Source organism: Mariniradius sediminis, assembly GCF_021491425.1.
GTDB lineage: Bacteria > Bacteroidota > Bacteroidia > Cytophagales > Cyclobacteriaceae > Mariniradius > Mariniradius saccharolyticus.
The window spans coordinates 1-230,686 of the sequence record NZ_JAKEVZ010000007.1; the positions used below are offsets into that span (position 1 = coordinate 1).

At 46.9% G+C, this 230,686-nt stretch carries 194 protein-coding genes, 1 pseudogene and 2 riboswitches (1 of these 197 cut by a window edge); of the genes and pseudogenes, 91 read left to right on the plus strand and 104 right to left on the minus strand.

The window, feature by feature from the left end; translation table 11 throughout:
• Window positions 1-184: 184 nt before the first annotated feature.
• Window positions 185-838 carry a metallophosphoesterase gene (locus L0U89_RS10045; RefSeq protein ID WP_234861399.1) on the minus strand — a complete coding sequence of 218 codons (654 nt, stop codon included), beginning with the start codon at window positions 836-838 and terminating at the stop codon, window positions 185-187.
• A 227-nt stretch (window positions 839-1,065) separates the two neighbouring features.
• Between L0U89_RS10045 and L0U89_RS10050 the strand changes: the two genes are divergently transcribed.
• A complete protein-coding gene (locus tag L0U89_RS10050) occupies window positions 1,066-1,644 on the plus strand; it encodes a DUF4136 domain-containing protein (protein ID WP_234861400.1) in 579 nt (192 codons plus the stop codon).
• A 56-nt stretch (window positions 1,645-1,700) separates the two neighbouring features.
• On the opposite strand, the gene L0U89_RS10055 is transcribed toward L0U89_RS10050, so the two are convergent.
• From L0U89_RS10055 to L0U89_RS10065, 3 genes are all read right to left on the minus strand, one after another.
• Window positions 1,701-3,260, minus strand: a complete 1,560-nt coding sequence (locus tag L0U89_RS10055) for a glycoside hydrolase family 3 protein (protein ID WP_234861401.1) — start codon at window positions 3,258-3,260, stop codon at window positions 1,701-1,703.
• Window positions 3,261-3,334: 74 nt separating this feature from the next.
• Entirely contained in the window at window positions 3,335-4,597 is a 1,263-nt protein-coding gene (locus L0U89_RS10060) for a DUF819 family protein (protein ID WP_234861402.1), read from the minus strand.
• Between the two features lie 21 nt (window positions 4,598-4,618).
• Window positions 4,619-5,137 carry a YdeI/OmpD-associated family protein gene (locus tag L0U89_RS10065; protein WP_234861404.1) on the minus strand — a complete coding sequence of 173 codons (519 nt, stop codon included), beginning with the start codon at window positions 5,135-5,137 and terminating at the stop codon, window positions 4,619-4,621.
• 60 nt (window positions 5,138-5,197) lie between these two features.
• Between L0U89_RS10065 and L0U89_RS10070 the strand changes: the two genes are divergently transcribed.
• The gene (locus L0U89_RS10070; RefSeq protein ID WP_234861405.1) at window positions 5,198-6,133 is read left to right on the plus strand and encodes a phytanoyl-CoA dioxygenase family protein; all 936 of its coding nucleotides are present in this window, start codon (window positions 5,198-5,200) and stop codon (window positions 6,131-6,133) included.
• Between the two features lie 87 nt (window positions 6,134-6,220).
• On the opposite strand, the gene L0U89_RS10075 is transcribed toward L0U89_RS10070, so the two are convergent.
• The 6 genes from L0U89_RS10075 to L0U89_RS10100 form a co-directional block, all read right to left on the minus strand.
• Complete coding sequence (locus L0U89_RS10075) at window positions 6,221-6,688, minus strand: thermonuclease family protein (RefSeq protein ID WP_234861406.1); 468 nt, start codon at window positions 6,686-6,688, stop codon at window positions 6,221-6,223.
• 125 nt (window positions 6,689-6,813) lie between these two features.
• Window positions 6,814-8,865 (minus strand): M48 family metallopeptidase, encoded by a 2,052-nt coding sequence (locus tag L0U89_RS10080; RefSeq protein WP_234861407.1) that lies wholly within the window; start codon window positions 8,863-8,865, stop codon window positions 6,814-6,816.
• 98 nt (window positions 8,866-8,963) lie between these two features.
• The gene (locus L0U89_RS10085; protein WP_234861408.1) at window positions 8,964-9,581 is read right to left on the minus strand and encodes a L,D-transpeptidase family protein; all 618 of its coding nucleotides are present in this window, start codon (window positions 9,579-9,581) and stop codon (window positions 8,964-8,966) included.
• Between the two features lie 250 nt (window positions 9,582-9,831).
• Entirely contained in the window at window positions 9,832-11,043 is a 1,212-nt protein-coding gene (locus L0U89_RS10090) for a dioxygenase family protein (RefSeq protein ID WP_234861409.1), read from the minus strand.
• Window positions 11,044-11,108: 65 nt separating this feature from the next.
• Entirely contained in the window at window positions 11,109-11,720 is a 612-nt protein-coding gene (locus L0U89_RS10095; RefSeq protein WP_234861410.1) for a LytR/AlgR family response regulator transcription factor, read from the minus strand.
• A 216-nt stretch (window positions 11,721-11,936) separates the two neighbouring features.
• Entirely contained in the window at window positions 11,937-12,869 is a 933-nt protein-coding gene (locus tag L0U89_RS10100) for a cation diffusion facilitator family transporter (RefSeq protein ID WP_234861411.1), read from the minus strand.
• 189 nt (window positions 12,870-13,058) lie between these two features.
• Between L0U89_RS10100 and L0U89_RS10105 the strand changes: the two genes are divergently transcribed.
• From L0U89_RS10105 to L0U89_RS10120, 4 genes are all read left to right on the plus strand, one after another.
• Window positions 13,059-15,347, plus strand: coding sequence for a patatin-like phospholipase family protein (locus L0U89_RS10105; RefSeq protein WP_234861412.1), 2,289 nt, complete (start codon window positions 13,059-13,061; stop codon window positions 15,345-15,347).
• Between the two features lie 165 nt (window positions 15,348-15,512).
• A complete protein-coding gene (locus L0U89_RS10110; RefSeq protein ID WP_234861413.1) occupies window positions 15,513-16,904 on the plus strand; it encodes an MATE family efflux transporter in 1,392 nt (463 codons plus the stop codon).
• Between the two features lie 111 nt (window positions 16,905-17,015).
• Entirely contained in the window at window positions 17,016-17,522 is a 507-nt protein-coding gene (locus L0U89_RS10115) for a tellurite resistance TerB family protein (RefSeq protein ID WP_234861414.1), read from the plus strand.
• Between the two features lie 200 nt (window positions 17,523-17,722).
• Window positions 17,723-20,572: a PD-(D/E)XK nuclease family protein gene (locus tag L0U89_RS10120; RefSeq protein ID WP_234861415.1), complete on the plus strand. Its 2,850-nt coding sequence runs from the start codon at window positions 17,723-17,725 to the stop codon at window positions 20,570-20,572.
• A gap of 32 nt (window positions 20,573-20,604) precedes the next feature.
• Here the strand turns inward: L0U89_RS10120 and L0U89_RS10125 are convergent, their stop codons facing one another.
• The 6 genes from L0U89_RS10125 to L0U89_RS10150 form a co-directional block, all read right to left on the minus strand.
• The gene (locus tag L0U89_RS10125) at window positions 20,605-22,119 is read right to left on the minus strand and encodes a glycoside hydrolase family 32 protein (RefSeq protein WP_234861416.1); all 1,515 of its coding nucleotides are present in this window, start codon (window positions 22,117-22,119) and stop codon (window positions 20,605-20,607) included.
• A 187-nt stretch (window positions 22,120-22,306) separates the two neighbouring features.
• A complete protein-coding gene (locus L0U89_RS10130) occupies window positions 22,307-24,445 on the minus strand; it encodes a glycoside hydrolase family 97 protein (RefSeq protein WP_234861417.1) in 2,139 nt (712 codons plus the stop codon).
• A 32-nt stretch (window positions 24,446-24,477) separates the two neighbouring features.
• Window positions 24,478-27,225 carry a cation-translocating P-type ATPase gene (locus L0U89_RS10135; RefSeq protein WP_234861418.1) on the minus strand — a complete coding sequence of 916 codons (2,748 nt, stop codon included), beginning with the start codon at window positions 27,223-27,225 and terminating at the stop codon, window positions 24,478-24,480.
• An 86-nt stretch (window positions 27,226-27,311) separates the two neighbouring features.
• Window positions 27,312-28,613 (minus strand): acetyl-CoA hydrolase/transferase family protein, encoded by a 1,302-nt coding sequence (locus tag L0U89_RS10140; RefSeq protein WP_234861419.1) that lies wholly within the window; start codon window positions 28,611-28,613, stop codon window positions 27,312-27,314.
• Window positions 28,588-31,257: a cation-translocating P-type ATPase gene (locus tag L0U89_RS10145; protein WP_234861420.1), complete on the minus strand. Its 2,670-nt coding sequence runs from the start codon at window positions 31,255-31,257 to the stop codon at window positions 28,588-28,590. Before L0U89_RS10145 ends, L0U89_RS10140 begins: the two co-directional genes overlap by 26 nt.
• Window positions 31,254-32,336, minus strand: coding sequence for a site-2 protease family protein (locus L0U89_RS10150; protein WP_234861421.1), 1,083 nt, complete (start codon window positions 32,334-32,336; stop codon window positions 31,254-31,256). Before L0U89_RS10150 ends, L0U89_RS10145 begins: the two co-directional genes overlap by 4 nt.
• A 408-nt stretch (window positions 32,337-32,744) precedes the next feature.
• On the opposite strand from L0U89_RS10150, the gene L0U89_RS10155 reads away from it, so the two are divergent.
• The 5 genes from L0U89_RS10155 to L0U89_RS10175 all read left to right on the plus strand — a co-directional run bounded on the left by L0U89_RS10155 (window position 32,745) and on the right by L0U89_RS10175 (window position 40,937).
• On the plus strand, window positions 32,745-36,122 hold the full coding sequence (locus tag L0U89_RS10155) for a methylmalonyl-CoA mutase family protein (RefSeq protein ID WP_234861422.1): 3,378 nt from the start codon (window positions 32,745-32,747) through the stop codon (window positions 36,120-36,122).
• Between the two features lie 235 nt (window positions 36,123-36,357).
• The gene (locus L0U89_RS10160; RefSeq protein WP_234861423.1) at window positions 36,358-36,774 is read left to right on the plus strand and encodes an OsmC family protein; all 417 of its coding nucleotides are present in this window, start codon (window positions 36,358-36,360) and stop codon (window positions 36,772-36,774) included.
• A complete protein-coding gene (locus L0U89_RS10165) occupies window positions 36,771-37,010 on the plus strand; it encodes a hypothetical protein (RefSeq protein WP_234861424.1) in 240 nt (79 codons plus the stop codon). The genes L0U89_RS10160 and L0U89_RS10165 overlap by 4 nt, the downstream gene beginning before the upstream one ends.
• 9 nt (window positions 37,011-37,019) lie before the next feature.
• Entirely contained in the window at window positions 37,020-38,036 is a 1,017-nt protein-coding gene (locus tag L0U89_RS10170) for a PDC sensor domain-containing protein (protein ID WP_234861425.1), read from the plus strand.
• Window positions 38,037-40,937, plus strand: a complete 2,901-nt coding sequence (locus tag L0U89_RS10175; RefSeq protein WP_234861426.1) for an ATP-binding protein — start codon at window positions 38,037-38,039, stop codon at window positions 40,935-40,937. It abuts the gene before it with no gap.
• 11 nt (window positions 40,938-40,948) lie between these two features.
• On the opposite strand, the gene L0U89_RS10180 is transcribed toward L0U89_RS10175, so the two are convergent.
• The 5 genes from L0U89_RS10180 to fmt form a co-directional block, all read right to left on the minus strand.
• Window positions 40,949-42,253: a dihydrolipoamide acetyltransferase family protein gene (locus L0U89_RS10180; protein ID WP_234861427.1), complete on the minus strand. Its 1,305-nt coding sequence runs from the start codon at window positions 42,251-42,253 to the stop codon at window positions 40,949-40,951.
• A gap of 82 nt (window positions 42,254-42,335) precedes the next feature.
• Window positions 42,336-43,601: a competence/damage-inducible protein A gene (locus tag L0U89_RS10185; protein ID WP_234861428.1), complete on the minus strand. Its 1,266-nt coding sequence runs from the start codon at window positions 43,599-43,601 to the stop codon at window positions 42,336-42,338.
• Window positions 43,598-44,098: a dihydrofolate reductase gene (locus L0U89_RS10190; protein WP_234861429.1), complete on the minus strand. Its 501-nt coding sequence runs from the start codon at window positions 44,096-44,098 to the stop codon at window positions 43,598-43,600. Before L0U89_RS10190 ends, L0U89_RS10185 begins: the two co-directional genes overlap by 4 nt.
• Window positions 44,099-44,215: 117 nt before the next feature.
• A complete protein-coding gene (locus L0U89_RS10195) occupies window positions 44,216-45,154 on the minus strand; it encodes a DUF4412 domain-containing protein (RefSeq protein ID WP_234861430.1) in 939 nt (312 codons plus the stop codon).
• 142 nt (window positions 45,155-45,296) lie between these two features.
• Window positions 45,297-46,223, minus strand: coding sequence for a methionyl-tRNA formyltransferase (gene fmt / locus L0U89_RS10200; protein ID WP_234861431.1), 927 nt, complete (start codon window positions 46,221-46,223; stop codon window positions 45,297-45,299).
• Window positions 46,224-46,481: 258 nt separating this feature from the next.
• Between fmt and L0U89_RS10205 the strand changes: the two genes are divergently transcribed.
• The 5 genes from L0U89_RS10205 (at window position 46,482) to L0U89_RS10225 (ending at window position 53,130) form a co-directional block, all read left to right on the plus strand.
• Window positions 46,482-46,847 (plus strand): hypothetical protein, encoded by a 366-nt coding sequence (locus L0U89_RS10205; RefSeq protein ID WP_234861432.1) that lies wholly within the window; start codon window positions 46,482-46,484, stop codon window positions 46,845-46,847.
• Window positions 46,848-46,951: 104 nt separating this feature from the next.
• Window positions 46,952-48,136: an efflux RND transporter periplasmic adaptor subunit gene (locus tag L0U89_RS10210; RefSeq protein WP_369413246.1), complete on the plus strand. Its 1,185-nt coding sequence runs from the start codon at window positions 46,952-46,954 to the stop codon at window positions 48,134-48,136.
• Between the two features lie 30 nt (window positions 48,137-48,166).
• Complete coding sequence (locus L0U89_RS10215; protein ID WP_234861433.1) at window positions 48,167-51,340, plus strand: efflux RND transporter permease subunit; 3,174 nt, start codon at window positions 48,167-48,169, stop codon at window positions 51,338-51,340.
• Complete coding sequence (locus L0U89_RS10220) at window positions 51,337-52,797, plus strand: TolC family protein (RefSeq protein ID WP_234861434.1); 1,461 nt, start codon at window positions 51,337-51,339, stop codon at window positions 52,795-52,797. Before L0U89_RS10215 ends, L0U89_RS10220 begins: the two co-directional genes overlap by 4 nt.
• Before the next feature lie 93 nt (window positions 52,798-52,890).
• Window positions 52,891-53,130: a hypothetical protein gene (locus L0U89_RS10225; RefSeq protein ID WP_211208853.1), complete on the plus strand. Its 240-nt coding sequence runs from the start codon at window positions 52,891-52,893 to the stop codon at window positions 53,128-53,130.
• A 333-nt stretch (window positions 53,131-53,463) separates the two neighbouring features.
• Here the strand turns inward: L0U89_RS10225 and L0U89_RS10230 are convergent, their stop codons facing one another.
• Complete coding sequence (locus L0U89_RS10230) at window positions 53,464-56,403, minus strand: S9 family peptidase (protein WP_234861435.1); 2,940 nt, start codon at window positions 56,401-56,403, stop codon at window positions 53,464-53,466.
• Between the two features lie 117 nt (window positions 56,404-56,520).
• Between L0U89_RS10230 and L0U89_RS10235 the strand changes: the two genes are divergently transcribed.
• Both L0U89_RS10235 and L0U89_RS10240 read left to right on the plus strand, forming a co-directional pair.
• Window positions 56,521-60,849: a PAS domain S-box protein gene (locus L0U89_RS10235; protein ID WP_234861436.1), complete on the plus strand. Its 4,329-nt coding sequence runs from the start codon at window positions 56,521-56,523 to the stop codon at window positions 60,847-60,849.
• A 61-nt stretch (window positions 60,850-60,910) separates the two neighbouring features.
• Complete coding sequence (locus tag L0U89_RS10240) at window positions 60,911-62,215, plus strand: hypothetical protein (RefSeq protein ID WP_234861437.1); 1,305 nt, start codon at window positions 60,911-60,913, stop codon at window positions 62,213-62,215.
• On the opposite strand, the gene L0U89_RS10245 is transcribed toward L0U89_RS10240, so the two are convergent.
• Entirely contained in the window at window positions 62,212-62,775 is a 564-nt protein-coding gene (locus L0U89_RS10245; protein WP_234861438.1) for a RidA family protein, read from the minus strand. The genes L0U89_RS10240 and L0U89_RS10245 overlap by 4 nt on opposite strands.
• A gap of 192 nt (window positions 62,776-62,967) precedes the next feature.
• Window positions 62,968-63,067: riboswitch (SAM riboswitch) on the plus strand.
• A gap of 56 nt (window positions 63,068-63,123) precedes the next feature.
• On the opposite strand from L0U89_RS10245, the gene L0U89_RS10250 reads away from it, so the two are divergent.
• From L0U89_RS10250 to L0U89_RS10270, 5 genes are all read left to right on the plus strand, one after another.
• Window positions 63,124-64,167, plus strand: a complete 1,044-nt coding sequence (locus L0U89_RS10250) for a homocysteine S-methyltransferase family protein (RefSeq protein ID WP_234861439.1) — start codon at window positions 63,124-63,126, stop codon at window positions 64,165-64,167.
• The gene (gene metH / locus L0U89_RS10255) at window positions 64,160-66,865 is read left to right on the plus strand and encodes a methionine synthase (RefSeq protein WP_234861440.1); all 2,706 of its coding nucleotides are present in this window, start codon (window positions 64,160-64,162) and stop codon (window positions 66,863-66,865) included. Before L0U89_RS10250 ends, metH begins: the two co-directional genes overlap by 8 nt.
• A gap of 3 nt (window positions 66,866-66,868) precedes the next feature.
• Entirely contained in the window at window positions 66,869-67,822 is a 954-nt protein-coding gene (metF, locus tag L0U89_RS10260; protein WP_234861441.1) for a methylenetetrahydrofolate reductase [NAD(P)H], read from the plus strand.
• A gap of 415 nt (window positions 67,823-68,237) precedes the next feature.
• Window positions 68,238-68,525: a Rossmann-fold NAD(P)-binding domain-containing protein gene (locus L0U89_RS10265; protein WP_234861442.1), complete on the plus strand. Its 288-nt coding sequence runs from the start codon at window positions 68,238-68,240 to the stop codon at window positions 68,523-68,525.
• Between the two features lie 68 nt (window positions 68,526-68,593).
• Window positions 68,594-69,442, plus strand: coding sequence for a hydroxymethylglutaryl-CoA lyase (locus L0U89_RS10270; protein ID WP_234861443.1), 849 nt, complete (start codon window positions 68,594-68,596; stop codon window positions 69,440-69,442).
• 214 nt (window positions 69,443-69,656) lie between these two features.
• Here the strand turns inward: L0U89_RS10270 and L0U89_RS10275 are convergent, their stop codons facing one another.
• Together L0U89_RS10275 and L0U89_RS10280 are read right to left on the minus strand one after the other, a co-directional pair.
• Entirely contained in the window at window positions 69,657-70,496 is an 840-nt protein-coding gene (locus tag L0U89_RS10275; protein WP_234861444.1) for a DUF4249 family protein, read from the minus strand.
• Window positions 70,496-72,886, minus strand: a complete 2,391-nt coding sequence (locus L0U89_RS10280; protein ID WP_234861445.1) for a TonB-dependent receptor — start codon at window positions 72,884-72,886, stop codon at window positions 70,496-70,498. The genes L0U89_RS10275 and L0U89_RS10280 overlap by 1 nt, the downstream gene beginning before the upstream one ends.
• Before the next feature lie 111 nt (window positions 72,887-72,997).
• Here L0U89_RS10280 and L0U89_RS10285 point away from each other — a divergent pair, with 111 nt between their 5' ends.
• The 3 genes from L0U89_RS10285 (at window position 72,998) to L0U89_RS10295 (ending at window position 76,138) form a co-directional block, all read left to right on the plus strand.
• Entirely contained in the window at window positions 72,998-73,963 is a 966-nt protein-coding gene (locus L0U89_RS10285; protein WP_234861446.1) for a vWA domain-containing protein, read from the plus strand.
• 16 nt (window positions 73,964-73,979) lie between these two features.
• Complete coding sequence (locus L0U89_RS10290; protein ID WP_234861447.1) at window positions 73,980-74,828, plus strand: hypothetical protein; 849 nt, start codon at window positions 73,980-73,982, stop codon at window positions 74,826-74,828.
• Window positions 74,829-74,959: 131 nt separating this feature from the next.
• Window positions 74,960-76,138 carry an acetyl-CoA C-acyltransferase gene (locus L0U89_RS10295; RefSeq protein WP_234861448.1) on the plus strand — a complete coding sequence of 393 codons (1,179 nt, stop codon included), beginning with the start codon at window positions 74,960-74,962 and terminating at the stop codon, window positions 76,136-76,138.
• Window positions 76,139-76,265: 127 nt separating this feature from the next.
• On the opposite strand, the gene L0U89_RS10300 is transcribed toward L0U89_RS10295, so the two are convergent.
• Window positions 76,266-77,030 carry a creatininase family protein gene (locus L0U89_RS10300; protein WP_008623622.1) on the minus strand — a complete coding sequence of 255 codons (765 nt, stop codon included), beginning with the start codon at window positions 77,028-77,030 and terminating at the stop codon, window positions 76,266-76,268.
• Between the two features lie 225 nt (window positions 77,031-77,255).
• On the opposite strand from L0U89_RS10300, the gene L0U89_RS10305 reads away from it, so the two are divergent.
• The 6 genes from L0U89_RS10305 to L0U89_RS10330 all read left to right on the plus strand — a co-directional run bounded on the left by L0U89_RS10305 (window position 77,256) and on the right by L0U89_RS10330 (window position 82,674).
• On the plus strand, window positions 77,256-78,260 hold the full coding sequence (locus L0U89_RS10305) for an isoaspartyl peptidase/L-asparaginase family protein (protein ID WP_234861449.1): 1,005 nt from the start codon (window positions 77,256-77,258) through the stop codon (window positions 78,258-78,260).
• The gene (locus tag L0U89_RS10310) at window positions 78,253-78,993 is read left to right on the plus strand and encodes a copper homeostasis protein CutC (RefSeq protein ID WP_234861450.1); all 741 of its coding nucleotides are present in this window, start codon (window positions 78,253-78,255) and stop codon (window positions 78,991-78,993) included. The genes L0U89_RS10305 and L0U89_RS10310 overlap by 8 nt, the downstream gene beginning before the upstream one ends.
• A complete protein-coding gene (locus L0U89_RS10315) occupies window positions 78,990-79,568 on the plus strand; it encodes a sugar O-acetyltransferase (RefSeq protein ID WP_234861451.1) in 579 nt (192 codons plus the stop codon). Before L0U89_RS10310 ends, L0U89_RS10315 begins: the two co-directional genes overlap by 4 nt.
• Before the next feature lie 188 nt (window positions 79,569-79,756).
• A complete protein-coding gene (locus L0U89_RS10320) occupies window positions 79,757-81,190 on the plus strand; it encodes an FG-GAP repeat domain-containing protein (RefSeq protein ID WP_234861452.1) in 1,434 nt (477 codons plus the stop codon).
• A gap of 149 nt (window positions 81,191-81,339) precedes the next feature.
• The gene (locus L0U89_RS10325; RefSeq protein WP_234861453.1) at window positions 81,340-81,798 is read left to right on the plus strand and encodes a CBS domain-containing protein; all 459 of its coding nucleotides are present in this window, start codon (window positions 81,340-81,342) and stop codon (window positions 81,796-81,798) included.
• A 78-nt stretch (window positions 81,799-81,876) separates the two neighbouring features.
• The gene (locus L0U89_RS10330) at window positions 81,877-82,674 is read left to right on the plus strand and encodes an endonuclease/exonuclease/phosphatase family protein (RefSeq protein WP_234861454.1); all 798 of its coding nucleotides are present in this window, start codon (window positions 81,877-81,879) and stop codon (window positions 82,672-82,674) included.
• Between the two features lie 10 nt (window positions 82,675-82,684).
• Here the strand turns inward: L0U89_RS10330 and L0U89_RS10335 are convergent, their stop codons facing one another.
• Window positions 82,685-83,185 carry a DUF6265 family protein gene (locus L0U89_RS10335; RefSeq protein ID WP_234861455.1) on the minus strand — a complete coding sequence of 167 codons (501 nt, stop codon included), beginning with the start codon at window positions 83,183-83,185 and terminating at the stop codon, window positions 82,685-82,687.
• Between the two features lie 69 nt (window positions 83,186-83,254).
• Between L0U89_RS10335 and L0U89_RS10340 the strand changes: the two genes are divergently transcribed.
• Window positions 83,255-84,127 carry a 3-keto-disaccharide hydrolase gene (locus L0U89_RS10340; RefSeq protein ID WP_234861456.1) on the plus strand — a complete coding sequence of 291 codons (873 nt, stop codon included), beginning with the start codon at window positions 83,255-83,257 and terminating at the stop codon, window positions 84,125-84,127.
• A gap of 62 nt (window positions 84,128-84,189) precedes the next feature.
• On the opposite strand, the gene L0U89_RS10345 is transcribed toward L0U89_RS10340, so the two are convergent.
• From L0U89_RS10345 to L0U89_RS10370, 6 genes are all read right to left on the minus strand, one after another.
• The gene (locus tag L0U89_RS10345; RefSeq protein WP_234861457.1) at window positions 84,190-85,077 is read right to left on the minus strand and encodes a dienelactone hydrolase family protein; all 888 of its coding nucleotides are present in this window, start codon (window positions 85,075-85,077) and stop codon (window positions 84,190-84,192) included.
• 229 nt (window positions 85,078-85,306) lie between these two features.
• A complete protein-coding gene (locus L0U89_RS10350; RefSeq protein ID WP_008623637.1) occupies window positions 85,307-86,245 on the minus strand; it encodes a DUF4097 family beta strand repeat-containing protein in 939 nt (312 codons plus the stop codon).
• 13 nt (window positions 86,246-86,258) lie between these two features.
• Window positions 86,259-87,059 carry a hypothetical protein gene (locus L0U89_RS10355; RefSeq protein WP_234861458.1) on the minus strand — a complete coding sequence of 267 codons (801 nt, stop codon included), beginning with the start codon at window positions 87,057-87,059 and terminating at the stop codon, window positions 86,259-86,261.
• A 20-nt stretch (window positions 87,060-87,079) separates the two neighbouring features.
• Window positions 87,080-88,105, minus strand: coding sequence for an outer membrane beta-barrel protein (locus tag L0U89_RS10360; protein ID WP_234861459.1), 1,026 nt, complete (start codon window positions 88,103-88,105; stop codon window positions 87,080-87,082).
• A 15-nt stretch (window positions 88,106-88,120) separates the two neighbouring features.
• Window positions 88,121-88,837 (minus strand): hypothetical protein, encoded by a 717-nt coding sequence (locus L0U89_RS10365; protein WP_234861460.1) that lies wholly within the window; start codon window positions 88,835-88,837, stop codon window positions 88,121-88,123.
• 13 nt (window positions 88,838-88,850) lie between these two features.
• Window positions 88,851-89,420, minus strand: coding sequence for an RNA polymerase sigma factor (locus L0U89_RS10370; RefSeq protein ID WP_234861461.1), 570 nt, complete (start codon window positions 89,418-89,420; stop codon window positions 88,851-88,853).
• Between the two features lie 331 nt (window positions 89,421-89,751).
• On the opposite strand from L0U89_RS10370, the gene L0U89_RS10375 reads away from it, so the two are divergent.
• The 6 genes from L0U89_RS10375 (at window position 89,752) to L0U89_RS10400 (ending at window position 96,141) form a co-directional block, all read left to right on the plus strand.
• Window positions 89,752-90,423 carry a DUF2490 domain-containing protein gene (locus L0U89_RS10375; protein ID WP_234861462.1) on the plus strand — a complete coding sequence of 224 codons (672 nt, stop codon included), beginning with the start codon at window positions 89,752-89,754 and terminating at the stop codon, window positions 90,421-90,423.
• A gap of 176 nt (window positions 90,424-90,599) precedes the next feature.
• Window positions 90,600-92,285, plus strand: a complete 1,686-nt coding sequence (locus L0U89_RS10380; protein WP_234861463.1) for a mechanosensitive ion channel family protein — start codon at window positions 90,600-90,602, stop codon at window positions 92,283-92,285.
• A gap of 238 nt (window positions 92,286-92,523) precedes the next feature.
• Complete coding sequence (locus L0U89_RS10385; RefSeq protein WP_234861464.1) at window positions 92,524-93,648, plus strand: fatty acid desaturase family protein; 1,125 nt, start codon at window positions 92,524-92,526, stop codon at window positions 93,646-93,648.
• A 205-nt stretch (window positions 93,649-93,853) separates the two neighbouring features.
• Window positions 93,854-95,023, plus strand: a complete 1,170-nt coding sequence (locus tag L0U89_RS10390; protein ID WP_234861465.1) for a YgeY family selenium metabolism-linked hydrolase — start codon at window positions 93,854-93,856, stop codon at window positions 95,021-95,023.
• A gap of 10 nt (window positions 95,024-95,033) precedes the next feature.
• Complete coding sequence (locus L0U89_RS10395; RefSeq protein WP_234861466.1) at window positions 95,034-95,486, plus strand: GNAT family N-acetyltransferase; 453 nt, start codon at window positions 95,034-95,036, stop codon at window positions 95,484-95,486.
• 109 nt (window positions 95,487-95,595) lie between these two features.
• Window positions 95,596-96,141: an outer membrane beta-barrel protein gene (locus tag L0U89_RS10400; protein WP_234861467.1), complete on the plus strand. Its 546-nt coding sequence runs from the start codon at window positions 95,596-95,598 to the stop codon at window positions 96,139-96,141.
• A gap of 9 nt (window positions 96,142-96,150) precedes the next feature.
• Here the strand turns inward: L0U89_RS10400 and L0U89_RS10405 are convergent, their stop codons facing one another.
• The 3 genes from L0U89_RS10405 to L0U89_RS10415 all read right to left on the minus strand — a co-directional run bounded on the left by L0U89_RS10405 (window position 96,151) and on the right by L0U89_RS10415 (window position 100,008).
• Complete coding sequence (locus L0U89_RS10405) at window positions 96,151-97,554, minus strand: MBL fold metallo-hydrolase RNA specificity domain-containing protein (protein ID WP_234861468.1); 1,404 nt, start codon at window positions 97,552-97,554, stop codon at window positions 96,151-96,153.
• 207 nt (window positions 97,555-97,761) lie between these two features.
• Window positions 97,762-99,675, minus strand: a complete 1,914-nt coding sequence (locus L0U89_RS10410; RefSeq protein ID WP_234861469.1) for a PspC domain-containing protein — start codon at window positions 99,673-99,675, stop codon at window positions 97,762-97,764.
• A gap of 3 nt (window positions 99,676-99,678) precedes the next feature.
• Complete coding sequence (locus tag L0U89_RS10415; protein ID WP_040478640.1) at window positions 99,679-100,008, minus strand: PadR family transcriptional regulator; 330 nt, start codon at window positions 100,006-100,008, stop codon at window positions 99,679-99,681.
• 407 nt (window positions 100,009-100,415) lie between these two features.
• On the opposite strand from L0U89_RS10415, the gene L0U89_RS10420 reads away from it, so the two are divergent.
• Both L0U89_RS10420 and porU2 read left to right on the plus strand, forming a co-directional pair.
• Window positions 100,416-101,513 (plus strand): putative type IX sorting system protein PorV2, encoded by a 1,098-nt coding sequence (locus L0U89_RS10420; protein ID WP_234861470.1) that lies wholly within the window; start codon window positions 100,416-100,418, stop codon window positions 101,511-101,513.
• Window positions 101,501-106,543, plus strand: a complete 5,043-nt coding sequence (gene porU2 / locus L0U89_RS10425; protein ID WP_234861471.1) for a putative type IX secretion system sortase PorU2 — start codon at window positions 101,501-101,503, stop codon at window positions 106,541-106,543. The genes L0U89_RS10420 and porU2 overlap by 13 nt, the downstream gene beginning before the upstream one ends.
• 43 nt (window positions 106,544-106,586) lie before the next feature.
• Here porU2 and L0U89_RS10430 read toward each other — a convergent pair whose 3' ends face one another.
• From L0U89_RS10430 to pdeM, 8 genes are all read right to left on the minus strand, one after another.
• Entirely contained in the window at window positions 106,587-107,243 is a 657-nt protein-coding gene (locus tag L0U89_RS10430; protein WP_234861472.1) for a CoA transferase subunit B, read from the minus strand.
• Window positions 107,244-107,305: 62 nt separating this feature from the next.
• A complete protein-coding gene (locus L0U89_RS10435; RefSeq protein ID WP_234861473.1) occupies window positions 107,306-108,004 on the minus strand; it encodes a CoA transferase subunit A in 699 nt (232 codons plus the stop codon).
• 17 nt (window positions 108,005-108,021) lie between these two features.
• Window positions 108,022-108,951 (minus strand): bifunctional riboflavin kinase/FAD synthetase, encoded by a 930-nt coding sequence (locus tag L0U89_RS10440; RefSeq protein WP_234861474.1) that lies wholly within the window; start codon window positions 108,949-108,951, stop codon window positions 108,022-108,024.
• Window positions 108,938-109,621, minus strand: a complete 684-nt coding sequence (gene truB, locus L0U89_RS10445) for a tRNA pseudouridine(55) synthase TruB (RefSeq protein WP_234861475.1) — start codon at window positions 109,619-109,621, stop codon at window positions 108,938-108,940. The genes L0U89_RS10440 and truB overlap by 14 nt, the downstream gene beginning before the upstream one ends.
• Window position 109,622: 1 nt before the next feature.
• Window positions 109,623-110,417, minus strand: coding sequence for an undecaprenyl-diphosphate phosphatase (locus L0U89_RS10450; protein ID WP_234861476.1), 795 nt, complete (start codon window positions 110,415-110,417; stop codon window positions 109,623-109,625).
• Between the two features lie 6 nt (window positions 110,418-110,423).
• Entirely contained in the window at window positions 110,424-110,630 is a 207-nt protein-coding gene (locus L0U89_RS10455) for a DUF3098 domain-containing protein (protein ID WP_234861477.1), read from the minus strand.
• Window position 110,631: 1 nt separating this feature from the next.
• Entirely contained in the window at window positions 110,632-111,522 is an 891-nt protein-coding gene (locus tag L0U89_RS10460; protein WP_234861478.1) for a cell division protein FtsX, read from the minus strand.
• 52 nt (window positions 111,523-111,574) lie between these two features.
• Window positions 111,575-112,285: a ligase-associated DNA damage response endonuclease PdeM gene (gene pdeM / locus L0U89_RS10465; protein ID WP_234861479.1), complete on the minus strand. Its 711-nt coding sequence runs from the start codon at window positions 112,283-112,285 to the stop codon at window positions 111,575-111,577.
• Between the two features lie 65 nt (window positions 112,286-112,350).
• Between pdeM and L0U89_RS10470 the strand changes: the two genes are divergently transcribed.
• Window positions 112,351-112,794, plus strand: a complete 444-nt coding sequence (locus L0U89_RS10470) for a DUF2147 domain-containing protein (RefSeq protein WP_040478656.1) — start codon at window positions 112,351-112,353, stop codon at window positions 112,792-112,794.
• Window positions 112,795-113,081: 287 nt separating this feature from the next.
• Here the strand turns inward: L0U89_RS10470 and L0U89_RS10475 are convergent.
• The 3 genes and pseudogenes from L0U89_RS10475 to L0U89_RS10485 form a co-directional block, all read right to left on the minus strand.
• A pseudogene (locus L0U89_RS10475) lies at window positions 113,082-113,469 on the minus strand (VOC family protein).
• Between the two features lie 50 nt (window positions 113,470-113,519).
• Window positions 113,520-114,578: a homoserine O-acetyltransferase family protein gene (locus L0U89_RS10480; RefSeq protein ID WP_234861480.1), complete on the minus strand. Its 1,059-nt coding sequence runs from the start codon at window positions 114,576-114,578 to the stop codon at window positions 113,520-113,522.
• 51 nt (window positions 114,579-114,629) lie between these two features.
• Window positions 114,630-115,934 carry an O-acetylhomoserine aminocarboxypropyltransferase/cysteine synthase family protein gene (locus L0U89_RS10485; RefSeq protein ID WP_234861481.1) on the minus strand — a complete coding sequence of 435 codons (1,305 nt, stop codon included), beginning with the start codon at window positions 115,932-115,934 and terminating at the stop codon, window positions 114,630-114,632.
• Window positions 115,935-116,107: 173 nt separating this feature from the next.
• Window positions 116,108-116,207: riboswitch (SAM riboswitch) on the minus strand.
• Between the two features lie 417 nt (window positions 116,208-116,624).
• On the opposite strand from L0U89_RS10485, the gene L0U89_RS10490 reads away from it, so the two are divergent.
• Window positions 116,625-117,578: a DUF4097 family beta strand repeat-containing protein gene (locus L0U89_RS10490; RefSeq protein ID WP_234861482.1), complete on the plus strand. Its 954-nt coding sequence runs from the start codon at window positions 116,625-116,627 to the stop codon at window positions 117,576-117,578.
• Here the strand turns inward: L0U89_RS10490 and L0U89_RS10495 are convergent.
• The 4 genes from L0U89_RS10495 to L0U89_RS10510 form a co-directional block, all read right to left on the minus strand.
• Window positions 117,575-117,898 carry a YbjQ family protein gene (locus L0U89_RS10495; RefSeq protein WP_008623678.1) on the minus strand — a complete coding sequence of 108 codons (324 nt, stop codon included), beginning with the start codon at window positions 117,896-117,898 and terminating at the stop codon, window positions 117,575-117,577. The two genes, L0U89_RS10490 and L0U89_RS10495, sit on opposite strands and share 4 nt — an antisense overlap.
• 122 nt (window positions 117,899-118,020) lie before the next feature.
• Complete coding sequence (locus L0U89_RS10500) at window positions 118,021-119,322, minus strand: amidohydrolase family protein (RefSeq protein WP_234861483.1); 1,302 nt, start codon at window positions 119,320-119,322, stop codon at window positions 118,021-118,023.
• Window positions 119,323-119,352: 30 nt separating this feature from the next.
• Window positions 119,353-120,729 carry an amidohydrolase family protein gene (locus L0U89_RS10505; protein WP_234861484.1) on the minus strand — a complete coding sequence of 459 codons (1,377 nt, stop codon included), beginning with the start codon at window positions 120,727-120,729 and terminating at the stop codon, window positions 119,353-119,355.
• 12 nt (window positions 120,730-120,741) lie between these two features.
• On the minus strand, window positions 120,742-122,457 hold the full coding sequence (locus tag L0U89_RS10510; RefSeq protein ID WP_234861485.1) for an amidohydrolase family protein: 1,716 nt from the start codon (window positions 122,455-122,457) through the stop codon (window positions 120,742-120,744).
• A 246-nt stretch (window positions 122,458-122,703) separates the two neighbouring features.
• On the opposite strand from L0U89_RS10510, the gene L0U89_RS10515 reads away from it, so the two are divergent.
• From L0U89_RS10515 to L0U89_RS10535, 5 genes are read left to right on the plus strand one after another with little or no spacing between them, the layout of a single operon-like run.
• Window positions 122,704-123,066: a response regulator transcription factor gene (locus tag L0U89_RS10515; RefSeq protein WP_008623682.1), complete on the plus strand. Its 363-nt coding sequence runs from the start codon at window positions 122,704-122,706 to the stop codon at window positions 123,064-123,066.
• A gap of 3 nt (window positions 123,067-123,069) precedes the next feature.
• The gene (locus L0U89_RS10520; RefSeq protein WP_234861486.1) at window positions 123,070-124,665 is read left to right on the plus strand and encodes a hypothetical protein; all 1,596 of its coding nucleotides are present in this window, start codon (window positions 123,070-123,072) and stop codon (window positions 124,663-124,665) included.
• Window positions 124,628-126,109: a glycosyltransferase family 2 protein gene (locus L0U89_RS10525; protein WP_234861487.1), complete on the plus strand. Its 1,482-nt coding sequence runs from the start codon at window positions 124,628-124,630 to the stop codon at window positions 126,107-126,109. Before L0U89_RS10520 ends, L0U89_RS10525 begins: the two co-directional genes overlap by 38 nt.
• Complete coding sequence (locus L0U89_RS10530) at window positions 126,102-127,367, plus strand: YaiO family outer membrane beta-barrel protein (protein ID WP_234861488.1); 1,266 nt, start codon at window positions 126,102-126,104, stop codon at window positions 127,365-127,367. The genes L0U89_RS10525 and L0U89_RS10530 overlap by 8 nt, the downstream gene beginning before the upstream one ends.
• Complete coding sequence (locus L0U89_RS10535; protein ID WP_234861489.1) at window positions 127,367-128,563, plus strand: hypothetical protein; 1,197 nt, start codon at window positions 127,367-127,369, stop codon at window positions 128,561-128,563. The genes L0U89_RS10530 and L0U89_RS10535 overlap by 1 nt, the downstream gene beginning before the upstream one ends.
• A 141-nt stretch (window positions 128,564-128,704) precedes the next feature.
• Here the strand turns inward: L0U89_RS10535 and L0U89_RS10540 are convergent, their stop codons facing one another.
• Complete coding sequence (locus L0U89_RS10540; protein WP_234861490.1) at window positions 128,705-130,732, minus strand: LTA synthase family protein; 2,028 nt, start codon at window positions 130,730-130,732, stop codon at window positions 128,705-128,707.
• Between the two features lie 90 nt (window positions 130,733-130,822).
• Here L0U89_RS10540 and L0U89_RS10545 point away from each other — a divergent pair, with 90 nt between their 5' ends.
• The 6 genes from L0U89_RS10545 to L0U89_RS10570 all read left to right on the plus strand — a co-directional run bounded on the left by L0U89_RS10545 (window position 130,823) and on the right by L0U89_RS10570 (window position 133,716).
• On the plus strand, window positions 130,823-131,368 hold the full coding sequence (locus L0U89_RS10545; protein ID WP_234861491.1) for a class I SAM-dependent methyltransferase: 546 nt from the start codon (window positions 130,823-130,825) through the stop codon (window positions 131,366-131,368).
• A 162-nt stretch (window positions 131,369-131,530) separates the two neighbouring features.
• The gene (locus tag L0U89_RS10550; protein ID WP_234861492.1) at window positions 131,531-131,782 is read left to right on the plus strand and encodes a DUF3253 domain-containing protein; all 252 of its coding nucleotides are present in this window, start codon (window positions 131,531-131,533) and stop codon (window positions 131,780-131,782) included.
• A 39-nt stretch (window positions 131,783-131,821) separates the two neighbouring features.
• Complete coding sequence (msrA, locus tag L0U89_RS10555) at window positions 131,822-132,469, plus strand: peptide-methionine (S)-S-oxide reductase MsrA (RefSeq protein ID WP_234861493.1); 648 nt, start codon at window positions 131,822-131,824, stop codon at window positions 132,467-132,469.
• Window positions 132,470-132,517: 48 nt separating this feature from the next.
• Entirely contained in the window at window positions 132,518-133,027 is a 510-nt protein-coding gene (locus L0U89_RS10560; RefSeq protein WP_234861494.1) for a DUF4920 domain-containing protein, read from the plus strand.
• A 133-nt stretch (window positions 133,028-133,160) separates the two neighbouring features.
• Entirely contained in the window at window positions 133,161-133,505 is a 345-nt protein-coding gene (locus L0U89_RS10565) for a hypothetical protein (protein ID WP_234861495.1), read from the plus strand.
• A 1-nt stretch (window position 133,506) separates the two neighbouring features.
• Window positions 133,507-133,716 carry a hypothetical protein gene (locus L0U89_RS10570; protein ID WP_008623698.1) on the plus strand — a complete coding sequence of 70 codons (210 nt, stop codon included), beginning with the start codon at window positions 133,507-133,509 and terminating at the stop codon, window positions 133,714-133,716.
• 82 nt (window positions 133,717-133,798) lie between these two features.
• Here L0U89_RS10570 and L0U89_RS10575 read toward each other — a convergent pair whose 3' ends face one another.
• Together L0U89_RS10575 and L0U89_RS10580 are read right to left on the minus strand one after the other, a co-directional pair.
• Window positions 133,799-134,701, minus strand: coding sequence for an HAEPLYID family protein (locus tag L0U89_RS10575; protein ID WP_234861496.1), 903 nt, complete (start codon window positions 134,699-134,701; stop codon window positions 133,799-133,801).
• Between the two features lie 69 nt (window positions 134,702-134,770).
• A complete protein-coding gene (locus L0U89_RS10580) occupies window positions 134,771-135,157 on the minus strand; it encodes a hypothetical protein (RefSeq protein WP_234861497.1) in 387 nt (128 codons plus the stop codon).
• Between the two features lie 130 nt (window positions 135,158-135,287).
• Here L0U89_RS10580 and L0U89_RS10585 point away from each other — a divergent pair, with 130 nt between their 5' ends.
• Window positions 135,288-135,677: a DUF983 domain-containing protein gene (locus L0U89_RS10585; RefSeq protein ID WP_234861498.1), complete on the plus strand. Its 390-nt coding sequence runs from the start codon at window positions 135,288-135,290 to the stop codon at window positions 135,675-135,677.
• Between the two features lie 33 nt (window positions 135,678-135,710).
• On the opposite strand, the gene L0U89_RS10590 is transcribed toward L0U89_RS10585, so the two are convergent.
• Complete coding sequence (locus tag L0U89_RS10590) at window positions 135,711-137,117, minus strand: alkaline phosphatase (RefSeq protein WP_234861499.1); 1,407 nt, start codon at window positions 137,115-137,117, stop codon at window positions 135,711-135,713.
• A gap of 133 nt (window positions 137,118-137,250) precedes the next feature.
• Here L0U89_RS10590 and L0U89_RS10595 point away from each other — a divergent pair, with 133 nt between their 5' ends.
• Complete coding sequence (locus L0U89_RS10595; protein WP_234861500.1) at window positions 137,251-137,619, plus strand: DoxX family protein; 369 nt, start codon at window positions 137,251-137,253, stop codon at window positions 137,617-137,619.
• A 6-nt stretch (window positions 137,620-137,625) separates the two neighbouring features.
• Window positions 137,626-138,012 carry a DUF2237 family protein gene (locus tag L0U89_RS10600; protein WP_234861501.1) on the plus strand — a complete coding sequence of 129 codons (387 nt, stop codon included), beginning with the start codon at window positions 137,626-137,628 and terminating at the stop codon, window positions 138,010-138,012.
• Here L0U89_RS10600 and L0U89_RS10605 read toward each other — a convergent pair.
• From L0U89_RS10605 to L0U89_RS10640, 8 genes are all read right to left on the minus strand, one after another.
• Entirely contained in the window at window positions 138,005-138,577 is a 573-nt protein-coding gene (locus tag L0U89_RS10605; protein ID WP_234861502.1) for a hypothetical protein, read from the minus strand. The two genes, L0U89_RS10600 and L0U89_RS10605, sit on opposite strands and share 8 nt — an antisense overlap.
• Before the next feature lie 104 nt (window positions 138,578-138,681).
• Complete coding sequence (locus L0U89_RS10610; protein WP_234861503.1) at window positions 138,682-139,923, minus strand: glutamate-5-semialdehyde dehydrogenase; 1,242 nt, start codon at window positions 139,921-139,923, stop codon at window positions 138,682-138,684.
• A complete protein-coding gene (gene proB, locus L0U89_RS10615) occupies window positions 139,916-141,001 on the minus strand; it encodes a glutamate 5-kinase (protein ID WP_234861504.1) in 1,086 nt (361 codons plus the stop codon). Before proB ends, L0U89_RS10610 begins: the two co-directional genes overlap by 8 nt.
• Window positions 141,002-141,155: 154 nt before the next feature.
• Complete coding sequence (locus L0U89_RS10620) at window positions 141,156-144,779, minus strand: T9SS type A sorting domain-containing protein (protein ID WP_234861505.1); 3,624 nt, start codon at window positions 144,777-144,779, stop codon at window positions 141,156-141,158.
• 288 nt (window positions 144,780-145,067) lie between these two features.
• Window positions 145,068-146,072: a magnesium/cobalt transporter CorA gene (corA, locus tag L0U89_RS10625; protein WP_234861506.1), complete on the minus strand. Its 1,005-nt coding sequence runs from the start codon at window positions 146,070-146,072 to the stop codon at window positions 145,068-145,070.
• Window positions 146,069-146,446, minus strand: a complete 378-nt coding sequence (locus tag L0U89_RS10630; protein WP_234861507.1) for a response regulator — start codon at window positions 146,444-146,446, stop codon at window positions 146,069-146,071. Before L0U89_RS10630 ends, corA begins: the two co-directional genes overlap by 4 nt.
• A 156-nt stretch (window positions 146,447-146,602) precedes the next feature.
• Window positions 146,603-148,231, minus strand: a complete 1,629-nt coding sequence (groL, locus tag L0U89_RS10635) for a chaperonin GroEL (protein WP_008623711.1) — start codon at window positions 148,229-148,231, stop codon at window positions 146,603-146,605.
• A gap of 43 nt (window positions 148,232-148,274) precedes the next feature.
• On the minus strand, window positions 148,275-148,553 hold the full coding sequence (locus tag L0U89_RS10640; RefSeq protein WP_008623712.1) for a co-chaperone GroES: 279 nt from the start codon (window positions 148,551-148,553) through the stop codon (window positions 148,275-148,277).
• A gap of 220 nt (window positions 148,554-148,773) precedes the next feature.
• On the opposite strand from L0U89_RS10640, the gene L0U89_RS10645 reads away from it, so the two are divergent.
• Window positions 148,774-149,481: a hypothetical protein gene (locus L0U89_RS10645; protein ID WP_234861508.1), complete on the plus strand. Its 708-nt coding sequence runs from the start codon at window positions 148,774-148,776 to the stop codon at window positions 149,479-149,481.
• A 58-nt stretch (window positions 149,482-149,539) separates the two neighbouring features.
• Here L0U89_RS10645 and secG read toward each other — a convergent pair whose 3' ends face one another.
• From secG to fsa, 9 genes are all read right to left on the minus strand, one after another.
• Window positions 149,540-149,908 (minus strand): preprotein translocase subunit SecG, encoded by a 369-nt coding sequence (secG, locus tag L0U89_RS10650; protein ID WP_234861509.1) that lies wholly within the window; start codon window positions 149,906-149,908, stop codon window positions 149,540-149,542.
• Window positions 149,909-149,917: 9 nt separating this feature from the next.
• Window positions 149,918-150,742 carry a DUF8458 domain-containing protein gene (locus L0U89_RS10655; RefSeq protein ID WP_234861510.1) on the minus strand — a complete coding sequence of 275 codons (825 nt, stop codon included), beginning with the start codon at window positions 150,740-150,742 and terminating at the stop codon, window positions 149,918-149,920.
• Window positions 150,743-150,778: 36 nt separating this feature from the next.
• Window positions 150,779-151,270, minus strand: a complete 492-nt coding sequence (gene lptE / locus L0U89_RS10660; protein WP_439651561.1) for an LPS assembly lipoprotein LptE — start codon at window positions 151,268-151,270, stop codon at window positions 150,779-150,781.
• A 40-nt stretch (window positions 151,271-151,310) separates the two neighbouring features.
• Entirely contained in the window at window positions 151,311-152,594 is a 1,284-nt protein-coding gene (locus tag L0U89_RS10665) for a sigma-54 interaction domain-containing protein (RefSeq protein WP_234861512.1), read from the minus strand.
• 18 nt (window positions 152,595-152,612) lie between these two features.
• A complete protein-coding gene (gene miaB, locus L0U89_RS10670; RefSeq protein WP_234861513.1) occupies window positions 152,613-154,073 on the minus strand; it encodes a tRNA (N6-isopentenyl adenosine(37)-C2)-methylthiotransferase MiaB in 1,461 nt (486 codons plus the stop codon).
• Window positions 154,074-154,280: 207 nt separating this feature from the next.
• Window positions 154,281-155,687 (minus strand): S41 family peptidase, encoded by a 1,407-nt coding sequence (locus L0U89_RS10675; RefSeq protein WP_234861514.1) that lies wholly within the window; start codon window positions 155,685-155,687, stop codon window positions 154,281-154,283.
• A gap of 102 nt (window positions 155,688-155,789) precedes the next feature.
• A complete protein-coding gene (locus L0U89_RS10680) occupies window positions 155,790-156,500 on the minus strand; it encodes a cell division ATP-binding protein FtsE (RefSeq protein WP_008623726.1) in 711 nt (236 codons plus the stop codon).
• Entirely contained in the window at window positions 156,500-156,703 is a 204-nt protein-coding gene (locus tag L0U89_RS10685; RefSeq protein ID WP_008623727.1) for a hypothetical protein, read from the minus strand. The genes L0U89_RS10680 and L0U89_RS10685 overlap by 1 nt, the downstream gene beginning before the upstream one ends.
• 108 nt (window positions 156,704-156,811) lie before the next feature.
• Entirely contained in the window at window positions 156,812-157,471 is a 660-nt protein-coding gene (gene fsa / locus L0U89_RS10690; RefSeq protein ID WP_234861515.1) for a fructose-6-phosphate aldolase, read from the minus strand.
• A gap of 428 nt (window positions 157,472-157,899) precedes the next feature.
• Here fsa and L0U89_RS20470 point away from each other — a divergent pair, with 428 nt between their 5' ends.
• The 3 genes from L0U89_RS20470 (at window position 157,900) to L0U89_RS10700 (ending at window position 159,480) form a co-directional block, all read left to right on the plus strand.
• A complete protein-coding gene (locus L0U89_RS20470; RefSeq protein WP_255777875.1) occupies window positions 157,900-158,034 on the plus strand; it encodes a hypothetical protein in 135 nt (44 codons plus the stop codon).
• Between the two features lie 243 nt (window positions 158,035-158,277).
• Window positions 158,278-158,871 carry a hypothetical protein gene (locus L0U89_RS10695; RefSeq protein ID WP_234861516.1) on the plus strand — a complete coding sequence of 198 codons (594 nt, stop codon included), beginning with the start codon at window positions 158,278-158,280 and terminating at the stop codon, window positions 158,869-158,871.
• The gene (locus L0U89_RS10700) at window positions 158,872-159,480 is read left to right on the plus strand and encodes a hypothetical protein (protein WP_234861517.1); all 609 of its coding nucleotides are present in this window, start codon (window positions 158,872-158,874) and stop codon (window positions 159,478-159,480) included.
• 398 nt (window positions 159,481-159,878) lie between these two features.
• Here L0U89_RS10700 and L0U89_RS10705 read toward each other — a convergent pair whose 3' ends face one another.
• From L0U89_RS10705 to L0U89_RS10715, 3 genes are all read right to left on the minus strand, one after another.
• Window positions 159,879-161,228: a Gfo/Idh/MocA family protein gene (locus tag L0U89_RS10705; protein ID WP_234861518.1), complete on the minus strand. Its 1,350-nt coding sequence runs from the start codon at window positions 161,226-161,228 to the stop codon at window positions 159,879-159,881.
• A 4-nt stretch (window positions 161,229-161,232) separates the two neighbouring features.
• Window positions 161,233-161,904, minus strand: coding sequence for a 3-keto-disaccharide hydrolase (locus L0U89_RS10710; protein WP_234861519.1), 672 nt, complete (start codon window positions 161,902-161,904; stop codon window positions 161,233-161,235).
• 392 nt (window positions 161,905-162,296) lie between these two features.
• Window positions 162,297-163,100 carry a universal stress protein gene (locus L0U89_RS10715; RefSeq protein WP_234861520.1) on the minus strand — a complete coding sequence of 268 codons (804 nt, stop codon included), beginning with the start codon at window positions 163,098-163,100 and terminating at the stop codon, window positions 162,297-162,299.
• 496 nt (window positions 163,101-163,596) lie between these two features.
• On the opposite strand from L0U89_RS10715, the gene L0U89_RS10720 reads away from it, so the two are divergent.
• From L0U89_RS10720 to L0U89_RS10730, 3 genes are all read left to right on the plus strand, one after another.
• Window positions 163,597-164,490 (plus strand): sterol desaturase family protein, encoded by an 894-nt coding sequence (locus L0U89_RS10720; protein WP_234861606.1) that lies wholly within the window; start codon window positions 163,597-163,599, stop codon window positions 164,488-164,490.
• A 36-nt stretch (window positions 164,491-164,526) separates the two neighbouring features.
• Window positions 164,527-164,778 (plus strand): hypothetical protein, encoded by a 252-nt coding sequence (locus tag L0U89_RS10725; RefSeq protein ID WP_234861521.1) that lies wholly within the window; start codon window positions 164,527-164,529, stop codon window positions 164,776-164,778.
• 141 nt (window positions 164,779-164,919) lie between these two features.
• Window positions 164,920-165,255, plus strand: a complete 336-nt coding sequence (locus tag L0U89_RS10730; RefSeq protein WP_008623736.1) for a rhodanese-like domain-containing protein — start codon at window positions 164,920-164,922, stop codon at window positions 165,253-165,255.
• A gap of 110 nt (window positions 165,256-165,365) precedes the next feature.
• On the opposite strand, the gene L0U89_RS10735 is transcribed toward L0U89_RS10730, so the two are convergent.
• Window positions 165,366-167,798: a penicillin acylase family protein gene (locus tag L0U89_RS10735; protein ID WP_234861522.1), complete on the minus strand. Its 2,433-nt coding sequence runs from the start codon at window positions 167,796-167,798 to the stop codon at window positions 165,366-165,368.
• Window positions 167,799-167,930: 132 nt separating this feature from the next.
• Between L0U89_RS10735 and L0U89_RS10740 the strand changes: the two genes are divergently transcribed.
• A complete protein-coding gene (locus L0U89_RS10740; RefSeq protein WP_234861523.1) occupies window positions 167,931-168,344 on the plus strand; it encodes a Dabb family protein in 414 nt (137 codons plus the stop codon).
• A 10-nt stretch (window positions 168,345-168,354) separates the two neighbouring features.
• Here L0U89_RS10740 and L0U89_RS10745 read toward each other — a convergent pair whose 3' ends face one another.
• On the minus strand, window positions 168,355-168,765 hold the full coding sequence (locus L0U89_RS10745) for a hypothetical protein (protein ID WP_234861524.1): 411 nt from the start codon (window positions 168,763-168,765) through the stop codon (window positions 168,355-168,357).
• A gap of 251 nt (window positions 168,766-169,016) precedes the next feature.
• A complete protein-coding gene (gene msrB / locus L0U89_RS10750; RefSeq protein WP_234861525.1) occupies window positions 169,017-170,117 on the minus strand; it encodes a peptide-methionine (R)-S-oxide reductase MsrB in 1,101 nt (366 codons plus the stop codon).
• A gap of 225 nt (window positions 170,118-170,342) precedes the next feature.
• Between msrB and L0U89_RS10755 the strand changes: the two genes are divergently transcribed.
• Together L0U89_RS10755 and L0U89_RS10760 are read left to right on the plus strand one after the other, a co-directional pair.
• The gene (locus L0U89_RS10755) at window positions 170,343-170,924 is read left to right on the plus strand and encodes an outer membrane beta-barrel protein (protein WP_234861526.1); all 582 of its coding nucleotides are present in this window, start codon (window positions 170,343-170,345) and stop codon (window positions 170,922-170,924) included.
• Window positions 170,925-171,057: 133 nt separating this feature from the next.
• Window positions 171,058-173,766, plus strand: coding sequence for a PQQ-dependent sugar dehydrogenase (locus L0U89_RS10760; protein WP_234861527.1), 2,709 nt, complete (start codon window positions 171,058-171,060; stop codon window positions 173,764-173,766).
• A 95-nt stretch (window positions 173,767-173,861) separates the two neighbouring features.
• Here L0U89_RS10760 and cas6 read toward each other — a convergent pair whose 3' ends face one another.
• From cas6 to L0U89_RS10785, 5 genes are all read right to left on the minus strand, one after another.
• Window positions 173,862-174,731 (minus strand): CRISPR-associated endoribonuclease Cas6, encoded by an 870-nt coding sequence (cas6, locus tag L0U89_RS10765; RefSeq protein WP_040478683.1) that lies wholly within the window; start codon window positions 174,729-174,731, stop codon window positions 173,862-173,864.
• Between the two features lie 104 nt (window positions 174,732-174,835).
• Window positions 174,836-175,933: a redox-regulated ATPase YchF gene (ychF, locus tag L0U89_RS10770; protein WP_234861528.1), complete on the minus strand. Its 1,098-nt coding sequence runs from the start codon at window positions 175,931-175,933 to the stop codon at window positions 174,836-174,838.
• A gap of 10 nt (window positions 175,934-175,943) precedes the next feature.
• Entirely contained in the window at window positions 175,944-177,026 is a 1,083-nt protein-coding gene (locus L0U89_RS10775) for an AI-2E family transporter (RefSeq protein WP_234861529.1), read from the minus strand.
• A gap of 102 nt (window positions 177,027-177,128) precedes the next feature.
• Window positions 177,129-177,458 (minus strand): DUF3276 family protein, encoded by a 330-nt coding sequence (locus tag L0U89_RS10780; protein WP_040478753.1) that lies wholly within the window; start codon window positions 177,456-177,458, stop codon window positions 177,129-177,131.
• A 171-nt stretch (window positions 177,459-177,629) separates the two neighbouring features.
• Window positions 177,630-177,977: a 4Fe-4S binding protein gene (locus L0U89_RS10785; RefSeq protein ID WP_008623749.1), complete on the minus strand. Its 348-nt coding sequence runs from the start codon at window positions 177,975-177,977 to the stop codon at window positions 177,630-177,632.
• Window positions 177,978-178,115: 138 nt separating this feature from the next.
• Here L0U89_RS10785 and L0U89_RS10790 point away from each other — a divergent pair, with 138 nt between their 5' ends.
• Window positions 178,116-179,126, plus strand: a complete 1,011-nt coding sequence (locus tag L0U89_RS10790) for an aldehyde dehydrogenase family protein (protein ID WP_234861530.1) — start codon at window positions 178,116-178,118, stop codon at window positions 179,124-179,126.
• Here the strand turns inward: L0U89_RS10790 and L0U89_RS10795 are convergent.
• Window positions 179,123-180,868 carry a sensor histidine kinase gene (locus tag L0U89_RS10795; protein ID WP_234861531.1) on the minus strand — a complete coding sequence of 582 codons (1,746 nt, stop codon included), beginning with the start codon at window positions 180,866-180,868 and terminating at the stop codon, window positions 179,123-179,125. The two genes, L0U89_RS10790 and L0U89_RS10795, sit on opposite strands and share 4 nt — an antisense overlap.
• Window positions 180,869-180,975: 107 nt before the next feature.
• Here L0U89_RS10795 and L0U89_RS10800 point away from each other — a divergent pair, with 107 nt between their 5' ends.
• From L0U89_RS10800 to L0U89_RS10815, 4 genes are all read left to right on the plus strand, one after another.
• On the plus strand, window positions 180,976-182,292 hold the full coding sequence (locus L0U89_RS10800; RefSeq protein WP_234861532.1) for a TIGR00366 family protein: 1,317 nt from the start codon (window positions 180,976-180,978) through the stop codon (window positions 182,290-182,292).
• Window positions 182,293-182,417: 125 nt separating this feature from the next.
• The gene (locus L0U89_RS10805; protein WP_234861533.1) at window positions 182,418-184,679 is read left to right on the plus strand and encodes an aconitate hydratase; all 2,262 of its coding nucleotides are present in this window, start codon (window positions 182,418-182,420) and stop codon (window positions 184,677-184,679) included.
• Between the two features lie 321 nt (window positions 184,680-185,000).
• Window positions 185,001-186,215, plus strand: a complete 1,215-nt coding sequence (locus tag L0U89_RS10810; RefSeq protein ID WP_234861534.1) for a porin — start codon at window positions 185,001-185,003, stop codon at window positions 186,213-186,215.
• A 196-nt stretch (window positions 186,216-186,411) separates the two neighbouring features.
• The gene (locus L0U89_RS10815; RefSeq protein ID WP_234861535.1) at window positions 186,412-189,300 is read left to right on the plus strand and encodes an ATP-binding protein; all 2,889 of its coding nucleotides are present in this window, start codon (window positions 186,412-186,414) and stop codon (window positions 189,298-189,300) included.
• Here L0U89_RS10815 and L0U89_RS10820 read toward each other — a convergent pair.
• Together L0U89_RS10820 and L0U89_RS10825 are read right to left on the minus strand one after the other, a co-directional pair.
• Entirely contained in the window at window positions 189,297-190,235 is a 939-nt protein-coding gene (locus L0U89_RS10820) for a tetratricopeptide repeat protein (RefSeq protein ID WP_234861536.1), read from the minus strand. The genes L0U89_RS10815 and L0U89_RS10820 overlap by 4 nt on opposite strands.
• Window positions 190,219-191,307, minus strand: coding sequence for an AI-2E family transporter (locus L0U89_RS10825; RefSeq protein WP_234861537.1), 1,089 nt, complete (start codon window positions 191,305-191,307; stop codon window positions 190,219-190,221). Before L0U89_RS10825 ends, L0U89_RS10820 begins: the two co-directional genes overlap by 17 nt.
• 118 nt (window positions 191,308-191,425) lie before the next feature.
• On the opposite strand from L0U89_RS10825, the gene L0U89_RS10830 reads away from it, so the two are divergent.
• Complete coding sequence (locus L0U89_RS10830) at window positions 191,426-192,418, plus strand: cation diffusion facilitator family transporter (RefSeq protein ID WP_234861538.1); 993 nt, start codon at window positions 191,426-191,428, stop codon at window positions 192,416-192,418.
• Window positions 192,419-192,769: 351 nt separating this feature from the next.
• Window positions 192,770-194,218 (plus strand): amidohydrolase, encoded by a 1,449-nt coding sequence (locus tag L0U89_RS10835; protein ID WP_234861539.1) that lies wholly within the window; start codon window positions 192,770-192,772, stop codon window positions 194,216-194,218.
• Between the two features lie 24 nt (window positions 194,219-194,242).
• Here L0U89_RS10835 and L0U89_RS10840 read toward each other — a convergent pair whose 3' ends face one another.
• Window positions 194,243-196,270, minus strand: a complete 2,028-nt coding sequence (locus tag L0U89_RS10840) for a M3 family metallopeptidase (RefSeq protein WP_234861540.1) — start codon at window positions 196,268-196,270, stop codon at window positions 194,243-194,245.
• 53 nt (window positions 196,271-196,323) lie between these two features.
• Window positions 196,324-196,968, minus strand: a complete 645-nt coding sequence (locus tag L0U89_RS10845) for a sulfate ABC transporter permease (protein ID WP_234861541.1) — start codon at window positions 196,966-196,968, stop codon at window positions 196,324-196,326.
• Window positions 196,969-197,044: 76 nt separating this feature from the next.
• Here L0U89_RS10845 and L0U89_RS10850 point away from each other — a divergent pair, with 76 nt between their 5' ends.
• The 5 genes from L0U89_RS10850 to L0U89_RS10870 all read left to right on the plus strand — a co-directional run bounded on the left by L0U89_RS10850 (window position 197,045) and on the right by L0U89_RS10870 (window position 202,335).
• The gene (locus L0U89_RS10850; RefSeq protein WP_234861542.1) at window positions 197,045-198,238 is read left to right on the plus strand and encodes a tetratricopeptide repeat protein; all 1,194 of its coding nucleotides are present in this window, start codon (window positions 197,045-197,047) and stop codon (window positions 198,236-198,238) included.
• A 210-nt stretch (window positions 198,239-198,448) separates the two neighbouring features.
• Window positions 198,449-198,931 carry an Lrp/AsnC family transcriptional regulator gene (locus L0U89_RS10855; RefSeq protein WP_008623765.1) on the plus strand — a complete coding sequence of 161 codons (483 nt, stop codon included), beginning with the start codon at window positions 198,449-198,451 and terminating at the stop codon, window positions 198,929-198,931.
• A gap of 64 nt (window positions 198,932-198,995) precedes the next feature.
• Entirely contained in the window at window positions 198,996-199,535 is a 540-nt protein-coding gene (locus tag L0U89_RS10860; RefSeq protein WP_234861543.1) for an NUDIX domain-containing protein, read from the plus strand.
• 13 nt (window positions 199,536-199,548) lie between these two features.
• Window positions 199,549-200,919, plus strand: a complete 1,371-nt coding sequence (locus tag L0U89_RS10865; protein WP_234861544.1) for an MATE family efflux transporter — start codon at window positions 199,549-199,551, stop codon at window positions 200,917-200,919.
• Between the two features lie 57 nt (window positions 200,920-200,976).
• On the plus strand, window positions 200,977-202,335 hold the full coding sequence (locus L0U89_RS10870) for a M24 family metallopeptidase (protein WP_234861545.1): 1,359 nt from the start codon (window positions 200,977-200,979) through the stop codon (window positions 202,333-202,335).
• A 25-nt stretch (window positions 202,336-202,360) separates the two neighbouring features.
• On the opposite strand, the gene L0U89_RS10875 is transcribed toward L0U89_RS10870, so the two are convergent.
• The 15 genes from L0U89_RS10875 to L0U89_RS10945 form a co-directional block, all read right to left on the minus strand.
• Window positions 202,361-203,104: a lysoplasmalogenase family protein gene (locus L0U89_RS10875; RefSeq protein WP_369413247.1), complete on the minus strand. Its 744-nt coding sequence runs from the start codon at window positions 203,102-203,104 to the stop codon at window positions 202,361-202,363.
• Window positions 203,105-203,262: 158 nt separating this feature from the next.
• Entirely contained in the window at window positions 203,263-204,444 is a 1,182-nt protein-coding gene (locus L0U89_RS10880; RefSeq protein ID WP_234861546.1) for an MFS transporter, read from the minus strand.
• 37 nt (window positions 204,445-204,481) lie between these two features.
• A protein-coding gene (gene prfB, locus L0U89_RS10885) for a peptide chain release factor 2 (protein WP_157198396.1) occupies window positions 204,482-205,583 on the minus strand; the annotation gives its coding sequence in 2 pieces (ribosomal slippage) (window positions 204,482-205,522 and window positions 205,524-205,583; 1,101 coding nt in all).
• A gap of 62 nt (window positions 205,584-205,645) precedes the next feature.
• The gene (locus L0U89_RS10890; protein WP_234861547.1) at window positions 205,646-206,173 is read right to left on the minus strand and encodes a hypothetical protein; all 528 of its coding nucleotides are present in this window, start codon (window positions 206,171-206,173) and stop codon (window positions 205,646-205,648) included.
• Window positions 206,174-206,253: 80 nt separating this feature from the next.
• A complete protein-coding gene (locus tag L0U89_RS10895) occupies window positions 206,254-207,321 on the minus strand; it encodes a branched-chain amino acid aminotransferase (RefSeq protein ID WP_234861548.1) in 1,068 nt (355 codons plus the stop codon).
• A gap of 4 nt (window positions 207,322-207,325) precedes the next feature.
• Window positions 207,326-207,874, minus strand: a complete 549-nt coding sequence (locus tag L0U89_RS10900; RefSeq protein ID WP_234861549.1) for a cob(I)yrinic acid a,c-diamide adenosyltransferase — start codon at window positions 207,872-207,874, stop codon at window positions 207,326-207,328.
• 76 nt (window positions 207,875-207,950) lie between these two features.
• Window positions 207,951-208,673, minus strand: a complete 723-nt coding sequence (locus tag L0U89_RS10905; protein WP_255777880.1) for an ABC transporter ATP-binding protein — start codon at window positions 208,671-208,673, stop codon at window positions 207,951-207,953.
• A gap of 66 nt (window positions 208,674-208,739) precedes the next feature.
• Window positions 208,740-211,550, minus strand: a complete 2,811-nt coding sequence (locus tag L0U89_RS10910) for a hypothetical protein (RefSeq protein ID WP_234861550.1) — start codon at window positions 211,548-211,550, stop codon at window positions 208,740-208,742.
• A complete protein-coding gene (gatC, locus tag L0U89_RS10915) occupies window positions 211,550-211,837 on the minus strand; it encodes an Asp-tRNA(Asn)/Glu-tRNA(Gln) amidotransferase subunit GatC (RefSeq protein WP_234861551.1) in 288 nt (95 codons plus the stop codon). Before gatC ends, L0U89_RS10910 begins: the two co-directional genes overlap by 1 nt.
• Entirely contained in the window at window positions 211,827-212,597 is a 771-nt protein-coding gene (locus L0U89_RS10920) for a lysophospholipid acyltransferase family protein (RefSeq protein WP_234861552.1), read from the minus strand. Before L0U89_RS10920 ends, gatC begins: the two co-directional genes overlap by 11 nt.
• 4 nt (window positions 212,598-212,601) lie before the next feature.
• Entirely contained in the window at window positions 212,602-212,967 is a 366-nt protein-coding gene (locus tag L0U89_RS10925) for a globin domain-containing protein (protein ID WP_234861553.1), read from the minus strand.
• Window positions 212,968-213,416: 449 nt separating this feature from the next.
• Window positions 213,417-213,863: an IS200/IS605 family transposase gene (tnpA, locus tag L0U89_RS10930; RefSeq protein WP_234861554.1), complete on the minus strand. Its 447-nt coding sequence runs from the start codon at window positions 213,861-213,863 to the stop codon at window positions 213,417-213,419.
• Between the two features lie 345 nt (window positions 213,864-214,208).
• Complete coding sequence (locus L0U89_RS10935) at window positions 214,209-214,805, minus strand: porin family protein (protein ID WP_234861555.1); 597 nt, start codon at window positions 214,803-214,805, stop codon at window positions 214,209-214,211.
• 544 nt (window positions 214,806-215,349) lie between these two features.
• The gene (locus tag L0U89_RS10940) at window positions 215,350-216,510 is read right to left on the minus strand and encodes a methionine adenosyltransferase (RefSeq protein WP_234861556.1); all 1,161 of its coding nucleotides are present in this window, start codon (window positions 216,508-216,510) and stop codon (window positions 215,350-215,352) included.
• A gap of 215 nt (window positions 216,511-216,725) precedes the next feature.
• Window positions 216,726-217,472 carry a hypothetical protein gene (locus L0U89_RS10945; RefSeq protein WP_234861557.1) on the minus strand — a complete coding sequence of 249 codons (747 nt, stop codon included), beginning with the start codon at window positions 217,470-217,472 and terminating at the stop codon, window positions 216,726-216,728.
• A gap of 56 nt (window positions 217,473-217,528) precedes the next feature.
• On the opposite strand from L0U89_RS10945, the gene L0U89_RS10950 reads away from it, so the two are divergent.
• The 4 genes from L0U89_RS10950 (at window position 217,529) to L0U89_RS10965 (ending at window position 220,166) form a co-directional block, all read left to right on the plus strand.
• Window positions 217,529-218,110: a Crp/Fnr family transcriptional regulator gene (locus tag L0U89_RS10950; RefSeq protein WP_234861558.1), complete on the plus strand. Its 582-nt coding sequence runs from the start codon at window positions 217,529-217,531 to the stop codon at window positions 218,108-218,110.
• Window positions 218,111-218,191: 81 nt separating this feature from the next.
• Window positions 218,192-218,713 carry a DinB family protein gene (locus L0U89_RS10955; RefSeq protein ID WP_234861559.1) on the plus strand — a complete coding sequence of 174 codons (522 nt, stop codon included), beginning with the start codon at window positions 218,192-218,194 and terminating at the stop codon, window positions 218,711-218,713.
• A gap of 19 nt (window positions 218,714-218,732) precedes the next feature.
• Window positions 218,733-219,473, plus strand: coding sequence for a 3-keto-alpha-glucoside-1,2-lyase-like domain-containing protein (locus L0U89_RS10960; protein ID WP_234861560.1), 741 nt, complete (start codon window positions 218,733-218,735; stop codon window positions 219,471-219,473).
• Window positions 219,474-219,491: 18 nt separating this feature from the next.
• Window positions 219,492-220,166 carry a hypothetical protein gene (locus tag L0U89_RS10965; protein ID WP_234861561.1) on the plus strand — a complete coding sequence of 225 codons (675 nt, stop codon included), beginning with the start codon at window positions 219,492-219,494 and terminating at the stop codon, window positions 220,164-220,166.
• Between the two features lie 96 nt (window positions 220,167-220,262).
• Here the strand turns inward: L0U89_RS10965 and L0U89_RS10970 are convergent, their stop codons facing one another.
• On the minus strand, window positions 220,263-221,162 hold the full coding sequence (locus tag L0U89_RS10970; RefSeq protein WP_234861562.1) for a helix-turn-helix domain-containing protein: 900 nt from the start codon (window positions 221,160-221,162) through the stop codon (window positions 220,263-220,265).
• Window positions 221,163-221,310: 148 nt separating this feature from the next.
• Between L0U89_RS10970 and L0U89_RS10975 the strand changes: the two genes are divergently transcribed.
• The 8 genes from L0U89_RS10975 to L0U89_RS11010 all read left to right on the plus strand — a co-directional run.
• Window positions 221,311-221,760, plus strand: a complete 450-nt coding sequence (locus L0U89_RS10975; RefSeq protein ID WP_234861563.1) for a nuclear transport factor 2 family protein — start codon at window positions 221,311-221,313, stop codon at window positions 221,758-221,760.
• Window positions 221,761-221,780: 20 nt separating this feature from the next.
• The gene (locus L0U89_RS10980) at window positions 221,781-223,388 is read left to right on the plus strand and encodes a carboxylesterase/lipase family protein (RefSeq protein ID WP_234861564.1); all 1,608 of its coding nucleotides are present in this window, start codon (window positions 221,781-221,783) and stop codon (window positions 223,386-223,388) included.
• A 28-nt stretch (window positions 223,389-223,416) separates the two neighbouring features.
• Window positions 223,417-223,869 carry a cupin domain-containing protein gene (locus tag L0U89_RS10985; RefSeq protein WP_234861565.1) on the plus strand — a complete coding sequence of 151 codons (453 nt, stop codon included), beginning with the start codon at window positions 223,417-223,419 and terminating at the stop codon, window positions 223,867-223,869.
• Between the two features lie 40 nt (window positions 223,870-223,909).
• The gene (locus L0U89_RS10990; protein ID WP_234861566.1) at window positions 223,910-225,817 is read left to right on the plus strand and encodes a PQQ-dependent sugar dehydrogenase; all 1,908 of its coding nucleotides are present in this window, start codon (window positions 223,910-223,912) and stop codon (window positions 225,815-225,817) included.
• Between the two features lie 117 nt (window positions 225,818-225,934).
• A complete protein-coding gene (locus L0U89_RS10995; protein WP_234861567.1) occupies window positions 225,935-227,062 on the plus strand; it encodes an aldo/keto reductase in 1,128 nt (375 codons plus the stop codon).
• Between the two features lie 69 nt (window positions 227,063-227,131).
• Window positions 227,132-229,375 carry a xanthine dehydrogenase family protein molybdopterin-binding subunit gene (locus tag L0U89_RS11000; protein ID WP_234861568.1) on the plus strand — a complete coding sequence of 748 codons (2,244 nt, stop codon included), beginning with the start codon at window positions 227,132-227,134 and terminating at the stop codon, window positions 229,373-229,375.
• Between the two features lie 106 nt (window positions 229,376-229,481).
• The gene (locus L0U89_RS11005; protein WP_255777881.1) at window positions 229,482-229,937 is read left to right on the plus strand and encodes a (2Fe-2S)-binding protein; all 456 of its coding nucleotides are present in this window, start codon (window positions 229,482-229,484) and stop codon (window positions 229,935-229,937) included.
• Between the two features lie 25 nt (window positions 229,938-229,962).
• Window positions 229,963-230,686 carry the start of a molybdopterin cofactor-binding domain-containing protein gene (locus L0U89_RS11010; protein ID WP_234861569.1) on the plus strand. Its footprint extends 1,538 nt past the window's final position, so 724 of the gene's 2,262 nt are visible here — the first part of the coding sequence; the start codon lies at window positions 229,963-229,965; the stop codon falls past the right edge of the window.

The following is a 230,686-nucleotide window of genomic DNA, read 5'->3' on the forward strand; positions in this document are numbered from 1 at the left end:
CGTTATCACCGATACCTTGAAACCCTCCCGAAACAGACGACCCGTCTTGTACTTTTTTAATTCCTCTTTTTTTGATTCTTCTTCCATAGTTGACATGTTTTGTGTCAACTTATTTCAGGATTTGACCGTCGAACCCAAAAGTTATGGAATGCATGAAATCTCTAATTCCCTTCCCCCCATCCTCTCACCCCACATCCCGTTCATCCGTCGGCACGGAGATGATTTCCTTGAATTGCCCGGTTATGGATAGGCGGAGGGCGCTGAGGCAGATGCCGCCATAAGCACAAGTGTCGATGTTCCAAGCTTTGGATTCGGGGAAAAACTGTGGCTCTCCGTTCCAGCGGGGCGTATGGCCGATGACCTGCAGCTTGCCGACATCGCGGAGCGGTTTGCGGTTCCAAAGCAGTCCATCTGGATGTCGTGGGTTATCGAGTGGGGCAAAACCCGATACGCCCGCATGGGAAATGAAGACGTACTCGGTTTCCCAATAGAGCGGTAGGTTGAGAATCCAACTGGAATAATGGTCCGGGTCCACCCCCGCTTGGTCAAATTGAAAAAGTGTCTGACTGCCGCCATTGTTCAGCCAGTTTTTTCCGGCAACAGGGTCGGAGAGATACTCCTGCATCATGAGTTCGTGGTTGCCCTTGAGAAATACCGTTTCAGCCCGAAAGTTTTGCTCGAGTTCAAACGCAAGGCGCAGCACAGCAGGAGAATGGTTGCCCCTGTCCACGAGGTCACCCAACTGGATTAAAATCTCCTCTCGGGGATTCCATTTTTCCAGAAGTTTGATAAATGTGTTCAGGCAACCATGCACGTCGCCGACGATAAATAGGTCCATTTTTGGTTTTGATTTTTTCCCGGATCGGGGGCTCATTAATTCTCACAAACGAATCCTTCAAATTGCTTGACCCGAGTCGATAAATTGACTATAATAGTCTGATGTTCAAATTTCTACACCTGAAAAACATTTTTGGTCAACGATAGGTTTTCCTGAAGTCTTGGGATTCCAAAATTGTTTTTCCCCAATTACTGAAACGTGCCAAACAGTCTCTAAAGTTGTTGAATATGAAAAATCGAATCTTTTCCTTTGCCCTGCTTGTGGCCCTGTCCATGGCCTGCATGAGCCAAAAAGACTATGTTGCCGAATTTGACTTTAATTATTCCGGTAATTTCAAACGGTACAAAACTTTCGGTTTTGTCAACAACCCTTTCCCCGAGTCAAGTGCCTATTATCAGACCATCGAAAAGACGATTACCAATCGACTAGGTTCCCAAGGTTTCCGGGAAAACAGTGAAAAACCCGACTTGTTGATCAATTACAAGATCTTTACCGACACGGTTAAATACAGGGGGTATGATCAGCCAAATTTTGATTACTGGCTGCAAAGAAGGAGCGAGTACGTCGAACTTACTGAAGAGGAGGAGCGCGAACAGCGTGAGAAAGACGAGAACTATAACCGCGTGAAGTTCACGGACAATAGCGGCATGCTGGTGATTTACGTGATTGACAACAAGCGTGGCAACACGATTTGGCAGGGATATACTGCAGCGAGCTTTGATTTTATGTCGCCCGAGGTGAATACCGAAATCACCAAGGCTACCTATCGCGTGATGGACCAATTCAAGGTGTTGACAAGGAATTAGCAGGATTGAGTTTGCAACGTATGTTGGGATGGTAGCAAAGCCATCCCCTTTTTTTTTCAATCCTTCTTTTGTTTCCAAGAACCTTGTGCTTGGATTTGACCAAGAAAATGCTGTGCGGCGGCGTTTTGGCATGCGGGGAACTGTTGGAAGGCGCAGACGATCTTGTGGAAATCGGAATGGTTTGGGATTTTCGGAAGGGAAAGTGGATTGCCAAAAAGGTAGAGCACGCATGGTTTCTTCAAAGCGATTGTTGAAAGTCTTTCCAACAGATGAAGATCCAGCCCAAAGTTGTTGACAGGTTTGGCGGAGGGCACAAACAGGCTGACGAGCACCCAATCATAATTGTCCAATTCCTCTGAGATATCCATTTCGCTATCGTCCAAGATGAATGTTGGACAGGGGGAATGTGCGTCGATGGTATTGAAAAACAGGTTTTGCTCGGGTTCTTGTATTGAAAGTTTGGCCATTTTACCGCTCAATGGAAGGCCCTTGTCCACGACTACGCTCAGGAATTGCGGAGCTAATCGTTCCAAAAATGCCCGGTAATCTTCCCATTCAAAGTCAATGCTTGTGATTGGTTTTTCGTCAAAAAGGCCCAATTTCTTTTTTAGGGTCATGATCTTTTCGAAGCTTGCCTCGATTTCTGCGGGATGCGCGTGTTGGGCGATCCAGTCAATGCCTTCCCGTACATTTTCCGAAAAGCAAAGCAGGTCGTTTCCGGCTTCGAAAGCCTTCCATTCCAGTTCACCCGGTCTCGGAAATAGGTTGCTGATCGCCCTCATATTCAGCGCATCGGAGACCACGATGCCATTGAATCCCAATTCGGTTTTCAGAAAATCTGTAATGATTTCACGGCTGATGGACGCGGGAATATTTTTTCCTTGGGTCAATGCCGGCGCAGCCAAGTGCCCGACCATGACCATCCCGACACCTGCCTTGATTCCTTGCAAAAAGGGGAATATCTCTTCCTGCATCAACTGTTCTCTCGACTTTTGGATGACGGGCATGCCAAGGTGTGAGTCTACATCTGTGTCACCATGGCCTGGAAAATGCTTGAAACTGCCCTCGATCCCCGCTTTTCTCAATCCCCTGTAATAGGCCAGGGCAAATCGGCTGACTTTTTCGCGGTCCGTGCCAAAAGAGCGGTAACCGATGACGGGATTTTTGGGGTTGGTATTGATGTCCGCGACCGGGGCGAAATTGACATGGATGCCGCATTGGCGCAGGTCTTTCCCAATCCGATAACCCACTTCCTCGACCAAGTCATCCGATTCTATCGGCATGGCCCCCAAGCTGATAGCGTAGGGGTATTGCGGGGTCTTTTCGACACGCATCGCCAGCCCAAACTCCGCGTCGATGCTGATCAGTAACGGGATTTCTGCCGCTTTTTGGTAGCGTGTAATCAGCGTCTGCAGTTTTTCCAGGGTGTTTTTGTAGGAAAGCGTTTCTTGGCGTTTTTCAAAGTTGGCGGCGGCGCTGTGGCGGCTATGGAAAAAGGTGATGCCTCCGATTTTTTGCTCTCTTACCAAAGCCTCCATGGCTTGGATATTCTCCTCCGTGTCGTGGATAAAGGCGGCAGGGGAAAAGAGTTGGGCGATTTTGTGCTTTTGATCCATGGGAATATTTCAGAGTTCGAATCAAGGGAATGTTTTTGTGATCGACAATCTATTTGGAAAACAAAAAAAGAAAATCAAAACTGCTGCAACACATTCGCCAGCAAGAATCCCAGGTAATTGCCGACCGCATAGCCAATGATGCCAATACTGATGCCGGAAATGAGGATTTGCCTGTTTTTCATGGAAGCGGCTGCAAGCGGGACAAAGGGTGGCGAGCAGACCATGGCCACTGAGGTTATCAAAGCGGTGTCGGCGTCGATTTTGAATAATTTGGAGAGCAAGAGGTGAAGAAATAAAGATCCAAAAACAGCCAGGGCGATATAGCCCAATAGGGCGGGTGAAATGCTTGTCAAATTTCTGATATCAGCCATGGAGGCCACCACCATGCTGAAAATCAGGATCAGGTACATGCCTGTTTCGAAGGTGTTTTCGATCTTGTTGATCGACCGGATAAAGGATGTCAAAATACCCAAACTCGTGATTCCGAGTACGATGGCCGCCATTTGGATGTTTTTGGGGACCAATTCCCCGAGACCCACGCCGAGCGCAACAATCAAGACGGATATTCCGACGGCTTTCAGGAGCGGAAGCAGGGAATTTTTCTCCAAGACAGAAAAGAAAGATGTCGTCTTTTCGGTCGGCGTTATGGACACCGGAATCAGTTTTGTTGGGAACGGCGGAAGAATTCTTCTGAACCAACGCGGACCCACCGAAAGCACAAAAGAAAGGTAGGCGACCCCCACTATCAAATCGTAGGTATGTACCAAGATATAGGTATCCGAGTCAACGTCGAGTACAAGTTTCAGCGCCGCGAGGTTAGGCGTGCCACCTGTGTATACGCCGACCAGCAAGCCGGATATTTTCCACAGCTCATGCAGGCCCGAGCCCCTAAACAAAAAGTAACCGGCCGTGACCACAGCGATGATGGAAAAGAGTCCCAAAAACAGAGAGGTCACCGTTTTTCCCGCCATCTCCTTCCACTGGCGAACGTTCGTTGAAAACAGCATCAAAGGAATCGCCAGTAATATGCTGATGCTAATGAGGATGTCCTTTAACTTGTAAATCCTAAATGCTAGTACTTCCGAATCCGTGACCGTACCCGTTTCCAACATTTCCTTTACTTCGGGAAGGCCAAGATCGGGTCTATTGACCATTTGCTCGTGGAGATAATTGCCCATACTGGGCAGAATGCCTGCGTTTCCCAAAATAATACCGATGATGTAGGCGATGATGACCGGCCCGAGTTTGTCAAGAAATGACCAGCGGCGGCAAGCATACAATATCCCCATTGGCATGAGGACATAGAAAAGAAGCAGGGTAATCAGCAGGATGCCCATAGGGGTGTCGGTATGGAGGGATTAGCCAAAGTTAAGGTTGTTGTAATATTTGATCTTGTCGTTTAGCTTCCGGAAGTCAATTTTACCGTTTACTTCCTTGAGGTGCTCGATGATGGCCAAGGACTTGTTGAGGCGGGAATTGCTGTTCTTGACCTTTCCAACAAGATAAATCAACGCACGCTGTTTTCCTTTTGTCAAGGCAAAAAAGTGATCGCTGCCCTTTTCATCCTGGTCCAGAAGTACCTGGAGTTCCTCAGGCATTTCGTGTCCGTATTCAGAATGGTCTTTTTCCAATGCAACCTCGACTTTCTGTCCTTCTTCGATTCCGGCCTTTTCACGGTTGCCCTTATTGACGAGGACAAACCAGTATTCTTTGGTCTTCATCAACGCGGCAGGGAATTTTACCTTTTGGGCGAGGTGGCAAATCACCCGCTTATTGTCTCCTTCTATCAAGCCTTCTGCAATTTCATCGGGTATGGGTACATGGTATTGCCAGAGTTTTGTGTTGAAATTTTCCAGAGTCGATTGAAATTGCTGCATGGTTTGGAGGGAAATGCTGGAATTTCGCTTATTTTCAGGAATATAAAAAACCCAAAACCCATGAACCCAAATAGCCCCGACTCCAATTATTCGATTTCAAAAAGTAGCAATTCCGGTTTTTTGGATAGAAGCCAAGCCGGTTTTTTGCGTTTGCTGCAAAAGGAGGATTGGGATTTTTGGAAGGAAAATGGGTATGTGGTCATCCCCGGCGTAATTCCGAAAAAACAGGCCGCTCGAACGGCGGATTTTTTGTGGGATTATGAAGGCAAGGATCCGAAAAACCCCGATACCTGGTATAGAAAGACTGTCCCGGACATGGAAATGTCGGAATTGGTCAATACGGGAATGGTGGAGGTATACCACCACCAATACCTTTGGGACAACCGGCAAAATCCGAAGGTCCATGCGGCCTTCGCGGACGTTTGGGGGACGGAGAAGCTTTGGGTTACCATCGACCGCGCCAATTTGAATTTTCCGATTCGCAAGGATTACCAATACAAGGGCTTTATCCATTGGGACTATGACCCCGAGACCAAGCCGCAAAATGTACAGGGAGTCTTGGCGCTCAATGACCAACTCGATGAAAACATGGGAGGCTTCCAGTGCATCCCGGAGATCTACCGGGATTTTGAGGCTTGGCGCGAAACGCAGCCTGCGGATTGGAAATATTTCCAACCAGATGTGAGCGGACAAAGGTTGACAAAAGTGCCGCTGCAAGCCGGAGACTTATTGATTTTTCACTCCCAACTACCCCATGGCATACGCGAAAACAGGAGCCCAGACAAGGTGCGGATTGCCCAATACATCTCCATGATGCCCGCCGAACCCGAGAATCAAGCGCTTCGGGATTGGCGCATCCAAAGCTGGCAAAACCGGGAAGCGCTGAAAGGATATGCCTTCCCCGGCGATCCCATGCAGCGGGAAAAGCGTTTTCCCGTGGCGGAATTGAGTGATCTGGGGAAGAAGTTGTTGGGTTTGGAGGACTGGGAGCCTTAAGTACGAATTACGAAGTTTGAAGTACGAGATAGGTGGTGTTTGCAAAGCCTCGTCTTGGGGATAAACCTGTCAATAACTGCCCGTCAGTTATTTCCCCCACAGTCCTTTCTTTTTTTGACGCGCTTCGGCTTGGAGCTTGGCAAAGCGCTCGGCGTATTTCACGTTGGGCGGGACGGTGAGTGTCATCGCATAGCCTTCCCGGATGAGGTGTTCGTTGAGGAACGTGCCGTTTTGCAGGTAGGCGTAGGCCAGAGTTCGTTTGTACCGATCGGTCCTGCTGACGTCATATTCGAGGCGGACGGATTTGCCGAGGAGGAGCTTTTCGAGATAGGCTTTGGCTTCTTTGCCGTAGTAGCCGACATCTTTGTTGCCCGTTTTCCGGGATTCAGGTGCATCGACACCGATCAGGCGGATTTTTTCCTCTTTTCCATTGGACCTTTTGACCCAAAACGTATCCCCGTCGACAACTTTGGTGACCGGGAGGAATTGGGCAACTGAATTCTGAAACGAAAAAAGCAGGAAGCAAGTAAGGAGTATCCCGATTTTCTGTCTCACAAATACATAATTGCCGAAATCCCGCATTTTCTCCTTCGATTGTGGTTTGTTAAGACACGAAAGTACGTTTTCTGAATTCTTGAAAAAAATCAAGATAAAGCCTAGCGGTTTGAATTGCAGAAGGTTCAAAAACCAAGCGATTCCATTTTCATCAACAGCTTCTTTTTCAAGAGAAAATGTCCCCTGTACAGATAGTGGGCATAAAGGTTCATGGATTCGAAAAGCAGATTCAACTGGGATTCTTGGTAGGCACTGCCCGTGAAATAGGTCCATTTCCCCGTCGCAAACCGGTTGAGCGATTCCCTGTGTTCCGGGTTGATCTCTTTTACCATGATTTCCAAGTCCAATAACCAGTTAATCTCCTTTTTCAGGGATTCTTCCAGCGGCATCATGCTTCTGAAGTTGGACTGAATCTGTTCAAATGGTGTCGTGACATTGACAAATTGTACCGCATTGCTTACTTGGGCAAAAACGTCAAACTTCTCGGCGTAGCCTCTTTCATAATCTGTGTATTCCCTATAGTAGGTCGCAAACTTCGGTTCTTCACCTGTACCAAGCTCTTTTGCCAAACAATGGGCGTAGATTTTTTTGTCGTTTTCTTCGAGTTTCAAAGTCGCTTCATCTATCCTCCTCCTCAACTCATCGATCAGTGCGTCTGCATCCTTTTTCTGATATTTTCTGCCATCATAGTCAAAGGTTTTAAGCTCGATGTTACCATCCTTGATGTGGCCAAGCGTTACGAGGTCATTTTCCATCGCTGACTTCTCTTTGGCTATTTCCAAAATTTCTTGCCCAAAAAGCGACTCAAAATCCTGTTTACCTTCTTTGTGCGGCAATGAATCCGGATCGATCACCGTCGGATTGTGGTGGTCATAATAGCCAAGAAATAGCTCTGGGTAGGAATTTTGGGAGTAATCCTCTTGATACGACATCCAAAAATCCTCCGCCGAAAGGAATACCTGTTTATTGTTATCCACAAACCCTTCAAATACTTTTTGTGTGAGTTGCTGCTGAAGCTGCTGGACATTCCTGAATAGGCCATTGGCAGGCTGGTGGTCCACTTGCCCTGGTTTGGCATTTGTCTTTTCGATTTCTTCCACACGGTCCTCGGTACTCGGGTGCGACGCCCATTGGTCCTTGATGACCAACTTGGATCGATTCAGGCGGTTCCATTCTTCGAGTGCCACCTGTGGAAATCCCGCCTTGATGGGGACTTGGTTTTTTTCGGCCAGAAAATTCATCACCCTTGTTTGCTCCGGGAATACGTTTTTGCTTACGATATGATCGTTTTTCTTCAGGTCGTAGAGGGAGAAAACAGCCCCTAGCGAACTGTCCGCCAATGAAATCCGCATGAGCGCACTGGCCATTGGTTGCGAACCGGCAACAAGCGCTGCGATTTGGTCGGCATGGAATTCCATTTCCCGGGAGAGTCCCATGTAGGTCTTGTTGACCAAACCGTAGAGTTTTCCCAGAATCCACTGGATGCCTTTGACAATCTTCACTGCCAGGAAGTTGAAGATGCTGAAGTATCCGCTGATGTTACCCCATCTTTCTATCATTTTCTCATAGCCGTCATTTTCAAAAAGCAGGTTGAAAATTACTTGGTTGACATGGTAAACATAGCTGCCCACTTTCATGGATTTTTGGGAAAAGTGTCCAAACTCGTGTGCCAAGACGGCCTTCAGTTCAGACTTGGTCAGTGAATTGACCAAACCCAAACCGATTTGGAGATTTTTTTGGATTGGGAGAAACATACTCCAGAAGTTGGAATCGTAGAATACACTCGCATTTACATCCGAAGAGAGGTAGACCTTCTTCGGGAAATTGGTACCTACTTTTTGGACGATTTCATCGATCATTCCAAAGAGTTCCGGATGATCAGCACGTTGGATTTCCACTAAATGGGAGCGGTCAAATTTTTTACTGCTGAAGAGGAACTTCATCAGGAATATCAGCACAAAAACTCCCAAACTGCCCAGTCCCAGTCCCAAGACGATTGTGAGAAAGCTTGGATGGGACACGATGATTGCGAGTCCGGCGTACACACAAATGCCGGCCAGACCAATGGCGAAAAGGAAAAGGATCGTGTAAGAAACCAGAAAAACCACAATTGCTAGAACGGCCTTGGTGGTCTGTGCCTTGAAGGCTGCCGAAACCGGGATGTCGATGGAATGCATGGTGCTTGGAATGGGTAGAATTAGTTTTCCAAAATAAGAGGCGAATTTGACTATTCCTAAAAAATGAGTTTCTAAATTTTAGATTTTGGTAAAAAGATTCAATGGGGGTCCAGCACCTGGAATTGCTGAAGTTTATCGGCGATTTCGGGATAGAGCTGTGTTGTCCATCCTAACTCCTCGATCTCAGGAAAATCCTCGCCTTTCCGGAAATCCCTAGGGGCGATGATCACTTCGATTTTCCCTTTGCGTGCATTTGCGGCCATAAGAAACACTTCCTCGATCGCCGCGTCACCGATAGGGATGCAGCCGATGGTGACGGATTTGCCATGGATGAATATATCGCCGCCCAGATTGCTGCGTCCATCGGACTCCGCCCTGCGCAGGTCAAATGCGTTGGGGTAGTTGACTTTCAGGGAAAGGTGGTAAGTGCTGTTGGGGTTGAGGTATTCGATTTCATATATGCCTTCCGGAATCTGCCGGTCGCCCTCACGCAGTTTTGGACCCAATTTTCCGCTGAAGGCCGTAAAAGGATAAGTTTTGATCTGGATCCATTTTCCCGCTTTTTCAGTCCAGACCTCGAGTATCCGCTCCTCTTTCAGGCCGATCAAGACCAACTTTTCCGGCCAATCGTTGATGGCGATTTGGGAGAGCGAAGGCTCAAGGCGTTGCCATACTTCGGTTTCATACCGCGTTTTGATGGATTCTATGGTTTCCATTTTTGAATATTTTTTGAGAAACGGATGCCAGAACCCCCGCCCGTAATGCCAAAAGGCCCCTGCTGCGAGCAAAACAATCCCTGTCGAAAAAGCATACCGTTTCATGGAATGGGTGATTAGTAAATGGGATACTTTCAAATTTAAAATCCTCGTCCTTTGCCCACAATCTTTTCCGACTAAAAATCAATCCCTTAATCGGTCCGTGCCGGCGCTCTCGACGGCTGTTGCTTGATAAAATGGATTTAATCCATCAATGAATTCCCTCCAGTCTGAAAAAGGCGCCCCTGGTCTTGTCCAGCACGGCTGAAAGCAGTTGGAAGTTTTCTGGTGTGGGGGAGAGATCGATGAACTTGTCAACGATGCTGCGGTTTTTGTAAACCACAAAGGTGTTGGAAACGGCTGGATTGATTTGGTTCAAATGGGCTTCGGTAGCCGCATCAGAGAATGAGGGTACAAATGTCAGGGCTGTTTTTTGGATCCCGAGTTCCTTGCCGAGGTTTTCAAGCTCGGTTTGTCTCGCTTTTTTGTCGAATGACTGAGGGTTTCCATAGACAAAGTAGGCTTTGAGATATTGTTGCCGGCGGATGCTTTCCATTTCGAGGAATCGCAGCCATTTTTTGATATCCTCCCAATTTGGGTTTTCCCCCACAAAATAGAGGATACCATGATACCGCCCATATTTGCAGACGGGGCATGCTTGGCTGCCTTTGTCCGGTCCATACGCATGGAAAGGAATGAAGGACGGTTGGTCCTCGCCTATATTGAGACCCGATTGTATTTCAATGGCTGGCTTTTTGGGATAGTTCGGAATGTTGAGGCCCAAGACTAGGTCATGTTCCGCAACCTGCAAATCTCTGTCTATCAAGACTCGGACGATTCCGCTTCCGCATCGATTTTCCGGGGGATTCTTTTTCAAAGCAGGCAGCAGCAAGGCATCGTCATCAAAGACGATGTCGTCAGGATAATACGCGTTGGCCACATCCGGTTCCCGGATCGACAGATGGATATGCTCCGGCAGGTTTTCGTTGGGATAGGGGGCTGGACGCAGGGTGTAGATCGCGTAGTGCCCATTTGCATCGGTCTTGACCCAGCCCCGAATATGGCCGTGCTCTTTGGCTTTTGGATGCATCCCTTTACCGGGGGAATAATACCCATCCTTGTCCGTATGCCAATAGTAGAGGATAATGTTTGCCGCGGGCGTTTTTCCGTCAATCTGGAAAACCGTGCCCGTCACAAGCAACTTTTGGCCTTTTTCGTACCATCCTGCGCTGGTATCGACGGCGTTGATGTTTTCTGGCATGCCGATGTACATCAGTTCGCAGCCATCGCAGCCGCCACCGACAATGTCGATTGGATTTTCAGATTGCGTGGATGAAGTTTGATGCTGGTTTTGTTGGGCTTGGCAGCCGATGATTATGAATGGCAGAAATAGGTTTGCCAAGAAGGCTATGCACTTTCTCATTTTGTTTTTTTCTCGAAAAAGCGCCCATTCGCAGTAAAAAACAAAAGAAATACGGCAACACGATGCTAGGATGCGGTATCCTGTGGGGTGGTTTCCAGCGTACTTTTAAATCCCCTTACATAGTTGCGACTGAGGCGGAGCATTGTGCCATCCTTGAGTGAGACGTCATAGTCACCATTTTGCCTTGATTGATGGGACTTTACAAAGGCCAGGTTGACGATCGTCGACTTATGGATGCGTACAAAAAAATTGGGATCCAACTTGCTGGATAGGGATTTCAAAGTCTCGGACAAGAGGTATTTCTTTTCGCCCACATGGATATTGGTGTAAGGGGGATTGGCAGTGAGGTACGCGATTTGTCTGGTGTCAATATGCACATAGCGTTCACCTTCCTTTACGACCAAGGAAGCGGGATATGCGACCAACGGCGAATCGATTTTGAGCTGTTTTCTTTTTTGCCAGAAAAGAAAAAAGCCGATTGGTAACGAGTAGAGCGCCAAAAGCGCAAAATAATATTCCAGAACACCGTATTGGAATGATTGCCAGTACGAAAAAGCTTGTGGAAAGAAAACGGCCGAAATCAACCAAACCAAAGCGGGGTAGGCAAACGCATGTCCCAAAATTGGGCCGAGTATCCAAAGCAGGACGTTTTCATTTTTTGCGAAGCGAAACTGCAAAATCCAAAACGGAATAAAGAGCCACCAAAAACTACTGAACAGGAATGACTCAGAAAAATAGTAGGAGTGTCGCTGAAATCTCGACTCCCAATAGTCGAAGGAGAGGGTGAGGAGGATGCATATGAAAATTGGGACCGCAAAAGCTAAAGTCTTTTTTGATTTCGATATGCTGCGGTAAATGCTCAATGTAGATTTACATTCAATCGGTTCCAAACACTACACCGCCCACTTCCGATCTCCGGTAAAAGCCACATTGAGCCACTTTTTGAGGCTGATGGGCTTCATTTGGGACAGGATTTCCTCCCTAATTTGATCTTGTTCTGCCAGTGTCGGTTGCCAGCCATCCGGAGACACAACAAAGTCGATCTCGATAAACAGCTTTGGGCCCGACTTGGAAACACGGAGAAAGGATTCCTGAAACTTGTATTTCTTTTCCACGCCCTCGACTATCTCGTCGCAAAGGTCATAGTATTTGTCATCGGCAGCCATGTCGACAAGCTCCCGTATCTGCCTTCCCATGTTTAGGATCGGGACTTTGAGGAAATAGGCCGAGACAAGCATGACCATGATGGGGTCCATGTACGGCTGATATCCTACAAATGGTGTAAACTCAAGGCCGAAAGACAACATAAATCCAGCGAACACTGCCAAGCTTAGGAAAGTATCCATCAGCCATTGCTGTGATTCGGCTTCCACAAGACCGGAGGCGGAGGAGTTGCTTTTTTTCTTGAGAAAAAGGTACACCACGTAGCACCCGACGGTTGCAATAAAGGCATAAACCACGCCCGAACCAGCGTTGACTTCTTGCCCTCCGGAAATAAAAGTCGAAAAGCCGGAGAAGAACGAGAAGAGACAAAGGATCGTGATGACAAGGAACTTTCCCAAAATGATAATGGGCTCGATCATTTCCTTTCCGTAGGGAAAGCGCTCAAAGTCCTGCTTTTGCATGTAGCTTGCTGTAATCAGTGAGATAGAGGATAGCCCCACGCTTATCAGGGAGTAAATACCATCGAACAGGATAATCTTGGAGTTGACGACCACACCCCAGATGACCGCCAACACAGCAAAAAAGAGTGCACCAAAGACCGATATGCGGAGTAGGCTGTTTTCTTTACTGTGGTTTGTGGTGGACACGTTGTTGTTGGACATATATAGAGCGAAATGAATGTTGATTTTAGAAAAAATTCCGCAGATTGGCTACTTGGCATGCCGATTCCTTTTGGATAATTCTGTTTTTTCAGTGAATTTTCAAATTGAACTATCCCTGGCGTCCTTTTTATGATTTACTCCAATATAAAGTTTGTTTTTCAGCTTGTTTCCTTATTGATTTTATTCAGCATGTCCAATGTCTTGGCCCAGGGGACAAAAGGGAAGGAGCCAAAAATAGGTTTGGTTCTCAGCGGCGGTGGTGCAAAGGGTATGGCACACGTGGGCGTATTGCGCTATATGGAAAAAGCGGGGATCCGCCCCGACTATATCGTAGGGACGAGTATGGGTTCGGTCATCGGTGGCATGTATGCACTTGGCTACAGCGCCGACGAATTGGAGGCCATCATCCGGAGCTCCGATTGGGAGCTGATCGTGTCCAATCGGGTCGGGTTCAATGATATTTCGTTTGAGGAAAAGGAATACTACAACCGCTACATCGTGGAGTTGCCGGTGGTAGGAACCAAGGTGGGATTTCCCTCTGGATTGATAGAGGGGCAAAAGCTTGCCGAGACGCTGCATTATTACACTTGGCCGGCCAACGAAATAAAGAACTTTGACAGCCTTCCGATCCCCTTCCGTTGCGTCGCGACGGACGTCAGAAACGGCGAAGGTATTGTCATCAAAAGCGGTTCTCTGCAGGATGCATTGAGGGCAAGTTTGGCGATTCCGACATTTTTCACGCCCTTTGATATGGACAGTACGCTAGCTGTTGATGGTGGAGTCGTCAATAATTTTCCAGTCGATGTGGTCAGGGAAATGGGTGCGGATATCGTCATCGGCGTGAATGTCAGTGACGAGGATTTTATTGACCCAAAGGAATTGGGGTCATTCGCGGCGATTTTGATGCAGATTGCCATGTCCAAGTCCTATAGCAAGTTGATAGATAACATCAAGAATACGGACATCTACATCAAACCGGATTTGAAGAATAATTCCACAGGGAGTTTTGGAAAATATGATGAAATACTGCGCCTTGGGGATGCGGCGGGTCAGCAGTACTACGAAAGATTCAAAGCCCTGGCCGATAGCTTGGGTATCAATCGACCTACACTTGGAATTGGCTTGGAGGTCGAACCTATACATGTTTCAAAAATCGAAGTAAGTGGGAACAAGCTTTTTTCTGATCTCCTGATCACCTCGAAGCTTGGCATTGAAGAGGGAGACATCGTTACTAGAAACCAAGTGCGGGATGGCATATCCCGTGTTTTTGGTATCAATGGATTTTACAAAGTCGATTACAGCCTGATAAAACAGGAGGACGATTCGCATATCCTGCAAATCAGGACACGCGAAAAACCCAAGAATCTCCTTTTTGCCTCTTTCCACTACGACAATGAGTTTTCTGTGGGCTTGGTGCTCAATCTGACCATGCGCGATCTTATCGGAAAATCGTCCCGAACCGTAGTCGTCGGGGATATCTCCGAAAATCCGAAACTGAGACTCGATTACTACAAGTACTTTGGGATGAAAAAGAAGTATGCGCTCTTTCTTCGCTATGAATACCTCAACCAGGAAATCCCGGTATTTGAAAATGGACGTAGTGTGGACCAGAATATCAACCGCGAACGCAGGATTCTTGCAAATATCATGTCCACCCAATCTTTGAAAGAGACTTTTGTGATTGGTTTGATGAACGAAAATGAGAAGTCCAGCTCTAGGTTCAATGTCCGCACGCCCGAAGATGTGAAAAATGCGGCTCGGAACTTTTGGGGTGTTCGCTTCATGTATTACCGCAACTCCCTCAACGACCGAAATTACGCGACAAGGGGCGCTGAGTCTATTGTGGAACCCATGTTTCAATTTGGGAACAAATTTAGCCTCAACTTGAACGAGGGAGTAGACACGCTGTTCCTCGACACCGAAATAGGCACTTTGCCTATTCCCGCTGAATTGATCCCGACCTTGGTCAACTCAATTACCCCCGGCCCGTACATGACGTTCTATTTCAAATATATCAAGTATTTCCCCCTGAGCCGGAAATTTCAGGTGGTCCCGACTCTGGCCACGGGTCTGACCGTGTCAGGTGAAAGCGAAAACAAGATATTCAGCAATTTCTCCGCGGGTGGACATCAGCGGATTCGATTCAATGATACCAGAGTATGGGGTTTGAATTATCGGGAATTCAATGCTGCGAATATTGGCAAAATCGGCGCTGAGCTGCAATATGTGGCTTTACCCACGGTTTACTTCCGAACGGGGTTCAATCTTGCCAGCTTCAGCGACCACGTCCCGTTGGAGCAATGGGGGACCGCATTTTTCGACCAATTGGGTGACAACGCCCTGTTTGGGTATGGGGCTGATATCACGCTCAAAACCTTGCTAGGCCCAATTACGGGTGGAATCAGTACCAATACTGTGGACAAGAATGTGCGCTTTTATCTTTCGGTCGGCTATTCCTTCAATTTTGCGGATCGCTGATCCGATTGAAAATCAGCCATTTTTGTATTGCATATTTTGACAATTTCCCAGACTTTTGTGGGGTTATGAAGGTCTTCGATTTTACCTCGCTCATTTAAGTTCCGAATTATCCATTCGCGGACCATTGTTTCACTTGCCTTTTTTTGAGGCTATACCTTCATTTCCATGACAATCAAATCATTCATAAAGCATTTCAAATTGGCCGTTAGCGGCTTTGAGGAGGATTTTACCCAAATCAGTATCAAAAAAGCGATTTTTTATCTTTCCATCCCCATGATCTTGGAGATGGCGATGGAGTCGCTTTTTGCAGTGGTGGATATTTTCTTTGTAGGAAAGCTGGGGGTAAACGCAGTTGCCACTGTCGGCTTGACTGAGTCTGTATTGACGATTATTTATTCCATTGCGATGGGGCTGAGTATGGCGGCAACAGCGATTGTGGCGCGACGAATTGGTGAGAAAAAGCCAAAGGAAGCATCAACTTCCGCATTTCAGGCCATTTTGGTTTGTTCGATTTTCGCGATTGCGATTGCGGTTTTGGGCGTCTGGCATGCCAAGACTTTGCTGAGTCTGATGGGAGGAGAGCCCGAGGTGATCCAATCTGGTTACCGGTATACCCAAATCGTTTTTGGCGGCAACGTCTTCGTGATGTTGCTGTTTTTGATCAATGGTATCTTTAGAGGCGCAGGTAATGCGGCCGTCGCCATGAAGGCGCTTTGGATCGCCAATGGCGTAAATATGGTCCTTGACCCTATTTTGATTTTCGGGCTTGGTCCGATCCCAGCAATGGGATTGGAGGGTGCTGCATGGGCGACCACAACCGGTAGGGGAGTTGGGGTAGTATTTCAATTCTTTGTCTTGTTCAATGGTGGCTCGGTCATCAAGTTCTATTGGGAATCGCTCAAGTTGGAACTAGCGACGGTTTGGTCAATCCTGAAAATTGCTTCAGGTGGAATGGGGCAATTCCTTATCGAGTCGGCGTCTTGGATCTTCCTGATGCGGATTATTTCTGATTCAGGTTCGGTTGCCTTGGCGGGATATACGATCGCTGTCCGTATCATTATCTTTGCATTGCTTCCTGCTTGGGGACTTTCCAATGCCGCTGCGACCTTGGTAGGGCAAAATCTCGGTGCTTTGCAACCCGGAAAAGCAGAACGTTCTGCTTGGTTTTCTGCCAAGTTGGCTGCGGGATTTCTGGGGCTTTGCTCCGTGGTATTTATTGGGGGTGCAGGATTCTTCATTTCCATTTTTAACCAACAAGCTGACGTCATCGACGTCGGTAGGATGGGCTTGACGATCATTTGCTTGGGCTATGTGTTTTTTGGATTTGGGATGGTCATGAGTCAATCGCTCAATGGTGCTGGCGATACCAAAACCCCCACGATCATCAATTTGGCGGTGCTTTGGGGATTTCAGATTCCCTTTGCGTATGTGTTGGCAAAGACGCTTGGACTGGGGGCAAATGGCGTCTTTACCGCGATAGCAGTCAGCCACTCGCTCCATGCGGTAGTCAGTACTGTTGTATTCAGAAAAGGCAATTGGAAGTTGGTCAATGTTTAGGCGGTCGATTGGTTTGGTAAACAGTGCCGAAATCCACTGACGGGAAAAACATGTTTTTTGAATTTGAAGCATTTATTCCTAGTTTTAAATAGATCAATTTTTCTCAAAAAGATGGCAGATAAAACCGCATACAACAATCTCAAAGGCCTGCTCGAAGGCATCGCGGCCGACGGAAGAATCAGTTCCAATGAATTCCAAGCGCTGAAATCTTGGTGCCAAACACATCAGCAGCTTGCTGAGGAAAAGAAAGTTTTTGGTCTTTTTCATAAGAAGATCCTGAAAATCGTCTCCGATGGAAAAGTGACGTCTGAAGAAATCGGCGAAATGAAGCAAATCCTGAATAAGTATGAGTATTACTTCAACTTGTCAGTGGACTTGAAGGCCGATCTTCATTTCTTACAAGGGATTTGCTATGGAATCATGGCCGACGGGGATATCAACAAGTACGAGCTACACATGCTGAAGCAATGGCTTGCGGACAATGCGCCAATCAGGACTACCAAGCCTTTTGACGAAATATACGGCATCATCGAATCTGTATTGGAAGATGGCATGATCGATGATGAAGAATACAAAAAACTCCAAACCTACTTCAAGGAATTTATCAAACTGGAATAAATACAGAAAGCCCCTCTGATCCGAACCGAGGGGCTTTTTTCATTTATTGAGAAAGTCTGCGCCTCGGGTTTCTTCAGATTTTTTGGTTTTGGTCCAAACTTGCTTTCCTTGTCAACCATTTTTTCCACGACATCTTTTGTCATTGATTTTTATGATCGGGAGAAATTCCTTTGATTTAAATTCTAACAGCATCGACACTCATGGAAAGTTTTTTGAAGGAAACCGCTTCCGTCATTTTAAGGGATTACAAGGACCTGCACAACTTGGTACTCGTCCTGCCCAATAGACGCGCGGGGTTGTTTTTCACACAGCATTTGGGCCAGTTAATCGATAAGCCCACTTGGATGCCACAGGTGAAAACGATCGAGGACTTATTTTTCCAATTGGCGGGACAGCGACCGGCGGATGACTTGACATTGATTTTTGAGCTTTACCGGGTTTACCAACAGATTCATCCGCAGCCCGAGGCATTTGACAGGTTTTATTTTTGGGGAGAAATGATCCTGAAGGATTTCAACGACTTGGACCAATTTATGGTCGATGCGGGAAAATTGTACCATCAGCTTTCCGAACTCAAAGAGCTGGAATCTGATCTGGGGTACCTGACGCCGGCCCAAATTGAGTTGATTAGGCAGTTTTGGCGTTCATTCGAACGACAGGACCGCAAGCATCAGGAGAAATTCCTCAAATTTTGGCAGTTGCTCGGGCCGCTTTACCAGTCTTTTCAAAGTGCCTTGGAACTGTCGGGTTTGACCTATTCGGGACGGATTTATCGGCAGGTGGCAGAAGGCTTGGAAAAGCTGGAGCGACCTGATAAGCATTTTGTCTTTATAGGTTTCAATGCTTTTACCCGAACTGAGGAAAAATTGGTGAAGCATTTCGTGTCCAGTTTTGGGGCCAGGATTTTTTGGGATGTGGACCAATATTATGTGGAGGATGAAAGGCAAGAAGCAGGCTTGTTTTTTAGGGATTATCGCAATGACAGGATTTTGGGACCGACCTTTCCCAAAGAACTGCCAAAATTTATCGGTGGGAGGAAGCATATGGTCAAAGTGTACGCGACACCCCTGAAAACCAGCCAGGCAAATGTCGTAGGAGCCATTTTGGAACAACTCGGACCTGAAGAAAATTGGGAGCAGACGGTTGTCATATTGCCGGATGAGGGTTTGCTTTTTCCCTTGCTTCATGCCTTGCCGCCGCAGGTTCAAAAGGTGAACGTGACGATGGGCTATCCGGTCAAAAACTCGCCGGTATATGCGTTTTTGGAGTCTGTATTGGAATTGCAGCGGTATATCAGGCTTGTTGAGGGCGAGGTGTTTTTCTATCATAATCCGTTAAGGAATCTCCTCGCAGCACCCTATCTGAAGGAACAAAACCAAGTGTTTGTCGAGGATCTTTTCCAACAGATGGTCGAGCAAAACCTCATTTATATCCCGCAGCGCGTCTTACACGAGGGAGGTTCATTTTTTAGGCTATTGTTCCAACAAGTCGCTTCAAAGGATTTGTTTTCCTACCTCTCGCAAGTCATTCAATCGCTCGCAGAAGGAATGAAAGGCGATTCCCTACAGAGATCCTATTTGTACCAAAGCTACCGGCAACTCAATAGACTGAAGGAGATTTTTGAAGGGCAAGGTGCCTTGGATTTGGACAGGGAATTGTTTATCCGGCTTTTTCGACAGGTTTTTCAAGAGGTCAAGTTGCCGTTTGAAGGGGAACCATTGGAAGGCTTGCAAGTCATGGGCGTGCTCGAGTCACGAAATTTGGACTTCAAGCGCTTGATCATCTGCAATATGAACGAGGGGAGTTTCCCCCCATCAGGCGGCATCAATTCCATGATCCCATTTAATCTGCGTAGAGCGTTTGGCTTGCCCGTGCAGGAGCAAAATGACGCCATCTATGCCTATACCATTTATCGGCTTCTCCACCGCGCAGAGGAGGTCCATATGCTATACTGCACCAATGCTGAACAGGGAAAAGCTGGCGAAAAGAGTCGCTATATCCTCCAAATGGAAACGGAAATGCAGGCTGATATCCAGGAGCAGACCGTTTTTATTCCGGTTGGGGTAAAGAAAGCTGATGCCATTTTGATCGATAAATCGCCAGGCATCATGACTAGTTTAGAGGAGTTTCTGGTGGGGTCAGACTTTAAATCGATGCGGGCGTTTTCGCCTTCTGTCTTGAATGCTTACTTGGATTGCAGGCTGAAATTTTACTTTCAGGAAATCGCGAAAATCCAGGAAAAGGAGGAAATCAGCGAGGAAGTGGATGCTTCCGTGTTTGGAAACATAGCCCATTACAGTATGGAGTTTTTGTATGGGGGATTCATCGAGCGGAAGAAAAGGGATACCTTGGAGCCCGGTGATTTTGAAGACTTGAAGAAATACTGGGTCTTCCCGGCGGTTGAAAAGGGCATTCGGAAGTTCTACCGATTGGACGAGCATGCTGACACCAAACTAAGTGGACAACTCGCTATCGTCAGGGATGTAATGCAGAAGTACCTTGAGCGTATATTGGATTTGGACGAGGTAGATGCGCCATTTACTTTGTTGACGATGGAGAAAAAATACCAAGCTTCGGTGGCCTTGGAGGATGGGAGGCATATTGCTCTCAAAGGCTTTATTGACCGGGTGGACAGGAAAGGGGAGGTAATTCGCCTGATTGATTACAAATCCGGAAGGGATGAGAAATCCTTTTCGGGTATCGAGAGTCTTTTTGACCGGGGGGAGGAAAAGCGCAACAAAGCGGCATTCCAAACGCTGTTTTATGGGCTCCTGTACCAAACCACCCATCCGGAAAACACCTTTCCACTCAAACCCGCGCTCTTCAATTTTCGGCAGATTTTTGAGGAGAACTTCAATCCGTACCTGCAGCTAAAGATTGGTCGCGCTCAATATGAGGAGGTACAAGATTACAGCGGTTTTTCGCAAGCATATGAGATAGGGCTAAGGGAAACACTCGAGGAATTGTTTGATCCGTCCGTTCCATTTTCCCAAACCGAAATCGTCAAAAAGTGTGAATACTGTCCTTATAAGGTGATTTGTGGGAGATAGGTATGAATCCTTTGATTGAGCTGGTTTTTGGTTCACTTCCAAATTCGACTCAAGTAATGAATTTCCTGATCCGCTTTGAATCCCTCAAGCGCCAGTTGGGTGTAGGGTTCCTTGGGAAATACCAATTCCGTCATCACCCGCTCTCCTCCATTGATAAACACTTCGATCGAAGATTGATCGATAAAGACTCGCAAGGATTGGATTTGGATTCCTTCCAGTGGCAAATGATGCACCTTGCCAAATTCGGCATGGAAATCCGTCTTTCCAGAAGCTGAGCGGTCGAAGAAGAAGTTGTCGCCACTTTTCCCCAATTTGACCGATTCCCCGGCTTGGTTGCTGAAGGTAACTGTGAAATCGCCCGCTTCGGGAATAAGTTCAAGTTCGACCAAGGGCTCCTCAAATGTTATTTGTGACCCGGAAATTTTTGTCGTTTTGGTTCTCAGTGATTCCAATTCTTGGGCAGGCTGGGAGTGTAGTTGGAAGTTTCCCTCTTTCTCAGCCAAAACCAAGCTTCTTGGCAGCGTCATCGCCGATCGCCAAGGATGTGTCGGGACGATTTGGGCGTATTGCCAATTGCTCATCCAGCCGATAAACAGCCGTCGTCCATCGGATTCGGGGATATTGGACCAAGTGACGCCGGCGTAATTGTCTGCGCCGTGGTCAATCCAAAGCGTTTTGTCCGTGTTCGGATTGAAATTTTTCCCATCAAAATCCCCCACAAAATACTGTGTTGCGGACCCACCTTGCGGCCCGCCGGGATTGATCGAAACCAACAAAACCCATTTGTCTTTTCCAGCATCACTGCGGATTGGGAAAAGGTCAGGGCATTCCCAAACGCCGCCGTAGGCTGCCCAAGGGGGATTGAATTCACTTTCGAGCGACCAATCCAGCAGGTTTGGCGAGGAATAGAATTGGATACGGTCCTGTGCAGCCAAAGCCATGATCCATTTCCCAGGACCACTGCCGGGCTGGTACCAAGTGACTTTTGGATCGCGGAAATCCCTGATGCCGGGGTTTTTCAAGACGGGATTGCCTGCATACTTCGTCCATGTCCTTCCCCGGTCGAGGCTGTAAGCAAGGCCTTGGGTCTGGAAGTCGATAGTACCGTTTTTCTCCCCAATCGGATCGTGGTAGGTGTACAAGGCAATCATCGCCGGATTCTCCTTGCTGCCGAGCCCGCTCGTATTTTCCAAATCCATCACAGCCGAACCCGAGAAGATATATCCTAGGGAATCCGGCGCCAAGGCCACCGGCAAGTTTTCCCAATGGACCATGTCCTTGGAAACAGCGTGTCCCCAATGCATCGGTCCCCAAACAGTGCTGTCGGGGTAGTACTGGTAGAAGAGATGGTACTCTCCCTCCCAATACACCATGCCATTGGGGTCATTCATCCAATTGGCAGGTGGCGAGAAATGGAACTGTGGGCGAAATTGCTCGGAGTAAGCCGCTGACTTATTTGTTTGCTCGGTTGGCTTTTCGGAACATGAAAAAGAAAAAAGCGTGGCAATGCCCACCAACAGCCTACCCATAAAGTTACAACGTGCCATTTGAAATGATTTGAGTGTTATTCAGTTTGATTCCATTTTTTTTTCAACCACAAAAGAGGCAAAAGAAAACAAATGAATTTCGGCAACTGAGTTCTTTTGTTTCCTCTGGTTCATTTTTTTGGTTCTATTATTGTCTTTGATTTCAATCCTCTAAGCAGAAAATCTACGTCTTTTTCCTCCAACTGAATCACAACTTCTTCAGCCCCTTGGTCTCTTCCTTGCTGGCTTCGCGGATGCTGATGGCGTAGCCACCGCCCGGTGCGGAAGCCTGGGAAAGTTTGGATTTGGAAGTTACTACAACTTTGCGGATGGTATAGGCTTGGGGATTGTTGCGGAAATGTGCGTCTGCAGCATCCGCATAAATGGTCGCGACATAAGTCTTTCCAGCTTCCAAAAAGTCGAAACCTATAGTAGAAGTCCGCTTTTCATAGCCGTTGACATTGCCGACAAACCATTCCCCGGTTCCCTTGGCTTTCCGGGCAATGGTCAAATAATAGCCCGGTTCGGCTTCGAGGTATTTGCTGATTTCCCAATCGATGGCAACGTCCTTGATAAATTGGAAGGCATCGGGGAATCGCTCATAATGTTCGGGTAAATCGGCAGCCATTTGCAAGGGACTGTACATCGTCACATAAAGTGCTAGCTGATTGGCGATCGTGGAATTGACCCAAGAATTATTGTTTGGATTGATCTTGCTGATATCCATTTCAAAGATACCGGGTGTATAGTCCATCGGCCCACCGATTTGACGGGTAAAGGGAAGCACCGTCACGTGGTTTGCCTTGCTGCCACCAAAAGCCTGGTACTCGGTTCCACGAGCGGATTCGTTGGCGATGAGGTTTGGCCAGGTTCTCGCAATGCCGGTAGGTCTGACGGCTTCATGGGCGTTGACCATGATCTTGTACTCAGCGGCTTTTTCGATCGCATATTGATAGTGGTTGACAATCCACTGGCTGTAGTGGTTGTCGCCACGGGGCAAGATCGAACCCACATAGCCACTCTTCACCGCCGGATAGCCGTGCTCATTCATAAATTGATAAGCCCGATCCATGTGTCTTTCATAATTGCGAACGGAGGACGAGGTTTCGTGGTGCATGATCATTTGCACGCCTTTGCTTTTGGCGTAGTCGCGGATTCCCTCAAGGTCAAAGTCGGGATAGGGTGTGAGGAAGTCGAAGACAAAATCCTTGGAATTGCCAAACCAGTCTTCCCAGCCCACATTCCAGCCTTCTACCAAAACGCCGTCAAAACCATGCTTGGCGGCGAAATCAATATGTCGCTTTACGTTGGCGGTATTGGCGCCATGCCTGCCGTTGGGTTTGGCTTTGGAGAAGTCGGTCACGCCGATTTCCACCGCCGGAAATTCATCTGTGTATGCCCAAGAACTTTTTCCCGTGATCATTTCCCACCAAACGCCAACGTACTTCATCGGCTTTATCCAAGAGGTGTCTTCTATTTTGCTCGGATCGTTGAGGTTGTAAGTCATGCGGGAAGCAAGGATATCACGAGCGTCATCACTGACGATGATGGTGCGCCAAGGGGTTTTGGCGGGCGTTTGGAGATAGACTTTTTCACCGTTGGCGCCCGGTGTCAACCAGGATTGGAAGATGAAATTCTTGTCATCGAGATTAAGGTGCATTGTCGAATAGTTGATCAATGCGGCCTCGTGGAGATTGATATACAGTCCCTCATCGGTTTTCATTTGGAGGGAAGTTTGTACCCCGGTGTTGGAAAAAGGAAGCTGCGCCAGGTTCGCGGTGACCGCTTTTTCCATCAATCCGCGGATTTCCGAAAGCCGTGATTCCGTATAGTCGTATTCCTGCGTATCATAATCCCCCGCGATCCAAAAAGCCTTGTGGTCGCCTGTCATGGCAAATTGGGTCAGCTCTTCGCTAATGACGAAATGCGCCAATTTGGCCTGTGAGGGAAACTCATACCTGAATCCCAAGCCTTCGTCAAAAAGTCTGAACCTGAGCAAAAGTATGCGTCCTGTGGAGGCTTGGGTAAGCGTCACGGCCATTTCGTTGTAATGGTTGCGGATGGTTTTTTCTTCGCCCCAAACTGGTTCCCAAGTTTCGTCAAAAGTCGATTGTTCTGTTTTCGTGACCGAAAATCCATTGGAAAGGCTTGGCTGGTTTTTGATTTCAAAGCCCAAAAGACTGGGTTTGATAACGGTTTTTCCTTTGAAGGTCAGTTGGTAAGTGGGATGGCCTTCCTTCAGTTCGAAGCTTAGAATTAGGTTGCCATCAGGTGATTGTAGGTTTTGTGCCCAAATTGATATTGGGAAGAGAAAGAAAATGAAATGGAGTATTATGTACTTTTTCATGAAGCTTATTTGATTTTGTAGATATAAATGCTTTAAGCAAGAATTGAATGCTTCTTACGGGAAAGTTCGTCATTATCTTTTGCTAGCCGGTTGTAAATGAATTTGAATACTTCCATTACAATGACAACCGGAATGGCTAAAATAAGTACAGTAACCCAATCATTTAACGATATCGGAAAAATTCGCAACATATCCTGCATCGGGGGGATATACATACTGCTTATATGGAGGGCCTGAACTGCGATAATAAAAATTATTAGCCAATAGTTTTTGATTATCGAAATTTTAAAGGTCGATTTTCTTTCGGACCTACAATTAAAGACATGTACATTCTGGACCAAAACCATAAATAGTAAGACCAGATTTCTTGCATGTTCTTCCTCCATATTGAGCTGTTCGATCAGATAGTACCAATATCCGAACGCGATAATGCCAATCACAAAGCCTGAAAGTAGAATTTGTATGGTCATGATTTTATTAAAAATCCCCTCACTTGGTTTCCTGGGTTTTCTTTCCATGGTTTCAGGTTCACCTGCTTCAAATGCCAAAGCCTTATCCTGTATACCGTTTGTCACCAAGTTTAACCAAAGTAGCTGTACTGCCAATAATGGCAACGGGAGTCCTGAAATAATTGCGAGGAGAACCATGAACACTTCAGAAGCCCCTGTTGACACCAATAAATAAATTACCTTTCTCACATTATCGTAAGCAAACCGTCCTTCCTCAACACCCGCAACGATGGAGCTGAAGTTATCGTCCACGACGATCATTGCTCCAACATCTTTTGCAACATCAGTACCTGAACCCATCGCAACGCCTATGTTTGCCCGCTTCAGTGCCGGAGCATCATTGACTCCATCACCAGTCACTGCGACAAATTCCCCGCTTTTTATCAAAACATCGACAATTTCAAGCTTCTGCTGTGGGGATACTCTTCCAAAAACTGAAGTAGATAATACCAATTCTTTAAATTTTTCCTCATCAGGATTGCCTGCTTGGAGAAGCATTTTCCCGGTGATTACAGGCTTATCATCGTTTTGGATTCCAAGTTCTCTGGAAATGTTTGCAGCCGTTGCGGGATGGTCTCCGGTAATCATGATGACTTTAATTCCTGCTTTTTTACATTTTTCTACCGATGATTTGGCTTCGGGCCTTAATGGGTCAATGAAGCAAATCAAACCTACAAATTTAAGGGTCGGTATATCTTCCTCTCGGGCATGGGCTTTTTGTTGGAATGAATCAGCTTTGTTTTCCGCAAAGGCAAGTACTCTGTATCCGTTCGTTGAAAGTTCTTCCGCCTGTTTTAGGATGCTTTCTTTAGAAAATCCCCTTTCTTCCGGATCGATACAAAATTCCAACACTGTTTCTGCAGCCCCTTTCATCCCACAAAAAATACCTGACCCTCTTTGATAAAAAGCTGCTGCATATTTTTTCTCGGACTCATAGGGTATTTTCCCTAATAGGGGAAAGGTTTTCTTGATTTCAGTGGGGACCAATCCGGCTTTATAACCCAGCCCAAGAAGGGCAACGTCCATGGCATCTCCGTGATAGTTCCATTTGTCATTTTGGTTTTCCAGTCCTCCCTCATTTGCCAAAATGGAAATTTCTATGATTTGTCTTAATTCTGGTACTATGGCTAAATTCAGTACTTTTTCCCCATACCCGGCAGGGTAAATGTCTCCTTCTCCATTATATCCTTCCCCCGACACCTCAAATGATTTACCATTTGGAAGAAAGATTTTTTTCACAGTCTGCTGGTTGACGGTAAGTGTCCCGGTTTTATCGCTTGCTATCACGGTACAGCTTCCCAAGCTTTCCACAGAAGTAAGCTTTCTGACAATGACATTTCTATGGGCCATTCTTTTGCTAGCTACTGCAAGGGCCACAGTTAGGGAAACAGGTAAACCTTCCGGAATGGCAGAAACAGACAAGGCCACCACGAAAAAAAATATTGCTGACAAGTCCATGCCCTGAATGCGCAGCAAAACGGCAAGTATTACGGATAAGGCAACAATGATGTAGGCAATATTTTTGGTAAATTTTTCCATTCGGAGAATCAAGGGAGGTTTTGCTGATTCTCCGTGAGAGACATTCAGTGCAATTTTCCCCACCTCTGTATCGAGTCCCGTTCCAATGACAATTCCAACACCTCTTCCCGACATGACTGTGGCGCCCGCAAATGCCATGTTTTTCTTATCTGCCACCACAAGTTCTTTTTTCATTGAAGAGGTGATTTTGAAGACAGCTTGGGATTCCCCGGTCAGGAAACTCTCATCGATTTCAAGGTTATTGACATCTGTCAACCTTAAGTCCGCGGGAACTTTGCTTCCAGATTCAAGTAAAACCATATCGCCTGGCACTAATTCTTCGGAATCAACCCTTTGTAAAGATCCATCCCGAATAATTCTTGAATTTATCCTCAGAAGCTTTTGTAAGCTGGCTGCACTTTTTTCGGCATTGAATTCCTGATGCGCACCGATCGCGGTGTTTATTAAAATGACCAACAAAATAAAAATGGCATCTTTTGGTTCCCCGATTAAGATCGATGCAATCGCGGCAGCGATCAGGATAAAGATCAATGGATTGGCCAATTGCCCCAAAATTATCTTCCTCAAGTTGATATGGACTTTCTCAGGCAATTTATTTGGCCCAAATATGTCCAGCCTTTTCCGGGCCTCTGAGTGACTCAGTCCTTCTTTTGATGTCTGAAGTGTGACCAACACTTCATGGGATTCCAAAGTGTGCCACCTTTTTTCCCTAAGAGCTGCTTTGTCAATCATTTTATAACTGTTAATTAGAAATCCTTTTTACGTGGTTGACCCATATGCCTCATTTGCCATTTTCAACTCCTCCGTCTAATCCATAATCAAAACTCCTTTAAGGCAAATATCTTATTTCCAAATCTTTCAAAAATGGCCTTGTCCAGCATTTCGCGATGGTTTGGATGGGCTATTGCCGTCAATGATTCGGCCCTTTGCCTTAAGTTCTTCCCATACAAATAAGCGACTCCAAATTCGGTTACCACATAGTGAACATGTGCTCTTGTGGTCACTACCCCGGCCCCTTCTTTTAAGAAAGGCACTATCTTGCTGTCGCCCTCTTTGGTAATTGAGCGAAGTGCCAAAATTGGCTTCCCACCTTCAGACAGCGAAGCTCCGCGCATGAAATCCATTTGGCCGCCTACGCCGGAATATTGAAAACTACCCAAGGAATCAGCACAAACCTGACCTGTAAGGTCGATTTCAAGACAACTATTGATGGAGATCATTTTGGGATTTTTGCGGATAATGGCGGAGTCATTTACATATTCCGCCTCCTGAAACGTAAACAAGGGGTTGTCATGGATGATGTCGTACAGTTTTTTGGTGCCTGCAGCAAAAGAGGTTAAAATTTTCCCTTTATGCTTCTTTTTAAAAGTGTTTGTAATTGCGCCTGATTCCAAGAGTTCAATAATTCCATCGGAAAACATTTCTGTATGTACGCCCAGGTCTTTATGGTTTTTCAATTCAGCCAAGACAGCATCTGGAATGGCACCCACGCCGAGTTGCAAGGTGGACCTGTCTTCGATTATTTCAGAAACAAAACGGCCGATCCGTCTATCGCTGTCAGTTACTTTCTTAGCGTAATTGATTTCATGTAGAGGTTGGTCCACCTCAACAGCCGCATGGAATTTACTAAAATGGATGTGGCCGTCTCCATGGGTTCTGGGCATTCTAGGGTTTACCTGCGCAATGACGACTTTTGCGGACTCCACAGCTGCTTTGGCAATGTCCACCGAAACACCCAGGGAGCAAAATCCGTGTGCATCCGGTTCGGATACATGTACTATTGCCACGTCCAGAGGCATGATTTTTTTTCTAAAAAGCTGTCCTATTTCACTTAGGAATAGAGGGATATAATCCCCTCTTTCTGAATTGATAGTATTTCTGATATTGCTTGAAACAAAAAAAGTATTGAAGAAAAAACTTTCCCTGTACACTTCCTCCGCCAATGGCATGGGGCCAAATGTGGAAATACTGACAAGTTCGATATTCCTGAGCTCTTCTTTCCTTTTCGCCAATTCATGGATGAGGAAAGTAGGGGTTGCTGCACTTCCGTGTATGAAAACCCTTTGGTTACTTTTGACCAATTGAACCGCGCTTTTAGAATTGCTGAACTTGTATTCCATTTTTTCTTTCGAATTTAAAATATTTGAAAACTTCAGTGATCCAAAATACCAGGGAAGTAAGGCCCACCCAAAAGATAAATTCCCAGAATGTGATCGGAATGAATTTAAATAAAGTAGCCAAAGAGGGTATCTCAATAATAATGATCTGAAGCAGGATAGAAATCAAGAGTGTATAATTCACCCATTTATTGCTGAAAAGGCCAATTTTGAAAGTCGATCCCTCCAGACTCCTCATATTGAATACATTGAATAGCTGGCTAAATGCCATAGTTATAAATACAATGGTCCTTGCTTTCTCAAGGCTTTCAGGAAGATAATAAAGGTATGCTGTCAGAGAAATCCCTGTCATGAGGATGGTATTGATGATCAAAAAAGGGTAGATTGATTTATTCAGGATATTCTCCTTAGGATCAATAGGAGGAGACAACAGTTCATTTCCTTTTCCCTGTTCGGTAGCCAAAGCTTTGTCGCAAAAGCCGTCGGTCACCAGATTGATCCAAAGAATCTGACTAGCAGTCAGGGGCATGGGCAGTCCAAATGAAACCACCAATATCAAGATCAATATTTCGGCAAAATTGGTAGAAATCAAAAAGAATGATGTCCTTCTCGCATTGTTGAAGACAATTCTGCCTTGCTCGATAGCCTTGACGATGGTAGCAAAATTATCGTCAGCCAAGACCATCATTGAGGCATCTTTGGCCACATCAGTACCCAAAATCCCCATCGAAATTCCGATGTTGGCCTGCTTTAAGGCGGGCGCGTCATTTACACCGTCTCCCGTCATGGCAATCAGTTCACCCTGGTTTTGAAGGGATTTAGCGATCTTGAGTTTCATCACAGGGGAAAGCCTGCAGAATACATCGGATTCCTGCACTGCAAGGTCAAATTCCTGCTTTGACATTTTTGAAAGTTCGGAGTCGGTGTAGACCTTTTGTCGTCCTTCTTTTACAATACCAACAGATTTGCCAATCGCCAAAGCCGTGTCAGCATGGTCTCCTGTGGCCATGATCACCCTGATACCCGCCAAATGGCAGGATTTTACAGCTTCATATACACCCGGGCGTGGAGGGTCCATCATCCCTGCCAAGCCTATGAATTCCAGGTTTTGGTCTGACTGCGGACCGCTGTGTTCTTCCTTTATGGCAAGTGCCAACACCCTCAAGCTTTCCTTGGACCAAGAAGATATTTTTTCATTTATGGTGGCTAATTCATCGTCATCAAGTGCTTTGGTACTTCCGTCGCTACGCTTGACTGAGTCGCAGATTTCCAAGATGGATTCAGGTGCTCCGATATAAAACCGAATTTTTTTTTCTCCTTTTTCCACCAAAGTTGAGCGGTATCTGATATCGGAGTTAAAGGCCACATCCTCAAGGATTGTGTGGTCTTTGGATTTACCTGCTTTGTTTCCCAATACCAAAAATGCCGCCTCTGTCGGGTCACCTGTCACAACCAACATGCCTTTTTCATCTTCCCGAATTGCCGAATTGTGACAATGGGAGGCTATCTCAAGTAATAGATCGATGGCTTCTATGTCCTCTTTTGTCCCTGATAATTCTCCTTCACTTTCCCATCCCTCACCAAGTACTTCCACTTCCTCGGCATTGGGGACCCATACTTTTTTGATCGTCATGGTGTTTTGGGTAAGTGTTCCTGTCTTGTCTGTGATGATCGTGCTTACAGATCCGAGGCTTTCTGTTGCAGTGATTTCCCGGATGATCGCATTGTTTTTTGACATCCGGTATGACCCTACTGCCATGACGATAGAAAGGACCGCAGGTAGTCCTTCGGGAATGGCAGACACTAGTGCCGCTATGGAAATCAACAGAATCTCGTTGATCTCAAAATCATTAAAAAAGTAGGCGACCACAAACAGCACAACCGCACTTGCTATGGCAATGAGGGCCATCTGACGGGCGAGCTTATCAGTTTTGATTTGAAAATTGGTCTTTTTGGGGTTGATCTGCTGGAGGCTGGTGGCTATTTCACCAATTTGGGTTTTTAGACCTGTGCCTGTTACCACCGCTTTGATAGACCCTCCTGCCAGAAAAGTGCCTTTCCATACCATATTTGATTTTTCGGCCAAAGGTATTTCGACGGCAAGTGTATCCGTACTTTTGTTCATGGGTACTGATTCCCCTGTTAATGAAGCTTCTGAAGTCCTCGCATTTTTTGCAAAAATAACCCGGGCATCAGCTGGGATATTGTCACCTTCTTCCAAGGCAATAATATCTCCGGGTACCAATTCCCCGGAATTGACTGTCTGCAACACGCCGTTTCGGATCACTTTGCATTGAGGGACGAGTAGGTTCTTGAGTGCGATCAGCGCCCCTTCTGCCTTGTATTCCTGAACAAATCCAATAATGGCATTGATGATGGTGATCGCAAGGATGACATAAACATCTACGTAATGCTTTGTAAAAAATGAAATCAAAGCTGCGGAAAAAAGGATGTACACCATCAGGTTGTTGAACTGGCGTAAAAAAAGGAGCCACGCCGGTCGTTTGCCTGCCGCTGGCAATTCGTTTTTTCCAAAAACCCCCAACCTTTTGTTTACCTCGGCTACCGAAAGTCCCCTTTCGCTGGTCTGCAGACCTTCCAAGAGGGAATCGACGGACTCGTGATGGGGGAATTCGGGCAGTTTCATGGTCGGTTCATCGCGGATTTTACCATGACGAATTCAGCAATATTCTCCTGATCCAAAATCCCCAAAAACTGCCCATTCTCGACTACCAGCGCTACTTTTCGCTTCTCCGAGGCCATTTTTCTCCATACTTCGTTGAGGTCTTCGAAGGTTTCAACTTTCATCGGTTTCAGGTTAGCAAAGTTTTCGACCAAGGCGGATTCACCACCTTCTTTCAAGCCCAGGATGATTTCATCGCGGCTGAGCGTGCCGACGGCAACATCGTCTTTCACCACGACAAAATGGGTGGCTTGGGAATTCAACAGCTTTTCCACTGCTTTCGAAAGTGGCGCATCTATTCCAATGATTTGGAATTTCTGCATCAGTGCATCCTGGACTTTGAATCCCTTGAGGAAGCTTTCCTGTTGGGTATGGGATACCTCCGCGGCAGCACCCAAGAAAATAAAAATGCCTATCAGCATCAGTATTGGGTTGTTGAACAAGCCAAAAAGAATGAAAAACATCGCCAGGAACTGACCGATGCCACCGGCGATTTGGGTGGCTTTGGCACGCGGGAGTTTGATTGCCAAAAATGCCCGCAAGATCCTGCCTCCATCCATTGGAAATGCCGGAATCAGGTTGAAAATCGCCAAAATCAAATTGGCTGATGCCAAATTGGGAATGATGGTTTGCGGACTGATTTTGATCTCCTCGAGATTTTGGAGGTCAAATCCCGTGAATCCCAAAATCCCCGATAGGATCGCAAAAAGCACAATATTGACCAAGGGTCCCGCGATCGCGACCCAAAGTTCCTGCTTTGGATCTTCGGGGAGTTTTTCCAATCGAGCGACGCCGCCAATCGGATAAAGGACAATGTCCTTGGTTTGGATGCCGTAGCGCTGCGCTGCCAAGGCGTGCCCAAACTCATGCATTACCACGCAGGCAAAAAGGGCAAGAACGAAAACAACTACCCAAAGTATATCCATAGCGGGCATACCCTGTCGTGAGTTGGAAATAATGATCCATAGCAGCAGGAGAGAGAACGTCCAGTGGATAAAGACTTTTACATTCTTGAAGCTTCCGAGATATAGTGCAAATTTCATCCGTGTCGGGTTTTGATGTTCCTGTTTTATTCCTTCAAGATAGGATTTATCCCTGTCTGAAACCAAATTAAGGTACCATTAGGCAAATAAAGCATGACGGTTGTCACCATTGATGGAGATTATTTTCCGGAATTGTGATTTTCGCCAAAATCACTTCCATGTAGTTTGGAATCAAATTGTGTTGTTTATATTGTTTTGATAATTTAATTTTATGATAATATTTAAAATTAAAATTATGTATTGAAAGAGTGTAAAAAATCACTCTATTCAAAACAATATTCTGAATTGATATGAGTTTCATGATTGCCCGATGGAAATTTTTTATATATTCGCAGGCATGTACAAGCGTGATTGTTCTCGCCAATTCGTTGAACATAAGTACCTTCAGAATAATAAACCCAAGTTAAAATGTCCTTCTCATCAGAGATATACAAACCCCAAAACCACATCCGGATTGTAACCGCTGCCTCGCTTTTTGATGGGCATGATGCCGCTATCAATATCATGCGGAGGATTATTCAGGCGACAGGCTGTGAAGTCATCCACCTCGGCCACAACCGCTCCGTGCATGAGATTGTCGACTGTGCAATCCAGGAGGACGTACAGGCCATCGCCATTACCTCATACCAAGGCGGTCATATCGAATTTTTCAAGTACATGTATGATCTCCTAAAGGAACGAGGGATGGGCCATATCCGGATTTTTGGAGGTGGAGGAGGGACAATTCTTCCCGAGGAAATCGAGGAATTGCATGCCTACGGCATAGCGAGGATTTATTCCCCAGATGACGGCAGGGCGATGGGTTTGCAAGGAATGATCAATGACCTTGTCAAACAATGCGATTTCCCAATTGGACAAGATTTAAAACGGCAAAATCTAAATTCCGCCGATAAGGTGGGAATAGCGCGGACAATTTCCGCCGCAGAGAACTTTCCCGAGCAATCCAAGGCTTTGCTGGATGACATTCGTGTGAAAGCGTCAAAGAGCAAAACTCCCGTGTTGGGAATTACCGGCACCGGTGGCGCGGGGAAATCCTCATTGGTTGATGAGTTGGTGAGGCGTTTTTTGTTGGATTTTTCGGACAAAAACATTGCGATTATTTCCGTAGATCCGTCCAAAAGAAAAACGGGTGGAGCGCTACTTGGAGACCGCATTCGAATGAATGCCATCCACCATCCGCGGGTGTACATGCGTTCGCTTGCGACACGTCAATCCAATTTGGCACTTTCCAAGTATGTGCAGGATGCGGTGGATATCGTGAAGGCAGCAGATTTTGACCTGATCATTTTGGAGACCTCCGGTATCGGTCAATCAGACACCGAAATCATCGAGCATTCGGACATGTCATTGTATGTAATGACGCCGGAATATGGGGCCGCCACCCAGCTCGAAAAAATCGACATGCTTGATTTCGCCGACATCATTGCGCTCAATAAGTTTGATAAAAGAGGCGCTCAGGATGCACTTCGCGATGTCAAGAAACAATACAAGCGCAACCATAACCTTTGGGACATCGCCGACGAGGATATACCGGTTTTTGGGACAATCGCTTCCCAATTCAATGACCCGGGAATGAACAACCTTTACCGGGCGATTATCAAAAAACTTGCTGAAAAAACCGGTGCCGCGCTCCATTCATCCTTTGAGCTTACCAAGGAAATCTTGGAGAAAATCTACATCATCCCGCCTGCACGAACGCGGTATCTGTCGGAGATTTCCGAAACCAATCGGAACTACGACAAATGGGTGGAAGACCAAAAGGAAGTAGCCCAAAAGTTGTACAGCATCAGAAAGTCGATCGACGCGATCCGTTCCGCCAAAGTGGTAGACGAGGATAGGCTTGTCAAGGAACTAGAGGAGGTCTACGCCCAAGTGGAGCTTGGACTCGATCCAAAAAACAAGAAGTGGATCGAGAAGTGGCCCGAGAAAATCACCCGCTATGGGGAGGATTTTTACGTTTTCCATGTCCGGGACAAGGAAATCAAAGTCCAAACACATACCAAGTCACTGTCCCAAACCAAAATCCCAAAAGTCGCTTTGCCCAAATACGAAGCTTGGGGTGATTTGCTGAAGTGGGCATTGAAGGAAAATGTACCTGGAAAATTCCCGTTCACCGCCGGCGTGTTTCCATTCAAGCGCGAAGGAGAGGACCCAACGAGGATGTTTGCAGGTGAAGGCGGTCCTGAGCGCACCAACAAGCGCTTTCATTATGTGTCCAAGGGAATGCCGGCCAAGCGGCTTTCTACAGCATTTGATTCGGTGACTTTATATGGGGAAGACCCTGATTACAGACCCGATATCTATGGAAAAATCGGCAATTCAGGTGTAAACGTGTGCTGCCTCGACGATGCCAAAAAGCTGTATTCCGGATTCAATTTGGCCGATCCGATGACCTCCGTTTCCATGACGATCAATGGACCCGCTGCTACGATGACAGCCTTCTTCATGAACGCCGCAATTGATCAGCAGTGTGAAATCTACATCCGGGAAAATGGCTTGGAACAGGAGGTTGACGAGCGGATTGAAGCGATTTACATGGAAAAAGGAATCGAAAGACCTGTATACAACGCTCCGGTTCCCGAGGGTAATGATGGGTTGGGTTTGATGCTTTTAGGCGTGACAGGTGACCAAGTCCTGCCAATCGAAGTGTATGAAAAGATCAAGGCGGATACACTTTCCAAAGTCCGAGGAACTGTCCAGGCCGATATTTTGAAAGAAGATCAGGCCCAGAATACTTGTATTTTCTCGACCGAGTTTTCCCTTAGGCTGATGGGTGATGTGCAGCAATATTTCATCCACCATAAGATTCGGAACTTCTACTCGGTTTCGATTTCGGGTTACCATATCGCGGAAGCGGGTGCCAATCCAATCACGCAGTTGGCCTTGACACTCTCCAATGGCTTCACCTACGTGGAGTATTATGTCTCTCGAGGCATGGATATCAACAAATTCGCACCCAACCTTTCTTTCTTCTTTTCTAACGGAATTGACCCCGAATATGCGGTGATTGGAAGGGTGGCACGTAGGATTTGGGCGAAGGCGATGAAATTGAAATACGGAGCGAACGAGCGTTCACAAATGCTGAAATACCACATCCAGACTTCCGGACGTTCACTCCACGCCCAGGAGATCGACTTCAACGATATCCGGACCACCTTGCAGGCGCTGTATGCGATCTATGACAATTGCAACTCTCTGCATACCAACGCCTACGATGAAGCCATTACCACACCAACCGAGGCATCCGTACGCCGGGCAATGGCCATTCAGCTCATCATCAACAAAGAGCTTGGATTGGCCAAAAACGAGAACCCTTTGCAAGGTTCATTTATCATTGAAGAATTGACGGATTTGGTGGAAGAGGCGGTCTATCTCGAATTTGACCGGATTACGGAAAGGGGAGGAGTACTAGGCGCCATGGAAACTATGTACCAGCGCGGCAAAATCCAAGAGGAAAGTCTGCATTACGAAATGCTAAAGCATACCGGAGAATATCCAATTGTTGGTGTCAATACCTTCCTTTCGTCCGAAGGCTCACCGACGATAATCCCTGGTGAAGTGATCAGGGCGACCACTGAGGAAAAGGAGGCGCAAATCCAAACGCTTTCCCAATTACACCAAAAACATGCAGATCGTGCTAAAATGGAACTGGTCAAACTGCAGCAGGTAGCTGTGAGGAACGGGAATATCTTCGAAAGACTGATGGAGGCGGCGAAGTATTGTTCCTTGGGTCAAATTACCCATGCGCTTTATGAGGTTGGTGGCCAATATCGCAGGAATATGTAGGGCGATTCGGAGGTCTAAAGCTTTTATGGCTTGGAGATAGGAAGTTGTATTAGTCTGCCAGTAAGGCTGGAAAGTGTAATTTGTCACAATTCAATTCGCCCTACGGCCATATGTTTGGCGAGAAATCAGCGGCCTGGGATTCCGACTTCAAAAAATCAATAGAATCTCAAATATCCCGGGTCTAGAACCAATAAACTGATAACTCAATAACTTTGTAACCTTATATTTTATCAAGATGAGCAAGAGAAATATCACCGTCCACATGAAGGCGGAAAAAGAGTACTTCGCAGTCAATGCACAGGGTAACCGTGTAGAAATCGACATGTATCACGGAGAGGAGAAAAAGGCACAATCTCCCATGGATCTGTTGCTATCGGCACTCGGTGGCTGTTCGGCAGTAGATGCTGTTATCATGATGAAGAAAAAGAGAAAGAGCGTAGAAGATTTCTTCATAGAAGTAGAGGGTACCCGTGCGGATGGAACACCGGCCTATTATACCCACATCGTTATGAAGTTTGTGTTGGTCTCGCCGGACGCGACAGAAGAGGAATTTGCGAAAGTCGTCGCGTTGTCCGTGGACAAATATTGCTCCGTTGCCAGTTCGCTGAAATCTGAAATCAGCTACACGTCTGAGGTAAGAAGGCCAGCATGAGGGTCGTAAGGGAGTTTTCCAAGGAAGGGATTCGATTGAGTATATTTTCGTGGAACAATAAGTACCTCATCAAGTACGAGCTTGGCCCAATGGAGCAGACTTTTAAGATTCCGGAAATGGATGTATTGGATGAATCCGACTTGGAAGTGTTTTTTGAGGGGGATTTCTTTGACGCCGTGAAAGATAGATTTAAAGAAATGGGGGAATCCTTTCGAAAAAAACTTGAAAATTTTTAGCTTTAGGTCATGCCTGAAGTATTCGATAGAGTTTTGTCCAAGTATTTTTTTGTTTTTTGTTTCGCGTTTGTTTCGTGTTCGGGACAGGTCAAAGAGCCGTCTGATCAAGATTTTTTCGGTGTAAGCACCTTCATATCCCTATTGGAGTATGACCTCGCTGCATTGGAGGATGAAATTAGAAGTCTCGGTGAATTTACCGAAAGCCTTTTTTTGAGACAGGATGAATTGGTATCTACCGGCGACAGGACCCGATACAAGATAGAAGGCGTCGCCGCCAATTCGGAGCCAGGCGCCGATCCGGAAAAATCCAGCCTGTACATTACCCAGCTTGCTACCGATCTAAGGAAGGTGGAAGATATGATCCTCGTCACAAATCCCCTGGACAGTGTTTTCCGAAAAATCTTACAAAAGTACCCGGTGGTATCCCAGGTTTATTTCAATTCCTCAATTCAACTAAACCGCTTGTTTCCTCCTTACAACGTATATGAAATGCTTGAGCCTGATTTGGATTTGACTGCCTTCAATTTCTACTATGAAGCAGATGAAGCCCATAATCCGGAAAGAAAGCCCGTTTGGGTCGATGCAATGTATATTGACCCTGTGGGCAGGGGGTGGATGATTACGCTCACCCAGCCGGTGTACCACATGGACGAGCTGAAACTTGTATTGGGCATGGACCTGACGCTTAACGATATCATTGAGAATTACATCAACAAGACGAGCCATCAGATATTGATCATCGACCAAGAGGGCACAGTGGTAGCGGGCAAATCCAAAACCATCGAGGTCTTTTCTTTGCCGCCTTTGAAGAACCATACCTACACACAGACAATCACAAGCGACAGCTTCAGAAAGGAGGACTTCAACCTGTTCAAGAGTCGCAGCGGTGAAGTTCGGCGTATCGCCGACGAAATCATCAACCATCAGCAAAGTGAGGTTTGGATGACCGTTGGGCAAAGAAAAATCAAAGTTGTAAGTAAGAAAACGAGCAAGTTGGATTGGTTTGTACTCGAAATATTCTTGTAAATGTCTGGCAAGGAAAAAAGCATCATCCGATCCGAAAAGGGATTCTATCAGATCTTGCTGATCATGGGGATCATTGTGGTCCTTTTGATTTTATTCTTGGGTATAGCATTTTTTCAGGTACTGAGAAACAATCAGATTGGCTCCAATAAGGAAAACCTGGACCGTCAGGTAGAACTGGCCGCGAAACAGATCGAGGAAACATTCGGTAAATTCTACGATGACTTGTATTTCCTTGCGTCCAATTTGGAGCCTTGGACCTACGATCGGGGCGATCAGGAGATTTTGGCGTTCGAAAAAAGAGCAAGAAGGATATTCAACAACCACCGGGAGGTGATGGACACCCTCGTTGTTCGGTTTCCAAAGTCCACCGTCTCCTTTCATTTTGATAACCGCAACAACTTCATAAGGGAGATTCATGAATTTTTGGATACTGTCGACCAAGCGGGTCAAAACAGTGTAACTGTGTTTTACCCGGAAAAAGGAATCTCCGTCACAGCTAAATTCAACTTGGAACGCCTGGTCAACGATTCATTTTCGAACTTTTACATGGGTGCCTACGGACACAAGTTGGTGTATGCGGACAACATATTGTGGGGAATCGATGAGCAGCGATTTGTTAGGTATTTAAGGCTGGACGATAATTCGGCCCAGCAAATTGAAAACCAAGTCAGGGATGGGTTGCGGGGTTCGCTGGAAGGCGAGTTTTTCGACGATATTGAAGAAAAGGAGCTAGGTGCCTTGATACACCACTATCCTTTCAAACTTTACCCCTTGGATCGGGAGTTTAGCGCGATATTTTTGATCGACAAGCAGTCGGTTACAGCGGGCATTTTCTCGGCATATTTCTATTTGATAGCAGGGTTGTTGCTGATACTGGTGTTGGTGATCTGGATTATGAACGAGGCCATGAGAAATTCCCAGGAAGCCAATCAGACACTTTCCAGGAAGGCCGAAGAAATCAAGGAGCTATTCAGAAGGCAAAACCTCCTACTCCATGAGTCAAGGGGTTTTATTTATTTTCAGGACGCCGATGGCAAGATGACGAGCGTTGGGCCTGAGGTAGTTAACGTGTTGGGTTATTCCGAAGCGGAATTTGCGAAGAATTTCAGGTCAATCATTTCGCCAAAACATACCACGCTCGTCCAAAAAATCCTTGAGGACGCCAAGCTCGATAAGCGGGAAACTGTTGAGTTTGAGATGGATTTCAGAACCAAAAAAGGAAAATGGCTGAGGGTAAAGATATTTGAGCGATTGGAGTACGATGCGCAAGGTAATTTCAAGGGAAATGTGGGTGTTTGCACGGACATCAATGAGAAATACCTGCGCGAACAGGAACTTATCAAGAGCGAAAACAGGCTGCGTACCGTACTCAAAAGTCTGCCGGATTTGATATTTATCTATGACCACGAAGGAAGGTACCAAGATTACTACGTCAAAGACCCCAGTCTCCTTGTGACGCCTTTGGAAGGCTGTATCGGCAAAAAGGTCACCGATCTGTTGCCTCCCGAACTGGCAAAAAAAGTGCAATCGAGCATAGAGGCCACGGTGAAAACCAAAAAAATGCAAAACATCGAGTATGAGGTAGAAATTCCAATTGGCAAACGCATCTTCGACGCGAGATTTTTCCTCTTGGATGACGAAAAACTCATGTCGATTGCGAGGGACATTACGGGTAAAAAACTTTGGGAGAAAGGATTGGAGGAAGCAAAAAGGGCGGCCGAACAGGCAAGTACCGCCAAATCCGAGTTTCTGGCAAATATGAGCCACGAAATCAGGACGCCGATGAACGGACTTTTGGGGATCATTGGCTTGATGGAAATGACGGAATTGGATGAGATTCAAAAAGAGTATCTTCAGATCATCAAGGATTCCGGCGAGTCGCTTTTGGGGATCATCAAGGATATTTTGGATTACTCCAAAATCGAGTCAGGCGAAATGAATCTCAGCCCTACTGTCTTTCATTTCAAACAGGAAATTGAAAAATGCCTCCGGCTTTTCTCGGGTTTGGTTTTGGAGAAAAACATCGAAATGACCTATCAGTTCGAATCCATGATTCCGGAGTATGTCGAGCTGGATCGCGACAAATTAAATCAGATATTGAACAACCTCATTGGCAACGCCATCAAGTTTACCCCACCGGGCGGGACCATCCGAATCAACATTGCCGGAGAATCGATTTTGGATAGGAACATTATGCTTCACTTCGAGGTGAAGGATTCCGGCATTGGGATTCCTGCAGACAAAATCGAAAACCTCACCAAGCCTTTTTATCAGGTAGATAGCAGCAATACGCGCGAAACCCACGGCACAGGACTCGGTTTGGCAATTTCACAAAAACTGGTCGAGTTGATGGGCGGCGATCTTCAGATCCATTCCGAGGTAGGGGAGGGTTCAACTTTCACTTTCAGTATTTTTGCGAAAATCTGGAAGAAGGCCGAGTCTCTTATGGAAAATTCCGCTAATTCCGAGCGGGAATCCATTTTTGATCTCAAGAACATGGCTAAAAAGTATCCGATGGAGATACTCCTGGCCGAGGATAACAATACCAACCTCAAGTTCATGAATATGCTCATGGGGCAGCTGGGATACACGTTTGCGCTTGCGCGGAATGGTCAAGAGGCGGTCGAACAGGTGATTGAAAAGGACTTCGATCTCATCCTCATGGATATTCAGATGCCGGTGATGGACGGTTTGGTGGCCGCAAAAACCATCCGGCGGGACCTTGGAAAGGACGTTAGCATAATCGGTTTGTCGGCGCATGCATTTCAGGAGGATGTGGACAAGGCAAAAAATGCTGGTATGGATGCCTATTTGACCAAGCCGATTCAAATCCAGGAACTCGCGCAAGTGATCAGGCGATTTGCAGACAAAAAGAAAGAAATAAAAAAAGAGGCCAAATGACCTCTTCTTTTTTATAGCGGCATGTTGATGTCAAATGCCTCGAGATAATCCGCTACCCTTCGTACAAACATCCCGCCCAATGAACCATCCACAACTCGGTGGTCGTAGGAGTGCGACAGGAACATTTTGTGCCTAATTGCGATCACATCGCCAGATGGCAATTCCAACACAGCAGGCTTTTTCTGAATTGCCCCGACAGCTAGGATCGCAACCTGCGGCTGCATGATAATCGGTGTCCCTAGTACATTTCCAAAAGAGCCAACGTTGGATACGGTATAGGTCCCGCCAGTTAGCTCATCAGGGCTCAATTTGTTGGTTCTTGCCCGATTGGCCAGATCGTTGATCTTTTTGGAAAGGCCTGTGAGGTTGAGCTGGTCGGCATTTCGGATGACCGGTACAATCAGGTTACCTGTCGGTAGCGCCACCGCTACGCCAATGTTGATATCTTTTTTCTTGATGATTCTGTCCCCATCCACCGAGATGTTGATCATCGGGAAGTCTTTGATGGCCTTGGCGACGGCTTGGATAAAAAACGGCGTGAAGGTCAAAGGCTCTCCCTCTTTCTTTTGGTAGGCATCCTTCACCTTATTCCTCCAGAGCACAATGTTGGTCATATCAGCTTCGACGAATGAGGTCACATGTGGCGAAATACGCTTGGAGTCAACCATACGCTGTGCGATCATTTTGCGCATCCTGTCCATCTCGATGATTTCGTCCTGTGCGGAAATGCTCATCTCCACACGTGGGAATGCGCTAGGTTGGGATGCGACCGAAGAGGTAGCGATAGGCTGGCTGGAACCCCTCTGCGAGAGGTACTGGAGCATATCTTGTTTGGTAACCCGGCCGTCTTTTCCGGTACCAGCGATTGTGGCTAGTTCCTCGCGGCTGATTTTTTCCTCTTTGGCAATGCTCAGGACAAGTGGGGAATAAAATCTATCGTCCTGTGTCCCGCTTGTCGGTGTGGAAGCAGCTGTGATCAAAGTAGCTGTTTGTGCTGGAGCAGCCGCGAGCAGTTCATCCTTATGGCTTGTTTCTGACGTTGGTTTTCCGGCAGGCTCACTGACTTGGCCATTTGTAGCGGTTTCGATAATGGCAATGGGGGCACCTACTGCCACAACATCACCTTCTTTTGCGAGTATTTTTTTCAATATCCCAGCATGGGTAGCGGGGACTTCTGTATCTACTTTGTCTGTCGCTACTTCCAAAACTGACTCATCCTGCTCGATTACATCACCTTCTTTCTTGAGCCAGGTGAGGATGGTGCCTTCGATGATACTTTCACCCATCTTGGGCATCAGCATTTCTACACTTGCCATATTTTATTATTTAATTGGGTTTATTTCCGAGTTTTAAAATTATATTTTATTTCTTCGAATACAAAATCAAGTAATGAGATTTTTATTCTGTTTTGCCAAGGATACAAATTCTCAGCAAATTCAGGACCGAGACTCCAGTCAATTGGATATTGAGCATCCTGTCTTGGGTTAATTGGAGTTTCTTCGTCACCGTTTTGGTTTTGGTCGCGCAGGCAATCCAAACCGTCCCGACGGGTTTTTCTGCCCAGCCTCCGCCAGGACCCGCAATCCCACTACTTGCAAGGCCATAATCTGCATTAAACATTTCCCGAACGTGTTCGGCCATTTGAATGACGGTTGGCTCGCTGACCGCACCATGTTCTTCCAGCGTGCTCGCATCAACACCCAAAAGCCTGTTTTTGAAATGGTTGTGGTAGGGGATGATGCCACCTTGGAAATAGTCGCTGCTGCCTGCAATACTTGTTACCAAATGCGAAATATATCCTCCTGAACAGCTTTCGGCAAATGCCACTTTTTGGTTTTTCTCTCTCAACATCTTTCCGACTGCCTCCTCCAAAGTCATCATTCCAAATCCATAGACATATTTTTCGATGATCGGCATCACTTTTTCCACTTGGAGAGCCACGTCCTTCTCCAATTCTGAAGGATTGTCTCCAAAGGCCGTGAGCCTCAGCCTCACTTGTCCCAAGGATGGCAAATAGGCCAGTTTGATATGGGGCGGCAAGTTTCCTTCCCAATCTTTGATCAAGTCTGCCAGCCAACTCTCGCCGATGCCAACAGTTTTAACCACATAATGGTAAATGATCGGAAGTTGGAATCTTTCCTTGATCCTTGGAAGCACATGGTCATTCATGAGTTTTTTCATCTCATGGGGTACACCCGGCATGGACATCCATATCTTTCCATTTTCGGAAAACCACATTCCTGGAGCAGTTCCCAAAACATTTGGGATATAGGTGCACTTGGTGGGGAGGTGGGCTTGAAGTGCATTTAGCGGCGTGAGTTCCCTTCCCCTTTTTTCAAAAAACGTCCTGACCGCATCCAATGCATCCGGAACCAATTCTATTGCGCAATTGAAATATTCCGCCAAGAGCGGTTTGGTCAAGTCGTCGTTGGTCGGGCCAAGCCCCCCGGTCATGAGGATTATGTCGGCACGGTTTTCCGCTTCAGCAAAAGCCGTTAGGATGGCCTCTCGACTGTCGCCAACCGTTGTCCGCCTGACAACCCTGACCCCAATCAAGTCCAGCTCTTGGCTGATCCAATGGCTGTTGGTGTCCAAAACCTGGCCGTACAACAGCTCGTCGCCGATTGCAAGTATTTCCGCTTTGACTTCCTGGTATTGGTTCATGATTTTTTTCGCTTGTACATTACAAAATCGAAATCGTACTGGTTTGATTCGTCTTTTTGGAAACTTTCCTCGGACATTTTTTCCCAGCGGGTAGGGTCTATTTCTGGGAAAAATGAGTCACCATCAGGAAAGGCATGCACTTCTGTTACGATCAGCTCATCGGCTATGTCCATGGATTGTTGGTAAATCTCCGCGCCACCAATTACGAAAACTTGATCCTGCCCCGTTCCAATTGCTTTTTGGACGGCATCTTCCAATGATTTTGCCACAAAATGACCAGCTGGAAGCTCCAAATTCGGGTTTCTGGAGACTACTATTGAGGTTCGGTTGGGGAGAGGTTTACCTATGGAGTCATAGGTCTTGCGACCCATGATGATGCAATGTCCTGTCGTAAGTTTTTTGAACCTTTTCAGGTCAGCGGAAAGCTTCCAGACCAACTCATTGTCTTTGCCTATGACATTGTTGCTGGCTTTCGCTACGATGATGGAAATTTTCAAAGCGTTGCTCAGTTTTTCGGCTAAGATACCAAGTCTTTGGAAACGCAGGCCCAAGCATGCGACAAAAATAAACCCTTGGGCTTGGCCAAGGGTTGGGATATTTCCCAGTATTTGCAACTACTGCTTCATGGTAGCGATGCTTGGGTAATCCGCCATCAGAAACTTTTGGCCTTTGTCGGGTTGGATGTCGGTGACCTGCATGTCAAACTTGCTCTTGTCTTTTTTGCTGGTGACATGGGCCTCCATCATATTGCCAGAGGGTAGCTGACCGAGCATTGCGGGATTTGAGGTTTTCATTCTGGCTGTGAGAAATGGATTGTTTTGGGCCCAAAAGGGCGTCGTGGAGTTAACCGGTGATTGGGTGACCCAGTACAAGGTGGTACTTTCGTCGGTTTCGATAAGATATTCGTCGCACGGGTACCCAAGGATGGTTTTGGTGTTACCCGTCTTTTCAAACTTTACAGACTCATTTGCCTGCTGTCCAGTGGCGCTCTGTGTTTCGACAGGCGCCGAAAGCATTTCAGCATCATAACCATAGGCCATGCGCATTTGCTGACCTTCATTGACCATGAGGGTAATGGCCACATTGCGGTTGAAATCATAAATTAGCGTGAATTTTCCCTCTTCGGATTTCTTGCTTTCCTCGCTTTTGAACTCCATCGCGGTGATCTTCGGGTCAGAGGAGAGAAATGAAGTGAGTTGGAAAGGTTCGATATCCTTGCCTTTTTCGTCTATTCCCGTAAACTCGATAATCGAGAAACCGTCGAAACTGTAGGATTCAGCGACTTCGACGTCAGAATACACAGACTGCATGATTTGGTTGATGCGCTCATTGTTCGCCGAATCGGCCGGGTCAACTCCGTACACATCCTTGAAGACCTTGTCGAGCTGCCTCCGCGCTACTTTTTCCATTTCGCTTTCCACTTTCTTTTCTATCGCGCGGCTAATGCCCCTTTCTGCGGCATTCTTAAGTCTGTTGACGAATTGGGCCTGTACTGTAGCAATCGAAATCGGGAAAACCAATATTATAAACACAAAACGATACAAGTTCTTCATAACAATCTTGGGAATATTTCGCTCAAAGTTAGCTAAACGATAGTTTAGAAGAAACATAAAAATCCAGTTTTCCCTTGGAATATTTCTGTATTTGTGATCTAATGTCACAGGTAGCTAAAAAAAATCCTCTTTTTACAAAAGATCATTTCAGCTTATTGCCGCGAAGAAACTCCTCAACTTGCATCCGTTTTTTTCCCTCCAATTGAAGTTCCAAAATCTCCAAGCAACCGCTTCCGGTTTTGAAAACAAGTTTTGATTTTCCATCGGTGAAAAATTGGCCCGTTGAAAAGTTCTCCATATCCTTTTCCACAATTTGGGTCTTGAAGATTTTCAGGACTTTCCCCTCGATAATAGTCCATGCCGCTGGATAGGGCGATAGTCCCCTTACCAGGTTGTGGATATCAGCCGCCGGGCGATGCCAGTCTATTTCACAGGTTTCTTTGAAGATTTTTGGTGCATGGTGTTTTGCTTGGCTCTCATCTTGCGGAATTGCACGCACGTTGCCTGCTGCGATGGCCTCCACGGTCTTCAATACAAGGTTGGCCCCCTTTTCCATCAGCCTCGCGTAAAGACTGCCTACGTTGTCATCAAGATAGATGGGTTCTTTTTCCTGAAAAATGATCGAACCCGTATCGATCTCATGCTTGAGGAAAAAAGTCGTGATTCCGGTTTCAGTTTCACCATTGATGATGGCCCAATTGATTGGTGCTGCCCCTCGGTAATTCGGCAAAAGCGATGCGTGGAGGTTGAAAGTGCCCAAAGGTGGCATGGACCAAACTACCTCGGGGAGCATTCTAAAAGCAACGACTATCTGCAGGTCAGCGTGAAAAGAAGCCAATTCTGCAAGAAATTCAGGGGATTTGAGGTTAGTGGGCTGTAGGACGGGAATCCCAAATTCCATTGCCTTCTCTTTTACCGGACTTGGAATCGACTTTTGGCCTCTCCCCTGCGGTTTGTCTGGCGCAGTCACGACAGCCACAACGTTCCATGCATTTTCAACCAGTATCTGCAGCGAAGCAACCGCAAATTCGGGCGTCCCCATAAATACTATTCTGAGGTCCTTATTCATTTCTTTTGGATTTGGGCTCAAAAATACCCAAACATTTTTAGCGCAGGGATGGTTGTTACATGTTTATATCCGTTTTGGGAATTAAGTTCTTTGATGTTTGGTTTCTTCCGAAATCCGAATTTGATCAAAGCAGCCTAAAAACCGATTTTACTATAAACCTGTGCCATTCAATCGGTATTTATTCCTTTTGGATGTTCATAGGTTTCGATGACACAAAATATTTGACAATATCATTTTGCTTTTGCATAATTTTGCGGCATGAAAAATCAAAACGACTACAGCTTTAATAGCGGCATTAGGTTTATGACCTTTGCATTAGCTATGTTTTTTGCTGTGTTGGCTGTTTTTGATGAATACAAGGACCAGGGTAGTTTGGAGCGCTATGAGGAATTGGTATCTGAAAAGGAGTATGATTTCGCCATTTTCCCGTCCTCCCTTTCCAGACCGACTTCTTCCAAGCTGACCAAAATTGAGCGGATGGAAGTTGTAAAAATCGTTGATCGGATTTTTAGCATTCAACTGATTAATCCCCAGGTCGCGCTTTTGGCTCAGCCTCGGGAGATTTTGATCCCGCATTTTATCTCCCTATTTTCAAAATTCGATATTTTGACAAATGCCCCCTGAGGGGAGTTGAAGTTACTGTTTGGACGGTCAAGTCCCTTTTACATCTTGCCAAAAAACCCAAAATAGTCTTTCAATAGATTATTCTCATCTTATCATTACACGTCATGAAATTATCTGATTCTAGCATTTCCTTTGGGAAAGGCCTAGGGCTACTGAGATTTTCAGTAATCGTCCTAGTTTTGGTGATCACCATGCTGCCTTCCTGTAACAGCGGGAACAGCAAAGAACAACAAGTCACTGTTTTGGACAATATTCCCGTATTGGAATTGAAGCCGATGAGCATAGAAGTCCCGGTCACTTTCGTAGCGGATATCCAGGCTGTACAGTTTGTCGAAATCCGCGCCAAAGTCGAAGGGTATGTCGACCAGATTTACGTGGATGAAGGCCAATTTGTGAAAAAGGGACAAAACCTTTTCCAATTGTCCTCCATGGAGTTTTTGGAGATGGTCAATTCCGCCAACGCCAAACTAGCCCAAGCAAAAGCCGAGGCGCAGGCAGCCCAGGTCGAGGTGGACCGATTGAGAATACTGGTTGAGAAAGACATCATTGCACCGTCAGAACTTGAATTGGCGCGGTCCAAAAGATCTGTTGCACAATCCGGCATAGCCGAGGCTGAGGCGATGCTGAAAAACGCAAAGACTGGCTTGTCCTACACGACGATTAAGGCGCCATTTGACGGCATCGTGGATAGGATTCCACACAAAAAGGGATCCTTGGTGACACAAGGCGATTTGTTGACCAATATTACCGACATCTCTGAAGTGTTTGCATACTTCAAGGTGACTGAAAATGAATATCTCCGGTACATGAGGGCAAAAAAGGAAGGGGATGCAGAAAACATGGGTCAAAGCGTTTCCCTAATCCTTGCGGACGGAGAGACATACGCTTTTCCTGGAAAATTGGAGACGATGGAAGCGGATTTTGAGAGAGGTACCGGTTCGATCGCATTCCGTGTAAGGTTCCCCAACCCAGACCAATTGATCAAACATGGATCTACGGGTAGAATCCAAATGGTAAACCAGCTTGACGATGTGTTTTTGGTGCCCCAGAAATCAACATTTGAAATACAGGACTACAGCTATGTCTACATCCTCGATGAAAACAACACGGTCAAGGTAAGGAGCTTCAAGCCTGTAAGGAGATTTGGTCTTTTTTATGTTGCCGAAGGATTTGAGACAGGGGAGAAGATTATTTATGAAGGTATCCAACAGGTAAAGGACGGCGTGGTCATTACTCCTGCGACGGTATCCCAAAAGGACGCCTACGATACACTTTCTACGAACTTGTGATAAATATTTCCAATATAACTCTGAACCAACATGTTTGAGATATTTATCCGAAGGCCGATACTTTCGACAGTGATATCGGTTTTTATCACTTTGCTTGGGCTTTTGGCACTTTTCACCTTGCCTATTACCCAATTCCCTGAAATCGTACCCCCCTCCGTAACTGTGACCGCCAAATATACCGGTGCTAACGCGGAGGTATTGTCCAAGGCTGTCGCCACGCCGCTCGAGCGGGCAATCAATGGTGTGCCGGGCATGACCTACATGACCTCTGTCAATACAAATGATGGTATTACGCTCATCAACATCGTGTTCAAAGTAGGGACAGATCCGGATCTGGCTGCGGTAAACGTCCAAAACAGGGTAGCTACGGTACTCGACGAATTGCCTGAAGAGGTTATCAGGGCGGGCGTGCAGACTGAAAAGGAGGTAAACAGTATGCTCCTTTACCTTAACCTAATCACGACCGACACGCTGCAGGATGAAAAGTTTGTGTACAATTTTGCCGACATCAACATCCTCCCTGAGTTGAAAAGGATCGATGGAGTTGGTTTTGCGCAGATTATGGGCTTCAAGGATTATGCAATGCGTATCTGGTTGAAGCCTGACAGACTTGTCGCCTACAACCTTTCGCCCCAAGATGTGTCTAATGCGATACGTGCGCAAAACGTGGAAGCTGCTCCCGGAAAATCTGGTATCGCGTCCGACCGTGACCCGCAGGCGCTCCAATATGTATTGAAATACACGGGCAAGTTCAATCAGGTGGAGGATTATGAGAATATCACACTGAAGGCATTGCCTGATGGGTCCTTGTTGAAAGTGAAGGACGTGGCCGAAGTCCAATTCGATGCGCAGGAATACAGCATGGTGTCCATGACGGATGGTAGGCCTTCTGCCTCGATCATGATCAAGCAACGCCCTGGATCCAATGCCCGCGAAGTAATCCAAAACATAAAGGATAAAATGTCGGAATTGGAGGAAAGTTCTTTCCCTCCAGGTATGACTTTCAACGTTTCCTATGACGTATCCCGATTTTTGGATGCATCTATATACGAGGTGGTGAAGACCTTGATCGAGGCATTCCTTTTGGTGTTTATCGTTGTGTTCATTTTCCTTCAGGACTTCAGATCTACTTTGATTCCGGCCATTGCCGTGCCGGTCTCCCTTATCGGAACGTTTTTCTTCATGCAGCTTTTTGGTTTTTCGATCAATTTGCTGACGCTCTTTGCGCTCGTACTCGCGATAGGTATTGTCGTGGACAATGCGATTGTGGTCGTGGAGGCGGTGCATGTGAAAATGCATACGCTGCACATGAGCGCCATGGACGCGACCATCGAAGCGATGAAAGAAATCGGTGGAGCGATCGTCGCCATCACCTTGGTAATGTCCGCGGTATTTGTTCCTGTAAGCTTCCTATCAGGACCCGTTGGGATATTCTACCGGCAGTTTTCGCTTACCCTCGCTATTGCGATCGTCATTTCGGGTATCAATGCGTTAACGCTTTCGCCAGCTTTGTGTGCGCTGATGCTCAAGCCAGCCGATGTGGAGCACGATCCTTCGAAGGGTTTGTTGCAGAAGTTTTTTTATGGCTTCAACAAACGTTACGATGCATTTTCAGCAAAATATTCCTCAATTCTTGGAAAAATCGCTCCAAGGAAAGTCGTTACCTACGGCGCCTTGATATTGTTCTTTGTGTTGACTTACGGCACGATGTCCATTGTTCCAACTGGCTTTATCCCAAATGAAGACCAAGGAATGGTATATGTGTCTGTAACCACACCTCCTGGCGCCACTGTAGAGAGGACGAGTGATGTGATGGACCAAGTGCAGGGAAGTTTGTTGCCATTGGAGGAAGTGGAAACCATTTCGACTTTGGCAGGATATTCACTCTTGACCGAGACCGCCGGTGCCTCTTACGGAATGGGTATGATCAACTTGGTCGATTGGGGTGATCGTGATAAAAACGTGAACGAATTGATCTTGGATTATCAAGACAGAACTTCGCATATCAAGGGCGCCGATATCCAGTTCTTCTCGCCTCCGCCAGTTCCTGGGTTTGGTAACGCCTCTGGTTTTGAGCTAAGGCTACAAGACAAAACCGGCGGTACCCTGACCAACATGGCCGAGGTTACCCAGAAGTTTCTAGATGAACTCAATGCGAGGCCTGAACTTAATGGCGTGTCGACAAACTTCGAACCAAACTTTCCACAATATATCTTGCGCGTTGACCATGACAAGGCCGCCAAGTTGGGTGTCTCCGTCGATGAATCGATGGAGACATTACAGAGTTACATTGGTAGTTACTACTCTTCAAATTTCATCAGGTTCGGAATGATGTACAAGGTGATGATCCAGGCCTCGCCGGAATTCAGGACTTCGCCTGAGTCGCTACTGGGTATGTATGCCAAAAATAAGGATGGACAAATGGTACCCTATTCCAACTTCCTGACTTTGGAAAGAGTCTATGGTCCCGAGCAGTTGACTAGGTACAACATGTTTACTTCGGCTTTGATCACTGGCGACGCTGCTGAAGGTTTTTCCTCCGGCGATGCAATCAAGGCTGTAGAGGAAGTTGCCGCAGCGAATCTACCAAGAGGGTTTGAAATCAACTGGTCAGGTATCACCAGGGAACAGATCGAGTCCGGGAATCAGGCGATCTATATCTTTCTTCTTTGCTTGGTGTTTGTGTATTTGCTGCTGTCAGCTCAATACGAAAGCTACTTCCTGCCCTTGCCGGTGATTCTATCGCTTCCGGCGGGTATTTTTGGATCTTTTCTCTTCCTCAAACTCACGGGTTTGGAGAACAACATCTATGCCCAGGTATCCTTGGTAATGTTGATTGGTCTCTTGGGCAAAAACGCCATCCTGATCATTGAGATCGCGATCCAAAACCGTCAAAAAGGCCTATCTATTCTCCAAAGCGCCATCAACGGCGGGGTGGAAAGGCTTCGCCCGATTTTGATGACCTCGTTTGCCTTTATCAGCGGTTTGATTCCATTGACCATTGCGTCCGGCGCGGGTGCGATCGGTAACAGGACCATCGGTACTGCTGCGGCCGGAGGGATGTTGATTGGTACCTTGGTCGGTGTGTTTTTGATCCCTGGGCTTTATGTCGTTTTTGAGACGATAGCAACCAACATGAAAAAGAAGGAAAAGGTGGAGGCAAAGACTGAAACCCAAATAGAAAATGCTGTCGAAGTATCATGAAAAATAGAAAATTTCACTCGTTGATAGGGCTTTTCTTGGTCTTCTTCCTGATTCAGGCATGTAAAACTACCAAAGTCAGCCAACCTCAAGATTCGGATATTCTGCCTATCACATTCGATGACGATAGGTTGGATACTACTTCCAACCATGCTTTGTTGAACTGGGAACAGTTTTTCGAGGATGAAAAACTCAGAGATCTGATCACCATTGCCTTAGCCAACAACCAAGACAATTTGAAGACCCTCGAAAAGATCCGCATTGCCCAGGCCAACCTTCGCGTGGCAAAGGTAGGCTGGTTGCCGGAGTTCAACGCCGTCGCAGGTGCATCGAGGAGAAAATTCGGTGAATACACCATGGATGGCGTTGGGAATTTTGATACCAATTTGTCTGGTAACGTCCCAGAGGATAAGCGAATCCCCGATCCATACCGGGATTTTATTGTTGGCGCCAACTTTAACTGGGAGATAGATGTCTGGGGCAAATACCGAAACCTAAACAAAGCCGCTGCTTCGCGATACTTAGCTTCACAGGAAATGGCCAATTATGTGAAGACTTGGTTGATTTCCCAAGTTGCTGTTCAATATTATTCCATTTTGGGATTGGAAGAAGAAATCAGGATTCTGGATGAAAACATCAGGCTTCAAGAATTGGCTGTGGGTCTTTCCAAGGATCTGAAGGTATCCGGGAAGAGTAACCAACTTGCGGTTGACCAGTTTGAAGCCCTGTTGCTGAATTTCAAGGCTTTGGTCAACGAAAAACAGAGGATGCTTCGGAGTGCGGAACTTCAGATGGCTGCTCTTTTGGGTAATTACCAAACGGATTATGAGCGTTCTTCCCTCGAAGAAGCTTTTGTGGAACCGGAGATTTTGAGGACCGGTTTACCCACCGATCTCCTCCAACTTCGTCCCGACGTAAGAATGGCCGAGCGGGAATTGATGGCAGCAAATGCCGACATATTTGCGGCACGGGCAGCTTTTTTCCCTTCCTTCAATCTGTTTGGGATGGCAGGGTTCAATGCCTTTGATTTCAGCAAGTTGTTTTTCAATCCTGCTTCGGCAGTCTACCAATTCGGCGCGGGACTTGCCGCTCCATTGTTCAATAGAAACAGGATCAAAATGCAATTCGAGGCTGCCAACGCAAGTCAGCGGATAGCCTGGTACGACTATGAACAAACCGTACTGCGCAGCTATATCGAAGTCCTTGATTTGGTCAATCAATTCCAAACGCTGGATGAACAGGTCGAGAATAAGTCAAATGAGGTCTTGGTGCAAAAGAGGTCAGTCGAAAACTCAAACACTATGTTTACAGTCGGATATGCCAACTACCTCGATGTCCTCAACGCCCAAAGCCGTGCCCTACAGGCTGAAATCGAGCTAATCGAGCTCAAAACCCAACAACTCCAGGCAAGGGTTAATCTGTACAAGGCATTGGGTGGTGGATGGACCGTCAGCAACTAGTAGTTCCCTTAGGCTGAGACTTGTGGATCAGGATACATGTTTGCAATGATTGTTAAATTCCGTTAAAAATATTTCACAAAATTTGCCGTTTGAATGATTATTTATCCATACTTTTGCAAAGTAATTGACAAACAAATAATTATCATTATGAAAAAAGCTATCGTAGCGATGATGTTTGCCGCTTCTGCCTTTATGGTGTCTTGTGGCAACAAAACTACTGAAGAAGTAGAAACTGAAGCAGCTCCTGTTGAGGAGGTTGCTCCTGTCGTTGAAGAAGCACCTGCAGCTGTTGACACTGCTGCCGCGGCTGCTGACACCACAGCGACAAACTAAGAATTTGAAACTCTTGAAAAGGCCTGGTGACAGGCCTTTTTTTTTGCCTGATTCTGAATGGTCTTTATGGTTCGGTTCGAATCGAATGAAATAAAAAAGTCTCCGTTACTACGGAGACCTTTGTGGGGGATATTACCCTTATAGAACTTAAACACAGATCGGAATTTCCCTAACCGATTGAATCAAACTTATGCAAAATAAAGGCTCGAAAAAATAACCAATATTGGGTATTTTTTCGAGCCAAAAAATGGAATAAGATTGTTTTTTCTATTAATTATACAATTTTAGATTTTTTCATTTTTAGGTAGAAATTGAATTAAGATCCTTTTTTGATCAAAAGACACGGCCATCCAAATGCTCCTCCAATTTGAGTTTCTCGATTCCGGACACAATCCAGTCTGCGGGCTTTTCACCCTTGAGATGGTAGTCAAAAAACTCCATCATCCTAATACTGTAGTCTTTTCGGTTTTCGAGTTTGGACAAACCGTGGTTTTCACCCTTGTATTGAACCATGATGACTGGTTTCTTTAGGCGGCGGAGCGCATTGTAGTATTCGATTCCTTGGGTAAAATCCACTGCCCCGTCCTTGTCGTTGTGCAGCATCAGGAGAGGGGTTTGGACATTTTTCACAAAGTACACAGGTGAATTTCGCTGGTAGGAATCCCAGTTTTCCCAAGGTCCTCCCCTGAATCGTCCTTGGGAAGCTTCGAATATGGACATGTTGCCACTTCCTGAGTTCCAGTAGATCAGATCATACATCGAAATCATGTTGGTCAGGGGCGCACCAGCCGCTGCGGCTTTGAATTGTGTCGTTTGCGTAATCAGGAACGAAGTCTGGTATCCACCCCAAGAATGTCCATGAAGCCCCATTTTGTTCTCATCTATCACGCCTGTTTTCAGGGCTTCCTTGACAGCAGGAAGGACGCACCAAACAGCCGACATTCCGGGGTCGTCCAGTTGGTATACGATGTCAGGAATGAGGACCGCATAGCCATTGCTTGTGTAGACGCCTGGGTTCCAGCCTGTCCCACTGAATCCTGGATTGGAGTAATTGTGAAGGGTCTGTGAGAGTTTTTCATAATAGTATATCACTGTCGGATATTTTTTACCTTCAACATATCCCGCTGGTAGAAAAAGGGCAGCTTGGAGCGTATCTCCCTTTTCCGAGATGTAATCGACCAAGCGAGTCCCTGATGACCAGCTATATTTCCCAAAATCAGGAGCATTTTCGGTGACCTTCTTTGGGTTGGCTAGTGATGAATTGGTTAGGTAGAAATTGGTCGGTTCGTTGAATTTCTCCCTTGTGAAATAGAAGACATTCGCATTTTTTGCCTTGCCCAGCGAGCCGATATTGGTGTCTTCCCATAGGAGGACCTTTGGCCCCGCTACCAAGCCTAATTTACCGGGCTCAATTCTTGCCAAGCCACTTTTCTTGTTAAACTCACCGTACATTCTTACATAAAGTCCTTTTTTAAGGTCGATTCCCTTGTCTTCAGGATCCAAATTGTAGCGGAATTGATACCGGATTTTTTCTTTTCTTCCGTTTTGGGTCAGGTTAGTTGCTTTCTCCTTTGGACCCATGGGTATCTGCCAGATATCCCATTCGTCACGGAGAAGGATATACTTGTCATCACTGCTCCAGCCCAGCGGATTGACCATGGGTTTGGTCACATTATGGTCATCCTCGGTTTCGATGAAAGTCGTTGGTATCGCTTCCGTGATATTCTTGGAAGTGCCGGATGCGATATCATACACATAAAAATGCCCATCCAGCCCATATAGGAATCTGGTGCCGTCGTTCGACGGGCGGGGATAAGAGGCAAACGAAGGGAGGTAAAACTTCTTGAAAAGCAGTTTCCTTTCACCCGTTTGGAGGTTTACGGCATAGATGTCGCGATAATTTTGTCCATCTAAGTTGATATCCAGTTCATACTCCTGCATATCCAGACCGAGAGCCCATTTTTCCTTTGGCATGATGTTCAGTTCCCGCACGCTGCTGTCCTGCAATTGGATTGGCTTGGAAGTGCGCACGTCGTACATCCACCACATGCTGTAGTTTTTGTCTTGGTTTTCCATGACCTGCTGCCTAGATTGCAACCTGCTGTCTTGCCAATGCCAAATCGCCATATCGGGTTTTGGTAGGTCATTTTTGCGCTCCGGTGCAGGCGATTTGGTGGTGTCCAGTTTGGCGATAGCTTTTTGTAGGTCGGTGATGGATTTGATCGTGGTGTCTGCTTTGATTTTTTCAAGCTTGATTCTGTCTATCGAATCTTTGTTGACTGGCGCTTGTACTGGTTTTGGGGGTTCTTTCTTCTCTTTTTCCAAGATATGTACACCAAAAAACAAGCGTGTCAAATCCTCCGACCACATCGGTCTGCGGTTGGGGCTGATGGTCAGGTTTTTGGGGAAATTAACTGAATCCATTTTCGGATCAAAAATGCTCAACTCTGGATTTCCCAGATTTTTGATACCAAGTACTTTCCCGTGATCTTGTTTGTAGGTCTTGTCCTTTACCATTTTCAACAAAGCCAAAGCCTCTCCTTTTTCAGTCCAATTCAAGGAACGATAGGTGGCCGTATCGGAATCGACCAGTTTGGTGGTTCCGCTTGGCACGTGGAAGAGGTAAATCCCGTTGCCCGATTTATTGGCTGCGTCGATCGTATAGGCGAGGTATTCCCCGCCCTTGTTGAAGGCAAATTCCTGTACGTTTCCGATGTTTTGTCTTTTTCCAGTCGCAAGGTTCACCAAGAGCAGGTCGGAACCCTTGGCGTCGCCGTTGTTTCCCTCTTTGCTAAGTTGCATAGCGAGGTGGGTGGCAGACTTGCCATTGAAAGAATATCCCGTTACCTTTTCAAAAACGGTCTTTTTGTCCGCTCCGAGGTCGATCAAGACGAGTTTTTCGGTCAGTCCTTTTCCGCCGGTCTTGGCAGCGGCCTTTTTTTCTTTGTCTTTTGGATACTCCTTAAAGGCGATCCATTTGCTGTTTTCCGAAAATGCGAATGAGGGAAAGTTGGTCGATCCGATTGGATAGGTTTTTTTGCTTTCCGGCTCCGCGGCTTTTTGCACGATCAAATCCCCATCGCCCTCGACAGGAAGCATCCCATAAGCCATCCACATACCGTCAGCAGACATTTGGACAGAAAACGTGGAAATGGATTTCCAGCTTGGGATTTCTTTCCAGGAAATGGGCTTTAATGCGGGTTTATCTTGGCCAAAAGCAAATCCGATGGCCAAAAGCCACAGGAATGCAGCCAATTTAAATTTATTGGTCATAATTGATTTTGTGGAATTATTGATTAAAATTGAACACGTAAATTTTACTTTGGAACTTATTCATCTCACAAGATATACGTTGCCTCCTACATTTGCACGTGTTTCTATCCTTCTTCCATGAGTCTTATCGAAAAATTGGATTTCCGGGCATTTTTGAATGATATCCAAGCCCCTCTCATCGTATTTTCGGAGGAGGGGGAGTTGTTTTTCAATCGATATTTCAAAGAGAATATTGAAACACAGGGGACAAAATGGACCGATTTCTTTACCAGTCCAGATATCCGTCATCAGATCGAGCGGTATTTTAGCGAGGGAATTTTGCCCAAAAGGGATTTTAAATCGACTCTGCTACACAAATCACAGGGGGAAGTTACTTATCTTTGGTCATTTACAGACTTTCCAAATCCGGGTAAAAAGAGGATTTGCGCCGCCAAAGGAACAGCAAATTATTCGGTGGTGGAGAAGTTGAATCAGCAGATATTGGGAAAGGAGTCGGGCGCGCAAAATCAGGAGGATTTCAGGTTTATCGCGAATGTGCTGAGGTACAGCCACGATATGCTGGCGATTCTCGACAGAAATGGCATTTATAAATTCATCAGTTCAGCCGTAATCGAGAAACTCGGCGTCAATCCGGCACATATCATCGGCAAATCTTACCTTGATTTTGTGAAGCAGCGCGTCATCGAAGTGGAACAAGGAGATGTGCGTGAAGTCTTCAGCTCGAAGGAAGAGGTCAACATCAATTTCTGGATCAACACACCGAGCGGAAAGCGGGTTTTTATCGAAAGTTACAGCAGAAACCTGCTGGATGACCCTTTGGTGGATGGGATATTGTTCAGTGCCCGTGACATTACCGAGTATTGGTATGCGAAGAAATCCCTTCAAAAACGCTACGAGCTCGAGAACCTGATCAACAGGATTTCTGCCAAATTTGTCAATGCTGGATACGATCAGGTCGACCAGGTATTCCGATCTTCTTTGAAGATGCTCGGTGAGTTTGAGGATGCGGATAGGGCGTATATCTTTCTCGTCCATGAAGCCATAGGTGAGATTGAGAATGTGTATGAATGGACCGCTGAGGGAATCGAACCCCAAATTGAGTATTTGAAGCATATCCCGATCACTGATCAAAATTTAACCCTGGAAGCGATGAAAGGCGGTCAGATTTTGGTCGTACCCGATGTGGACTTGATGCCGGATGAGTTTGAAATCGAAAAGAAGATCTATCAGGAGCAGGGCATCCAGTCGTTCGTTTTGATTCCAATATTTTCTGAAAACAAGCTGATCGGATTTTTTGGAATGGATGCGGTAAGGAGCAAGCGCGACTGGAACGAGAAAGACGAGTTTGTACTGCGGCAATTGGGGGATATTTACGCAGGGAGTTTCATCAACCGTGCGATCAAAAAAAGACTGGAACGGAATGAGAACCTGTTGGCATCAACCGAAATATTGGCAAAATCAGGCTCATGGCGCTTCAGCAACTCCCAAAAGCGGATCTTTTTTTCCGCGGGTCTAAAAAAGATATTTGAGTTTGACGAGAACCTCTATTCTGACACTGTCACGGGTTTTTTGCAGGCAATCAATAAGAAGGACCGGAAATCTTTCCTTCAAAATCTCCGCTTGGCGGTAAGAAAAAAAAGCACCACGGCGGGCGAATTCGAGATCACGCCCCTCAGTGGCAGGCTCAAGTTTATCAGCTACACGATTCAGGTGAGACCTATTCCGGACACGGACAAGGTGGAGGTATTTGGCTATTGTTCCGACGTCACGCACAAAAAGGACGCTGAAAATTACCTCAAACTCCAGTCCCAAATCCTCGCGCAGGTTAACGACCCGATCTTTGTGACGGATTCCAATTTGCGAATCATTTATGTTAACAACTCTGGTTTGCGGGAATGTAAACTACGGGAAGATCAAGTACTTGAGGAGAAATTTGACGACTTGTTTGAGTTCAAGGCTGCGGAAAATGGATGCTTTGTATCAAGGGTCAAAGATTTGGCTGCTGACGCGAGTATTCGTGAAATGGTCGAAATCAGCATTTCAGGGACTGGTTTTGAGCCTCATGAAGTTTCGGTCCAGCCGTTCCTCAATGACGAGAAAGTCAAAATTGGGTATTCCTTCGTGTTGAGGAACCTGAGTCTTCAGGTCAAGCAGGAAGCCTTGGCCAAGAAGGCGCAAATGATCGTGGAAAACAGTCCCGCGATCCTTTTCACCGTGGATCCCAATCACGACTTCCAGATTCTCTACATCACGGACAACATACGCCAGTTTGGCTACAATGCCTCCGAATTGGTTCAATCCAAGAAATCGATCTTGGAATTGATCCATCCCGATGATGCGCGGAATTTGCTGGATTTTCATTTTGCAAAAAAATCCAAAGCAGGTGTACCAGCATATTCGGGCGAGTACAGATTCCTCAAAAGTGACGGCAGCTACCGATGGGTCGAGGACAAAAGCGTGGAAACGCTCGACGAAAACGGCAATATCATTTCCCACGAAGGGATTATACAGGACATCACGGAGCGAAAAAACAGCCGGGAGAAAGTCCTACGAAGCGAGGAGCGCTACCGGGTGTTGGCCTCCAATATCCCCGGCACAAGTATTTTCCTGATTGACCGTGACTTGAGGTATATTGTGGCGCAGGGCACAAATTTCGCCGATTGGGGAATGACCGCAGCAGATTTTGAGGGGAAAACCTTGGCGGAGGTACACAGGAGAAACCTCAACGAAATCCAGCCTGCCGTCATCAAGGCCCTTCTCAAAAACGAAATCCAGCAGAAGCACATCATCTTCAAAAAGCGTGTTTATGAAATCACCGTCAAACCGATAACGTATGACGGCGAGGTGGAATATGCTTTGGGCATTTTGCGCGACATCAACGAGGAATTCCAGGCAAAGGAAGACTTAAGGAAAAACGAGGAGAAATACCGAAGACTCGTCGAGGAATCTACAGAGATCATTTTCTCACTGGGGATGAACATGAAGTTCACCTACATTTCACCAAACGTAAGGCAGTTTTTGGGCTACAAACCCGAAGACGTGCTTTCCAGAGCACTTACCGAATTTCTCCATCCGGAAGATTTGGCCGTGATGTCACAGGAAATGAAGCAGGGATCTGACTTCTTCAAATACAACCAATACCTCGAATTCAGGCTACGGCACCTCAACGGCGAATACAGGATATTCAGTTCTAATGGGAAACTTGTATCCGATGACGAAGGCAAAGGTCTTTATTACACTGGCATTGCGCGGGATATCACCAAACTGAAAGAGGCACAGCGGGAACTGCTTCTCGCAAAGGAAAGGGCTGAGCAAGCATCGACGATCAAATCCCAGTTTCTATCCATCATGAGCCATGAAATCCGTACGCCGATGAATGCGGTGATCGGCATGGCGCATTTGTTGATCGAGGATAATCCCCGCCCTGACCAATTGGAGAATTTGAAAACCCTCCAGTTCTCCGCTGAGAATCTGTTGGGATTGATCAATGATATTTTGGACTATACCAAAATCGACTCTGGTAAGGTCGAACTGGAAAAAGTAAGCTTTGAACTTGAAAACGTATTCCAGCGGATTCTCCATTCTTATTCATACCAGGCTAGGGAAAAGGCATTGGACGTGATCTTTGAGATCGATCCGGCTATCCCAAAAAGCCTGCTTGGAGATCCAGTACGTCTTGGTCAGGTCGTAAACAATTTGGTTTCCAATGCGGTCAAGTTTACCGAAAAAGGCTACATCCGCATCAAACTAAGCAATGTCGGTGAGAAAAAAGATCGGGTTTCGGTCAGGTTCGATTTTGAGGACACGGGAATCGGTATTCCCGAAGAAAAATTGGATTTGGTGTTTGAGGCATTTACACAGGCAAGTGCAGCCACTACCCGCAAATACGGAGGTACGGGACTGGGACTCGCGATCGTTCGCCGTCTTGTCCAGCTTTTTGGTTCCGATATCAAAGCGTACAGGAGGCAGGAAGGCGGTACTAGATTCACGTTTACGATCACATTTGCAAGACCCAATACAGATGAAAAAGTCAGTCCGCAAGGAAATACCGAAGGCCTTCGAATCCTTCAAGATGCCAATATCCTGATCGCAGAAGACAATATAGTCAACCAAATCATGATCAAGAAATTCCTCACCAAGTGGGGAGTCCATCAGGTCGTGATTGCCAATGACGGAAACGAGGCGATTGAGGCTTTTTCAAAACAGGATTTCAATATCATCTTGCTCGATTTGCAGATGCCAGAAAAAGATGGATTCCAAGTGGCTGAGTATATCAGAAAATTGAAAGATCCTAAGAAAAACCAGGTTCCAATAATCGCGCTCACCGCTTCTTCCCTGATCGAAGTCAAAGAGCACCTCGAGGAAGTTGGCATGAATGATTACATCAGCAAACCCTTCAACCCTGACCATCTTTACACCAAAATCATCAAATACCTACAGGTCTAATGTGTCCAATGGCAATCGTGTTTTGAAAACGCGTATTATTTTTGGGTCGAAAATCAGCACCATGAGGAAGTTTGTATTCTTGGCGATGTTAATGGTTGTCCCCATTTTCCTGTTTGGTCAATCCAGCCAAACCAATAGGACGACTATGTACATGACCTATGGTCGGACGGGTGCCAACCTGCGCGAATTCAACAACATGCTCGCCTCCAAGGGGCTTTCTCCCATGCGTAACGGCTATTCCAACCTGAGTTTTGGATACCTGTATCGTTTCAATGACTTTGTTGTTGGGTTGGAATTGTTTCAAAACCACGGTCCCAAATCCAATTTCGATGGGTATGAGATCGACTACAACAGCACCCGGTTTTATTTGAATGTTGGATTCTCCTTTACGGAGGAGGGACGATTTCAATTGATCCATTACATGTCTATTGGCTCAGGTTTCCTCAATTTCCAAATGCTGCCCAATCCCGAACCCGAGACATTCCAGGCACTGATGGACAATCCGGCCCAAGGGTTTATCCTGCGGGAAGGAAATCTCCATAAAGGGACTTGGCACATGACGGGATTTTTGACCGAGATTGGTTTCCAAATGAGCTATGACCTTCCCATACCCGGCAGGGAAGAGGCGTTTGAGTTGTTGGCGAGGTTTGGCTATTCATTCAGCCCGTTCGAAGATTCCTGGAAAATGAATGGCATCCGGTTCAACGCAGCTCAAAGCGGTCCTTTCCTCAGAATCGGGGCGGGAATCACACTGCCGGACCAAAACTTCTTCTACCGCGATGCTTCTTTGGGTGCACACCTGGTCTATGGCCAGCATTTCACAAGGCCTGATGAACTAAACACGGTTTTGGAAGAAAACGGACTTAGGCCATTCGAAGGTCGGCCAAACAACTGGGGCTTGAAGATTTTGGGGGAAACCAAAGGCTTCCTGTATGGGATGGATTTTTACAACCTTGGCCTTTCTGGAGATGCCAACGAGTCCAAAAGCCAAACGCTGAACAGCCTCCGGATTTACGCCAATGCAGGCTTGAAGTTTTTTGAACAAAAGAATCTGGAAATGGGGGGCTTGGCAGGATTGGGTTATGGAAATATCCGGTACACGCTGACCGATAATTTCAAACCTGATTTCCCACTGTTGTTTGAAGAACCAAAACACGACGGCATGATGAAAAACGGTGGACTGATGGCAAAGCCTGAGGTATACATTGCCTACGGAATTCCCATTTCAATCAATAAAAGCCGCGTCATTCTTGGTTTACACGGAGGCTATGAACTGCCCCTAGCGCGGTATCGGTTGGGGGATTTGTCCATGAGCAAGTTCATGGCCAATCCCTATCTTCAATTCAGTCTCGGGTTTCGGCCTTAGTCCTCGACTTCTACGATCAATTCCACTTCGACGGCAATATTCATCGGCAGGGAGTTAGTGCCAACCGCAGAGCGTGCGTGTTTTCCCTTTTCCCCAAAAACCTCGACCATCAGGTCTGAAAAGCCATTCACAACCTGTGGCTGTTGGGTAAAGTCAGCGGCACTGTTGACCAAGCCAAGCACTTTGACGATCCGCTTTACCTTGTTGAGGTCACCCAGTTCCGCTTTCAATACGGCCAGTTGCTGTATCCCAACAAGGCGTGCAGCTTCTCGGCCTTGTTCCACACTGAGATCCGTCCCGAGTTTACCGGTCACAAATCCACCTTCGGGGAGATTTGGGCCTTTTCCTGCCAAAAACAGGAGATTGCCGACTCTGACGGCGTTCACGTAGTTGGCGACAGGTGCTGAGGCTTCAGGCAAAATGAGGCCGAGTTCCTTGACCCTTTGCTCTGCATCCCAAGCCACGGCAGATGCTGAATCTGTCGCTTCCGGCTTTTTTTCGGCGGGTTTTACGCAGGAGAAAGTGAAAAGGAGGAAGGCTGCAAGCAAAAATGATTTCATTGTATTCTGGATTTAGATGTGATTTTGAAGATAGACTGTTTTTCGGAAAACAAAAAGGTCAATCAGTTGACAGATTTCACTATCGGTTTTCAAATTTTCAACAAACAGGCCTTATCCATATCGAACTAACAAAGCGGACAAGATTTCGTCAAAAAATTATCAAAATCCACGAATAGGCTTTACATTTGGGCTTGCTTATCGAGAAAGACCGAGGGATGGGCCCTGCGACGTCTTAGCAACCTGAAACCAAGGTGCTAATTCCCCTTCCGGAGATGCCGGAAATAGATGAGCGGAATGAGTTTGTTTTTCTTCCGGTTCTTCCTCGCGTAAGTTTTTAAAATCAAGAAGATGAACAGAACCGAACTGCTGCTGCGGCTTTCCAAATCAAAAATCCTGATCCTCGACGGTGCCATGGGTACCATGATCCAGCGATACGGATTGCAGGAGAGGGACTTCAGGACCCCCGAGCTGGAAAACCACCCCAAGCCGCTAAAGGGCAACAACGACCTGCTTTCGCTGTCCAGGCCCGACGTCATCAAGGACATCCACAGGGCGTATCTGGAAGCCGGTGCGGATATCATCGAAACCAATACCTTCAGCGGTACGTCCATCGCACAGGAAGACTACGGCCTGCAGCATCTGGCCTATGCCATCAATTTCCATTCCGCAAAAATCGCAAGGGAAGTGGCGGACGAGTTCACCGCCAAGAATCCCGATAAACCGAGATTCGTGGCCGGTGCCTTGGGACCAACCAACAAGACGGCCTCCATTTCCCCCGACGTAAACGACCCGGGCTACCGGGCGATCACCTTCGACCAATTGTCGGAGGCCTACAAGGAACAGGTAAGGGGACTTTTGGACGGAGGTTCCGATATCCTTTTGGTGGAAACAATATTCGATACACTCAACGCCAAGGCGGCACTTTTCGCAATCCAGGAGGTTTTTGAGGAGCGGAATATCCCCCTGAATCCCGAAGAGGGGGGCATTCCCATCATGATCTCGGGTACGATCACGGATGCTTCGGGCAGGACGCTGTCCGGGCAGACGACCGAGGCGTTTTTGATCTCGGTATCCCACGTTCCGCTTTTCAGCGTCGGCTTGAACTGCGCCCTTGGGGCCAAGGAACTGAGGCCTTACCTGAAGGTTTTGTCCGAAAACGCGCCCTTCCTGGTGTCGGCTTATCCGAATGCCGGCCTTCCCAACGAATTCGGGCAATACGACCAGGGTGCCCTGGAAATGGCCGCTCAGATCGAGGATTTCCTCAAGGAAGGACACGTCAACATCCTCGGCGGCTGCTGCGGCACGACGCCGGCGCATATTGCCGAGATCGCCAAAATCGCCCAAAAATATTCCCCACGACACATAGAACTGGCAGCGACAGGAGATGAGTAGGATACACAATCCACAAGCTTTGAAACTTTCGGGTTTGGAGCCTTTGGTCTTCACGCCCGAGATCAACTTTGTCAACATCGGCGAGCGCACCAACGTCACGGGCAGCAAGAAGTTTGCCCGCCTGATACTCAACGGCCAATACGACGAGGCCTTGGAGGTGGCTTTGGACCAAGTGCGTGGCGGCGCACAGATATTGGACGTCTGCATGGACGAAGGCATGCTCGACGGCGTAGCCGCGATGCGCCGTTTTCTCAACCTGATTGCCTCGGAGCCCGAGATCAGCCGGATACCCATCATGATCGATTCCTCCCGTTGGGAGATCATCGTCGAGGGATTGAAATGCGTCCAGGGCAAGGGCATCGTCAACTCCATCAGCCTGAAGAACGGCGAGGAGGAATTTATCCGTCAGGCCAGGACGATCAAGAAATTCGGCGCTGCGGTGGTCGTGATGGCCTTTGACGAAAAGGGCCAAGCCGATACCTATCAGCGGAGGATCGAGATCTGCAAAAGGAGCTATGACATCCTCGTCCAGCAGGTCAGGTTCAATCCACAGGACATCATCTTCGACCCGAACATATTCCCCGTCGCAACGGGGATGGAGGAGCACAGGAAAAACGCCCTGGACTTTTTCCATGCAACCCAATGGATCAAACAGAACCTCCCCGGCGCCAAGGTGAGCGGTGGCGTAAGCAACGTGAGTTTCTCTTTCCGGGGAAATGATCCGGTCCGCGAGGCCATGCACGCCGCGTTCCTTTACCACGCGATCCGGCACGGGATGGATATGGGCATCGTCAACCCAACGATGCTGGAAGTGTACGACGATATCCCGAAGGACCTCCTCCAAAAAGTGGAGGACGTGCTTTTCGACCGCTCCGACGATGCGACGGAGCAACTGCTTGCTTTTGCCGAGACGGTCAAATCCGCAGGGAAGAAGGAAGCCCAAAGCGAGGCTTGGCGCACCGAAACCGTGGAGAAGCGCATCGAGCATGCCTTGGTAAAAGGAATCATCGATTATGTCATAGAAGATACCGAGGAAGCCAGACTCAAGTACCAGAGCCCGCTAAAGGTCATCGAGGGCCCCTTGATGGACGGGATGAACGTCGTCGGAGACCTGTTTGGGGAAGGGAAGATGTTTTTGCCCCAGGTCGTCAAATCCGCCCGCGTGATGAAGAAGGCCGTCGCCTACCTCGAACCCTTCATGCCCACGGCTGCTGACACCGGCCTGCCGACGGAACAAAGCAGCCTGAAGAGGATACTGCTCGCCACCGTCAAGGGCGACGTACACGATATCGGCAAGAACATCGTCGGCGTGGTCCTTGCCTGCAACAGCTACCAGATCATCGATCTCGGCGTGATGGTGGATGCGCAAAAGATCATCGACGAGGCCATCAAGAACAAAGTGGACATCATCGGTCTCAGCGGATTGATCACGCCTTCCCTGGACGAGATGGTCTATGTCGCCTCGGAAATGGAGCGGCAGGGCCTGAAGATCCCCCTGCTGATAGGAGGAGCCACGACGTCAAGGATCCATACGGCCGTCAAGATCGACCCCGTCTATTCCGGCACGGTGGTCCATGTGACGGACGCCTCGAAGTCCGTGCCGATTGCCGGGGAGGCGATTTCCTCGGAGACAAGGGAAGCTTACCGTCTCGAGATCAAGGAAACATACAGGCAGCTCAGGGAAGAGCACGAGGCCAAGCAACAGGTGAAGCAGATGGCCACTTTCGAGGAGGCGGTCGCCAATCCGGTGTTTATCGATTGGGAACATTTCAGTCCCACGGTTCCGAACCTTCAGGGGACGAAAGTCCTGCACGACCTTGATTTGGCCGTTTTGCGCAACTATATCGACTGGACGCCATTCTTCAGCACTTGGATGCTTTCGGGCAAATACCCCAAAATCCTCGAAGATCCCGTCGTCGGCGACGAGGCCAAAAAGCTCTTCGCCGATGCCAACCGGATGCTCGATGACATCATCAGGGAAAAATGGATACAGGCCCGGGCCATCGTCGGCATCTATCCCGTGCAGAGAGATGGCGAGGATGTGCAGGTATTGGTCGACGGCCGGCCGGCGCAGAGGTTCCATTTTCTCCGCCAACAGGGGAAGAAGGGCAAGGGCGTTCCCAACCGCTCCCTGGTGGACTACATCCATCCCGGGGAGATAGACTTCATGGGCTTCTTTGCAGTGACGGCAGGCTGGGGGATCGAGACGAAGCTGAAGGAATTCCAGGAAAAGCACGACGACTACCACGACATCATGCTCAAGGCGCTCGCGGACCGATTCGCGGAGGCAGGTGCCGAATACCTGCATGCCATGGTGCGCAAAGAGTGGTGGGGATATGCCCCCGACGAGGACCTCGCCAACGATGACTTGATCCGCGAATCCTACATCGGCATCCGTCCGGCACCGGGGTATCCTGCCTGTCCGGAGCATTCGGAGAAGAAAACCTTGTTTGAGTTGTTGGAAGTGGAGAAAAACACCGGCATCGTGCTGACGGATAGCTTCGCGATGTATCCGACGGCATCGGTTAGCGGCTATTATTTTGCCCATCCCGAAAGCAAATATTTTGGTCTCGGGAAAATAGGGGAGGACCAGGTCAGGAACTATGCCCGTCGCAAGGGCATCACCAAGGCCCAGGCCGAAAGACTCCTTTCCCCCAATTTGGGCTATTCACCATCGCTTTCAGTTGTAGAAAAATAGATCATGAAAATCACCGAATATATCCAACAGGCATCCAAGACCCTGTTTTCTTTCGAAATCCTCCCCCCGCTCAAGGGACAAAGCCTCAAGGAACTCTGCGAGGGCATCGAGCCGCTGATGGAATTCAAGCCGCCCTTTGTGGACGTGACCTATCACAGGGAGGAGTTCATTTATAAAAAGCACCCGAACGGACTTTTGGAAAAGATCAGCACCAAAAAGCGTCCGGGAACGGTTGGTATCTGCGCGGCGCTGATGAACCGCTTCAAGGTGGAGGCCGTGCCGCATTTGCTTTGTGGGGGATTTACCAGGGAGGAAACCGAAAACGCCCTGATCGACCTCAACTTCATCGGCGTGCAGAACATCCTGGCCCTCCGGGGGGACGCGCCCAAAAGCGAGGGAAAATTCATCCCCGAGCCCGACGGGCACGCTTATACAAAAGACCTTGTGAAGCAGATCGTGGGCATGAACCAAGGCAAGTACCTGCACGAGGAGACGGAGACGGGCTTCCATACGGATTTTTGCGTGGGGGTGGCAGGTTATCCGGAGAAGCATTTCGAGGCGCCGAACCTGAAGTCCGATCTCAGATACCTCAAGGAAAAAGTGGACGCGGGCGCGGAGTACATCGTGACGCAGATGTTTTTTGACAACCAGAAGTTTTTTGATTTCACCAGGAAAGTCCGGGAAATGGGAATCGATATCCCGATTATTCCGGGGATCAAGCCGATCACGACACTCAGCCAGATCAACATGTTGCCGAGGACATTTTTCCTAGACCTTCCCGACGCGCTCATGGACGAGCTGGAGAAATGCAAAACCAATGCGGAGGTCAAGGAAGTGGGTATCCGTTGGGCGATCCAACAGAGTAAAGAGCTCGTAAAGCACGGTGTCCCCGTCCTGCATTATTACACGATGAGCAAGGCCGACGCGACTTACAGGATTGCGAAGGAGGTGTTTTAGATTGGAAGATTTGAAAGTTGAAAAATTCGTAAAACAGCGTCTGTTTGTTTCGATTGAGGGTTTTCATCGACGATTTTTGGAAGAAGTAACCATGCTGCGTTGGCATTTTACTTTTGAAAGTCTTGGACCAGATTGGCGGTTTGGCTGGAATAGAATGCTTGTATCGCCGGCCTTTGAAACCCCAATCCTTGCAAAAATTCCAACAAGCAACGTTTTTGGTCATCGATCTTCTGTCTTCGTTTCGAGATGCTATTGACTTTGAATTAGGTGGCAAGGCAGCTGAATTCAAAACCATAAATTTTTCTGCTTCCCACCATCAAAAGAATAAAGGTTTGGATCGGTGTTTTCGGGGCATTTTCCCAAAACTTCCTTGGGAGATCTACGTGACAGAGATCAAATCCATAAGCTATTCTTTATGAAAAAATCCGTCACATTGCTGTTCCTCGCTCCCACGCTGATGTTTGCTTCCTGCAATGATTTGGGAAAAAAAGTGGAGGACCAAATCCAATCTATCTCCGAAAAGGCAGATAAGTTGGATTCCCTCGTCAACAGGGAAATCGAAAAAATGGAATCGCTCGACTCATTGATCAATATTGAAACAGACAAGATCATCCGGATGGATTCCCTTCTTGAAAAGTCTACCCAAAAAATGGATTCCTTGGTCAACAGTAAGATTGACCGGGTCAACAAAATCGTGAACTAGCCCTTGTTGGTCTTCAAGCAGGTTTTTGGGCTCGGGTGGGTTTGGAGAAAAAGTCCTAATTTCAAGCCATGATCAAACTCATCGAATGTCCCCGGGATGCCATGCAGGGTCTGCATGGATTCATTGATACGGCCATCAAGGCCGCTTACATCAACCAACTCCTGCATGTGGGTTTTGACACGATTGATTTTGGGAGCTTCGTAAGTCCAAAGGCGATTCCGCAGATGCGCGATACCGCCGAGGTCTTGGATCAATTGGACCTTTTTGGCACACATTCGAAGCTTTTGGCCATCGTAGCCAATATCCGCGGCGCCGAGGATGCGCTGCTTTTTCCACAGATTGACTACTTGGGATTTCCGCTTTCCCTTTCCGAAACTTTTCAGCAACGCAATACCAACAAGTCCATTGCTGAGGCGATGGAGACCGTCGATGAGATCCAAAACCTCTGCCAGATCAAGGGCAAATCCTTGGTCGTATACTTGAGTATGGGCTTTGGGAATCCCTACGGGGACGCTTATTCTCCGGAGTTGGTCGCGGATTTTGTGCAGGGATTGGATAAGATGGACATCCGCATTATTTCTTTTGCGGATACGGTCGGGACTGCCGAGTCGGATTTGATCCGGGACTTGTATAGGGTGCAGGCGGGGGCATTCCCGCATGTTGAGTTTGGGATGCACCTGCATACCCGACCCGAACAGATGCATGTCAAAATCAAGGCAGCACTCGAGGCGGGTTGCCGGAGGTTTGACGGGGCGCTGAAGGGTTTTGGAGGTTGCCCGATGGCAAAGGACGACTTGGTGGGTAACGTTGCCACTGAGCAGTTGATCGAATTGCTGGAATCAGAAGGTTACCAGCCGAAGGTCAATAAGTCGGAATTGCGGGAGGCTTTGAAGCTGGCTAAGGTGGTGTTCGGGTAACGCGGGGTTTCTCGCAAAGACTGCTAGGGTGCAAAGAAAACGAATCATTGCTAGTGTTCAGTTGGCAGGGGTATTGATCAGTCTTCAGTAGCAGCGTTCAGTTGGCAGCTGTCTTGCGGAGATCCCAGGTCACTTTCTTGGCTTTTTCGTGTACAAAATCTTTTTGCGGCTTTTGCACCTTCCCTTTCTTTACTAGAGGGACATTCCCGAGTCTTTATTCATCCTCTTTTTCGGGCGCGATGATCACAGTTTCGGACAAGAAGGGACTCGCCATGAAATAACCCAAAACCTGGCCTCCCCCGGACTTCACTTTGATGTTGGAAGTCGGGTTTTGAGGTGGAGGTGAAAACAATCCTCCATCGTTGAAAAGCAGCCCCACGAGCTGATTAAGGTAATCAAATGCGTCTTGGTTGAGGCGATATAGCTCAAGCCGAACTTTGTCATTTTTCTTGAACGGAAATCCATTCAGTTCAAAGCCGTTGTCCAGTATATTGGTACCGAAAGTGTCGTCAAACAGCAGGTAATCGAAACGGCTGTTGAGAAGCGTATCATTTTTCACCATGCGGATTCGATAGTTGTTGTCATCAGCAAAGGGGATTTTCCCATAAACCGTTAGGTAATACCCCTCTTCCCGGAAGATACGCTCCTCCCTGAAATTATACACAATGCTGTCAAGCAACGGAGGGAAAAGAATCGTACCCGTACTGCTGTATTCCTTTTCCCCAATCTTCACGCTGAGCTCATAGGACTCGCCCAAAGTCCCGCTTATATTTCGTTCGGCGACATATTTTTTGGTTTCCTTGTTGAACCTGAAATTAACCTGGCCGCCGGTACGCAGATTCCGGATGCTGACTTGGGCATTTTCCTCCACTTCGAAACTTGCCGTATCATAGTAGTCCTTCGAATAACTGACCCGGACTTGGTTGATAGAAGGATTGTCGGTCCAAATGGCCTCAATGACAGGTATCGGCTCCGTGTTTTCCAGAGGCAAAAACACTTCTTCTTGGCAGGAAAAGGAAACAATGGCAATCAAAGGAAGCAACAGGCGACGCATCAGAATTTGAAGTTATAGGTCAAGGCTGGCAAGAAAGTAAACAGGTAAGTCATGACGACTCCGGGACGTACCGATTCTACAGGGACACTCGAGTCTTGGTCAAAGCGGAAATCGTCATTGATGATATCGGTAAACTGGTAGGTAAATGGATTCTTTCGGCCATAAAGGTTGTAGACGCTGAAGTTCCAGCTCCCACGCCATTTTCTCCCTTTGTCTTTTCCTTTCCAAGTCACGGATGCATCCATGCGGTGGTAGTCTGGAAATCGGTCTGTATTCCGCAGGTCATTGTACAGTGGAATTTTCTGGCTGTCCACTTCATAGGTCCCAATGGGAAAAGTCACGGCCTGACCAGTCGTGTAGACGAAAGTGAGTGCGGCTGACCAATGCTTCGAAAACTCATGGTTGAGCACCAAATTGACATCATGCGGTCTATCGAAGCGTGGATTGTACCACTGGTCGAGACTGATGCCGGGGATTTTTCTCCAAGTCCGTGAGTAAGTATATCCAAGCCAACCGGTGGTTTTGCCGATATTTTTTCGGACCAAAAACTCCAATCCGTACGCATATCCTTGTCCTGATAGCAGTTCCGTTTCCACATTGTCACTGAACAAGACGCTGGCGCCCTGACGCAAGTCAACCACGTTACGGAAGTCTTTATAATAACCTTCCACCGATATTTCCCATTTGCCTTCGGCAAGGTTTTGGAAAAAACCAACTGACGTTTGGTCGCCCCGCAGCGGCTCAATATATGTTCCCGCCGGAATCCACCGATCAATCGGCAATCCCGCAGAACTGTTGGAAGCCACCTGTACGAACTGATGATTTCTGTTGAAAGCTGCTTTAAATGAAAGGTTGGGAGAAATCAAATACCGGAGGGAAATCCGCGGTTCGAATCTTTGGTAGCCCTTCATGTTTTGGAACCGGTCAAAGCGCAGCGTGTCCAATATCTCCGCCTCACGGTCGGGAACACCTCCTGCGTAGGTATAAATCACACCCTGCCCGATCTCGTTGTATAGGGCCAACCTTAATCCAGCTTCGAGCATCAGTTTCTGACCGATATCCCCCGAAACGGAGACAAAAATATTGTTTTGAACTCCCGTACTGGGGTTTGTATTGAGGTCATCAAGATCACTTTCCGGTGCAGTTTCCAACACGATGGGCGAGAAATGATAAACCTGACCTTGATAGCCGGTTTTTAACACAGAATTGTTTGGGCCCAACCAAGTCCACTCGGCACGCACGCCCGATTCCGAAAGCCTACTGGTCCAGTTGAAACCGTCCTGCGGATCCTGGAATTGTACTTGATATTGGTACTTGCTGTGGTAAGCATTCAGGTCAAAGAATTTGTTGGAGCTGATGTTCCTGTTCCAATTGAAGGACGTCACGAAGTTGTTCCAGCCTAAGCCAAACTGTCTCGAAATACCCAAAAAGTCTGAGCCATAGTAAGAGGAAAATGAGATTTTATCCTTTTCACCAGCCCTAAATGTAAACTTGCCGCTCAAATCATAGAAATAGAGGTCATTTTGGTTGATATCGGGATTGCTGGAGAGGCGTAGGAATGCATCCGCATAAGTCCTTCTCCCGGACACGATGAAGGAGGATTTGTCGGAGAAAAGCGGCCCGTCTACGGTTAGCCGTGAACTGATGGAACCGATTCCACCCTCGCCACGGATTTGTTCGAAGTTGCCCTCCCTGAGCGATACATCTACAACGGAGGATACTCTTCCCCCGAGGTTTGCCGGGATGTTTCCCTTGTAAAACTCGACACCGCTCAAGGCATCGGGGCTGAAGACAGAGAAAAAGCCAAAGAAATGCGATGGGTTGTATACAGGCGCTCCGTCCAATTGGATGAGGTTTTGATCTGCAGAGCCACCGCGCACAAACAAGCCCGTCGTCCCTTCGCCCGCAGTCTGCACGCCGGGCAGTAATTGGAGGCTCCGCAAAATATCGACTTCACCAAAGAGCGCCGGAATATTTTTGATTGTCTCAATCGGCACCGAGGATTTCCCCAATTCAATGCCTTTGATATTGTCTTCGGGATTGCGTCCACGAATGATGATTTCTTCGAGCGAAAGCGCTTCAGCCTTTAGAAAAAAGCGCAACTCCTTTTGCAAGTCATTGGTGGTAATTACCCGAATAGAGGGTTCAAACCCTATAAAGGAAACGATCAGCTTAGCGGGCAACTCCACCAAAGCAATTGAGAAATTTCCGCTCAAATCCGTCACCACGCCCTTTTGCGGGTCGGATTCCCAATAGACGTTGGCGCCTGGCATGGGTAGGTTTCCTTCCACATCCATCACAGTCCCGGTCAGGGTTTTAGCCTCCTGGGCAATCGAAAAGTTGAACGCAAAGCAAAGGATAATCAGAAGACTGGGTAGTAAAAACTTCATAAGTTGGCGGTAATTCCCAACGGATAACGGAATTAGTGCATTGGGTGTTGAAAATTATCGCATTAAATTCTAATGCGTTGGCAATTGGTCAATATTTTTTAATTTCAGCCCATGATTTGGGCGTATCCGGATGTGAGTCTAGTTAGTTATTTGGCCATTTTTTTTGGCGTTTTGTACTTTATCTACCTGTTTCGGTTTTATAAAATCAACCAGAAGCTAAAGGTTAAAAAGCGCCAACTCGTTTTCAAGTTGGTCTTGAGGACGAGTTATTTTATACTTTTTCTGATTGCATTGTCGGGACCTTCGATCGGCACTTCCATGAAGGAGATCAAAGAGGAAGGAAAGGATATCTACCTTGCGGTGGATCTTTCGCAATCCATGAACGCCACCGATATTGGTCCGAGTAGATTGCAGCGGATTCGGTTTGAGTTGAAGAATCTGGTCAAGCAGTTTGCAGGAGATCGGATGGGCTTGATCATTTTCAGTTCCGAGGCCTTTTTGCAGTGTCCTTTGACCTTTGACCAAAATGTCCTTCAGCTTCATATCGACGGATTGAATACCGGCTTGGTTCCAAATCAAGGCACAGACCTTGCCGCACCGTTGGGATTGGCTTTGGATAAATTCAACAAGGAAACATCAAGCCAACCCAATTCGAAGTCCATTGTATTGATCTCGGACGGGGAGGATTTTGAAAAAAACTACGAAAGCATCATTCCCGATCTCAATGATCAAGGGATCAAGGTGTTTTCGCTTGGTGTTGGTACAAGTCAGGGAAGTACGATTCCCAGGGGTAATGGAAAAGTAATTGACAAAAATACCAATCAACCTGCGATTTCAAGGCTTGAAACAGAAAGCCTCAAATACGTGGCCACACAAACAGGCGGTGCGTACTTTGAACTCAGCGATGCAGTGCAGGAGATACCAGATTTGATCGCAGCTTTGGAAAGACAAGAAGGGACTTTGACAGGCACCCGCATGGTAGAGGCTTCTGCAAATAAGTATTTCTACTTCCTTTTGGTCGCATTGGCTTTGGCGATGATCGACCTGATGTTACCGCTAAAAACCATCAAACTCTAGGCACGTGTAAGGTATGATGAGCTTGACGATTAGAATCATTTTGGTTTCATTTCTGACAATGTTGTCGGACTGGTCGAGCGTGGGCAAGAAAAACGCCGCGATCCGCAGTGCGTCGAGAAGTTATGCCAAAGCCGAATACAAGGCTTCCATCGAGAACCATTTAAAATTGGTCAATGAGTTTGAATTGACAACGTCAGATGTCAATTTCAATCTGGCCTTGAGTTATCATTATGCGGATTCGCTGGACCTCGCGCAAAGGACTTACCAATCACTTTACAGCAGCCCTGACAAAACAATCGCATCTTTCTCATTCAACCAAGATGGAACCATTCTCGCAGGACAAAAGAAATACGAGGAAGCCCTCGACGCGTTCAAATGGTCGCTGATCCATATGCCAGAAAATGAGTCCGCCCGATACAATTATGAATTGCTGAGCAGGTGGCTCCAGCAAAATCCTGAGCAAAAAGACCAACCCAAAGAACAAGAACAGGAACAAAACGAGGAGGAGAAGAACGAGGAACAACAGCAACAGGATCAGCAGCAGCAAAACCAGGAAAAGAAAGACGGAGAGGGCGAAGAGGAAACCGAAGAAGATGAAGCTTCGGAATCTCAGAAGAAAGAAGATAAATCTGGCGAAAAAACCCAAGAGGAGAAGGAATCCGAGGAGGCAAGTGACATCGAAAGTGACCTGAGCGATCGGGAAAAAAGAATGGAACAACTCCGCGAGAAGCTCAAGGAAATGAACATTTCTCCAGAACAGGCCTCCCAAATCCTTGATGCCATGAATGCGGCGGAGCTTCGCTTTATTCAGCAAAACAAAAAGAAGCCTACCAAGCGACCGTCGAAGAATCTGCCGGAGTGGTAATGCTGTATCCAAATTGTTTCTCGTTTTAATGAAAAGACTTCAAGACATGGCGGAATATCTTTGGAAACAGCGCCTAAGTCTTCTGTCTCACATCTTGAGTCTAAAGTCTTCACAAAACCAAATATAAACCCATGAAAGAAGTATACATCATCTCCGCGGTCCGTACGCCGCTTGGAAGCTTTGGAGGAAAGTTATCTGGATTGACTGCCGTGGAACTCGGCAGCATCGCCATCAAAGGTGCCGTCAAAAAAGCAGGAGTCGATCCGAAAGAAGTACAGGAAGTCATGATGGGAAATGTGATTTCGGCCAATTTGGGCCAAGCCCCGGCAAGGCAGGCAGCTATTGGTGCGGGTATCGGCTACCATGTTCCCTGTACGACGATCAATAAAGTCTGTGCCTCAGGGATGAAAGCAGTGATGTTTGCTGCCCAATCCATCATGACAGGGCAAAATGACATTGTCGTAGCGGGTGGGATGGAAAGCATGTCCAATGTGCCATATTATGTGCCTAAAGCGAGATTTGGATACAAGTATGGCAATGCCGAGCTATTGGATGGCTTGGTAAAGGATGGGCTTTTCGAGGTGTATTACAAGTTCCCCATGGGTAACTGTGCCGACCATACTGCCAAGGAAATGAAAATCAGCCGTGAGGAACAAGATGCCTACGCCATCCAATCTTACACTCGTGCAGCCGAGGCTTGGAAAAAGGGCGCCTTCAAGGAAGAAGTTGTCTCTGTGGAAATCCAAGGAAGAAAGGGCGAAACGGTAGTGATCGATGAAGATGAAGAATTCAAAAACGTATTTTTCGATAAAATTCCCTCGCTCAAGCCAGTTTTCGAAAAAGACGGAACGGTGACAGCGGCAAACGCATCCACGATGAACGACGGTGCTTCCGCCTTGGTGTTGATGAGCAAAGAAAAAGCAGATACGCTTGGGCTCAAACCCATTGCCAAAATACTCGGTTTTGCGGATGCAGCCCAGGATCCGCTTTGGTTTACCACCGCGCCAGCTTTGGCTATTCCAAAAGCCATCAAGCATGCGGGAATTTCTGCAAAAGACGTGGATTTTTACGAAATCAACGAGGCATTCTCAGCAGTAGCGATTGCCAACCAACGGGAACTCGATATCGATCCTGAAAAGCTGAATGTCTATGGCGGTGCAGTGTCGTTGGGTCACCCACTTGGGGCTTCAGGTGCGAGAATCATCACCACGCTCAATTCCGTCCTGCATCAGGAGTCCGGAAAAATCGGTGTGGCAGGCATTTGCAACGGCGGAGGCGGTGCTTCTGCGATTGTGATTGAGAAGGTCTAATCAATGATCCAGAATTACAAAGGGGGATTGGAAACTTTCCCCCTTTTTTGTGGAATAAATTAGCTAAGCACCCTTTAAGGGTCTGGATTTTTTGTTTTTCAATTCTGGGAAACGGCGATCGATGCTTTCAGCTTCTATACAACTCCTTCAAATCCGCTTCGCAAAGATCAATCATCAGTTGCCCAACCTTGGCGCAGATATCGTCGAAATAACGTTTTCCCTTTCCTGCAGTTGATTTTTTCGGATTGCCAATACCCGTGTCTTCGGTGACCTGCGACCATTTGCGCTCCGTCCAAGCCCATTTCTCTCGGATTCCCGGAATGACGGATTTTTTCTCCCTTCCTTCCCCAGCTTCTTCTAGCGGCAAGACCAATTTCGGGTGCAGGTACATGATGAGACTGGTTTCCATTTCATCCGCATGGTCCCCGCCTTCTTCAAAATAGAGGCTTTTGTCCAAGGCTTGGTACCAGTTGCAGGTGACAAGGAGCATCCTTGGAAACATCAGCCCCAACTCCCGCAGCATGGTTTTGAAATCGTTGCCGCCGTGGCTGTTGAGGATCATAAATTTCCTCATACCCTGACGGTCGAGCACGGTCAGGATGTCCTTCAAAATGGCAAACTGCGTACTCGGGTTCATGTTGATATCCAGATAGATATCGCTTTGGCCTGTATTGACGCCAAACGGTATCGTCGGGAGGATGACGACTTTAGATCCCCTTTCCCAAGCAAACTTCCCTGCACCGGCGCCGATGGCATCTGCTTCAAAAACGTCCGTTCCGTAGGGCATGTGGTAATTGTGGGCCTCTGTGGCGCCCCAAGGCAGCACCGCCAAATCAAATCTTTCGTGTTGGAGTCTCTTCCAGTTGGTTTCGGCTAAAATATAGGGTCTCATGTTGTGTTTAATTTTTGGAGGAAGATAGGGTTTCGGTGGGTTTATGTCCACAAAAACAAAGATAATCGATAGAATTTTTGCTTGTCAATTTTGCCTGTCATGGTCTCCATATGTGTCATCTGTAACCAAACGAAGATTTTTTCTTGATTCAAGTATCCTCCTTCCACTTTTCAGCGATTTTTTTCCAATATTGAATCGTCAATCCACCAAACAAAAATTGCCAATATGGGTACCAATAGACGTACTTTTCTCAAACAATCCCTTGCATCCTCCTCTCTGTTGATATCTGCGGGCGTTCTGGAATCCTGCGCCAAACCCGTCGCGGAGGAGAAGCCCGCAGAGAAATTCAAACCACTCATCCTATCGACCTGGAACCACGGCATGCCTGCCAACGACCGGGCTTGGGAGGTTTTGAATGCTACTGGCAACCTGGTGGATGCAGTCGAAGAGGGTGTGAAAGTGACGGAATTGGATTTGGAAAACCTTTCCGTGGGACTACAGGGCTTACCGGACCGGGAGGGCATTGCCACCTTGGATGCCTCCATTATGGCAGGAGATGGTCGCTGCGGATCCGTGGCCTTTGTGCGACAGATCAAGCATCCGATATCTTTGGCGAGGAAAGTGATGGATTTGACTCCCCACGTGATGTTGGCGGGAGAAGGTGCCCGACAGTTTGCGATTGCCCAAGGTTTTCCGCTAGAGCCCGAGGTCCTAAGCCCAAAAGCCGCGGAGCTCTACCAAGAGTGGAAAGTGAAATCGGAATACAAGCCGGTTATCAACATCGAGAACCACGACACGATTGGTATGATCGCCCTTGGTCCGGATGGAAAACTGGCCGGGTCATGTACCACCAGCGGATTGGCATACAAAATGCACGGAAGGGTGGGCGATAGCCCTATCATAGGTGCAGGGCTTTACGTCGACGACGAGGTGGGCGCGGCTACGGCGACTGGATTGGGGGAATCCATTATTCGGATTTGCGGCAGTTTTCTGATTGTGGAGCTGATGCGACAGGGCAGAACTCCCCAGGAGGCCTGTGAAGAGGCCGTGAGACGGCTGATTGCAAAGAACTCAGCCAATATCAAGGATATCCAAGCCGGCTTTCTTGCCATCAATAAAGATGGCGAATTTGGTGCCTTTGCGGTGCACCCAGGATTTAATTTTGCGAGGCACCACCAAGGCGGAAAGGATTTGATTGACTCAAAAAGCAGCTTTACAAAAAATGGCTAAGGTATTGATTGAGGCACCCGTGTTCACCATAGAAGCGGCCATGCTTGCCGCAGAGTACGGCATTGATCGCTTGGAATTGTGTTCGGATTTTGCAGAAGGAGGAGAGACGCCAAGCGTGGGAGCGCTGGCTTTTTTGAAGGAGAAACTCGATATCCCGATTTTCGTGATGATCCGACCGCGTGGAGGGGATTTTGTCTATACCCCCGAGGAGCTTTATGTCATGAAAAAGGACATCGGCATACTCAAGTCACTCGGTGCAGATGGATTCGTGTTTGGTGTCCTGAAGTCCGACGGGCATGTGGACAAGGAAGCCTGCAAGTACCTACTTAAGGCTGCAGAACAATTGCCATGTACCTTTCACCGTGCTTTCGACATATGTAAAGACAAAGAAAAAGCCTTGGAGGATATCATCGATTGTGGGTTCAGGAGGATTTTGACTTCCGGTGGGGAAAATGAGGTCGGCGCAGGTACCCAAAATATTCTTCATTGGATGAATTTGGTCGAAGATCGAATCATCATCATGCCTGGGGGAGGTTTGAAACCCGAACATTTGCCAAACCTCAGCATAAACGGGGGACTAAAGGAAATACATGCCTCCTGCAAGTCCTTCCGGCCTTCCGAGTCTTCTTATAGACATCTGGCTGTCTCACTTTCCAAGGAACCCGATTCCTTTTACCAGGTCTTGAGTATTGACCAGAAAATCGTCAAACAGTTTAGGGACCAGTTGCCATGACGGAGAGGGAAAAGCTGCTTAGGGGTGAATACTACAATTCCCGCGACCCCGAGCTTATCGAGCTGTACCACCGCGCGAAGGAAATCCTACGCGAATGGTCGGCACTTTCCACACGGGACGGAGAAATGCGATTCGCCTTGCTCCAAAGCCTTTTTGGCAGTTTGGGAAAGGGTGTATGGATCGAAGGCCCGTTCTATTGTGATTATGGTAAACACATCAGCATCGGCGAAAACACATTTATCAATACTGGTGCGGTTCTTTTGGATTGTAACCGAATCGATATCGGAAAAAACGTACTGCTTGGACCCAACGTTCAGATTTATACTGCCACACACCCACTGTCGGCGAGCGAGAGGATCAAATCCAATCCCGCGCCAGACGAGGCAAGTTACCAAACGCGCGCTTTGCCTGTGAAGATCGGAGACAACACATGGATCGGGGGAAATGTCCTTGTCATGCCTGGCGTCTCTATCGGGAAAGGGGTAACAGTTGCCGCAGGGTCAGTGGTCACAAAGGATATACCGGATGATGTACTTGCGATGGGCGTTCCTGCCAAGGTGGTAAAGTCACTGTGAGGTAGATCCCCGCTCGTCATTTATTGTTTTTTTTAACTTTGATTTTATTTAAGATTTACATAATAATATTTTATTTTATGTCAATCTTGTCAGCCCGCACTCTTTTTGTGTTTTTTTCAGCAGTTATTGTTTGGGGATGCCAGAAATCCGACAGCACTGAAAAGGAAGGATTTGAACTTTTGTCCCAAATGGATCAGCCTTCGTTGGAATTGGATGGGAAGGCTTTGGCGGGAATTTACTGTGCGGCATGTCACATGTTTCCCGAACCGGAACTTATGGACCGAGAAACTTGGAAAAGTGGCGTTTTGCCCGATATGCGTCGGCGGTTGGGGCTTATCAACGAAGAGGATTTTGGCGTTGCGGTAGGGGAGGACAACGATGCTCCTCCGGGGATTTATGCCGCATCACCGCTGATTACCAGTGAGATTTGGGGAGAAATTCAGGATTATTATTTGACAAACGCGCCTGAGAAACTAACGGAAGGTAGTGTTTGGGAAACTGAGGTGAAGCAGACGGATTTGTTTGAAGTACAAATTCCGCAATTTCCCAACAAACGCCCGACGCTTACTACGTTGCTGAGGTTCAACCAAAAAGAAGGGAAAATCTATCTGGGCGATAGGTTGGGAAGTTTGATTAGAATCGATGCGAAGGGTTTCAATGTGCTGGATTCGATCCGTATTTCCTCTCCGGCATCGGACATTTCATTTTCAGATGGCGGATTCTACCTGTTGACTATGGGTGTGATGGATCCCTCCAACTTTTCGGTTGGCAATTTTTCTTTTTATGACCAAAGTTTGAAGGAAGAAAGGATTTTGGAAAACCTCACGCGTCCTGTTCACTTTTCGGGTGCGGATTTGAATGGAGATGGTAGCGAAGAATGGCTGATTAGTGGGTTTGGGAATCACGTAGGACAGCTTTCTATGTTTGAAAGAACCGAAAATGGTTATTTTGAAAAAAAACTGAACGCCCAGCCCGGTGCCCGCAAGACCGTGGTTTCGGACCTGGATGGCGACGGGCGTCTTGATGTACTCGCGCTGATGACCCAAGCAAAGGAAGGAGTATATGCCTATTTCAACCAAGGTGGCGGGAAGTTTTCTGAAAAAAAATGGCTTGAATTCCATCCTGCCTTTGGTTCTTCGGATTTTGAGTTTGTCGACATGAATGGAGATGGTCATCTCGACCTTGTCATTGTCAATGGTGACAATGCCGATTTATCTCCGGTCGAGAAGCCATACCACGGCGTCCGCGTGTTTTTGAATGACGGCAAATACAATTTCTCGGAAAACTACTTTTTCCCCATGAATGGGGCCTCAGGACTTGTCTTGGCGGATTTTGATGGTAATGGTAGACTGGATATCGCAGCCATATCTTATTTCCCGAAAATCGTTGAGGGATCGAGAAGGAATTTTATTCTGCTTCTCCAAGACAAGTCTGGTAAGTTTTCGCCTTTTGATTTTCCCCAAGTCGGCGAGTTGAGTTATTTGGTGATTGAAAAAGGAGATATAGATGCTGACGGCGATGTGGATTTGTTGCTGGGGAGCTTTGATTTCAAATCGACCTTTGCGCTTCCAAGTTGGCAATGGACACCATTTGTGTGGCTGGAAAATAAATCAATGAAATAAAAAAAGGTGATATAGTGATTTTAAGATAAAAAATTCCAAATTATTCCATTTTTGATTTTCTTTATTTTAAGTTTTTGAATTCATTTAATTTTTTCTTTGGATAAAGGTTATTTCTTTTTAAATTATTTGGGTACAAAACCCATAAAACCATGGTAAAGAGTTTCCAAGGGGTCCGCGAGGCTGAACCCCGCAATCAAACACAGCCTATCAGTGTGAGGGACCATATGACCACCAACCTAATTACTTTCAAGCCCGACGATACCATCGACAAGGTCCTGGTCACACTGGCATCCAAGAAAATCTCAGGGGCGCCCGTCCTCGACCATTCGGGCAAGTTGGTGGGGATTATTTCCGAGGTGGATTGCCTTTCTGTGGTAATCAAGGGCCAATACACCAACACCCCAAAATTCTCTGCTTTGGTTGAGGAAAAAATGACCAAGGATGTCATGACACTTTCCCCTGACATCACGATTTTTGATGCTGCCCAACTTTTTCTCGAGCACAAAATCCGTCGCTTTCCAGTCGTCAAGGACGGAAAATTATTGGGACAAATCAGTCTCAGCGACATTATCCGTGTGTTTACCCAACTGAAGACAACTACTTGGTGAGATTATCGGATTTATGAAATGACCTTTTGGTTTGCCCAGAAGGCCATTTTTTTTGACAAAAAGCGGCAAATTTGGCAAATGGGCAAATTCATTCTTTCCATGGTTTTTGGATTGTTTCTTTCAGGCCATTCCTTGGCCCAGCAAAGGACACTGACCTTGCTGACCTTCAATATCTACCACGGAGAAAACCCCTATCATGCGGGTGAATCGAACCTCGCCGAAGTGGCTGCCCTGATCCAAAAATACCAACCTGACTTTGTGGCACTGCAGGAAGTAGACAGTATGACGGTACGGTCCGCGTCAAGCCAAGGCGGGAGGAAGGTGGACTTAGCAGCAGAGTTGGCCGAGTTGACAGGAATGCAGGGGTACTTTGCCAAAGCCATTGATTTTTCGCAAGGCGGATACGGAGAATCGATATTGAGCAAATGGCCAGTTGAGTTTTCGACAATTCCCCTTCCGACCCCTATGGGCGGGGAAGGCAGAAGTTTGGCGTTGGCCAATGTAAAAATGTCTGACGGAAAGGAGTTCATCTTTGCCGGTACCCACCTTTGCCACGAGTTTGAAGCCAACCGAAATGCCCAAACGGAAGAAATCATCCGGCAACTCATCAGACACGGATTATCCGTGGTGCTTGCGGGAGATTTTAATTTTGAGCCAAATGAGCGGGCCTATGGGATTTTGTCCAAGGATTTTTTGGATGCAGCGCTTTTGGTAAATACAAGTCCAGCCGCGACCTATCCCGCCGAAGCGCCAACATCAAGGATTGACTATTTCTGGATATCGCAGGACTTACGTGGAACAGTGATTTCAATCGAAGTTTTGGATGTGGACTTTTCCGATCATCGACCTATTCTGATGAAGCTTAAGATGGATTAGGATTCAATTCCTAGATTCTTGTTTTATAGTAAACAAATTCTTCAATGGTTCTCTGGCCGTTTTGGGTTAGCGCCAACCGCAGCACCATCTTGTCCCCTTCGCGGTGAAAGGTTAATCCGTTGAAGTACGCAGTTTGGCCTTCAGCCTTGATGAACTTAAACTCGGTCCATTTTTCCTTTTCCTCCCATCCGCTGAGGTCCCGGTTGAAGTGCTTCAGTTTGAGATAGAGGCGACCGTTTTCTTCGACGATGTTCATGAATTCCGTAAAAATGACTTTGCCATCCATCGAAAACCTGAAGGTGCCAATCATGTTATTGTCCACCGCGGGTAGCCAAAGTTCATCACATTCACCGCCAAGACCCGTTCCTTTCCAGTAGCCGACTATCCAAGAAAGCGATTCCAAAGTGCCAAGATTGGCATCCTCGGCTTTTTCCAGATTTAAAACCTCCTGTGCGGAGACATGCTGAAAAAATAGGCAAACAAGGCTAAGGGCAAGGAAATAGGTTTTCATAATGCTGTGGTTCAACCTCCAAAATAGCCAATAAATCTGTATTTTCAGACGATCAAACAAATTGAAAACATGAAGAAATTCACCTGGCTTTCCCTTGCTATGGGCACCTGTCTTTTGATAAACTCCTGCAAACCAAGCAATACCGCCGAGATTGTAAACCTGGAATGGCGGCAATTATTCAACGGCAAGGACATGGACGATTGGACAATCAAGATTGCCAAACATGAAGTGGGGGAAAATTTCGCGAATACCTTTCGGATTGAGGAAGGACTGCTCAAAGTGAGGTACGATGGCTACGAAGATTTTGATCAACAATATGGTCACATCTATTTCAATGAGCCATTTTCCCATTATATCCTTTCGGTCGAGTATCGCTTTGTAGGCGAACAGGCGCCGGGAGGTGAGGACTGGGCGCTGCGCAATTCCGGCGCGATGCTGCATTGCCAAGATCCAAAGACAATTCTGAAGGACCAGGATTTCCCAATTTGTGTCGAAGGACAGTTTTTGGGCGGCGATGGCACCAATCCAAGAACCACCAGCAACCTTTGTACTCCTGGGACGAATGTGGTGATGGGAGGGGAGTTGTTTACGCCTCATTGCGTGAACTCCAATTCAAAGACCTACCATGGAGACCAATGGGTCAAGGCGCAGTTTCTCGTTTTGGGGGATTCGGTCATTCACCACATTTTGGAAGGCGAGTCTGTGATCACTTACTATTCTCCCCAAATTGGTGGAGGAAACGTGGCCAATTTTGATCCTAAAATCAAGATCGATGGGAAAAAGTTGGATTCAGGTTATATCAGCCTTCAAAGCGAAAGTCACCCCATCGATTTCAGAAAAGTGGAATTGTTTGATTTGGCTCCTGTTGCAAACAGCAGGGGAAAATTGGACGAAGTACTGGCGAAAATAGGTTTTGGCAATTTCGTTTCCAGCAAAAAATAATCCTGCCTGAAAAAGCAAGCTACCAAAGAAGTGCGCTCTTCCAGACAGGAATAGATTTTGGATTACCCTAGGTGTTTTCTGAAGAATGCAATCGTCCTTCCCCAAGCCAAATCCGCCGCAGTTTTGTCGTACCTAGGCGTTGAATGGTTGTGGAAACCATGGTTAACGCCTGGATAGAAGTGCACTTCATAGGTTTTGTTGTTGGCCTTGAGTGCGGCTTCCCATGCTGGCCAGCCTTCATTGACCCGGGTATCAAGTTCCGCAAAATGCAATTGGATGGGAGCTTGTACGGTTTTGGCTTCTTCTGCGCTTGGTTGTCCTCCATAAAATGGTACCGCAGCCTTTAGATCCGGAACGCGCACTGCCATCATGTTGGAAATCCACCCGCCAAAGCAGAACCCAACGACACCAACCTTTCCATTGCATTCTGGATGGTTTTGAAGTACTCCCACGGCAGCAATAAAATCCTCCAGCATCTCGTTGCGATCTCGTTTTGCCTGCAGGGTACGGCCCTCGTCATCGTTGCCTGGGTAGCCACCAAAAGGTGTTAAGGCGTCGGGAGCCAAGGCGATAAATCCATCCAGCGCAGCTTGGTGGGCTGTGTCTTCGATATAGGGATTGAGTCCGCGGTTTTCGTGTACGACCACGATTCCAGGCAATTTACCCTTTCTATCAGCCGGTTTGCTAAGTAAGGCTTTCATTTTGCCGGCACCTTTCGGAGAATCGTATTCGATATACTCGGATGCCAAGCGGTCATCATCCAGCGAAAAGCGCTTGGCTTCGGCGTAGTTTGGCAACAAAAAAGCCATGATCGCCGCAACGGTCAAACCGCCTACTGCAAATGCGGACAGGCCGTCCATAAATTCGCGACGGCTCATTTTGCCATGGACATAGTAATCATACATGTCAAATACTTCTTGGCTCAGGTCTTCTTTTTTGATGGGTTCCATATATGGGTTTTTTCGGTCTAAATGATCTCCTATAACTAGGGAAGCTAATCATAATTTCCCCGAGAATTAGAACCGATCATGGATAAATGGTTTAAACCGTACATAAAAAAACCTTGATAGCCGCCGGAGCGCTATCAAGGTCAAAGTTAAATATTCAGATTTCATGGTCTTTTCCCGCTATAAGAGCAGGATTGAACTATCTAAGCGACTTTGAAGTGGCATTAACCTACTATTGATTCACGATCGATATGTTTCCCGACGTGATGCTTCCTCGGATATCTTTTGATGCACCGTTGTCAATGGTAAGGCTTTTCCCACCTCTAGACTCGCCCACAGTGATGTTGCCGGAAGTTGCATTGAGGCGATAGTTGAAATCCCTAAGGTTAGAAGGGGTTTGGATTTTGAAGTTGCCTGAAGTTCCGCTTATGCTGGTGTTGGCACCCAGGCCGGCGTTATTTGCTGTGATGTTGCCGGAGGTTACTTTGAGTTCGCCGAGCTCACCGATGTCCTCGAGTTTTGCATTTCCTGATGTCAGGCTAATATTGACCAACCCGGCAATTTGGGAGGCATTGACGCCGCCACTACCGCAGCTATAGGCAAGGTTGCCTTTGAGGTTGGTGAAAGACGCTGAACCGGATCCGACGTTTCCTTTCACGTTGCCCTCAATGCCTGAAAGCTTGATGGATCCGGAGCCAGCATTCACGTTGACATTGCCTTGGATATTGGTTCCCATCACACTTCCGGAGCCTACCGAAAGGTTGGTTTCCGAGGATTTCACGTTTTCGGCACTGACCGAACCTGAGCCTCCTTTTAGATCAAGACTCACATTTTCAGGGCCTTTCATTTTGATGTGGCCTTTTGTACGGTTGTTGTTCCAATTGCTGGTTGTCACTTTGTGGGTGATTTTTAGGACGTCACCAACCGTCACGAAAATGATGTCTTGGTTGGGGTTATTGGATTCCAGAAAGGCATTGACCGACACCTCGCCGGCTGATGGGGAACCGATGTATTCTACCTCGAGAGAACCTCCAGAAACTTCGATTTTTTTGATTCCGGTAAAGGATCGATTGACATCGACGATGGTTTGCAACTGGGCAAATGCTTGGATCGGACCCAATAGCAATGCAATCGCCAAAAGGAGTGGTTGGAATTTTGTAACAGTTTTCATAGTGATTGGAAAGTTAAATAATGATACCGAAGCTCAGGGCGTTTACCCTGGGGCCTTTATTTTGTTGGAAGAATTCGTTTAAGTCATAGTTGATGTAGAAGTCCACTTCGCCGATTCCGATCTCCGAACGGAGACCGTAGCGAAAATCATTGGCAAACATATTTCCCATCTGAAACTCCTTGGCACGGTTGCCGTTGGGATCGCGGTAGACGAATTTGCCGCGTCCACCCAGTCTCATACCTGCATAGCCACCTATTCCGAAGCGGAAATTTTTACTTGAGGTTCTGATGGTCGGTACGAGTGTTAGGTTTGCGTATGAAGCAGAAATTTTGCTTCGAATGCCGGTCTGGCTTGGATGTTCTTCGAAGTAGACCCCATCGGCATCTCGAAGCGCTTGGAGGTTTCTGTCTTCAAACTTGAAATTATACCAACTAACGCCCAGCGTGGTTTTCAGGAAGAAATTCTTCGAGGGGTAATAGGAATGAAACGCGTTGATCGCAGGATTCCAACTCCCCCAAGGTTTCACGGCAGGTGCGGGGTCAGTGTCAACCCATTGGTTGATACCGATGTCAAAGGTAAGTCCGCCATCGCTTTTTGGGTATTTTTTGAAGTTTTTCGATTTATCCGACTCTTTTTCGATGTCGGTAAATTCCCATACGGAGTTTCCTTCCGCGTTTTTACTGATCGTTACGTCTGTGCCAAAGATTCGAAAGTGTTTCGATTCCTGGTCGGTAGTGTCAGCAATTGACAGTCCCCGGGCAATACCCAGGGAAGCTGTCAAAAACATCAAAAGTGTTGTTGTGGTAAGTTTCATAGTTGGTTTGTAGAATCATTTTAAAATACAATTCCGATGGCGATGGGATTCAACTCAGGCCCTTTGCCGTCCTGAAATAGTTGGTTGAAATCGTATGTCGCATACAAGTTGATCCTGCCAAATCCGACTTCTCCACGCATACCGTATCTGAAGTTGTTCAAGAAGATGCCTGTATTTGCATGTTCTTTTCTCCTGCTTCCTCCTTCCAATGGTCGGTATACATATTTGCTTGTGCCGCCCAATCGGTAGCCCGCATAGGGTCCGAGTGCAACTCTGAGTCCCCTACGTCCGGCATCGTTCATTTTTCCAAAATCAAGCCTGAAGAGAGACATACCGGTTAGGTACGAGGCGGAAATCTTGCTCTTGAATCCAGCAACATCAGTCCTTTGCACAAATTCAATTCCATCCTCACCCCTGACCGCTTGGAAATCACGGTTCTCGAACTTGAAGTTGTACCATTGGAAGCCTAACCCGAAGTCCCAGTTGAAGCCTTTGCTGATACGTTGGCTGGCCATAAAGTTGAGGCCGACGTTCCAGCTTCCCCATCCTCTGACAGCATAGGGCTGTGTGGTTTTTGGAAACTGGCCATTTTGGTCAAGGTAGTTGTTTAAGCCCAAGTCTAGGTTGAAGTAGGTGCGGAATGGAGGATCCTGCTTTTTTCTGGTGCCGGTTTCTACACGCACCTTGGTATCGGGATTGCTTTCGTCCACAAGAATCCTGATGCCAGCGACATTGACCTCCGTGATCGGCCCGTCTTCGTATACTTTGACGACTTCTTTGGAGCCTTTGGCGCTGTCAACCGTGACAATGACGGATTCGCCTGTTTTTTCATCCACTTGCAGATTGAGTTCCTGGATGATTTGATTGACGTTCATGCCCTTGAGTCGCTCAAAATCCTCTTTGTTGTCAACGACCAAAAAGATCTTTCCTGACTTGCCGAATTCGACAATGATAGTGTCCTGAGGAGCCGTGAATTCCTTTTCGGTGAATCCAAACGCAGCCTGCACCAGGCCCAGCAAGCAAAATAAAATGAAGTATTTTTTCATGGTTGGTTTAAGTTTTTATTTTGGACTTTTTTCTTTTTTGGCGGCATTGATGTCAAACAGATTGTCTTTTGCATCCTGCAGGTCTGCGAAGCCTTGTTCCATTTTGCTGATCAATCCACCGATTTTTTCTACTTTGTTTTCTATTCCTGCAATCAGATTTTGTTTTTGGGGTTCCTCTTTGATCCCATAGGACTTGATGATTACCCGGTAAGCAGGTGCTTCTTCCTCCTCCATTGCCGGGATGTTTTCTGCCACTGCCTCGTCCATTTTCAGTTCAGGAAGCTCGATTTCGGGTACGGAAATGGTAATTTCTTCGGGATGTGTGGGTGTCACTTCAGCGAGCAATTCATTCTTGTTTTCCATAACCTTTTTGGCGGTCTTTGTCGAGGATTTTACTTGGTCTTGATCCGTCGATTTTGAAGCAGGAGCTAAGACATTTGATTCAGATTCTGTTGCTGGTTTCAAAGAATCTTCAGATTCTTGATTTGTCTCTGGAGCGATTTTTTCCTGTACCAAAGCCGTTGTATCGATATTTTCCACCTCGGTATCCTTGACAAGACTCATAATCATATATCCGAAGCCAAGCAAAAGCAGCCCCACTGCCGCGACCCTTAGCCAAGGGAATGCGGCCTTTTTTTGCTGCTGGGATAGCTGGCTGTCCAGTCTTTCCCAAGCCAATTTGGAGGGCTTTACCTCGTGGGACGAGAGCCTGTCCCGGAAGTATTGGTCCATATTTTTGTCGGTGCTAGCCATTGATTCTCCTTTCTTTGAGTTGCTGTTTGGTGATTTTATCTTTAAGCACGTTTCTTGCCCGGTTGAGTTGGGACTTGGAAGTCGATTCTGTGATGCCGAGTAATTCAGCGATTTCGGCATGCGAATAGCCTTCGATCGCATAAAGGTTGAACACAGTCCGGTATCCCACCGGCAGGTCCCTCACCAGTTCCATCAGGTCATCTACTTCCAAATGCTGAAGCTCGTAGGTGGACTCCGAAACTTCGAGCACATTGTCCATATTGACTTCCATGGCGAGGTTTCGATTGTTTCTCAGCGTCAGAAGCGACTGTGTCACGAAGATTCTTTTCATCCATCCTTCGAAGCTTCCCTTTGCTTCGAACTGAGGCAATTTTTCAAAGATCTTCATAAAGCCTTCGATCATCACATCTTCCGCCAGATCCCTGTCTTTGACATACCGGAGGCAGATTGCGAAAAACTTCCCCGAGTAGGTCTCATACAAGTGCTGCTGGGCTTTTCTTTCCCCCCGCAGGCAAGCTTGTACGATGTCCGTTTCAGTTGTAAAAGTTTTTCGAAATAACATGTTGGTTGGCTTTCAAATAGGTAGATACAGGTCTTTGGAAATTGGTTGCAAGGGTATGTGAAAAAAAGTTAAATATTTTTTTGGCATCCGTGTTTGGGAACAGGAAGGTAGGGATTTCAGTCGAAAAAAGCGGTTCCCGGGAGGCATTGTCCGGATGAATTGCCTTAGTTTCACCAAATAAAATTCTGATATTATTTGAAAAAGTCAAATAGCATGGAACAATGTGCCTTGAGTCACATTTATTCTATTTTTGGAGTTTAATAATTGCCAAATGAAGTTCCAATTTATAGCCATCAGTTTCGTACTATTTGTTTCCATAACTTCGGAATCAATGGCTCAAGGTGACTTTCAGACTTGGCTCACCTACAATAACCAAACACGGCTTTCCCAAAAATGGGGCTACACCTTTGACTTGAATTATCGGACGAGGGGATTTTTTCCATTCCAGTCAAACCTGGCGGCTGCGCGGGGAGGACTTATTTATTTTTTAAATGAAGAATGGAGGCTTTCCGGAGGCTATGCTTGGTTTGGGACCTATGTCAGGCAAATTGACAATGAATGGTTTCATGAGCATAGACTCTGGCAACAGGTTCTCTGGCAAAAAAGAAACTCGCGGTATATATTCTCCAATAGGATCAGGCTGGAAGAACGATTTCGAGAGTTTGAGGATTTCTTCCGAAAAAGTGCGCAAGGTTCATTTTTTACGATGCGATATAGGTACATGTTCCAAGTGCAGGGGCTTGTCATTCCTTCAGCAAAGCCAAATGGTTTCCAATTGAGTTGGCAGGCGGCGAATGAGATTATGTTCCAAACGGGGGACTTGACAGGAGGAAGGGCTTTCAACCAAAACCGTACCTTGGCTGGATTGATCTTGTCGCCCAACCGTCAAATGGATTTGGCAATTCTTTATCAGTATATTTTCCAATACCAGCCTGCCATCTCAGAAATCGAGGACATTCAGTCGGTGAGATTGACTTTTTTGCACCAGCTGGACTTTAGGTAACCTTCGGGTAATATTGACAAGTTTTCGAAATCTTAGATTGGTTTTCCCAGAAAATGGTGTGTAACTTCCCACGTTGCCTTATGCTGATCTGCATTGATTTAGAATCAGTCGCTCGGCAATCGCTTTTCAATCTTTATTGTATGGTCGGTTACGATATGGTTAGAGATTCTTTGGAAATGAGGAGAAAACCCGGTTGGCTAATCACCGGATTCATCGTCGTGCAGGTGGTTTTGTTGGCTTTTGCTACTTCAAATGTCAGTGGACAAACGGTTTCAACGGAACAGGCTTCCGAGGAACTTGCCGAGAGTGAGTTGAATGGGTATCCAGTCACCGGGGTGTTGGGAGATACGATTGTCTACGTATTCACGAGGACAGGAGCCACCCAACCGAAAGAAAGGGCCCGCCTAATCAGTGAGAGGATCCGAACACTGTTTGAATTGGATATTTTCAATAAGGATTCCGTTATTTTGCATGAAGATGAAGGTGCATTTGACATTGTTTATCAGGATAAAATCATCGTCCATCTTACTGAGAAGGAAGCGAAATTTCAGGAGAAGGGTTTAGAGAGTTTTGCCCTGGAAGCACGGAATGCGATAGCCGAGTCCATCGCTGATGCGAGAGATACGTTTTCGCTCAAAAGAGTGCTTACGCGGATTGCCTATGGTGTCTTGGGGTTGTTGACGCTTAGCGTAGTTGTTTGGCTCGTTGGAAGAGGATTCAGAAAACTGCTGGCCTACATTGAGGCGAAGAAGGAAAAGCTGCTCAAGAACCTTACCTACAAGGATTATACTTTTCTGACCGCAGAACAAGAGATGCGTGGAATAGTCTTTCTGCTAAACGCCTTGAAATGGGTGGTCATCATCGTCATTGTATACTTTGCCCTTTCATTGATTTTCAGCATTTTTCCTTTGACAAGGTCCTGGGCAAATCTACTGCTGGACTATGTACGTAAGCCTGTGATTTCCATTTTGATCGCGGTAAAGGATTTTTTGCCAAATCTGTTCGCGATTATCGTGATTGCGCTGGTCATGCGGTATTTTATCAAGTTCATCAAGTATATTTTCAAGGAGATTGATGCTGAAAAACTCAAAATCCCTGATTTTCACGCCGATTGGGCGATGCCGACCTATGGAATCGTCAGGGTGCTGCTCTATGCATTTACGCTCGTATTGATATTTCCCTACCTACCGGGATCCGATTCGAATGTCTTTCGTGGAGTTTCGGTTTTTATTGGCTTGCTGATTTCCCTGGGGTCTTCTTCTGCGATTTCAAACATGGTGGCAGGATTGGTGATCACCTATATGCGGCCTTTCAAGATTGGCGACAGGATCAAGATCGGGGAAATTTCAGGGACGGTGATCGAAAAAACACTTTTGGTTACAAGGTTGCAAACGATCAAAAACGAGGAAATCACCATACCCAATTCAACCTTGCTGAGCAGCAATACCATGAATTATTCGGCGATGGCCCAAAAGGAAGGATTGCTAATACACACCACCGTCACTATTGGATATGACGTGCCGTGGCGCACCATGCACCAAACACTTATGGCTGCTGCCAAAAAAACCTCGGGCATCAAAGAAAGCCCTGAACCCTTTGTACTTCAAACTGCTTTGGAGGATTTTTATGTGGCCTACCAAATCAACGCCTATACCAATGACGCGAGAAAGATGGTGCTCATACTTTCCGAACTCCATCAGAATATCCAAGATGAATGCAATGCCAGAGGAATTGAAATCATGTCTCCGCATTATCGCGCGATGCGGGATGGGAACAACACGACCATTCCCACGGATTACCTAGATCAGGATTACAAGGCTCCGGCATTTCAAGTGCAGGTAAAAAAGGATCCCGAACCTTAATTTTCAATAATCTTATTTCCCCGATTTGCATTTTCTGACATTTTGAGAAGCAGAAATTTTGGGTGCTTTTTTTGGTGTTTCCTAATTTTATTCCATTGAAAGTCAATCAATCCACTTTGGATTTTGATGCGGTATTGGTTGATGTGTGGTAGATAATCAGGTGGCTTCCTAGTTTGCCTTTTATGGAAGCTTAGGTATCAAAAATTATCCGAATTTTCCCAATTAATTCCTTCTCGACATGGAGACGCAAAATCCGTCAAAGCCAATCGTAGGCTTCAGTACCATCCGGCCAACTTTTGACCAAAAGCCGCAGGAAACAGCCTTGTTTGCCGAACTCAGGGAGAAAGTCGAAGCAGAAATCGCCCGTATCCCAAAGCTTGAGTGGCAACTCTACCTCAAAGCGATCCTGTTTCCGGTGGTCTATTTTGGAATCTACTTTTTTGCAATTTCGGTTTCTTCATTTTGGCAGTTTTTAGGTTTGTATGCCATTCTTGGATGGATGGTGGTATTGATTTTTCTCAACCTACTGCATGAATCTGCCCATGACAATGTATTCCCTTGGAAGTGGATGAACAGTTTGTATCTCCATTTTTTTGACCTTATCGGGGCAAATAGCTACCTATGGAAGTTGCGTCATGTCGTGTTTCACCACAATTTCCCCAATGTCATGGGCTGGGATCCGGATATTGAAAAGTCTGACTTCCTCAAAGTCCATCCCGAAGACCAGCAAAAACGCATCAAAAAGAACAAGACTTGGATCTTTTTCCTTTACCCGTTTTTCCTGCTCAATTGGTTCCTTTTCCGTGATTTCAAGGATTATTTTAACAGATCGACGATTGTTCGCAAACTTGGCTCCATACCAACCAAGGAGTACGTTAAGCTTTTCCTTTTCAAATTTGCATTCGTTGGGTATATGGTCTTGATTCCAAGATGGGTGACAGGGTTCACTTGGGGACAGCTATTGTTAGCTTTCTTGGTGTTTTTCCTCGTGGCGGGAAGCCACGCGCTGCTCGTGCTATTGCCACCTCACGTCAACACCAACAACGATTTTGCCACAACCAACTCAAACGGAAAGCTTCCGTACAGTTGGTTTGTACATCAGTTGGCGACCACCAATGATGTCGATGGCCGCAATTGGTATTTCAAGTTTGTCATGGGCAATTTCAATTGCCACATTGCCCACCACCTATTTCCCAAGATCAGTTACCTTTACGCCGATAAGCTGACGGATATCATTCGGGATTTTTGTAGGGAAAAAAACCTACCCTACAAGTCAATTTCGCTTGGTTCTGCTTTAAGGGACCATTTTGTGCTGATCAAGAACAACGGGAAGCTGGTGGATATCTGGGACGAGGATATGTAGGTGAAAAGGCGAACTTTGGGAGTGAAATTCGGATTTGGGAAACTCGTTTTTTGGTGGACATCCAGAAGTTGCCCATTTATTTCCCGGATTAGGCGGATTCCAGACACTTCCTTTCATCAAATAATTTTTTTCATTCTCCATTTTTCCTTGCCCAGTTCATTAAATTCGGAATCTTGACGGATGAATATCCGAAACAGATTTCGTTATGCCAATTGATACCAATCGATACCAAGACGCCATCATTGATTTGGCAAGACAACTTATTCGTATCCAAAGCTATTCCAGCCAAGAGGGGCCGATTATCAGGTTTCTCGAGCAAAAAATGATTGAACTGGGCTTTGATAGCGTGAAGCTTGACGCGATGGGAAACCTGGTGGGAACAATGGGAGAAGGCTCAAAATCCATTCTTTTTGACGCACATGTGGATACGGTCGAGGTCCCGGATGAGAAGGATTGGGAATATCCTCCCTTCGAAGGAATCGTAGCGAATGGACGGTTGCACGGCCGGGGGGCAGTCGATATGAAGTCTTCGGTGGCGGCTTCCCTATATGCAGCTGTCGCAGCCAAGCATGCAGGTAAACTTGAGGGTAAGAAAGTCATGGTTTCCTGTACGGTCAACGAGGAAGATTGTGATGGGGAAAACCTCAAATTTCTTTTCAATTCGTTGGGAATACAGCCAGATTTTGTGGTCATCTGTGAGCCGTCCGGCAATCAAATTGCCTTGGGACACAAGGGAAAGGCGCAGATCAAGATCCGCACCGAGGGAAAGTCCGCGCACGGTTCCGCCCCTGAAAAGGGCGTCAATGCGGTCTATGAAATGGCGGAAATCATCCAGAAGGTGGAATCCAAGAACTTTGCGCTAGCTAGGCTCGAAAAGGATGGTTTCAAGCCAACCTTGGTACTTTCCCGGATAAGTTCCGAAGCTGCCTCCCTCAACGCCGTGCCGTTTTCCTGTGAGATTTACCTCGATCGAAGGACGGTGCCGGGAGAAACGGAAGCCATGATTCGGGAGGAAATGGATACCCTGGTATCGGGGAAAAACGCTTCATGGGAACCCGGCGTACTGAAACGGAAAAGTTGGACTGGCACCGATATCCACTATGTGCCGATACATTCCGCTTGGAAAATAGCAGAGGATGCCTACTTGACATTAAAATGTGTGGAGGCATTCCGTGATACTTTCGGGCAAAATCCCGTGCGGTTTGAGTTTTGGGATTTCAGTACCAATGCAGTCACGCCAGTGACCATGGGTATACCTACTATTGGTTTTGGGCCGGGTGACTACAAAATGGCGCATATGCGGGACGAATCCATCGAGGTTTCCCAAATCCAGGACGCTTGTGCTTTTTATGCTAATTTGATTGCACTGATATAAATTTTCCGAGATGAAAATCGAGTATTTTAGAACGGACGCCGAAAATCCACAATTCCAGGAATTGGTCAAGTTACTGGATGCGGGTTTGGCTGTGACGGATGGGGAGGACCATGCTTTTTATGACCAGTTCAACAAATTGGATGGGATAAAATATGTGATCCTGGCCAAAATCGGGGTGGAAGCCGTGGGCTGCGGGGCAATCAAACGGTTTGATGCCGAGAGTATGGAGGTAAAGCGGATGTTTGTATTGCCTTCGAATCGAGGGAAAGGAATTGCAAAAGGGATTTTGCGGGAATTGGAGAATTGGGCGTTGGAACTTGGTTTCAAACGTTGTGTACTGGAGACCGGCAAAAGGCAAACCGAAGCGATTGCGTTGTATTTCAGTTCTGGTTATCGTGTTATTCCCAACTACGGGCAATACATCGGCATGGACAACAGTGTTTGTTTTGAAAAGCAACTCTGAAACATTTGAAATACCAGCCAGAAACCTGAAGCCTGGTTAGCTTTTTTTTTGAGTAGTTTTGTACCCAATTATTTGAATTGATTACCGATATTTAGAAAAACTCATTTTTATGAACAGGTCTTTTTTGCTACTTGGATTGCTGATGGTGCTCGGATTGACAGCAAACGCACAATTCGGAATCAGGGCTGGATTCCAATCCGCGCAGACCAACAACGATGGAAATCAAATCCAAGGATCCTTGCCCGGATGGTACGTTGGGGCATTTACCGAAGACAAATTGGGCGTTACAGGGACTCTCCATTGGCATTCCGGATTGGAGTACCTGCAGGCAGGGCATCGACAGGATGATTTGAATTTTAGGAAAATCAACTATTTGGCGGTTCCCTTGGGTTTGAAAATCTCGATTTTGAAATTGGCCTTCCTGCAAGGCGGTATTTCTCCAAGTTTTAAGGTCGGTGAGAAATATGAGGTCGCCGGGGCGAATGCCCTTACGCAATCCAATAAGACCTCTGTTTTTGATTTGCCGTTTCACGTGGGTGCGGGGATCAAAGTGTTGATTTTTGACATAGAAGCCCGCTACAACCACGGCCTCATCAATGTGAACGGCGGAAACCGAAACAGATATCTGCAATTGGGTGCGGCACTTCGTTTTTGATGAACGGACTCAAATCCCGTCAAACAACACGAAGCTTTCCAAATAATCTGGAATAATCGGATGCCAATCCAGCTCGTGTTTGAGCTTGAAAGCCAGCACTTCTGAGGCATTTTTTTCCCCGTGGACCAAGAAAGTAATCTTCGGCCTAGAGGTGAATCCTGCAGCCCATTCCATCAGTTCGTCTTGGTCAGCGTGTGCGGAGAGACCTTCGATATAGTAGGTTTTTGCCTTTACGGGGACTTCCACTCCGTACATACGGGATGTGGCTTCACCGTCCAGTATTCTTCTTCCCCTTGTCCCTTCAGCCTGATAGCCCACGAAGATGATGCTGTCGTGCTCGTTGGGGAGGCGATGATACAAATGGTGCAAAATCCTACCGCCGGTCGCCATGCCGCTCGCGGAAATGATGATGGCGTTGCTGCGGATTTCGTTGAGCGAAATTGAAGCTTCCTGTGTTTGATAATAATGCAGGTTGGGGTGATGAAAGGGATTATGCTCTTCCTCTTCTTCGAAAAGTGGTCCCAAGCGATGGTAAGACATGAACTGCTTATACAACTTTGTCACGTCGATCGCCATCGGACTGTCCACGTAGATCGGCACGTTTGGAATTTTGCCTTTGTGCAGCAGCAAATGCAAGTAAAAGAGAATCATCTGTGTCCGGCCCACCGCAAATGCAGGAATCACTGCCACGCCACCGTTACGCATTGTCTCACGAATTGCCCTTCCCAATTCATCCTCAGGGTGAAGCGTGGGTTGCTTCCGGTCGCCATAGGTGGACTCCATCAGGAGGATATCAGCAAAGGGTATTCTCGCTGGCGGATTGAATATAGGATCTTGGAATCTCCCCAGATCCCCCGAAAAGACAATCTTTTTTTCCTGGTTTTTGCCTTTGACCTTAATTTTCAAAATCGCCGCACCGAGAATATGTCCCGCATTGAAAAAGGTGAAAGTGACGCCATGCACCAGCTGGGTTGGGGCCTCCATCTCCACAGGTTCGAGCAGGTTAAAAACCTTCTCTGCATCTCCGACTGTGTACAATGGTTGCGGCTTTGCATGTCGGGAATAGCCTTTGCGCTGCGCGTATTCGGCTTCTTCCTCCTGTAGCTTGGCGCTGTCCTTGAGCAATATTTTGGTGAGGTCCAAAGTTGGGTAGGTGCAGTAGATCCTTCCTGAAAAACCCTCTTTCACCAATTTTGGCAAATAACCGGTGTGGTCAATATGCGCGTGCGTCAAAATAACCGCATGTATCTCAGCGGGATCGATCGGGAATTCATCCCAGTTTCTCAATCTCAATTCCTTTAGACCCTGGAACAGGCCACAATCCACAAGGAATTTTTGATGGTCGATTTCCAAAAGATACCTCGAGCCTGTGACGGATTTTGCACCGCCCAAAAATTTAATTTGTACTTGCATTGGTTTTTGGGTTATATGCTAAAGATAGGGCATATCCGAAACGATTCCTTGCCGTACACAAAAAAAGCAGGACGCTTCTCTGCGCCCTGCTAGGTGGTTAGTGGTTGCTGTGTTTAAGTTATTTGGTAATCAATTGGTTCTACTTTCAGTACCTATCGGAACATATTGTGAGGTGGCTTCTTGTTGGAAATTGTCGCGACCCCGAGTTTACTTTTTCATGAAGTAGGAATCGGCAAACTTGGCTCTGGAAATGCTATCAGCTTCTGTTTTCTTGTTGGCGTCGTTGCAGGTAAGGCAGAGCATGCCATTTTCGTTGAAAACCCAGTGGTTTCTTGAGCTCACGTCCCGAGTCTTGTAGCCATTTTTATGGATTGTGTTTTCGAGGATTGGCAAGATGGACTTGTCCATAACAAAGGGTTTGTCATAAGGAATTTCCAACACCAAATCCAATTCTTGTACCCTGAATTTGTCGAGCGAGCCTAGGTTGATCGAGCGGTTAAAAGTCAGTACCGAATCCGCGATCGTGTAGTCATATTGGATGGATTCGGCGGATTGCATCGCATCAGTGCGTGATTTTCCTCTTGCCTTGAAGTCCTGTACCAAAATCGGAAGTGGATTGTCCGTTCCTTCCAATTGCAGGCTTACTTCATCATACAGCCCATCGATTTCATTGTTCGAAACTGATTTCAATACCAAGGTGCCTGCCCCGATTTCCAAGGTTTTTTCCACTGTATGTGTGCCTTCGGTTTTGAAGTTGTTTACAGCTCTCGGGATTTGTACTGCGCAAATCGCGATACTCAGAAGCCACAGACCCAAGGCGACAAGTCCAAACCGGGCATCGATGATACTTCGCTTGACGAGGACGGAGATTCCCAACAAGAGTATGATGATCCCAGGAATGAAGATGGCAACAGTCACTGCAATTGCCAGCCACACTGGTATGATTTCATTGATCCAGGCGGCAGGAATGTCATTGATGATAAAGGGCGCATCTCCACCTACCGGAACGATTCCAAGATATACACCAAGCAAGGCCAATGGCGCTATTGTAATCGAAACTCCGATCAAGAAAATGATCAGTCCGAAGAACACACGGATCACGGAAAGCAGGAATTTACCCAAGGGTCCCAAAGCCTCCCCGAGCGCATTGATCACCTTGCCGAGGAACCTGAATGGTGCCAAAAGGATTTTTCTGCCCTGGCTTTCTTCTTTGGGTGGAAGCGGATTCAGGTTTTCTTTGATGGTGGTTTCGATATTGTCCAGCGTAATGGCGCCACCTTTCATCTCGATTCGCTCGGTAATGGATTTGGCGACAGGCGTGATGATCCAGAGAATGATGTAGATCACCAATCCTGCACCGCCGGCAAACATCAGCCCGATGAACAAGAGACGCATCCAAATCACCTCTATGCCGAAGTAGGCTGCCAATCCGCTGGCAACACCGCCAAGGGTCTTGTCATCGGGGTTTCTGTAGAGCTTCTTGATGTTTTTATCCTCTGGTTCGTCGTAGGATACAGGCAAAATAATCCACATCACGATGTAGGCTATTATAGCCCAAATCCCCAGGGAGAGGCTGAAATCGAAGTTCCATGGCAAGAAATCCCATCCGGGCTTTCCGAGTCTGAGGTTGCCGCTGAAGAGCAAGAGGATTGCAATCAATCGTGTCCAAAGCGGATCGATCGAGAAGTAGTTGGCCAAGCCAGCACAAACGCCACCAAGGATCTTCCGGCTTTCCAGACGGGTCAGTTTCTTGTAGCCCTTGATATCCTGATGGGGAGTGATGTGTTTGTAATAATCCTGTTCTTGGGCGCTTTCTTCTTTGGAGGTTTCCTTTTCTTCCTCCGCCATGTCCTCCTCCAAAGCCTTGAAATCAGCAATGGTACCCATCTTTTCGATCAGGCTGTTGACATTGTCGGCGGTGATGACCTGTTTGTTGTTTTTGAGGTTGCTCAGGAAGATCTCGGCGATACGGTTTTCAATATCGGAAATGATTTCTTGGTTGTCCTGGTAATGCGAGAAATGCTTGCTGATCGCCTCCAGGTACTTTTTGAGTGTCGCGTAACCGTCCTCTTCAATGTGAAAAAGGATGCCGCTGATGTTGATGCTTATTGTCTTTTTCATGGCTTATTTCTTAGAGGTGATCATGTGGGTGGATTTGACGAGGGAGTCCCAGGTTTCGTCCAAAGTTTCAAGAAAAGCTTTGCCTTCGTCCGTGATCGAGTAGTACTTGCGCGGAGGCCCTGATTCGGACTCGACCCATTTGTAGGAGACCAAGGAGGCGTTTTTGAGCCGGTTGAGGAGCGGGTACAGCGTACCTTCCACCACGATCATCTTGGCTTCGGTGAGCTCTTCGATCATGTCGGAAGCATATACTTCCCCGCGGGCGATGATGTGCAGGATGCAGAATTCCAGCAAACCTTTGCGCATCTGGACCTGGGTGTTTGAAGCATTCATGGGGTATAAGTGGTTTAGTTCATAAAAGGGCAGAACGGATAGGAATCCGGCACGCTCTGCAGCCTATCCTAGCAAAACTGTACCAAAGTTTTGGACAGTACCTTGTATAGCAAGCTTCAAGGTTATTAAAAATGAAAAATTTTTTCCCGGATTTTAGAAAAAGTTTGTTTTTGATAAATGGAGCGGGATTTTCGGCTTTTTCATCCCAAGGGATTTTATTTGGGGTTGACTTGCAAAATGCCTTCTTCCAAAATAGGCTGTGGTGGGAGTGGACATTTTTATGTACGAATGCGTACAGCGGAACGCATTTTGAACGGCTTTCAATTTTGGTAAATTAGCTTTATACTTAAGGAAATATTTTTACTTTGCATCGGTTTTTACTCTCATCAATGGTGATAATCAGGTGGATGATTGGAATCTTATTGGTTTTCGGCCTGACCAAGCAGCTTAACGCCCAAACAATAGCTCCCAAATATTCCAATGAATTTATGAACATAGGCATTGGCGCCCGTGCCCTCGGCATGGGTGGCGCCCAGGTATCCTCTGTCCGGGATGTCACGGCTGCCTATTGGAATCCCGCGGGCTTGATTGGCATCAAGCATCAGCACGAGTTTGCCATGATGCATGCGGAGTATTTTGCGGGGATTGCAAAGTTTGACTACCTCGGCTACAGCACCAGCCTCGACATGGATAATCAGATTGGGGTTTCCCTCATTCGGTTTGGCGTGGACGATATTCCCGATACCCGCTTCCTATATGATGCCAATGGTGCATTGAATTACAACAACATCCAGTTTTTCAACGCGGCCGACTATGCGCTGATGTTGACCTATGCCCATGACGTAAGCGATGCGTTCAAGCTTGGTGTCAATGCCAAAATCATCCACCGCAATGTGGGTAAATTTGCGCAGGCTTGGGGTTTTGGCTTGGATGTAGGTGGTATTTACTTGATGGAAAAATGGCGCTTTGGCGTGATGCTGCGGGACGTGACTAGTACCTTTAACGCATGGTTTCACAATGCCGAATTGGTTCGCGACATCTATGCCCAGACGAATAACGTGATCCCTGTGAATTCCATTGAACTGACTTTGCCAAGGGCCATCCTGAGCGCGACACGTGACGTGGACATCAACGACGAGATCAGTGTGCAGGGCGTTTTGGACTTGGAAGTGACCTTTGATGGTCGGAGAAATACGGCCATCAGGACGGGTTTGGCCAGCTTCGAACCCAGAATTGGTTTCGAGGGGAGTTTTCGGAAAATGGCTTTCCTACGCTTGGGCGGCAGCCATATCCAGCGGATCAAGGATTTTGACGGAACATTTTATACGGCTTGGAAGCCGAGTTTCGGAGTGGGTGTTTTTCTGAACAACAAGTTCCAGATTGACTATGCACTGTCGGATATTGGAGGGATTTCCCAGACGCCCTATTCGCATGTGTTCAGCGTAAAGGTGAGTTTGAAAGAGTATGAAAAGAAATTTAGGATCAACAAAGGATGGGACAATTGAAGCCGAATAGTCTGTTTTTGGCCATAGTGTTTGTCTTGGCCTTTTCTCTCAAATCCTCTGCCCAGGCGGATTGGATTGATTATAATAGTACTTATTATAAGATTCCGACCCATACGGATGGGATTTATAGACTGAATTTTGCGAGCCTTTCAGCGGCAGGAATCAATCCCAATGTGATTGATCCACGGGAAATTCGGATGTACCACAGGGGCAAGGAAGTCGCCATCCACATCCAAGGTGAAAATGATGGAAAATTTGATACCCAGGATTTCATAGACTTTTTCGGCAGGAAAAATGACGGCACGCTCGATGCCAAGCTTTACAAAGATCCCAGCCATGTTGGCAACACCGCCTATAACCTGCACAACGATTCGACCGCATTTTTTCTGACGATTACACCGGGGATCAATGGCAAACGAATGGCGCAGCGGCAAGCCGCAGATCCCGCCGCCCAACTTGCCACATCCTACAACGATATCATCCAAAACGTTTATTTTGAGAATTTTCATTTTGGGATATTGTATACACCAGGTGTCAGGCTTTCGGATTTAGAGGAGGGCGAGGGCTGGACCAGCAGCCAAATCGGAAAGACGAATCCCCGGAATTTTGTATTGACGGACTTGGGGCAAATTCCGGCCGCCGGTGACGGAATCTTGGAAATCGGCCTGACCGGTAGGTCTGAAACCCCACACGTGGTAACCATCAGCGTGGGGCCTAACAGTACGGTCTTGCGTCCCGTGGGGACTTTCAACTTCAACATGATGCAGGCAGTGCATCAGAAAATTCCTGTGTTGGCCTCCGATTTCAACCCACAGGGACAAATTACGATCCAGGTACGGACAGCGGGCCCAGCACCCACGGATAACGTTTCTGTACCCTATATCCGATTGACTTATCCGAAACTTGTGACCAATGGGGATTTCAGTGGGCAATATTTTATCTCCCAAGCTGGCACCGCGCGGGTTCAAATCAACAACGTATTGTCAAATTACCGGGCTTTGGAGGTAAGTGACCCAGCAAACCCTGCTGTGGTTCCAGTCTCAAAAAATGGAAACCAAATCACTTTTTCATCAGGTATCGAAGATTCCCCAAGCAAAATCTGGGTTGAAAATGAACTGGATATCAAAGTCGTACCAAACATGCAAAGGGTACGGTTCCGGGATTTGATGGCGAGAAAGGCCGATTTTATTGTGATCAGCAACAGGTTTCTCAGGCGGCCTGCCGGTAGCTACGCCGACCCAGTCGCTGCCTATGCCGCCCACCGTGCCTCTCCGCAGGGTGGTGGATATGACACCTTGGTGGTCAATGTGGATGAGCTTTACAACCAGTTTTCCTACGGTGAAAAGACTCCTTTGGCGATCTATGAGTTCCTCAAAGCCTATTATCCGGTCCATAAGCCTGAGTTTTTGTTTCTGATCGGCCGGGCGACAGGTATCTTTTCCACCGCTCGGGCAAATAACATCAATTATTTCTACCGCCAAAACCCAGCGATATTTTCCTTTCAGGATATGGTGCCGCCTGCGGGATACCCCTATGCGGACCATAATTATGGTATTGGACTGGACCCGGAGAATCCCCTACTTTCCGCCATTGCCATTGGTAGGATTCCTGCGAGGACACCAAATCACGTCGCGGCTTATCTAAACAAGGTCAAGGAAAAAGATGCCTTGGGCGTCAAGGATGATTGGCAAAAGGAGATCGTCCACCTTGCGGGAGGCTTGTCTTCCTTTGAGCTTTCGCGCTATTTCAATTTCCTCAATGGATTCAAAAATATTGCCGAGGGGCCTTACCTAGGCGGAAATGTGACGACTTACCGCAAGCGCTCCAATGCGACGATCGAGTTGATCGACATTTCCAAAGAAGTCAATGATGGTTTGGGTTTGGTGACGTTTTTTGGACATGCGGCGCCTTCCATCATCGACATCGAGATCGGATTTGCCTCGGATCCCACAATGGGCTACCAAAACAAGGGCAAATACCCCATGCTTTTCCTCAACGGCTGCGATGCGGGCAACTCATTTGGAAACGCATACACATTTGGGGAGGACTGGATATTGACTCCGGACAAAGGGGCCAGCAACTTCTTCGCCCATGCCAACACAGGCGTCGATGTGTACTTGAGAAGGTATACAGAGTCTTTCTACACCAAAGCCTTCGCAGATTCTTCGATGATCTACCAGCCGGTGGGATTGATCAGGAAAGAGGCGGAAAGGTGGTTTTACTTTCGATATGGAAGCTCCATCATCAATCGCTCCCATGCTGAGCAATTGGTCATGTTGGGAGACCCGGCGGTGAAACTCTTCCCTGCAAAAAAAGCCGACTACGTACTCAAGGAGGATGATGTAGTTTTGGGCGCTTTCGACGGGCAGGCCTTCAATGCCTTGGCAGATTCCTTGAAGCTTTCTTTTGTCGTCAGAAACATTGGGCGTGTGGACGAGGATTCTGTGGAGTACAAGATTACCCGCAGGCTTCCAGACGGTTCCGTTACTAACTATCCGAGCGTAAAAATTCCGGCCATTTTCCGAAGGGATACGGTTGATTTTTCGGTACCAAACGCGGGTGTATCCGCTTTTGGGGACAATACCTTTACCCTGGAAATCAACTCGGGGAAATCAATTCCCGAAATGACCTATTTTAACAATGCCATTACCATAACCAAGTTTGTCCCGCTCAGCGGAACGATCCACTTGATCCCGGAGAATTTTGGTATTGTGAACCAAGCCAACCTGAACCTCGTCGCCCAAATTCCCGGCAAGTCCGTGGAACCAAGGACCGTTGTCGTCCAACTCGATACTGCATCCAATTTCAGTTCTCCGATCCGTCGCGAAGTACGCATCACCAGTGCCAATTTGATTTCCTGGTCCGTGAATTTGTTTGAGAACATTGCCCAAAAGGATTCGATGACCTTCTATTGGCGCTCGCGGTTTCTCGAATTAAAGGAGGGTGAAAGCGAACAATGGACACAGGGAAGTTTCTCTTTTATCCAAAACGGCCCATCAGGATGGACACAAAGGGAAATCCCGCAATTGGAAGGAAGCCAGTTGAACAACATAGAAGTAGATCCGCTCAAGCGCCAATGGAAATACACGGATAAGAAGCTCAATGTCGAGGTGTTCACTTTTGGCAACCAAACCGACAGCCTTACCTTCCGCAACACACAATTCTACTTGGAAGGCGTTCCCTACATCATCGACAACGTCAACAATGCCAACTCACGCCTGTGTCCCGATGGGTCTTTGGGTTTGGTAGCTTTTGACCAGAAGTCGCTGACGCCTTATCTCGTGATACCGCCGGAGGGTTTTGACATCCTCGATGGGCGTACCTGCGGTCGGGTACCACAAGTCATCCAAAGCATTCGGAATGCTTGGATTACCGGTCCCGGACAAAGAATTCTCCTGGACTACATCGATGGGCTCAAAGAAGGGGATTTTGTGGTGATTTTCACCGTCGGTGGCGTTACGTTTGATCAGTGGCCGGATGCTGCGATTGAGAAAATGAAACTGGTCGGCGCCAATGAAGCTGTACTCCGCAATCTTCAAAACGGGGATCCCTACATCCTTTTTGGTCAAAAAGGGATGCGCCCTGGAGAGGGTGTTGAGATAGTAGCCAAGCAGGATTTGGAGATCGAAACCAATGCGCAGATACTGGAGTTCCAGACCCAATTGACCGGGTACATTTCTTCAGGTTCCATTCTCACTCCAAGAATCGGCCCTGCCTCCGAGTGGAAGCGTTTCTTCAATCAGGTCAATCCGAGAGATTGGTTTGATGAAGGCTTGGCTTATTTTGACGTGATCGGTGTGAGGGCCACCGGTGAAGAGCAGGTACTTTTTGCCAATGTACAAGAAGGGGAGGTGGACTTGGCAACCGTGAATCCGAACCTGTTTCCTTATCTGCGCTTGCGATATGCGATGGAGGATGAAAATTCCACAGCACCATCCGTTTTGGACAAATGGCAGGTGAACTATACAGGGGTGCCAGAAGGCGTTTTGGTATTCAAAGGAACAGAAGACCGGGTGAATCTACCGGAGGGCAAAGGATATACGCTACCTTTTGAGTTTATCAATTTATCAACATTTGACTTTGCGGATTCATTGGTGGTCGAGTGGGAGTTTTTCAACACGACGACCAAAAAACTCGAGAAATTCAACAAGAAAATCCCCGCCGTAAAGGCCGGTGAAACCTATGCGTTCAACATTGACTTCAATTCCGTGGGCAAAGGAGGCGAGAATCGCGTAGGATTGATCGTGAATCCGCAGATTCAGTTGGAACAGACCTTCCGTAACAACCTGATTGATCTGGGGCTTTATTTCGTCGTGGCGCCCGACCGCAATTCGGCGCTACTCGATGTGAATTTTGATGGTGTATACATCATGGATGGGGATATCGTTTCTCCAACCGTTTTGATTACGTCGATGTTGAAAAACGACAAATCATTCTTGTTGAAAAAGGACACACTCGGCATCGAAATGTTCATCAAAAAGCCCTGCGAAGGCTGTGGTTTTGAAAAGGTGAACTTCTCCTCGCCATTGGTGACTTGGTCTGCGGCCACCGAAAATAGCAGCTTCAAGGTCGAATTTCGGCCTGGTCCACTCGATGACGGTATTTATACCTTACGCATCGTGACGGATAACTTAGGTATGGACAAGCCTTATGAGGTGAATTTTGAAGTCATCAACGAGGCAAGCATTTCCAATTTTTACCCTTATCCCAATCCATTCAGCAGCAGCGTGCGCTTTGTGTTTACGGTGACGGGTTCGGAAGTCCCGGATCAGATCAAGATCCAAATCATGACCGTCTCGGGGAGGGTTGTAAGGGAAATCCTTCAGGACGAGCTGGGTCCAATTCGGATTGGGAACAATATTTCCGAGTATGCCTGGGACGGGCGTGATGAATTCGGCGACCAACTCGCCAACGGTGTCTACATCTACCGCGTACTCGTACGCAAAAATGGACAATTCGTCGAGTTGCGGGGCACGGCGGGAGACAAAGCCTTCAAGCAGGGGTATGGGAAGATGTATTTATTGAGGTAGGATCAGTTTCGTTCCGTTTTCTTGCCGCTGAACGAAGATATTCTCAAAATACCATCTCTGGAACAGACCCCTCTATTATCAATTTCCCCTCCGTTTTGGATTGGATTTCTTCGGTGCTGACACCGGGGGCGCGCTCGAGAAGTTTGAATCCGCCCTCAGGCAGTACGTCAAGAACCGCTAGGTCGGTTACGATTTTTTTGACGCAGCGGATACCGGTGATGGGTAGGGTACATTGCTTCAAAAGTTTGGATTGGCCGTCTTTGGAGCAATGTTGCATCGCCACGATGATGTTTTTTGCCGAGGCAACCAGGTCCATTGCTCCGCCCATGCCTTTGACCATCTTTCCAGGGACTTTCCAGTTGGCGATATCGCCGTTTTCGGAGACTTCCATGGCGCCAAGGATAGTCAGGTGCACATGTCCGCCGCGGATCATGGCAAATGACTCAGCCGAACTGAAAATGGCAGACCCTTTGACAATGGTGATGGTCTGCTTTCCGGCATTGATCAAGTCCGGGTCAATTTCGGCCTCGGTAGGGAAGGGGCCTATGCCAAGCAAGCCGTTTTCGGATTGAAGGACTACGTCGAGGTCCGCGGGAATGTAGTTGGCCACCAAGGTGGGGATGCCGATCCCGAGGTTGATATATTGGCCTTTTTTGACCTCTTTGGCTATTCTTTGGGCGATTTGTTCTTTGGTCAGCATGGGTTATTTGGGTTTACGGTTGGATGAATGATCCAGGGTATTGGATGACGAGGGGGGCAGTGTTACACTTTTCTGACCGTACGCTGCTCGATTCTTTTTTCGTAGTTGACTCCTTGGAAGATTCGCTGTACATAGATGCCTGGTGTATGGATTTGGTTGGGGTCGAGCTCTCCGACAGGAACCAATTCCTCTACTTCGGCAATGGTGATTTTCCCGGCTGCCGCCATCATGGGGTTGAAGTTCCGTGCGGTGCCTTTGTACACCAAATTGCCTGCCGTGTCGCCCTTCCAAGCCTTCACAAAGGCAAAGTCAGCCTGGAGCCAGCGTTCCAGGAGGTACAATTTCCCGTCAAATTCGCGTACTTCTTTGCCTTCGGCAACTTCGGTGCCCACGCCAGCAGGTGTGAAAAATGCAGGGATTCCAGCACCTCCAGCCCGGATACGCTCTGCCAAAGTGCCTTGTGGGATCAAATCCACCTCGAGTTCCCCGCTGAGGAGTTGCCTTTCAAACTCGGCATTTTCCCCTACATAACTGGAGATCATCTTGCGTACCATGCGTTTTTTTAGCATGAGCCCAATGCCGAAATCGTCTACTCCCGCGTTGTTGGAAATGCAGGTCAGGCCCGTGATATCTTTTTCGAGTAGTGCTTTTATACAGTTTTCAGGAATTCCGCTCAGTCCAAATCCGCCAAACATCAGCGTGGCGCCCGTGAAAACGTCCGCTACCGCGGCTTGGGCATTGGAAATTGTCTTGTCAATCATATCGGTTATTTTGGGTTTCAGGTCGTAAGGAGTCGGATTGCCTGTTCCTTGTCGATGGCAAGTTGCTGTTTCAGGGCATCCAACCCGCTAAACTTAATCTCTGGTCTAAGATACGATTTTAGGCGCACACAGATTCGCCGATCATACAGATCGCCATGGAAGTCGAACAGATGCACCTCGATCGACCGGCTGTTTCCGCTGACCGTTGGCCGGAAGCCGATATTGAGCATACCTCGAAAAAGCTCTCCTTCCACGTCTACTTCTACTGCATAGGCTCCTTCACAGGGTATCAGCTTGTAATCGTGGGGGATATGGACATTGGCAGTGGGAAATCCGATGGACCTGCCCAATTGCTGCCCCTTGATGATGATGCCATTGAGCTCATAGGGGCGGCCCAGGAATTCGTTGGCTACATCGACTTTGCCTTCTTCCAAGGCTTTACGGATCTTGGTGCTGGAAACCCCCACATGGTCGACGTCTTCCCTGGGGATTTCTTCCAAGTCAAATCCAAACCGCACTTGGTTCTGCATCAAGTAGTCGAATCCACCTTCACGGTTTTTGCCGAAGCGATGGTCATAGCCTATCACCAGTTTTTTGGTGCCGATCGTATCGACGAGGATTTTTTGGACAAATTGCTCGGAGGAAAATTCAGAAAACTCTTTTGTGAATGGAATCGTCAGCAAGTGATCGATCCCGAAATGCTTCAGGAGTTTGGCTTTTTCTTCAAAGGTGCTGAGAAGCCTGATTTGGTGATCATGGGGATATAGGATCATCCGTGGATGCGGCCAAAAAGTGATGAGGACTGTTTCTCCTCCGATTTCATCTGCCAGGGTTCGAATGCGCCTTAGGATTTTCTGGTGGCCCAAGTGGACACCGTCGAAGGTTCCACTCGTGACAACGGGGTTTCTCACCGACCCGAAATCCTCGATTCCCTCATAGATTTTCATGCTGTCTGGATTTGATGAGTTCTACAGCGTCATTTACAGAGATGGCCTCTTCTAGCCTGAAATCCCCGATTCGGGTACGTATGAGTGAAGCCATGTAGGCACCGACGCCAAGGATATTGCCGAGGTCGCGGGCGAGGCTTCGGATGTAGGTTCCTTTGGAACAAACGATGCGAAAATGCACGACAGGGTTTTGAAAGTCAGTAATTTCGAAAACAGGTACTGAAACAGGTCTGGCTTCCATCACGACTTCTTGGCCTTTTCGTGCGGATTCATAAACCCGTTTTCCATCCACTTTGATAGCAGAATGCATAGGCGGAACCTGTAAGATATCACCTGTAAGTTGGGCTGCAGCTTTCTTGACATCTTCCATAGTCAGGTGTGCCGGGTCCGCTACGTCCACCACTTCCTTTTCCAAATCAAAGCTCTCCGTGGTTTTTCCCAAGACAAAGGTGCCCGTATACTCCTTTTCCTGCCCCATGTAGGTTTCGATGGATTTGGTTTTCTTTCCGGCACATACGATGAGGAGACCTGTTGCCAAGGGATCCAGGGTACCCGCATGCCCCACTTTTTTGATTTTGAGGGTGTTACGGATTTTTTTGACCACGTCAAAGGAAGTCCACTCGAGGGGCTTATTGATGAGAAAAACTTCGCCGTAGGCTTCTTGCTCCATGCTACAAATATAGGCCTGCAAAGATGGCAATCAGTCCTGCGAGCGTACAATAGATCGCAAAATAGGTGAGTTTGCTTTTTCTGACGAGGGCAATCATCCAGGTACAAGCCAAGTATCCTGAGATAAATGCTGCCACAAAACCCGCCGACATGTATCCAAATGTGGACTCCTGAAAGGAAATCACCCCATCTAGAATATCCTTTGCGATTTTTCCGAAAATCAAGGGAACCACCATGAGGAAGGAAAAACGCGCCGCTTTGGATTTGTCAATGCCTAGAAGTACAGATGTGGAAATTGTCGCCCCTGAGCGGGAAATCCCTGGAAGCATGGCAATCGCTTGGGAAATACCGATAATTGCTGCGTGTCCAAATCCGAGGTTTTTGCCCGTATTTTTTGCCTTGTCAGCCAAAAAAAGCAGCAGGGCAGTAATCAGTAGCATGAAGCCCACGAAAACCACTTTTCCTCCAAAAAACTGCTCCAACTGCTCTTCGAAAAAGAGCCCAATGATGACGGCCGGGATCATTGAGAGCGCGATTTTTGCCACAAGCTGCGTTTCTTCGTTCCATTTGAGTTTGATGACCGATTCGAGGATCAGTGCAATGTCCTTTCGAAACACGAGCATCGTCGCGAGTGCTGTAGCGAAGTGCAATACAACCGTAAATGTCAGACTTTCCTCGGGAAGGCGATCACCGCCTAGGATTGCACCTCCCAATTCCAAATGCCCACTTGATGAAACAGGTAAAAATTCCGTCAGTCCTTGAACAATGCCAAGGATGATTGCTTCGAAAATATCCATGGGTATTTACTTATCAGCTTTGTGAAAAATCGCGTAAAACTGAAACAAAAATCCCGCCAAGGTCACGATTGGTCCCACTGTTAGGCCCAATACACCGAAACCATGGGGTTCGCTGTCCAAACCGATAATGATGAATCCCAAAATGATGATGCCGAGACCAATCAGCATCAGGGTGTAATTCTTTTTGGTAAATGGAAAGTTTGAGTGACTCATATCAATAAAGTTCGTCCAAGGACATGTTTAAATATTTGTTGACCGCCTGCAGCGTGCTCAAAACCGACAGCAGTACTCCCGCTACTATCAAGACTCCAAACAACGCAAAAAGCAGCTCATTATTTTGCAAAAGCGAAAAGCCTTCGACGTTGGACTTGGTATATTCCAAAATCAAAAATAACAATAGCGAAGCAATGACTCCCGAAAGGAAGCCAAAAAGCAGCGCCCTTCCAAGGAATGGCCGTCGGATAAATCCACGTGTGGCACCCACTAGCTGCATGCTTCGGATGAGGAATCTTTGCGAAAACAGCGCCAAACGGATCGTGTTGTTGATCAACATCACAACGGTAAAGACGAGGATCAGAATAAAACCCCCCATTACCAGCGCGACCTTAAAAAGGTTCTTGTTGATGGATTCGACCAAGTCGGCAATGTAGGTGACTTCAAATACGCCGGAAATTCCCTTGATTTCCTTGACGATTTCCTCCATGCTTTCGGCTGTTTGGTATTCCTCAGAGATCGCGATAGTGTATGAATCACGAAGCGGATTGTCGTCCAAGAATTGGGTGAAATCTTCGCCGGTATCTTTTAGGAATTCTTTTGCGGCTTCATCTTGGGAGATAAAGGTCACGCCGGATTTTCCGTCTTTACGGAGTATATAGGGTTTGGCTTCCAATGTCCTGCGGATCCCCATCTTTTGGTCTACCGTGAGGTCTTTGTTCAAAAAGACCTGGATTTCGATGTTTTCCCTAATGAGGCTTGTCAGTGTTTTCGCTTGGATCACAATCACCCCAAAAAGCCCCAAAATGAACAGTGAGAGGGTAGTGCTAAACAGTACAGAGGCAAACTTGAATCTCCCCAGCTTGGTTTTCTTTCTCGGATTAATCCCCATATACGATGTGATTGGGTCAAAATTAAACAGCTTGGCCAATTAAACCAACGTATTAACAGAATTTGACTTTCACCACTTTTTTGCCTGCTATCGCATAAGCGCGGTTATCTGTACCCGAAGCCATGTTGACGATGCCTGTGAACCTGCCGAATGCAGGAAGTATCATTTGTCTTTCGTTCTGGAAAAAGCATGGAAGTACCATCCTTTGACGGGCAATGCCATAAAGCGCAATACCAGGATGGATATGTCCGCAGAAGTTGAACATTTCTGAAGGAACATCTTCTAAGGGTTCATGGCTAAGCAGAAAATTACCCAAAATGGTTGGCTTGGGGTGAATTTCCCAAACACCTGATTGGTACAACTTCTCGGGCAGGATGTCGTGGTTTCCTTTGACCAAATGAAACCCACAACCAGGGAAATATCCTGCAAATTCTTCCAAATCCGTCCAAGATTCATTCCAGTCGCTGTGGAACAAATCGCCCAAAAAATATACTTCAGTGGCGGCATGGCCATGGATGAGTTTCTGGATTTTGAGAAAATCCTGTAAATGCACCTTTTCCGGAATTGGAATGCCTGCTTTTCTGAAATGAGCAGCTTTGCCAAAATGTGGATCTGCGATGAGAATTGTCCGGAGACGGGGAATAAGAACAGCCTTTTCAGGCAACAGCAAAAACTTCTCCCCATTCCAAGACAATTCAATTCTATCTTCTTGAGGGCTAATTGCGTTGTCGGAAGAGGGAGGAATGTTAGCGGAAGGTTGCACTGCCAAACTTGATTTGAGTCTGTAAAAGTATTATTATTCGACACTCATTCATAAAAATCAAATCCATGAAGTCAATAATAAACCCAAATTTGATGCTGGTTGTCGCATTTGTTTTGCTGAGCAGCCAGTTGTATGCCCAGCAGCCCGATGCTATCGTCGGCAAGTGGTACAATACCGAGAAAGATGCCCAAGTTGAAATATTCAAAGAGGGAGGAAGGTATTTTGGTAAGATTGTATGGCTAAAAGAACCCGTAGAAAACGGGAAGCCCAAAGTCGACAAGAACAACTCTGAAAAGGAATTGCGCACCAGACCGATTATGGGCATGCGCCTATTGAACGACTTCCAGTTCAAGGGCGGCGTCTGGGAAGACGGCACGATCTACGATCCCAAAAACGGCAAAACCTATTCCTGCATCATCAAGCGAAAAGATGGCAAGACCCTCGAAGTCCGTGGATATGTTGGATTTTCTATGATAGGAAGGACCGTGGAGTGGACCAAGGTGGAGTAATTGCAAACCACCCTGATGGATTCAAGAAGGAGCTTCGGCTCCTTTTTTTATTCCCGGGTTTTTGTCAGACGCGGAGAAATCAGGACTCAAACCCCAGATATCACAACAACACGCAGATCGCCTTTTTGCTGCCGAATGCCTTTGTGCACTGACCAATTTCGGTTTTCACATTTCTATTTCAAAAGGACTCATTGCCTTTTCATTGTGTCCGCGAAAATCCGCTTTTTTAGGTATTGCATTTCTGTTGTGACAAATCCGAACCCTGAGCTGAGTGGTTTTTTGAATCTTTATTCCCAAATTCCCACTGGCACGATTTCCAGTACATGCCCAAAGGGATCTTCGAAATAGAAGCTTTCTCCGTTTTTCCAAGTTTGGGTATGGGTAATGGGGATGCCGGCTGTGGTTATCATTAGCTTCGTCGCCGAATAATCCTCCTTGCCGACTTCAAAGGCAATATGCTGTTTCCCAAACGCATAATGTGGTGGCAGCGAACTTTCCAATTTGGTCACCTCGGGCAAAAAAACACAACAGTACCGAAGTGCCACACCGGAAAAAGATGTGTCTTCCCTCGACCTTTGAAATCAAGGGCATTCCGAGTTTGCCATGGTAAAATGCCTCCGCGACCCCCAAATCGTCGACGTAAAGACAGGTTTCTTTGATTTGGGTAAAGTTCATGATTGGCTCATCGTTTTTCCCAAAAGAAAAAAACGGCCGAGAAGGCCGTCTTAACTGTGATTTCCCTCAAGATAAAAGCTCCTGAGGATATACTGCAGCTGCTCGTACTCTATCAGGAATGCATCATGTCCAAAGGTGGACTGAATCTCTCGATAGGTACCTTTGGGGACATGCTGTGCGATGAACTGGGATTCCTCCCTGACAAACAAAAGATCCCGGTCCACACCTATTGCAAGCAATCTGGATGGAATCTCGGCGAGGGCACGTTCCACTCCACCCCGACCCCTGCCTAGGTCATGGCTATCCATGGCCTTGCTAAGTACCCAATAGGAAAAGGCATTGAAGCGATTTGCCAATTTTTGGCCTTGGTACCTCAGGTAAGACGACACCCGGAATCCATCTAGTTTTTCGGATGAATCGGATTGTTTCTTGGCGAAATCCTCAGGATGCCGATAGGATATCATCGCGATAGCGCGGGCAGTTTCCATGCCTTTTTTGCCTGCTTCTGGGTGGTTTTCTCCCCATGTGCAGTCGGTCTCGATGGCCATTCTTTGGGATTCGTTGAAGGCGATTGTCCATGGAGAGGTTTTGGCATTGGACGCAAGGATGATGGTGTTCTTGACTTGATGTTGAAGCAAATACGCCCATTCGATGCCAACTTGTCCACCCAGCGAGCCACCGATAATCGTATTGATTTGATCAATTCCAAGGTGCTGACGAAGGTGTTCAAGACTCCTGGCCAAGTCCCTTGGGGTCAGATTTGGGAAGTCATAGAAATACGTCTTGCCGGTCTCGGGATGAATCGAAAGGGGATTTGTACTGCCGTAACAAGAACCCAACAGATTGGCACAGACAATGAAGTGGTTGGTTGGATCGAAGAACTTGTCCTCCCCAATGATTCCCGACCACCATTCTTGGGGATTGGCGTCGCCGGTCAGGGCATGGATGACCCAGACGACATTATCCTTCTCTGTGGTCAAATGCCCTTGGGTGGTATAAGCCAACTGGAATCCAGGAAGTGATTCTCCGGATTCTAATTCAAATTTCCCCTCAAATGTGAAGGTCTCTTGCGCCATGTCTGTAATCAGGTAATTGCTAGTCAAATTCATTCTAAGGTTGTTTTGGAATCCTTTTCCGCAACGGATTCCCGGTAATGTTGATTAGGGAAGACTGTCAAAAGCCTGCTGCAGGTCCTCTTTGATGTCTTCAATGTGTTCGATTCCCAATGAAAGCCTCAGCAGCGAAGGGGTCACGCCCGCGGCAAGCTGTTCCGCATCCGTTAGTTGCTGATGGGTGGTAGCCGAAGGTTGGATTATCAAGGTTTTCGCATCACCCACGTTTGCCAAGTGTGAAATCAGTTTGAGGTTGTTGATAAAGGTTGTCGCACTTTCCTTGGATCCTTTGATTTCAAAACTCAGCACGCCTCCGAAGCCGTTGCGTAGGTATTTCTTTGCCAGGGAATGGTAGGGGGAGGACGCAAGGCCTGGATAATTTACTTTTTGGACTTTAGGGTGTGACTCCAGCCACTGCGCGATTGCAAGGGCGTTGTCCACGGTTCTTTGGACACGTAGGGAAAGTGTCTCCAATCCTTGCAGCAAAAGGAAGGAATTGAACGGTGAAATCGCGGGGCCAAAATCGCGCAAACCTTCTGTCCTGGCGCGGATGGCAAATGCCATATTTGGCAAACCGAGCGGATTACCTTCGCCAAATACATCCCAAAATACCAAACCATGGTATCCTTCCGAAGGCTCGGAGAATTGGGGGAATTTGCCATTGCCCCAATTGTAGTTGCCACCGTCTACGATGATGCCGCCGATCGAGGTGCCGTGTCCACCGATCCATTTGGTGGCGGACGCAACCACTACATTTGCCCCGTGTTTGAGGGGTTGACAGAGGCATCCACCTGCGCCGAATGTGTTGTCTACAACGAGTGGCAGGTCATATTTTTTTGCCAATGCGGCTATTGCTTCGAAATCGGGCACGTTGAATTCCGGGTTTCCTATCGTCTCAAGATAGAGTGCCTTGGTTTTGCTATCGATCAGTTTTTCAAAATCCGCAGGATCATTTCCTTTTGCGATACGGGCTTCTATCCCAATGCGTTTGAAGGAAACTTTGAACTGGTTGTATGTACCACCGTACAAAAACGAAGTGGATACAAAATTGTCTCCAGCCTGCAGGATGTTGTTTAATGCCAAGAACTGCGCAGCCTGTCCAGATGCCGTCGCCAATGCGGCAACTCCGCCTTCCAATGCCGCTACCCTTTGTTCGAAGACATCGGTAGTAGGATTCATGATCCTTGTGTAGATGTTACCAAACTCCTTCAACGCAAAAAGATTGGCGCCATGGTCGGCTGAGTCAAATGTGTAGGACGTTGTTTGGTAAATGGGTACTGCTCGTGAATTGGTAGTTGGGTCTGGTTTTTGTCCAGCATGCAATTGGAGGGTTTCAAAACGAAAAGGTGCCATGGGATTGTTGGTTAATTGGTTATGGGAATGATTCTGAGCTTATGCAAGGCACTGTGTCCAATGCTTTTGCCAATAAGTAACAAGATAACAAAAAGGAAGAGCAAACGTCGCTGCCCGCAGCGATTCAAATCAACAATACTTGGGGAAAAGGGGAAGGGTTTCATTATGTTAAGAATTTATATTTCCAGAATGATCTGGCAGGAATTGGCACCTTGGTATTTCCAGGTTGCCAGAGGGTCATCGAGCCTGTCTCTCACCTCTTCTTTATAAATCCCAACACCAAAAAGTGAAAGGATATGCAAAGAAATGCCTCAATCCCCGCAATTGCAAAAAATCCCAATAAATAATTTGGCCTAGGCCCTGTTTCAATTTCGTGGTGATTGCCTCAAAAATCTTTTTGTCTTCAATAGGGGTGCGTGGTCTTTGGGTTGTCTTTTGGGAAAGGGGGGAAGTTAATTGTACAGCCGCAATCCCTGATCGGCCATTCCAGGATTTGGTTTTTGGTCGAAATTGGAACAAGGTGCACAATTATTGAGATTTGTAAAACCTTACAAATGAACCACTTTATTGACATTTGCTAAAAACAAAAAGGAAAAGTAGGCAAAAGATGCCTTCCACTTGGAAACCAAGGCACTATGGCACTGTATTGGCGAAACTATCAAAACAAACCAACAAATAAATCAAATTACCATGAGCACCATGTATTTAAAATCAAGAACTCTTGTAACCATTTTAGGCATTTTTGCCCTTTTGGGTCTCAATTCCTGTTTGGACAATGACCTCTCTGTGGTTTCCGAAATCAATCAGGATTTCAGCAGTATTACCGAAATCGAAGTAGAAGGCGCATTTCTGGAAGTGTCCTATGAAGGACAAGTTGGTAAACAGGATGTGACCTTAGATGCCCTCCTTCGTGCCAATTCGGATAATAAATTTGTCATTGAATTTGATGTCGAAGGTACGAGGCTCATCGTTCGGACCGTCAAAAAAGGAGGCACTTGGGGTAACTATCGTTCTGAAGGCTACATCAGGCTTACGGGACCTAAGTTGATGGAGGTAAACCTCAGTGCTGGATCCGGTTCATTGACAGCCAATAGCGTGGTCGGAACCGCGCCTCGATTTCTCGCAAGTTCGGGCAATATTCAAATTTCGGATATTACCGGCGACGATATTTACATCAATAATAGTTCGGGGACAGTATCCGGGACGGATTTGGCAGGAAACATCGGCGTAGTGATTTCTTCCGGGCGGATCAATATGCAGCGCATAGACGGAAATGTGGAAGCGGAAGCTTCAAGTGGGGAAATCAAGCTGACAGACGTCAATGGTCAAGTAAATGCTGTGGTATCTTCCGGAAAAATAGAATTGCAGCGGGTATTGAGTATCGGGAAAGGTCATCTTTCCTCGGGTCAGCTATTTGCGACCGCGACAGGACTGGGGCCAAACACTGACTTGAAATCTTCTTCCGGAAATATTTATATCCAAACTGGAAGCCGCCTAAGTGATTTTAATTTCAACATAACTGCCGGAAGTGGCTTTGTGCGCGTCGGCGACAGCCAATCATCCGGCAGTTTGGTGATCAATAATGGTTCTGCCCATACAGTCAGGGGCGAGGTGAGTTCTGGAAAAATCGAGATTGTCAATTAGGATTTCTTTTCGACTTTGACTGCGGTTCCGGCGGCCGTCACCATCAGCATTCCTTCGCGGATTGTCTCGTAATCCAAATCAATACCGATAATGGCGTTGGCACCGAAAGCCCTTGCCTGCATTTCCATCTCAGCCATCGCGGTGGCTTTTGCCTCCCTCAGGACACGCTCGTAGGCACCAGCCCTGCCACCGACAATGTCAGTAATGGTTGCGAAAAAATCCTTGAAAACGTTGGCGCCGATAATGGTTTCGCCGGACACGATGCCCAAATAGGCAGTTACGGTGTAACCTTCTAAACTATTGGTTGTGCTTACAATCATGGGTTATGGATTTAAGATGAAATAAATGATTTGAGTCTTTCTCGCTTGTCTGCAATGCAGATGCAATTTAACAATTGAATTGAAACAAAAAACCACGGTTAATTCTACCGTGGTTTTTTGTTTTAGTTCTTTTTCAGACCTGGAGACCTTTCGAGAAACTCTTGGTAGAGTTCGATATGCCTGCTGTTCATAGGGACTTTGTACCCATCAATGAATACGAAATTGATCTGGGTTTTGGTCTCAAACGGATCTCCGGTACAGACAAATAGCGTGGCGTCCTTTCCGACTTCTATCGAGCCCAATTTGTCAGCAACACCAAAGACCTCTGCGGCGTTGATTGTCACGGCCTTTAGCGCATCTTCTTTACCCATTCCATATGCCGCCGCAAATCCAGCGTTGAAGGGGAGGTTCCTGGTGTTTTCGGCGTCATTGGATCGGATGACGACTTTCACCCCAGCTTTGGCCATTTTTCCAGGATTGGTGTAGGCGGCATCATACCGATCGGATTGCCGGGTAGGGATCGACAGCATGGGGCCAACGATGACCGGCAATTTTGCAGCAGCGATCTTGTCGGCTACCCTCCAACCTTCGGCCACGCCCGTGAGGATTGCCTTCACCTTTTTTGATTCGATCCATTTGATGGCGTTGACGATGTCATTGGCAGCATTTACTTCCACCAGCAAGGGAAGCTCGCCAGCTATTACTTTGGCCAAGTGCTCCATTTCAGGGTAATACTGCAAAGTCACACCGGATTTGGTAAGTTGGTGATAAGTAACGGCCCTGTCCCAAATTTCATTCAGGCTCTTTTCTGCCTTTTCTGCTTCCTTTTGGACTTCTTCTTCGCTTCTCCTGTCCCAAGTGCTTCTTCTCGCAGAGGAGGGAAAGTTGAGTACCACGCCCTTGAATCCAGCATACATCTGGTCTGGCGTGTACCCGTTGAGGTTTATGAGGGCGGCGGTGCCCGGGAACAGACCTCCTGAGGGAACCGCTAGGGTAGTTGTTACACCACTGACCCGTGTGACTGGAATAGCCACCGAATTGGGATTCACCGCCACCAGTGCCTGCATGTTGGGCGTCACTTGCCCGATTTCGGCAAAATCCTGGGTTTCGGGTATGGAGTTCACTTCGACAAGACCGAGTCTGCTTCCTCCGTCTATCATGCCGGGGTAAATGAATTTGCCTGTACAGTCAATGACTTCCGCATCTCCGGCAGCGATGTTTTTCCCCATTGCAAGGATTTTGCCTTGGTCCATCAGGACACTGCCGTTTTCAATCACACCCTTCGTCACTGTTACGATGGTCGCATTTTGAAGCAGAAATTTGCCGTTTCTTGGTTTGACGAATTCCCCGTCAAATTGGGCCTTGGCCCAAAATGGTGACAGGCAAACCGCCAGGAGGAATATCGATTTTATGATCCTTTTCATCTTTTTCAGTTTGAATCTCTGGGATATTTCTTAGTGCTCGTGTGTAAATAGGTTTCTGCCGAAGTTGGTGAAAAAGAAATCCACCCCATGCATGCAGCGGTGCTCATGCTCCTTCAGGTAAATCGGTTCCAAGGCCTCAGTTGCGGAGACTTTGAGCCTCCGGTCATCCGAATCTTCGTTAACGTCGAAATATTTGACACCATCGACAAAGGTCATCTGTGGAATAGCGTACACGGAAAGCGGATGTCCATCGAAAATCACCAAATCAGCCTGCTTTCCTTCCTCAATCGAACCAACCTTATCAGCGATACCGAGTTGCTTGGCGGGGTTGATGGTGATCAGCGCGAGCGTCTGCTCATCAGTCAATTGTCCATAACGCTGTGCTTTCCCCGCCTCATGGTAAAGGTGACGGATCAATTCGCCGGAATCGGAGTTGATGGAAGTGATGACATTATTTTCCATCAGGATAGCGGCATTGTAAGCCGTGGAGTAATAAACCTCAAACTTGTAAGCCCACCAGTCCGCAAAAACCGACGCGCCCATCGTATATTCCGCCAGTTCAGGTGCGACTTTGAAGCCTTCATTGACATGTTGGAAGACGATTTTCGAAATGCCGAACTCCCGACAAACCTTGATCAGCATGTAGATTTCGTCCGCGCGGTAGGAGTGGCAGTGGATGATGACCTTGCCATCCAAGATATCCACCAGGGACTGTAACCGCTCACTGTAAGCTGGAGGGATAGGATTTGCACCTTTTTGCTTCAAGGCAGCATTATAATCTTCCCACGCTTTTTTGTATTGCAAAGCTTCGTTGAAACCGTTTCTGATCACCGCTTCCACACCCATCCTCGTACGTGGTTGGATACCGTTGCCACGTCCGTGAACGCGGGTTGGATTTTCCCCCAAAGCAAATTTGATGGTCCTTGGAGCATCTGTCATAACCAAATCGCTCGGATTTCCGGAGCCGTACCTGTGTTTGAGTGTCACGCTTTGTCCTCCAATGGCATTTGCCGAACCGTGCAGCGCATGTGAAATGGTCACACCTCCTGCCAAGGCCCGGTACAGGCCAATGTCGTAAGGGTCAATCACATCAGACATGCGTACTTCGGAAGTGATCGGTGCCGTAGCTTCGTTGACAGCGTCCAATGCCACGTGGGAGTGCGCATCGATGATGCCTGGCATCAGGTACTTGCCGGTTGCATCGATCACTTGAATATTGGAAGCCTGAAGGTTCTTGCCGATTTTTTTGATGGTGCCATTCTCTACCAGCACGTCCGTGTTTTCCAATGTTCCTTTGGTAACCGTTAGGACCGTTGCGTTTTTGATCAGCACTGATCCTTTTTGGGTTTGGGATTCAACTTGACCGAATCCAAAAACCATCAGGGCCGCTATGATTATCTTTTTCATGTTCAAATGGGATTAAAAGTTGGACTGGTTCGGTTTCTTGGTTGCCTTTAGTGGAAAGCTGCCGTAATCCGTCAGTGAAAGATTACCTGTGAATTGGGAGACATTCACCTCTCCGGAGACTTCGACGTCCAAGGACATCCCATTCGCCGCAACCCCGAAAGAAAAGCTCAAGGTGTTTCCGGACACGGTAATGTTCTTCATCTCAGAACTTGCCTTTCCTCCTCCAGAGGGGCTGTCGTAGGTGATAGTTCCTTTATACCCGTTGCCGTCGCGTTTGATATCCATGGTTCCGCCAGAACTACCGGCTGGAGTGTCCGATACATAATCCCATACGCCTTCGATTGACACCGTGCCATTTCCGTTTGATTTAGCGTCGTTGCCGTTTTTCTTCGGCTTGACTTCGTTGTCAAAAATATACCCATCGGCAACGACATGTTTTACTTGTGCATCCTCACTCAAGATCGGGCCAGTCATGATTACCAAATTGGCGAGTTTGCCTTTTTCGATGGTTCCAGCAAATTTTCCGATGCCAAGTATATTGGCTGGATTAGTGGTCAATGCTGCCACAAGCCCATTCTCACTCAATCCGTTTGCCGCCATGATCCTCAGGTTTTTGAGCATATCGCCACTTTTTGACCCGAGTCCCGCAAATCCGAACGGTATCCCTGCTGCTTCCAGTTTGGCGGCTTGTTTGAGCATATTTTCGTAGGATTCCTGGATTCTTTTGGTACGCTGCATCATTTCCTCAGACAGACCCTCGGTTTTTGCTTTGGTTATCTTATCCTCAGGTAGCTTCATGCTGAGCAGCACGGCAGCGTTGGCAGCTTTGATTTCACTGATCACATTATCGACTTCAGTGACTCCGGCAAGTACGACGCGGAAGCCCAGCTCTTTTTGGAGCGACAACACCCTTCTGACTTCAATATCCGATGAGGCTTCAAAGACCATTGGGATGTTTTTGTCGAGCACGGGATACATGGCTTCGGAAGTCTTGTTGATTTCTGGTCTTGCGAGTCCCGAAGTCGACGCAAATAGCCTGTTGTGCTTGGCAGATATTTCTGCGTTTTTATACACATCCCTGTATTTGGCCATGATGCCGAGTGGTGTTCCGGGATAAACGCCGTACCCCCGGCCGCCTCCCAAGGCACGGAATCTCGCACTCATGCCGACTTGCGCGGCAATCACGTTGCTAGAGGAGCTGTGGCCAAAAGTTACGATAGCCGATTTGCCCGGAAGCATTCCGCCCTCTGGCACGATTTGGGCGATAGTCACGCCGTTTTTCCGCCAATCACCAATCTGCGAATTGTTTTTGTCGAAGTAGTCGAGGACATTTCTCCAAGGTGTGATACCGGCTACCTCGTCGGTAGGCTTTGAGGGGTCCATATTTGCCGGTCGCTCTGCATCCGCAGGTTTACCGACACCGGCGCTACTGGCGCCATCGATGAATCCTGGGTAGATATACAAGGAGTCCGCCAAAATCAACTGGGCATCCTTCGGAATCGAAATGTTGGTACCGACACTTTCGATGATCCCATTCTTAATCAATATGGTGGCTTTGGAAAGTGTTTTTCCCGGGGCAGTCGTTACTGTGGCATTTTGGATTGCATAGGTTCCTGTGACCCGCCGTTCACCCTTGGGGTCACTCTGCGCGGCGAGGTCATGCAATCCCAATATGAGAGCGGCCATCACAAGCAACTTCACTCTCTTTCTGAATTGGGCATTTAGCATATATTTTCCTGAAATTTGGTTATTACAACATTCGGTAAACTAGCGAAAGAAAATTTTTCAAAAAATTTTTTTTACTCCAAAAGGCTGTGCTGGTTAAGAACGGCAAATAATTTTCTGCATAATGCATTTTCAACGCGTTGTATTTTTTGTTAAAAAATTGGCAATTTTTCGAGGTCGAACTGCCTTGTTTTTTACAATTTTTTACAATTATCTTTAATCCGCTAAGTCACCCAAATTTCTTTTTATATGAAAAATATTCTTGTTATCGAAGATGACAAACTGATCTCTAGTTTGGTGCAGTTTCGTCTTAAAAAAGAAGGTTACAGTGTTACCATGGTTGAGGACGGTATTTCCGGAATGGACGCTATCGACACCCAGGAAGCCGATTTGATTATCACGGACGTGATGATTCCCTACAAAAATGGGATCGAGATCATCAACCATGCGAGAAAGGTCAACCCAAAAATTCCAATCATTGTATTGAGTTCTTTGGGTGAAGAGGAGAGCACCGTCATGGAAGCTTTCAATCTAGGTGTTTCGGATTTTGTGCCAAAACCATTCAATCCAAACGAACTCGCGGTGCGTGTTCGGCGGCTGATCAATAACTAACGAATGACCGGTTTCACCAAACGGCAAAAACTCTTCGCTTTTTTATTCCTTCACCAACTTCTCTTCAGCTTACCGTTTGGAATTTCACAGGCCCAAGTCCTTCACCAAGATTGGGCACAGGTGGATTCTCTCTTACTCACGGGACAAGATATCCCCGGATTGGAATTTGTAATTGTTGCGGATTCCCTCTTCTTGCCAGCAGACAGTACCATTGTCCGATTTCATAAGGACATTGCCCAACCCGGAAGGTGGTACTCAGACACACTTGGAAGTTATGTGGAGGCGAAAGCCTTGGAGCAGCATATTCCCACCGAAATGCGGGACAGGGCGAGTATTGTCTACCTTTTATTTGAAAAGGAATCAAATCCCGAAGCACTGCTGGAGTATCTCGACAACCTCATCCGCAATGAGCTTTTTGCACCAAGCGTAGCGGGCGACGGCGGTGCGTTGATGCTGCTGGCCAATAGGACGGCGTTCAAGCCTTTTTACCAGATACGTTTGAGGATTCTGAGTGACCTCAAAATGATCGTGCTTCTTTTTTCACTGATCCTGTTTTTTCTTGCTTCGGTGTTTCTGGTCGGATTCATGTTTTTTGTCAAGTCCAAAAAGAGGCGCACCGAGGTCATGACGCAGCGCTTCAAAAGCCTCTGCTACGAGCCGCTCTCCAATTTGCTGTTTGAATATGAGTTGGACGAGCTGAAGGAATTCAGTGCCCAAAAAATCTGGGAATTTTTTCCCAATGCCCAAGCCGGCAACCATCTTTTCAAGGATGTGATGATTCAGGAAATCATCAGCCTCAACAAAAACATGAAGGGGGACTTCAAGTCCAAACTGAAGCTAATCTACAGAAAGCTCAATCTCGTAGACCACTCTTTCAAAAAACTTGAATCCTCGCAGTGGGATATAGTTACCACGGGACTAGTCGAAATCAATGAAATGGATGTGCTCGAAGCAGCGCCCATTGTTCAGAAGTTTACCCACCACGAAAATTTCCATATTCGCTCCCAGGCCGTCGCGACCTATTTGAACATTTCCAACGACATGACGCTGCAGGTATTGGTCCATCAAACCTTTCCTTTGTCGAGGTGGCAGCAGATGACCTATTTCAGGATCATCCGTTTTTTGACAAACCAGGGCACCAAGGTGCAAGTGGAGCGGCTTTTTGATTCTTACAATGAGTCCGTACGGATATTTGGCTACAGGATTGTACGATACCTTGGCTTGGTGGACCGATTGGAAATCCTAAAAGAAAAATATCCGAATGCCAGCAGGGATGAAAAGATCGAAATCCTGAAATGTTTTGACGTTTTCAGCTTCACGGACGCCATTGAGTACGTCCACCAGGATATTTACACCGAGGACAAAGACCTCTATGTCGCTGCGGTGAAAGTGTTGCAAAATATCGGAACCGTAATTTCCCAAACCATTCTGATCGAGCGGATTGAGCATTTGGTTGATTTCGATTGTCTCAAGGCCACATTGGAGGCATTGAAGGCGATGAATCCCGTACTGGTAGAAAAGGAATTGGAATCTTCACTCAAAGAAGAAATCCGTCAAATGCTTGCTCACCTCCAAGACCCCATTTTGTGCGATGTATAACCTGCTGTTTGACCTTTTTGTGGATGTGATGGGGATTATTTTTCTCCTCTACAGCTTGTCGATCATCATGATCTACCTCACCATGACGGTGCTTTCCACTTTGGAAATGCGGGATCATTTGAAAAAAAATAAGTTTGCCGACTACAAGGATGTCATCACCAGTCCGGTGGCGCCAGGAATCTCTATCATTGCGCCGGCCTACAACGAGGGCAAAAACATCGTGCAAAACACCAAGAGCCTCATGACGCTGCATTACAGCAAGTATGAGGTAATCATCGTCAATGACGGTTCCAAGGATGATACCCTGGAGCGGATGATCGAGAGCTTTGATATGGTCAAGACCAATTTTGCTTACAACCATGCCATCGAGACAAAGGACATTCGCGGGATTTATAAATCCACCAACCGCTCCTTTGCCAAGCTGACGCTTATTGACAAGGAAAACGGCGGAAAGGCAGATGCGCTGAATGCAGGCATCAACATCGCCCAACAGGAGATCTTGGCATGTATCGATGTCGATTGCATCCTGTCAAGTGATTCGCTGACAAGGATGGTGCGGCCATTTATGGAGGAGATCAACAGGAAGGTGATTGCCGTGGGTGGTGTCATTGGTGTTGCAAACAATTGTGATGTAAAGGATGGTACGGTAACCAAATACCGCGTTCCGGATTCACTGATGGGAAGATTTCAGGTTGTCGAATACCTCCGGGCATTTCTCATGGGCCGGATGGCTTGGACAAGAATCAACGGCCTCATGTTGATTTCAGGGGCATTTGGACTTTTCAATAGGGAATTGGTACTCAAGGTTGGGGGATATTTTCCCAAAACTGTAGGGGAGGATATGGAATTGGTCGTCCGGATGCGTCGCTACATGGCGGAGCAAAAAATTCCCTACAAAGTAGCCTTTGTCCCGGATCCCCTTTGCTGGACGGAGGTCCCGGAGTCAGCACTGATATTGGGTCGGCAACGAAACCGCTGGATGCGCGGTACGATCGAGACCCTGCAACTCCATCAGCAAGTGCGCCTCAACCCGAAATATGGGGTGATGGGCATGGTTTCCTATCCGTTTTGGTCATTTTTCGAAAAGATGGCTCCGATTTTTGAATTCATGGGTTTGATTTATACCATTATCATGATCATCAGCGGCGATATCAGTGCTGTATATTTTATCGCCCTTTTTGTATTGATTTATTGCTTTTCGATCATGATTTCCTCTTTCAGCATTTTGTATGAGGAGATCGCATACAATAATTACAAGGACAAAGGAGATCTCAAAAAACTCCTTACGACGATCATGTTGGAGCCATTTCTTATCCATCCAAGGATCGTTTGGTGGGGCCTAAAGGGACATTACCACTTTATCAAAGGCAAAGGCGGCTGGGGCGAAATGATACGCACGGGATTTAGGAAGGCAACCGATAGACAAAATGTGAGCAATGCATAAGATGATTTTACATATCAAGTCAAAAGCATGGTGGCCCAGCTTCGCGCTGCTTTGCCTGCTTTCATGGAGCCTGACTTTTTCTCTCCAAGCGCAAGAGAGTTTTGATCCGGATGTGTTGTACCAGGATGCCAGAAAGTTGATTTTGGATGGGAAACGAGAGGAGGGAAGAGCTATCCTGCAAAAAGTCTTGGGCAAATACCCCACCTATGCGGATGTCCTCATCCTGATGGGCAGGTCGTTCAGCTGGGATGGGAAGTATGATTCGGCAGCGGTTTACTTTGAAAGGGCACTTGCCGCAAGTCCAAACTATGAGGATGCATATGTCGGCTATATCGACGATCTTTTTTGGGAAGGGAATTATGAAAAAGCAGAAAAAGTCCTCAACCAGGGATTGGAAAAAATCGGCCTAAGTTCGGTTGCATTGAAATACCGCAAGTCGCGTCTGTTGAACTATCGTGAAAATTATAAAGAAGCCTTGGATATCGCCAAGGAAGTGTTTCAGGCCGACCCGAAAATGGAAGGCTTGATGGCCTACATCCGCAATTTGCAACGTCTTACCCGTGTAAATGCCGTCGGCGGCACATATGATTACGACAGTTTCATGGGTGCAATTAGCCCTTGGCACACCTACTCTGTCTACGGTAGGACCAGGACGGATTTCACGGGGGCACTGATTGCGCGGGTCACACATTCCCAGCGCTTCGACAGTAGGGGCACACAAGCGGAACTCGACGCTTATCCAAGTTTGGGCAAAAACTCCTATGGTTACTTCAATGTTGGCTATTCAGGAGCATCTTTTTTTCCCAAATTCAGGTTTGGGACAAGTGTGTTTTGGAACCTCCCCAAAGCTTATGAACTCGAAATAGGCTATCGCTACCTGCAATTTTCAGAAGTGACGCATATCATCACCGGTTCGGTTGGGAAATATGTCAGCAATTGGTGGTTCAATTTCCGATTGAATTTCATCCCCGGGACCGAAGGCTCGTCGACAAGCGGGAACTTGCAGACGCGCTATTATTTCAAAGGACCGGAGGATTTTATAGGATTGCAGGTTTCTACCGGGGTTTCTCCTGACGAAGAATCTCGGGATTTTCAGTCCCAGCTGCTCAATTCCTACCGGGTGCGTCTAGGATATCAGCAACTCTGGACCGATCGCTGGATGGGATTTGGTTTTGTTGGCTATTCACGGGATGAAATAAGCAAAGACAATTTCAGAAATAACCTCAATATTTCAATCGGCACGGAATTCAGGTTTTGATGGGCAAGCTGTTGGATAAATATTTCCCTGTGGAGTTCCGCATCATCATGGGCTGGGTGTTGGTGCTGATTGGAATTGTAGTGATAATTCCGCTGACCTCTTTTGGGATTTGGAAAGGTCTCCCCTCAGCCCCGCTAGGAGTCGTTGTATTGGACAAGACGGTCCCAAATATGGATTTTCAGGAACACCAATCGCTCCATTGGCTACTCAATAACCTCAAATACACCAAGTCTGACGGCAGTCCCTACGATCCATCCGAAGACTATTTCGGATTTTTTCCAGGCAAAAATGAAAGCTATCAAATAAAGGACTTTTCCAATTTGAAAGCATCAGAGGAGGAAAGATTGGTGAGGGACAATCAGCTTTTCTACTTCGCGGATACCTATGGGGTTTATGAAAATGACCTCAAGGAAATCCCCATGGAAGCCCCATCCAAGAAGATCTATGGAGGAATGGATCATTCGGATTTGGGAATTCTGAAGGCTGCATTGGACAATGAAAAGGACGTGGTCATCGAGTTCAACAACATCGCGAGCCCCACGCCAAAGGCTGTCAGGAGAGAATTTGAAAACCTTACGGATATCAAATGGACTGGTTGGATTACGCGGTATTTTGACGAGTTGGACACCGTTGTCAATCAGGAAATCCCCGCATGGTTGATTCATGGCTACATCAGGCAGCATGGCGGAGATTGGTATTTCAGGGGTTCTGGGATGGTATTTCTTCACGAAGATGGACAAATCGAAGTCTTGGTTTTTGGCGACGACTTCCAAAACGATGTGCCCAAAATCCTCACCATGCCAGCCTATCAGCAGCAGTTTAAAATCCCCGAAATCGTCAATTATCCCTATTGGATCGACTTGATGTTGGTCAGTAGGGATTACGAAGTGGTTTCCTACTACGACCTAAAGCCTACCGACCAAGGCCTGGAGAAAATGCGGAATTGGGGCATCCCACGGTATTTTCCCGCAGTGGTCGTCAAGTCAAACGGCAAAGGGAAAGTCTATTATTTTGCGGGGGACTTTGCGGATAATCCAATCCAAACGCATGCTTACCATTATTATGGCATCGCCAAGCTATGGAGGATGTTCCTCACTGCTGAGGATATTTCCCAGCGAAACAGTTTTTTTTGGAATTTCTACCATCCCTTGATGTCCTCGATTTTGGAGGATTGCCACGAGAGAAATCAGCAGTAGGATATTAAGTCGAAGAATGTATCAACAAGGGGTCGGTTCCCCCGGTTAATTGCTCGGTTTTGTTTTTCAAACCGCCTGGCTTGATTTCGGATTGTGGGAAAAATGGCAGGTGTTCCGAAGGTTAGGTTCCAAAAGACAATTCTATTTTTTGGGAATGTACCTGTACAGGGAATCTGGAATGATCCGGTTGTTGTCTGTGGCAAATCGGTTTGAGTTTTTGTAACTCTCAAATTCCCGCGTCAACTGTTCCTTGGTCCTTTGGTCGGTAATGGGTTCCATGCCCATGTTATCCACAAGTTGGTAAAGCTGATTATCCGACAAAAAGTACTCGTTGGACAGGAAATCCACCAATTGGTTTTTATTGCGCATGAGCGGATGCGACACATTTGCCTGAAATGTGCTCGCCGTATCCATCACATATCCTTTCCAAGCGACGACAGAGGGGAGTTCCAAGTCGTACCTGTTGTGTAAAAATGCCAATAATGTCGGCGTGATTTCAAAATGGGTTGCAACGGCAGGCATCCTTTTTGGACGGGAGATCTTTTCAGAAAAAATCATGATCGGAACATGAAACCTGTCTATGCTCGTCGCGAGCGGAATCTCAGGCAGACGGTGGTCACCCGTTATGATAAAAATGGTGTTTTCGTATTTGGGCATTTTCCTGTATTCCTCAAAAAACTCCCGGATTGCCTCATCGACATAGAGAATAGACGCGTACATGCTTTGGTACTTGAGGTAATTGGGTTTTTGGGAAGCAGGAATTTTTAGGGTTTTATCCAAATACTCGTCCAGTAATTGGAAGTACTTTTGCTCGTCAGGAATCAGGAAAGGATCGTGGGAAGTTTGTGTTTGGAAGATGGATAGCGATGCCTGCACCGAATCGCGCGGGATTTTCCGCATGCCATTTTCAAACATCGCCTTGTCAGGATAGCCCCAAGAGAAGCCCGACTTCGAGGGAGTTTCCTCAAAATCCGGATCAAACGAAGTCATGTCCAAAATCCTGTCCACAGTCTGGTATTCCAAAAACGGCCCTACGTTGTCAAATTTCTTATCAGCACCGATATGGTAGTTGACTTGGTAGCCATTGTGTTTCAGGAGCGATAGCAAGGTCAAATGCCCCGGGAACTCCGGTGCCTGTTCCATAAATCCGTTTTGGGCGAAGGGCAGTGCTCCGAATATGCCTGTGAGCACTCCAAATGTCCTTCCGGTGGTGGAAAGTCCATTTTTCCAATACAGCGAATGGTTGCTCAATGAATCCAAAAATGGAGTAAAGCTGCCGAGATAAGCATCTTCGCCGGAATACGCTTTTCCGAGGCCTTCGACGATCACAAAGACCACATCCGGAATCGTATCAAAAGCACCAAAATAAGGACTGAGAACGTCCGGGTAGTTGTTTTGGTGAAGAAATGGATAATTGGAGTCCACGAAGCGCTTTTGCACCAAAAGGTTTTCTTTTTTGGGCGCAGTCAGGTAAAAATCGAAATAAAGGTAATTCCTGTTGAAAAAGTAATTGTACGACTGGTCATAAAAGTACCGGGACTTGTTGGCGGTGAGGTTGTTTTCCAGTTCCGCGGTTGACTTCTCAATCAGGTTTGGAAACAGGTTGAAAACCAACAAATAGCAGTAGCAAAGCACGGAAAGTACGATTCCACCATTGAACCCGAGGGGAATCCATCGCCCGAGCGAAAGCAGGCCGAAGACACCCCCAAATACCAGAAATACTGCAGCTGAGTTCAAAAGATTCAGTTCACCGGAAGCTTTTACTGTGGTGACGATGTCCTCAACTGAGTATGCGTACAGATCGTCGCCAAGGGGAAGCAGCATTTTGGAAAAATAGAAAATCAAGCCGCCCTGAAGTATAACGAGGATCGTGGTGAGAATCTTGTTGACGGTTTTCGTGGCCCGGGGGAATACCAAACCAATACTGGTCTGGAGTATCAGCAGGAATCCCAACATGTAAAATGCCCATTCGAGATCGAACAACAATCCCTTTGCAAGAATTTTCACCCGGTCAAAGGAAAGGTCATGCATGCTGAAAATAAACTGCACTTCCGCCAGTCTCAACAGGACGATCAGCAACAGAAACGGGATGCCCAATTTCCAAAACTGTACAACCGACTGTTTGAGATTAAATATTAAATTTGACTGAATTTTTGTTTGGGAGGCCATAGGGTGATTTAGCCTAAAAGTTTGCAATCCAAACAACAATACAAAGCATTTTTTTTGGATTTTCCTATCTTGCCGCGATAAACTATCACTATGGACAACAAGCGTTTTCTACTCAAGGAGCTTTTTACCAATATTTCCACCACAGGGGCAATCACATTCAGCTCCAAGTCATTGGTTAACAAAATGTTGTCCTATGCGGATTTCCGTGGGAAGAAGGTCATTGTCGAGCTTGGAGGAGGTGACGGAAGCATTACGAAAGGTATTGTGGACCGCATGGATGCGGATGCCAAGCTGTTGGTTTTTGAGATCAACAAGGCTTTTTGCGAAAATTTGAAAAAGAAGTTTCCTGGCCCAAATGTGTACATAATCGCAGACTCGGCAGAAAACATGGACCGATATCTCGACGGGAAAAAGGCAGACTTGATTTTGTCCTCTCTGCCGCTTACCCTTATCAACAAAGAATCCCGCGAGGACATCTATCGCAAAAGTAAGGCCTCGATCCAAGACGGGGGAAAACTCATCCAAATCTGCTATTCCTATCCGCTCAAATACCAATTTGCGAGGTATTTCAATACGATCAAAAGCCACCTCAGCATCAAAAACTTCCCGCCGACTTTTATCTTGGTTTGCCAGTAACGGTCTTTACCAAGTATGATGTACCAAGCACCAAGTATTGGGAAATGGATGACTGGAGAAGTGGAGGGTTGAAAATTTGAAAATTGGGTAAACTTGCTGTAGGCCTGTGCTGTTCTCCAAGTCAACCAACAACAAAATAACCATTCCCTAATACCATCCCCCTTGCAATCCGATATCCTTTCCCTAGCAATCTTGGAGATGTGCCGCATGCGTCGTGGGAGCAATTTTTGCCCCTCGGAAGTGGTGCGTTGGATGTATCCGCAAGATTGGAGGCACTTCATGGAAGATGTGCGAATCAGCATGATGGATTTGTACCGACAAGGAAAAATTGTGGTCACCCAAGGTGGAATTCCAGTTGGATTAGAGGAAATGCCCAAGGGTCCCGTGAGAATTCAGGGGTTTTCGGAAACCTGAAACAGTCATATTTGGTTGTATTCCAAAAAACATCTCAACGTGAAGTACCTGCTTTTGCTTTTTACCATCCTCTCATCCGCGGCCTGTGGACAGACCGCATCCAACCAATCCAAGAATATGAAAGAATTACCAACTACCGCGGTCCAAGTACCGGCGGGCTTGGAAGTGGCGACGCTTGGTGGCGGCTGCTTTTGGTGCACCGAGGCCATCTACCAAGACCTCAACGGCGTTCAAAAAGTGCTTTCCGGGTATTCCGGGGGTCATGTTGCCAATCCGACCTACAAGCAAGTCACGACCGGCACGACGGGACATGCCGAAGTGATTCAGGTTTTGTTCGATCCCAAGGTGATCACCTATGCGGAGATCTTGGAAATCTTCTGGGAAACCCATGATCCAACCACACTTAACCGTCAGGGTAATGACGTCGGCCCGCAGTACCGTTCGGCAGTGTTCTACCACAATCCTGACCAAAAGAGCCAAGCGGAATTCTACAAGAAAAAACTGGATGAATCCGGTGCTTTTGTGAGGCCAATCGTCACGGAAATCACTGCATTTACAAACTTCTATGTGGCGGAGGATTACCACCAAAACTACTACAAGGAAAACGGCTCCCAACCTTATTGCTCCTTTGTGATACGCCCAAAGGTCGAAAAATTCAAAAAGGCCTTCGCGGAAAAGCTGAAATAATTGGAATCCTTGGGCTCCCGATTTAGATTTGTTTAAAATTTCAAAGCCATGAAGAAGATATTGATTGCATTCCTCGCAGGCGCCTCGCTTACTTGGTCATGTTCACAAAAGGCCCCTGAAATCATGGTGGAAACTGTTGCGGAGGGAGAGGTGCCCACAGGTGTTTTTGGAGAGGCCATATCCGAAGCCGGCGCGCTTTCCTTAGACCAGTTGGTAAGCCATCTCGAGTCAAACGGTGAGTTCGAAGGGAAGATCGTAGGCGAAATCAAGGACGTCTGCTCCAAGAAAGGTTGTTGGATGACCATCGACCTGCCAAATGGAGAGACGATGCGGGTGACTTTCAAAGATTATGGCTTCTTCGTTCCGAAGAATTCCCAGGGATTCCCGGTAATTATCGAGGGTGTGGCGACCAAGACGGTTACCGATGTAGAGACACTCAGACATTATGCAGAGGATGGCGGCAAATCCAAAGAGGAAGTGGAGGCCATCACCGAGCCAAAATTGGAATATGCGTTTGAGGCAGTTGGCGTGATTATCAAGCCGGATGCAGCGTCATAAACTGACATATGCTTTTCAAAAACCTTCGGGGCCGCATGGGTCACGGAGGTTTTATATTTTTTTGGTGGCCTTTGGGTCTATTTGCGTTTTCCTGCATTCCTGTCGTCACGATGCCCCACAAGCCGAAAACACTGTGGTTCGCACTGCGGAGCAAAATGCACCTTTGGCAGTGTTGATGCGCGAGATGTATTTGGATATGGAAGAGATCAAAGGAAGGGTCCTAGACAAGGAGAAACTCGGCGCCTATCTGGAAAAACACCGTGCGATGCTAACCGCCGAAGCGACTGACCCAAAGGTCCGCGATAGCAGTTTCAACCTCATGGCCAATGCCTACCTCCTGCATTTGGAAAGATTGGAGCAATCGACCGAGGAGGAATTGCTGAATAATTTCCAAGCGTTGCAACAATCCTGCATCGCATGCCATCAACAAAAATGCCCCGGTCCGCTCAAAAAAATCAACGCGCTTAAAGTCAATTAAAATGGCAATTGCATTGGACAACCTTCGCGTGGGAAGGATTTACCTACTCACCAATATGGGTGAAAAACGCCGCATCGAGATACTTGCCCGACTTTCCGGCAATAATTTCCGCGTCAAGGATCTCGACACTACTGAAGTCTATACCATCGAGGAACTTCTCCGCTGGGGTCGCGGCAAAGACTATGATTTGGATGAATGGTGGGAGGAGTGAGGGGGATTGTCTTTCCCGTACTTCTTTCTGAAAGAAAATCCAAATCAGTGAAAGTATCCCCCTCATGCCCGAAATGGCATTTTCAATGGTGCTTCCCCGGCTTATACCCACCCGGCTCATAGATAATTCGTAGGAACGAACTTAGCCCTTGTTGCTCGCGGTTCAGGGGGATTCCTGTGACAATACCGACAAGGAGATTTTCCGCCAAGCCAACCCGCATTTGTGGCCTTAAGATACTGAACAGTCTTCCATCAGCAATTTCTTGGTTGATTTCCATACCCACAAAGTTGCGGGTGCCTGAGATCATGTAGTGGAAATTGGTATTGATTTCATAAGCCATATGGGCGCTGGAGCCAAACTCTTTCACAATTCTTGGCCCTGTGTAAATCAATGTATGGTAGTTGCGCCCCCAGCGCTTGGCTGCAATCAGAAAGGGATTGAAGAGATTTCCCTTGAAGAATTCTCCCTGACCCATTTTGTCCAAATCGACCAATTCAAACTCATGGATATATCCCAAGGCAAGGGTGGATTTGGCTTTTTCCGAAACCAGAAAAGACCACTGGGCTGCGAGTTTTAGGGATTCGATACGGTTGGAGGGCTTGGTGATGTCGCGTGCGGCACCGTTTTGCCGTGAGTAAATCGTCACGGGAATTTCCACTTCCAACCCCAATCGGTCGATCACCGCCCACTCGTATTCAATTAAGGCTTCGTATTCATCAAAACTTCGCTTGTCGGACATTCCGACGCCTACGTTCCATTCTTTTTCGCCTTTTCTCGCGCCCAAGTCGCGAATCAGGTCGATGTACAGTGGTTCTGCATGAAGCACCTTTGGCTTCTCTGCACTTTTCGGATTTTCAAATTCCTGGATAAACAGGCTGTCCGAAACAATTCTTTCCTGCTTGGCGCTATCCAGCTCGACCTCTTGCGCAACGGAAATGAGGGGTGCGGACAATAACAAAATTGCCCATAAGTATAGTCTAGTCATGTTGATTACTTATTAAGAAGAAAATGGATTAGGTGTAAAGCAAATTGGAAGGAACTTCCTGTCTGCATGTCAAACAAAAAAATTGTTTTTGGGTGGAGGCGATATCCTTGCCAAATCAATAGGATCGAGGTCATTTGGCGATACAGGGACTGTTGATTCGCCTGTTTGAATCGTCCAAGTGGGTCCCTGAGTCTTGACAATTTGATAAAATACCTTCAAATCTTTGATCTTTCGCTTTTGCTCAGGAACCTCGGTATCCGGGATCGTATCCTCAGCCATGTCCATCACATACTCGAAGAGCAGTTCGGAAACGGAGTCTATCGGGTCCGCATGGATTTCATAAATCGAGTTCGATGCCGAGGTTTGGTAAAAGTTGGCAGATAGGTTGATGAAATTGAGTAGCATCATCCAACTGACTACTTGAATCCACCTATCCTTATTTTTTCCAAAGCGCATGCCCAAAATTATAAATAATTGATTTTTCAAAGTTGATTTTCCAGAGATAAACCACGCTAGGGCCGTGATAAAGGTTACAGTCCCTTGATGCATTTTGGCTATCTTCGCAGGCAAGAAAAAAAACAGCTTAATGAAAACCAGGAGTCTAGGCGCCGCAATTGCTCAAGGGAAATGCCCACAATGCAGGGAGGGTAATATATTCCCGACCTCATTGTACAGTTATCAAAAATTGACGGTTGTAAACCATCATTGTGACAAATGCGGTGCAAATTTCAACCCTGAGCCTGATTTTTACATGGGGGCGATGTTTGTAAGCTATGCTTTTTCTGTCGCCCTGGTCGTCACGGTCCTGGTTGCGCTCAACGTCCTAATGGAGAGGCCACCGTTTTGGATGTATGTAGCCGTTATTGTCGGTGCCAATGTGCTCCTGCTGCCCCTATTGCTGCGGTATTCGAAGATTTTGTACCTGTACGGCGTGGGCAAATTGAAATACAATCCCAAGACTACATCCAAAAAATAAATCCGGGTTTCCCCGGATTTTGTATTGTGTGATTTAGGCCATCAGTAGCGAAGCATCCGCGCCACAGGTTTGGAGCATGAAATTGTGTAGCTCAAAGTTTTTCATAAATCCTTTCAGGTTTTCGGAGCCGGGGCCAAACATTGCGAGCTCGACATAGTCGGCGGTATGGTTGGAACCTGCCCAATAAATTCCAGTCTGTTTGGATTGCATGGCAGCAAGAGGCATGAAAGGCAGGTTTTGCGGATTATACATGCCATCCGAACCTACTTTGTAGCTCGCCAAGATTGCGGCGGCATCTTCCTCTTTCAGAACGATATTTTGGTGGCTCTCCAAGAGCTCGATCACTTGGGAATTGCTGAAACCCGGTTTGATCTGGTTCAAAATCCATTCATTGGAAGCCTTCACGGCGTACATTTTTTCAAAATTCCTGTTGGCCTGGCCACTGTAAAAGAGACCCGGATTGCTGTTGCCATGGTCTGTCGTGATGATGACAAGCGTGTTTTTGTCCTTTTGGGCAAAATCCATCGCGACTCCCACCGCCATGTCAAAGTCGATTTGGTCATACAATAAGGCGGGGGCATCGTTGCCATGTGCCGCCCAATCCACCTTACCGCCTTCGACTTGCATCACAAATCCCTTTTGGTTTTTGCTAAGGACTTCAATGGCTTTTTGTGTCATTTCGGCCAAGCTGGGGACTTTTTCGCGCAATTCGGGATTGTTGACCCGATCGATGGCATAGGGGAGACCATCGCCTGCAAAGAGACCCATGATCGGTTTGTCACCTTTTGTCTTCATCATTTCAGACTTTGTCCTCACCAAGTCGAATCCAGTCTGTTGATATGCTTGTATCAGATCTCTTTGGTCTTCCCGCTTTTTTGGATCAAAGAAATTTAGCCCGCCTCCCATCATCACGTCAAACCGCAACTTCAGATAGTCGACCGCGATGTCAGCCATGGAATTTCGGCTGTTGTTGTTGACGCAAAAGGAGGCCGGCGTCGCATGGGTAATTTGTACTGAAGTCACACAGCCTACGGATTTTCCCATGGTTTTGAACTTTTGAAGGATCGGGACGGGTTTTTCACCATTTGGGCCGACATTAAGCGATCCGTTTTTGACCCGCATACCACCGCCCCAAGCTGAGCCCGCCGCAGCCGAATCTGTTACAAAGGAACTTGCTGATGCCGTGTCCATCAGGGCTCTTTTTACCAGGTTCTTTTCATACAGATCGATCCATTGACTGGGTTTTCCTTCTTTGTGGCGCAACAGGATGTCGGCCATATTGAGCGTGCCCGAACTCATCCCGTCACTGACCAAAAAGATGATGTTTTTGGCTTGGGCCGCGTTGGTGGAAAATTCTTTCCCCCAAGCTGAGGCGGAACCAAGCGCTCCCAGCCCAAGGGTGGTCAAAAAACCATTTCTGAAAAATTCTCTTCTTTTCATATCCGTTGGAAATTTGCTTTCTATGATTTGACGGAAAAATACCTTTTCCCTCGATTGAAACATCAAAGTATGGATTAGCTTTTTGTTATCATTGGAAAAATAAACCAAATCAGCTCTTTGCGGTTTCAATGGCATGAAAAAGCTACTTAGATATCTGTTGACCCTGTTTTTTATTGTCGCGGGAGTCAATCATTTCATAAATCCACAGTTTTATCTCCCGCTGATTCCACCCTATTTTCCTTTTCCCGAATCCATCAATGTCGTTGCAGGAATCGTCGAAATTTTGTTCGGCTTCGGTTTATTGTTGGAGAAAACCAGAAAAGCCGCTGCTTGGGGAATTGTACTTTTGTTGGTCGCGTTCATCCCCTCGCATGTGTATTTTATCCAAATTGGATCTTGTGTGCCTGATGGACTTTGCGTACCGGCTTGGGTGGGCTGGGTTCGGTTGGTGATTATCCATCCGATTTTGTTTGCTTGGGCGTATTTTTGCACCAAAAACTAATTGACAATGGCGAAAAATGTATTCGGAGAGGACTTGATCACCTGCAGTGAGGCACCCCTGACGGGATATTACAGGAATGGATGCTGCGAAACAGGCCCAGAGGATTTGGGTACCCATACGGTCTGCGCGGTAATGACCGAGGAATTCCTATTATTCAGCAGGTCGCGTGGCAATGACTTGATCACGCCAAGGCCGGAGTGGGCATTTCCGGGATTAAATCCGGGTGATAGGTGGTGTCTTTGTGCCTCACGATGGATCGAAGCCTATCAAGCTGGTGTCGCACCATTTATTATTTTGGAAGCTACCCATGAAAAAACATTGGAATGGATACCGCTCGGGGAACTCGTAAAATTTGCCTGGCGTGCAGAAGAAAAATCGGATTCCGCTACTTGATGAATGGAGAATGTGATTCGAGACTTTTTGAACTCCCATCCCGGAAGTAAACTACCAAGCGGGTATTGATTTGGCTTTTTTGTTTGGGTCGTTCCCGCAGTTTGAGGCTGAGGTATTGGTTCATCCGCTTGAAATCCCTGAACCTGTTTAAGGTCGTTCCGTCTTGTAGCTCAAAAAGATAAGAAACTTCTGTTCCTGTGCTGAGTCCATTGAATGGCGAAGTCAGGTAAAGCTCGATATTTGAAACATTCTGAACGTGGTAAAGCATGGGGCATGCGCCAGGATAAGTCCGCTCATAGGCATTTGTATTGGCGTTTAGATTGGTGAATCCAAACTCTGCCGTCAACAAAAAATCGGCATAACTGACTGTGTCCGTTTGCCTGGAGTAGCGTTGGTTGATATAAGGGCTATAAAATACCTGATGGATGCTGTCAAGCTCAGCTAGGGCAGGGTAGGGGCACCCCAAGCCATCTTCGGGATCGGAAACACAACTTATGTTGCTGATCTGCAGAACGAGCAACGCCAGTACAAAAATCCATCCTGAATTGTGATTCTTTTTTACCATACTCGGTAGCCTGGGCAGGTGAACATGTCCGAAAGCCTACCGAAAGTTAGCAGAATATCTGAAAAATGGAATTTTTGGCGCATGAACTTGTGCTTCTGTCCGGCTTATTTTCTGACCTGTCCGTTTCCCCGGATCACCCATTTGTAGCTGTTGAGTTCATTCAGGGCCATTGGGCCCCGCGCGTGCAGTTTTTGGGTACTTATGCCGATCTCTGCCCCCAGTCCAAATTGGTTGCCATCGGTGAATCCCGTGGAAGCATTGGCGTAAACGGCAGCAGCATCGACTTGCTGGAGAAAAGTATCTATATGTGCTTGATTTTCGGAAATAATTGCCTCGCTGTGCTGGGAGCTGTATTTGGAAATGTGGTCCAAGGCTTCCTGCAGATTGGCTACGGTTTTGATGGACATTTTCAGGGAAAGAAACTCCGTTCCGAAATGGTCCGGTGTTGCTGGCTGTATCAATGGGTTTTTTGGCAAATGGGCAAATGACTCCCCATCGGCAAAGATTTCCACTCCAGCCCTAAGCAATGGCTCTACCATCTCATTGAGCTCTGCCAGACGACTTTGGTGTACAATCAAGCAATCCAAACTGTTGCAGACACTGGGACGGCGGGTTTTGGCGTTGAATACGATCGCTTTCGCTTTTTCCAGATCCCCGCTTTCGTCAAAGTAGGTATGTACAATTCCAGCGCCTGTTTCGATGACGGGGACTTTGGAATGTGCCCGCACAAAATCTATCAATCCTTGGCTTCCTCTTGGAATAATCACATCTACCAGCCCGACAGCTTCCATCAACGCCTGCGCTGCTTCACGTCCAGCAGGCAATAGCTGGAAGGCTTTGACAGGAAGCTTGTTTTTTGCCAAGGCGTTGTGAATCACGCCCATGATCGCTGCATTCGAATGTTGGGCGTCTGTACCACCTTTGAGCACCAGGCCGTTGCCGGATTTCAATGCGAGGGAGAAGACGTCAAAAGTCACGTTTGGCCTGGCTTCGTAAATGATGCCAATCACACCCAAGGGAACGGAAATCTTCTGAAGATGCAATCCATTTTCCAAATGCTTTTCTTCCAAAATCCGGTGCAAGGGGGAAAGCAAAGAGCTGACTTGTTTGATTTCTTGGCAAATACCTGCCAATCGTTCCATGGAAAGCAAGAGTCTGTCGTACCTGGGATCTGCAGGGTCCATCGCCGTCAAATCCTGTTGGTTGGCGGCGAGGATTTCTGCACTATGTGCCATTGTGAGCTCTACCAAATCCGAGAGCGTGGCCTGAATCTGAGGCTCACTGATAGCCAAAAGTTGCCTGCTGGCCTTTCGGACTTCGGCAAATCTGTAGGTCAAGTCATGCATTTTGGATCAGGTAAAGGTAATCGTAGTGGATAAATGGCTTTTGGTTTTTGAGGCCGATGCGTTCTTGTATGAGGAAGGACGCATATTCTGCCTTTCCCAAACCGAGTTTTTTGCCTTTTTCATCAAGGATCAAGATGATATCGCCTTTGGAAAACTCCCCTTTCACCTGAATAATTCCAACAGGTAAAAGACTGCTTATTTTTTCGGAAAAAAGAGCAAGCCTTGCACCATCGTTTACGGTCACTTCACCTTTGAAGTATTGGTCTCCGTGTGCCAACCATTTTTTTGGACTGTGTTTGGAGGATTTCGGTTCAAAGAAGGTTGAGGGTGCCTTTTCCTCCCAAATATCCAAGAGAATATTGTCCCGCTTGCCGTTGGCAATCCAGACTCTGATCCCCAAGTCTGCGGCTTTTCTCGCCATGGAAGATTTGGTCAACATTCCGCCACGGCCAAATGAGGACTTCACTGGGCTGATAAACTGACCGATATCTTCCAGCCTGGATCCAATAATCGGTATCAACTTCGAATTGGGTTCGCTGGGAGGACCATCGTAAATGCCGTCGACGTTGCTCAGAATCATCAAACTGTCCGCATTGATCATGGAGGATGTGAGGGAAGCCAATTCATCGTTATCCGTAAACATCAACTCCGTGATTGCTACCGTATCGTTTTCATTGACAATGGGGATAATTCCCTGCTGCAAAAGGCCAAGGATACAGTTTCGCATGTTGAGGTAATGCCGTCGGTCCCTGAAGTCTTCCTTTGTGACCAAAATCTGGCTTACGGCCAAATGGTGCTGCGCAAAGAGCGTCTTGTATGTATGGATCAGTTCGACTTGACCAACCGATGCCCATATTTGCTTCTTAAGCACGGCTTCGGTTTTTTCATGGAGTTGGATTTCCTTTCTACCGAAAGCCACCGCGCCTGACGATACCAACACAATCTTGATGCCCTTAGCCTTCAGTTCCGCAACCTGTCTGGCTATCGACTCCATCCTGGCAAGGTCGGGTTTCCCCTCAGGATTGGTCAGGACATTAGATCCGATCTTGACCACCAATAATTTTGGAAAATGAGACATTTTGCAATGATTGTTGAATATTCCCCACAATATTAGCCCAAAAGGCACTTTGATTTTAAAAAATGACAAATATTATTGCTGACTCCAAAATTGAGTAAACAAAAAAAGAATGCAGGCTGGCTGCATTCTTTTCATATATCGGTGTTGGTTGCCTTTATTGTAACACCAACTTTTTGCTGACCAATTGGTGGTTGTTTTTGATGCGGATGAGATAAAGGCCTTTTGGCAAATGGCTAAGGTCCACTTCAAACAATCGGCCGTTTACATCTGCGAAGGACATCATTTCCTGCCCCTGCTGATTGATGATGGTGATCTCAGCTTGTTCGAGGTTTGCATTTTCGGAGAATACTTTGACCTGTCCGGAAGATGGGTTTGGATAGACATTATAGGAATTCATTTCCAAGGCCGCCGCCGTCAACGTCACGCCCACGACGCGGAATGTCTGGCTTTTTCCGTCAAGATCGGTCTGGGTGATTCTGTAAAACTGACGGCCAAAGATTGGTTTCTCGTCAATGAATTCATAGGATTCGATTTGGTTGGAGTTTCCAACGCCCGGCACGATACCGATGGCTGACCATGTTTTCCCATCCAAGGACCTTTCTACGGTGAAATAGGCATTGTTTTCCTCAGATGCAGTCGACCAAGTCACACGTACCTGTTGGTTTTCAAGTGCGACAGCGCCGAAGGATAGCAATTCCACAGGTAGGATCCTAAAGGATTGGGCGAGCGTAAAGATTGGAGGCGAAAATCCTGGGATAGGAAGATTGTTTGTCACGCTACCGGAATTATCGTCCCCGGTCAGGCCCGCTGCCTCGAGGTCTATCCACTGGGTGCCATTCCATTGGGTCACGATGAACTCGTTGAAATCAACAATCGGGCAGGTTCTGTCAGAGGACCAGGAAAGTGTAATGGTCGGTGTGACGGCACTGTTGGTCCTGTCAAATTCCCAATACTCGCACTCGTTGATCTCGCCAAGCGTCGCCTCTTTGCTGGCGCGGGGGTAACCAGCCAACTCAGGATTGGTGTGGAAATACCTACCTGTGAAATGCTGGGTATTTGCTCCGCCTAACGCCGAGGTTGTCAGTGGCGCATAGAAACCGCCATTTCCGAATGGATAGGTGAGTTGCGTATTGCCGATTCTTCTGAGACGTCCATCTACGTGACTTGCATTGCTTCCTCCGGAGACAGTGGCGGTGTTGTTAATTGTAAATAGGTTTTCATCGTTGAAAATGATACCACTGGTAAGTGTGAGTGAATTGGAAATTGTCACGGGAATATTGACAGTCAGGATGGGAGCTCCTGTGGTATTCATCTCGAGCCGGGGTATCGTGATGCCGATATCTGAGTCCAACGAGCGATTTGAACCTCCGGAGATTCTCATGGTTCCACCGCTGGCGCCGATGGTAGGTCCACCCTCCAGGGTGATATTGCCCCTATAGTCTGAGATGTTTGACCTTGCCAAACCCAACTCTCCCGTGTTCGTCCGTCTGAAAAGCGAATTCCCAGCAAATAGATCACCGCCGGCCGAATTTGCCATCCTGATCCGCCCTGTTCCAGTATTCTCCAGCACAAGGTTTCCAAAAACATTTCCGCCTTGCCAGTCATTGTTAGTCGTACCCCTTTTGATCATAGTGGTGGTGTTGCCCGGGGTTGTGCTGAAGTTATTGCCAGCGGTTACCGCAATTCCCGAGGCTGCATCGAAGGTATTGTTACCGTTAAATGTAGTACTGGTAAAGGTTATTCCGGCAGAAACAGTAGTCACCTCGAAATCTCCGAGGAACGAGCTGTTGCTTGCTGTAAAGGTATTGACGGTAAAGGATCCATTTGCGTCATTGGTTCCCTGCGTGAAATTGGATATGTTCAGGGCCGCTCCTGCGTTGAAATCAGTAGTCGTTAGTCCTCCGTTATTCAGGACATTGGTGCCTCCATTTTGTCCAAATCTGACTGTTCCAGCACCATTTAGATTATTGACGGTGATTTCGTCTTCAAAGGTATTTGTGCCATTGTAGCCGATGTCGAAGGTGTTGGTTCCGTTGTTTACGAAAAGGCTGGTGCTTAGGAAGGTATCACCTGAGGTGTTGCCCAACCGAAGAAGTCCATTGCCATTATTATAGATCGCCGCAGGACCGTGGAACGTATTGCCGCCTTGGAGTGTGAGCGTATTGTTCGTATTGTGGTTCAAAATCAGCGTTCCAAAGCTATTTCCTGCTCCCCAGGTTACGCCTCCTCCGCCATTCTTGTTGATGGTTGTAGTGTTTCCGGGAGCACTGAAGGTATTTCCGCCCGCGGCCATGGCAAGTTGGCCGGCGGCCGTGAATGTGTTGTTTCCTTCAAAACCGTTCGCATTTTGGAATGTCATGGTGCCAGTCCCGGTAGTCGTCGCTTGAAAATCCCCTCTGAAGTAAACATTGCTGAATGTGATTGTATTGGCATTGAAGCTGCCATTGGCCACATTAGTGAGTTGGGTGAAATTGTTGACCTCAAAGATATTGCAGGCCGCAAAATCCGTCGTCACCAATCCCCCATTGCGCAATTCAACCGTGCCACCGAGTTCGCCGATCCGGATTTCACCAGTTGCGTCTGTGTTGTTGATGGTAATCTGGTTTTCGAAAATGTTGGTGCCACGACGGGCGATGTCCAAATAGGCTGTCCCGTTGTTTTGGAATATGACTGGTCCATTAAAAGTGTCGCCCACAAGTTCCCCCAACCTGATGTTGTTGTTCGACTCATTGATGATCACCGTTGTTCCGTTAAAAATATTGCCGCCGTTCATTGTCAACTGCCCCGTTGAGTTGTCAGTCAGGGTCAGGTTCCCAAATCTATTTCCTGCCCCCCAGGTTACACCGCCACCTCCATTTCTTGTCATAGTTGTACTTCCACTTACCGCACTGAACCGGTTGTTGCCATTAGGCATGGCAATTTGACCTGCAGCGGTGAAAACATTGGTTCCGTTAAAGAAATTGGTGTTGTTGAAGGTAATGGCGCCCGTGGTCGTAACTTGGAAGTTGCCCAAGAATACGACATTCGAGACCGTGAAAGTGGCTGGATTGAAGATGCCGTTTGCGGATGCGGTGACTTGGGCAAAGTTGTTGATGATCAGTGTTCCAACATTAAAGTTTGTGGTAGTCAAGCCGCCCGAGGTCAGCAACGAAGTGCCAACTCCCGCCCCGAAACTCAGGTTGCTGGTCGCATTTGTATTGTTGACAGTGACTGTCGCGTTGAACGTGTTTGAACCGTTGAATGCAATCTGAAACTGGCCGGAGGAATTCTTGTTGAATGTCACCGTGGAATTGAATGTATCTCCGTTTGTGTTTGCCAACCGAAGACGGTCATTGTCATTGTTATTGATGATTGTTGGGCCGTTGAATGTATTCCCACCCTGAAGGTCATCGACGTTGCCACCGGTCTTCGTAATGGTCATGTTGCCGTTGAAAACGGTATTTTCGATGTTGTTAATGTCATTGATCGACAAGGTACCTTCCGAAATAGTGCCTCCGGTAATATTGGCATTTCTGGTTACGGTCAGTGTAAAGGTCGCAAGGTCCAGGGCACCGGCACTCATGGTTAGATCCCTGATGGTGAGATTGGAGGGCAATATTGGCTGATTGGGTGCTGCTGGGTTGTTAATGGTCACGTCGTTGCCTGCCCCGGGTATCGTGGCCGGGGTCCAGTTGGCAGCCGTGTTCCAAGCAGAACTGACACTGCCGTTCCAGGTTTGGGAGTACGCTGAAATACCAAAACAGAAAAATAAAATTGTAATGAAGAGTGAAGAGCGCATAGGTTTAACCATTCAATGGGATGATTAATCAATTGGGTGATTTTGCGGTGAATCCGGGTGGGTAGATTTCACACACAAAAAATGTGTACTCGAAAAGACTTTAATGTACTTTGTATTTTTTTGGGTGATTACATTGAAAAATAGAAATATTTCATTTAAAAAAGGTAATATATTATTGAAATAATATAATATTTGATAAATGTCAAAAAATTGATTTTTGTCAAAAACACCATGAAACGGGCGAATTTGGGTGTTTTATTATGAAAGTACATTTGAAGAAGAAGGCCATCAAAACCATTGCTTTCTTTTGAAGTAGAAGATCATGGCCACGGTAGTACCGACAAAAATGACCCAAGTGAGAAAGTAGCCATACTTCCAAGACAGCTCGGGCATAAACTGGAAATTCATTCCATAGACGCCCGCAATGAAGGTAAGCGGGATAAAAATAGTCGCAATGATGGTCAGGGTTTTCATTACCTCGTTTTGCTTGATACTCAGGCTGGACAAGAACATTTCCACCAATGTGGCAATGGATTCCCGCTGCACTTCGAGATTTTCATTGACTTCAATGATGTGCTCATAGACGTCGTTGATAAAGGGGTCAGTCTTCTTTCTCAGCAACGGACTTTCCGATTTTTTCCAATTGGAAAGTAATTCCCGCGTCGGCCAAATGATCTTCTTGAGGTGTTGGATGTCTTTGCGAAGTTGAAAGATACTCGACAGTTTTTGTTTGCTGGTATTAGCGACGATCTGATCTTCCATTTTGTCGATCATTTCTTCCTGCGTTTCGATGATTTCAAAGTACTTGTCGACGATAGAATCGATAAGTGTGTAGGCAAAATAGTCCGCCCCATACTTCCGCATCTTGCCATGTGGGTTTTCCAATCTTGTCCGGATCGGATCAAAAAAGTCATACGCGTCTTCCTGAATGGTCAGCACGTAATTCTTTCCGATGAAAATGCTGATTTGTTCTGTGGTGGGTTTTTTGGAGTGAACGTAATACACCATCTTCGATACGATGAAGATGTTGTTTTCAAATTCCTCGAATTTAGGCCTTTGATGGCAATTGAGGACATCCTCCATGGTAAGCGGGTGGATATCAAATAGCGCAGATAATTCCTTGAGTAAGTCTTCGTTTTCAAGACTGGAGACATTCAGCCAAAACTTATGGGTGCCGGTAAGGAACGGCCTGACTTCCTCAGCGGTCTTGAAGTGGTGTTTTTGAAAATAATTTTCCCCAAACTCATACAGTTCCATGCTGGAAGGTGCCTTGTGTTGGGTTTTGGCGCTCATGCTAAAATATTTTTGATTTTTTCCGGTGAAAGCGGCTTTTCGATAAATCCCTCCACGCAGGAGAAGCCTAAAGCTTTGTTTTTGTCCTGAATGTCAATCGAACTCGAGAGGACCACAATCGTATCCTTCCTGCCTTCAAATTGGTTGAGATATTGGTGCAAAAAATCCCAGCCGTTCATGACCGGCATATTGATGTCCAAAAAAATCAGGATGCTTTTGTCTGACTCCAATTGCCTAATCCGCTCGATCGCCTTCTCGGCCTCCAAGTATTCCTCGATTTTGTTTCCAATCTCGAGCTTGGCTATCAAGCGTTTGTTGATCAAATTATTGATAGGATCATCATCGATCAATAAAATGGAGGAGTAGGATTCCATGAATTGGGTAGGTCAGGTGATTGTCGCCATCAAGATTAGACCTTTAAAAATAGCAAATACTTTTTGACCTAAAAATTTGCCAAGGGATTTTTGCTGCGACCGAAAATGAAAAAGGGCCCAACGAGGGGCCCCTTTCCTGATTGTCACTTGGCTGGATTACATCATGCCACCCATGCCACCGCCACCCATTGGAGGCATAGCTGGGGAGTCGTCCTTCACGTCCGCAACCACGCACTCAGTCGTGAGCAACAATGACGCGATGGAAGATGCATTTTCCAATGCCAATCTGGTCACCTTGGTTGGGTCGATCACACCAGCTTGGAAGAGGTCTTCATACTGGTCTGTTCTAGCATTGTATCCAAAGTTCCCTTTGTTTTCCTTGATCTTGTTGATAACCACCGAACCTTCGCCACCGGCATTCTCCACGATAGTTCTCAAAGGAGACTCGATCGCAAGTCTGATGATATTGATACCGGTATCTTGGTCTTCGTTTTCACCTTTGATGTTGTCAAGTGCAGAAGCAGCTCTCACGAGGGCCACGCCACCACCTACGACCACACCTTCTTGTACGGCAGCCCTAGTAGCATGCAAAGCATCGTCCACCCTGTCCTTCTTCTCCTTCATCTCCACTTCAGTAGCGGCACCGATGTACAGGATAGCTACGCCACCTGACAGTTTTGCCAATCTTTCCTGAAGTTTCTCTCTGTCATAGTCAGAAGTGGTTTTCTCGATCTGCGCTTTGATCTCATTGATTCTGGCTTGGATATGCTCTTTTGCGCCAGCGCCATTGACGATCGTGGTGTTGTCTTTGTCAACATTGATTTTCTCGGCAGTACCGAGGTAATCAACAGTCGCATTTTCCAGTTTGTAGCCTCTCTCTTCGGAGATGACGGTACCACCGGTAAGGATCGCGATGTCTTCCAACATTGCCTTTCTTCTGTCACCGAATCCAGGAGCCTTTACCGCAGCCACTTTCAAGGCACCTCTGATTTTGTTAACTACCAAGGTAGCCAAAGCTTCGCCATCCACATCTTCAGCGATAATCAACAAAGGCTTGCCTGACTGTGCCACTGGCTCTAATACTGGAAGCAATTCCTTCATGGAAGAGATTTTCTTGTCATAGATCAAAATGAATGGTCTATCCAATTCGGCTTCCATCTTCTCTGTATTGGTCACGAAGTAGGGAGACAAGTAGCCTCTGTCAAACTGCATACCCTCTACTGTTCTTACTTCAGTTTCGGTGCCTTTTGCTTCTTCCACGGTGATGACGCCATCTTTTCCGACTTTGTCCATCGCGTCGGCGATCATCTTGCCGATCTCTTCGTCAGAGTTGGCGGAGATGGTAGCCACTTGCTGGATTTCTTTGGAAGTAGTGATTGCCTTGGAGTTGGATTTCAACTCGGCTACGATTGCTGCAACAGCTTTGTCAATGCCCCTTTTCAGATCCATTGGGTTGGCACCTGCGGCTACGTTTTTGATACCGGCGTTGAAGATAGCCTGGGTCAAAACGGTTGCAGTGGTAGTTCCGTCACCTGCATTGTCTGCTGTCTTGGAAGCTACTTCTTTCACCAATTGTGCGCCCATGTTTTCGATTGGCTCTGCCAATTCGATTTCTTTGGCAACTGTCACACCGTCTTTGGTGATCGCAGGGGCGCCAAATTTTTTGTCAATGATGACGTTTCTTCCCTTTGGACCTAGGGTTACTTTTACTGCGTCTGCAAGAGCATCCACGCCTTTTTTCAATCTGTCTCTTGCTGTGGTATCGAAAAATAGTTCTTTAGCCATTTTTTTGTTGTTTTAGGTTTTTTGATTGTTTGAAATAGATGATTTAGAGAATTGCGAAGATATCAGACTCCCGCATGATGAGGTAGTCGTGACCGTCAACGGAAAGCTCGGTGCCGGCGTATTTGCCATACAGCACGGTATCACCTACTTTTACAGTCAGTGGTTCATCTTTCTTGCCACTTCCCACTGCGATAACAGTTCCTTTTTGTGGTTTTTCTTTGGCTGTGTCTGGAATGAACAAGCCGGAAGCGGTTTTCTCTTCGGCGGCAGCAGGTTCTACCAAGACCCTGTCTGCAAGAGGTTTGATGTGCACTTTTGACATGATTATTAAAACGTTTAGGGTTTAAAAACAAATTCTTACATCCCCCCATTCCCATTTTTCGTGCCAATCAACTTGTCCGCTTTACAACTGACATTAAGTCCTGACAATCCGCCAAAAAACGCCATTGGGCAAGGAAACGCCTGATTTGGCACTGCCAATTTTGCCACGGCCCCTTGTAAATTTTGTCAGTTTTACTTAGCTTTTCACAAAGTATGTCGGTATGAAAAGTCTATCAGAAAACTGGATTACGGAAGGTTGGATCGATTTCGAATATAAAAAGTACCTTCTGTTGGCTTATCTTCAGCATGTCGGCGCCCAATTCAGAGAAGTGAAATTGTACCCACCTCTGGCCGAGCTTATTCACCACTATTCGAAGCTGAAGATTTTTGAACAAAACCGGGAACAGATCAAATCCGCGTTCCCCAAACTCCTCCAAGGTCCGGATTCCAAGGAGTTCAAGTTGAATTACAAACCTTTAGTGATCGACGACGAGGTCATGAAGCAGCTGGAGGAGATTGTTGCATTTTCTTTGCCCCAACTTCAGAAACACATTGAAGAGGGAAAAACAATCTACGATCTTTTGGAACAGGAAATGAAAATCGAGCCGATCGGCTTATCTCCCCTCTACCAAAAGGAAGGCTATGTCATGCTGTCCTACGAAAAATCTAAGGACGTGTACGTGTACCGCTACAAGGTGAATCTGTTCCAAAACAGTGTGGACCAATTCAAGGGGATCATGATGCAACTGATCAATCGGGTGAGAAGAACCCTGGCACATACCCTCGAACACATCAAGTTGGACCTGATCAAAACTTACAAGGAATTGCCAAACCCTGCCACCTACAGCATCTACAGTCAAAAGCAGATACCCTTGGAGGAAAGCTTTGTTCCCATCAGTAAACGCCTGCTGCTCAAAGTCGTAGATTGAGAGAAGTAATAACAAAAAAAAAGGCCTGAATTTCAGGCCTTTTATATTTTTCTGTCGCTTATTGGTTTTCAGAACCAGTGGTATCTGTCGCTGTTTCCGGCTGTGGCGTCGATGGTAGGAGGCTTTCTGATTCTCCGCCAAAAGAAGGCGTCACTTGTTTTTTGGCGCTTTCGATGTTTGGTGAACTGGATTGTGAAACGTCCGATGAAGAATAGAAGGCCGCCGAAGAAAGGGAAAGCACCAAGATGGCGATCGCCAACACCCAGGTGGATTTTTCAAGGATATTGCCTGTTTTGGTTACGCCCATCAATTGGGTAGCATTGCCCCCAAATGCCGCACCAACACCGCCTTTGGAGTCCTGCGCGAGGATCACCAACACCAACAAAACCGCCAAAACAACAATTAAACTGATTAGAAAGGTAAACATATGCTTGAATTATAATTCTGATTCCTTGATTAAGTCCGCAAAGTAATTGCTTTTTTCTGGAAACTTCACCATCAACTTTTGATAAATTTCTTTTGCCTTTTGCTTCTTGCCTTGCTTTACAAGCAGCTTCGCATAGGATTCCGACAAAAGGCTGGGGTTCAATTGGGTGCTTTTTTCGGACAGGTCGGTCTGTTTGTTGAAGTCCTCGATTTCCCGAATCGTGGCGAGCTTGATTTCCTTTTTGCTGAAGGCCTTGATGATGTCGATCTGCTCTTTCTTCTTCTCATCGAGGATTTCCTTCTTTTCCTTGCGCTTGATCGTTTCGATCAAATCCTCCGCCCTGTGATGCTCTTTGTGTTTCTTCTTTTTGGTGGGAAGCTCAGCGGGATTTTCAACCGGCGTCTCTGGTTTTCCCTGCAGATTTTCACCGAGTTGCTTGAGGATTTTTGCCCTTTCTTCGGGGTCAGCCTGCTTGGTCGGCTGTGGTCGGAGGGATTTTTCAAAATCCGCCAAATCGACCAAACGCTTGTTGCTCATTTGTTTTTGGGAAAATCCCGCCTCGAAATTCTCCTCCAATTTTGTTTTCAAAAACTGCAACGGGGCCTCTGATTCAATCATCGTCTTCATCCAAGCCCTGTCTGGACTGGTGACTGCAGCCCAATGCAGGAATTCCTTGGTATTGCCCTTTGACTTTTCGTATTCAAACCGCGCCAACAATACCTTGGGGATTTGGAAAAAGGGAAAGGTCTCATGCAACTTCAGCAGTTGGATGACTTCATCCTTCTGAAGCTGATGGGACTGCTGCAATATGGAAACGATCTGTTGGGTGTTCACTTTAGTTGGGTTTGAAAAACACCAAGTTAGCCATTTTTACCAATTGGCCACCGTGGCCGTGAAGATGTCCTGGATGATATTTTCGAAAATTTCTTGGATCAACACGTTTTCCACCTGTAGAATGGAGGTATTCCTCGGATCGTAATCCTTCCAAAAGGAGAAAGTTCGCTTCACATTCTCCTCTTCATTGACGGTGTTGATGTACTCGACCTCGATCCCGATCGTCAAGCGCATCTGTCCAGCCCTGTCGGGAAGGTTGGGGTCAGTCGTGGATACGGTGGCTTGGGGTGTGATCGCATATTGCTTGATCGCACCGGAAAACTGGAGGTCACCGTTGGTGCGAATCAGCTCTAGATTGGTGTTTCTTTGGTAAAACTCCTTCAATGCTTCCGTAAAGCGCTGCTCCATGTTGGCAGGGCCACCGCCGGAGTCGTTGAAGAAATTCTCCACCGAAAAGGTCTTCGTCAACTCATAGTTGATATTGGTTCCCGTGAAGCTGTAATTGACCGCGCAGGACGGTAACAGCATCACCGCCGCAAAAAAACAAAAGGACAAGCACAGGGATTTTTTACTCGATATCATACTGCTTGATTTTTCTGTACAATGTCCGCTCTGAGATTCCAAGGTCGCTCGCGGCATATTTTCTTTTGTTGTTGTGTTTTCTAAGCGCTTTCAGGATCATTTCCTTTTCCTTGCGCTCTAGCGAGAGCGAGTTGTCGTCCTCTTCGTGCACGATATCTTCGATTGCCTCGGAATCGTAGTCCTCCAATTCATCCTTGGCGGATGGATGGTCAATCACCATCGGCACACCTACAGGGGCAGCGGGACGTTTTTCTTCAAAGGCAGGCGTACTGTCCATGCCTTCGAAGAGATTTTGGTGCTTGTTGATCAGGTTGGCGTTGAGGCCGCCCGCTTGGTAGCTTTCAAGGACAAGTTTCTTGAGATCGTTCATGTCCTTTTTCATATCAAAAAGGACCTTGTAGAGTATTTCCCTTTCCGAAAAATCGGAGAAATCCTGACCCGACCCATGTCCTGCAGTCAATACGGGAAGTTGGCTGCGTTCGTTGGGCAGGTATTTGGAAAGAGTCGCTGCATCCACCTCCCGCTCATATTCCAGGAGCGAAATCTGCTCTGCAATGTTCTTAAGCTGCCGGATATTACCTGGAAAGGGAAACCGCATCAGCAACCGCTTGGCATCCTCGTCCAAGCTGATGGGTTTTACTTTATATCTCTCCGAAAAGTCGGTCGTGAATTTCCTGAACAAAAGGACAATGTCTTCTCCCCGTTCCCGCAAAGGCGGCACGAAAAGCGGCACGGTATTGAGACGGTAGTAAAGGTCTTCCCTGAATTTGCCTTTTTCCACGGCTTTGATCAGGTTGATGTTGGTCGCGGCAATCACGCGGACATTGGTCTTGAGTACTTTGGAGGAACCCACACGGATGAATTCGCCGTTTTCCAACACCCGCAACAACCTCGCTTGGGTACCCAGAGGCATTTCCCCAATCTCGTCCAAGAAAATGGAACCACCATCGGTCACTTCAAAGTATCCTTTTCGGGCTTCATGGGCACCGGTAAAGGAACCCTTCTCATGGCCAAACAATTCGGAATCGATCGTACCCTCAGGAATCGCACCGCAGTTGATCGCGATAAACTTGCCGTGCTTGCGGAGACTGAGGGAGTGGATGATTTTGGAAAAAGACTCCTTGCCACTGCCACTTTCCCCGGTAATCAATACGGTCATATCGGTAGGGGCGGCCTGCATGGCTACCTGAATGGCGTGGTTCAGCAAGGGGCTGTTGCCGATGATGCCGAATCGTTGCTTGATGCTTTGTATTTCTGCGTTTGAGATCATTTTGGGATAGCAAAAATGTTAGGATACGACTTCCCCAAACAAGGTGGCGGCAGAGCAATCGGTGATCTTGACCTTGACGTAATCACCTTTTTTGTGTGTGCCGGCCGGAATGATGACGACCTTGTTGGCCGAATTGCGTCCCTTAAGCTGCGCCTCGGAGCGTTTGGATGTGCCCTCGATGAGGATTTCCTGCACTTTGCCTACATCCAACTTGTTGCGCTGCAGGGAAAGCGCGGTTTGCTTCTCTATGATCTCGGCCAACCTTCTTTTCTTCACGTCGAGCGGAATGTCATCGACAAATTTTTTTGCCGCCAATGTCCCCGGACGCTCCGAATAGAAGAACATGTAGGAGAAATCGTATTGCACTATGTCCATCAGGCTGAGCGTATCTCGGTGTTCTTCTTCCGTCTCGGTACAAAAACCTGCAATCATATCGGAAGAAATCCCGCATTCATCGCCAAGAATCTCCCGAATGGCACGGACCCTGTCGAGGTACCATTCCCGGTCATAGGTACGGTTCATCAGTTCCAATATCCTTGAATTTCCACTTTGAACAGGCAGGTGGATGTATTTGCAGATGTTGTCGTACCGCTTCATCGTGTGGAGGACTTCATCGGTTATGTCTTTGGGGTGTGAAGTGGAAAAACGCACCCGCAGCAAAGGACTTACCTGCGCCACCATTTCCAACAAATGGGCGAAATTGACCACCGTGGAGACTTCATCCTCCTTTTTATTGAGGCGGGCTTTGTTGTTTTCTTCGGGGGACCACTTGTAAGAGTCCACGTTTTGCCCGAGCAGTGTCACTTCCCGATAGCCTGCGGCAAACAGTTCCTGTGCTTCCTTTACAATGGAATGCGGGTCACGGCTTCTTTCCCTTCCTCTCGTGAATGGTACCACGCAAAAGGAACACATATTGTCACAGCCGCGCATGATGGATATAAACGCCGTCACTCCATTGGAATTGAGGCGGACAGGGGAGATGTCGGCATATGTTTCTTCTCTGGAAAGAAATGTATTGATGCCCTTTTCACCGTCTTCCGCAGCTGCTACAAGGTTGGGAAGGTCACGGTACGCATCTGGACCGACCACCACGTCCACGATTTTTTCTTCCTCGAGCAATTTGTCCTTGAGGCGCTCCGCCATGCAGCCGAGGACCCCTATGGTCATTTCGGGCTTTTGGCGCTTGAGGGCGTTGAAATGGGTAAGCCGGTTGCGGACGGTCTGCTCTGCTTTTTCACGGATGGAGCAGGTATTGAGGAAAATCACGTCTGCTTTTTCGACATCCGATGTGGTGTCAAACCCGTTTTCCTTCATGATGGAAGCCACGATCTCCGAATCGGAGAAGTTCATCTGACAACCGTAGGATTCGATGTAGAGTTTTTTTGACTTGCCGGTATTCTCGTCTTGGGTGGTTTTGTAATCGCATGCCTGCGCCTCTTCCGGTGCGATCAAGTCTATGTCTTTGATGATGTTTTCCATGAATCAATTTCCAATCAGGATGCGAAATTAAGAAAATGCGGACAAAATGACAGTGTTTTTGTGGAATATGGGGGCAATTGTACCTCTGAAGGTTTTGTGCGGTTATTCCTTTCAATCAAATCAAAATGAAAGACGATGCTACCGGAAAAGAAGCAGAAGAAAACAAAAGATAAAAAAAAGCCCCCGAATCGTTCCGGGGGCTTTGCCTTATTTTTTCAGGAAATCGTGCTCAATGATCAACCGTCCAGCCCGCGGATGGGCATCAAGGGTGCTTCCAAGGTCAGTCCGATCGACAAACTCCATCCTGGCAGTTGGGAAAGACCCTGGCGCAATATGGTTCAATGCCAGGTTCAACAGGTATTCCTTTGTATCACCAAAGGGAAGCAGGGTTTTCTGACTAAGCTCTAATCCCTGGAGGTTTGGCTGGAAGCCATTGGAATAATCCGACTGGTCGTTTTTGTTGAAAGTTTGGGAAACAATCGGCAGTAGACCATACTTGTTCTCAGGATTGTCCTCATCCTCGATAGCCACAGATCCCACATTTTTTCCGACCGTGACGTCGCCCACTAGGAACACATCCATGTATGGTTTTAGTCCATTGATGATCAGCTCGGAGGCTGATGCCGTACGCCTGGATGTGATGATATAAACCCGGTTGTTTGCCAGAACCGGGCCAAGATTTTGCGCTTTTGCTTTAAACAAGCGCTGCACATTCTGGTATTCGGGAAACTGCATGATAAAGCTGTTGAACTTGGTCTTGGAAAATACATCCGTCGCGGTCACATTGGGTGCAATAAGGCTGGCCAGATTGATCGCACTAGATTCGAACCCGCCACCGTTATACCGAAAATCAAGGATCAGGTGCTTGATGCCTTCTGCCTTAAATTTGGCGAAGATGGCATCCATTTCGTCGTCATACAGGGTGGACTGACCCTCAATGCCTGGAGCAAAGAAATGATAAACCAGATAACCCACCTTATCGCCGTTTACGGTGTAAATGGAATCGAGGAAATTGGGATTTTCCGATAGCACTACAGGGGTCAGGTCGACTGGCGTTTGTGCCACAAACTGATCGGTAGCCGGGTTGTATCGGAAGTAGGATACAGAGTGCGGCTGGTCCAATTTGCTCAATATATCCTGGTAATTGTCCAAGGTGATCCTTACGCCGTTAATTTGGGTGATGAGATCCCCTCTTTTCAATCCTTTGGACTCAGCGGAACTCCCTTTTTTGATGTAGGAAATAAACGCGACCACGTTGTTGTTGGTACTACTTTCACGGGCAAGCAGAAACTCGTACCCTGCTTCCTTGCTGGTACCTTGGAGTGAGTTGATCAATTCCTGGTAATCGGGATAGATCACCGAGAACCTATCGGTGGGACGGTTGAGTAGGGATTCGAAATAATCCTCGGGGTCTGATTCCAGTGAAATGGGGGTTTTCATGGATTCCAGCCAATAGTACACCTGGTCCATCAATTCCTTGATCCAAGTGTTTACCTTGGCATTGGCGGATAGTGTCGGCGGGGTATCTTCCTCTTTGTCTTTACAGGATTGAAATACGAGCAGGAAGACAAAACCCCACATCAGGGGCTTCAGGAAGTAGGTGTTGGATTTCATACCGATACGCGTTTAGTGAATGTTGGCCGAATACAGATGCAATAACGTGCTGTACGGCCAAATGGATTTCCAAATTAAGGGACAATTTTGAAAAATAAAATGCTAGTAGGCAGTATTGATGGAAATGTCCTCCGTCTTGCTGTCCAACAGTTTTCCTTTTTCACATTTCAATACCCGGTAGGGATACTTCCTCAGCAAATCATGGTTGTGGGTAGCCATCAGGATGGCCGTGCCCTCGTTGTTGATTTCCTGGAAAAGCTTGAAGATGCCATCTGCCACATCAGGGTCCAAGTTGCCCGTAGGTTCGTCGGCAAGCAGAATGGAAGGTTGGTTGATAAGCGCGCGGGCAATGACTATCCGCTGCTGTTCCCCGCCCGAAAGCTGATGGGGCATCTTGGTCGCTGCATCCGCCAAACCCACCCTCATCAGAACCTCTACCATGCGGTTTTTCATCTTTTCCCGATCCGTCCATCCTGTCGCCCGCATGACGAAGAACAGGTTCTCAGCCACGGTCCTATCCGGGAACAACTGAAAGTCCTGAAAGACGATTCCCAACTTCCTGCGCAGGAAGGGAACCTCATTCCTTTTGATCTTTTCGAGGTGGAAGCCAACGATCTCTGCCTTTCCCATTTTAAGGGGCAGGTCGGCATAGAGGGTTTTTAGCAGGGAACTTTTCCCGCTTCCCGTCCTTCCGATCAGAAAGACAAACTCATCCGGCTCGATGGAGAAGTTCACATCTTGCAGCACCGTATCCAAGCCTTGGAAAATAACGGCGCCTTTGACATCAATAATGGGTTGTTTGGAAAAAACCATTACAGTTCAAGTTTTTGGGGTTTGCCAAACGGGAGCTCTTTGATCAAGGCTTCCAAGGCTTCTTCTTTGCCTTCAAAACCGAATTTCTCGATGTTTTTCAAGGGTCTGTCTGCCCTGAAATATGCGACCAAGACAAAGTTGTCATCCCGGATTTGGATGTAGTCTGGGATTTTGGCTTTGCCTTTGACCTTCAAAATGTACATGTGTGCGATGGTTGGTTCAGTGGAAGAACTCGATTCCAAGTGATATGGTTTTTATTCCGGGGCCGGCCCAAGACTTCCCTGGAAATGGCCCTCGCAAAACCTTTGGATTTACTTTCCTGCAGCCTTGGCATGGTCAGCCAAGAATTGGGCCAAACCACTGTCGGTCAACGGATGCTTCAGCAACCCTGTAATGACCTTGAGCGGGCAAGTCGCCACATCGGCGCCGATTTCCGCACATTTGATCAGGTGCATGGTATGGCGAATAGACGCAGCCAGGACCTGTGTCGCAAAGCCATAGTTTTGGTAAATCAACACCAATTGCTCGATCAATTCAAGCCCGTCATAAGAGACGTCATCAAGTCTGCCGATAAATGGGGAAACGTAGGTTGCACCCGCTTTCGCAGCCAAAATGCCCTGACCAGCAGAAAACACCAAGGTACAGTTGGTACGGATGCCCTCGCTGCTAAAGTATTTGATCGCCTTGACGCCATCTTTGATCATCGGGATTTTGACCACGATTTTGTCGTCGATCTTGGCCAATTCCTTTCCTTCCCGGATCATACCTTCAAAATCGGTGGCAATGACTTCAGCGCTGACGTTGTCGTCCACTATATCGCAGATGGCTTTGTAATGAGCACGCACGCGTTCTTCCCCACTGATGCCTTCCTTGGCCATGAGGGATGGGTTGGTGGTGACGCCGTCCAATACACCGAGGTCGTAGGCTTCCTTGATTTCGTTGAGGTTGGCAGTATCGATAAAGAATTTCATGGGGAATAGGTTTAAAGTTGACAGGTGCAAAGTTAGACGAAATATCAGGAACTGGAAGGGGGGAGGGGAGGAATGTAGGGACGCCGTTGGGGAACGTACCAAGTACGAAGTACAAAGTACCAAGTAGATCGCCCCATTGAGGCGTGGTCACGTCGATCATGGTCTGTGTTATCAAAGTCCTAGGGTTTTCGGATATTGGAAATACCATCCTCACCACCTGAGGCCCTTCTGTGGCATTCAGAGTTTTTAATATTTCGCATTTACAGAAAGGCAATGACAAATGCGTTCACACCCCGGACGCAGCGATTTAGCGGCGAACGTCGCGAGAAAATTATTCATGTCCATGGAAGGCAAGAGGAGCCGAATCCAAATCCTAAAGTTGAGACAGACCCCTCCATTGGGGTGACAAAGTAGGGTCCTTTCCAACCATGAAGCTTACAGGATTGCATCATTTGGCATTCCCCATTTCCCCTAGGAGCAGGCAGATACAGCATAAAAACCAATTCGACAGGATGATGCCAAGGGAGAATACCCGGGGGATAGCGGTGGTCGCCAACCGGTGAACCGCAAACACGAATCAATAGTGGTGCATCATTTTAACGAAGCTTGGATCTGACATTGATGTGGGCGCCAAATTTTTTATATTTCAGCATGTTTCGATCCGAAGAGCCTTGGCTTTCCAGGTAGATAAATCCGCATCAGGTACATTTTGAAAAAATGTCAGGTCGAACGGCTTCCTATTTGAATTCAAATTGTTTCCTTTTTCCTAGCCTTTGAGTATGATCGACAGTATCAAAACCTATATCATGGACATATTGTCCTTGTTTGTTCCCGGAGCAGTCGCTTTCGCCATATTGGGTCGCGTACCGGCCATTGATCAATTCTTCATTGAAACACATTTGTACGAATACGAAGGATGGGTGCATGTGGCCAAATTTCTGGTGCTGATCTACATCTTGGGCCATTTTCTGTTCTTTTTTGGGTCTTTGCTTGATGATTGGGTCTATGACAAATTGAAGGACAGCATCTGGAAAAACAAGTCTTTGCAGGATATGGTCGTTCGGTTCAAGATCTACCAAACAGGAATCGCAGACGGGGATACCTTCAATGCCTTCAAGTGGTGTTCGGCCTGGCTGTTGATCCATCAGCCCAAGCTGTATGAACAAATGGAGCGCCATATGGCAGAATCCAAGTTTTTCCGAAGCTTGGTGGTGGTGGGCCTGTTGGCGGTAGCGATATTTGGAAGCCAATCCGACGTAGGCCTAGCCCTCGTTTCACTTTTGGTGACTGCCTTTTCCCTGGTCAGGTACATGACCCAAAGAAAGAAAAGTGTGGACATGGCCTATCAGGGGGTGATCACGGCTTCTGTCGACTTCAAGGATTTTGTCAACAAAAGCTAGATGTACAAGAGCAAAGAAATCCGGTGGTTTGGGGAAGAGGAACAGCCGCATTTGATCGCGTGGTTTGGAAAGCAGGGACTCAGCTTCGAAACAACGACCCCCCGGATTGACCATTACCTGATATTGCCATTCAGACAGATCAGCATCAAACTGCGGGAAGGAAACATTGAGGTCAAAACACGGATCGCCAATCCGGATTTCGCCAAATTGGAACCCACAGCCTCGGGAGTTTTTGAGCTGTACGAAAAATGGAGTTTCAGACTGAGCGAAAGTGATTTCTTGAGCAGGGAAATCATTGGTCATGGAATAGAGCAATGGCTTGCCACGGAGAAGCGAAGAATGGGATTGAAGGTCAGCATGGATGCATCTGGCCAACAGCGTATAATACCAATCGGGGACCAGATCCCTTTTGGCTGCCAATTGGAATATACCGAGCTGAAGGTCAAAGGCAGGACGACATATACTTTTGCGTTGGAGTGGTTTGGGGATAGATTCATTGACTTGGACCCTGCAATCCTTTCGGCGCTTTTGGGGGGACATGAGTTTCGGTTGGAGGATTCCATGGGATATGGGGAATATTTGATGAAGGTAAATGGTTTTGTGCCCTGATTCCCCGCTGTTGGGCTTGTGGTGGATTCCCAAATCCAATGTTTGTTAACGATTCTTCCTTTCTCGAATAGAAGTTCTGTTTCGACCGTGCAGGGGAGTGAAAGTTCGCCAGGCCGGCCCGAGCCCTGCGCGTTTAAAGGCACGGACTTTCCCGACATCCTGCGTTTCCGTACGCAGGGTCTTGAGCTTTTTAGATTACGTCCTTTCGAAACAGGCTGTACCCTTTACTTGAAGATGGCGCCCGTTTGGGGCTTTGATTTCTCAAACTTGAACAATATGCCTTCCACTCCCAACACACCCCTCTCCTCGAGGAGCGGGTCGGGGAGAAAAAAGGCGTCCATTCATCATTGTGAATTCGCCTATTCCAATCCTTTAATCCCCTACCACACCTACAGGCATTAGAATTTCCGATACTTTCCGCCCAAGTGCTTATTCGCTTTTTTCTCAGAGAACCGGGCTTTCTTGCTGTCCCAATGGAGCGTTTCGTTGGGGAACCTACCGGCAATCACACCCAATAAGATGGTTTCGGTAAGTCTGGCGGAGTATTCGAAAGGCGCGCTGCATTCCCCTTTTCCCAGACAGGCATCCACAAACTGATGGTAATGCTTTTTGCTTTCTCCGGCATAGTCCTTGACCGGTGCGCCAAGTTTGAACGGAGCCACGTCGAATTCCTGGTATTTTCCATCCACGATCCATCGGGGAAGCTCCATAAAGTGGGGCAGCAGCAACCTGCCTTTCTCTCCCATAAACATGGCGCCTTGTTCCGGTAACTTGTCCCCATTGGGAAGCTGCAAGTCGGCATGGTCTGCCGGAGCACCCGCACCATCATACCATACCCACTTGAGCGTTTCTGCGGTGTAAGGGGTAGACGGGAATTCGTAGGTCACGATGTTGTTTTCAGGGAATCCGAATCCGGTGGGCTTGCGGCATTCGTTGCGGATGGTACGCGGTACATCCAACTGTAGGGCATTGTAAGGCGTATCGAAAATATGCACGCCCATGTCGCCCAGGGTGCCGCAACCGAAGTCCATGATTTTTCTCCAGTTGCCGGGATGGTAGACCCCCTCATTGTAGGCGCGCTTGGGCGCCGTTCCCAGCCAGAGGTTCCAGTCCAGGTTTTCTGGAACTGGATCACTTCCTGTTGGTTCAGGACCGTCAAATCCCCAGTTCTTGGGAGACCAGGCCCTGACCGTATGTACTTTGCCAATGATTCCCGATTGAATCAGGAGCGTGGCCAGCTTGTAATCGTAGAAGGAATGCACCTGAATACCCATCTGCGTCACAAGCTTCCTTTCTTCAGCCATCTTTTTCATGGCCCTAGCCTCAGTCACGTGATGGGTGAGGGGTTTTTGGCAATAGACCGGTTTGTCCATTTCCATCGCCATCAAGGAGGCAGGTGCATGGGTATGGTCAGGGGTGGATACGACCGCGGCATCAAACTCATTTTTCATTTCCTTCAGCATCACCCGGTAGTCGGGATAGCTTTTGGCATTGGGATACAGGGCTTTTGCACGGGCGAGCATTTTGCTGTCCACATCGCAAAGGCCCACGACTTCCACCTCCGGATGGGAAGCAATGGCTGCCAGGTCCTCCATGCCCATGCCCCCTAGGCCGATATGGACTGTTCGCAATTTGCCTGCGGCTTTTGCTTGTGCCAGGATGCTCGGTGCCAAAGCCAATCCTGCTACTCCTAAAGCTGACTTTTTGAAAAAGTCCCTGCGGTTGATCACCTGAAAATTCTTCTTCATCGGGTTATTGTTGTTTATTGGTTGATGGTAATTCTTTGATACGGATGTTTCGAAAATAGAGTAAATCCCCATGTCCCAAGAAGCCAATGTGGCCTTTGCTGCGCTGCAAGCCGGGGTGCTGTTGTTGGTCAAGGGTTCCATTTTTGCTGGCTTCCAAGTAATCGCCTTCAAGAATGGTGGTCCCATTGAGGATCACCTTGATTTTGGGATGCTGGACGATTACCTCTTGCTGATTCCACTCACCAGGCGCTTTCAAATATCCGCGCTTGGCGGGCATGACGCCGTAGACGGAACCATGGTATTGGTAGACCTTCAGGTTGGCATATTTTTCGGCTTCATTGTCCAAGATCTGAATCTCTTTGCCCACATAGGCAGCATCCCCTTCCAAAGGGGCATGGATGCCCAGGCCATTGTTGGCACCTGGAGTGAGTTTGAACTCAAAACGCAAAATGAAATTCCCGTATTCTTTCTCCGTGAAAAGATTTCCTCCGCCACCACCTTTGGGATCCACGACGATCATGCCGTTTTCGGCCCGGTATGCGGATTTATTGCCAATCCATCCTTCTAGGTTTTGACCATTGAAAAGCGTAGTGAAGCCATTTTCTGGGACTTCTTGGGCTTGGAGCCATCCAAATAACAGCAGCAAGGGAACATGAAGCAGGACTCTTAGTCTCATGGGTTTGGTGGGTAGGAAGGATTGGAAAATACAGAAGCCATCCGCGCAGGTGCCTTTCTTGTAGCTTAAATAATCGAAAAAAACTGGATTAAAAAACTTATTGAAAAATTTAAAAGCGGGTATGACCTGGGACGCTTTCCTATTTCATCCGACACCCCTTAATTGATGCCACATTAATTCAAGTCAATCGTAATCCTCGATTCCGAAGTCAGCCCATTGCTGCCTTATCCTTCGCGAAAGCCCAATTTCATTCTTATATGATTACATCCCAATGATCCCAAAAGTATTTTATGGAAAGGAGACAATCTTGGTTCGTATCCGTCATCGTGAATTGATCGAAATTTTCCCTAATCCCTTATCCCCAATCTCCTGTTGCTCATCAACTTAGCCAACTACTTCACCACCAACAATGGTACATGTGTATGGTAGGCCATTTGAAGGGAGTGGCTTTTATTGAAAAGGTATTCGTAGAAGTTCTTGCTTTTGGAAATCATGGTAAGGATCGTCGCGGGGTTGATTTGAAGGAAAGTCGCGATGCCTTCGTCGAGACCTGCGGCCTGAACGAGCTGAAAATTAAGGTCCAAATTGGGGTATCTTTCCTTCAGGTAGACCTCCAATCCCTTAAACTCGATCTTTTTTTCGAAGGATTCTTCCAGCTCCACATGAAAGAAAGTGTACCGAAGGTCCAATCCCTTGGTGAGTTTGAAGATATGTTTGAAGTATCTTTCGTCTTCATTGTTCAGTTCCAAGGCGACGGCTATTTGGTCCATTCTCTCGAGGCTTGCATCAGCAGGCACGGCCAAGACGGGAACTTTGGACTCTTTGATCACATGGCCTGTGTTGGAACCAATCAGGGCCTTTTTGATGCCACTGGCACCTTGGGTGCCCATGACGATGAGGTCGTATTCTTCTTGGTAGGCCAAAGAAGTCACAGCGGAGGCAACACTTCCCTGCAAGATGCGGTAGTTCATGTCGAGGCCCGCTTCCTTACCCTTGGCCACGAGCTTCTTCAGGTCCTGTTTGGCCTCATGCTCGATCTGGGCGATGATTTCCGTGGCTTGGGCGGCAAAATCGTATACGGCGTAGAAGGCATACAACAAGGTGATGGATGCATGGTTCTTCGCTGCAAGGTTTTTCGCGAATTCTAGTGCCTTGTTGGCATTGTCGGAGAAATCGGTGGGGACGAGGATTTTCATGGTTTTTGGGTCTTGATATCGTAGGTGTCCTTATTAGGCCGGTCGGTTTTTTTTTACCTAGGCCAATTTACCGAAAAAAAAGGGTAGGAAATGCTGATTTTGGTCAGTTGAAAAGTTGATTTTTTTGGTTTGGGGAAGGAAACAGAAAAGTACGAGTTGAGGAATGGGGGATGGGAAGGTAAAGTATTCGTTTTGAAAACAGACGGATTGCGAAAGGAAGGCATTTGATGATGGAGATGCCAAAATCCGAGAAATGATAAAGGGCAGTTTTTTCATGGATAAAAATCATATTCCACTGTAACATTCGTCACGCTTTGGCGACTATTTCAGGGATATTTTTGGATCAAGAAAGAAAATTTAAAGGAAACTTACGGATGGGGGGCGAAAGTCTCCCAACATTCCATAAAGTGATTAGTTGTGGTTTATGGGAGTACCGAAAGAGGGCAATCAGTAGATTGTCCTTTTTCTTTCAATCAATTAAGTTAGTGACATGGAAATCGAAAAGTACATCAAGATCATCGGCGATTCTTACTACGGGTATTTCAATTACCTCGTCAACGAGATGTTTTATCCCTCTTTGCACAACTACTTTTGGTGGCTTCTGGGGTTGTCGGTAGGCGTGTGGCTCTTGGAGATTTTCTTGCCTTGGCGCGAAAAGCAAGCCATTTTCCGAAAGGACTTTTGGCTGGATGGCTTCTACATGTTTTTCAATTACTTCCTCTTTTCGCTCATTGCCTACAACGCGATTTCAAATGTGGCGGTGGAATTGTTCAATGATTTTCTGGGCCTGTTTGGTGTGGAAAACATCGTAGCCATCCAAATTGAGTCTTGGCCTAGATGGGCGCAATTCCTGCTTATGTTCCTGATTGCGGATTTTATACAATGGAATGTGCACCGCCTGCTGCATCGGGTGCCTGCACTTTGGGAGTTCCACAAGGTGCACCATTCGGTGGAGGAAATGGGCTTTGCGGCACACCTCAGGTTTCATTGGATGGAGACCATCCTGTACAAATCCGCCCAATATATTCCCCTTGCGATGATCGGGTATGGATTGGAGGACTTCTTCATCGTGCACATCTTCACTACAGCCATCGGGCACCTCAACCACGCGAATATCAAGTTGACGTACGGGCCCTTGAAATACATCCTTAACAATCCCGTCATGCACCTTTGGCACCATGCGAAGGCTTTACCCAAGAATATGCCCTACGGAGTGAATTATGGGATCACGTTGAGCCTTTGGGACTACCTATTCAAGACCGACTACATTCCACATGAAGGGGAATATGAGCCCCTGGGTTTCGATGGGATGGAAGAGTTTCCCAAAACATTTTGGCAACAGGTGACCTATCCGTTTTTTAAAAAGAAGTCGAACGAGGCTGCGGAATAGCAGGCATTCCCGTTCCCATGAATAAACGAGAAGAAAATGAAATCCAGCCTCAATAATTGGAGATTTGTCATCCTGCTTTGCCTAACCTTGGGTTTGGCGCCTTTTGTACCTGAACCTCATATCTGGGGAAAAATCCGCTGGATTGCGGGCGGCGCCAAAGGAATGGCTGCGCTCGATTGGTTTGATTTTTTCTTCCATGCCATTCCCTGGATCTTGTTGCTGAGGTTGATTGTACTCAAATCGACCGGAAAGCTTGGCAAGCCGGAAGCGAAGGCAGCCGCAAAGTAATTCCCTGTGTGATGAAGGTTACTGTATGAGGGCAGGCCTTGCTCGTAAATTTGCTTTACAATAAATCAAAAACGGCCAAGGGCGGGTGAACACCATCGTTGCGCTGCCATCCAGAATCGGCAATCTCAAATCACACATACCATGTTCAATTTCTTTAAAGCAAAACCAAAAACGTATTCGGACCTTTCTTGTGAAGACTTCAAGAAGGGCATGAACGAAAAAGACGCCGTCATCATCGACGTCAGGACCGCCGGTGAATTCAACTCAGGCAAACTCAAAGGTGCCCGTAACATCGACATCATGGGCTCCGGATTCATGGCACAGGTCCAAAATCTTCCCAAGGACAAAAAATACTACCTCTATTGCCGCAGCGGCAACCGCAGTGGCCAAGCCTGTGAGGTGATGGCCAAGTTGGGATTCGAAAACTTGAACAATATGGCTGGCGGCATCATGAGCTGGCCTTACGAAGTTGTATAAATTAGATTGGGTTGAATGGTGTTGAAGTCCAGCCTCGGTTTCCGGGGCTGGACTTTTTTTTGATTGCTGTACTTCGGAAAAATCCGGCAAAGGACCTCGCTCGTGGTAGTTTATTCGTTTTTTGGGCTAAGAAGGATGTTCTCCACTGCTGCCTTTTCGATCATCGTACCGTCAAAATACACCGGGAAATACCGGTCCTTTGCCCAAAGCGGGAACAGATTGCCATAAAAAGGGCTAGCTGGATTTCCCGATTGACCAGGGGTGTTGGTGCCCTTGGATTTTTCCCAATCTGCAGTATCCACGATCAACCGAAAAGAAGCCCCAAAATTGTTGTTGTCTCCGTAGCCTGTGGCCGAGGGGCTAAAGCTGTAACCACCTCTCGGAACAGGCCCAAAGTCCAGTAGCTGCTGGATTTCCGGCTTGACCAAGGCGCTGAGCGGGTGCCGAAGCAGCGCGTGTTTGTAGGCGTTTTGGCCGTATTGCCATTTTTGTATGTCGGGGCCAAGCTTGATCTCGAGCTTCGAAATGGCTTTTTCAAAAGTCGCGATTAGGAAGGCATCTCTTCTTTGCTGCGGATTTGACTCAAACACCATTTCCGGGTGCGACATCCATTCGAGGACCTTGGTCATTTGGATTTGCCCATACAAATCATGTACCGCCTCGGGTACCACAAGTGGCTTCAGGTCTTCGCGGATGGTACGCTCCCACATGATATAGATTGCTGCCGGAATGGAGCCTGCTTCAAGGTTTTTGTCCCATTGGTTCAAAAGCAACTGTATGTCGGAAAGTCTCTTGTCCCGTAGCTGCAAGTTGGTCAGCATGGGAACCAAAATCCGTGCTGGTAAGGCTTGATGGTCATTTTGCAGTTGCTGCATGAGTGGCAAGCTTGCTTTTTCGGTTTCTCCAAGCACCTGCCTTATTCGATCTCCCCGGAAGGCATCCGCCCACTCATAACCCAAAGCCTCGGGAAACGGGTAATCCGCCGGACTTACGTTTTCATTTGCCGTGACGATGAAGCCTTCTTTTGGATTCATGCTATGGGGTCGGTCCTGCATTGGCAAAATCCCATCCCAATCCATGCTGCCATCGCCCAAGGCTGCCACTAATCCCGAGTGTTTGCGTCGTATGGGACTGATCCCCGTAGCCTGCCAACCGATGTTGCCTTCCTTGTCAGCCCAGACCATGTTTTCGGCAGGTACATGATTATACTTGCAAGCGTCACGGAATTCCTCCCAACTTTTGGCTTGCCCCATGCGGAGGCTAGCCAAGTAAGGTGTCCCGCCGGGCCGTAGCCAAGCGCATTCGACAGCCACGGCTTTGTGCAATAGGGTATCTACAAAAGTCACCGGTCCATGAACCGTGTAGTGATGGAGGACGATCTTTTGTCCCACATTTTTGACCATGATCGTATCAGAAACAGTATCCATTTTTTTCCACTTCCCAGCGTGGAAATAACGGGTCGGATCATTGGGGTCAAGGTCATACACCCGCAGGTCTTCCATATCAGTCTCAAAAATCGTCAATCCCCAAGCCCCTTGCGGATTATGTCCGATCGAAACCCCCGGGATGACCGGCTCACCGCCACCTACGACATCCCAGCCCGGCCCATGCAAGTGTACCCAATACCGCAAAGACGGGACGGCGATAGAACGATGGGGGTCATTCGCCAACATCGGGAAGCCGCTCTCCGTCCGGGATCCATGGATTACCCAATTGTTGCTGCCGTCATGCGCTCTTTCCAACGATTCTATCCCTTCTTCCACGGTTGTCGCCAATAGGGATATATCTTCGATTCCGGCCCGATAGGACGCTTGGATATCTTCCGGAAGAAACCTCAGAGGGGCACGAAAGGCGTTGTAGGGTGCAAGGATATCTTTTTCCAGCAATTCCTTGGGAATATTGGGGTGGAGGCTCAGGTCGGGCCGATTTGGATGGAAATAGTGGATGAATGCTGTTTTTTCTGGTCCAATCATGCTGACCATCCTTGAGAATGAGAGTTCGTCCTTTACGTTTTCCAAAAGGCCCTGATGCCGCGAAATCACCACTTCCCAGGTCCAAGGCTCCGGAAGGATATTCAAAAGTTTAAATTCCAGCGGGAGTAGGGCAGGATTGGCACGCGCCTCGGCGATGTAGGCATTGACGCCGCGGACAAAGGACTCGATGATTTGTTCCCCGCGCGGATGATAGTGGTTCAGTTCAGTCGATTTTGCTCCCCTGTATTTGAACAGGCGTACACCTTGATCGCGCGCAAGTTCCCGTTCACCGAAAATCTCCGCCATTGTCCCGGTAGCCTGTCGCCTCCATATTTCAAATTGGAACAATCGGTCCTTAGCGGCCAAGTATCCTTGGCTGAAAAAAAGGTCAGCCTCCGTTTCCGCGAAAATATGGTTGATGCCGGCAGAGTCCCGCAGTACCCTGACTTCTTTTTCCAGGCCATCGATTCGGATTTGGGTATTTTGGGCGTATAGGGGGATGCAGCAAGAGCATACCAACATCGCGGCAAAGAATAGTTTATACTGAAACCTGAGAGCGAACTTGTACACGGATATGGATTTTGGGTTTGGGGATTGGGTAATAATTTCGCCAAAAAAGGTGTTCGGAAAATAAAAATTGGATAAACGGTAGGGTCCTGTATTTTCGAACTTTGGAAATTAGGCCATCAAAACTTTCGCGCTATGAAAACAAGGTACCTATTCGTATTGCTTTTGGCTGCCGCCTGCCAGCAAGCCCCCAAGGAAGTCATCAAAGAGGAAAAAATCATCGAAAAGAAAATCGTTATGGACAAAGCGCTCAGGCACGTAGTATTGTTCAAGTTTAAAGACAGTTCTCCCCAGGCCGAGGTTGACAAGGTTGTAGAAGCTTTTATGGCACTTTCGGATAAAATTGACGTAATCCAGTCATTGGAGTGGGGTACCAACAACAGTCCTGAAGGATTGGCGCAAGGATTCACCCATTGTTTTTTGGTGACCTTTGCTTCAGAGGCTGATAGGGATACCTACCTGCCACATCCTGAGCATAAGGCTTTTGTGGAGGTACTGGGGCCTCATTTGGACAAAGTATTGGTCGTGGACTATTGGGCAACAAAATAGGGATTAGAATCTAATCCCTATTTACCGGAAGTTCACCGTTTTTGTGGTGCTCGTTGTCGCCTATGTCGACCACCTCGATCACGACAAAATTGCTGGCCCCTCGCCAAGGTAGGGCGTTCAGGTATTCCTTGTAGCGTAATTCTACAAATCGTCCACTTGCCCGTTCCAACTTGGCAGCGACCTCATCGTCCTTAGCGCTGAACCTGAATTCATTGCTTTGAAGTGCCCCTGCCGTCGGGCTTTGGAAGCCTTCCTGCACGATACGGCCTTCCCAAGTTTTGAAGACGTAGCCTTTCTTTTCAAAGTAGTTGAGGTTTCCGGCCTTGATTCCTTCTCCGAATACAAAATAGTACCTCCAATAGAATACCCCGGCCAAAATAACCACCAAGGCAAAGAGGGCAATTTTGACAAATTTCTTCATAATGATTGTTAGTGTGTGTTGGGTTGAAAATTCATGTCAATAAAAATATCCCCACAATTTGGGATTATTGGGCGAATAAAGCAACATTCAGCAGTGAGGCTCGGGGGATTTTTTCAACACATGTCCATGAAGCGACATGAACTCCTAGCGTCTTCAATTGTGGATGGCCACTCCGACGGGCAAAATGGAGTTCGCGTTCGTTTTGTCTTACATAATTGTTGCAATAAAAAATTCTAGTCCTCTCCAACTTTTTAATCCACAGCCCAAAGCCACTTGCCGTAGCCCTCCTTTTCCATGTTTTGTTTGGGGATGAAGCGCATCGCGGCGGAATTCATGCAGTAGCGTAGGTTGGTTGGTTCGGGCCCGTCGTTGAATACATGCCCCAAGTGGGAATCTCCCAATTTGCTCCTCACTTCGACCCGAACCATCCCGTAACTCGAATCAGTCGGTTTGTCGATCAAGCGTGCATCCAAGGGCTTGGTGAAGCTTGGCCATCCCGAGTAGGATTCGTATTTGTCCGAGGATGAAAAGAGGGGTGCGCCAGACACAATGCAGACATAGATTCCTTTTTCCTTGTTGCCGTTGTATTCGTTGCTGAAAGCACGTTCCGTTTCTTCGTGCATGGTCACGGCAAACTGGAGTGGGCTGAGCCGCTCTTTGAGCTCTTTTTCACTGGGTTTCTTGTATTGGGTTTCCGGCTTGGTTGGCCAATGTGCCGCAATGAAGGCATCTCTTCCGGAACCTTTTCTGTAGGCGTAATAGTCATCCGGATTTTTCTTGTAGTAATCCTGATGGTAATCCTCTGCTGGATAGAAGTTGGTAAACTTAATGATGGGCGTCACGATCGGTTTTTCGAACACCCCTGATTTTTTAAGTTTTGCGATAGAGGCTTCTGCCGCATCCTTCTGGAGTTTGTCATGAAAAAAGATCGCAGAGGTGTATTGAAAACCACGGTCATAAAATGAGCCCCCTTCATCTGTTGGGTCGAACTGCTGCCAAAAGATGTCCAACAGTTCGCTGTAACTTATGATGTCAGGGTTGAAGGCGATCTGAACGGACTCACGGTGGGTGGTTTTGCCGCTTGCTACCTGTTCGTAGGTCGGATCTTTTTCCTTGCCACCCGCATAGCCTGAGGTGACGGAAATAATGCCATCGATTCCCTCAAACGGGGCTTCGATACACCAAAAGCAGCCTCCTGCAAAAGTTGCGAGTGCCGTTGGCCCTGCATAAGTGCTTGTTTCCTCGTTTTCCGAAATTTTTTCTTTTCCGTTTTCAGCTTTGGAACAGGCCAAAAAACTGAACAGAAAACTGGTCATAAATACCAAAGTGAGGATTTTCTTTCTTGATTTCATATATAAACGTGCTGTTTGATCAGTATCAATGGATTTTGGGTATGGTTTTGGTTGAAATACTAAACAGTGATTTTCAACAATTCCCTTTGATCAATATATGGTTTTGGATTCGATACACGTTTGATAACAGAATTTTGGATGATTCTGTTTGCCTCCAAAAGTTAAGAATCCTTAAGCGCATTACACTAGACCAACTATTACTACTTACACTAAACCAACACAAAGATGAAAAGCAGAAATTTTGTATTGTTTGGGTTCGTGCTGCTACTTGCCGCGGCGACCCAGGAAGTCAGCGCCCAATCCAAGGGCGGAATCGGAATCAAGGGTGGCTTGAACTACAACTCCAATGGACAGTATTTCAAGGACGCAGAGGCGATTTGGGGTGATCCCATGAACAATCTCGGTTACCATGTCGGGATGTTCGGGAAAATCAATGCTGGCCCTGTGTTTTTCAGGCCTGAGGTGTATTATACCAACCTGAAGTCGGAAATCAACATGGTGACGCTGCAAACAAAACGACTCGACGCGCCGGTGCTCGTAGGTATCCACCTTTTTGGACCTTTGGTTTCGGTCTTTGGCGGACCTTCGTTTCACTATTATTTGGAAGATGAACTGCGTGGATTTGATTATGATAAATTCAACGCAGGTTATCAATTTGGTGTCGGTCTGAATCTTGGAAGTGTTGGGTTAGACCTGCGGTACGAAAAGGTACTAAACGGACAATCTGTAGACATCGATCAAGTATTTACTGGCACCGATGATTTCAAATTTCAACAACTCATGCTGGGTCTGTCATTCAAGTTTTGAAAGCCCTCAAAAAATCGAAATAGAAACTCCGAAATCCATTTAATCAATCCCCGAACCTCTCGGGGATTTTTTTTGGCTTCGCAATCAACATTTGATTAGCTTTTAGGTTGACAACTCATACCTATTTGAACCCATGATGCCAAATAAATTAAGACTGCTACTCTTTGCCTTGCTCGCCGCATTTTCCTGTAAGACAGAGGAAGAAAAGTTTGTCACCGAGAAACCCGACGAAAACCGATTTACAAAGATCACTTTGATAGAAAAGTTGGATGAACCGATGGAACTGGAGGTCTTGGAGGATGGCAGGGTGATTTTTATCGAGCGAAAAGGGAAGGTGCGTATGTACGAGCCTACTACCGGAATCGCTAAGGACATTGGATTTTTGCCGGTTTATTTCGAGGCGGAGGATGGTTTATTGGGCTTGGCGAAAGATCCTGGATTTAAGGACAACCATTGGATATATCTCTATTATTCTCCTATTGGTGAAAAGAGTATCAACCGGCTGTCTCGGTTTACACTGGTGGAGGACATCTTGGATATGGGTTCGGAAAAGATCATGCTGGAGATTCCACATTTCAGAGGCTGTTGCCACAGCGGTGGTTCTTTGGAGTTTGATGCAAAAGGGAATTTGTTCCTTTCCTTGGGAGATGATTCGACCCCATTTGAATCCGATAATTACAACCCGATTGATGAACGTCCCGGAAGACCCGAAAACGTTGATGCACAGCGGAGTTCAGCGAATAGCAATGACCTCAGAGGCTCGATTCTGCGGATAACTCCGCAGCCTGATGGCAGCTATTCGATTCCGAAAGGGAATCTCTTCCCCGTCGGTACTCCCAATACGCGTCCGGAAATCTATGTAATGGGCAACAGGAACCCATTTCGGATTTCCGTAGATCAGAAAACCGGAACATTGTATTGGGGCGAAGTCGGTCCGGATGCGCAGGAAGACAGTTTGCGACGAGGTCCAAGGGGTCACGACGAGATCAATCAGGCGAAAGGGCCGGGCTTTTTTGGTTGGCCGTACTTTGTAGGTAACAACAAGCCGTATTGGCATTACAATTTTGAGACGAAGGAAAGCGAATATGAGTACGATCCCAAGGCTCCTGTCAACAATTCCCCCAACAATACGGGAGTCAATATTCTTCCACCTGCCCAGCCTGCTTTTATTTGGTATCCATATGCGGACTCGGAGGAATTTCCGATGCTGGGTTCAGGAGGGCGGAATGCGATGGCTGGCCCAGTCTACTACCATGACATGTTTCCGAAAACCGAGGTGAAATTCCCCAAATATTACGACGGGAAGCTTTTCGTATATGATTGGATGCGGAATTGGATATTTACGGTCACCATGGATGAAAACCAAGACCTAGACACTTTGGAGCGTTTTATGCCTTCGACGGTTTTTGACAAGCCGGTGGATATGCAGTTTGGGCCCGATGGCAGTCTGTACATATTGGAATATGGCACTTATTGGAGTGCGCAAAACGATGATTCGGGCATTTATAAAATCGAATTCAGCGCAGGAAACAGAAAGCCGATCGCAAAAGCCGTTGCGGACAAAACCCAAGGGGCGGCACCGCTCAGTGTCAATTTCGATTCAGGAAAGAGTTTTGACTTTGACGAGGGAGATAGCTTACTGTATCAATGGGATTTCGAAGGAAACGGGAAAAATGTGTCCACTGGTCAAAAGGCATCCTATACGTATTCCCAGCCTGGAGTTTACAAAGCGAAATTGACGGTGAAGGATAAGGAAGGCTTGGAATCATCTGCAGAAGTGGAGATAGCGGTTGGCAATGAGCCGCCACAGATTGACATTCAATGGACAGGAAACAAGTCATTCTATTTTGGGAAAGAACCTATTGATTATCATGTGACTGTGACTGACAAAGAAGACGGTGCTGGGAACAACGGAGTCCTGGAAGCGACAAGTGCCCGGCTTACCTGGGATTACCTGCCGGAGGGCTTTGATAAAATAGAATCCGGACTTGGACACCAACAACCCACCCTCAGTGCGTTTTCGGTAGGGGAGGGATTGATTGTAAAAAGCGGCTGCAACGCCTGCCATGGTGTCGATAATGTATCCATTGGGCCAAGCTACACGCAGGTGGCTTTGAAATATGAAGACAAGACGGATGCAAAGGATTATTTGATGCAAAAGATCACGGCTGGCGGGGGCGGAGTCTGGGGGGAGCGGCAAATGCCAAGCCATTCCCATATTGCCCAAACCGATATCGGGCATATGGTGGATTATGTGCTCTCACTTTCTCCCAAGTATCAAAGTAATATTTCCAACCAAATACCGCCGAGTGGCTCGCTGATATTGGATAGGCACGATGGATCTAATGGGAAAGGTGTTTACCTGTTTACAGCGAGCTTTCAGGACAAGGGCGCCAATGGCATCAAACCGATCTTGAGGCAGGAACAAATTACGCTTCGCAATCCTTTGATATTGGCGGCGGATGCCGACGAGTTTGTGGGGACGGCCAAGGCCAATTTCCGCGATTCCCGCCTTGTGAAGTTTACCGAGAACAAATCTTACTTGGTGTTCCGAGATATCGATCTCACCGGATTGAAGGAATTGGTACTTGCCTTGGATCCAAACCGCAAAACCGGCTGGTTCGAATTGCGCTTGGGTGGAGTTGATGGAAGGATCCTCGCAAAATCCCAGGTCATTAGCAAAGATTCCCGTCCCAAAAATTCCCAGGAAAAATGGTTCGACATTACCATGAAGATGGAAGCTTCCTTTAATCAAGGGGATCTATACCTCGTGTTTCAAACAGAAACCGGAGTGGATATTTGGGGTTCATTCTTGCTGCACACCGTGAGATTCAAGAATTGATCAATTTCGGTGTCGCGTATCCTCTTACGTTATTTGGAGGCAAATTGCGAGCCATTCCAAAACAAAAAAACCTGGCTATCTGCCAGGTTTTCTTTTTACATATCGTCAGGACCTTCTTCGAGTTCCGTAGGTTTTTGCCTTTCGGAGGATTTGTAAGGGACAAATCCTTCCCGCTTGAATTTATAAGGCTCTGTTCTCTGGTTTGGCGCATGGTTTGCCAAGTCGAGCATTCCGAATCCCTTGTGGGTAAAGGCGCCCAAGCCGCATTTGAAAACGAAGTCTTGAACCTCTTTGGCAGCATAGAGGGTAAATGGCAAAGTGTAACCACGAACCTCATACTTTACATCCATGTCGTACACGGAATAGATTCTAGCGAATTTCTTTTGCTGTTCACGGAGCTTGTTGACATAGTTCATGTCCGGAACCACCTGGAACTTGTAGAAAGATTCCATTTGCTCGGGCGTGTACCATCCTGACCGTTCCATCCTGGTCAATGTGGACTCGTACAACAGGTCCGAAAACTCATCTGTGTCGGGATTGATGAATCGTTTGCCTGATTCGTCATTGAATGCCGGGGTCAGCAAAACCAATGGAGAGATGCAGACAAACTTATTGGATGTCTCCAATGCAGGCTCTATTTCCTGCTCCGTGTACTCTGGCGAAAGAATCAAGTTCCCCAATTCAACCTTTGGTGTTTCGAAAACCTGCTCCAACAGATAGTCCATGAATTTTTCATTGGGTGATGAAAGCACAAGCGTGACCAAGCTGGAATAGTAATGAAGACCGCTTCTACTCACTTTGGTCTGTCCTTTCAGACCAGAGAAGTTGAAGTAATTGTAATTGAAAAACTCTTCCTTGCCTCCTTTCACAATCAAACCTTTCAGGAACTGTGCCAAGATGTACTGGTGATGGAATGGCAAATAAGCTCCCTTGTTTTTTAACGAAAATATTAATCTTATTCTCACGGTTTTTTAGAAAAAAAGAAATGAAACAATTTTTTTAGGAAATCAAACGTACTGCAATTTTTTCAGATTCTTGCAAAAGTACAAATTTTTTTTCAATTGTTTTGCTATACATTGAAGCGAAAATGCATGATATCGCCGTCTTGTACGATGTATTCTTTACCCTCAATTGCAATCTTTCCGTTCTCGCGGCACCCTGCCTCGGATTTGTACAATTCGTAGTCCGAAAGCTTGATCACTTCCGCTTTGATAAAGCCTCTTTCGAAGTCAGTATGGATCACACCTGCTGCTTGAGGCGCCTTCCAGCCCTTTTTGATGGTCCAAGCGCGCACTTCTTGTACCCCTGCGGTGAAGTAGGTGATGAGGTCGAGCAGTTTGTACGCTGCGGCGATAAGTTTGTTGAGCCCGCTTTCATCCAACCCGTATTCAGAAAGGAACATGGCTTTTTCGTCGGCATCTTCAAATTCGGCGATTTGCGATTCAATAGCTGCACATAGCACGATCACTTCTGCATTTTCCGATTTTACCGCTTCGCGCAGTAGGTCGACGTATTTGTTGCCGGTTAGGATGTTTTTCTCATCGACATTGGCCACATATAGCACGGGTTTGATGGTCAGGAGGTGCAGGTCACGCACCACTTCAAGGTCTTCTTTTTCCACATCCACAGAACGGGCATTCAATCCGGATTGGAGGCCGTCCTTGAATTTATTTAGGATTTCAACGTCTTTTTTGGCCTTTGCATCCCCTGATTTCGCGATTTTTTCAAAACGTTGGATTTTTTTCTCGATCGACTCAAGGTCTTTCAATTGGAGTTCCGTGTCAATCACTTCCTTATCAAACACCGGATCAACACTGCCTGCCACGTGGACGATGTTATCATCTTCGAAGCACCTGACCACATGGATGATGGCATCCACCTCACGGATATTTGCCAAAAACTTGTTGCCAAGGCCTTCCCCCTTGCTCGCCCCTTTCACCAAACCTGCAATGTCGACGAATTCGATCACTGTTGGGATGACACGCTGTGGCTTTACCAAGCCCTCGAGTATACCCAGCCTCTTATCGGGAACGGTGACGACGCCAACGTTCGGCTCTATGGTACAAAAAGGAAAATTTGCCGCTTCGGCCTTTGCACTAGATATTGCATTGAATAAAGTAGACTTGCCTACGTTGGGCAACCCAACGATTCCGCACTGTAATCCCATGGATGGTTGATTAAATTTTGAAGATTTTGTAGTCCTTATATCCCCTGTAAAACTCCGACACTGACACCCGTAGAATCGTATATACAGGGATGGCAAAGATCATTCCGAGCACCCCGGCGATTTTTGCCCCGGCAAAGATAACAACAAAAATTTCAAGAGGATGGGCTTTTACCGATTTGGAGAAAATCAATGGCTGTAGCACGATATTATCGGTTAATTGCACGACGGAAAAAACCGATAGTATCTTCACCACCATGAATACGATATCATTGGAATCATTGAATTCTCCTGTTGTCAATCCGACGATAACCCCAAATGAAGCACCAAGAATCGGCCCTGCATAGGGAATCAGGTTGGCAAATGCCGCAAACATGGCGATTGTCAGCGCGTAGTTGATGTCCATCAGGGTGAGTCCAATGGATGCCATCGAAAAAATGATCGAAATCTGCACCAATAGGCCCACAAGGTAGTTGGATAGCAGCTTTTCGACTTTGCTAAACGTGGACACCGCAAGTTCAAAATAGGCGTTTGGTACAAGGCTCATGATGTTTCTTCGTAGGAGGCCATTCTCCAGCAATAAGAAAAACGTGATGAATGCAACCGCCATAAATGCGATAAAGAAGGAGCTAGTCGTATTTACGATCGTATTGATGATTCCTTGAAACTGAATCTTGCTGAAGCTTGAAATCAGACTTTCCCGCACTTGAAGGATCAGGAATCCAGGTTCGCTCTTGATCACACCGTACCGGATGAGAAGGTCTTCGATCTTTCCCACAGGATTTTGGATTTGCTCATACACATAATCCAAATCGTAGGACCCGATGATGCGAAGTTGGTCGCTGATCAACGGCACAAACAGCAAGCCTGCGAGGAATACAATAAATGCCACCAAGAGGTAGGACATCAATATGGCCATCCATCGTGGGGGGTGTTGCCCAAGGATGTGGAATGAATTGATTCGATTGGTAAGTGGGCGCAAAATCGCCGCTAGTACCAGGGAAAAAATGAGGTAAAGCGTGATGTTGGAAAAGTACCAACCGACTACCAAAAAAATCAGGATTGCAATAAACAGAATGACGACCGGCCTCTTCATAAAATTGGAAAAAAGGAAAAGAAACAAATACAGTCGAAACTCCCCCGACCTAGTTCCCGAAAATAAGGAATTTGTTTCTTTTCCTCGGTGCTTATCGGGACATTACTCCCATTTCAATTCATCGTCGTATTCGCTCTCGGACTCCTGGTTGTCAAACTGGGAGAAATCGAAATCTGGCATGAGGTCGTTTTTCACATGTTCCACGGTATGTTGAAGCGCCTCGAGAAACTTGCCGAAATCCTCTTTGTACAGGAAGATTTTGTGTTTTTCAAAAACAAAGGAATCATCCCTCATTCTTCTTTTACTCTCGGTAATGGTGAGATAGTAGTCGTTTGATTTTGTTGATTTTACGTCAAAAAAGTACGTTCTCTTACCTGCCTTTACTCTCTTGGAGAAGATTTCTTCTCTGTCATTTCCTCTGTGATCTTCCACTGTCCAAAGATGTTTTGTGTGATTAGCGTGCATTTGGTGCGACAAGTTAAATCAATAAAAAAAAAATATTCAAGCGATTAAAAAGTTTTTTTTGAAACAGCAGTGGGCGATTTGCCAGTATCATGAAATAAGATTCGCCATAAAATAAAAAAAGAGGGCTGCCCCTCTTTTTTATTCACCATGCATGTAGACCTTTTTAGCCAACAGCGTTTCTTCGGATTCCCTGTGGTCAGGATCATCCACGCAGCAGTCTACGGGGCATACCGCGGCGCACTGGGGCTCTTCGTGAAACCCCGTACATTCGGTGCATTTCTCTGTTACGATATAGTAAAATTCGTCGGATCTTGGTTCCTGTTTCTCGCTGGCATCGATGACCGTGCCGTCTTCCAATGTGACTTCTTTCAATTTGGTTCCACCTGCCCAGGTCCATTCAATGCCGCCTTCATAGATGGCAGTGTTTGGGCACTCTGGTTCACATGCACCACAGTTGATGCATTCGTCAGTTATCATGATTGCCATGGCGTGTAATTTTTTGCCGTAAAGTTAATAAGACAATAACACTTGCACCAAGAAAAAGTTGTCATGCTAATTAATTTAATTTCATTCCCGTCGGGCTGTAATTTGGAGCAATGGGTATCTTTGCCCAAAATATCTGTGATGAGTCTTGAGGATCGAATAGCAGCATTTGCAAAATTGGGTGAACGTATCGGGCACCTTTCTGATGACGAGCGCGAAGATCTTTATCAGAGAGCTGAAGCCCAAAACCGCTGGTTTACCCATAGGGAGGTTGCTGCGGCATTGGATGCTTGGTATGATTTGTTGACAGAAGAAGCGCTTCAGGCTTGGCTTGACGGCTATCATTTGGGAGAAATACCCAATCCCAAGTCCATCGGAATCATGATGGCTGGAAACATACCCGCAGTCGGTTTTCACGACCTGATGGCTGTGTTATTGGTAGGGCACAAGGCCTGTGTCAAACTGAGTTCATCCGACACGGTATTGATGGGATGGTTGATCCGGAATTTGCTGGAAATAGAGCCTCGGTTTTCCATTACGATTGAGGAATTTCTTAAAGCCAAAGATGCTTATATCGCTACTGGAAGCGACAATTCGGCTCGATATTTTGAATACTACTTTGGAAAATATCCCAATCTCATCCGAAAAAACCGGACTTCGGTAGCGATACTGAACGGTGACGAAAATGAATCAGACCTTCGGGCCCTAGGTAGGGATGTTTTTCAGTATTATGGCCTCGGATGTAGAAATGTCTCCAAGCTTTATGTGAATGGCATGGAGAGTATCCGTAGGTTTTTGGACGCTGTGGAGAAGTATAAGTATGTGGCCGATAACCATAAATATTTCAACAACTACGAATACAACAAGTCCATCTACCTTGTCAATCGTGAGCCCCACTTGGATAACGGATTTCTTCTAGTCCGGGAAAGTGAGGGATTGGTTTCGCCGATTTCGGTGGTTTTTTATGAGATATACAACGACGAATATGAGTTGAAAAATAGCCTATCACAGATATCGGACAAAATTCAATGCATCTTGAGCAAGGATGCATGGTACCCCCAAAGCCTTCCATTTGGCGAAGCGCAATGCCCTGCCTTGGATGATTATGCCGACGGAGTTGACACGATTACGTTTCTCAAAAGTCTGGGCTAGCCTTTAGGTATGTTGAAGGTGAATTCGCTGCCTAGGGATTCTTGACTTTGGATTTGGAGTTCGCCACCATTTTTCTTGACATACTCATGCACGAGTAGCATGCCGAGGCCTGTACCGCCCTCTTTGTTTTTCCCTGGTGTTGTGAACGACTCTCTTCTCCTCAATTTCTCAAGGTTTTCGGCATTGATTCCCAAGCCCGTATCTTTTACCTTTACCTGGACTTCACTACCCATATCTTTTAGGATTATGGTAACCAAGTCACCTTTCCCCGAAAACTTGATCGCATTGCTGATGAGGTTGCGTAAGGACAGGTCAATCATGTTTTTGTCTGCAAAAACCTCCAAATTGCCGTACCGCTGAACCCTCAAGGTGATCCCCTTTTCCTTGGCCATATTTTCGAACAGATCAAATTCCTGGTCCACCAGTTTTTCCAAATCAAAGAATTTCTTTTGGATAAACTCTCCCTTCATTTGGCTACTGGTCCATGCGAGGAGATTCTCCAATAGGATGGAAACTGAATCCATACTTTTGTTGATTTCGGGCAGGATATCAAAAAAATCATCCCGGCTAACATCGCCATTTTGGGAGAGCTTGATAAGTTCCCGGATACCAAAAATGGGTCCTTTTAGGTCGTGTGAAATGATCGAAAACAGCTTGTCCTTGAGGCTGTTCATGTTTTTAAATTCCTGGCTTTGCCGAAGAATCTGGTTCTGAATTGACTTTTCCTGGGTAATGTCCTCAAAAAGCACGAGCATGCCCGTTACGTTTGATTTGCTGCCGAGCATCGGGATAAACTCCACTGAATAGTCCCTCGCAATTTCCCCAATTTTCAGGCTTGCCTCTGTTTTGGCTTGCTCTTTTTTGGAAAGGAAGGCTTCCAAGCTTTCGCTTCCCGGAATCACCCCCGCGATGGATTTGCCGATGATCTCGCTCGGTTTTTTCCCAATCCATTTTTTGATTGAGGGGTTGAAGTCGATGATCCGGAGGCTTGGGTCAAAGACCAATATGCCTTTGGTGATGACTTCGAAGACCTTGTCCCTTGCAATCGGCCTAATGTTGAAAAGCTCAAACCTCAGCAAGCCGATACCCACAAAAATGTACATAAACAAAAAAGCATATGGGGTAAGGTCTATATGCTCAAAAGGGCGATAGCCAAAAAGATACACGAGGTTGAAAACCCAAGGCACAAATCCCGCCAACAACAACAGGTAGGTTTGGTTTTTGAAGAAGGCTTCTGCAAAACGAAACCTGTACACAAGGAGGAGACTGCCTGTAAACAGCGAAATGTAAAAGAATCCAACGTGTACGTAATACCAGGGACCCACGGTAATCGCCAAAAGCGGAAAGGGGCCATCCAAATAGATATCGACTTCTTTATAGTGTAGGTGGTGCCACGGGTTTGACACTACGAGGAGAAATGTGAGAATCGGGATACCAAAAACCAGCGGGAAAAACTTGCGGGATGTCCAATTGTGTAATCCCGTATATTTGAGACAGAACCAAAGCCATGTGCCCGGCGCAAAAGCAATGCCCACATATTCAATCCTTACCCATCGAAGCATGGCTTCCAGGGTGCTTGAGGACAGCTCAAAGCCATACGCCAAGGCCCAAATCGCCACGAGAAGCATGGTAATAGCAAACCACCTGACAGAATCTCCGAGTCTATAGATGATTACAGAGGAAATACCTGCCACTATCATACCCGAAATCAACAGGGTGACCGAAAAAATATTGAAATCCAAGGAGATTGGTGTTAAGGATGGCTTAAAAGTAAAGAAATTTTCAAAGTAAAAAGGATTTATTATTTTTTTGTATGCCGGCGATCAATATGGAACAGCAACGGAATCAGATGTATAAAGGAACAAAGAAACTGGTAAGTTTTCCCACCACGTTTGAAATAGCCATTTTTTTGAGTGTGGTCGTATTTGTGGTGGTTTGGCTCTTTTCAACGCCTGGTATACAGGGAGAATCGATTGATCCGAAGCAGATACTATCATTTTGGCGAAAAGGATTTTGGGAACTATTAGAGTTTACCATGCAGATGATCATGATCCTCGTGTTGGGATATGCCTTGGCAACTTCGGGTCCAGCTCAAAAACTTTTGGGAACGCTTGTCGTGATTTCCAACACCAATACAAAAGCTGTTGTTGTTACCGGCACGACCGCAATCGTAGCGGGCTACTTGAACTGGGGATTTGGGCTTATTGTTGGAGCTATTTTGGCGCGGCAAATTGGGCAGGCTGCCGCTAAATCAGATTCAAACATCAACTACCCGCTCGTTGGGGCCTCAGGATATTTGGGAATGTTGGTCTGGCACGGAGGACTGTCGGCATCCTCATCGCTCAAGGTTGCGGAAGAAGGACATTTTTTATCGGAGACGATTGGAGTCATACCGATTTCCCAAACGATCTTTTCGGCGACCAACCTTTGGATCAATCTTGCAATTGTCGTGGCCTTGGTGACTTTGATGTATTTCATGTCCAAAAGAAAATTTGAAGGCCTCGAGCTTTCTCGTGACTTGGAGAAAAATGATCATAGCCTGATCCCACAAGGCAAGGGCATGATGGGTAAGGTTCTCGGGATTTTGATTTTGGTACTTTGTGTTTCCGATTTTTTTGCCGCGGACAACCGAGGATTGAGCTTCATAGACCTCAATTATGTCAATCTTGCTTTGATGGGTTTGGGTTTTTTGCTGTTTGGGGATGTGGAGGCATATTTCCGGGCTATTGCGAGAGGGTTATCTGCTTCTACGGATATTTTGGTTCAGTTTCCCTTCTACGCGGGTATTTTGGGTATGATGAAATATTCCGGTTTTCTGGCTGTCGCGAGTGAATGGTTTTTTCAAAATGTATCGGCACAGTTTTTTCCGTTGATGGCTTTTGCAAGTGCTTCTTTGGTAAACTTATTCATTCCCTCTGGAGGTGGACAATGGGCCGTGCAGGGCCCAATTTTGATGGATGCTGGTTACAAATTGGGAATAAACCCCGCTGACCTGATTTTGGCATTTTCATATGGGGATCAGGTGACGAATATGCTTCAGCCCTTTTGGGCTTTGCCCCTACTTTCGATCACGGGAATTCCTGCGAAAAGTCTGTTGAAATACACTGTTTTTTATTTTCTGGTGTCCTTCTTGGTGTTTTCTGTAGGTATATACGCCTTCATGTAGTGCAGGTGCATGACCGTCCGTAGAAATAACCAAGGCTTACTGGAATTTGCTTCCAATTTTGGCCTGATTTTTTAACTTTGCGAACGATTTAAAAAAACCTTCTCATTTTATTAAATACAAGTCCAATGGCATTTGACATAGAAATGATAAAGGCGGTATATGGCAACTATCCCACAAGGATTGCCGCCGCTAGGAAGGCTGTCGGAAGACCGCTTACCCTGACAGAAAAGATTTTGTATGCCCACTTGACGCAAGGTGCAGCGACCGAAGCCTACCAAAGAGGCGGTTCATACGTGGATTTCAACCCTGACCGGGTTGCCATGCAAGACGCGACTGCCCAAATGGCCCTTTTGCAGTTTATGCAAGCTGGTAGGGACAAGGTTGCCGTACCATCTACGGTACACTGTGATCACCTGATTCAGGCAGAAATCGGTGCAGATGCTGACTTGCAAAAAGCCAAGGATAAAAACAGGGAGGTTTATGACTTTTTGGCCTCTGTGTCCAATAAATATGGGATCGGATTTTGGAAGCCGGGAGCCGGTATCATCCACCAAGTGGTATTGGAGAACTATGCGTTTCCAGGCGGTATGATGATCGGAACTGACTCACACACGCCTAACGCAGGTGGATTGGGAATGATCGCAATCGGTGTTGGTGGTGCTGATGCCTGTGACGTGATGGCTGGACTTCCATGGGAGTTGAAATTCCCGAAATTGATTGGTGTGAGATTGACTGGCAGACTTTCCGGCTGGACGTCGGCCAAAGACGTGATCTTGAAAGTAGCAGGAATCCTTACTGTGAAAGGCGGTACAGGGGCTGTTGTGGAGTATTTCGGCGAAGGCGCACGTTCATTGTCGGCCACTGGAAAAGGAACAATCTGTAACATGGGTGCTGAAATCGGTGCCACGACTTCGATTTTTGGCTATGACGAAAAATCAGAGGCCTATCTGAGAGGGACGGATCGTGCCGAAATTGCTGACATGGCAAACGCGATCAAAGAACACCTGACAGGTGATTCCGAAGTCTATGCCCATCCAGAAAAATACTTCGATCAAGTTATCGATATCAATCTTTCCGAACTGGAACCGCATATCAATGGGCCTTTCACACCGGATTTGGCTTGGCCTTTGTCCAAATTCGCCCAAGCGGTAAAGGAAAACGGCTGGCCAGCAAAATTGGAAGTAGGACTCATTGGTTCATGTACCAATTCTTCCTACGAGGATATTTCCCGCGCTGCTTCCCTTGCCCAGCAGGCAGTTGACAAAAAACTTATCGCCAAGTCAGAGTACACGATTACTCCTGGATCAGAACAAGTTCGCTTCACTGTGGAGCGGGATGGTTTCTTGGGTGTTTTTGAAAAAATGGGAGGCGTGGTTTTGGCTAATGCTTGCGGTCCTTGTATTGGACAGTGGGCACGTCACGGCGCCGAAAAGCAGGAAAAAAATTCCATCATTACCTCTTTCAACAGAAACTTCGCCAAGCGTGCGGATGGTAACCCAAACACACACGCGTTTGTAGCTTCTCCGGAAATTGTTACCGCTATGGCAATCTCAGGTGACCTTACATTCAATCCCGTTACCGACACCTTAATCAACGAAGAAGGTAAAGCGGTGAAGTTGGATGAGCCAAAAGGCCTTGAATTGCCTGCTAAAGGATTTGCCGTGGAGGATGCGGGCTACCAAGCTCCGGCTGCGGACGGTTCAAAGGTTCAGGTAATTGTCGATCCGAAGTCCGACAGGCTTCAATTGCTGGCTCCATTCCCGGCATGGGAAGGTACTGACCTCAAAGGACTAAAGCTTCTCATCAAAGCCAAAGGCAAATGCACTACTGACCATATTTCCATGGCAGGTCCGTGGTTGAGGTTCAGAGGTCACTTGGACAACATTTCCAACAACATGCTCATTGGTGCCGTCAACGCTTATAATGGTGAAACCAACAAGGTGAAAAACCAATTGGGTGGAGGTTATGGAGAAGTGCCTGCCGTACAGCGTCAATACAAAGCCCATGGTATCGGGTCCATCGTGGTAGGTGATGAAAACTACGGAGAAGGTTCGTCTCGTGAGCATGCGGCCATGGAGCCGAGATTCCTGGGCGTCCGCGCAATCTTGGTAAAATCATTCGCCAGAATCCACGAAACCAATCTAAAGAAACAAGGCATGTTGGCACTCACATTTGCTAATCCGGCGGATTACGATCTCATCCAGGAAGACGATTCGATCGACATTCTCGGTTTGACAGATTTCACGCCGGGTAAGGCTTTGACAGTCGTGCTACACCATGCAGATGGCAGCAAAAATGAAATCAAAGTCAATCATACCTACAATGAAGGCCAAATTGGTTGGTTCAGGGCAGGTTCGGCTTTGAATTTGATCAAAGCGTCGATTTGATAAATATCAATAAATCAACAAAGCCCGGGATTTCAATTCCGGGCTTTTTTTTGACATCATGGCAATGCTTAAGTTTTTGGCATTTCAATAGATGCGATCTTTTTTGCGGCTGAGGACAAAAAAATTGAAGTTGTTTGCTGGCCAATATTCGGATATGGTTTTTTCGTTTTTGCCATAGTTGGGATCGACGGGAAGGATGGATGGATTTGCAGGTTAAAACCACTGCCGACGGTTACAGAATTATTTGAATTCGACCTTAATATCTGCCAAGTTTATCCTATTTTCGTCCGCCTGTGAATTGATTGCAACTTCCCCGACCACATGATTTTCCATAAACCCACGTTAGTTTGGTTCCTTGTGTTTTTTTTCGGATTTGGTCTATCCGGGACGGTATCTGCGCAGACTTTTGAGTCTGACGAACGGGCTTTGCTGAAGGTGGATGATGGAATCAGTTTTTCCAAGGATTCTTTGTTCTTGATGAACCTGAGGTTCAGGATGCAAAATCGGGCTGGATTCAACACTTTTGGTGGGGATGATTTTGGTGTGGAGGAATATGAGATGCGGGTAAGGCGTATGCGCTTACGGTTTGATGGTTTTGTCGGGACGAGAAAACTCCAATACTACATCCAGCTTGGATTTTCAAAAGCAGATCTTGACCTAGAGAATTCAGAGATCGCCCAACCGCTGAGAGACGCGATTGTCTATTATTTCTTGACCCCTAATTTTTATTTGGGATTTGGGCAATCCAAGCTTCCAGGCAACAGGCAGCGCGTGACGAGCTCGGGTAACTTACAGTTCGCCGACAGGTCTCTTGCCAATGGTTTTTTCAATATCGACCGTGATTTCGGATTCTTTGTCTATAAGACTTTCCTGTTTAAAAATCAATCTGCGCTGCAAGCAAAAGGGGTGATTTCCTCTGGAGAAGGACGAAATTCCACTAAAACCAACAATGGATTGGCATATACCGGAAGGCTGGAGTATTTGCCGTTTGGGGCGTTCAAAAACGTGGGCGATTATTCGGAGGGAGATTTGGAATTCGAACCCAAACCTAGGTTATCGATTGGGATTTCCTATTCGGCTAACTTAAAGGCGACGAGGACTGGAGGCCAATTGGGTCCGGCTCTTTTTGACAACAGGAACATCTATACACTCATCGTCGACGGCATGTTCAAGTATCAGGGATGGGCTGTTTTGGGGGAGTTTTTTAGCCGTGATGCTACTGACCCAATTACATATGGGCCCGAAAACCAGATAAGGTATGTGACAGTCGGAAACGGAATAAACATACAAGTGAGTCGGATGCTAAGCCGTAAGTCGGAACTGGCTGTTCGGTACTCCGCCGTCCAGCCGCGGGAGGACATTATCTCCTTGCAGGATAGGACTGAAGAGTCCATTGTTGGCTACTCATATTACATAAGAAAACATCGGATCAAAATACAGGGAAATGCTGGATACAAATGGCTTGAGGGTTTGCCAGGTTTCGAAAACACCTCAAATTCATTCACAGGTATGTTCCAAGTAGAGTTTGGGATTTGATAGAGCGGCCTATTTTCATATTTAGGTACAAAATATTTGGTGCAAAAAACAAAAATATGTATGTTTACCGCATTAGATTATTTAAAGCTTACACCCACATTCCAAGTTTTAGTAGTTTGCTTTTACAGCATTGTTTATCATGAAGGAAAACGGTATTAACAATACGTTTAAGAAAATCATATTTGAATCTTCAGAAATGCTTTTTCTGGCGGACGATACCTATCCTTACAATATTTTTTATTCAAACGAGTCCTTCGAAAATCATATCGGCCAACACCTTAAGGAGAAAACGCTCGTGGGTCTTGGTTTGGATATCAATTCCTATATTTTCAATGAAGAGCTGATCGTCAGTTTCCAAGACAGGGATTTTGTGTTCAATTTGGAACTGCCGCAAGAGAATGATTCCAATTATTTTCTGTTTTACAAGGGCTCGGAGTTAAAGACCAAGGGACTTCCCCCGAAAAAGGATGCAGACGCGATTTTGGGAAATTGTCCTGACATCCTGGGCATTGGACAGGAAAACTTCATGAGTTGGATCAGTCCTGCAGTGGAGACGGTGTTGGGATATCACCCCGAAGAGGTTACCAATGTCGAACTCTGTCAGTTTTTTCACCCCGAAGACCTAGACACCGCAACGGAAGTCACTGCAAAGGCCAAGGCAGAAAGGTCGAACCAGGTTTTCAGTTCAAGAATATTGACCAAAGGAGGCGCATTTGTATGGATCGAATGGCATATCAATTTTATTGGAGAACGGTTTTTCCTGACTGGGCGCAACATTTCCAAGTTCAAAGAAGAGGTCGCCCGAATCGCTTACAAAAATGAGCTGTACAATTTTGGCGAAAAATCAACACTCTCGGGTGTTTGGTCAATAAATCCACAGACAAACCAGCTTGTGGTCAGTGAAGGATTCAGGAATATTTTTGGTTGGAAAGAAACCGTGACGCCGACCATCGAGCAAGTTGTTCAGGGGATTAGCCTTGAGTTTCGGCCCTTATTCCAAAAGATGCTCACAGAGTCGCTGGCAATGGGTTCTGCACTTGATCTAAAAATCAAAGTCAACGCGGGTTCTGGAACAGGGAAATGGGTTCAATTTGCCGCAGAAACAGAATCAAGTGGCGGTAAGGTTTCCAGATTTTTCGGTTCTGTAAAGGATGTTTCCATTGAGCAGGGATTCATTTATGAATTTGGGCTATACAAGGAAATGTTTGAAATGTCGCCTGAAGCGATTCTCATTGCCGATACGAGTGGCAAAATCATTTTCACCAACCATGAGGCCAATGACAGGTTGATGATAGTCGCCGATGAGTCCAAAGAAACCATGTTTTCGGATTATGAAGTACGGTTCAAGGATCTGCAACAATGGGAAGAGTTTAGACGCCAATTGGAAGTCGATCGGAACCTGAGGTACAAATCTTCCCTTCGGAAGACCAATGGTGAATTTTACGAGGTTGAGGTCAGTGCCTGTCTTGCGACAACCCAAGGGAATACATTCATCATTGCTTTTGCGAGGGATATTTCTGAGCGGGTGAGGTTGGAGAAATCACTGCAGGAATCCTCTGATTTTTTGCTCCACCTGACCGAACAGGTTCCCGGTGCATTGTATCAGTTTGTTGTGAATAGGGAAGGGGATATGAATTTTTCCTATCTCAGTCCGGGAATCAAGGACCTATTGGGAGTGAGTGATACGGAACTCAAAAAGTTCAACAATATCGGCTTGGCAATAAACAAGGTTCATCCTGAGGATATCGCCCAAGTATTGATGACGACTGTTTCGTCTGCAAAAACGCTCAGGCCTTGGCAATGTCAGTTTCGTGTGAAGGATCTTTCGGGCACGGGTTTCAAATGGGTTTTGGGCGCTGCCAAACCTGAACAATTGGAAACCGGAGAGGTGATTTGGTATGGTTACTTGGCCGATATCAGCGAGCAGAAACGCTTCGAGGAAAACCTCAGCCAGGCAAGAGAACAGGCTGAAAGGGCGAGTCAAATCAAATCAGAGTTTTTATCAATGATTAGCCATGAACTCAGGACTCCGCTCAACGCGATCTCCGGGTCTGTTTATACGCTTCTTCAGGACGAGCATTCACCCAATCAAGCATCTGCGCTCAACACGATCAACTTTGCTGTCGATAACCTGATCAGCATGATCAACGATTTGCTTGATTACCAAAAGATAGAGGCGGGAAAATTGACTTTGGAATACAATCCGATGAACCTGAAGGACGTCGTGCAGCAGGTGATCAAGGGCCTTGAGTTCCATGCAAAGGATAGTCGCAATAAGCTGCTTTTACAGGTTTCCGATGAGTTAAACCAAGAAGTAAAAGGAGACAAAGTCCGCCTTTCCCAAATACTAAACAACCTCATTACCAATGCGCTGAAATTTACAAACAACGGTACGGTAGAGGTCAAAATCCACACAGTTTCCCAATCCGAAGATAGGATCAAGGTTTACTTCGAGGTGAAGGACACAGGTATCGGGATAGCGAAGGAAAACCAAGCGCGGATTTTCAACCAGTTTGACCAGATTCAGCATTCATTCAGCAAGAAATACGGTGGCACGGGACTAGGGCTTTCGATCACAAAAAGACTTTTGGACCAAATGAAAAGCCAGATCCAACTCGAGTCGGAATTGGGTGTCGGGTCCAGGTTTTTCTTTGAAATTGAGTTTGAAAAAACCAAAAGACAGTTTGTGCCGATTACGCCAAAGGTCGAAGTTCCTGCATTGCCTCTTAGCCAAGTCAAGTTGCTGATGGCAGAAGACAATGACGTAAATGCACTAGTCTTGGGCAAAATCATCAAAAAATGGGGGATCGAGTACGATCGGGTCAATAATGGACTGGAAGCAGTCGAAGCTGTGAGCCAACGCAAATACGATTGTGTTCTGATGGATTTGCAGATGCCTGTGATGGATGGATTTGAAGCCACGGAAAAGATTACTTCCATGTCTAAGGTACCTGTGATCGCGCTGTCTGCTGCTGCCAAACAAGACATGATGGAAAAGATTGAAAGAAGCGGGTTTGTCGGTTATGTTTCTAAGCCTATCGATGCGTCCGAGCTTCTGAAGAAGATTCGGGAAGTGGTGGGTTAGTCCTCGTTCAGGGCAATTTTTAGATATTCATCCACCAACATCATATTTGGATCTTTTTCCTTGACTTCGTTCAAATACCGCAGTGCGAGTTCCTTTTGTCCTTTCAGCGCATAATATATTCCTTTGTTTCGGATCGCAAAGAGGTTTTTGGGATACTGCTTGATGCTGTAGTTGATGTCTTCCAATCCGGCATCAAGGTCTCCCAAAAGAAGTTTGTACAAGCCTCGGTTGTTATAATAATAGGCTTCGTTCGGGCGGAGTACGATTGCTTTTTCAATATCGATGAGTGCCTGTTTATATTCCTTTGTCTCTAGGGCGAGTAAGGATCTAAGGTTCAGGATATTTGCTTCGCTTGGATCGATTTTCTCGGCCTTGTCCAGAAGATTTGAAGCAATCTCTAAATTCCCAAGATAATACTCCATGTTCGCCAAATTCACAAGGATCTCGACATTGTTGGGGGATTTTTGGAGTGCAGCCAGAAAAGAGGACCTCGCTTCTTCCAGGTTTTTCATTTTTTCATATATCAATCCTTGAAGGAAATGTCCTTTCCAGCTTTCCGGATTAATTTTTAATAGGTTTTTGGTATCCCCAAGCGCTTTGTAGTATTCCCCATTGTCCAGTAGGCAGACGCCGCGTTGGAAAACTGCCAAGCTATCGGTGGGATTGGACGTTAGGATTGCGTCGAGATCGCGGATTGCGAGATCCAGTTGGTTTAGCTGTTGGTACACCAACGCCCGGTTGAAGAGCGCGTCCCTGTATTGGTCGTCGATGTTGAGGGCTTCCGTATAGAAGTCGATCGCCGCCTTGGCGTCATTTTGGTTAAGTTTTTCATTGCCTTTCAGCAGGAACCTCCCCTTCTTGTCCTCGGGACTGTCACATGCCAGTAGACTGACGGAGAAGAGAACAGGGATCAGTAGCTTAATCAGGTTTTTCACTTGGAATCGGGTTTTCGGTTTTTTCTTCTCCCAATAACACTGCAAAGGGCCGGGTGGATTCGCTCAGTTCAAATATTTTTCTCAGAACAGCAAGGGTGGGAATAATCAGAATCATGCCCATAACTCCCCAAATGGAGGCTCCGACGAGAAGTCCGACAAAGGTAACAAATGCATTGAGGTTGACGTTGCTGCCCACTATTTTGGGAGTTAGGAAATTGCTTTCGATCAATTGTATGATTTGAAAACAGACCACCACGCCGATAGGATAGAAAAGACTGTCCTTGGTGAGGAAAGCGAAAATGGTCGGAAGAATTGCACCCAAAAATGGTCCCAGATAAGGGATGATATTGAGTACTGCAGCAAATACTGCAAAGAAAACGGCATGCTTGATTCCCAATCCGAGAAGCGCGATGCTGTTGAGAACAGCGAGGATGGCCATCACCTTAAGCATACCTACGATGTACTGCTGAACTACCCGCCGGAGGTTTTTGATTTCTGATTTCACCTTTTTTTCCTCGTGGGAAGGGTAAAGACTTACAATAAAATTGGTCAGGTGATCCCTGTATAGTACAAAGAAGAATATAAAAACAGGCAGCAATAGGACGGATGAAAGCGATCCCAAGGTGCCAAAAACAAATTCCGCCAAACTGGAACTGTTGGATTGAAGCAGGTCTATCAAGTATTCTTGGTCGATGCCTTTCCCAATACCGGTTTCGAGGTGGAAATTGTCAACCAAAAAGCCATCAATCTGCACCAAATAGCCATTCAGTTTTTCGCCGGCATTTCCAACATCCTTGCTGAAACTGGCGATTTGGATGATGACAAAGGACAAAAATGCAATCAGTACCACAATGGATGCAAAAAGGCAGATGGAGGTACTCCAAATTCGAGAAATTTTTCTTCGCTCAAGCCAATTACTCAACGGGGTCAACAATCCCGCAATGAGTCCCGCAAGAAATAGGGGGACCAGAATGCTTTGTCCAACAATTAAAATGAAGATGAGGACTATAATCAGGAGTAAAACCGCAAGTGCTTTGAGGTAAGCGGGGAGAGTAAATATGTTTTGGCTCATAGAGGATTGACTTGAAAAATGTCGTGTAGAGATGGGTTTGTCGATATGAGTTTGTTTACACGGGAGGAATCGGATAGATTAAAATTAATGATATTTTTGAAACCTTAACCAATTTGTCGTGGAAAGGGAAAAGACGTTTTTGATAAGGATTTCATTTATGGTCAGTGTTTTATTGCTGGCTGTAAAATTCTATTCCTATTTCCTGACCCATTCGACTGCGATTCTAACAGATGCGTTGGAAAGTATCGTCAACGTGGTGGCTGCGGCTTTTGCGACGTACAGTATATACCTAAGCTCAAGGCCAAGGGATGACAACCACCCCTACGGACATGGTAAAATTGAATTTTTCAGTGCGGGGATAGAGGGGGTTTTGATCATTCTAGCGGGTTTGTTTATTATTTACCAGGCGGTTTACAACTGGTTTTTCCCAGTCGCACTTGTCAACCTTTTTGAAGGCATCGTGTTGGTCACGATCGCTGGCACCGTAAATGGCGTTTTGGGATTTATTCTCCAACGGCAAGGCAAAAAGCTAAACAGCGTCACACTTGAGGCGAGTGGGAAACACCTGATTTCGGATGCACTTACCAGCTTTTTGTTGATATTGGGTGTAGTGGTCATTCTCCTGACTGATTTGCAATTTCTCGATTCAGTCATTTCGATTGTCTTTTCCCTTTACATCATTTATTCGGGCTATGGTTTGGTGCGTCGGTCTGTGGCAGGGCTGATGGACGAGGCAGATCCCGCTGCAGTGGAAGCCACCGTGAAAGTTCTAAATGAAAACCGGAGGCCTGTTTGGATAGACATTCACAACATGCGGGTGCAGCAGTATGGCGGCGACAGGCATATCGATTTGCATTTGACGTTGCCTAACTATTTCAATTTGAAGCAGGTTCATAATGAAGTACATGATGTCGAAGAGGTGCTGAAGGAGAGTTGGCCAGGGGTGATGGAGGTCTTTGTACATGCTGATCCATGTATCCCCGAAAAGTGCTGTCATTATTGTCAAGTTGCCGATTGCGCGGTACGAATCAAAAAAAATGATATATTGGTCGAATGGAATACGGCAAATATGTCAAAGAATCAAAAACACTATCATGATTTACTCCGATAAGTGATCAAAAAAATTCTTCGAAAATTTGTAATATTTCGAATAATACATTTAACTTAGTATATTCAACAAAAAAAAAGCTATGAACGAGGAAAAACAATTCAGGATACTATTGGCGGTTACATCCGTTGTATGGTTAATTCTTGTGGGGGTCCTCATAGTGATCTGACAAGAATTCAAGGGTTCTGCTGTACCTTAAACAGCAATTGCTTTTCAAATGGATTAAGGAGTTAAAAAGGGGTGCATACAAATGCATCCTTTTTTTTTTAATTCCAAGCCAATAGAATCGCTTTCCTTTTCGCCAAACAAGCCGTAATTTTAATAACAACTCTATCAAACTTTAACCGTACTGAAATGAAAAAAATTCTACTCACTGTTTACTTCGCGCTGTTGGGTCATTCAATTTGGGCCCAAGAAATCAACCATGACGCCTTTATCACCAAAGCCTTGGATACAAAGACTCCGCGGTATTCTGAGATGGCGCGCCAAATTTGGGAAAACCCTGAGTTGGGTTACCTTGAATTCACCAGTTCAAAGATTTTGGTCGATGAATTGAGGGCTGCCGGATTCAAAGTAGAGACAGGAGTGGCTGATATGCCGACCTCTTTTGTCGCCACCTATGACAAAGGCGGTCCCGTAATCGGATTTTTGGCTGAATTTGATGCACTTCCGGGCTTGTCTCAGGATGCAGTTCCATTCAGATCGGTGTTGGTTGATGGCGGAAATGGACACGGATGCGGACACAATCTCTTTGGGACAGCAGTGGTAGCCTCGGGGATAGCCTTAAAGGAATGGGTAGATGCCAATAACATACAAGCGACGATCAAGATATTTGGGACGCCAGCTGAAGAGGGTGGTGCCGGCAAAGTTTATATGGTTAGGGAAGGCTTGTTCGAGGGAGTAGATGCCGTCATCAACTGGCACCCTTCTGACAGGAATGCAGCCAATGCTTCCACCTGTACGGCAGTTATGCAGGGTTATTTCAAATTCCGCGGACAGACTTCCCATGCTGCAGGTGCTCCCCAAAGAGGTCGTTCTGCACTAGATGGGGTAGAGGCAATGAACATGATGGTCAACATGATGCGTGAGCACGTAGACCAAGAAAGCAGGATACACTATGTCATTACTAACGGCGGCCTCGCCGCAAACGTAGTGCCTGATTATGCAGTAGTCGAATATATGGTGCGCCACCCGGATGTGACCGAGGTGAAACAAATGTGGCAGCGGGTAATCAAAGCTGCGGAAGGTGCTGCAATGGGTACCGGCACAAGTGTAGAAGTGGAGGTAGTTTCAGGGATATATGGCCTTCTGCCCAATGAGACATTGGCCAAAGCAATGCACAAAAGCCTGACTTCGGTCGGTGGTGTCGAGTATGACGCCGCCGAGTTGGAGTTTGCCAAAAAAATTCAGCAGACATTCAACGCACCTAGGATCCCACCGTTGACTATGGCAAAAGAAATCCAACCTTACCAATTGACCCATTTTCCAGCGTCCACTGATGTAGGTGATGTTAGCTATGTGGTACCAACCGTTGGTTTGGGGACTGCGACTTGGGTGCCTGGCACGGCTGCACATACTTGGCAAGCCGTCGCCGCGGATGGGATGACCATTGGCTACAAAGGCATGATGGTTGCAGCAAAAACGATGGCATTGACAGGTAAAGAACTGATTTTAAATCCCTTGTTAATCGAAGAAGCCAAAAAGGAGTTTAACCAAAGACTGGGGGGCTTGGTATACGAACCGCTGATTGGCGATATGAAACCACCATTGGAGTTCAGGAAAGATCAAAATAAAGTAAAATAAAAAAGGGCCTAAATGGCCCTTTTTTTATGCCAACCCTGACCGTTTGAGCAGGGCTTCCGGTTTTGGGTCTCGACCCCTGAACCGCCTATAGACTATCGAGGGATGCTCGCTTCCTCCCGCGGCCAGAATATTCCGATGAAATGAATCGGCCACTTCCGAATTGAAAACGCCCTTTTCCTCGAAAAGCGCAAATGCATCGGCATCCAAGACTTCGGCCCACTTGTAGCTATAATACCCTGCTGCGTAGCCACCTTGGAAAATATGCGAGAATGAAGTACTCATCAGCGCTCCTGGAACATCGGGCAGCAGCTGTGTCTGCTTCATGCTTTCGGCCTCGAAAGCTGCGATGTCCCTGATTTCGTTTGGAGAGGTGCCATGGTAAGCCATATCCAAAAGTCCGAAGCTAATCTGCCGAACCGTCTGATAACCTTGTTGAAAGTTCGCGGCTTGTTTGATTTTTTCTATCAGATTTTCTGGAATCGCTTCGCCCGTTTCAAAATGCTTTGCAAAAAGGTCCAAACATTCCTTTTCGTAGCACCAATTTTCAAATATCTGAGAGGGGAGTTCCACAAAATCCCAATACACACTTGTTCCAGATAAAGACTCATACGTTCCATTGGCCAACAGGCCGTGTAGGGCATGTCCAAACTCATGGAACAAGGTTTTTACTTCATTGAATGTCAGCAGTGAGGGTTTCGTTTTGGTGGGTTTGGTGAAGTTGCAGACAATAGATACATGTGGTCTTTGGTTTGTTCCGTTGAGGATCTTTTGGCCACGGTAACTTGTCATCCAAGCTCCATTCCTCTTTCCAGGGCGGGGGAAAAAGTCCGCATAGAATACCGCCAAATGTTTCCCGTCTCGGTCCTTTACTTCATAGGCTGTCACTTCCGGGTGGTATTTCGGGATGCTGGGATTTTCGATGAATGAAATCCTGAAGAGTTTCGCAGCCGTCTGAAACACACCTTCGATCACATTTTCAAGTTTGAAGTATGGTCTGAGCAATTCATCGTCGATCGCAAATCGTTCTTTCTTTAGTTTTTCGGAATAAAAAGCAAAATCCCACTTTTCCAGTTTTTCCAAACCGTCCAATTTCTTGGCGAATTCAGCGAGTTCCGTGACCTCTTGTTCTGCCTTCGGTTTTGCCTTCTCCAATAGGTCAAGGAGAAAATCCTTCACTTGAATAGGACTTTTGGCCATTCTTTCCTCCAATACAAAATCCGCATAGCTATTGTATCCCAACAGTTGTGCCCTTTCGTGCTTCAATTTGAGCATGTCCTTGATATGCTGTTGGTTGTCAAGCTCGTCGCCTTTACAGCTTTTTGTATTGTATGCGATAAAAAGCTCCCTCCTCAAGTCACGGTTTTCGGCATACGTCATAAATGGGATATAGCTTGGAAAAGCCAAGGTGAATACCCATTTCCCCTTTTTTCCCTTTTCGTCAGCAGTTTGTGCCGCGGCTTCGACAATAGAGTGGGGGAGGCCCGCAAGCTCAACCTCGTTTTCTACCACTAATTCATATTTATTGGTTTCTGCGAGTACATTTTCCCCAAATTTCAATCCCAATTGGGAAAGTTCCTGGTCGATTTGTCTCAGCCTACCTTTTTGTTCCGGATTAAGCCTGGCACCATTTCTCACAAAAGCCTTGTAGGTTTTGTCCATTAAGGTCTTTTGTTCTTCAGTCAATTTCAAAGTCTCCCGATATTCGTAGATTTGTTGGATTCTTTGGAATAGGGCTTCATCAAGCAAAACATCGTTGCTGTGCGCAGTAAGGAGAGGCGATATTTCCCGTGCCAATGCTTGAATGCGGTCGTTGGTCTCAGCACTGTTGATATTGAAAAAAATCGCTGAAATTGTGTTGAGCTTTTCCCCCGCGCGCTCTAGGGCGACGATGGTATTTTCGAAATCGGGTAGAGCTTGTTCCTTAATCTGGGAAATCTCATTTTTGGCCATTTGGATTGCCTGCTGCACTGCCGGCAAATAATGTTCTTCCTTAATCAGGTCAAAGGGAGCTGTCTCAAATGGGGTATCAAAAGGTGCTAACAATGGATTCATTTAACTTGATTTTGATCGGTAATTGCTATGAAGTAGAAGTTTAGTTACTAATTCTAGTACACAAGGATATAAAAAGCAAGCCAAAGTGCCAATCCTAGACCGTAACTTGTCAGCACTACTTTGGTCGAGATATCAAGGCTCTTTTTGCTAACAGTATGATATCCCAAAACCATCGCCCCGATATATAGAAGTTCAAAGAGGTTGGCGGTTTTGAGTGGGTAATGATATTTCTCTGCCACGGATGATGGGTCAATGATCGAGTAGGCGGAAAGGGGGAAGAAATCACGAATTTCCTGATAGCCCACATCTTCGGTGACCACGATGAAAAATAGCATTTTGATGAGCTCAGGCAGCAAGAAAATGATATCCGCTACCAAGGCAAACTTCCAGATCGCCACAAAGGGAGCCTTGTAACCAAAGGCAAACGAACCCATCCAAATCAACATGGCGGTCATTGTCACCCGCCAAAGGATCGAAAACGGCGTCCATATATAGCCCAGCGAATTGAAAACGTGAAAGATCATGAAGCCGCCTTCCTCTTCGATTTTTTCATTTCCCGGAACGGCTTCCAGAATCAAGTCGTTTGTAACATACCTGACCAATATGAACAACAAGGAAAGAACGACAAAAAATATTCTTTTGTCGAAATCCAAAAAGCCTTGAATCCGTTCATGAAGTGTAGGTGTCGTTTCTGACATATTATAGAATATTTAAGGCCAAATCTAAACGAATGTTTGGATTTGGCTCTAATTTTGGTGCAAAATTGAAACAAGTATGCATTTTACATCCCGGGTGTTATTGATTTTGATGGTGTTCGTGTCGCCGTTTATCTACGGTCAGCAGCAGCCGTTGGACAAGATCGGGCCCGATAAATCACCTTACCTCCTGCTGGACAAAGGCTTACAGTTCAGGATCACCGAAAACGTCAATGCCCTTTACAATTTTGACTTTGAGACCGCTGAGCGTGGCTTCAAAGTAATGCAATACCAGTATCCAGAGCATCCACTTCCTTATTTTCTGCTCGGTTTGAGTACATGGTGGAAAATAGCCCCGGACGTCGAGAACCAGCGCTATGACGATTTGTTCATCGACCAGATGGATGTTGTGATTGACAAAGCTGAGGCGCTGCTTGATTCAGATCCCGGAAACAAAGAGGCGTCCTTTTTTCTGGCAGGGGCTTATGGATTTCAGGGAAGACTGTACAGTGAAAGGAAAAGTTGGACGAGGGCAACCTTTGCGGGCAAAAACGCACTGAAATACCTCAACCTCAGCAAAGGCGAGGACGAGCTGAATCCCGAATTGCTCCTGGGTGATGCCTTGTTCAATTATTTCTCGGTTTGGATACCGGAAAACTATCCGATCTTGAAGCCTGTGGTTGCGCTTTTTCCAAAAGGAAACAAACAACTTGGCCTCAAACAATTGGAAGATGTAGCCCAAAACGCCTTCTATGCCCGAATAGAGGCGCAGTATTTTCTCTTTAGACTGTATGCTTCGGAAGAAAAGCAACCCTATAAAGCCTTGGCGATCACGGACTACCTTCACGGCAAATTCCCCAATAACCCATATTTCCATCGTTCCTTTGCACGCCATTTGTACACCGTTGGCAGAATCATGGAGGCCAAAGAAGAGTCAGAGGAAATCCTCAAGCGGATAGATGAAGGCTGGACGGGATATGAGGCAAATAGCGGGCGTTATGCGTCTTTCTATATTGCACAATACTACGAACGTGCAGGGGAACGGACCTCCGCGAAGAAGTTTTATCTGAAGACTTTGTCCTATGGTGAGGAGTCAGAAACCCAAGAAAGCGGATATTACCTGTATTCTCTGATCGCCTTAGGCAAGATGGCAAACGAGGATAAAAACAAAGCCCAAGCAAAGGAGTATTTCAACAAAGTGAAGAAATACGCGAAGCGAAATCATCCCGCTCATAAAGAAGCTCGTGATTACATCAAAAAGAATAAACTTTAATCACATTTATCCGTACCATTGATCATATTTTCAGGAGATAATTTGAATAATTATCCTTACTTGAGAAAAAACGATTGTAAAAATTTAGAAAAACGGACATTCATGTAACAATATTTGGTTTGGATTGCCGTTTTTTGAAAGTATTTACTTTAAAATAAATTTAAATTATATTAATTTTGCGCCACATAATATTTTGAAATTTCTATAATCATGGATAATAGCATAAGAGTGAAATTTGACAAAATTGATCGCAAAATCCTGGAGATTCTTCAGGCTAATGCCAAAATAACTAACGCCCAATTGTCAAAAGATATCGGACTCTCCCCAGCACCGACCTTGGAAAGGGTTAAAAAATTGGAGCAGTCGGGCATCATCAAAAGCTACCATGCCAAGTTGGATCCAGAGAAAATCGGTCTTGGTGTAAGTACTTTTGTGTTGGTGAGCTTGATTGGCCACAACAAGGGAAATATCGATGCCTTTATGAAGGAAATTAATCAGATCGAAGAGGTGATTGAGTGCCACCACATAACAGGTACGGGGGATTTTATTCTCAAAATCATCGCTAAAGATATTACAGCCTATCAAAAGCTGATGTTGGAGAAGGTCAGTGAAATTAAGGAAGTCGATTCCATGCAATCCATGGTGATTCTTTCTACTTTTAAGGACAGCAAAGTGTTGCCAATCCCTGCCTAAGCGAAACAAAATTGAAACTTGAAGGGTGGCCCAAAGTCACCCTTTTTTCTTTTTAATGAATCAGATGAAAAACCCTTGGAAGACCAAATCGAAAAAGAAAATCTATGAAAATCCCTGGATAACCTTGGAGGAACACCAGGTTGTCAACCCTTCAGGTCGGGACGGGATTTATGGAAAGGTTCATTTCAAGAACAAAGCGTTGGGGATTATTCCTCTGGATACTGAGGGCTACACTTGGCTTGTTGGACAGTATCGCTATACTTTGGACGAATATGCCTGGGAGATTCCCATGGGCGGTGGGCCGCTTAGCATGGATATCCTGGATTCTGCAAAAAGGGAACTGAAGGAAGAAACCGGATTGACAGCAAAAAAATGGACGCAAATAATGCGAATCCATACCTCCAATTCTGTGACGGACGAAGAAGGATTCGTGTTTTTGGCGGAAGAACTCACACATGGAGAAACCGAGTTTGATGAGACCGAACAGCTGCAAGTGATGAGAATCAAGCTAACCGAAGCAGTTCGAATGGTGATGGAGGGCGAGATCACCGATTCTATATCAATGGCCGGACTATTAAAAGTCGGTCGAATGTTTGGGATTTAAAATTGGATTGAAAATGACCATACAGGCATTTAAGGATAATTTTTCGCAGACGATTACCCTGGCCTTTCCGGTGATGATGAGTCAGCTGGGGCAGGTTTTGGTAGGCGTTGCGGATAGCATGATGGTCGGGCGGCTTGGCGCCGAACCTTTGGCCGCTGCTTCCTTGGGCAACAGTATTTTTTATGTGGTCATGATGTTTGGAATTGGCGTTTCTATGGCAATGACTCCGCTGGTAGCAATGGCCGACGGAAAGAAGAATCCCAGACGGATTTCGAGGCTTTTTGCCCATGGTTTCACCATCAATATGGTCACAGGGTTCATGCTTTTTCTGATCATTTTGCTGGCTTCGCCACTCTTGTACCATCTAAACCAACCGGGAGATGTTGTCGAGTTGGCCATTCCCTACTTGGCAATCATTACGTTTTCGCTATTGCCATTTATGTTCTTTCAGACCTTCAAGCAGTTTGTAGAGGGCCTTTCCCAGACAAGGCAAGCGATGTACATCACAATTGTTGCAAACGCCTCAAATGTCTTCCTGAATTGGGTGATGATTTACGGAAACTTGGGCTTCCCGGCATTGGGATTGAACGGAGCCGGCTGGGCGACTTTGATTTCCCGGGTCCTGATGGGATTGATGATGTGGTATTATGTCCGAAAATCAAACCGGTACAAACAGTTTTCGCTTTCCTTTTTCCCAAAGAAGTTGAGTTTCCCAATGGTCAGCAAGATGTTGAAAATCGGAGTTCCTTCGGGCTTTCAGTTCATATTTGAAGTTGGTGCTTTCAGTTCGGCAGCGATCATGATGGGATGGATAGGGGTGACGGCCTTGGCAGCACATCAGATCGCACTCAATTTGGCCTCGATCAGCTACATGATGGCTACTGGCTTAGCAGCATCCGCCACGATTCGTGTTGGAAATCAACTCGGAAGGAATGATATCCGCACGCTTCGCGAAGCCGGTTTTACCGTGTTCATCATGGTGGCTATGTTCATGTCCGTTTCCGCCTTTATCTTCATCGTCTTTAGGGAATTTCTGCCCTCACTGTATATCGACGATGCGCAGGTAATTCAGATGTCCGCCGTTTTGCTTGTCATTGCGGGATTTTTCCAGCTGTCTGACGGGATTCAGGTAGTTGGCTTGGGGGCACTGCGTGGCATGGCAGATGTGAAAATCCCCACGATAGTGACTTTAGTGGCCTATTGGGTGATCGGATTGCCCGGAGGATATGTTTTGGCATTTTCTTTTGGGATGGGGGAAATTGGCATTTGGATTGGCTTGCTTACGGGTCTCAGCATCACAGGTGCCATGCTGCTGTGGAGGTTTCATGTGCTAAGCCGGAAGCTGCTCGTTCGCCGTCAGGCCGATAATTTATCTTTGGCGTAAAATCACTTTTTGTTTTTGTGTCGGATTGCCTATTTTGAAGCATCTAGACAAAACGTTATGAAATTCAAACTCTTGATTTTTGCTGCATTGTTCATGCTGTTTGGGCATGCCTTTGCCCAACATCCCCATATCCTAACCCAGAGAGAACAGGCGGCGGTCATAGATCGCTGGTTGGATGAGCGGATTACGACGCTGTTGCCTGGGCTAATGGACAGGGCTGGTATAGACATGTGGGTCATCATTTCCCGCGAGTACAATGAGGATCCTGTTATCAAGACTTTTCTCCCCGCCACATGGCATGCGGCACGCCGCCGGACCATGCTTTTGTTGTACAAAGCCCCAAATTCCAATACCGTTGAGACTTTGGCGGTCGCCCGTTACGATGTAGGCAAATCATTTAAGCGGGCTTGGGACCCTGATTCCCAACCCGACCAGTGGAAGCAATTGGCTGAGCTGATCACGGCTCGTAAGCCTCAGAAGATCGGTTTGAATTTTGCCAAGGACTTTGGTCATGCCGATGGGTTGAACCTCACGGAGTACAACAACCTTTTGGCGTATTTGCCGAAGGATTACCATCAAAAAGTTGTATCAGCACAGAATCTGGCAGTAGGATGGCTCGAAACCCGCACACCCTCTGAAATGGCCACTTATCGTCATTTGCAAGAAATTGCACAAGATATCATTTCCGAGGGGCTGTCTGAAGCTGTAATCACCCCAGGAGTAACCACCACGGAAGATGTGGTTTGGTGGTATCGCGAGCGTATCAAAGAACTTAAATTGGACACTTGGTTTCATCCTTCGGTGGATATCCAAAGGGCCGATCCAAGTTCCCAAGAGCATTTGAGGTCGTTTGCAGTCAAGGCAGCAACTGAGGTCATCATGCCTGGAGATGTGCTTCATATTGATTTTGGGATCACTTATCTCCGTTTGAATACAGATACACAGCAGCTCGCCTACGTCTTGAGACCCGGTGAGGACGAGGTCCCACAGTACCTTCACGATGCGTTCAAAGTCGGCAACAGGTTGCAGGATATACTCACTTCCCAATTTGTTACTGGGAGGACTGGAAATCAAATATTGAGGGAGGCACGCAAAATTATGGATGCAGAAGGCATCAAGGGCAGCATTTACTCACATCCGCTTGGTACACACGGACATGCTTCCGGACCTACCATCGGCATGTGGGATAATCAGGGCGATACTCCCGGTGCGGGCGATTATCCCCTTTACCCAAACACTGCCTATGCGATCGAGTTGAATGCGGTGGTTTTTGTAAAAGAATGGAACAAGGAACTTCGCGTTATGCTGGAAGAAGGGGCCTTTTTTGATGGAGAGAAAGTAACCTATTTCAATGGAAGACAGCGGGAAATGATGACGATACCAAGAAAAACATCCTTTTTGAAAAACCAGGATTGAAAAAAGTCGAAAATTGGAAAAACCCCTACCGGAAGATCGAAGTCTGGTAGGAGTTTTTTGCCACGTTGTCCTGGATTTGGATCAATATGCCGTTGGTAACAAGAAAATGGGCCATTGAATACAGCACAATAGTGGAGGCATAAAGCAGTAAATTGGTCGAATAGAAGTCGATTGCCGTAAGTGATGCGCTCATGATGAACAGGAATGCCCCTGAAAAAACCGATATGAAGCTTTTCTTGCTCACATAGAATCTTCTCGAAAGCGCCAACAAAAAAACCGTATCGGCGAAAATGGCATATATCAGACTTGGTGTGAACAATTCATTTGTTTGCCTTAGGATATGATAGGTATAGCCAATCAAGACAATTCCGATGATAATTTCTGGTAACCTTTGACTAAGTGAAATCGGAGCTAAACGCTTGCCCATCCGCATCGAATGAATGTAGAGTAACCCATAACTGGTCTGTGCTGCTACGAAAGTACAAATCCCCAAGGTCTTGAAAAGACTTCTTTCCACGTCCATCAGCATCAGGAAATCCCCGAAGAAAGAAAAGGAAGTAGCCACAAGGGTCAGCGGCATCAGCATGTCTTGGTTTTTTCTGAAATTCTTTGCAAGACCAAAAATCAATATCGGTAGCGTCGTAAGATTGAAAAAAATAAAAGCCGGATTTTTATCTAAAAGAATGAATACCACTGTCACGAAGACAGAGGCGAAATAAACTATTGAAAACTTTTTACTCCAAAGAATCATATTGTTTCCAAGCTTCATCGGCTGAAATTACGATTCTTTTCAAATTTGTTGAAGTGAAGAATTCAAAAAAATGAAATATACTTTTATGTAATGTATATTTTAATTTTTTATTCGATTTTTTCCTTAGTCCCAGTGGGGATTTATGATGATTTTGCCATGTACTATCAAAAAATCGGTCAAAAATCGAAGAATAGGCATTTTTTGCCTTTTGGAATCAGGAACAATAGAAAAAAGGCCAAACCCGCTGTCACTGCCCCAACTCCAAAAGCCAAAGGGAAGTTCTCGGCCTTGTTGGAATGCACAATGGCTGAAAGGAACGCGCCGATACCGATTCCCGATTCCAGCGCAATGTACATCGTCGCCAAGGCTCTGCCGCGGAATTGATCCAACGAAAGATCGATTGTCCAAGCGGAGATCGTAGGTGAGTTCATCCCGACTGCCGCGCCAAAAATCACCCCACCCAGTAAGAATGTCAGCTTCGTATCTGCAAACCCAATCATCAGCATGGAAACAACCATTGAAAAAGTAGCTACTTTCATTACCGGAATCCTGCCATATTTGTCGGATGTCCTCCCCGCCACGACCCTGATACCCAAAGACGAGAGTGTAAACACGGCGAAAAACAATCCTTTGTTGGCAATGCCCAAATGCTCCGAAAAATCCGGCGTGATCGTCAACACGATCCCAAAAGAAAACACGGCGAGAAATAAAATCAACGAAGGGGTCAATACACGTTTTTCGATGATTTCGTGGCGATTGAGACGGAGCAAGCCGGGCCGGAACGGTTTCTTGTCCGTAACGGTTTCCTTCAGCCTGACCAAAATCAATATTGAAAGTATGGAAGTTGCTGCCGAAGCATAGAACAAAGGCTGGATTCCCCAGATCGAACCGATATAGCCACCCAGGGCTGGACCTGCGGCCATTCCCAAAGAACCAAACAGGGATTGGATGCCCATGGCTTCACCTCGCCTTTGAAATGGAACTATGTCTGCTACATAGGCGGATGTCCCTGTCGGTGTGAAACCGGTACTAAACCCATGCAAAAACCTCAAGAACAAAAATCCAGATACCGTCGCGAGTACAGGATACAATAGACTGGAGAAAAATGAAACCAACGCACCAAAGACCATCACGGGAATCCTCCCGATTTTGTCGGCCAATTTCCCACTGAATGGTCGCGATAACCCTGCTGATACCGTAAAAAGCGCAATGATCAGCCCTTTGTACTCTTCTCCTCCCAACGACGACAGATAGGCGGGAAGCTCGGGGATAATCATATTGAAACTGGCGAAAAAAAGAAAAGAACTCAAACAGAGCAGCGCAAAGTCCAAAGTGAAAAAGCTGGGCAGGATGCGCATGTTTGAGTTCTTCCTTTAATTCAATCTGGTAGACCTGTCAATTTTGGTTGGCTTCTTCCTCACTCTGTGCCAGTAGGTATGCCTTAATGAAGTCGTTCAATTCTCCGTCCAGCACGCTTTGCACATCTGAAGTCTCGTAGCCGGTTCGGGCATCCTTGACAAGTTTGTAGGGATGGAGCACATAGTTGCGGATTTGCGAACCGAAGTCGATTTTCATTTTCGACGATTCGATCTTGGCCCGTTCGGCATTTCGTTTTTCCATTTCCATTTGATAAAGCCTCGATTTCAACATCTGCATGGCTTTTTCCCGGTTGGCCAATTGGGAACGTTCTACCTGGCAAACGACCACGATGCCAGTGGGCTTGTGCGTCAGCTGCACCTTGGTCTCGACTTTGTTCACATTTTGACCTCCAGCACCACCCGAACGGGAAGTATGGAAATCGATGTCCGCAGGATTGATGTTGATTTCTATGGTGTCGTCCACCTCAGGATACACATATACTGATGCGAATGACGTATGTCTTCTGCCATTGCTGTCAAACGGGGAAACACGTACCAAACGATGCACGCCGATTTCGGATTTCAAGAAACCGTAGGCCAATGGACCTTCGAATTCCAAGGTCACAGACTTGATACCAGCAACTTCACCTTCTTGGAAATCGACTTCCTTAACTTTGTAGCCGTTTTTCTCACCCCACATGATGTACATTCTCATGAGCATCGAAGCCCAATCGTTGCTTTCCGTGCCACCGGCACCGGGGTTGATTTCCATCACGGCGCTGAGTTGGTCTTCCTCACTGCTGAGCATTTTTTTAAGCTCGAGCTCCTCCACTTCTTTAAGCGCCTTTTTGTATTCGGCCTTGATTTCCTCTTCGGTCACTTCCTCGGCGGAATAGAACTCAAACAGCACGTCCAAGTCTTGGATGGCCTTGTCCACGGATTCGTATGCAGTAGTCCAGCCTTTTCGGACTTGGATCTGTTTCATGATTTTCTCCGCTTCAGCAGCATCGTTCCAGAAATCCGGCTGCGAAGAAACCGCCTCCAAATCGTCTATTTCAGCTTTCTTCTTATCGTAGTCAAAGATACCTCCTCAAAGCCGAAACGCGGGCTTTCAAGTCTTTCAACTGTTCTGATGTCATAAAATGATTGATTTTTTTGAGGTGCAAAAGTCGGCAAAATTTGTTTCTAAACCTATTCCGAATCAATTCCCATAGAGAATCACCGCTTGGATTTTGTTTTTACCCTTGTGCTTGAATGTTTTGTATTGCATTTTGGAAATGACAAATCCTCCCACGATCAGTCCGCCGGAAAGCGGCAAGAGATCGCTCGCTTGGGAAAGGTCACCCTGCTGGTATAGACTGTTGATTGTGGTTGTGAGCAGCAAAATTGCCCCGGCACCCATCCCCAGGTAGGCCATGTTCCTGACGGTGGCGTTCCTTGGATCTTTATTCCTGATGTCAATGGCTGTGATGTCGGCAGGACGCAGTACATTTTCCTTCAATACCACCAAATCGGGCTGGATGTCCACAATTACGTCAGTGATGAAAAAGTCAAACTTTGTGGACTTGTAGCTGATCTCTTCCCCAATTTCAAAAGTCAGCCTTGACTTTTCCTTGGCACCATGCTGCAGCAACAGGAATCTTTTCGATTCTTCTTGCGCAAACGTCCGCAGGCACAAAAGGCAAAGCGAAACCAACAACAGGAGCAAAGGCCGAACAGCAAGCGCCATGATTCTGGGATTTTTATTGGGAAGATGGGTGAATATAAAAAAGAAAAGGCCACCCAAAAGCGGATGGCCATGTAGATTTTCTAGACTTTTATGATCCACCCACGTGAGTCTTCCTCTTTTCCGTACTTGATATTATCGAGTGTTTCCAAAACCCGGTACGAAAATGCATCCGCTGGTTTGGAAGGCAATACGTAGTCCGTACCGTAGATGTTGATCTTGTAAATCTGGGCGATCGTGGCGGCGGTTCCGGTCCCGAAAGCTTCTTGCAGGGTATTTTGCTGGATCGCTTTTTCCAATTCTTCCACGCTGAGGAATCGTTCTTCAACCTGCATTCCCCAATCCCGCGCAATCTTCAGCACAGAATCTCGTGTGATTCCTTTCAGGATTGTTCCGGTGTGCGTAGGCGCTGTAATGAGGGTATTGTTGATGATAAACATCACGTTCATGGTACCGCTTTCCTCGATGAATTGGTGGGTTTTGCCATCTGTCCACAGCAATTGCTCGTAACCTTGTCTCTGTGCCAAAAGGGCTGGATAGAGGGACGCAGCGTAGTTTCCGGCCGCTTTTGCAGCACCTGTACCTCCTTCAACTGCGCGGGTGTAATGTTGTTCGACTTTCACTGCCACCGGCTTGGAATAGTAGTGTCCAACGGGGCAGGTGAAGATCATGAATTTGTATTTCTCAGATGGCTTCACGCCGATGTAGTCATCGGTTGCAAAGATGAAAGGACGAATGTAGAGCGAGTACCCAGGCTTATTTGGAATCCAATTCCGATCCAAATCCAACAATTGCAGCAGGCCTTCCATAAATATCTCCTCGGGAAGCTCGGGTATGCACATGCGTGCAGCAGATTCGTTGAGACGTTTTTGGTTGGCGTCAGCCCTGAACAGCAGGATTTCGCCGTTGTCGTTTTTGTATGCTTTCATTCCCTCAAAAATGGATTGGCCATAATGGAGGGTAGCGTTCGCAGGATTCAGGGAGAGCGGTGCGTAGGGCTCAATGCGGAGATCGGTCCACTCGCCATTCACATAATCGGCCACAAACATGTGGTCACTGATGACTTTGCCAAAAACCAAATTGTCAAAATCGGTTTCGTGGATTCTGGAATGGTCGGTCTTTTTGACCTCGATCTGTAAGGTTGTTTTCATGGTATTATAGTCTTGGCTTCCAAGTCACTTCTTCGACTCCCAAATCTTGGGCGATGAGACGACCAAGTACAAAAAGGTAATCAGAAAGCCTGTTTAAATATTTCACAATAATCTCGTCCACGTGTTCCGTTTCCATCAGATCGATGACACAGCGCTCGGTTCGTCTGCAAACGGTACGCGCGATGTGGCAAAAGGACACGATTTGATGGCCTCCCGGAAGAATAAAATGTCTCAAAGCCGGAAGTTGGGATTCCATGGTGTCGATTTCTTTTTCGAGCAATTCCAAATCCTCTTCGTGGAGGTCGGGCCGCTTCACATTCTCCTTGCCGGGCTCTGTAGCCAAAGTCGCCCCAATCGTGAACAGACGGTCCTGAACTTCCTTCAATACGGCCTCCCTTGGTTTGTTGATTTCCTGGTCGCGCAGCAAGCCAATGTAGCTGTTCAGCTCATCGACCGTCCCGTAGGCATCGATTCGTCTGTCAGATTTGGAAACACGTCTTCCTCCCAAAAGCGAGGTTTTTCCGGTATCGCCGGTTTTGGTATAAATTTTCATAAGAAAATTGTCCCCTTGGATCCTTTTCAACGGGGTCGGTAAAAATAACACATAGGAGCCAAAATTCCTGCATGGATTATTCCACCGGAACCAAGGCCTTGCCGCGGGTCGGATTGGGGTTAAGTGTATCGGATTCGACAAGCCCGTCCCGAAGGCGTACCACGCGGTGTGCATAGTGCGCGATGTCGTCTTCGTGGGTTACCATGATGATGGTATTTCCTTTTTGGTGCAGCTCGTGGAAAAGCTCCATGATGCCGTGTGAAGTCTTGGAATCCAAGTTTCCGGTAGGTTCGTCAGCCAATATGATGCTGGGATTGTTGACCAAGGCCCGCGCTATGGCGACCCTTTGCCTTTGACCACCCGAAAGTTCGTTGGGTTTGTGGCCAACGCGGTCTGCAAGTCCCACGTTTTTCAACGCCTGAAAAGCCATTTCGGTACGGTCGGATTTGTTGTATCCCGCATAAATGAGCGGTAGGGCTACATTGTCCAGGCAACTCGCACGGGGCAACAGGTTGAAGGTCTGGAAAACGAAGCCGATTTCTTTGTTGCGGACCTCAGCCAATTCGTTTTCTGTCATGTCACTGACGTCCTTGCCGTTCAGTACATAGGTGCCCGTCGTGGGTGAGTCAAGGCAGCCAATGATATTCATCAGGGTGGATTTGCCGGACCCCGAAGGACCCATGAAAGCCACGTATTCACCTTTGTTGACGATGATGGATATGGATTTCAAGGCTTGAACCAGCTCTTCACCCATGCGGTAGGTTTTGCTGATGTTGATGGTTTCGATAATCTTTTTCATTCGAAATAAACGGTTGTTAAATAGTTGGTCCTCAAAAACAATAATTCCAAATTACGGAAAAAGTTATCATAAGTTTTCCATCTGAAGCCTTTCAATTTGTGAAATTGTCAGCCACCCCTGCATTTCCACCAAGACACTGCTGCCGTAGTTGTCCATGCCGATTTTCCTGCTTTGCTTCACAAACATGATCCAAAGCTTCGGGTCTTTGTTGAATTGGATGGCATCCTGCAAGATTTCATATTTCCGCAGTTCATCGGGCTCTTGGCTGATTTTCTTCATGACCAAAGGCGTCCAATAGGCATTTCTTTCCAAACCCAAATCCGGGCGGAATAGCTTGGCAATTTTCTCACCCGGGCTTTCGGCATTTTCATCCTTGACGAAAGCATACCATGCATCCAGATCGCTTTCCGTCCAGGTGGAATTCGGGGCAGTCATGATGAAGTCCTTTACCTTTCCAAAGTCAGCTTCACTCAGCCAATGCATTTTGTGCAGCAGGACCAAATAGGCGAATTCTGCCTTCAGGGAAGGGTTTTCGATCAGGTCAAAGCCGACTAGGAAATCCTCTGGCATTTGACGGTGAAGCATTGACAATACTTCAAAATAGCGCACCTTGTCGTTTGCTAGCAATTGCCCGGACTCATTCCATTGCATCCATTCGGGAAAGGGGATTCCACGCTTCTCCTTGATTGCCAAAGCAAGTGGTCCTTTACCTGCGAAATACATCACCGCCAAATGTTGCGGCTGAAAAGTCTGATATCCTTTTTCGAAAGCGATTTCCAAATCCACCGCGGCCTTCTCAAAATCGAGCTGTGAAATCAAAACATTTCCTGCTATCCCGTGATAGTATCCTGCTGACTGCGGAAACTGCTGCGAAATCCCGTTAAGGTATTTCAGGGATTCGTTGATATGGTTGTCAGCAAGGCTGCGAATCACCCTTGTTTCGCGGTATTCCAATTCCTCGAAGCTCATTTGCGGCTGCGCGATCAGACTATCCATCAAAGCCAAATCTGGTTCCAGTGCACGGGAAGCATGGTTGGACCATTGGTTTCTGAGGAGTGAATTTTTCAATATTTGGTTGTCGGGAAGTGACTCCGTGTCAAGGTTGGTTTCACTGAGGTTTCCCTGTAGATTCTGGGTGGCAAGGTAATTGACCTGTGTCACCAAATCCTTGGAAGGCCTTTCAATGATTTGGTCCAGCTTGCTATGCTTTGCCCGCAGCGCCAGCAGGTTTGCTTCTGCCGTGACATTGCGGGATTCCATGTTTTCCAACAGGCTGATCGCATCATCGGCTTTACCGGCGCGGGATTGAAGCAAGGCGAGGTTGTTGATGAGAAAGGGATTGTTTGGAAAAAACTTCAGTCCTTCCTGCAGGTAGAAGATTGCGGCGGGAAGTTTTTCTTGTTGGAAGAGCTTGGACGCCAAGAACAGAATGTTCGGGACATTTGGCACAAAATCAAAGCTTTGTGTCAGGTTTTCCATGCCCAGGGAGGATTGATTCAACCCAAAGCGAAGGTGTGCGGCGGCGTTTTTTGCCTTGTCGTTTTTGCGGTAGAGTTCCCAGGAGTTTTCGTAAAGGATCGCCGCTTCCAAGGGTTTTTCCACTTGATAGTAATAATCCGCGGCAATGTTCGTGTTGGCAGCGGAAAGCTGCACGCCGATGACGGCTTCCGCAAAAATGACCATCACCACCAGGCCCATGATTGCACCGATCCGCATGTGGAAATAGGCGAAGAACTTGGGCTTGAATAGGACCTTGTCTACGTCCTTTCCCGAATTGAGTACATCGGAGAAATTCGCAAAAAGGTACAGCGAGAACAGCACGCTCAAAACGATCTGGGAATACAGGAAAAGATGGGTCAAGAATTCGTACAAGGGCTGGTTGCCGTTGAATTGGGCATAGGCCCAGGTCCAAAGTACCATCGCAAACCCGGTCCAATAGAAGGCTTCCCCAATCGCAGGGTGGCCATAGGCTTGCTGGCTTTGCTCGATTTTCAACTTGATCACCCAATGCCCAATCACCCCACAAAACAACATCAACAAACCGGGCATTACGGTCGGGAAGGGGAGGTTGATGCTGCCCATTTGGCTCAGGAGCGTAAACAATACCAAGAGGAAATAAAGAAAAGCTACCAACAGGATATGCCAGGAAATTTTGATGCCGGTTCCTTTGTTCAAGCGGATCAGGAACACGCTGGTTCCCGCCACAAACACGTATCCGATATGCAGGAGAAAAAGCCCTCCGCTGATGGCTGCGATGAAGGATGCGTTTTCCGCCAACCAAAGCACGGGATCACTGATCGGGGAAAGTCTGATCAAAGAAAAAAGCGTGATTGCCGTAGTGATCAAAAGCAGGCCAAACCGCCTCCAAATTCCCCATTGAACTGCATAGAAAGCGAGTGCTACGGTCGGTAGCAGCGTACCGGCCAATAGGGCGATCAGGGCATAATTGCTGGAGATGGCCCCGATATTGAGTCCATTGACCCCGCTGAAAGCAAACAAGAGCATTGTTGCTCCGGCTGCAGCAATGAAATAATTCCGCTTCAAGGTACTGATCAAACTCAGGCCAATGACAAAAAGCAGCCATGCGATCGCTCCGTAGACTTTTCCAACGAGCGGAAATCTAGATGGACTCAGGGATTCAAATTGCTGAAAGACGAGGAAATTGTCCATTTCCACTGCAAACAACTCACCACCGAGTGATGATAGCTTGATGGGGACACTGATGGCCTCCTTGAAAATTCCGGGGACAATTGGCAGAATGCTGTCCCCCCAAAAGAATACGGACCACAAAAAGCAGAGCCCACCCAAGCTTACTAAAGTCAGCAGAAGGCCTTTTATCCAAACAAATTCCCGGGTAGTCGAAGACTGATTTGGCATTATTCGAGCACCTTTGGAACCCTGAAATAGTCAGCATCCCGCTGTGGGGCATTTTTGAGTCCAGCCTCATGGGAAAGATGCTCCCCCGTCACGTCCTCCCGCATCACATTGACCTCGGAAGACATGGTGGTCAGCGGCTCGACGCCGGTAGTGTCGACCTCGTTGAGTTGCTCCACCCAATCCAGGATTTGGGTCATGTCTTTTTTCATTTTTTCGGCACCTTCGGCATCGAATTCCAGCCTGGCCAAATGCGAGATCTTCTTGATGGTATCTAAGTCAATTTTCATGGGATTTGACAGGAGTTTTGTCAGTTTCCAGCAGGTGGTTGTCCGCCCAAATCTGGTTTTGAATGATTTCGTAGCACTTTTCCCTCAGTTCGGGCAAGTCTTTGTGGGTTTTTCCCTTGGTGTCCAAGGGCTCATGGATGACGATTTTCCCAGCTTTGAAGTTGAGGAGTAGCCTGCCATCATCGGGTAAAATTAAATGATTGTAGGATAAGGTGACAGGAATGAGCGGGATTTGTTTGTCGATGGCCAGCGTGAAAGCGCCGTCCTTGAAGCGGTTCATGTGTGGAGGTTTGCCGGTTGTAATTCCTCCCTCGGGAAAAATCACAATGCTGCTGCCCTTGTCGATCGCCCTTTTGGCGCGGATGAGTACTTCGCCGCGGCTCTTGACGCTCGAGCGGTTGACGGCGATATGGAGTTTTTTGAAATAGTACCCAAACAGTGGCACTTTCATGATGGAGCTTTTACCGACAAAGACCACATCTCCGGGGATAAAACCCATCATCGGAATGTCGATATAGGAAAAATGGTTGGCGGCAAATACATAAGCCTGACCTTTGCGGATATGGTTTTTCCCTTCGATTCGGATCGGCATGAAGATCAGGAAAAAGTAAGCCGTGGCCCAGAATTGGTTGATTTGGCGCCCATACCGTTCCCAACCAGGTACCCAAATACAGACCAATAACAAGGGGAACATGGCCAAAAATGAAACCACAAACAACAAGCCTGCATAGATGGTGTAGATTCTTCTCAGGATCAGCATAGGCTTATTGGTTGACCATATGGTTGGCGACTTTGACAAAATAGGCTATCAATGCTTCACGGATTTCGGTGTCCATGTCGATTTGGTCGATGCTGTTCAGCATGCAGTCCAGCCAGATGTTGCGCATATTCCCGTCGATGGGCCATTGGAAATGCCTGCGGCGCAGCATGGGATGGCCTCTTTGCTCCAGGTACGTATGCGGTCCGCCGAAAACATGGCTCAGGAACCAAAATAGCCTTTCCTCCGCGGGGGCCAGATCTTCAGGATACAGCTTCCGCAGTTCGGGCTTCAGCCCAACATGCCGGTAAAAATGCCGGACCAAATCCCGCACCTTTTCTTCTCCCAAAGCTTCATAGATATTGACTTCCATCGCAAATCATCGGTGGCTGCAAAGGAAAGCAGAATCCCAAAAAATCAAAAGGCTATTGAAAATATCCTGTTCGATGGACGAGTGTTATTGTTGGAGTCCGAGGTATCAGGAGAGATCAAATAGGGTGTTTGTGTTGTTTTTTGATTTGTTCGACCCCTTTGGGGTCGTTGGGGAATCGAATCGGGTCCGTTTTTCCCATGGGTTTCACCCATGGCTATTGAGAGGTTTGACCCTTTCAGGGTCATTTTTTTAGTCGAATGACTTTTCGACAAATCATCTTTAAGTTCGATTTCATGGGTTTTGTGGATCTGATTTTTTGTTTGTTATAGGTATGAATGACCACGAAGTGGTCTAACCTTTCAATAGCCCCCGGTTGCACCGGGGGATTGGGGAACGTTCGCGGTATGGAAACAACCCCAACGGGGTTGAACGATTTCCGAAATCAATTTTTACAGCAAATACTTCGGGTCAAACCCAATTTCATGTTCTTCCAACAAAGCCATGTATTCATCCAAAAAGGTGACCTTTTGGTGATGATCTTCCTGATTTTTGATGTATTGGATCAATCGGTCTTTTGATTTGATTGATTCTGAAAAGGCGCCGTATCCGTCTTGCCAGCCTTTGAAACTTGAAAAAACCGCCTCTCTCATGATGAAATCGCTGCTAGCCAGCTTGATGTCCTTGACCAAGGCTGCAATTAAAATGGTAGTATTGACATGGGTTAGAATATGGATATGGTCCTGCATGCAATTGATCCGATAGAGATGGCAGTTTTTGTTGGTGAGCAGATGGTGAATAAAAGCCAAAAGTCTTTTTTTCTCAGAAAGGGCAATAGTGGGTTCCCGGTTCTTCGTGGCAAAAACGATGTGGTAGATTAATTGGGAGTAGGTGCTCACAGCTTATCGTATTCGGATGATTGACAGCATGGAATTTAGTCTTTTTTTAGAATGTATCAAATAGTTCGACCCCTTTGGGGTCGTTGGGATCGGAACGGTGTGATGCGTTCCACGGGCGGCGGCCCGTGGCTATTGAGAGGTTCGACCCTTTTAGGGTCATTCTTACCTTTACCGCCTTGTTTCGATCAATGATGACGGAGTGGTCCAACTTTTCTATACCTGTCCGCGGTGGCGTGGCCCTCGGTGGTTTTGAAAATTATTGGGATGGGGGAACGTGAAATTCAATGGGATGGCACCAAACCCGTCCAGACACCCAATTCCACGCTCCGTGATGCCGAAAGGCCGCTAGAAACTCTTGCCAATTGAAAGCTTAAATCCTCTATTGAATTCGGTACTGCTATCCGACGTGATATTCGTGAGACCATGTTCATAGGTGAGCTGTACATTGAATCCCAACCCCATATTCGCCCCTAACCCGACAATACCTGCTAGATCGAAAGTATTGTATGAATCCCGTAGGACTTCCCTTTCATCGACTATTTTGTCGCCGTTTGACCGGATCACTCGAACGGAATTTAACAAGAATGAGGGTTGGGCGCCAAACAATAGAAAGACTGACTTTGATGCGTTGTATTTGACCAAAAGCGGGATATCCAAATAGCTGTTTCGGCTCCTTACGGAGGCTGGTAGGCCAACAAAACTGATTTCTGAGCCCTTGGTAGACCATTGAAGTCCCGGTTCAAAAGTGAATTTTCCCTCCATCGGGACTTGATAGTATCCCCCAATATGGTATCCCACTACAAAAGCATTGGGTTCGAAACTATCCCCACCCACCGTAGTGAAGCTCGGGCCAAACCTCAGGCCAAATTGCGGGGATTGTGCCTCTGCTGCTGCGATTAGGATGATGCAAAGGAAATTAGCAATCAAGAGTCTTTTTATCATCTCAGATATGTTTTAGCTGTACGCCTAAAGTAATTGGTTTCGGTTGAAAAAAAATGTTAGATCCCGAAAGTTTTTAGGATGTAATCTCAAACCCAGATTTAAGGGATTTCCAATCCTGGATTATTACTTTTTTTGAAATTGCATTCCGATCTTAGAACCGAAACGAGTCACCTCGGAACCGACACGTGTCAGCAAAAAGCCGACACGGGTTACCTCAGAACCGACACGAGTCAGCAACAAACCGACACGAGTCACCTCAGAACCAACACGAGTCGGTAACAAGCTAACACGAGTCGCCTTAGAACCGACACGAATAGGAAAAAAGCCGACAGGAGTCGCCTCGGAACCGACATGTGTCAGCAAAGTGCCGACACGGGTCAGCAAAAAGCCAACATGAGTCACCCCAGAGCCGACACGAGTCAGCTCCAAACCGAAGTGAGTCGACAAAAAGGGAACATAGGTCGATCTATAGCTTGTGGAAAATAGCCCAACGACTTACTAGATTGAACCAGTAACAGCAGCAAATGGAAAAATAGGTTTGCCCTTATTTGTCTGCCAACACAATCCTTTTCCAAAAATGCGGCAGGAGGCCGAGGTAGTCCATCACAAAGGCCTCGATTTTTGAGCGGAAGGCGCTGCGGTTTTGGAGTTTGATTTGGATGCTTTGGGGTTGGGTGATGGGCTTCCCGATTTGGGAAACCAAAAATACTTCTGCGGCGTCCCCGAAGCCCTGCGCCACCAATTCCCGGGCGAGTTCGAAGGCAAAGTGGTTGTAGATTTTGCCGACATGGCTGATGGGGTTTTTCCCGGCTGATGCCTCCAAACTCATGGGCCGGAACGGCGTGATGAGTCCATTGACCCGGTTGCCGCGACCGACTTGGCCGTCGTCGCCGTTTTCCGCGCTGGTACCTGAGACGGTCAGGTAGATGTTTTCCTGTGGGTAATTGTCCGCGGTATTGACAAAAACTTGTGCGGGGTCGAGGCCAAATCTCCCCGCCACGCTGCTGCGAATCGAATTGATTTTTTCCACATAATCCCCGATATCGGCGATAAACCTGTCTACCATCGCCACTGCGACGGTGAACTGCGCCTCGCCCTGATGCCTGACCCCCATCACTTTGATGTCCTCACCGATATAAGGGAAAAGCGACTTCGTCTCCGGGCTATTCAGAAAAAGCTCGATTTCCAGCACCTTTTTCTCCAAATCCGAAAAAGGGTAATAGCCCACGCCAAAAGAAGTATCGTTGGCAAGGGGAATCTCACCTGATCCGAAGCGTTTGAAGAGCGCCACCAACTCGCTGCTGCCGGGGCGGATTTTGGGGATGATGCGGATATCTTTTTCTACATCCAAAAACCGCAGGTGGGAGGAGATGCATTTCTTGGCAGCCGCCACCGCCAATTCGTCCACAGGGATTTTTTCTCCATTGACCAAAGAAGTAGCCCTTCCCGCAAGAAAAAGCTCAATGGGCTCCAGGATTTTCCCTCCCTTGTACTTGGGCGCGGATGCGCCGCCGACCAAAAGCGCCTTATCCACATTGTAATGGAAAACGCTGCCAAAATGCTCCAGATAGTAAGTTGACAGTGCCTTGGAAACCGATTCCACTACATCATCACAAAGTGTGTCCGGATGCCCAAGGCCTTTGCGTTCGGCCATTTCTTGGCTTGGATAGGGCGCGAGGTCCTGGATTTCTATGGCACTTTTCATTTTCTGAATCGCTTAAAACGTGTCCCCTTGTCCTTTGGAATTGGCGAGGGAAAATGGGTCCGATTATTTTCAAAAAGTTAGGAAAAATGAGGGATTATTTGGTGGGAAAGTAGGAATTCTATCCCGCTGATGTCTTCACTTTTGGATACGCGGTGATTTTGTTGCTGGCACCAATTGCCCAAGATTTTTGAGCTTCAGACTTGATAAAACATGCTTTAGCGCTGCGTCGCGTTCAGGCTTTGTTCACCAGGGCTGATTCGAGCATAGTCCGTCTGTTTTGTAAAATACTCCAAGACCAGCACCAAGAGCATGGACACTGTAAACGCGACTTTCTGCATGATGGCCAGCAAACCCCAATCCCCCAATCCGTAGAGGAACAGGGTGAAGTAGAAAATGAGCATAGACAGGATGCAGAAGATTTTGATCAGATGGAGCTTGGTCTTCAGGGTAAACACCGTGATGTAGAATATCCCGAGCATGGCCAGCGTGCTTGATATCGTTACCATCATATCGTGGAGGGGAGTGGCAATCAGGAAGGTGAATAGGATATTGGAGATGCCGACGATCTTCAGGACTTTTTCTCCATGATTGTTGGAAATCTTATTGGACATATTGATAAAGAATATGCCATAGCCAAGCGCATGGAATGCAATCCCGATAATCGCCCAAATTCTTCCAGGGTTTTCCTTCCCATTGAGGGCATTGTCCTGGAATAGGTTGGTGATGAAGTTTTTTGTCCAATCAAACCCTTCTGAATCCATATCGAGTAGGGAACCACCGGGATACAGCGCTGCCGCGATACCTATCAAAGACACTGAAATCACAATGCAAATCAGAACCGCGTGATTTTTGATGATTTGTCCCATGTTTGCCGTGGCAGTCTTTGTTGGTTTGAAGCCGATACGCCCAAATATCGGAAATTTGTGGAATTCCTTTTTCAGGAGATGTTGTTCATTGTTCAAGCCTTTGGGAATGTTTAAATTCACCAAAATCAGACAAGCTTGTTTACTTTTACGATATGTCAACCGCCCCCTTGATCCGGCATTTGGAAAGTTTTATTCCGCTTTCGCAAGACGAAAAAGCCCTGTTTGAAGGGCGATTTGCGGAAATGAAGGTCAAGCGCCGGGAAAAAATCCTCGTCGCGGGGGAAGTCTGTAGGTATTATTATTTTATCATCTCAGGCTGTTTTAGGCTGTTTGGGGTGGATGACAAAGGCTTTGAACACAATATCCAATTTGCGGCGGAAAATGATTGGATTGCAGACGTCGGCAGTTTTTATACCCAAAAACCCAGCCTGATGGGCATCGAATCCTTGGCACAATCGGAAGTCCTTCGAATTGCCCAGCGGGATTTGTTCGATCTATTCAACCTTGTACCCAAGCTCAACCGCATTTTTAAGGTGATGATTGATCTCAAATACATTGAGCTTCAAAACAGGGTCCTGCAAAATTTCAGTTCCACCGCCGAGCAACGGTATTTGGCTTTTTTGGAACAATATCCCCAGCTCAAAAACCGCCTTCCCAACACCCAAATCGCTTCCTACATCGGCATCACACCGGAGTTTTTGAGTAAAATCAGAAAGGATCTGAGGAACAGCTAGGGGAATTTCTTAAGGTAGTTTAAGGGTGTTGATGGGCAAGATCACCCAACTTTGTCCCCACAATCATCAACAAACAACACCATGAAAATTCTGCTATCCATCCTAACTCTTGTTGTCATGAATACTTTCGTACAGGCACAGTCTCCAATCGAAGAAATGGTTAAAGATTGGGAACGCGCCAAAGCTTACACCAAAGAGTACCTTGATGCCATGCCTGCTGACAAATACGGCTACAAACCAACCCCGGAAATTCGGTCCTTTGCCCAGCAGATGCTGCACCTGACCGATGCCAATTATGGTTTTGCTTCGGCAGCAACGGGGGTGCCGAGTCCGGTTGGCTTCGGCGAATCCGAAAAGTCCACGGACCAATCCAAAGAAAATGTGACCAAGCTCGTGATGGCTGGTTATGATTTTGTAATCAACAGCATCAAAACCATGTCACCCGCCCAACTTAACGAGGTCACAACCCTCTTTGGAAGATTCGAAATGAGCAAGGGAAAAGCCTTGGAAAAGTGTTTTGAGCATCAGACCCACCATAGGGGACAGACGACGATTTACCTGAGATTGGTAGGGGTGACGCCTCCAAATGAGAAGCTATTCTAAACTTTTTTTGAATTCGAGCATGAAAGGATATACCATTGGGCTGTTATTGGCATGGATTGCGCTGGTCGTAGATGCCCAGCAGCTTCAATTCAAAAACAAGGAGTTTGAACTTCACAATGTCACGGGAGAGGTGGTCAGGTTCCAAGGCAAAAAAGTGCTTCGTATCGAACGGGACTTGAATGCAATCCCCTTTGATTCCACCCGCGTGGAGGCTACGGTTGACGAGCCACATTATGCCCGTTTGATGGATTTGGATGACTTCGAAAACGGAACAATCGAAGTCAAAATGTACAGCCAATTGCAAGACCCTGCGCCGTATTCTGGCATTGCAGGTTTTATTGGGGTTTTCTTTAGGGTTCAAAAAGATGATTCCGCGTTTGAGAGTATCTATGTCCGGCCAAAGGTCGGCAAATCCGATAACCAAAGGCACAGAAACCATGCGGTACAGTATTTTTCATATCCCCATTATAAGTTTGACACCTTGCGAAAGATTGCCCCATTCCGCTACGAAGGCTCAGCCCCGGTGGCATTGAACGAGTGGATCACCATGCGCATCGAGGTCGATGGCGAAACTGCCGAGATGTTTATCAACGACATGAGGTATTCCTCCTTTATCGTGGACAAAATGCTCGGGACATCTAAGAAAGGATATGTGGGACTCTATGTCGATATTGGTACGATCGGATATTTCCGTGACTTGAAAGTGACAAAGAAAGCTTTGCAGGTCAGGAAGGCGGGCGAAAAGGTGAGTGATATATAAACTTATATTCTTAAAACAATGAATAAGATAAAGGTGGCTTTAATAGGTCTCTTCTCCCTGATTTATGGAACCCAGGCCCAAACCATAAGATTTGAGGGAAAAGAATTTGAAATCTCACATGTAAATGCCGCCGTGGTGCGACTGAACGGGGAAGAAGTACTCCGGCTCGAGCGGGATTTGGAAAATTATCCGATTGAAAGAGGGGTGGATGAACCTACGTTCGTCAAGCTTACTGATCTGGATCTGGAAAATGGAACTGTTGAGGTCAAAGTCCTCAGCCGATTATTGCCTGGGGCCCCCGCCTTTGCACGTGGGTTTATTGGCTTGGCTTTCCGGATTAGCCCTGACAATTCAGCCTACGAGTCGATTTATATCCGTCCGACCAATGGCCGGGCAGAGGATCAGATTCGTAGAAATCATTCGGTCCAATATTATGCCTATCCAGATTACAAATTTGACCGATTGCGGAAGGATTTTCCCGAGATGTTCGAAACCTACGCCGATATGGGATTGGATGAGTGGATCACCATGCGGATCGAGTTCCGGGACAAATCCGCCCGACTCTACCTCAACGACCAAGAGCAGCCTGCCTTATTGGTCAAAGAAATGCTCGGCGCCAGTACCAGGGGATCAATCGGACTTTGGGTGGAAGTGGGGACGGAGGGATTTTTCAAAGAGCTAAGAATCAATTAAGACTAAAAACACTTTCCATTGTTTTATAGAAAAAAACAGTTCGATGTCTTGGGATTTGAAGTAGCCCGCCCAAAGTCAATCTTTAATGTGATTCATTCAATTCACCGACTCCCGGTACTCCTTCGGCGACATGCCTACCTGCTGCTTGAAGAGTCGGGTAAAGTGCTGGGGATATTTGAACCCCAGGCCATAGGCAATCTCGCTGAGAGATAACATTGGATCGTGGATTTTTTCCTTGGCCACGTCAATCAGTTTCAGTTGGATGTATTCCAAGGCGGTTTTACCGGTTTCCTTTTTGATCAGATCGCCAAAATAATGCGGGGATAGATTTAGCTCGCCAGCGCAATAGGTGACCGATGGCAGTCCGACCGTTTGGGGTTTTTCGGAGGAAAAGTAATCTTGCAACAAGCCTTCAAAGCGTTCTAAAATCCCGCTGTTGGCTGATTCACGGGTGATAAACTGTCGGTCATAAAACCGCATGCAGTAGTTGAGCAAGAGTTCAATATTGTCTGCCAAAAGGGTCTTACTGTGCTTATCCACGGCATGATCGAGTTCATACTGGATCTTGGAAAAGCAGTCCAGCACCAATTGACGTTCACGTTCGGAGACATGAAGTGCCTCACTGACCTGATAGCTGAAAAACGTGTACTCATTGATCCGCTGTCCAAGCGAAGTGCCCTTGATCAAATCAGGATGGAATACCACGCCAAAACCTTTTGGCTGATAGAGTTCCTCTCCTCCGTCCGTCCCGAAAATCTGCCCGGGACCGATGAAAACCAAAGTACCCTCTTGGTAGTCGTAGGTGTTTTTGCCGTAGCGAAGATCACCGCAGACGACATCCTTCAGTATGACCAGGTAAAAGCCAAAATAGGTTTTGCGAAGCCTACGGGGATTGGCCTTGGAAAAATCAATCACTGACACAAGCGGATGCAGGGTCTTGTGATTGTTGAAGGCATTGTATTGGCTGACGGTCTCAAATCTTAGGATATCTTCCATGGCTGTAGCAGATGATGATTCAAAATTAACTACTTACAGGTCAAATTATTAGCGATTCAACTCAATCAGTGAAATTGGTAAGTAATCCTGTGTTTTGTATAAGTCGTGAATTCGTGAATCGAAGGATCTTTGAGAAATTAAAAAACCCATGAAAAAGCAACTCTTCGTATTTGCCCTGTTACTATTAAGCGCAAACCTCTCGTTTGCCCAATCTTCAACCGAGCAGGAAATCAAAAAACTATCCATGGACAAGTGGCAGTGGATGGCAGATAAGGACATCGCCAAACTCACTCCTTTGTTTCATCCTCAGGCAAAGTTTGTCCACATGAGCGGCACCTGGACGACACCTAGAGAACTCGAAATCATCGAAACCGGTAGCATTTGGTACAAGAAAGCAACTGTTCACGATACTGCTGTGGAAATAGTAGGAAATACGGCCATCGTCTGGAATCGGATTACACTCGAGTCGGTAGTTCGTGGAAATGACGCCAAGGTCGAATTTACTGTGACTGAAGTGTACCAAAAAGAAGGTTCAGCGTGGAAAATGCTAGCCTTGACCTTCAGCAGCGTGCGTGATACGCATCAGCTCGAGAAGTAGACAACCCCCAACTGAATTTCATGAAAAAGATTTTCCTCTTAAGCATATTGGCCATACTGTCCTTCACCTCTTTTGGACAAGGCCCCTTGGTTCAAACCAAATCCGGTAAAATCCAAGGAGTAATTGAAGAAGGTGTTTCCAGCTTCAAAGGGATTCCCTTTGCGGCGCCACCAGTCGGAGAATTCCGATGGAGACCGCCACAGCCAGTCAAAGCTTGGGAGGGAGTGAGAGATGCTACGAAGTATTGCGCGGATTGCCCGCAGCGAACTTGGCAAGGTTCTACAGCAGTTATCTCTGAAGATTGCCTTTACCTAAATGTGTGGACTCCTGCCAACGCAATGAAAGACTCGAAATTACCGGTGATGGTCTGGATTCACGGAGGCGGATTCACTGGTGGTAGCGGTTCGGGTCCAGGCTCGGCGGGAGATGCATTTGCGAAGCAGGGAGTTATTTTAGCCACGATCAATTACAGATTGGGACGCCTTGGACACTTTGCATTTCCAGCATTAAGCCAAGAACATTCGGAAGAAATGAAGGGCAGTTACGCCTACATGGATCAAATCGCTGCCCTCAAGTGGGTTCAGGAAAACATCTCTGCCTTCGGGGGAAATCCTGATAACGTGACCATTTTCGGTTTTTCGGCAGGTGGCGTATCGGTGCATTCACTTTTGAGCATCCCTGCGGCCAAAGGTCTTTTCCATAAAGCGATCAGCCATTCCGGTGGAGGACGTGACGGCGTATTGACAGGAAGGCCGATCGACAAAGAGAATGCGGATGCCCTATACGCGATCTCGGCAGAAACCATCGGGATCAACTTTGCCAAAAGGCATCAAATCAATGGAACAGATCAGGCTGCTTTGGCAAAACTTCGGGCCTTGCCTGTGGAAGCAATCGTGGATGGCGGACAGGAGGCAGACAGTCTGGGTAACCGAACCTACTCAGGCCCAATCCTCGATGGCAAATTGGTTGTAGAAACAGCCGAAACCGCCTATCTGGCAGGAAGGCAGGCACTTGTTCCGCTAATGATCGGGAATTGCAGTGCTGAAAATGGAGGGCCATTTGTCAATAACAGCACGAACAAAGAGGAACTCTTTTCCTTGTTCGGAGATCTTGCAACTGAAGCAAAAGCGGCCTTCGATCCGGATGGAACCAAAGAATTTGCGGAGGTCCTGACCAAGTTCAACACGGACTGGGTTTGGGGCGAGCCTGCACGGATGACAGCCAGGGAATTTGCGGAAAAAAGCCAGCCTGTTTACATGTTTCAATTTGGATATGTTCCAGTCGCAAACAGACAGCGGTCACCCTATGGTGCTGGTCACGGTTCGGATATCGCTTTTGCGTTCAATACCCTAAATGCCCGCTGGGGAGCAAATGGCGAAGCAACTCGTGAGGAAAAAGAACTGGCGAGGATCATGAATAATTATTGGACAAATTTTGCCAAAACAGGCAATCCCAATGGAGCCAATCTTCCTACCTGGCCTCAATATAAACTTCAAAAAGAAGAGATCTTGAATGTCGATTTGAATGGAGATGTCGCCAGCCAACCCGATCCCCGCAAAGCGAGATTTAATGTGATTGAAAAGGCATTTAAACAAAGAGAACGTTTACAACTACGTGGAGGCATTTAATCTGAACAACAATAAATCATTGAAAATTATGAAACTACTCGTATTTATAACCTTAATGTTGGCTGCTGCTTTAACAGATACATTAGGACAGGATGTTACCATCTTCCCAAAGGGCGAACAGGCACCCAACGTAAATCATGTCGGAGTGGTATGGCGAAGCCAATTGGTTCAAAGTGACAGCGTGTTCACTTTTGGTATTTCAGAAGTTGCATACGAGCCAGGTGCCCGATTAAACTGGCATAGCCATCCAGCTGGCCAAGTACTTCTAATCACGAATGGTACAGGGTATTATCAGGAAAAAGGAAAGCCAAAACTTACGGTTCGCAAGGGTGATATCGTAATCTGCCAACCTGGAGTTGAACACTGGCACGGAGCAACTCCACTGAGTGGACTTACCTATATCGCGACTACTCCAGCCCAGAAAGGGCCAACCATTTGGTTACAAAAAGTAAGTGATGAGGAATATGGTATCAAAGAATAAAGATAATAACGAATGAGTTTTAAACTTTAAATAAATAGGCATGAAAATCATCCACGTATTAGTGAAAGCGCTTTTACTTATTACCATCATTTCCACACCTGTTCGGTCGCAGACTTCTCCCCAAGCTTTGGCAGAGGGGAAGCGCATTTACGAACTCTATTGCGCAAATTGTCATGGAAATAAAGGCCAGGGAGCTGTCAAAGCAGGTTTCGAGATTTCAATTATCACCGAGAGGGGCGGAAAGCAGCCACCGGATCTTACAGATGAAGTTTGGGATCACGGTTCGACCGATGCCGAGATTTTCAAGGTACTCAAAGAAGGCATTCCTGCGGGGATGATGCCATCCCTTGCTGGGAGTCTTTCAGACGAACAAATCAGAAATGTTGTAGGGTATGTCAGATCCTTGGCATCCTCTAAAACTGTGGCTTTGCCCACTGTTTCTAATTCCCTTGCCAGCAAAGAAATTACCCTTGAGCTGGAGGATTATTTCGAATTGCCTATCACCGGAGACATGTCGGCCGATCGCGTTTCTGGGGTTTTGGCCCGAGGCAGTATTATGATTGATGAACCTGGGGACAAACAAAGGTTTTTTATCAACGACTTAACCGGTCCGCTTTACATTCTCGACAAACAGACAAAGCAATTAACCACGTACCTTAATTTCGCCAGCTTGTTTCCGAACTTTACCGCCGAGCGAGGATATGCAGCAGGAATGATGAATTTCGTTTTTGACCCCGAGTATTCGAAAAACGGCATCATCTACACCCTTCACATGGAGAATACCGGTGCCCCGGAAGGGAGTGCAATACCAAAGACGGGCGTTGTACCTGGACTTAACCTGGAAGGCTACACCACCACAGAAGCACTAGCGAAAGTAACAGCGGCTCCGGATGCCCGATTCGCACGAGAGTTAGTGATCGTGGAGTGGACAGATCGGGATATCGGAAACACAACTTTCGAGGGAACGGCCCGCGAAGTTTTTAGACTATATGTGCCTGGACTTTTTCATCCACTCAATGAAATCACGTTCAATCCGGCGGCCCGTCCAGGCGACCCGGACTGGCGAGTGATGTACCTCGGAATTGGAGATGCAGGTACGGGAGAGCGGCCAGGGCCAATGCGTATGCACGCCCAAAGGCTGGACACCTACCAAGGAAAGATTCTTCGAATCATTCCTATGCTGAGCGAGCACCAAACCACCAGCACCGTCAGTGAAAATGGCAGATACCGAATCCCAAATGATAACCCTTTCTTCTCGCAGGAAGGTGCCAGAAAAGAAATATGGGCATACGGTCTGCGAAATCCTCACCGCCTTACTTGGTATATCGACCCAAAGCAGCCCCGTGAACCGATATTACTTGCCTTTAACATCGGTCTGATAAGCTGGGAGACTGTAATGATCATCAAAAAGGGAGCAAATTATGGTTACCCTCTTCGAGAAGGTACCCAGAGTATGTCAGAAAATAACGGAATGGGACCGCTTCCCACTAAGGATATTATCCCAATCCTGCTTTCTGACAAAGATACGCTTGGTACCGTAAAACCTACCTATCCTGTACTAGCATATCCTCACAATCCCACTGGAGGCGATGCGATTGCGAACGGATTCGTTTATCGGGGAAAAAGCCATCCAACTTTGCAAGGAACCCTGGTCTTTGGTGACATCACCACCGGCCATCTTTGGTATGCCAATATGAAAGAAGTACTGGCAGCAGACGACGACAACCCGCTCACACTTGCACCCTTAATTGAATTAAAGACCAAGTTAAGGGAGATATCAGAAGAGACTTATCGGAAGAGAGGTGGTCGACCAGAAGGACTTCCGGGAAGGAGTGCTGTTGCTGGTGGTGGACGCCTGGACATCAGGATTGCAGAGGATAACGAAGGCGAACTATACCTTATCAGCAAAGGTGACGGCATGATCCGAAAATTCGGAACTATTAAGTAACCCAACCGGGTGGACACTTCTTCTGTTTCGATTAGTGTCGCCACTAACCGCAATAAACATTAAATCAAGTGAGTAAAGACACTCACTTGGACACAAAAAGTTATAACCGCAAAAAATATGAAAAAGGTAACGGAAATCAACCGACGCGATTTTTTTAAAAACGCAGCTTTGGCAGGTGCAGGATTAGTCCTTTCATCTGGTACCGTATTGGCTTCAGGAGAAGATAAAACAGCTTTTATCCAGTCACCAAATAGTAATCTATCCACACTCCCTACCCGTAAACTCGGTCCCTTGGAAGTAACCGGAATCGGTCTGGGCTGTATGAGTATGGTGGCAGGAACTTATAATCCTACACCTCCGAAAGATGAAATGATCGCCCACCTTCGTAAGGCAGTGGAACTGGGAGTAACCTTCTTTGATACCGCTGAAGTATACGGTCCCTATGGCAGTGAGGAATTGGTTGGAGAAGCCTTGAAACCTTTCAAGGGAAAAATCACCATCGCTTCCAAATTTGGATTTGAAATTCAAAACGGCCGAAGAATGGGACGAAATGCCACACCCGAATCCATCAAAAAAGTGATCGACGGTTCCCTCAAAAGGCTGCGTCTGGAAACCATAGACCTATATTACCTGCACCGAATGGATCCAAATGTTCCCGTTGAGGAAGTTGCGGGAGCAGTGAAAGACTTAATCGCAGCAGGCAAAGTAAAGCATTGGGGATTGTCTGAGGTTTCTCCCGAGACACTGAGAAAAGCTCATGCAGAACTTCCAGTAGCAGCTTTACAGTCAGAGTACAACCTTGCTGAGCGCGTAGTAGAAAACCAAATCCTTGAAACCTGCGAGGAGCTTGGAGTTGGTTTTGTCCCTTGGGGACCCACCCATCGCTCATTTTTGGCTGGACGTTTCAATGAGTACAGTCGATTTGACAGTCAAGACCGCCGCTCTCAGCTTCCGTTTTTCTCGGCAGAAGGTTTTGCTCAAAACATGCCTTTCCTGAGAGTGGTCAGGGACTGGTCTCAGAAGAAAGGAATTACCATGGTTCAGTTTTCATTGGCTTGGCTTTTGGCACAAAAGCCGTTTATCGTACCCATTCCGGGAACCATCAGTCCACAACATCTGGCCGAAAACCTAGGGGCCTTGAATGTGAAATTTACTGATGCTGAATTGAATGAAATACGGGCTGAAATTGAGAAATTCAAATTTCTCGGGGTCAGAGCACCCGAGACGGCGTTTATAGATCAATAGGAATTATTGCCTATCTTGAAGGCTCCGTTTCGAAAAAATAAATCGAATCAGGCTAAATCATTCAAAAATATGACTAGTGCCAAAGAAAAACTCAACCGCCGCTCCTTCCTCAAAGTCTCTGCTTTGGCGGGAGGAGGATTGATCCTTAGCTTCAACTGGCTGGCGGGATGCAAGCCCAATTCGGAAGAAGTAATTGGCCTGCCCAAAGAGTGGTTTAGACTCAACGGTTTTATCAAAATCGGTGAAAATGGGCTGATTACTATCATGTCCCCCAATCCCGAGGGAGGGCAAAACATCAAGACTTCCATGCCTTTGATCGTGGCAGAGGAATTGGATGCAGATTGGAAAAATGTGGTGGTAGAACAAGCTCCACTTGACACAGATAATTTTACCCGTCAGTTTATCGGAGGAAGTCAGGCCATTCGGATGGGTTGGAAAGCACTCCGTACCGCAGGGGCCACTGCCCGATATTTGTTGATCCAAGCTGCTGCACAAAGCTGGAAGGTTGCTGCTTCGGAAATCACCACCGAACCCGGATTTTTAGTGCACAAAGCCAGCGGAAAAAAAGCCCATTTCGGAGAAATGGCTTCTTTGGCTGCTACCTTGCCCGTACCGGAAGAGGTTCCTTTGAAGGAGATCTCCCAATTCAGGCTGATAGGCAAATCCCACAAAAATGTGGAGGCCAAAAATATCCTAACCGGAAAACCACTTTTCGGGATCGACTACAAAAAAGAGGGAATGCTCATCGCCATGATCGTGCATCCTCCGGCGCATGGATTGCGACTAAAGTCATTTGACGATTCTGCTGCGCGGGCCATGCCGGGAATCCGGGATATTTTCCAGATCAAATCCCATCAGGACGAGTACGAACGCACTTTTTTCGACACAACGAGTTTCACCGATTTGGTGGCCATCGTGGGCAATTCCACCTGGGAAGTGATGAGTGCCAAAAAGGCCTTGAAAGCGGAATGGGAGGAGTTTGCTACCTATGAAGAAAAGCGGGATTGGAATGGGAGAAAGGAACTCCGAACTATCCCCGGAGGCCTGGAAAACCACGAGCAGCAACTTCAAAAAATGGCCGAATCAGCCAAAATAGCCCGAACCGTCCGCAAAGACGGGAATCCTGAGGCCGCTTTTGCCTCAGCAGCCAAGGTCATAGAACAAACCTACCGAGGACCGTTTTTGGCACACAATTGCATGGAGCCGATGAATTTCTTTGCCCATGTGCAGGGAGATCGGGTCGATTGTGCCGGACCGCTTCAAAAACCGGAGTTAACCGAACAGGCACTTTCAACCCGACTGGGAATACCTATCGAAAATATCAACATTGAAATGACCCGATTGGGCGGTGGCTATGGTCGCCGTTCCTATGCACATTGGCTGATCGAGGCGGCTGTGATTTCCCAGAAAGTCAATGCGCCCGTCAAGCTGATCTATTCCCGGGAAGATGACATGACCGGGGGAATCTATCGTCCTATGTACCAAGCGACCTACCGTGCCGCTTTGGACAAGGACAACAAGCTTATCGGTTTCCATGTAAATGCCGGTGGTTTGGTCGAGCCCCCGCTCTATGCCGATCGATTTCCCGCCGGAGCTGTTGACAATTACCTGGCGGAAGAATGGACAGTATCCTCCAACATCACAGTCGGCTCTTTTCGTGCTCCTCGTTCCAATTTTATCGCAGCTGCTGAGCAGTCTTTCTTGGATGAAGTGGCAGAAGCGGCAGGGAAGGACCCTCTCGATTTTCGCTTGGAACTTTTAAAGAAAGCAAAAGAAAATCCCGTGGGCAAAAACAACGACTACGATGCAGATCGGTTTATCGGAGTACTGGAATTGCTCAAGACCAAATCCAACTGGGGACAAACTCAAGCCGGGATTTCCCGCGGGGTTTCAGCCTACTTCTGCCACAACAGCTATGCAGCACATGTGTTGGATTTGAAAATCGAAAACGGAAAAGTGGTAGTTGAAAAGGTGGTTCAGGCGGTGGATTGTGGATTACTGATCAACCCCGATGCAGCCAAAAACCTTTGCGAGGGATGCGTAGTGGATGGTATCGGCACAGCCCTATTTGGCGAGTTGAAATTTGTAGATGGTGCGCCTGATAGGTCCAATTTTGACCGTTATCGGATGATTCGGATGAGTGAAGCCCCGAAGGTGATCGAAACCCACTTCGTGGAAAGTCATGTGGACCCAACGGGGCTTGGCGAACCCGGATATCCCCCGGTCTTTGCGGCTTTGGCCAATGCACTTTACAGGGCGACCGGAAGACGGCTTTACGAACAACCCTTTATCCATCAGCTTTCAAATGCATGATTTGATAGGCGCAGTCGAAATTGTTTCGATAACGCAATCATCTGTTTGAATTTCGTAAGCTATTGAATTTCAGAAATGTTAATTTTATCCTTTAAATAAAGTCATTATGGCCATTTTCAATCTCAATATCAACGGGAAGAGCATGCAGGTGGACGTCGATCCTGCCACTCCCGTCCTGTGGGTTTTGCGTGATCACCTAGACCTTGTGGGCACCAAGTATGGCTGCGGAGTTGCTGCTTGTGGCGCCTGCACCATCCATTTGGATGGCAATGCCGTGAGATCATGCATCATGCCGGTTTCGAGCGTGGGAGGTTCCAAAATTACCACCATCGAAGGATTATCCGAAACCGGTGACCATCCCGTACAAAAAGCTTGGCTTGAGCACGATGTGCCCCAATGCGGCTATTGTCAAGCGGGACAGATCATGTCTGCTGCTGCGCTCCTCGCCAATAATCCGAAACCAAGCGATGAGGATATCGACAACGCCATGAACGGTAATATCTGCCGGTGTGGAACCTACACCCGAATCAAAGCTGCTATCAAAACTGCTGCTAAATCTTGATTAACCATCCTAACCGTTTTTGACTATGAAAATCGCAACAACAAGCATGAACAGGCGGTCCTTTTTGAAGGCCTCAGCCTTGGCAGGTGGGGGAATGGTGCTTAGCTTCAGTTGGCTGGCCGGTTGCAAACCCACACCGGAAGAAGTATTGGAGATGCCCAAGGAGTGGTTTGAACTCAATTCCTATATCAAAATTGGTGAAAACGGCGCCGTTACCTTGTTTTCTCCCAATCCCGAATTCGGCTCCAATGTGAAGACTTCGATGCCGATGATCTTGGCGGACGAGTTGGATGTCGATTGGAAAAATGTCTTCGTCGAGCAAGCGGATTTTTACCCGGAGCGCTATGAGCGTCAGTTTACGGGGGGCAGCCAAGGCATTCGTCAAGGCTGGAAACCGCTCCGTACTGCAGGTGCCACGGCGCGTCAGATGCTGATCAATGCCGCTGCCCAAACCTGGAACGTACCTGCCGCCGAGATTACGACCGCCGCGGGTGTCATTCACCATAAACCCAGTGGGAAAAAAGCAGGTTACGGTGAAATGGCTTCCTTGGCGGCCACCCTTGAAGTACCGGAGGAAGTAACGCTGAAAGAAATCAAGGATTTCAGCATCATTGGGACATCTCGAAAAAATGTCTCAGGAAAGGAAATTGTGACTGGGAAGCCGCTATTTGCACTTGACCATAAGGTAGAGGGCATGCTGGTAGCCATGATTGTCCATCCGCCCGCGTTTGGGATGAAGGTGAAGTCCT

Bases quoted from the DNA above. Each gene is read 5' to 3' on its own strand.
- L0U89_RS10235 (WP_234861436.1), top strand. From the start codon at position 56,521: ATGAGTCTTATCGAAAAATTGGATTTCCGGGCATTTTTGAATGATATC.
- L0U89_RS10585 (WP_234861498.1), top strand. From the start codon at position 135,288: ATGAAAACCAGGAGTCTAGGCGCCGCAATTGCTCAAGGGAAATGCCCA.
- L0U89_RS10470 (WP_040478656.1), top strand. From the start codon at position 112,351: ATGAAGTCAATAATAAACCCAAATTTGATGCTGGTTGTCGCATTTGTT.
- L0U89_RS10920 (WP_234861552.1), bottom strand. From the start codon at position 212,597: ATGCTGATCCTGAGAAGAATCTACACCATCTATGCAGGCTTGTTGTTT.
- L0U89_RS10390 (WP_234861465.1), top strand. From the start codon at position 93,854: ATGCCAATTGATACCAATCGATACCAAGACGCCATCATTGATTTGGCA.
- L0U89_RS10155 (WP_234861422.1), top strand. From the start codon at position 32,745: ATGTCCTTCTCATCAGAGATATACAAACCCCAAAACCACATCCGGATT.
- proB (WP_234861504.1), bottom strand. From the start codon at position 141,001: ATGTCTCATTTTCCAAAATTATTGGTGGTCAAGATCGGATCTAATGTC.
- L0U89_RS10850 (WP_234861542.1), top strand. From the start codon at position 197,045: ATGCATTTTACATCCCGGGTGTTATTGATTTTGATGGTGTTCGTGTCG.
- L0U89_RS10675 (WP_234861514.1), bottom strand. From the start codon at position 155,687: ATGAAATCCAACACCTACTTCCTGAAGCCCCTGATGTGGGGTTTTGTC.
- L0U89_RS10870 (WP_234861545.1), top strand. From the start codon at position 200,977: ATGAAATTCAAACTCTTGATTTTTGCTGCATTGTTCATGCTGTTTGGG.
- L0U89_RS10455 (WP_234861477.1), bottom strand. From the start codon at position 110,630: ATGAGTCACTCAAACTTTCCATTTACCAAAAAGAATTACACCCTGATG.
- L0U89_RS10950 (WP_234861558.1), top strand. From the start codon at position 217,529: ATGTCAACCGCCCCCTTGATCCGGCATTTGGAAAGTTTTATTCCGCTT.
- L0U89_RS10370 (WP_234861461.1), bottom strand. From the start codon at position 89,420: ATGTTATTTCGAAAAACTTTTACAACTGAAACGGACATCGTACAAGCT.
- L0U89_RS10570 (WP_008623698.1), top strand. From the start codon at position 133,507: ATGGCAATTGCATTGGACAACCTTCGCGTGGGAAGGATTTACCTACTC.
- L0U89_RS10220 (WP_234861434.1), top strand. From the start codon at position 51,337: ATGAAAAATAGAAAATTTCACTCGTTGATAGGGCTTTTCTTGGTCTTC.
- L0U89_RS10440 (WP_234861474.1), bottom strand. From the start codon at position 108,951: ATGAAAATCTATGAGGGAATCGAGGATTTCGGGTCGGTGAGAAACCCC.
- L0U89_RS10295 (WP_234861448.1), top strand. From the start codon at position 74,960: ATGAAAGAAGTATACATCATCTCCGCGGTCCGTACGCCGCTTGGAAGC.
- L0U89_RS10905 (WP_255777880.1), bottom strand. From the start codon at position 208,673: ATGAAAAAGATTATCGAAACCATCAACATCAGCAAAACCTACCGCATG.
- L0U89_RS10685 (WP_008623727.1), bottom strand. From the start codon at position 156,703: ATGTACATTTTGAAGGTCAAAGGCAAAGCCAAAATCCCAGACTACATC.
- miaB (WP_234861513.1), bottom strand. From the start codon at position 154,073: ATGGAAAACATCATCAAAGACATAGACTTGATCGCACCGGAAGAGGCG.
- L0U89_RS10740 (WP_234861523.1), top strand. From the start codon at position 167,931: ATGAAAACAAGGTACCTATTCGTATTGCTTTTGGCTGCCGCCTGCCAG.
- L0U89_RS10485 (WP_234861481.1), bottom strand. From the start codon at position 115,934: ATGGCACCTTTTCGTTTTGAAACCCTCCAATTGCATGCTGGACAAAAA.
- L0U89_RS10955 (WP_234861559.1), top strand. From the start codon at position 218,192: ATGAAAATTCTGCTATCCATCCTAACTCTTGTTGTCATGAATACTTTC.
- L0U89_RS10325 (WP_234861453.1), top strand. From the start codon at position 81,340: ATGGTAAAGAGTTTCCAAGGGGTCCGCGAGGCTGAACCCCGCAATCAA.
- L0U89_RS10880 (WP_234861546.1), bottom strand. From the start codon at position 204,444: ATGCGCATCCTGCCCAGCTTTTTCACTTTGGACTTTGCGCTGCTCTGT.
- L0U89_RS10355 (WP_234861458.1), bottom strand. From the start codon at position 87,059: ATGAAACTTACCACAACAACACTTTTGATGTTTTTGACAGCTTCCCTG.
- L0U89_RS10540 (WP_234861490.1), bottom strand. From the start codon at position 130,732: ATGGCCTCCCAAACAAAAATTCAGTCAAATTTAATATTTAATCTCAAA.
- L0U89_RS10205 (WP_234861432.1), top strand. From the start codon at position 46,482: ATGAAAAATCAAAACGACTACAGCTTTAATAGCGGCATTAGGTTTATG.
- L0U89_RS10315 (WP_234861451.1), top strand. From the start codon at position 78,990: ATGACGGAGAGGGAAAAGCTGCTTAGGGGTGAATACTACAATTCCCGC.
- L0U89_RS10530 (WP_234861488.1), top strand. From the start codon at position 126,102: ATGCATAAGATGATTTTACATATCAAGTCAAAAGCATGGTGGCCCAGC.
- L0U89_RS10145 (WP_234861420.1), bottom strand. From the start codon at position 31,257: ATGAAACTGCCCGAATTCCCCCATCACGAGTCCGTCGATTCCCTCTTG.
- L0U89_RS10375 (WP_234861462.1), top strand. From the start codon at position 89,752: ATGGCTCAAGGTGACTTTCAGACTTGGCTCACCTACAATAACCAAACA.
- L0U89_RS10320 (WP_234861452.1), top strand. From the start codon at position 79,757: ATGGATCAGCCTTCGTTGGAATTGGATGGGAAGGCTTTGGCGGGAATT.
- L0U89_RS10815 (WP_234861535.1), top strand. From the start codon at position 186,412: ATGCTTTTTCTGGCGGACGATACCTATCCTTACAATATTTTTTATTCA.
- metH (WP_234861440.1), top strand. From the start codon at position 64,160: ATGAGTAGGATACACAATCCACAAGCTTTGAAACTTTCGGGTTTGGAG.
- L0U89_RS10290 (WP_234861447.1), top strand. From the start codon at position 73,980: ATGAGCTTGACGATTAGAATCATTTTGGTTTCATTTCTGACAATGTTG.
- L0U89_RS10100 (WP_234861411.1), bottom strand. From the start codon at position 12,869: ATGTCCAACAACAACGTGTCCACCACAAACCACAGTAAAGAAAACAGC.
- L0U89_RS10215 (WP_234861433.1), top strand. From the start codon at position 48,167: ATGTTTGAGATATTTATCCGAAGGCCGATACTTTCGACAGTGATATCG.
- L0U89_RS10450 (WP_234861476.1), bottom strand. From the start codon at position 110,417: ATGGATATTTTCGAAGCAATCATCCTTGGCATTGTTCAAGGACTGACG.
- L0U89_RS10810 (WP_234861534.1), top strand. From the start codon at position 185,001: ATGATTTTCCATAAACCCACGTTAGTTTGGTTCCTTGTGTTTTTTTTC.
- L0U89_RS11000 (WP_234861568.1), top strand. From the start codon at position 227,132: ATGACTAGTGCCAAAGAAAAACTCAACCGCCGCTCCTTCCTCAAAGTC.
- L0U89_RS10165 (WP_234861424.1), top strand. From the start codon at position 36,771: ATGAGGGTCGTAAGGGAGTTTTCCAAGGAAGGGATTCGATTGAGTATA.
- groL (WP_008623711.1), bottom strand. From the start codon at position 148,231: ATGGCTAAAGAACTATTTTTCGATACCACAGCAAGAGACAGATTGAAA.
- L0U89_RS10420 (WP_234861470.1), top strand. From the start codon at position 100,416: ATGATTGGAATCTTATTGGTTTTCGGCCTGACCAAGCAGCTTAACGCC.
- L0U89_RS10545 (WP_234861491.1), top strand. From the start codon at position 130,823: ATGGACAACAAGCGTTTTCTACTCAAGGAGCTTTTTACCAATATTTCC.
- L0U89_RS10705 (WP_234861518.1), bottom strand. From the start codon at position 161,228: ATGAAGAAGAATTTTCAGGTGATCAACCGCAGGGACTTTTTCAAAAAG.
- L0U89_RS10175 (WP_234861426.1), top strand. From the start codon at position 38,037: ATGTCTGGCAAGGAAAAAAGCATCATCCGATCCGAAAAGGGATTCTAT.
- L0U89_RS10845 (WP_234861541.1), bottom strand. From the start codon at position 196,968: ATGTCAGAAACGACACCTACACTTCATGAACGGATTCAAGGCTTTTTG.
- L0U89_RS10300 (WP_008623622.1), bottom strand. From the start codon at position 77,030: ATGAGACCCTATATTTTAGCCGAAACCAACTGGAAGAGACTCCAACAC.
- L0U89_RS10160 (WP_234861423.1), top strand. From the start codon at position 36,358: ATGAGCAAGAGAAATATCACCGTCCACATGAAGGCGGAAAAAGAGTAC.
- L0U89_RS10630 (WP_234861507.1), bottom strand. From the start codon at position 146,446: ATGGAATCCTACTCCTCCATTTTATTGATCGATGATGATCCTATCAAT.
- L0U89_RS10135 (WP_234861418.1), bottom strand. From the start codon at position 27,225: ATGATTGACAAAGCAGCTCTTAGGGAAAAAAGGTGGCACACTTTGGAA.
- L0U89_RS10125 (WP_234861416.1), bottom strand. From the start codon at position 22,119: ATGGCACGTTGTAACTTTATGGGTAGGCTGTTGGTGGGCATTGCCACG.
- gatC (WP_234861551.1), bottom strand. From the start codon at position 211,837: ATGAAAATTGACTTAGATACCATCAAGAAGATCTCGCATTTGGCCAGG.
- L0U89_RS10130 (WP_234861417.1), bottom strand. From the start codon at position 24,445: ATGAAAAAGTACATAATACTCCATTTCATTTTCTTTCTCTTCCCAATA.
- L0U89_RS10430 (WP_234861472.1), bottom strand. From the start codon at position 107,243: ATGCTGACCAAAGAACAAATCGCCCAAAGAATAGCCAAAGAGGTCAAA.
- L0U89_RS10995 (WP_234861567.1), top strand. From the start codon at position 225,935: ATGAAAAAGGTAACGGAAATCAACCGACGCGATTTTTTTAAAAACGCA.
- L0U89_RS10760 (WP_234861527.1), top strand. From the start codon at position 171,058: ATGATGCCAAATAAATTAAGACTGCTACTCTTTGCCTTGCTCGCCGCA.
- L0U89_RS10345 (WP_234861457.1), bottom strand. From the start codon at position 85,077: ATGGAACCCATCAAAAAAGAAGACCTGAGCCAAGAAGTATTTGACATG.
- L0U89_RS10590 (WP_234861499.1), bottom strand. From the start codon at position 137,117: ATGAAAAGAAGAGAATTTTTCAGAAATGGTTTTTTGACCACCCTTGGG.
- L0U89_RS10480 (WP_234861480.1), bottom strand. From the start codon at position 114,578: ATGAATTTGACTAGCAATTACCTGATTACAGACATGGCGCAAGAGACC.
- L0U89_RS10400 (WP_234861467.1), top strand. From the start codon at position 95,596: ATGAACAGGTCTTTTTTGCTACTTGGATTGCTGATGGTGCTCGGATTG.
- L0U89_RS10090 (WP_234861409.1), bottom strand. From the start codon at position 11,043: ATGAGAAAGTGCATAGCCTTCTTGGCAAACCTATTTCTGCCATTCATA.
- L0U89_RS10055 (WP_234861401.1), bottom strand. From the start codon at position 3,260: ATGGATCAAAAGCACAAAATCGCCCAACTCTTTTCCCCTGCCGCCTTT.
- L0U89_RS10140 (WP_234861419.1), bottom strand. From the start codon at position 28,613: ATGGAATACAAGTTCAGCAATTCTAAAAGCGCGGTTCAATTGGTCAAA.
- L0U89_RS10360 (WP_234861459.1), bottom strand. From the start codon at position 88,105: ATGAAAAAATACTTCATTTTATTTTGCTTGCTGGGCCTGGTGCAGGCT.
- L0U89_RS10435 (WP_234861473.1), bottom strand. From the start codon at position 108,004: ATGATTGACAAGACAATTTCCAATGCCCAAGCCGCGGTAGCGGACGTT.
- L0U89_RS10510 (WP_234861485.1), bottom strand. From the start codon at position 122,457: ATGCTAAATGCCCAATTCAGAAAGAGAGTGAAGTTGCTTGTGATGGCC.
- L0U89_RS10825 (WP_234861537.1), bottom strand. From the start codon at position 191,307: ATGAGCCAAAACATATTTACTCTCCCCGCTTACCTCAAAGCACTTGCG.
- L0U89_RS10495 (WP_008623678.1), bottom strand. From the start codon at position 117,898: ATGATTGTAAGCACAACCAATAGTTTAGAAGGTTACACCGTAACTGCC.
- L0U89_RS10715 (WP_234861520.1), bottom strand. From the start codon at position 163,100: ATGAAAATCCTCGTCCCCACCGATTTCTCCGACAATGCCAACAAGGCA.
- L0U89_RS10890 (WP_234861547.1), bottom strand. From the start codon at position 206,173: ATGGCGCTTGCTGTTCGGCCTTTGCTCCTGTTGTTGGTTTCGCTTTGC.
- L0U89_RS10350 (WP_008623637.1), bottom strand. From the start codon at position 86,245: ATGAAAACTGTTACAAAATTCCAACCACTCCTTTTGGCGATTGCATTG.
- L0U89_RS10645 (WP_234861508.1), top strand. From the start codon at position 148,774: ATGAAAAGTCTATCAGAAAACTGGATTACGGAAGGTTGGATCGATTTC.
- L0U89_RS10405 (WP_234861468.1), bottom strand. From the start codon at position 97,554: ATGCAAGTACAAATTAAATTTTTGGGCGGTGCAAAATCCGTCACAGGC.
- L0U89_RS10365 (WP_234861460.1), bottom strand. From the start codon at position 88,837: ATGGACCAATACTTCCGGGACAGGCTCTCGTCCCACGAGGTAAAGCCC.
- L0U89_RS10965 (WP_234861561.1), top strand. From the start codon at position 219,492: ATGAATAAGATAAAGGTGGCTTTAATAGGTCTCTTCTCCCTGATTTAT.
- L0U89_RS10990 (WP_234861566.1), top strand. From the start codon at position 223,910: ATGAAAATCATCCACGTATTAGTGAAAGCGCTTTTACTTATTACCATC.
- L0U89_RS10605 (WP_234861502.1), bottom strand. From the start codon at position 138,577: ATGGTAAAAAAGAATCACAATTCAGGATGGATTTTTGTACTGGCGTTG.
- L0U89_RS10875 (WP_369413247.1), bottom strand. From the start codon at position 203,104: ATGAAGCTTGGAAACAATATGATTCTTTGGAGTAAAAAGTTTTCAATA.
- L0U89_RS10045 (WP_234861399.1), bottom strand. From the start codon at position 838: ATGGACCTATTTATCGTCGGCGACGTGCATGGTTGCCTGAACACATTT.
- L0U89_RS10245 (WP_234861438.1), bottom strand. From the start codon at position 62,775: ATGAAATCATTTTTGCTTGCAGCCTTCCTCCTTTTCACTTTCTCCTGC.
- L0U89_RS10490 (WP_234861482.1), top strand. From the start codon at position 116,625: ATGAGCACCATGTATTTAAAATCAAGAACTCTTGTAACCATTTTAGGC.
- L0U89_RS10610 (WP_234861503.1), bottom strand. From the start codon at position 139,923: ATGCATGACTTGACCTACAGATTTGCCGAAGTCCGAAAGGCCAGCAGG.
- L0U89_RS10600 (WP_234861501.1), top strand. From the start codon at position 137,626: ATGGCGAAAAATGTATTCGGAGAGGACTTGATCACCTGCAGTGAGGCA.
- L0U89_RS10305 (WP_234861449.1), top strand. From the start codon at position 77,256: ATGGGTACCAATAGACGTACTTTTCTCAAACAATCCCTTGCATCCTCC.
- L0U89_RS10900 (WP_234861549.1), bottom strand. From the start codon at position 207,874: ATGAAAATTTATACCAAAACCGGCGATACCGGAAAAACCTCGCTTTTG.
- L0U89_RS10060 (WP_234861402.1), bottom strand. From the start codon at position 4,597: ATGGGCATCCTGCTGATTACCCTGCTTCTTTTCTATGTCCTCATGCCA.
- truB (WP_234861475.1), bottom strand. From the start codon at position 109,621: ATGGAGCAAGAAGCCTACGGCGAAGTTTTTCTCATCAATAAGCCCCTC.
- L0U89_RS10535 (WP_234861489.1), top strand. From the start codon at position 127,367: ATGGGCAAGCTGTTGGATAAATATTTCCCTGTGGAGTTCCGCATCATC.
- L0U89_RS11005 (WP_255777881.1), top strand. From the start codon at position 229,482: ATGGCCATTTTCAATCTCAATATCAACGGGAAGAGCATGCAGGTGGAC.
- L0U89_RS10970 (WP_234861562.1), bottom strand. From the start codon at position 221,162: ATGGAAGATATCCTAAGATTTGAGACCGTCAGCCAATACAATGCCTTC.
- L0U89_RS10940 (WP_234861556.1), bottom strand. From the start codon at position 216,510: ATGAAAAGTGCCATAGAAATCCAGGACCTCGCGCCCTATCCAAGCCAA.
- L0U89_RS10580 (WP_234861497.1), bottom strand. From the start codon at position 135,157: ATGCGCTTTGGAAAAAATAAGGATAGGTGGATTCAAGTAGTCAGTTGG.
- L0U89_RS10185 (WP_234861428.1), bottom strand. From the start codon at position 43,601: ATGAACCAATACCAGGAAGTCAAAGCGGAAATACTTGCAATCGGCGAC.
- L0U89_RS10115 (WP_234861414.1), top strand. From the start codon at position 17,016: ATGGCAGATAAAACCGCATACAACAATCTCAAAGGCCTGCTCGAAGGC.
- L0U89_RS10925 (WP_234861553.1), bottom strand. From the start codon at position 212,967: ATGGAAGTCAATATCTATGAAGCTTTGGGAGAAGAAAAGGTGCGGGAT.
- L0U89_RS10335 (WP_234861455.1), bottom strand. From the start codon at position 83,185: ATGAAAACCTATTTCCTTGCCCTTAGCCTTGTTTGCCTATTTTTTCAG.
- L0U89_RS20470 (WP_255777875.1), top strand. From the start codon at position 157,900: ATGAAGCTTACAGGATTGCATCATTTGGCATTCCCCATTTCCCCTAGG.
- L0U89_RS10725 (WP_234861521.1), top strand. From the start codon at position 164,527: ATGAAATCCAGCCTCAATAATTGGAGATTTGTCATCCTGCTTTGCCTA.
- L0U89_RS10230 (WP_234861435.1), bottom strand. From the start codon at position 56,403: ATGACCAATAAATTTAAATTGGCTGCATTCCTGTGGCTTTTGGCCATC.
- secG (WP_234861509.1), bottom strand. From the start codon at position 149,908: ATGTTTACCTTTCTAATCAGTTTAATTGTTGTTTTGGCGGTTTTGTTG.
- L0U89_RS10640 (WP_008623712.1), bottom strand. From the start codon at position 148,553: ATGTCAAAAGTGCACATCAAACCTCTTGCAGACAGGGTCTTGGTAGAA.
- L0U89_RS10150 (WP_234861421.1), bottom strand. From the start codon at position 32,336: ATGAAATTTGCACTATATCTCGGAAGCTTCAAGAATGTAAAAGTCTTT.
- L0U89_RS10065 (WP_234861404.1), bottom strand. From the start codon at position 5,137: ATGCAGCAATTTCAATCGACTCTGGAAAATTTCAACACAAAACTCTGG.
- L0U89_RS10520 (WP_234861486.1), top strand. From the start codon at position 123,070: ATGACCGGTTTCACCAAACGGCAAAAACTCTTCGCTTTTTTATTCCTT.
- L0U89_RS10985 (WP_234861565.1), top strand. From the start codon at position 223,417: ATGAAACTACTCGTATTTATAACCTTAATGTTGGCTGCTGCTTTAACA.
- L0U89_RS10865 (WP_234861544.1), top strand. From the start codon at position 199,549: ATGACCATACAGGCATTTAAGGATAATTTTTCGCAGACGATTACCCTG.
- L0U89_RS10410 (WP_234861469.1), bottom strand. From the start codon at position 99,675: ATGAAAAAGACAATAAGCATCAACATCAGCGGCATCCTTTTTCACATT.
- L0U89_RS10170 (WP_234861425.1), top strand. From the start codon at position 37,020: ATGCCTGAAGTATTCGATAGAGTTTTGTCCAAGTATTTTTTTGTTTTT.
- L0U89_RS10975 (WP_234861563.1), top strand. From the start codon at position 221,311: ATGAAAAAGCAACTCTTCGTATTTGCCCTGTTACTATTAAGCGCAAAC.
- L0U89_RS10745 (WP_234861524.1), bottom strand. From the start codon at position 168,765: ATGAAGAAATTTGTCAAAATTGCCCTCTTTGCCTTGGTGGTTATTTTG.
- L0U89_RS10800 (WP_234861532.1), top strand. From the start codon at position 180,976: ATGTATAAAGGAACAAAGAAACTGGTAAGTTTTCCCACCACGTTTGAA.
- L0U89_RS10515 (WP_008623682.1), top strand. From the start codon at position 122,704: ATGAAAAATATTCTTGTTATCGAAGATGACAAACTGATCTCTAGTTTG.
- L0U89_RS10120 (WP_234861415.1), top strand. From the start codon at position 17,723: ATGGAAAGTTTTTTGAAGGAAACCGCTTCCGTCATTTTAAGGGATTAC.
- L0U89_RS10280 (WP_234861445.1), bottom strand. From the start codon at position 72,886: ATGAAGTTTTTACTACCCAGTCTTCTGATTATCCTTTGCTTTGCGTTC.
- fmt (WP_234861431.1), bottom strand. From the start codon at position 46,223: ATGAATAAGGACCTCAGAATAGTATTTATGGGGACGCCCGAATTTGCG.
- metF (WP_234861441.1), top strand. From the start codon at position 66,869: ATGAAAATCACCGAATATATCCAACAGGCATCCAAGACCCTGTTTTCT.
- L0U89_RS10330 (WP_234861454.1), top strand. From the start codon at position 81,877: ATGGGCAAATTCATTCTTTCCATGGTTTTTGGATTGTTTCTTTCAGGC.
- L0U89_RS10700 (WP_234861517.1), top strand. From the start codon at position 158,872: ATGTACAAGAGCAAAGAAATCCGGTGGTTTGGGGAAGAGGAACAGCCG.
- L0U89_RS10855 (WP_008623765.1), top strand. From the start codon at position 198,449: ATGGATAATAGCATAAGAGTGAAATTTGACAAAATTGATCGCAAAATC.
- L0U89_RS10250 (WP_234861439.1), top strand. From the start codon at position 63,124: ATGAACAGAACCGAACTGCTGCTGCGGCTTTCCAAATCAAAAATCCTG.
- L0U89_RS10860 (WP_234861543.1), top strand. From the start codon at position 198,996: ATGAAAAACCCTTGGAAGACCAAATCGAAAAAGAAAATCTATGAAAAT.
- L0U89_RS10730 (WP_008623736.1), top strand. From the start codon at position 164,920: ATGTTCAATTTCTTTAAAGCAAAACCAAAAACGTATTCGGACCTTTCT.
- L0U89_RS10240 (WP_234861437.1), top strand. From the start codon at position 60,911: ATGAGGAAGTTTGTATTCTTGGCGATGTTAATGGTTGTCCCCATTTTC.
- L0U89_RS10310 (WP_234861450.1), top strand. From the start codon at position 78,253: ATGGCTAAGGTATTGATTGAGGCACCCGTGTTCACCATAGAAGCGGCC.
- L0U89_RS10080 (WP_234861407.1), bottom strand. From the start codon at position 8,865: ATGCATTCCATCGACATCCCGGTTTCGGCAGCCTTCAAGGCACAGACC.
- L0U89_RS10505 (WP_234861484.1), bottom strand. From the start codon at position 120,729: ATGAAAAAGATAATCATAGCGGCCCTGATGGTTTTTGGATTCGGTCAA.
- L0U89_RS10050 (WP_234861400.1), top strand. From the start codon at position 1,066: ATGAAAAATCGAATCTTTTCCTTTGCCCTGCTTGTGGCCCTGTCCATG.
- L0U89_RS10620 (WP_234861505.1), bottom strand. From the start codon at position 144,779: ATGCGCTCTTCACTCTTCATTACAATTTTATTTTTCTGTTTTGGTATT.
- L0U89_RS10755 (WP_234861526.1), top strand. From the start codon at position 170,343: ATGAAAAGCAGAAATTTTGTATTGTTTGGGTTCGTGCTGCTACTTGCC.
- L0U89_RS10775 (WP_234861529.1), bottom strand. From the start codon at position 177,026: ATGAAGAGGCCGGTCGTCATTCTGTTTATTGCAATCCTGATTTTTTTG.
- L0U89_RS10180 (WP_234861427.1), bottom strand. From the start codon at position 42,253: ATGGCAAGTGTAGAAATGCTGATGCCCAAGATGGGTGAAAGTATCATC.
- L0U89_RS10695 (WP_234861516.1), top strand. From the start codon at position 158,278: ATGGACATATTGTCCTTGTTTGTTCCCGGAGCAGTCGCTTTCGCCATA.
- L0U89_RS10980 (WP_234861564.1), top strand. From the start codon at position 221,781: ATGAAAAAGATTTTCCTCTTAAGCATATTGGCCATACTGTCCTTCACC.
- L0U89_RS10070 (WP_234861405.1), top strand. From the start codon at position 5,198: ATGAACCCAAATAGCCCCGACTCCAATTATTCGATTTCAAAAAGTAGC.
- L0U89_RS10270 (WP_234861443.1), top strand. From the start codon at position 68,594: ATGATCAAACTCATCGAATGTCCCCGGGATGCCATGCAGGGTCTGCAT.
- L0U89_RS10385 (WP_234861464.1), top strand. From the start codon at position 92,524: ATGGAGACGCAAAATCCGTCAAAGCCAATCGTAGGCTTCAGTACCATC.
- porU2 (WP_234861471.1), top strand. From the start codon at position 101,501: ATGGGACAATTGAAGCCGAATAGTCTGTTTTTGGCCATAGTGTTTGTC.
- L0U89_RS10595 (WP_234861500.1), top strand. From the start codon at position 137,251: ATGAAAAAGCTACTTAGATATCTGTTGACCCTGTTTTTTATTGTCGCG.
- L0U89_RS10665 (WP_234861512.1), bottom strand. From the start codon at position 152,594: ATGATCTCAAACGCAGAAATACAAAGCATCAAGCAACGATTCGGCATC.
- L0U89_RS10340 (WP_234861456.1), top strand. From the start codon at position 83,255: ATGAAGAAATTCACCTGGCTTTCCCTTGCTATGGGCACCTGTCTTTTG.
- L0U89_RS10790 (WP_234861530.1), top strand. From the start codon at position 178,116: ATGAGTCTTGAGGATCGAATAGCAGCATTTGCAAAATTGGGTGAACGT.
- L0U89_RS10110 (WP_234861413.1), top strand. From the start codon at position 15,513: ATGACAATCAAATCATTCATAAAGCATTTCAAATTGGCCGTTAGCGGC.
- fsa (WP_234861515.1), bottom strand. From the start codon at position 157,471: ATGAAATTCTTTATCGATACTGCCAACCTCAACGAAATCAAGGAAGCC.
- L0U89_RS10500 (WP_234861483.1), bottom strand. From the start codon at position 119,322: ATGAAAAGGATCATAAAATCGATATTCCTCCTGGCGGTTTGCCTGTCA.
- L0U89_RS10380 (WP_234861463.1), top strand. From the start codon at position 90,600: ATGAGGAGAAAACCCGGTTGGCTAATCACCGGATTCATCGTCGTGCAG.
- L0U89_RS10085 (WP_234861408.1), bottom strand. From the start codon at position 9,581: ATGGAAACCATAGAATCCATCAAAACGCGGTATGAAACCGAAGTATGG.
- L0U89_RS10460 (WP_234861478.1), bottom strand. From the start codon at position 111,522: ATGGGGATTAATCCGAGAAAGAAAACCAAGCTGGGGAGATTCAAGTTT.
- L0U89_RS10195 (WP_234861430.1), bottom strand. From the start codon at position 45,154: ATGAAGAACTTGTATCGTTTTGTGTTTATAATATTGGTTTTCCCGATT.
- L0U89_RS10840 (WP_234861540.1), bottom strand. From the start codon at position 196,270: ATGAATCCATTGTTAGCACCTTTTGATACCCCATTTGAGACAGCTCCC.
- L0U89_RS10225 (WP_211208853.1), top strand. From the start codon at position 52,891: ATGATTATTTATCCATACTTTTGCAAAGTAATTGACAAACAAATAATT.
- L0U89_RS10935 (WP_234861555.1), bottom strand. From the start codon at position 214,805: ATGATAAAAAGACTCTTGATTGCTAATTTCCTTTGCATCATCCTAATC.
- L0U89_RS10265 (WP_234861442.1), top strand. From the start codon at position 68,238: ATGAAAAAATCCGTCACATTGCTGTTCCTCGCTCCCACGCTGATGTTT.
- L0U89_RS10105 (WP_234861412.1), top strand. From the start codon at position 13,059: ATGTCCAATGTCTTGGCCCAGGGGACAAAAGGGAAGGAGCCAAAAATA.
- corA (WP_234861506.1), bottom strand. From the start codon at position 146,072: ATGAGCGCCAAAACCCAACACAAGGCACCTTCCAGCATGGAACTGTAT.
- L0U89_RS10910 (WP_234861550.1), bottom strand. From the start codon at position 211,550: ATGCCAAATCAGTCTTCGACTACCCGGGAATTTGTTTGGATAAAAGGC.
- L0U89_RS10835 (WP_234861539.1), top strand. From the start codon at position 192,770: ATGAAAAAAATTCTACTCACTGTTTACTTCGCGCTGTTGGGTCATTCA.
- L0U89_RS10710 (WP_234861519.1), bottom strand. From the start codon at position 161,904: ATGAGACTAAGAGTCCTGCTTCATGTTCCCTTGCTGCTGTTATTTGGA.
- L0U89_RS10785 (WP_008623749.1), bottom strand. From the start codon at position 177,977: ATGGCAATCATGATAACTGACGAATGCATCAACTGTGGTGCATGTGAA.
- msrB (WP_234861525.1), bottom strand. From the start codon at position 170,117: ATGAAATCAAGAAAGAAAATCCTCACTTTGGTATTTATGACCAGTTTT.
- L0U89_RS10395 (WP_234861466.1), top strand. From the start codon at position 95,034: ATGAAAATCGAGTATTTTAGAACGGACGCCGAAAATCCACAATTCCAG.
- L0U89_RS10680 (WP_008623726.1), bottom strand. From the start codon at position 156,500: ATGGTTTTTTCCAAACAACCCATTATTGATGTCAAAGGCGCCGTTATT.
- L0U89_RS10960 (WP_234861560.1), top strand. From the start codon at position 218,733: ATGAAAGGATATACCATTGGGCTGTTATTGGCATGGATTGCGCTGGTC.
- L0U89_RS10895 (WP_234861548.1), bottom strand. From the start codon at position 207,321: ATGAAAACAACCTTACAGATCGAGGTCAAAAAGACCGACCATTCCAGA.
- L0U89_RS10805 (WP_234861533.1), top strand. From the start codon at position 182,418: ATGGCATTTGACATAGAAATGATAAAGGCGGTATATGGCAACTATCCC.
- L0U89_RS10415 (WP_040478640.1), bottom strand. From the start codon at position 100,008: ATGAATGCTTCAAACACCCAGGTCCAGATGCGCAAAGGTTTGCTGGAA.
- L0U89_RS10285 (WP_234861446.1), top strand. From the start codon at position 72,998: ATGATTTGGGCGTATCCGGATGTGAGTCTAGTTAGTTATTTGGCCATT.
- L0U89_RS10575 (WP_234861496.1), bottom strand. From the start codon at position 134,701: ATGACTAGACTATACTTATGGGCAATTTTGTTATTGTCCGCACCCCTC.
- L0U89_RS10560 (WP_234861494.1), top strand. From the start codon at position 132,518: ATGAAGAAGATATTGATTGCATTCCTCGCAGGCGCCTCGCTTACTTGG.
- L0U89_RS10210 (WP_369413246.1), top strand. From the start codon at position 46,952: ATGAAATTATCTGATTCTAGCATTTCCTTTGGGAAAGGCCTAGGGCTA.
- ychF (WP_234861528.1), bottom strand. From the start codon at position 175,933: ATGGGATTACAGTGCGGAATCGTTGGGTTGCCCAACGTAGGCAAGTCT.
- lptE (WP_439651561.1), bottom strand. From the start codon at position 151,270: ATGCTGTTACCGTCCTGCGCGGTCAATTACAGCTTCACGGGAACCAAT.
- L0U89_RS10275 (WP_234861444.1), bottom strand. From the start codon at position 70,496: ATGCGTCGCCTGTTGCTTCCTTTGATTGCCATTGTTTCCTTTTCCTGC.